Annotated in this window: 177 protein-coding genes, 1 tRNA gene, 1 other RNA gene and 2 pseudogenes (1 of these 181 running past the window's edge); 102 read left to right on the top strand and 79 right to left on the bottom strand. The window is 42.8% G+C overall.

All coding sequences use genetic code 11. The annotated features are described in order from the left end of the window. Positions 1-450 carry the start of an ABC1 kinase family protein gene (locus M0221_RS07205; RefSeq protein WP_483283399.1) on the bottom strand. The gene continues 852 nt to the left of window position 1, outside the view, so only the first 450 of its 1,302 coding nucleotides appear in the window; its start codon is at positions 448-450; the stop codon falls past the left edge of the window. A gap of 190 nt (positions 451-640) precedes the next feature. Continuing rightward, positions 641-1,177 (bottom strand): type II 3-dehydroquinate dehydratase, encoded by a 537-nt coding sequence (aroQ, locus tag M0221_RS07200; RefSeq protein ID WP_011513807.1) that lies wholly within the window; start codon positions 1,175-1,177, stop codon positions 641-643. 452 nt (positions 1,178-1,629) lie between these two features. Between aroQ and M0221_RS07195 the strand changes: the two genes are divergently transcribed. Together M0221_RS07195 and M0221_RS07190 are read left to right on the top strand one after the other, a co-directional pair. Continuing rightward, positions 1,630-1,845, top strand: a complete 216-nt coding sequence (locus M0221_RS07195) for a cold-shock protein (protein WP_011513806.1) — start codon at positions 1,630-1,632, stop codon at positions 1,843-1,845. 257 nt (positions 1,846-2,102) lie between these two features. After that, positions 2,103-3,257, top strand: coding sequence for a DEAD/DEAH box helicase (locus tag M0221_RS07190; protein ID WP_011513805.1), 1,155 nt, complete (start codon positions 2,103-2,105; stop codon positions 3,255-3,257). 152 nt (positions 3,258-3,409) lie between these two features. On the opposite strand, the gene M0221_RS07185 is transcribed toward M0221_RS07190, so the two are convergent. The 8 genes and pseudogenes from M0221_RS07185 to ilvA form a co-directional block, all read right to left on the bottom strand. After that, the gene (locus M0221_RS07185; protein WP_483283398.1) at positions 3,410-4,231 is read right to left on the bottom strand and encodes a sulfite exporter TauE/SafE family protein; all 822 of its coding nucleotides are present in this window, start codon (positions 4,229-4,231) and stop codon (positions 3,410-3,412) included. A gap of 97 nt (positions 4,232-4,328) precedes the next feature. Next, entirely contained in the window at positions 4,329-4,631 is a 303-nt protein-coding gene (ccoS, locus tag M0221_RS07180) for a cbb3-type cytochrome oxidase assembly protein CcoS (protein ID WP_483283397.1), read from the bottom strand. Positions 4,632-4,761: 130 nt separating this feature from the next. Next, the gene (locus tag M0221_RS07175) at positions 4,762-5,559 is read right to left on the bottom strand and encodes a YdcF family protein (protein WP_483283396.1); all 798 of its coding nucleotides are present in this window, start codon (positions 5,557-5,559) and stop codon (positions 4,762-4,764) included. Further along, positions 5,525-6,646: a UDP-N-acetylmuramate dehydrogenase gene (murB, locus tag M0221_RS07170; protein ID WP_483283395.1), complete on the bottom strand. Its 1,122-nt coding sequence runs from the start codon at positions 6,644-6,646 to the stop codon at positions 5,525-5,527. The genes M0221_RS07175 and murB overlap by 35 nt, the downstream gene beginning before the upstream one ends. A gap of 97 nt (positions 6,647-6,743) precedes the next feature. Then, positions 6,744-7,238, bottom strand: coding sequence for a low molecular weight protein-tyrosine-phosphatase (locus M0221_RS07165; protein WP_011513800.1), 495 nt, complete (start codon positions 7,236-7,238; stop codon positions 6,744-6,746). Positions 7,239-7,463: 225 nt separating this feature from the next. Further along, on the bottom strand, positions 7,464-7,904 hold the full coding sequence (locus M0221_RS07160) for an RNA-binding S4 domain-containing protein (protein ID WP_483283394.1): 441 nt from the start codon (positions 7,902-7,904) through the stop codon (positions 7,464-7,466). A 97-nt stretch (positions 7,905-8,001) separates the two neighbouring features. Then, positions 8,002-8,061, bottom strand: a pseudogene (locus tag M0221_RS07155) (excalibur calcium-binding domain-containing protein); the annotation flags it as partial. A 95-nt stretch (positions 8,062-8,156) separates the two neighbouring features. Continuing rightward, on the bottom strand, positions 8,157-9,710 hold the full coding sequence (gene ilvA / locus M0221_RS07150) for a threonine ammonia-lyase, biosynthetic (RefSeq protein WP_011513798.1): 1,554 nt from the start codon (positions 9,708-9,710) through the stop codon (positions 8,157-8,159). Between the two features lie 285 nt (positions 9,711-9,995). Here ilvA and M0221_RS07145 point away from each other — a divergent pair, with 285 nt between their 5' ends. From M0221_RS07145 to rpiA, 5 genes are all read left to right on the top strand, one after another. After that, positions 9,996-10,379, top strand: coding sequence for an ArsR/SmtB family transcription factor (locus tag M0221_RS07145; protein WP_483283393.1), 384 nt, complete (start codon positions 9,996-9,998; stop codon positions 10,377-10,379). 58 nt (positions 10,380-10,437) lie between these two features. Next, a complete protein-coding gene (gene arsC / locus M0221_RS07140) occupies positions 10,438-10,842 on the top strand; it encodes an arsenate reductase (glutaredoxin) (RefSeq protein WP_483283392.1) in 405 nt (134 codons plus the stop codon). Beyond that, positions 10,832-11,578: an arsenical resistance protein ArsH gene (gene arsH / locus M0221_RS07135; protein WP_483283391.1), complete on the top strand. Its 747-nt coding sequence runs from the start codon at positions 10,832-10,834 to the stop codon at positions 11,576-11,578. Before arsC ends, arsH begins: the two co-directional genes overlap by 11 nt. 139 nt (positions 11,579-11,717) lie before the next feature. Beyond that, on the top strand, positions 11,718-13,022 hold the full coding sequence (locus tag M0221_RS07130) for an arsenic transporter (protein WP_483283390.1): 1,305 nt from the start codon (positions 11,718-11,720) through the stop codon (positions 13,020-13,022). Positions 13,023-13,169: 147 nt separating this feature from the next. Beyond that, positions 13,170-13,829 (top strand): ribose-5-phosphate isomerase RpiA, encoded by a 660-nt coding sequence (gene rpiA / locus M0221_RS07125; RefSeq protein ID WP_483283389.1) that lies wholly within the window; start codon positions 13,170-13,172, stop codon positions 13,827-13,829. A gap of 124 nt (positions 13,830-13,953) precedes the next feature. Here rpiA and argF read toward each other — a convergent pair whose 3' ends face one another. From argF to dnaB, 3 genes are all read right to left on the bottom strand, one after another. Next, positions 13,954-14,871 carry an ornithine carbamoyltransferase gene (gene argF, locus M0221_RS07120; protein ID WP_483283388.1) on the bottom strand — a complete coding sequence of 306 codons (918 nt, stop codon included), beginning with the start codon at positions 14,869-14,871 and terminating at the stop codon, positions 13,954-13,956. Between the two features lie 194 nt (positions 14,872-15,065). Continuing rightward, the gene (alr, locus tag M0221_RS07115) at positions 15,066-16,172 is read right to left on the bottom strand and encodes an alanine racemase (protein ID WP_483283387.1); all 1,107 of its coding nucleotides are present in this window, start codon (positions 16,170-16,172) and stop codon (positions 15,066-15,068) included. Positions 16,173-16,299: 127 nt separating this feature from the next. Then, positions 16,300-17,703, bottom strand: coding sequence for a replicative DNA helicase (dnaB, locus tag M0221_RS07110; RefSeq protein ID WP_011513790.1), 1,404 nt, complete (start codon positions 17,701-17,703; stop codon positions 16,300-16,302). 323 nt (positions 17,704-18,026) lie between these two features. Here dnaB and pdxA point away from each other — a divergent pair, with 323 nt between their 5' ends. Continuing rightward, positions 18,027-19,136 carry a 4-hydroxythreonine-4-phosphate dehydrogenase PdxA gene (pdxA, locus tag M0221_RS07105; RefSeq protein WP_483283386.1) on the top strand — a complete coding sequence of 370 codons (1,110 nt, stop codon included), beginning with the start codon at positions 18,027-18,029 and terminating at the stop codon, positions 19,134-19,136. A gap of 184 nt (positions 19,137-19,320) precedes the next feature. Here the strand turns inward: pdxA and M0221_RS07100 are convergent, their stop codons facing one another. Continuing rightward, on the bottom strand, positions 19,321-19,521 hold the full coding sequence (locus M0221_RS07100; protein ID WP_483283385.1) for a hypothetical protein: 201 nt from the start codon (positions 19,519-19,521) through the stop codon (positions 19,321-19,323). A gap of 79 nt (positions 19,522-19,600) precedes the next feature. On the opposite strand from M0221_RS07100, the gene M0221_RS07095 reads away from it, so the two are divergent. Continuing rightward, positions 19,601-20,215, top strand: a complete 615-nt coding sequence (locus M0221_RS07095) for a hypothetical protein (RefSeq protein WP_149408541.1) — start codon at positions 19,601-19,603, stop codon at positions 20,213-20,215. Positions 20,216-20,358: 143 nt separating this feature from the next. Here the strand turns inward: M0221_RS07095 and M0221_RS07090 are convergent, their stop codons facing one another. Beyond that, entirely contained in the window at positions 20,359-20,586 is a 228-nt protein-coding gene (locus M0221_RS07090) for a hypothetical protein (protein WP_483283384.1), read from the bottom strand. Between the two features lie 198 nt (positions 20,587-20,784). Then, positions 20,785-20,910, bottom strand: a complete 126-nt coding sequence (locus tag M0221_RS07085; RefSeq protein WP_483283383.1) for a hypothetical protein — start codon at positions 20,908-20,910, stop codon at positions 20,785-20,787. A gap of 357 nt (positions 20,911-21,267) precedes the next feature. On the opposite strand from M0221_RS07085, the gene rsmA reads away from it, so the two are divergent. Both rsmA and M0221_RS07075 read left to right on the top strand, forming a co-directional pair. Further along, a complete protein-coding gene (gene rsmA / locus M0221_RS07080) occupies positions 21,268-22,131 on the top strand; it encodes a 16S rRNA (adenine(1518)-N(6)/adenine(1519)-N(6))-dimethyltransferase RsmA (RefSeq protein WP_483283382.1) in 864 nt (287 codons plus the stop codon). 80 nt (positions 22,132-22,211) lie between these two features. Further along, positions 22,212-23,054, top strand: coding sequence for a symmetrical bis(5'-nucleosyl)-tetraphosphatase (locus M0221_RS07075; RefSeq protein WP_483283381.1), 843 nt, complete (start codon positions 22,212-22,214; stop codon positions 23,052-23,054). Between the two features lie 45 nt (positions 23,055-23,099). Here the strand turns inward: M0221_RS07075 and M0221_RS07070 are convergent, their stop codons facing one another. The 8 genes from M0221_RS07070 to M0221_RS07035 all read right to left on the bottom strand — a co-directional run bounded on the left by M0221_RS07070 (position 23,100) and on the right by M0221_RS07035 (position 37,717). Continuing rightward, positions 23,100-25,580: a site-specific recombinase gene (locus M0221_RS07070; RefSeq protein ID WP_483283380.1), complete on the bottom strand. Its 2,481-nt coding sequence runs from the start codon at positions 25,578-25,580 to the stop codon at positions 23,100-23,102. Between the two features lie 367 nt (positions 25,581-25,947). Then, positions 25,948-27,732 (bottom strand): acyl-CoA dehydrogenase C-terminal domain-containing protein, encoded by a 1,785-nt coding sequence (locus tag M0221_RS07065; protein ID WP_483283379.1) that lies wholly within the window; start codon positions 27,730-27,732, stop codon positions 25,948-25,950. A 292-nt stretch (positions 27,733-28,024) separates the two neighbouring features. Continuing rightward, entirely contained in the window at positions 28,025-29,818 is a 1,794-nt protein-coding gene (locus M0221_RS07060; RefSeq protein ID WP_483283378.1) for an acyl-CoA dehydrogenase C-terminal domain-containing protein, read from the bottom strand. 327 nt (positions 29,819-30,145) lie between these two features. Further along, positions 30,146-31,870, bottom strand: coding sequence for a putative bifunctional diguanylate cyclase/phosphodiesterase (locus tag M0221_RS07055; RefSeq protein WP_483283377.1), 1,725 nt, complete (start codon positions 31,868-31,870; stop codon positions 30,146-30,148). 233 nt (positions 31,871-32,103) lie between these two features. Then, the gene (locus M0221_RS07050; RefSeq protein ID WP_483283376.1) at positions 32,104-33,003 is read right to left on the bottom strand and encodes a 16S rRNA (uracil(1498)-N(3))-methyltransferase; all 900 of its coding nucleotides are present in this window, start codon (positions 33,001-33,003) and stop codon (positions 32,104-32,106) included. A 173-nt stretch (positions 33,004-33,176) separates the two neighbouring features. After that, complete coding sequence (locus M0221_RS07045) at positions 33,177-34,025, bottom strand: methylenetetrahydrofolate reductase (RefSeq protein WP_483283375.1); 849 nt, start codon at positions 34,023-34,025, stop codon at positions 33,177-33,179. 13 nt (positions 34,026-34,038) lie between these two features. After that, entirely contained in the window at positions 34,039-35,463 is a 1,425-nt protein-coding gene (gene ahcY, locus M0221_RS07040; protein WP_483283374.1) for an adenosylhomocysteinase, read from the bottom strand. Between the two features lie 355 nt (positions 35,464-35,818). Then, positions 35,819-37,717 (bottom strand): TonB-dependent receptor plug domain-containing protein, encoded by a 1,899-nt coding sequence (locus M0221_RS07035; RefSeq protein WP_483283373.1) that lies wholly within the window; start codon positions 37,715-37,717, stop codon positions 35,819-35,821. Between the two features lie 305 nt (positions 37,718-38,022). Here M0221_RS07035 and M0221_RS07030 point away from each other — a divergent pair, with 305 nt between their 5' ends. Beyond that, on the top strand, positions 38,023-39,969 hold the full coding sequence (locus tag M0221_RS07030) for a mechanosensitive ion channel family protein (RefSeq protein ID WP_483284767.1): 1,947 nt from the start codon (positions 38,023-38,025) through the stop codon (positions 39,967-39,969). Between the two features lie 21 nt (positions 39,970-39,990). Here the strand turns inward: M0221_RS07030 and M0221_RS07025 are convergent, their stop codons facing one another. The 5 genes from M0221_RS07025 to M0221_RS07005 all read right to left on the bottom strand — a co-directional run bounded on the left by M0221_RS07025 (position 39,991) and on the right by M0221_RS07005 (position 44,380). Next, positions 39,991-40,677, bottom strand: a complete 687-nt coding sequence (locus M0221_RS07025; RefSeq protein WP_483283372.1) for a DNA-3-methyladenine glycosylase family protein — start codon at positions 40,675-40,677, stop codon at positions 39,991-39,993. Between the two features lie 108 nt (positions 40,678-40,785). Beyond that, entirely contained in the window at positions 40,786-41,517 is a 732-nt protein-coding gene (locus M0221_RS07020) for a Smr/MutS family protein (protein WP_011513775.1), read from the bottom strand. A 103-nt stretch (positions 41,518-41,620) separates the two neighbouring features. Then, positions 41,621-42,508, bottom strand: a complete 888-nt coding sequence (gene trpC / locus M0221_RS07015; protein ID WP_483283371.1) for an indole-3-glycerol phosphate synthase TrpC — start codon at positions 42,506-42,508, stop codon at positions 41,621-41,623. 63 nt (positions 42,509-42,571) lie between these two features. Beyond that, entirely contained in the window at positions 42,572-43,711 is a 1,140-nt protein-coding gene (gene trpD, locus M0221_RS07010) for an anthranilate phosphoribosyltransferase (protein WP_011513773.1), read from the bottom strand. Between the two features lie 45 nt (positions 43,712-43,756). Next, a complete protein-coding gene (locus M0221_RS07005; protein ID WP_483283370.1) occupies positions 43,757-44,380 on the bottom strand; it encodes an anthranilate synthase component II in 624 nt (207 codons plus the stop codon). A 774-nt stretch (positions 44,381-45,154) separates the two neighbouring features. Between M0221_RS07005 and glnA the strand changes: the two genes are divergently transcribed. Next, positions 45,155-46,564, top strand: coding sequence for a type I glutamate--ammonia ligase (gene glnA / locus M0221_RS07000; RefSeq protein WP_011513771.1), 1,410 nt, complete (start codon positions 45,155-45,157; stop codon positions 46,562-46,564). A 195-nt stretch (positions 46,565-46,759) separates the two neighbouring features. Further along, on the top strand, positions 46,760-47,581 hold the full coding sequence (locus M0221_RS06995) for a DUF4124 domain-containing protein (RefSeq protein WP_483283369.1): 822 nt from the start codon (positions 46,760-46,762) through the stop codon (positions 47,579-47,581). A 98-nt stretch (positions 47,582-47,679) separates the two neighbouring features. On the opposite strand, the gene M0221_RS06990 is transcribed toward M0221_RS06995, so the two are convergent. Further along, positions 47,680-48,396, bottom strand: coding sequence for an SIMPL domain-containing protein (locus M0221_RS06990; RefSeq protein WP_149491687.1), 717 nt, complete (start codon positions 48,394-48,396; stop codon positions 47,680-47,682). A gap of 244 nt (positions 48,397-48,640) precedes the next feature. Between M0221_RS06990 and ffs the strand changes: the two genes are divergently transcribed. The 14 genes from ffs to M0221_RS06920 all read left to right on the top strand — a co-directional run bounded on the left by ffs (position 48,641) and on the right by M0221_RS06920 (position 66,296). Then, an RNA gene (gene ffs, locus M0221_RS06985) (signal recognition particle sRNA small type) lies at positions 48,641-48,737 on the top strand. Between the two features lie 207 nt (positions 48,738-48,944). Continuing rightward, complete coding sequence (locus M0221_RS06980) at positions 48,945-49,541, top strand: LemA family protein (RefSeq protein WP_149491686.1); 597 nt, start codon at positions 48,945-48,947, stop codon at positions 49,539-49,541. 58 nt (positions 49,542-49,599) lie between these two features. After that, the gene (locus M0221_RS06975; protein ID WP_483283368.1) at positions 49,600-52,533 is read left to right on the top strand and encodes a M48 family metalloprotease; all 2,934 of its coding nucleotides are present in this window, start codon (positions 49,600-49,602) and stop codon (positions 52,531-52,533) included. Between the two features lie 105 nt (positions 52,534-52,638). Beyond that, on the top strand, positions 52,639-53,499 hold the full coding sequence (locus M0221_RS06970; protein ID WP_483283367.1) for a hypothetical protein: 861 nt from the start codon (positions 52,639-52,641) through the stop codon (positions 53,497-53,499). A 151-nt stretch (positions 53,500-53,650) separates the two neighbouring features. Next, positions 53,651-54,760, top strand: coding sequence for a 3-phosphoserine/phosphohydroxythreonine transaminase (serC, locus tag M0221_RS06965; protein ID WP_483283366.1), 1,110 nt, complete (start codon positions 53,651-53,653; stop codon positions 54,758-54,760). A gap of 246 nt (positions 54,761-55,006) precedes the next feature. Continuing rightward, positions 55,007-56,839, top strand: a complete 1,833-nt coding sequence (locus M0221_RS06960; RefSeq protein ID WP_483283365.1) for an extracellular solute-binding protein — start codon at positions 55,007-55,009, stop codon at positions 56,837-56,839. A 94-nt stretch (positions 56,840-56,933) separates the two neighbouring features. Continuing rightward, entirely contained in the window at positions 56,934-57,713 is a 780-nt protein-coding gene (gloB, locus tag M0221_RS06955; protein ID WP_483283364.1) for a hydroxyacylglutathione hydrolase, read from the top strand. Between the two features lie 91 nt (positions 57,714-57,804). Further along, positions 57,805-58,872: a microcin C ABC transporter permease YejB gene (gene yejB, locus M0221_RS06950; RefSeq protein ID WP_011513762.1), complete on the top strand. Its 1,068-nt coding sequence runs from the start codon at positions 57,805-57,807 to the stop codon at positions 58,870-58,872. Continuing rightward, positions 58,872-59,954 (top strand): ABC transporter permease, encoded by a 1,083-nt coding sequence (locus M0221_RS06945; RefSeq protein WP_483283363.1) that lies wholly within the window; start codon positions 58,872-58,874, stop codon positions 59,952-59,954. The genes yejB and M0221_RS06945 overlap by 1 nt, the downstream gene beginning before the upstream one ends. A gap of 1 nt (position 59,955) precedes the next feature. After that, entirely contained in the window at positions 59,956-61,638 is a 1,683-nt protein-coding gene (locus tag M0221_RS06940; protein ID WP_483283362.1) for an ABC transporter ATP-binding protein, read from the top strand. A 209-nt stretch (positions 61,639-61,847) separates the two neighbouring features. Then, positions 61,848-63,173 (top strand): iron-containing alcohol dehydrogenase, encoded by a 1,326-nt coding sequence (locus tag M0221_RS06935; protein ID WP_483283361.1) that lies wholly within the window; start codon positions 61,848-61,850, stop codon positions 63,171-63,173. A 173-nt stretch (positions 63,174-63,346) separates the two neighbouring features. Further along, positions 63,347-64,597, top strand: coding sequence for a peptide-methionine (S)-S-oxide reductase MsrA (gene msrA, locus M0221_RS06930; protein WP_483283360.1), 1,251 nt, complete (start codon positions 63,347-63,349; stop codon positions 64,595-64,597). Between the two features lie 221 nt (positions 64,598-64,818). Beyond that, positions 64,819-65,661 (top strand): hypothetical protein, encoded by an 843-nt coding sequence (locus tag M0221_RS06925; protein ID WP_483283359.1) that lies wholly within the window; start codon positions 64,819-64,821, stop codon positions 65,659-65,661. After that, positions 65,649-66,296 (top strand): YadA family autotransporter adhesin, encoded by a 648-nt coding sequence (locus M0221_RS06920; protein ID WP_483283358.1) that lies wholly within the window; start codon positions 65,649-65,651, stop codon positions 66,294-66,296. Before M0221_RS06925 ends, M0221_RS06920 begins: the two co-directional genes overlap by 13 nt. A 189-nt stretch (positions 66,297-66,485) precedes the next feature. Here the strand turns inward: M0221_RS06920 and folE are convergent, their stop codons facing one another. Beyond that, the gene (gene folE, locus M0221_RS06915) at positions 66,486-67,082 is read right to left on the bottom strand and encodes a GTP cyclohydrolase I FolE (RefSeq protein WP_483283357.1); all 597 of its coding nucleotides are present in this window, start codon (positions 67,080-67,082) and stop codon (positions 66,486-66,488) included. Between the two features lie 362 nt (positions 67,083-67,444). Between folE and M0221_RS06910 the strand changes: the two genes are divergently transcribed. Next, entirely contained in the window at positions 67,445-68,251 is an 807-nt protein-coding gene (locus M0221_RS06910; protein ID WP_483283356.1) for an enoyl-ACP reductase FabI, read from the top strand. A 111-nt stretch (positions 68,252-68,362) separates the two neighbouring features. Next, the gene (locus M0221_RS06905) at positions 68,363-69,058 is read left to right on the top strand and encodes a YoaK family protein (protein ID WP_483283355.1); all 696 of its coding nucleotides are present in this window, start codon (positions 68,363-68,365) and stop codon (positions 69,056-69,058) included. A 48-nt stretch (positions 69,059-69,106) separates the two neighbouring features. Here M0221_RS06905 and M0221_RS06900 read toward each other — a convergent pair whose 3' ends face one another. Further along, on the bottom strand, positions 69,107-69,268 hold the full coding sequence (locus M0221_RS06900; RefSeq protein WP_011513753.1) for a hypothetical protein: 162 nt from the start codon (positions 69,266-69,268) through the stop codon (positions 69,107-69,109). A gap of 385 nt (positions 69,269-69,653) precedes the next feature. Here M0221_RS06900 and M0221_RS06895 point away from each other — a divergent pair, with 385 nt between their 5' ends. The 4 genes from M0221_RS06895 (at position 69,654) to M0221_RS06880 (ending at position 77,359) form a co-directional block, all read left to right on the top strand. Then, a complete protein-coding gene (locus M0221_RS06895; RefSeq protein ID WP_149409436.1) occupies positions 69,654-71,078 on the top strand; it encodes an SLC13 family permease in 1,425 nt (474 codons plus the stop codon). Between the two features lie 221 nt (positions 71,079-71,299). Continuing rightward, positions 71,300-71,896, top strand: coding sequence for a DUF1543 domain-containing protein (locus M0221_RS06890; RefSeq protein WP_201551337.1), 597 nt, complete (start codon positions 71,300-71,302; stop codon positions 71,894-71,896). A 206-nt stretch (positions 71,897-72,102) separates the two neighbouring features. Continuing rightward, positions 72,103-76,368, top strand: a complete 4,266-nt coding sequence (gene hrpA / locus M0221_RS06885; RefSeq protein ID WP_483283354.1) for an ATP-dependent RNA helicase HrpA — start codon at positions 72,103-72,105, stop codon at positions 76,366-76,368. A 535-nt stretch (positions 76,369-76,903) separates the two neighbouring features. Further along, complete coding sequence (locus M0221_RS06880; protein WP_149409434.1) at positions 76,904-77,359, top strand: GlcG/HbpS family heme-binding protein; 456 nt, start codon at positions 76,904-76,906, stop codon at positions 77,357-77,359. Between the two features lie 164 nt (positions 77,360-77,523). On the opposite strand, the gene M0221_RS06875 is transcribed toward M0221_RS06880, so the two are convergent. Continuing rightward, on the bottom strand, positions 77,524-78,936 hold the full coding sequence (locus M0221_RS06875; RefSeq protein ID WP_483283353.1) for an aspartate ammonia-lyase: 1,413 nt from the start codon (positions 78,934-78,936) through the stop codon (positions 77,524-77,526). 142 nt (positions 78,937-79,078) lie between these two features. Then, entirely contained in the window at positions 79,079-79,993 is a 915-nt protein-coding gene (locus M0221_RS06870; protein WP_483283352.1) for a DMT family transporter, read from the bottom strand. A gap of 103 nt (positions 79,994-80,096) precedes the next feature. Between M0221_RS06870 and M0221_RS06865 the strand changes: the two genes are divergently transcribed. Further along, positions 80,097-80,780, top strand: a complete 684-nt coding sequence (locus M0221_RS06865) for a DUF421 domain-containing protein (RefSeq protein ID WP_483283351.1) — start codon at positions 80,097-80,099, stop codon at positions 80,778-80,780. A gap of 37 nt (positions 80,781-80,817) precedes the next feature. Here the strand turns inward: M0221_RS06865 and M0221_RS06860 are convergent, their stop codons facing one another. Continuing rightward, positions 80,818-81,426 carry an AAA family ATPase gene (locus M0221_RS06860; RefSeq protein WP_483283350.1) on the bottom strand — a complete coding sequence of 203 codons (609 nt, stop codon included), beginning with the start codon at positions 81,424-81,426 and terminating at the stop codon, positions 80,818-80,820. After that, on the bottom strand, positions 81,377-82,129 hold the full coding sequence (pnuC, locus tag M0221_RS06855; RefSeq protein ID WP_483283349.1) for a nicotinamide riboside transporter PnuC: 753 nt from the start codon (positions 82,127-82,129) through the stop codon (positions 81,377-81,379). The genes M0221_RS06860 and pnuC overlap by 50 nt, the downstream gene beginning before the upstream one ends. Positions 82,130-82,449: 320 nt before the next feature. Between pnuC and M0221_RS06850 the strand changes: the two genes are divergently transcribed. The 8 genes from M0221_RS06850 to M0221_RS06815 all read left to right on the top strand — a co-directional run bounded on the left by M0221_RS06850 (position 82,450) and on the right by M0221_RS06815 (position 91,950). Further along, positions 82,450-83,595 carry a beta-ketoacyl-ACP synthase III gene (locus M0221_RS06850; protein WP_149409428.1) on the top strand — a complete coding sequence of 382 codons (1,146 nt, stop codon included), beginning with the start codon at positions 82,450-82,452 and terminating at the stop codon, positions 83,593-83,595. A gap of 242 nt (positions 83,596-83,837) precedes the next feature. Continuing rightward, positions 83,838-84,926, top strand: a complete 1,089-nt coding sequence (gene prfA, locus M0221_RS06845; protein WP_011513742.1) for a peptide chain release factor 1 — start codon at positions 83,838-83,840, stop codon at positions 84,924-84,926. A gap of 39 nt (positions 84,927-84,965) precedes the next feature. Next, positions 84,966-85,469 (top strand): hypothetical protein, encoded by a 504-nt coding sequence (locus tag M0221_RS06840; RefSeq protein ID WP_483283348.1) that lies wholly within the window; start codon positions 84,966-84,968, stop codon positions 85,467-85,469. Positions 85,470-85,605: 136 nt separating this feature from the next. After that, entirely contained in the window at positions 85,606-87,150 is a 1,545-nt protein-coding gene (lysS, locus tag M0221_RS06835) for a lysine--tRNA ligase (RefSeq protein ID WP_440827088.1), read from the top strand. Between the two features lie 116 nt (positions 87,151-87,266). Beyond that, the gene (locus M0221_RS06830; RefSeq protein WP_483283347.1) at positions 87,267-88,562 is read left to right on the top strand and encodes a hypothetical protein; all 1,296 of its coding nucleotides are present in this window, start codon (positions 87,267-87,269) and stop codon (positions 88,560-88,562) included. Between the two features lie 173 nt (positions 88,563-88,735). After that, positions 88,736-90,349 carry a DNA polymerase III subunit gamma/tau gene (gene dnaX, locus M0221_RS06825; RefSeq protein WP_483283346.1) on the top strand — a complete coding sequence of 538 codons (1,614 nt, stop codon included), beginning with the start codon at positions 88,736-88,738 and terminating at the stop codon, positions 90,347-90,349. 65 nt (positions 90,350-90,414) lie between these two features. Then, entirely contained in the window at positions 90,415-90,816 is a 402-nt protein-coding gene (locus tag M0221_RS06820) for a hypothetical protein (protein WP_483283345.1), read from the top strand. Positions 90,817-91,050: 234 nt separating this feature from the next. Further along, the gene (locus M0221_RS06815) at positions 91,051-91,950 is read left to right on the top strand and encodes a LysR family transcriptional regulator (protein WP_011513737.1); all 900 of its coding nucleotides are present in this window, start codon (positions 91,051-91,053) and stop codon (positions 91,948-91,950) included. Positions 91,951-92,052: 102 nt separating this feature from the next. Here the strand turns inward: M0221_RS06815 and M0221_RS06810 are convergent, their stop codons facing one another. Then, positions 92,053-93,234, bottom strand: a complete 1,182-nt coding sequence (locus M0221_RS06810; protein ID WP_483283344.1) for an acetylornithine transaminase — start codon at positions 93,232-93,234, stop codon at positions 92,053-92,055. Positions 93,235-93,290: 56 nt separating this feature from the next. After that, positions 93,291-93,488, bottom strand: a complete 198-nt coding sequence (locus M0221_RS06805) for a DNA gyrase inhibitor YacG (RefSeq protein WP_020443572.1) — start codon at positions 93,486-93,488, stop codon at positions 93,291-93,293. A 210-nt stretch (positions 93,489-93,698) separates the two neighbouring features. Here M0221_RS06805 and M0221_RS06800 point away from each other — a divergent pair, with 210 nt between their 5' ends. Beyond that, a complete protein-coding gene (locus tag M0221_RS06800) occupies positions 93,699-94,364 on the top strand; it encodes a DUF938 domain-containing protein (RefSeq protein WP_483283343.1) in 666 nt (221 codons plus the stop codon). Between the two features lie 216 nt (positions 94,365-94,580). Here M0221_RS06800 and M0221_RS06795 read toward each other — a convergent pair whose 3' ends face one another. Both M0221_RS06795 and purD read right to left on the bottom strand, forming a co-directional pair. Then, positions 94,581-95,975, bottom strand: coding sequence for an ABC1 kinase family protein (locus M0221_RS06795; RefSeq protein ID WP_483283342.1), 1,395 nt, complete (start codon positions 95,973-95,975; stop codon positions 94,581-94,583). 298 nt (positions 95,976-96,273) lie between these two features. Further along, the gene (gene purD / locus M0221_RS06790; RefSeq protein ID WP_483284766.1) at positions 96,274-97,599 is read right to left on the bottom strand and encodes a phosphoribosylamine--glycine ligase; all 1,326 of its coding nucleotides are present in this window, start codon (positions 97,597-97,599) and stop codon (positions 96,274-96,276) included. A 447-nt stretch (positions 97,600-98,046) separates the two neighbouring features. Here purD and M0221_RS06785 point away from each other — a divergent pair, with 447 nt between their 5' ends. Then, positions 98,047-102,906, top strand: a complete 4,860-nt coding sequence (locus tag M0221_RS06785; protein ID WP_483283341.1) for an NAD-glutamate dehydrogenase — start codon at positions 98,047-98,049, stop codon at positions 102,904-102,906. Between the two features lie 162 nt (positions 102,907-103,068). On the opposite strand, the gene M0221_RS06780 is transcribed toward M0221_RS06785, so the two are convergent. The 6 genes from M0221_RS06780 to M0221_RS06755 all read right to left on the bottom strand — a co-directional run bounded on the left by M0221_RS06780 (position 103,069) and on the right by M0221_RS06755 (position 113,550). After that, positions 103,069-106,980, bottom strand: coding sequence for an AAA family ATPase (locus M0221_RS06780; protein ID WP_483283340.1), 3,912 nt, complete (start codon positions 106,978-106,980; stop codon positions 103,069-103,071). 72 nt (positions 106,981-107,052) lie between these two features. Further along, a complete protein-coding gene (locus M0221_RS06775) occupies positions 107,053-108,606 on the bottom strand; it encodes an exonuclease SbcCD subunit D C-terminal domain-containing protein (RefSeq protein ID WP_483283339.1) in 1,554 nt (517 codons plus the stop codon). A gap of 137 nt (positions 108,607-108,743) precedes the next feature. Next, positions 108,744-110,315 (bottom strand): siroheme synthase CysG, encoded by a 1,572-nt coding sequence (gene cysG / locus M0221_RS06770; RefSeq protein ID WP_483283338.1) that lies wholly within the window; start codon positions 110,313-110,315, stop codon positions 108,744-108,746. Positions 110,316-110,554: 239 nt separating this feature from the next. Beyond that, entirely contained in the window at positions 110,555-111,193 is a 639-nt protein-coding gene (locus tag M0221_RS06765; protein WP_020443565.1) for a phosphoadenosine phosphosulfate reductase domain-containing protein, read from the bottom strand. Positions 111,194-111,275: 82 nt separating this feature from the next. Further along, positions 111,276-111,872 (bottom strand): DUF934 domain-containing protein, encoded by a 597-nt coding sequence (locus tag M0221_RS06760; protein ID WP_483283337.1) that lies wholly within the window; start codon positions 111,870-111,872, stop codon positions 111,276-111,278. Continuing rightward, entirely contained in the window at positions 111,865-113,550 is a 1,686-nt protein-coding gene (locus M0221_RS06755; protein WP_483283336.1) for a nitrite/sulfite reductase, read from the bottom strand. Before M0221_RS06755 ends, M0221_RS06760 begins: the two co-directional genes overlap by 8 nt. 351 nt (positions 113,551-113,901) lie before the next feature. Between M0221_RS06755 and sat the strand changes: the two genes are divergently transcribed. Then, entirely contained in the window at positions 113,902-115,155 is a 1,254-nt protein-coding gene (gene sat / locus M0221_RS06750; protein ID WP_483283335.1) for a sulfate adenylyltransferase, read from the top strand. A gap of 89 nt (positions 115,156-115,244) precedes the next feature. On the opposite strand, the gene M0221_RS06745 is transcribed toward sat, so the two are convergent. After that, the gene (locus M0221_RS06745; protein WP_483283334.1) at positions 115,245-115,763 is read right to left on the bottom strand and encodes a hypothetical protein; all 519 of its coding nucleotides are present in this window, start codon (positions 115,761-115,763) and stop codon (positions 115,245-115,247) included. Positions 115,764-116,344: 581 nt separating this feature from the next. Here M0221_RS06745 and M0221_RS06740 point away from each other — a divergent pair. The 5 genes from M0221_RS06740 (at position 116,345) to M0221_RS06720 (ending at position 121,786) form a co-directional block, all read left to right on the top strand. Then, positions 116,345-117,514: a sulfate ABC transporter substrate-binding protein gene (locus M0221_RS06740; RefSeq protein ID WP_011513722.1), complete on the top strand. Its 1,170-nt coding sequence runs from the start codon at positions 116,345-116,347 to the stop codon at positions 117,512-117,514. Positions 117,515-117,800: 286 nt separating this feature from the next. After that, positions 117,801-118,898, top strand: a complete 1,098-nt coding sequence (locus M0221_RS06735) for a sulfate ABC transporter substrate-binding protein (protein WP_263242308.1) — start codon at positions 117,801-117,803, stop codon at positions 118,896-118,898. A 266-nt stretch (positions 118,899-119,164) separates the two neighbouring features. Then, positions 119,165-120,049 (top strand): sulfate ABC transporter permease subunit CysT, encoded by an 885-nt coding sequence (cysT, locus tag M0221_RS06730; protein WP_339664095.1) that lies wholly within the window; start codon positions 119,165-119,167, stop codon positions 120,047-120,049. Further along, positions 120,049-120,981 carry a sulfate ABC transporter permease subunit CysW gene (gene cysW, locus M0221_RS06725; RefSeq protein WP_483283333.1) on the top strand — a complete coding sequence of 311 codons (933 nt, stop codon included), beginning with the start codon at positions 120,049-120,051 and terminating at the stop codon, positions 120,979-120,981. The genes cysT and cysW overlap by 1 nt, the downstream gene beginning before the upstream one ends. A gap of 82 nt (positions 120,982-121,063) precedes the next feature. Further along, positions 121,064-121,786 (top strand): sulfate/molybdate ABC transporter ATP-binding protein, encoded by a 723-nt coding sequence (locus M0221_RS06720; protein ID WP_483283332.1) that lies wholly within the window; start codon positions 121,064-121,066, stop codon positions 121,784-121,786. 115 nt (positions 121,787-121,901) lie between these two features. Here the strand turns inward: M0221_RS06720 and M0221_RS06715 are convergent, their stop codons facing one another. Continuing rightward, the gene (locus tag M0221_RS06715; RefSeq protein WP_483283331.1) at positions 121,902-122,225 is read right to left on the bottom strand and encodes an ArsR/SmtB family transcription factor; all 324 of its coding nucleotides are present in this window, start codon (positions 122,223-122,225) and stop codon (positions 121,902-121,904) included. A gap of 288 nt (positions 122,226-122,513) precedes the next feature. Between M0221_RS06715 and M0221_RS06710 the strand changes: the two genes are divergently transcribed. The 3 genes from M0221_RS06710 (at position 122,514) to bfr (M0221_RS06700) (ending at position 124,152) form a co-directional block, all read left to right on the top strand. Continuing rightward, positions 122,514-122,705 carry a (2Fe-2S)-binding protein gene (locus tag M0221_RS06710; RefSeq protein WP_011513716.1) on the top strand — a complete coding sequence of 64 codons (192 nt, stop codon included), beginning with the start codon at positions 122,514-122,516 and terminating at the stop codon, positions 122,703-122,705. Positions 122,706-123,127: 422 nt separating this feature from the next. Beyond that, complete coding sequence (bfr, locus tag M0221_RS06705; protein WP_011513715.1) at positions 123,128-123,616, top strand: bacterioferritin; 489 nt, start codon at positions 123,128-123,130, stop codon at positions 123,614-123,616. Between the two features lie 62 nt (positions 123,617-123,678). Then, entirely contained in the window at positions 123,679-124,152 is a 474-nt protein-coding gene (bfr, locus tag M0221_RS06700; RefSeq protein WP_020443555.1) for a bacterioferritin, read from the top strand. 121 nt (positions 124,153-124,273) lie between these two features. Here bfr (M0221_RS06700) and M0221_RS06695 read toward each other — a convergent pair whose 3' ends face one another. Beyond that, entirely contained in the window at positions 124,274-125,650 is a 1,377-nt protein-coding gene (locus M0221_RS06695) for a DHA2 family efflux MFS transporter permease subunit (RefSeq protein ID WP_483283330.1), read from the bottom strand. Between the two features lie 426 nt (positions 125,651-126,076). Between M0221_RS06695 and yghU the strand changes: the two genes are divergently transcribed. From yghU to M0221_RS06675, 4 genes are all read left to right on the top strand, one after another. Then, positions 126,077-126,919 (top strand): glutathione-dependent disulfide-bond oxidoreductase, encoded by an 843-nt coding sequence (gene yghU, locus M0221_RS06690; protein ID WP_011513712.1) that lies wholly within the window; start codon positions 126,077-126,079, stop codon positions 126,917-126,919. A 462-nt stretch (positions 126,920-127,381) separates the two neighbouring features. Continuing rightward, on the top strand, positions 127,382-128,461 hold the full coding sequence (locus tag M0221_RS06685; RefSeq protein ID WP_483283329.1) for a DUF1176 domain-containing protein: 1,080 nt from the start codon (positions 127,382-127,384) through the stop codon (positions 128,459-128,461). A gap of 651 nt (positions 128,462-129,112) precedes the next feature. Next, positions 129,113-130,777: a DEAD/DEAH box helicase CsdA gene (gene csdA / locus M0221_RS06680; protein WP_483283328.1), complete on the top strand. Its 1,665-nt coding sequence runs from the start codon at positions 129,113-129,115 to the stop codon at positions 130,775-130,777. Between the two features lie 283 nt (positions 130,778-131,060). Next, complete coding sequence (locus M0221_RS06675) at positions 131,061-132,305, top strand: DUF819 family protein (protein WP_483283327.1); 1,245 nt, start codon at positions 131,061-131,063, stop codon at positions 132,303-132,305. 11 nt (positions 132,306-132,316) lie between these two features. Here M0221_RS06675 and M0221_RS06670 read toward each other — a convergent pair whose 3' ends face one another. Continuing rightward, on the bottom strand, positions 132,317-133,729 hold the full coding sequence (locus M0221_RS06670) for an aminotransferase-like domain-containing protein (RefSeq protein WP_483283326.1): 1,413 nt from the start codon (positions 133,727-133,729) through the stop codon (positions 132,317-132,319). Positions 133,730-133,911: 182 nt separating this feature from the next. Between M0221_RS06670 and M0221_RS06665 the strand changes: the two genes are divergently transcribed. From M0221_RS06665 to M0221_RS06635, 7 genes are all read left to right on the top strand, one after another. Beyond that, entirely contained in the window at positions 133,912-134,256 is a 345-nt protein-coding gene (locus tag M0221_RS06665; protein WP_483283325.1) for an EamA family transporter, read from the top strand. A gap of 9 nt (positions 134,257-134,265) precedes the next feature. Next, entirely contained in the window at positions 134,266-134,862 is a 597-nt protein-coding gene (locus M0221_RS06660; protein ID WP_483283324.1) for an EamA family transporter, read from the top strand. 356 nt (positions 134,863-135,218) lie between these two features. Then, entirely contained in the window at positions 135,219-135,776 is a 558-nt protein-coding gene (locus tag M0221_RS06655) for a hypothetical protein (RefSeq protein WP_483283323.1), read from the top strand. Positions 135,777-135,994: 218 nt separating this feature from the next. Continuing rightward, positions 135,995-136,525: an AraC-like ligand-binding domain-containing protein gene (locus tag M0221_RS06650; protein WP_483283322.1), complete on the top strand. Its 531-nt coding sequence runs from the start codon at positions 135,995-135,997 to the stop codon at positions 136,523-136,525. A gap of 5 nt (positions 136,526-136,530) precedes the next feature. Continuing rightward, positions 136,531-137,094 (top strand): AraC family transcriptional regulator, encoded by a 564-nt coding sequence (locus tag M0221_RS06645; RefSeq protein ID WP_483284765.1) that lies wholly within the window; start codon positions 136,531-136,533, stop codon positions 137,092-137,094. 85 nt (positions 137,095-137,179) lie between these two features. Then, complete coding sequence (locus M0221_RS06640; protein ID WP_181210386.1) at positions 137,180-138,172, top strand: virulence RhuM family protein/type II toxin-antitoxin system death-on-curing family toxin; 993 nt, start codon at positions 137,180-137,182, stop codon at positions 138,170-138,172. Positions 138,173-138,269: 97 nt separating this feature from the next. Continuing rightward, entirely contained in the window at positions 138,270-139,025 is a 756-nt protein-coding gene (locus tag M0221_RS06635; protein WP_483283321.1) for a M90 family metallopeptidase, read from the top strand. A gap of 126 nt (positions 139,026-139,151) precedes the next feature. Here M0221_RS06635 and M0221_RS06630 read toward each other — a convergent pair whose 3' ends face one another. Further along, on the bottom strand, positions 139,152-139,826 hold the full coding sequence (locus M0221_RS06630) for a hypothetical protein (protein ID WP_483283320.1): 675 nt from the start codon (positions 139,824-139,826) through the stop codon (positions 139,152-139,154). Positions 139,827-140,049: 223 nt separating this feature from the next. Here M0221_RS06630 and M0221_RS06625 point away from each other — a divergent pair, with 223 nt between their 5' ends. Both M0221_RS06625 and M0221_RS06620 read left to right on the top strand, forming a co-directional pair. Further along, positions 140,050-140,523, top strand: coding sequence for a hypothetical protein (locus M0221_RS06625; RefSeq protein WP_483283319.1), 474 nt, complete (start codon positions 140,050-140,052; stop codon positions 140,521-140,523). Between the two features lie 527 nt (positions 140,524-141,050). Then, positions 141,051-141,419 (top strand): hypothetical protein, encoded by a 369-nt coding sequence (locus M0221_RS06620; RefSeq protein WP_483283318.1) that lies wholly within the window; start codon positions 141,051-141,053, stop codon positions 141,417-141,419. Positions 141,420-141,489: 70 nt separating this feature from the next. Here M0221_RS06620 and M0221_RS06615 read toward each other — a convergent pair whose 3' ends face one another. Continuing rightward, positions 141,490-142,659 (bottom strand): MFS transporter, encoded by a 1,170-nt coding sequence (locus tag M0221_RS06615; protein WP_483283317.1) that lies wholly within the window; start codon positions 142,657-142,659, stop codon positions 141,490-141,492. A 223-nt stretch (positions 142,660-142,882) separates the two neighbouring features. Here M0221_RS06615 and M0221_RS06610 point away from each other — a divergent pair, with 223 nt between their 5' ends. After that, positions 142,883-144,262 (top strand): aminotransferase-like domain-containing protein, encoded by a 1,380-nt coding sequence (locus M0221_RS06610; RefSeq protein WP_483283316.1) that lies wholly within the window; start codon positions 142,883-142,885, stop codon positions 144,260-144,262. 284 nt (positions 144,263-144,546) lie between these two features. Here M0221_RS06610 and M0221_RS06605 read toward each other — a convergent pair whose 3' ends face one another. Then, positions 144,547-145,146: a DJ-1/PfpI family protein gene (locus tag M0221_RS06605; protein ID WP_483283315.1), complete on the bottom strand. Its 600-nt coding sequence runs from the start codon at positions 145,144-145,146 to the stop codon at positions 144,547-144,549. A gap of 564 nt (positions 145,147-145,710) precedes the next feature. Between M0221_RS06605 and M0221_RS06600 the strand changes: the two genes are divergently transcribed. Continuing rightward, positions 145,711-146,403 carry a class I SAM-dependent methyltransferase gene (locus M0221_RS06600; RefSeq protein WP_483283314.1) on the top strand — a complete coding sequence of 231 codons (693 nt, stop codon included), beginning with the start codon at positions 145,711-145,713 and terminating at the stop codon, positions 146,401-146,403. Positions 146,404-146,414: 11 nt separating this feature from the next. On the opposite strand, the gene M0221_RS06595 is transcribed toward M0221_RS06600, so the two are convergent. Further along, positions 146,415-147,743: a hypothetical protein gene (locus M0221_RS06595; protein ID WP_483283313.1), complete on the bottom strand. Its 1,329-nt coding sequence runs from the start codon at positions 147,741-147,743 to the stop codon at positions 146,415-146,417. Positions 147,744-148,287: 544 nt separating this feature from the next. On the opposite strand from M0221_RS06595, the gene M0221_RS06590 reads away from it, so the two are divergent. After that, positions 148,288-149,208 (top strand): glutaminase, encoded by a 921-nt coding sequence (locus tag M0221_RS06590; RefSeq protein WP_011513663.1) that lies wholly within the window; start codon positions 148,288-148,290, stop codon positions 149,206-149,208. A gap of 580 nt (positions 149,209-149,788) precedes the next feature. Here the strand turns inward: M0221_RS06590 and M0221_RS06585 are convergent. Both M0221_RS06585 and M0221_RS06580 read right to left on the bottom strand, forming a co-directional pair. Then, positions 149,789-150,250 carry a DMT family transporter gene (locus tag M0221_RS06585; RefSeq protein ID WP_483284764.1) on the bottom strand — a complete coding sequence of 154 codons (462 nt, stop codon included), beginning with the start codon at positions 150,248-150,250 and terminating at the stop codon, positions 149,789-149,791. Between the two features lie 8 nt (positions 150,251-150,258). Then, positions 150,259-150,693 carry a DMT family transporter gene (locus M0221_RS06580; RefSeq protein ID WP_181210410.1) on the bottom strand — a complete coding sequence of 145 codons (435 nt, stop codon included), beginning with the start codon at positions 150,691-150,693 and terminating at the stop codon, positions 150,259-150,261. Between the two features lie 98 nt (positions 150,694-150,791). Here M0221_RS06580 and M0221_RS06575 point away from each other — a divergent pair, with 98 nt between their 5' ends. After that, positions 150,792-151,727, top strand: coding sequence for a LysR family transcriptional regulator (locus tag M0221_RS06575; protein WP_483283312.1), 936 nt, complete (start codon positions 150,792-150,794; stop codon positions 151,725-151,727). A gap of 675 nt (positions 151,728-152,402) precedes the next feature. On the opposite strand, the gene M0221_RS06570 is transcribed toward M0221_RS06575, so the two are convergent. Together M0221_RS06570 and M0221_RS06565 are read right to left on the bottom strand one after the other, a co-directional pair. Further along, positions 152,403-152,618, bottom strand: a complete 216-nt coding sequence (locus tag M0221_RS06570) for a putative antibiotic biosynthesis monooxygenase (RefSeq protein ID WP_083759467.1) — start codon at positions 152,616-152,618, stop codon at positions 152,403-152,405. A 171-nt stretch (positions 152,619-152,789) separates the two neighbouring features. Continuing rightward, complete coding sequence (locus M0221_RS06565) at positions 152,790-153,929, bottom strand: alkene reductase (protein WP_483283311.1); 1,140 nt, start codon at positions 153,927-153,929, stop codon at positions 152,790-152,792. Between the two features lie 173 nt (positions 153,930-154,102). On the opposite strand from M0221_RS06565, the gene M0221_RS06560 reads away from it, so the two are divergent. Further along, entirely contained in the window at positions 154,103-154,987 is an 885-nt protein-coding gene (locus M0221_RS06560; protein WP_201531708.1) for a LysR family transcriptional regulator, read from the top strand. Between the two features lie 58 nt (positions 154,988-155,045). On the opposite strand, the gene cobA is transcribed toward M0221_RS06560, so the two are convergent. The 5 genes from cobA to M0221_RS06535 all read right to left on the bottom strand — a co-directional run bounded on the left by cobA (position 155,046) and on the right by M0221_RS06535 (position 164,440). Then, positions 155,046-155,975, bottom strand: coding sequence for a uroporphyrinogen-III C-methyltransferase (gene cobA / locus M0221_RS06555; protein ID WP_483283310.1), 930 nt, complete (start codon positions 155,973-155,975; stop codon positions 155,046-155,048). 98 nt (positions 155,976-156,073) lie between these two features. Further along, positions 156,074-159,382, bottom strand: a complete 3,309-nt coding sequence (locus tag M0221_RS06550) for a molybdopterin-dependent oxidoreductase (RefSeq protein WP_483283309.1) — start codon at positions 159,380-159,382, stop codon at positions 156,074-156,076. Further along, entirely contained in the window at positions 159,379-160,809 is a 1,431-nt protein-coding gene (locus tag M0221_RS06545; protein WP_483283308.1) for an NAD(P)/FAD-dependent oxidoreductase, read from the bottom strand. The genes M0221_RS06550 and M0221_RS06545 overlap by 4 nt, the downstream gene beginning before the upstream one ends. A gap of 80 nt (positions 160,810-160,889) precedes the next feature. Beyond that, positions 160,890-162,926, bottom strand: a complete 2,037-nt coding sequence (locus tag M0221_RS06540) for a bifunctional protein-serine/threonine kinase/phosphatase (protein WP_483283307.1) — start codon at positions 162,924-162,926, stop codon at positions 160,890-160,892. A 2-nt stretch (positions 162,927-162,928) separates the two neighbouring features. Further along, the gene (locus M0221_RS06535; protein ID WP_483283306.1) at positions 162,929-164,440 is read right to left on the bottom strand and encodes a NarK family nitrate/nitrite MFS transporter; all 1,512 of its coding nucleotides are present in this window, start codon (positions 164,438-164,440) and stop codon (positions 162,929-162,931) included. 559 nt (positions 164,441-164,999) lie between these two features. Here M0221_RS06535 and nirB point away from each other — a divergent pair. From nirB to M0221_RS06510, 5 genes are all read left to right on the top strand, one after another. Next, the gene (nirB, locus tag M0221_RS06530) at positions 165,000-167,609 is read left to right on the top strand and encodes a nitrite reductase large subunit NirB (RefSeq protein WP_483283305.1); all 2,610 of its coding nucleotides are present in this window, start codon (positions 165,000-165,002) and stop codon (positions 167,607-167,609) included. A gap of 45 nt (positions 167,610-167,654) precedes the next feature. Next, positions 167,655-168,062 carry a nitrite reductase small subunit NirD gene (gene nirD, locus M0221_RS06525; RefSeq protein WP_483283304.1) on the top strand — a complete coding sequence of 136 codons (408 nt, stop codon included), beginning with the start codon at positions 167,655-167,657 and terminating at the stop codon, positions 168,060-168,062. A 126-nt stretch (positions 168,063-168,188) separates the two neighbouring features. After that, positions 168,189-168,851 carry a hypothetical protein gene (locus M0221_RS06520; protein ID WP_483283303.1) on the top strand — a complete coding sequence of 221 codons (663 nt, stop codon included), beginning with the start codon at positions 168,189-168,191 and terminating at the stop codon, positions 168,849-168,851. A gap of 352 nt (positions 168,852-169,203) precedes the next feature. Continuing rightward, a complete protein-coding gene (locus tag M0221_RS06515; RefSeq protein WP_020443514.1) occupies positions 169,204-170,166 on the top strand; it encodes an acyltransferase in 963 nt (320 codons plus the stop codon). Between the two features lie 174 nt (positions 170,167-170,340). Further along, positions 170,341-170,682: a DUF3817 domain-containing protein gene (locus M0221_RS06510; RefSeq protein WP_483284763.1), complete on the top strand. Its 342-nt coding sequence runs from the start codon at positions 170,341-170,343 to the stop codon at positions 170,680-170,682. Between the two features lie 19 nt (positions 170,683-170,701). Here M0221_RS06510 and M0221_RS06505 read toward each other — a convergent pair whose 3' ends face one another. Continuing rightward, positions 170,702-171,742 (bottom strand): hypothetical protein, encoded by a 1,041-nt coding sequence (locus M0221_RS06505; RefSeq protein ID WP_483283302.1) that lies wholly within the window; start codon positions 171,740-171,742, stop codon positions 170,702-170,704. 225 nt (positions 171,743-171,967) lie between these two features. Here M0221_RS06505 and M0221_RS06500 point away from each other — a divergent pair, with 225 nt between their 5' ends. From M0221_RS06500 to prpF, 8 genes are all read left to right on the top strand, one after another. Next, positions 171,968-172,993, top strand: a complete 1,026-nt coding sequence (locus tag M0221_RS06500) for a LysR family transcriptional regulator (protein ID WP_483283301.1) — start codon at positions 171,968-171,970, stop codon at positions 172,991-172,993. 294 nt (positions 172,994-173,287) lie between these two features. Continuing rightward, on the top strand, positions 173,288-174,574 hold the full coding sequence (locus M0221_RS06495) for an NRAMP family divalent metal transporter (RefSeq protein WP_483283300.1): 1,287 nt from the start codon (positions 173,288-173,290) through the stop codon (positions 174,572-174,574). 372 nt (positions 174,575-174,946) lie between these two features. Next, entirely contained in the window at positions 174,947-175,837 is an 891-nt protein-coding gene (gene prpB / locus M0221_RS06490) for a methylisocitrate lyase (protein WP_133104352.1), read from the top strand. A 115-nt stretch (positions 175,838-175,952) separates the two neighbouring features. After that, positions 175,953-177,080 carry a bifunctional 2-methylcitrate synthase/citrate synthase gene (prpC, locus tag M0221_RS06485; protein WP_011513643.1) on the top strand — a complete coding sequence of 376 codons (1,128 nt, stop codon included), beginning with the start codon at positions 175,953-175,955 and terminating at the stop codon, positions 177,078-177,080. A gap of 249 nt (positions 177,081-177,329) precedes the next feature. Then, positions 177,330-179,963, top strand: a complete 2,634-nt coding sequence (gene acnD, locus M0221_RS06480) for a Fe/S-dependent 2-methylisocitrate dehydratase AcnD (protein WP_483284762.1) — start codon at positions 177,330-177,332, stop codon at positions 179,961-179,963. Between the two features lie 206 nt (positions 179,964-180,169). Beyond that, the gene (locus M0221_RS06475; RefSeq protein WP_483283299.1) at positions 180,170-180,484 is read left to right on the top strand and encodes a type II toxin-antitoxin system Phd/YefM family antitoxin; all 315 of its coding nucleotides are present in this window, start codon (positions 180,170-180,172) and stop codon (positions 180,482-180,484) included. Positions 180,485-180,519: 35 nt separating this feature from the next. Further along, positions 180,520-180,780 carry a Txe/YoeB family addiction module toxin gene (locus tag M0221_RS06470; RefSeq protein ID WP_037025847.1) on the top strand — a complete coding sequence of 87 codons (261 nt, stop codon included), beginning with the start codon at positions 180,520-180,522 and terminating at the stop codon, positions 180,778-180,780. A 146-nt stretch (positions 180,781-180,926) separates the two neighbouring features. After that, positions 180,927-182,114, top strand: coding sequence for a 2-methylaconitate cis-trans isomerase PrpF (gene prpF / locus M0221_RS06465; RefSeq protein ID WP_483284761.1), 1,188 nt, complete (start codon positions 180,927-180,929; stop codon positions 182,112-182,114). Here the strand turns inward: prpF and M0221_RS06460 are convergent. Next, positions 182,111-182,575 (bottom strand): DMT family transporter, encoded by a 465-nt coding sequence (locus tag M0221_RS06460; protein WP_483283298.1) that lies wholly within the window; start codon positions 182,573-182,575, stop codon positions 182,111-182,113. The genes prpF and M0221_RS06460 overlap by 4 nt on opposite strands. Before the next feature lie 115 nt (positions 182,576-182,690). On the opposite strand from M0221_RS06460, the gene M0221_RS06455 reads away from it, so the two are divergent. The 3 genes from M0221_RS06455 (at position 182,691) to M0221_RS06445 (ending at position 186,862) form a co-directional block, all read left to right on the top strand. Continuing rightward, on the top strand, positions 182,691-184,544 hold the full coding sequence (locus M0221_RS06455; RefSeq protein ID WP_483283297.1) for an ABC transporter ATP-binding protein: 1,854 nt from the start codon (positions 182,691-182,693) through the stop codon (positions 184,542-184,544). 83 nt (positions 184,545-184,627) lie between these two features. Continuing rightward, positions 184,628-185,218 carry a GNAT family N-acetyltransferase gene (locus M0221_RS06450; protein ID WP_339663728.1) on the top strand — a complete coding sequence of 197 codons (591 nt, stop codon included), beginning with the start codon at positions 184,628-184,630 and terminating at the stop codon, positions 185,216-185,218. Positions 185,219-185,359: 141 nt separating this feature from the next. Beyond that, on the top strand, positions 185,360-186,862 hold the full coding sequence (locus M0221_RS06445; RefSeq protein ID WP_483283296.1) for a bifunctional 2-methylcitrate dehydratase/aconitate hydratase: 1,503 nt from the start codon (positions 185,360-185,362) through the stop codon (positions 186,860-186,862). Positions 186,863-186,909: 47 nt separating this feature from the next. Here the strand turns inward: M0221_RS06445 and M0221_RS06440 are convergent, their stop codons facing one another. Both M0221_RS06440 and M0221_RS06435 read right to left on the bottom strand, forming a co-directional pair. Next, positions 186,910-187,701: an SDR family oxidoreductase gene (locus M0221_RS06440; RefSeq protein WP_483283295.1), complete on the bottom strand. Its 792-nt coding sequence runs from the start codon at positions 187,699-187,701 to the stop codon at positions 186,910-186,912. 254 nt (positions 187,702-187,955) lie between these two features. After that, positions 187,956-189,437, bottom strand: a complete 1,482-nt coding sequence (locus tag M0221_RS06435; RefSeq protein ID WP_011513633.1) for a nucleobase:cation symporter-2 family protein — start codon at positions 189,435-189,437, stop codon at positions 187,956-187,958. A 482-nt stretch (positions 189,438-189,919) separates the two neighbouring features. On the opposite strand from M0221_RS06435, the gene M0221_RS06430 reads away from it, so the two are divergent. Together M0221_RS06430 and M0221_RS06425 are read left to right on the top strand one after the other, a co-directional pair. After that, a complete protein-coding gene (locus tag M0221_RS06430) occupies positions 189,920-191,326 on the top strand; it encodes a DUF2868 domain-containing protein (protein WP_483283294.1) in 1,407 nt (468 codons plus the stop codon). A gap of 114 nt (positions 191,327-191,440) precedes the next feature. Beyond that, positions 191,441-193,057, top strand: coding sequence for a DUF3482 domain-containing protein (locus tag M0221_RS06425; protein WP_483283293.1), 1,617 nt, complete (start codon positions 191,441-191,443; stop codon positions 193,055-193,057). Between the two features lie 41 nt (positions 193,058-193,098). Here the strand turns inward: M0221_RS06425 and M0221_RS06420 are convergent, their stop codons facing one another. From M0221_RS06420 to M0221_RS06410, 3 genes are all read right to left on the bottom strand, one after another. Then, complete coding sequence (locus tag M0221_RS06420) at positions 193,099-194,115, bottom strand: ArsA family ATPase (protein WP_483283292.1); 1,017 nt, start codon at positions 194,113-194,115, stop codon at positions 193,099-193,101. Positions 194,116-194,148: 33 nt separating this feature from the next. Further along, positions 194,149-194,442 (bottom strand): cory-CC-star protein, encoded by a 294-nt coding sequence (locus tag M0221_RS06415; protein WP_011513629.1) that lies wholly within the window; start codon positions 194,440-194,442, stop codon positions 194,149-194,151. Between the two features lie 112 nt (positions 194,443-194,554). Then, on the bottom strand, positions 194,555-196,234 hold the full coding sequence (locus M0221_RS06410) for a carbon starvation CstA family protein (protein ID WP_483283291.1): 1,680 nt from the start codon (positions 196,232-196,234) through the stop codon (positions 194,555-194,557). Positions 196,235-196,542: 308 nt separating this feature from the next. Here M0221_RS06410 and M0221_RS06405 point away from each other — a divergent pair, with 308 nt between their 5' ends. Both M0221_RS06405 and M0221_RS06400 read left to right on the top strand, forming a co-directional pair. After that, positions 196,543-197,211: a hypothetical protein gene (locus tag M0221_RS06405; protein WP_133104339.1), complete on the top strand. Its 669-nt coding sequence runs from the start codon at positions 196,543-196,545 to the stop codon at positions 197,209-197,211. A gap of 102 nt (positions 197,212-197,313) precedes the next feature. Further along, positions 197,314-197,877, top strand: coding sequence for a hypoxanthine-guanine phosphoribosyltransferase (locus M0221_RS06400; protein ID WP_011513626.1), 564 nt, complete (start codon positions 197,314-197,316; stop codon positions 197,875-197,877). 139 nt (positions 197,878-198,016) lie between these two features. Here M0221_RS06400 and recD read toward each other — a convergent pair whose 3' ends face one another. The 3 genes from recD to M0221_RS06385 all read right to left on the bottom strand — a co-directional run bounded on the left by recD (position 198,017) and on the right by M0221_RS06385 (position 209,325). Further along, the gene (recD, locus tag M0221_RS06395) at positions 198,017-200,212 is read right to left on the bottom strand and encodes an exodeoxyribonuclease V subunit alpha (RefSeq protein ID WP_483283290.1); all 2,196 of its coding nucleotides are present in this window, start codon (positions 200,210-200,212) and stop codon (positions 198,017-198,019) included. Positions 200,213-200,288: 76 nt separating this feature from the next. Beyond that, positions 200,289-204,761 (bottom strand): UvrD-helicase domain-containing protein, encoded by a 4,473-nt coding sequence (locus M0221_RS06390; RefSeq protein WP_483283289.1) that lies wholly within the window; start codon positions 204,759-204,761, stop codon positions 200,289-200,291. A gap of 76 nt (positions 204,762-204,837) precedes the next feature. After that, positions 204,838-209,325 (bottom strand): exodeoxyribonuclease V subunit gamma, encoded by a 4,488-nt coding sequence (locus tag M0221_RS06385; protein ID WP_483283288.1) that lies wholly within the window; start codon positions 209,323-209,325, stop codon positions 204,838-204,840. Between the two features lie 377 nt (positions 209,326-209,702). Here M0221_RS06385 and M0221_RS06380 point away from each other — a divergent pair, with 377 nt between their 5' ends. From M0221_RS06380 to M0221_RS06370, 3 genes are all read left to right on the top strand, one after another. Beyond that, positions 209,703-210,233: a hypothetical protein gene (locus M0221_RS06380; RefSeq protein ID WP_133104335.1), complete on the top strand. Its 531-nt coding sequence runs from the start codon at positions 209,703-209,705 to the stop codon at positions 210,231-210,233. A 37-nt stretch (positions 210,234-210,270) separates the two neighbouring features. Further along, positions 210,271-211,080, top strand: coding sequence for a hypothetical protein (locus M0221_RS06375; protein WP_483283287.1), 810 nt, complete (start codon positions 210,271-210,273; stop codon positions 211,078-211,080). Positions 211,081-211,152: 72 nt separating this feature from the next. Further along, positions 211,153-211,228: transfer RNA gene (locus M0221_RS06370), tRNA-Arg, on the top strand. A gap of 295 nt (positions 211,229-211,523) precedes the next feature. Here the strand turns inward: M0221_RS06370 and M0221_RS06365 are convergent. Next, a pseudogene (locus M0221_RS06365) lies at positions 211,524-211,687 on the bottom strand (ferredoxin family protein); the annotation flags it as partial. A gap of 155 nt (positions 211,688-211,842) precedes the next feature. Here M0221_RS06365 and M0221_RS06360 point away from each other — a divergent pair. Beyond that, on the top strand, positions 211,843-213,459 hold the full coding sequence (locus M0221_RS06360; RefSeq protein ID WP_483283286.1) for an NAD(P)/FAD-dependent oxidoreductase: 1,617 nt from the start codon (positions 211,843-211,845) through the stop codon (positions 213,457-213,459). Between the two features lie 324 nt (positions 213,460-213,783). Here M0221_RS06360 and fecE read toward each other — a convergent pair whose 3' ends face one another. The 5 genes from fecE to M0221_RS06335 form a co-directional block, all read right to left on the bottom strand. Further along, positions 213,784-214,551, bottom strand: coding sequence for a Fe(3+) dicitrate ABC transporter ATP-binding protein FecE (gene fecE / locus M0221_RS06355; RefSeq protein WP_483283285.1), 768 nt, complete (start codon positions 214,549-214,551; stop codon positions 213,784-213,786). After that, on the bottom strand, positions 214,551-215,582 hold the full coding sequence (locus M0221_RS06350; RefSeq protein WP_483283284.1) for a FecCD family ABC transporter permease: 1,032 nt from the start codon (positions 215,580-215,582) through the stop codon (positions 214,551-214,553). Before M0221_RS06350 ends, fecE begins: the two co-directional genes overlap by 1 nt. Positions 215,583-215,759: 177 nt before the next feature. Then, complete coding sequence (locus M0221_RS06345; RefSeq protein WP_483283283.1) at positions 215,760-216,836, bottom strand: FecCD family ABC transporter permease; 1,077 nt, start codon at positions 216,834-216,836, stop codon at positions 215,760-215,762. 42 nt (positions 216,837-216,878) lie between these two features. Further along, positions 216,879-217,949: an ABC transporter substrate-binding protein gene (locus M0221_RS06340; RefSeq protein ID WP_483283282.1), complete on the bottom strand. Its 1,071-nt coding sequence runs from the start codon at positions 217,947-217,949 to the stop codon at positions 216,879-216,881. Between the two features lie 73 nt (positions 217,950-218,022). After that, the gene (locus tag M0221_RS06335; protein ID WP_483283281.1) at positions 218,023-220,110 is read right to left on the bottom strand and encodes a TonB-dependent receptor; all 2,088 of its coding nucleotides are present in this window, start codon (positions 220,108-220,110) and stop codon (positions 218,023-218,025) included. Between the two features lie 205 nt (positions 220,111-220,315). Between M0221_RS06335 and M0221_RS06330 the strand changes: the two genes are divergently transcribed. The 6 genes from M0221_RS06330 (at position 220,316) to M0221_RS06305 (ending at position 230,554) form a co-directional block, all read left to right on the top strand. Further along, a complete protein-coding gene (locus M0221_RS06330) occupies positions 220,316-222,511 on the top strand; it encodes a TonB-dependent receptor family protein (RefSeq protein ID WP_483283280.1) in 2,196 nt (731 codons plus the stop codon). 291 nt (positions 222,512-222,802) lie between these two features. Further along, positions 222,803-224,038, top strand: coding sequence for an ATP-grasp domain-containing protein (locus tag M0221_RS06325; RefSeq protein WP_483283279.1), 1,236 nt, complete (start codon positions 222,803-222,805; stop codon positions 224,036-224,038). Between the two features lie 67 nt (positions 224,039-224,105). After that, complete coding sequence (locus M0221_RS06320) at positions 224,106-225,911, top strand: IucA/IucC family protein (RefSeq protein WP_483283278.1); 1,806 nt, start codon at positions 224,106-224,108, stop codon at positions 225,909-225,911. Further along, on the top strand, positions 225,911-227,170 hold the full coding sequence (locus M0221_RS06315) for an MFS transporter (protein ID WP_483283277.1): 1,260 nt from the start codon (positions 225,911-225,913) through the stop codon (positions 227,168-227,170). Before M0221_RS06320 ends, M0221_RS06315 begins: the two co-directional genes overlap by 1 nt. Before the next feature lie 71 nt (positions 227,171-227,241). Then, positions 227,242-229,287 carry an IucA/IucC family protein gene (locus tag M0221_RS06310; protein ID WP_483283276.1) on the top strand — a complete coding sequence of 682 codons (2,046 nt, stop codon included), beginning with the start codon at positions 227,242-227,244 and terminating at the stop codon, positions 229,285-229,287. Between the two features lies 1 nt (position 229,288). After that, complete coding sequence (locus M0221_RS06305; protein WP_483284736.1) at positions 229,289-230,554, top strand: type III PLP-dependent enzyme; 1,266 nt, start codon at positions 229,289-229,291, stop codon at positions 230,552-230,554. Positions 230,555-230,686: the final 132 nt, after the last annotated feature.

Here is a 230,686-nt window from a genome sequence, read left to right as displayed (position 1 = left end):
GTATTGCACCTTAACCACAACCCTTTGCCCAGATGGCAAAATTGCGCGATGTACCTGTCCGATGGAAGCTGCAGCAAATGGTATTTCTTCGAATTCAGTAAACAATTCATGAATAGGTGCTTTGAGCTCACGTTCAACTTGTGTGCGTATCTGCGCATAGGGCATCGCCGGTGCATCTTTTTGTAGTTTCTCTAATGCGGTTGCAACTTCAGGTGGAAACACATCTTTATATTGCGAGGCAATTTGACCTACCTTCATGACCGCACCTTTCATCTCACCTAAAGTTTCAGCGATTTGAATACCGACATCTTGCATCAATTCTGAGCGCGCTTGTAGGCGTTTTTCTTCGTCACTTGAGAGATGCTTTAGGGAGTTTTTAGCTGCTTTTCCAGCAATACTTGCTGTCATACCAGCAAGTTTCATAAAGCGCGTTCCGGACGATTTTGCCATGCCTATCACCATATAGTGGGGTATTTAGTGGGTTAGTATCTAACCCCTAATATTATTATTTTAATCGAATGAATGCTGTTTAACTACTGTGCTAAAAGTATCGCAATAACGGTTTGTGTAGTACTTGTCGCAGTAATTTTTGTCATGTGTTCGGCAGTATTGTTTAGATAAAAACCTTAACGCCATTAAACTACTTATTCAGTGTTATTGCATAAGTATGGGTCAGCCAATAATCCAATGCCATATCATAGCCCAAATGTCCCAAACCACAAATCACGCCAACCGCTACATCACATAAATAAGAATGCTCGCGAAACGATTCACGGGCGTGGACGTTAGATAAATGTACTTCTATAAATGGCTTTTGGGTAGCAAGTAGCGCATCGCGTATCGCAACAGACGTATGAGTAAAAGCAGCAGGATTGATGATTATGGCATCGATCTGTGCGCTTGGCTCTGCCAATAGACCGTAATACTGAATATCATCGACCAGTTTGCCTTCGTGATTCGACTGACTACAAATTAGCTCAATACCATGTGCCGCGGCGCGCTTGATTAAAGCACTCTCAATATCAGCAAGCGTCATATGACCATAAATATCAGGCTCACGTTTGCCGAGTAGATTTAGATTGACACCATTAATCAATAATAGCTTATGAGTAAGGGTTTTATTGGCTTTTTTATGGGAAGCAGTGCTGGTCGTTGCTGATTGAGATGAGGCGGTCATAATGGTCTCTATGAGTAGCAATGAATATGTCTAGATAAATTATTGGTGAGTATAAGCGTACTACAATAACAGGTGTTAGGGAACATAGCGCTCTCTATCCTTTTATATTAACAGCTTGCAAGCTGACTTATAAAAAAATAATTCTAAAAAATAGATCAAGGTATAAAAATGATATTAAAAGCCTTTGTGTTGCTAAAAACCCGTGTTATGATATTTTTTACACAATAAACATTACATGTTTGTTGCTAACTCTAGTTTTAGTTTCTATCAAAGACTAGAGGCAGTAAAATGACTATATGCTAAATACTAAAAGTAAGTATAAGGCTTTCATATTTCGCTAATACTATATTAGATAGTCACTTTTAAGTTTTGATTTCATCATCTTGGTACCCGTTTATATGCAATGATGCAAAGGAATTTGGGACTAAGTAAACTTTTTAGGAAGTAATATTATGTCAGCTCGTGAGCAAGGTATCGTTAAGTGGTTTAATGACTCAAAAGGCTTTGGTTTCATTCAACGTGATAGCGGAGAAGATATTTTTGTGCATTTCCGCGCGATCCAAGGTGATGGTTATCGCTCTCTAAAAGACGGCGAAAAAGTTGAGTTCAGTGTGGTAGAAGGTGATAAAGGCCTACAAGCTGAAGAAGTCAGAAAAGTAGAAGAGTAATCGTAACAGTCATTCGTGCAGTTTAGCTATAATGTCTGTACAAACTACTGATATACTACTGAGTCAAGCTCGTCCTGTCTTACTTATGTTGATTTTAACGCAGCATACTTGGTAAGCATCGACATGGGGCTTGGCTTTTTTATGCTTATCAGTTTTATAGGGCTTGGCTGTTGGCTAATGGTTGATATAAATCGTTAAGCCTTATAGCCTCTCATTTATTTATGATACACAAGCGATTTATATAAAAGGATATTTTTTTGAGTAACTTTACGACGTTTACGGATTTGCCACTTTCAGCAGCGACCTTGCGTGCAGTAAGTGACTTAGGTTTTACTGAATTGACGCCGATTCAAGCAAAAATACTGCCGCATACGCTGGCAAACCAAGATGCGATCGGACAGGCGCAGACGGGTACGGGCAAGACGGCTACATTTTTATTGACCATTATGGAGGCGTTACTTAAGCGTCCATTTGCTGCTGATGAAGAACGTCATTTAGGTGAGCCACGTGCTGTCGTTATGGCACCTACCCGTGAGCTTGCTCAGCAAATATTCGATGACTGTATCGCTTTGACCAAATATACTTCTTTGCATAGCGTCTGTATTATGGGTGGCACCAATTATGAAACCCAGCAGCATGAGCTTGAGCGTCAATACGTCGATATATTGATTGCTACACCTGGTCGTTTGATTGATTTAATGCACAAAGGTATGGTTTATCTTGATCGCGTAGAAGTATTAGTATTAGATGAAGCAGACCGCATGCTCGATATGGGGTTTATACCCGATATCAAACGCTTAGTCGGTCGCATGCCGCCTAATACCGACCGTCAAAGTTTATTGTTTTCTGCTACCTTTAACCAAGATGTGATGGGTTTGGCTTATCGCTGGTTACATGAGCCAGAGTTTGTTGAGATTGAGCCTGAGCATAAAACCAGTGAGCTGGTAGACCAACATTTTTATCTCTTAACCGAAGATCAGAAGCTAGAAGCGGTTGAGCGTATTATCACGGATAGTACGGTAGAAAAGGTCATTATTTTTGCCAATCGTAAAGACCAAGTAAAGCGCCTATATCATAAGCTGCGTCAGGGACATAAAATTGTCATGTTATCAGGCGATGTGATTCAGCAAAAACGCGAAAAATATTTACAGCGCTTTAAAGATGGTCATGCCTCTGTTTTGGTCGCGACCGATGTAGCAGGGCGCGGTATTCATGTAGATGATGTCAGCCATGTGATTAACTATACCTTACCAGATCAGCCAGATGACTATGTACATCGTATTGGTCGTACTGGGCGCGCCGGGCAAACCGGTATTAGTATTAGCTTTGTCAGCGAAGATGATGCCTTTAATATACCGGCATTAGAGAAGCATTTGGATACGAAGTTTAAGCTTGAACAGTGGCAGCCTTAAGTACTTAATATTTAGAACTCAGCCAATACATTATTCATCAAACTATTTAAAATTGTTGACTGATAAAAAAAGCCCTTGATAAATCATTAAGGGCTTTTTTTATGCATGTAATATTGGTTATAACATTAAGCAATTATCATTGATTAGTAATGCTATTCCATCGTCTCCGAGTCATTATTCATATTGTGCATACTGTGATCCATTTGGCTCATATCATGGTGAGTCGTATTATCCGTATCAGTCATCATCATAGTATCACCATGCGCCATGCCCATGCTATGACCGCTGCCATGATCACCATGCATACTGGACATGGCGATAGGAACGAAGACCACAGCCAAACCTGATAATACCATCACAGCACCATTAAGCTGTCTTAAGCGAAAACGTCCAATCTTATCCCGTAACCAACCAACGGTCTCATGAGTAGCGACTAACATCGGTACGGTTCCTAAACCAAAGACGAACATCAAGGCAGCACCGCTGAGAGGGTTGTGCGCGACCACAGCGATAAGTAGGGCGCCATAGACTAAGCCACAAGGTAAGAATCCCCATAGAAGGCCGGCAGACAATGCTCGCGGAAAAGTGTTGAGTGGAAATACTTTTTGACGAATAGGGCTTAGGTATTGCCAAAATCGCATACCAAAACGCTCAAGTCTCTTTAAAAATGGTGCACCAAGCATGGTCATGCCGACGAACACCAATACCAAACCAAGCAAAATACGCGGTGCACTATTGCCTTGCATCAGTGGTTGCAATACGGCAGTACCTAACAGTCCTGCGATCAAACCCAAAAATGCGTAGCTAGTTAAGCGACCGAAATGATAGGTCGCCACCAATGCACGGCGCTTGGCGGGGCTGACATCCTTCATCGACAGACCAAAGGCAGTTACTAAGCCGCCACACATACCTAAGCAATGCGGTGAACCAAAAAAACCCATTAGTAATGCCGCAACGAGTAAAGCTGTGGTCATGGGAAGGTACTCCTAAAAATGGTAAAAGGCGTACCGACTTATCACTGTCTTATGCAGATAGAATAAGTGGGTAACGCATTAGTAAAATAGCCCAAGGCTATGTTTTTGAGTTCTTGTCTGTATCAGAGAGAGGAGGGGTGACAATATGCGCATTATTTAGCTTATTAGATTCTTTTTCAATCGAAGTAGTAGCGCTCACTTCTTTTACTTCTTGAATAGGTGTTACATTTTCTTGAGCTTGTATGACTTGTCGACGTTCTTGACGATCATCTAAAATAATGCGCTGGGAGGCGTTATCCAAATCCTCGAATTGATTGGATTTGACCGCATAACGTACTGCCCAAATCGCGACCACAAACAGCATGAGACTTAATGGAATTAGTAAAAATATACTGAGCATGTCACATCTCTTTAATCGCAGTTTCTTTTACTATTATACACCTGTTGCCAGTGAGATGGTTGACCTGTAAGGATAAAGGGAAAAAGGTAGATAATTATGAGGGTATGTTTCTAAAATTGAGGTATAGACTCTAGTCGTCAGTAGTTTTGGCAACTTTACCTCTTGGAGTCAACAGCTGCTGCGATGTCACTTCTTTAGCTTGGCGACAATTTGCTTGAGGTCGTATCACATCGCGTAAATAGGCGGCAACCTCATAAACTGCCCGCCTAGAATGGCTTAAGTTTTGTGCTGGCTCCATCCAGTCACGTATGACGGGTAAGGGGGCATTAATCGCCGTGCTATTGATACCGTTTAAGGCAAATTGTCTGCGAGCACGTGCCATATGGTAGCTGTCGGTGATGAGATAGACATGATGCAGAGGGATACGTTTTGCCGTAAATCGCGCATTCTCGCAAGTATTCATACTGGCATTTTCGCTGATTAACCCATCAATACCATGCTCAATCAGCCATTGACCAAGCCAAGGCGCTTCAGCACCACTGAGTACAATGGGCAGAGGAAGGTCGTGATAGGCTGTAGCGGCAGCACGGGCACGATTAAGGCTATAGCGATTGAGGATAATTTGATTGTTATTATCATTGGTCAGACCGCCACCCAATACCACATAAGCGGTAGGCGGCGAGCTCATAGCAACAGGTGGCATTTTTGGTAATGGCAGATGAGCCAATATATAGACTACTGCTTGAGAAAATAGCGGCGTGAATAAACTGATGAGGACTAAAATAACTGTCGTTGCACCCAGCAAAAACGTGGCATTGATAATACGAAACAGCTTGATCATACGCTCAGCTGAACGTAAATAATGTCGCCATAGGCGATTAGACCATGACTGCTTAGACCACATGCTCATCGTATCCAATGGAGCCATCGGCATTTACCCATACTGGCTCACGCGACAGTTGAATCGCAAATTTCTCATAGACAGTATCTATAATATATTTTTGAGCAGCGGCGACATCTTGTTTGGTAGCAATATACGGCGCGTGATTGGTCAATACTAGCGCTTGCTGCTGATGAGTAAAAATAGGCTCTATACCGCCGCCCTTTAGACCCGCTTGTTCGATAAGCCAGCCGGCTGCCACTTTAGTCATTGCGTCAGGCATTGGGTAGCCAACGATAGTAGGATAGGAGGATTGCAGCTCGATAAATTGATCTTGAGGGACAATAGGATTTTGAAAAAAGCTGCCGCAATTTGGTAATTGCTTCGGGTCAGGCAGCTTTTGCTGACGAATCTCAATGATGGCATGCATTACATCAGCGGGCGTCGGTTTGGTGCGACCTTGCTGTGTCGCATAGCTCTGTGCGACGGTCTGTACATCGCCATAGCTTGCCAGCACCTTTGTCGCATCAGTATGCAATCTAAAACCCACACGGCTGATTAGCCACGTATTCGGCTGACGTTTAAACATACTATCACGGTAGCCAAACTCGCAGTCGACCGTGGTCAAATCATGCCACGTTTGACTTGGCAAATGGTAAGCACGTACAGACTGTAAGCAGTCCTCTAGCTGAACACCATAAGCGCCAATATTTTGTATGGGAGCGGCGCCCGTCAGACCAGGTATGAGGGCAAGGTTTTCGAGTCCATACCAGCCTTGAGCGACCGTATGTACCACCAAGTCGTGCCAGTTTTCACCTGCCATTACCTCGATATCGACATGAAAGTCTGTTTGCGCTGTCACCTGTATACCACGCATTTGTGGTCGTAAGACAATCGCATTGAGCTTGGCTGGTAATAACACATTACTACCACCGGACAAGACAAATAATGGCTTTCTATGCTGAGTATCTTGCTCATAATATGCCATAAACTCATCAAGTTGCACCTCATCCGTTAAGGTAACTACAGAGTCAGCCATACATGCCAAAGCCATGGTATTGCTATGAGACAAATCAGCTAAGTCATCAGATAGAGTATGTGGTGCAATGGGTTTAGAGCATAAAGCTGAAGTCATAACATAGCCTATGGGGCAAGTAAACAAAAAGTCATATGGTATTTATTATAAAGGATGCTAGGTATAAAGGTAGCAAAAATATAGCGCCTTATGATTACTATATCTTCCAGCTTTCAATCCAAGCTTGTGCACTTGATTCGATACGCTCGATTACCTCTTCAAAAGCATCGCCATCACCAGTATATGGGTCTGGCACATCATCACCGCCGTAAGTGGGATCTTCTTCACTAAATAAAGCCAATTTGGCTAATTTTTTATCGGTATTTGTTATACCATTTTTAATACTCTGCAAGTCTGCTAAATTTTGTGCATCCATCGCCAAGATTAAATCAAAATCGCGAAAGTCATCAGCACTGACTTGGCGCGCGACCAATTTATTGATGTTGTAACCATGAGCTTTAGCGTGACGCTGTGCGCGCTCATCAGGTGCATGCCCAATATGCCAATCTCCAGTTCCCGCTGAATCCACCTTCATCGACAGCCCTGCGATCGCTGCTTGCTGACGAAAAATCTCTTCAGCAGTTGGTGAACGGCAGATATTCCCCAAACAGACCAATAATACAGATGACGGAGTAGATGCTTTAATTGGCATATGATGACCTTTTGTCGCAATAAAAAAACATGCTATCAAAATCAACACTAAAAATGTGATTTATAAGCATGCTATAGGGTGTAAGTTAATGGGTGATAGCGTAACGGTTAATACCTTGAATGGCAAGGGCAGAGAGTAAACAATAGGGTCAGCAGTTCATGCATACCCGCTAGCCGTATTATTATTTAAGATGAGGTGCTGTTATTACTGATCTTACCAACAGAGCTAATCTTGTTTGCTTTTAAAACGATGTAAATCACGGCGCTCTTTTTTATTGGGTTTGTTGTCTGGACGGGCAAGGTTAGCAAGTTTACGCTGCTCAGCATAATAGTCACGGCGAGCGATGCTTTCTTCGGTTTCTGAATACAATACTTCAGCTGCTGTTGCGCTACCGCGTTGCGCCGTTAGTGCTTCAACAACGACTGTCTTTTCAGTCATGGCAGTGGCTGAGCCTTGACGAATCTGCAATTCATCGCCAACAGTAATCTCTTTACTGGTCTTTGCGCGGCTACCTGCGTAATGTACGCGCCCGCTTTCGATGGCTTCTTTGGCAAGAGTGCGAGTGCGGTAAAAGCGTGCAGCCCATAACCATTTATCAAGACGCATACGAACAGCATCAGGATTGCTATGACTGGGCTGATTGTGGTTTTTATTATGTTTACTCATCAAAACCTCATAGATATCAATAACGTAAGATTATAATGGTGGTATTTTTAATAATTAAAAGAGCATTGAGCGATTAACATCGTTTTTGTCATTGAAGTTATTGACACCACTGCTGTTCACAGGGGATGCCGTCATGGTTATCATCCATTTTTGTATTAGGACAGTGCTATAAGATTTAAGTGGCTTCTGTGCATTATGTCATTTGGGAGCAATGCTTTCGGCCACTGATGAATTGATAGTCTATGTTTAGTTTTATTTCAAAAACAACTGATAACCAACATTATCATTAAGCATGGTGCAGTCGTAACCGATATCGAGCAGCGCATCTTGTAGTTGGCGAGAGTTACCCTCAGAAGCTTGTAAACCGACCAATACTCGACCTTCAGCAGCGCCATGATTGCGATAATGAAACAAGGTAATATTAAAATCGTCACCCAATTTTTCTAAAAAGGTCAATAAAGCACCTGGACGTTCTGGGAAAGTGACTTGTAATAACTGCTCATTTTCAACATGAGCATGGCCACCAATCAGATGACGGATATGGGATTTGGCGACATCGTCATCGGTCAAGTCGTGTGCTGTATAGCCATCAGCTACCAATTGCGTACGGATGGTTTGACGCTCTTTGTCACCTTCTTTTAATGCAATCCCAACGAATATCGCCGCAGGTTCCATAGAATCAGGTGATTTTTTACTATCAGCACGGTAATTAAACTCAGTAATATTACGACCGTGTAGGCTACGACAGAAGTTTAAGAAAGCGCCAGTCTGCTCAGGGATCGTTACGCCAAAGATGGCTTCTTTTTTCTCACCAATCTCAGTACGCTCAGCGATGTAGCGCAAGCGATCAAAATTCATATTGGCACCGCAAATGATGGCGACGCAGTTTTTGCCTTGTAGGTTATGAGCCTCGATGTATTTTTTCATACCAGCAACTGGTAGCGCGCCAGCAGGCTCAACGATACTACGGTTCTCTTCAAAGATATCTTTGACAGCAGCGCAAACTTCATCATTGGTACAAGTGACGACTTCAGGATCGACGACAGGACCGGACTTATCGCTCTTCTGCATACGAACAATATCAAATGGTAATTCGCCGATTTGGGCAACTGCCACACCATCGACGAACAGTCCCACTTGTTCAAGTTTGACTCGCTCATTAGCTTCAAGCGCCGCTTTTAGTGACGCTGATTGGTCGGCTTCTACAGCGATGACTTTGACATGCGGAGCAACTTCGCCCAAAAATGCAGCGACGCCAGAAATCAGACCACCACCACCCACTGCTACAAAAACGTAATCCATATTGCGCCATTGCTGGGTGAGCTCAAGCCCGATGGTGCCTTGTCCGGCAATCACCAGCTCATCATCATATGGTGGGATAAAAGTCAGACCTTCACGCTCAGCGCGATCAATGGCATAGCGATTGGCTTCATCAAAGCTATCACCGTACAAGTCGACATTGCCGCCAAGTGCTCTGACGGCATCTACTTTGATATCAGGAGTAGTGGTTGGCATAACGATAATGTTATTAAGAGCAAGTTTACGAGCAGAGTAGGCAACCCCTTGGGCATGGTTACCTGCCGATGCGCAAATCACGCCACGTGCTTTTTGCTCATCATTTAATTGGCTAATGCGATTATAAGCGCCGCGCAGTTTAAAGGACTTTACCGGTTGCAGGTCTTCACGTTTAAAACGAATGTCATTAGTAAAACGTTGGGTCAGTTTGGGTGCCGCTTCAAGTGGTGTTTGAATAGCAACGTCATAGACGGTGGCTTGCAAGATGGCTCGTACCCAATGTGACAGCATAATGATTCCTAAACTTGTGAATGTATGAATGAAAAAGTGCGGTGAATTATAAGTAAATAAGCAAGTCGCTATCAGCGACAAAAAATGCAGAGAATGATAAAAATCAAATAGATTAGCCTATGCTGATTTTAAACATGTTGCAAGACACAATTACAGTTTTTGCGGTGGTTTAGTCATTGATGTTTATTAAGTCAAATAAAATTATCAACAAAAACAGTTTTTTTGCTTATTTATCCAAAAAAACTTGAGTCATTTCCATATGTCTGTATTATTAGACATATGGAAATGACTCAAGCTATCATAAGTTTTGCCGCCCTCTCACAAGAAACCCGTTTAAAGGCATTTCGACTGCTGGTCAGTCACGAGCCTTTAGGGTTACCTGCGGGTGAAATTGCGCGCCAACTGTCTGTACCACATAATACGATGTCCACACATCTTTCGGTGCTGGCACGAGCAGGATGGGTGATATCAGAGCGCCAAAGTCGCCAGATTATCTATCGTGCTTCTTTATCACATATGCAGACCGTCATTGAGTTTTTATTACAAGATTGCTGCTCTGGACATCCAGAGCTGTGTGCGGCTCTTGTTAATAATTTAAATGGTTGTTCAACCGATAGTCGCGGTGGCATTAATGAGCTGGATGATGTTGAAAACCACCCCTATTGTTAAACTGCTATCAATCAAAAACATCCCAATTCTATATTCATAAAAAATAGGTGAGATTACTATGACATCTTTGATTTTTCACAACCCAAAATGCGGTACTTCTCGTAATACCTTAGCTATTATGCAAGCGTCAGGGGATAATCCAGAGGTGATTGAATACCTTAAAACACCGCCGAGTCGCGAGTATTTGGTTGAGCTGTTGGCAAAAATGGCTCTCTCACCACGAGAGCTGTTACGCAGTAAAGAATCGATTAATGATGAGCTGGGTCTAGACAACCCTGCGGTATCTGATGATGAGATTATCGATGCCATGATTGACCATCCTATCTTAATCAATCGTCCTATCGTAGTCACAGATAAGGGCGCGGCATTGTGCCGACCATCGGAGAGAGTGTTTGAGTTACTAGAGAACCCCGTGAGTAGCTTCACTAAGGAAGATGGGGAAGTGATTTATCATGGCAAATAATACAGCAGATTTGAATGTGGTCGATTTAGATAATTTGCCCAATATTGATTCAAGTCTTATTCATCCTATCGATATTGAGTCTTTAATAGGCGCAAGTGACCCACGCCATGCGCCAAAAATACTGGTGTTATACGGCTCATTGCGCACGCGTTCATTCTCAAAGTTGGCAGCCGAGGAGGCGAGTTGTCTATTGCGCTGGTATGGTTGTGAGGTGAAGATGTTTGATCCATCTGGCTTGCCATTACCGGATGCTGTTGATGCAGACCATCCTAAAGTGCAAGAGCTGCGTGAGCTTGCGCAGTGGTCAGAGGGTATGCTGTGGGTCAGTCCCGAACGTCACGGAAGTATGACCAGTATCATGAAAGCGCAAATCGATTGGATCCCGCTGTCATTGGGCGGCGTCCGACCAACTCAAGGCAAGACTTTAGCGATAATGCAAGTCAGTGGAGGTAGTCAAAGCTTTAATACGGTCAATCAGCTGCGTATTCTTGGGCGCTGGATGCGCATGATTACTATCCCAAATCAGTCGTCTATTCCAAAAGCCTTTTTGGAATTTAACGATGATAATCGCATGGATAAGTCGCCTTTATATCTGCGCCTTGTTGATGTTTGTGAGGAGTTAGTGAAGTTTACCTGGCTTACTCGTGGACGCTCAGCCTATCTGACTGATCGCTATTCTGAACGGGTTGAAAGTGCTGAAGAAGTATCAAAACGCGTCAATCAAAAATCGATTTAATTTTTAATTCTAAATTGACCTAATATCGATTGGATACTTATTCAATAAAATAGGCTAAATCAAGTAGGCTTTATGAAGCGCTTGCTTGAATAAGTGTCACTAAGTTTTCTTAAGTAAGTTTGTTTAAGTAAGGTTGTTCATGCTCGCATTGATTATTTTTATCGTTACTTTAGGGCTAGTAATATGGCAACCTAGAGGTTTAGGCATTGGTTGGAGTGCGATGGGTGGGGCGTTGGTCGCCCTAGCTTTTGGTGTGGTGCAATTATCTGATGTCGGTGTCGTGTGGGACATCGTTTGGGATGCTACCTTTACCTTTATCGCCCTGATTATCATCTCTCTTATCTTAGATAAGGCTGGGTTTTTTGCTTGGGCAGCACTGCATGTAGCGAGATTGGGTAATGGACAAGGGCGTCTATTGTTCCCTATGATTGTGATATTAGGCGCTTTTATTTCTGCGTTTTTTGCCAATGATGGGGCGGCATTATTACTGACCCCGATTGTGATTGCGATTTTATTACGGTTAAATTTTTCGCCGCCATCTGCATTGGCATTTATCATAGCGACTGGTTTTATTGCTGATACTGCAAGTTTGCCATTGGTCACATCTAACCTCGTTAATATCGTTAGTGCTAACTACTTTGATATTGGTTTTGGACGTTATGCTTTGGTTATGGTACCAGTCAATATTGTCTCTGTACTAGCAACGCTAGCGGTGCTATGGATATTTTATGCACGCCACATTCCAACACACTACTCGATGGCGGACCTTAGCCTACCTGAGTCAGCGATCAAAGACACCTTGGTTTTTAAAGCTGCTTTTCCGCTACTGGCTTCGCTGCTAGTCGCTTATTTTGCGACAGAGTCGCTTGGTATTCCTATCTCGCTCGTTACTGGCGCAGCTGCATTACTGCTCATGGCGATTGCAGGGCGATTTTGGCAAGGCGGTCGTGGGGCGGTGATGTCCGTGCCTGATATTGTGCGTAGAGCACCTTGGCAGATTGTTTTATTTTCTATCGGCATGTACTTGGTTGTTTATGGTTTGGGTAATGCTGGATTAACTGCCTATGGTGCTCAGATCTTGAATTGGTTAGGGCAACAAGGCAATCTAATAGCGACTTTGGGCACAGGATTCCTCTCTGCTATCGTGGCATCTATTATGAATAACATGCCCTCTACCTTGATAGGCGCACTAGCGATTGATAGCGCCCAAGTACCAGCCGCCACTCGCGAGCTGATGATTTATGCCAATGTCATTGGCAATGATTTAGGACCCAAATTTACGCCTGTGGGCAGTCTTGCGACTTTACTATGGCTGCATGTATTGGCAGAAAAAGATTATAAAATCAGCTGGGGGCAGTATATGAAGATTGGTCTGATTATCACCCCGCCAGTATTATTAGTCACCTTGTTAGCTTTAGTATTTTGGTTGCCATATCTGTCTTAGTCGTAAAAATTAACGTCATATCTTATTATTAGAGGTGCTATTACGCTGACATCACTCAAAGTCATCGGTTATAATAGCGGCGCATTTTACCTCTTTTACCCTTTACTTTTTTTTAAAGAGATACGTTTATTTTGCCAAGGACTTATGATGAGTGATCAGCAAGCACAAAAGCAAGCCGCCGCCCGCGCCGCCCTACGCTATATCGAAGATGATATGATACTTGGCGTAGGGACAGGAAGTACAGTGAACTGTCTGATTGAGCTATTACCAACAGTAAAGCTGGCTGGCGCAGTTGCAAGCTCGCAGGTGACAGAAGATAGATTGCGCGCACTTGGTATCGAGATTGTTGACTTAAATTTTGCCGGTCAGCTCGATGTGTATATTGATGGTGCTGATGAAGTAAACGCGCATTTGCAACTGATTAAAGGTGGCGGCGGTGCGCTCACGCGTGAAAAAATCGTTGCTGCGGCATCGAACAAATTTGTTTGTATGGTTGACGCTAGTAAAAGTGTTGAGATACTAGGACGTGAGTTCCCGGTGCCGATAGAGGTGTTGCCACAAGCCCGTTCATATGTGGCGCGCGAGTTGGCCAAAATGGGCGGTGAGCCTGTTTATCGTGAAGACTTTGTCACCGATTATGGCAATGTGATTTTGGATACTTATGATTTAGATGTCAGTAATCCAATAACACTTGAACAGCAGCTTAATAATATCGTCGGTGTGGTCTGTAATGGTATCTTTGCTGCCAATCAAGCCGATGTGTTGTTAAAAGCCAGCAGTAATGGGGTTGAAGTACTGACTCGATAATCAATAAGCGCTTGTCTATTAGACACTAACTTGGTTATCACATATTAAAAAAGGCAGAGCACAAGTTATGTGCTCTGCCTTTTTAATATCTATGATTGTATAAATAGCTTTTGAAAAATAGTATCTATATTTTGATTTTGTCTTTTAGCAAAAACTCCATCAAGGCTTTTTGCGCATGTAAGCGGTTTTCAGCTTCATCCCATACCACTGAGCGTGGGTCATCTAACATATCATGAGAGATCTCCTCACCACGATGCGCTGGCAAACAGTGCATAAAGACTACTTCAGAATCGGCTTTATCTAGCAGTGATGGTGTCACTTGATAAGAGGAAAAACGACGCGCACGCGTGTTTTGTTCAGACTCTTGACCCATGCTTGCCCATACATCAGTGACAATTAAGTGAGAGTCTTTTGCCGCTTCTTGTACGTTTTCAATGATACTCACGCAATGTGAGAAGCGTTTCATCAGCTCAGGGTCAGGCTCAAAGCCATAAGGCGCCGCTACTCGTAGCTCAAAGCCAAACTGATTGGCAGCTTGCATGTAGGATGCACACATATTGTTGCCATCACCGACCCAAGTGACGATTTTATTTTCGATACTACCGCGATGCTCGTAGTAAGTTTGCATATCAGCCAACAACTGGCAGGGATGAAATTCATCCGTTAAGGCATTAATGATTGGTACGCTTGAGTATTTTGCAAAGGTTTCGACTTTTTCGTGACCAAAGGTGCGAATCATAATGATATCGACCATGCTAGAGATAACGCGCGCGGAATCCTCAATTGGCTCACCGCGTCCAAGTTGGGTATCATTTGGCGATAAGAAGATAGCGCTACCACCAAACTGTCCCATGCCGGTTTCGAATGAGATGCGTGTACGGGTGGATGACTTCTCAAATATCATACCGAGCGTACGACCAACAAAGGGCTGGTATATCTCGCCTGCATGTTGCATATGACGCAATTCGCTGGCGCGTTTGATGAGATTTTCTAGTTCTTGTTTGGTTAAATCAGATAAGGTCAAAAAATGGCGCAAACTCATAGCAATCCTAGCAGTCGAACAAAGTCAATGGAAATGATACGTTATCAGCCGGCAATGATATCGCGTCAATGCGTATACTGGAATGACAACAAACTTTTAGTATAGCGCAATTACTCTCAATGTAAATGTCCAATTTGCCATGATTTATCAGTCATGCAAAGCTGCATTCGATGAGACATTATCTGACATGGCGATTACATCTGTATACGATTTGGGCGTACGCTTAGACGACATAGTAGCTCGTAGCCAATCGTATCAGCATGGGTGGCAACTTCATCAACATGCGGCGCATCACCCCATAGTATGACCTTGCTATTTAAAGCGCTACTCTCTGGTACAGCGCTCACATCGATGACAACCATATCCATTGCGACACGCCCAATCACTGCACATGAGTAGCGTTGCTGATTTATGGCGTCAATGACTGAAACATAAGCATCCTCATTGACAACGCGGGGATATCCATCACCATAACCAATACTAACGAGAGCCGTTTTAACGTCTTGCTGGGCTATCCAGCGGCTGCCATAACCGATGGCGTCGCCAGCTTGTACGGTCTGCAAGGCAATAATTTGTGCGCTAAATTCCATGGCTGGCTGCAAATTTAGCGTATACGCGCTTTGGTCGATAACAGGCGCACTGCCATATAGCATAATGCCTGGACGTACCCAATCATGATGATGCTCTGGGAAATTAACGATACCAGCAGAGTTGCACAACGATCCTTTAATATTAGTACTGATTGTTTGTCGTAAAGTATTTAGCATGTCATTAAAACGCTGAATTTGTATGGCATTCAGTGGGTGATCTTGATTGTCGGCATTGGCAAAATGGGTGGTCAAAATCAGCTGATAGCCAGCATCATGCAGATATTTTGCGGCTGAAATAAGCGTTTGGTTATTAAAACCTAAACGATTCATACCCGTGTTGTACTTTATCCAAACCACTCGAGTGGCGCTATCAACAGGTGGTATTTGCTCTAATGCCCACTGCAATTGCGGAGCATGATGAATCACGCAACTGATATCATGCTCAATGGCTTGCTGCCACTCATCAACAGTAAAGGCCCCTTCAATAAGCCCAATGGTTTTATCCCAGCCCAATTGCCGTGCTTCTAACGCTTCTCTTAAAGTAGCGACACCGATACCATCTGCTTGCTGTAACGCTGGTAGGACGGCGGCGACGCCATGTCCATAGGCATTGGCTTTTACCATCGCAAGGACGTTAGATTTTGGTGCTAACGCTTTTACTTGATTAAGATTATGAGTAATGGCGGCAGGCTTGATAGTGATTGTGCGCATAATCGTCTTCTTTTTTAGCAAAGTGATGAAGGGATAAATTTATAAAGCCAGTAATTCATCAATTGAGTTGATGAGTCACTGGCCATTTTTACGAGCAATTTTGATGCGTAATTATTTGTCAGTTTTATTATTCGTCGTTCTCAAAACTGACATTTTGATAGTATTCTGGCGTCAAATTGATAAAGCGGGTAAATTGTCCTTCAAAACCCAAACGTATGGTGCCGATAGGGCCGTTACGCTGCTTACCAATAATGATTTCAGCCACACCTTTGTGATCTGAGTTTTCATTATAAACCTCATCACGATAGATGAACATAATCAAATCGGCATCCTGCTCAATCGCACCAGATTCACGCAGATCCGACATAATAGGACGTTTGTTAGGACGATTTTCTAGACTACGGTTAAGCTGCGACAAGGCGATAACTGGACATTCAAGCTCACGTGCTAATGCTTTTAAACTTCGAGAAATCTCAGAGATTTCCCCAACACGGTTGCCATCTAGACCGGGTACTTTCATTAATTGTAGATAATCGACAATGATAGCGCCAAGCTTGCCATCATGATTTTTGGCAATACGGCGGCAGCGTGAACGCAGCTCAGAGGGTGGCAGGGCAGTACTGTCATCAATATATAGATGCTTTGACTGCAAATGCTGAATGGCGTTCATCATTTTTGCCCATTCATCTTCATTCATTTGACCTGACCGCAGATGTGTTTGGTTGATTGCGCCCCAGGATGATAGCAAACGCATCACGATAGATTCTGCGGGCATCTCCATCGAAAATACCACTACAGGCAAATCTTCATTAAATAAAATCCCTTCTGCTAAGTTCATCGCAAAGGTGGTTTTACCCATTGATGGACGCGCAGCCACAATGACTAAATCGCCTGCTTGTAAGCCTTGGGTTTTATTATTGAGCTCAACAAATGGGGTTTGTAGTCCAATCATGCCATCTGGATTTGATTTGAGCTCTTGGATTTTATCAATGACATTGGTCAATACGGCAGTAATACCGACAGGTCCACGCTGCTCTGCACGTTTATTATGCTGCTCATTGATGCTAAATATTTTTGCTTCTACGTTATCCAAAATATCGCTGACGGTTTGGTCTTTGGGGTTATAGGCTAGGGTCAACATATCATTGCCGGTAGTAATCAGCTGACGTAGTGTAGATAGCTCACGTACACGCTGGGCATAAGCCGTCAGGTTAAACAAAGTTGCTGGGCTTTGGCTCAAGATATCCGCCAAATAACTGTCGCCGCCTGCGCTTTTTAGTAGCTTTTGTGCCTCTAACCAATCATGTACCATAACCGTGTCATAAGGCTCATTGACTGCAGCTAAATGCGCAATAGCATCAAAAATATACTGATGTCGCCCAGCATAAAAGTCATCTTTGGTAACGATATCTGCAATCTTATCGTATGCCTCTTCGATACTCATCAAAGACGCCAGCAGCGCCTTTTCAATATCGATATTGTGCGGCGGTGTTTGATTGAGTAAGTCGTCGGTTTTTTCAGTATCTGCCATGAGTGCCTAATATTTCAAAAGTCGGTATAGATGGGTATTGTTGTAAGTATTTATTTTAGTCATGATACAGCAAAGCAAGTGCAATGCATTTCGATGAGAGAAGTACCAAAACGTCATCTCATGCTTGCCAGTAAATGCTACAATCAAAAGCGAAAGTTTAACACATTATGTGATTTTTTCAGCCCAGATAAGTAATTATCTATAAAAATGCCTGCTTCTATGAAATGAAGTTCATGGCATATAACACAGCTTCAAATACGCTCATTTATCATAAAAAATACAATAGAATCAGCTCCTTAATATAATAATAGGATGTTAGTGCTATGCAAGAAAAATTGCCATTATTAATCACGACTGGTGAACCTGCGGGTATTGGTATGGATATCGTACTGCTGCTAGCGGCTGAGGGTAAGTTACAGGATTTTGATCGTCCAGTTTGGGTCACGGCAGATAGCCAGGCAATGCAAAAACGTGCCGATGAGCTCATTGCTGCGGGCATATTAAAAAGCTGCCCACCTTGGAAAACGATCAATGCAAATGAGGTAATTATAGAAGACGATGATTTTTTAAATCGAATGTCCCAGCAGAGTATTAACAGTGGCGCTATTAATAATGATAATACTTTTATCTTATTAAATATTCCCTGTGCTGCGCCCGTCGCTTGTGGGGAAATTGATATCAATAACTCCGCAATGGTGGTTACGCAGTTGGAAATAGCGCATAAACTGGCAGCCAACAAAACAGTCGCAGCTATAGTCACCGGACCACTACAAAAATCTGCATTGATAGATGCTGGTATTAAACTGTTAGATGGCACGATGTTCAGTGGTCATACGGAATTTTTTATGCAGCAAAGTGGCTGTGATAAAGTCGTCATGATGCTTGCTAATGAAGCCATGAAAGTGGCACTTGTTACCACGCACTTGGCGTTAAAAGATATCCCTGCAGCCATCACTGCCGATAACGTACGCCAAACAGTGCAAATTGTTATCGATGATATGTGTGAGAAATTTGGCTTGACGCAGCCGCGTATCTTAGTTTGCGGTCTAAATCCGCATGCGGGCGAGGGCGGGCATTTGGGCATTGAAGAGATTGAGATTATCAATCCAGTGCTGCAAGAATTTATCAATATTGGAATAGATATATCAGAGGCGATGCCGGCAGATACTTTATTCACGCCGAGACATTTAGCAAACTGTGATGCAGTGATTGCCATGTATCACGACCAAGGGTTGCCTGTACTCAAGTCGCACGGCTTTGGTGATACGGTCAATTTGACCTTGGGGCTGCCCTATATTCGTACTTCTGTCGATCACGGTACTGCGCTTGATTTAGCGGGACGCGGCGGTGCCAGTGCCACAAGTCTATATCAGGCACTCCTCATGGCAAATGAGATGGCGGATAAATCGCTCATAAATAGACCTCTTGCATAAGTCGATGCCTTAGCGAGGTTTATCACGCAATATTGGGCAACTTTTGTATCAATCATGCCTATTTATGAATCATCAAGCACGCCCTAATATAAGTGGTTCCATTATAGCAGTCTGTTTTAAGTGGTCTGTTAATAGGTTTTTGGGGCTTTTTAGATGGTTCCCTTAGGTTATAATCTAATCAAACCTATTGAAATAGCTCATCTAGTTTTGCGACAGCATCATCATATTCTTTGCCTGGATCTAGAAATGCTGTTTTAAATGAATAGTAATCTGCCAAAAACTCCAATGAGCATCCGCCTAAAGATTTTGCTTTTTCCACAAGCTTCATTCTAGAATCAAAAGGTATATACCATGAGTCATCTTCTAATAAGCAATTAACTAACATATCAACATCGAAGCATTCTTCTACTGCTTTATCTAAGTTACTTAGAACATCTCTCTATTTTAAAGAAGGTAGGTGATTAATGAGTTTTAATTATTATAAAATTTCAAGACATGGCTCTGATGAACATAAGTTCATGTCCAAATGGACAAGTATTGTTGATTTCGTAGAAATATATGGTCATATAGAAATTAGTAATTATTTAAAACTAGAAAATAGCTTTATTAAGTTTTTAAAAATGTTCTACGATTTTTTTACGCAGCCTTTTAAGAGCTATGGGTATACAAGTCTAGCTTTTAATATAATTATATCTGAAGACTTAGAGAGTAATAGGGATTCATTGCTTTATTACGGAATGACTGATACAGCAAAAAGATTAAGTAAACTGAGCAAGTTAAACCTTAATAGTATTGCAGAAGATGATGTTTCTTTTCTTTTTAAATGTTGGGTTAGAGGGCTATGTAGCTTATATTTTTTTGATATTGTTACTAGCAGTTCTTTAAAGCCAATGGAGGACGATTTTTATTTCTCTTTAATCTTGCAAGAAGATATCGAGCTTAACGAAATATTCAGTTATGTAGATGGCGTTCATGTTTATGTAGATTTCGATCACTATACTTCTAATGAGAGCTATATACCTCCTATAAATATAGGTGAGAAGATAAAAATAAATACTCCTAAAGAGAGCGTACCCTAATAAATTATCTGATAATAAGAAATTAGGCACATAGCTGATAGTTCGATGCCTGTATAGCGCACCGAACTATAGTTATTACAAAATCAGTTCAATCGTCAGAAAGTTTTAAGCATTGAAATTGCCCGTCTGATTAAGGTGTGTAATTAATCCCAAGTAATACCATGCTTTATCTGTTCTTCAAAATGCATTATCACATAAAATAATCGAATAATTTGATTAGGTACATCTTCATAGCTGGCTAAATAATCTGTACCAATTTCAATTGGTACATAAATATCTGCATCTTCTTTATCTATTAAAAAATGACCATCCGCATAAAATCCTAAATCGTACTGACTAGATAATTTGTCTAATCTGTCATTAATTCTCAATTCATTAAATAGCGAACCTTTATAATTGTCTGAAACTATGATTCCGTAAAGAATTTTTGTAGGTTTTCCATCAAACTGTAAAACAACATCATTATTCCAGCGACAGGCATAAGCATCAAACTCTTTCCCTAAGCTATTAGTACCTTTGTGATGTATGACATACCATAAGCCTTGAGTATTTGATGGCTTGTTATATTCCTAATTATCAACCGGCTTATGTGGTGCATGTTTAAGAAACTCATCAAAGCTTAATCCAATATCAATGCCTGCGGCACTTTTTAATGGGATGATATCAGCATTTAAATGAGGTATAAATTTTTTCATATTTTAAGCCTTTCGCTATTTTGGTTAATCAATTACCTACTCTAGAGTGAGATGATCAAATCACATTAAGCATCTCAATATGTACACTGTGAAGTACACTACAATGAAAAAAGTAACCAAAACCCTTGATAACATTAGCCTACAGCCAAAGATTCAAGTCCTCACTAGGGTACCGTATTATATCAAATGGTTTAGAACAAAAAGCTACTGTGTTGGTTGCGCCAAGGTATGGGTAGTTTATAGATCAAATATCTCAAAAACACAGTCAAATAATAAGCTGTGATATAATTCATCCCAATAAAACACTCATTTTATCGTCATTGCTCACTTTTACCTCTTACTCATTAAGACTATTCTATGTCAAAAACTACATTTGATGCTCAATCTATTACCAACAGCCTACGTGCTGCCAAACACCAACCGCGTAAACGCTTTGGTCAAAACTTCTTACATGACCGTAGTGTTATCCGTGAGATTGTTGAGAGCATTCGCTTAGAGCGTGATGACAATTTGATTGAGATTGGGCCAGGGATGGGCGCATTAACTGAACCGTTATTAGCTGAAGTAGATGCGATGACCGTGGTCGAGCTAGATCGTGATTTGGCAGATAGCTTGCGTATCCGTATTGGGGCTAATAGTCATCCAAATTTTGAGATTATCAAAAACAATGCCATGCATGTGGATTATCGGGAGCTTTATAGCGATGAGCGCGGCAAATTACGCGTGGTAGGTAATCTACCGTATAACATCTCAACGCCCATACTCTTTCACTTACTCAGCTATGCCGATGTGATTGAAGATATGCACTTTATGCTGCAAAAAGAAGTGGTTGAACGTATCACCGCTGATGTCGGTAGCAAAACCTATGGTCGCCTATCGGTCATTATGCAGTATCACTGCCATACGGATTATTTGCTCACCGTACCACGTGGTGCTTTTAATCCGCCGCCAAAAGTGACCAGTGCCGTATTTCGTCTGACGCCGCACATTATTAAGCCAGTCGTGGCAGAAGATGAAGAATATTTTGCATTGGTAGTGCGCGAAACCTTTAATCATCGCCGTAAAACGTTGCGCGCTATATTCAAAAAATCAACGTTATTGCCAACGTTGAGCGAAGACGATTTTGCAGCTTGCGCCATTGATCCACAAGCCCGTCCTGAAACCTTAAGCGTGAAAGATTTTGTCAATTTGAGCAATCAAGCGCGTAAATTAGAAGGCTAATTTATCAGTGCTATTCATACCGCAGATATCATTGATTACTAAGTAGTATCTACAATATCCACAAGAAAGATTGAGAGCTTATGAGTTATCGTCATCAGTATGTCATCGGTGATTTGCAAGGCTGCTATGCTGCGTATCTTCAGCTACTTGAAACGTTGGATTTTGATCCTGAGCAAGATAAATTATGGTTTGCAGGCGACTTAGTGGCACGCGGCGAGGACTCTTTAAATACCTTGCGTCATGTCAAAGATTTGTGTGAGCAAGGGGCAGCCGCGACCGTACTTGGCAATCATGATATCAATTTGCTAGCCGTATGGCGTGGGGCGACAAAAATTAAGAAAAAAGATAAGACAGCACCGATTTTTGCGGCCGATGATTGTGATGAGTTGCTAGAGTGGCTACGTCATCAGCCATTATTGGTTTATCCTGATAAGCATACGGTGCTGGTGCACGCTGGTATTCCGCCGCATTGGAGTATTGAAGACGCCGAAAAGTATGCACATCAGTTAGAGTCGCAGTTGCGCAGTCATTTAAAACAGCTTGATAGATTGTTGCCAAATCTCTATAGCAAGACGGCAGATAAGTGGCATGCAGACATTCATGGATTTACGAAAATGCGAGCGATTGCCAATTATTTTACTCGCATGCGCTTATGTCAGCAGGATGGGCTGCTTGAATTTAGCTTTACCTCAGGGCTAGATGAGCGCATGCCAGAGGATTTTTTGCCTTGGTTTGAATGGCAAGTGCCGCGCACGCGTAAGGTGTTATTTGGGCATTGGGCCGCACTCAAAGGTGAGATTGATCTGCCTTATGCTCGTGCACTAGATGGTGGCTGTGTTTGGGGTAATCATTTGCTAGCCTATCGCTTAAGTGATGGCAAGACCATCACGTCAAGTGCGCAGTGCTTGCCGATATCTTCTTAATTTTTTAGTGATTCCAAAAACCAATCAAGCCATCAAATTAACCCATTAACTGGGTAGATTTGGTGGCTTTTTTGGTTTAGGTAGTGGCGTTTTGGCGTCGCCTGCAACTTTGTTATCAGCAGTGCTGTCTTGACTAATCGCATCAGATACCGTCTGATTATTCTCATCAAACGCAGCATGCGTTTTACCATATTGAATATCCTGACTATAAGGGACGCTGCTAAGTGCTTCCTCTGTCAGACCATCATCAAGCTCAATGGTTTTATTGATGGCTGGTTTATTGACGGTAATATGAGCTTCGCGGCTATTTAGTTCAGGACTCAGCTGATGTTCTGCTGATGGATTAGCATAATGTATATCAGTGACCGCCTGCTGTCCTTCTGTCTTCTTCTGCAAGGCTTTTGGGAGCACTTTGACATCAGATAAGCGCCTTACCACATAGTTTTTAGGAAGTGGCTGATTGCTATTTTGTGATGCGGTATCATCGAAAATCATCTGACCTTGGCTATCAATACGTGCATACTTCATCGGTTTGTCGCGTGGCCAAAAAAAGTCAGAAGGATGCGTCATTAAGTGGCTGAAGAGTTGCTTAGTTAAGCGACTCCAATCAACGAATTTCACCTCTTTTGAGCGTAAAGCGACAAGAAGTGCCAGTGAGAAACTGACGATCAAGTTGACCATACCGATAAGTAAGACGCCAAAGACAGAAAGCAGCACTACTTGCCACTCTAGCTGATTGGACGACATATTAAATAAGCCATGAGCCAAGTTCGCTGAAGCAAAGGCAATATGGCGAATATCAATTGGTAAGCCAAATAAGAAACCAATCGTTGCAGTACTTCCTAGGAAAACCCCAAAGATAAAGTTGCCCATGATGGCACCAAGATTGGCTTCTATAAAGCCGCCTAAACGTTGTAGCCATGCTTTGGGCAATAAATACTGTAATAGCTTATGACGCTGAATACGGGCCCCTATCTGGTTGTAGACTGCCAAATTATCATAATAGCCAGCAATTAGACCCGATAAGAATAAATACACCCCAGCAATAGCAGCATGTGGCAAAGCTAGTGAGCGAAAAGGGTCGAGATCATGAAGTAGGTGAGCGGCCTTATCGGTATCAATCATCGGCGCGCCAGTATATTGCAACCAAGCAAAAGAGATGATCAAGGCGACTGGTATAGCCATCATAATATTACCCATGATGGCAATAAACTGGGTGCGTAAAATATCGACCACCAATTCAGACAGCTTATTTAACTGATGGGACTTTTTACCCGAGCTGTCTGATATGGTTGAGGCGATAGCTGCCGCTGTCATGGCAGGCTGTTTGGTAGCGACTGTACCATGGACGATGTGGATGAAAACAAAGCCCAAACCATAAATCATACTATTGACAAAGGCGCGACCCATAGGTGCGAGAGCTAAGTGATATGCCAATATCTTAGTCGTCGCCATGAAAGCAATGATAAAGCCACCGATAGAGGCTTTTTTAAACATCTTCTGATAACCGGATTTATCAGTACTAATATAGTGTTCGCCAACGCGGCTGGCGTTTTCAGTGACTTTTCGCGATAGCAGCTTAGTATTATTGTCAATCAAATAGCCAATACTATAACGATGACTGGCAGTCGTAATTAGCGCTTGAATCAACTCAATTATTGCCCGATCGCGCTTATCATAGTTGTTTGCTACCAGCTCAGTCAATATGCGCATGCGCTGTAAGCTTTGATCTAATCGTAGCATCATGTTGGTTAGGCGAATAGAGATACCGGTTTTGTAAATGCGCTTGCGTATGGTGGCAACGATGTCTTCGCATTGCTCAATCATGACCAATAGAGGCGCTGGATCCACGGCTTTTTCGGGAATAATATCGGTTAAGGTGTCGAGCTCATGTGCTTCTCGGTACTGATTGACGTACAAGACTGCTTCTTGATTTTGTGCCACAAACGACGCTGAATAATTCAGCATTTGTGGGTAAGATTCCATCAAGTCTGGATGCAAGCCAATACCGCTGATACGATACGATAAAATGATAATCGCGTTCAAAATACTGTTTTTTGCCGTCGCGACTAAGTTTAGATGCTGCTCATGGACTTTGAGCAGCCCGACCAGCTCATCCCATTTTTCTTTTTCAATATGGGCAAGCCAGCGCTCATCAGAGCGTTTATCAAATAAATAACCAACCAATTCTACGACAGAATCTTCTTGTGGCAGTAGTGGCAAAAAACGATGACCAATCAAACGGCGCAAACTGTAAAAGAAACCCTGATCTGACATAATGCCAGTGTCGGTATAAAGAGCGATCTGGCGGTATTCGATAATAAGTTTTAAGACAAAACTCGACAGCCCATCGCCATATTCTGGATGCTGACGTAAAACTTCAATAAGATTTTGAATATTCTGATTGGCTAAAGTAGGCTCTTTATCACTTACTCGTAGCTCATCGATTAAGCGCTTAAGTACCGCGGGATCTGGTACATCACTTAAGGCAGTAATCTGTTGTAAAATGTGTTTTATCTCTGACACATCGTATCCCTTATGGTAGTTATTTCAATCATCGTTATTATGTAGTATGTGAAATAAGACATCTTCTTCTTTTAGTGACTGGCTGTAATTATCACTGTTGCGATACATATCTTTATTAATTTACCGCTTGTTAATTTACTGCGCCCTCATTTATAAGTTTTAGTATATTTCTATTAAGTTTAAGGCATTTGGTTTTGCGTTATTTTAATCGTAACGGCTCATCAATAGTCAACTATTTTGTTAGCAGGTATTTTGATGACTATTGTGTCAATTTTATGAAGATATTTTTGGCAAAAAAAGGGACAGTAGCGTGACTGTCCCCTTTATCATAGTGCGGCAAGGCTTACTTTATTATAAAAGTAACCAATTAGCTAGCAGGTACGTCAAAGTAATTCAGGTCAAAGTTCATCATCGGATCACTACCAGCTTCAACCATCTGAGCATGGGCATCGATACGTGGCAAGATACGACCAACAAAATAATCAGCAAGCTTGGCTTTATTGGTGTAAAAATCACCTTCTTTACCATCAGCTGCTTCAACCATCAAAGCAAACATATACGAGTAGGCTAGGTAACCAAAGGCATGCATATAATCAACCGCACAACCGTTAATTTCATTCTTACGCTCACCAATATTATTTAGCACCGTTGTGGTTAGTGCTTCAATTGTATCAGCAGCATCTAGCGTCGCTTGCTTGATGCCGTGCTCTGCTTGCATATTATTGACAAAATCACGAATCTCACCTAAGAAATGGGTAACGTATTTGCCGTTATTTTTCGCCACTTTACGACCTAGTAAATCAAGTGCTTGAATACCATTGGTACCTTCATAAATCTGGGCGATACGCGTATCACGAACGATTTGCTCCATACCCCATTCACGTATATAGCCATGACCGCCAAATACTTGCTGACAATCAATGGTGGCTTCTAGTGCTTTGTCGGTCAAGAATGCTTTAGCCACGGGCGTCAATAGTGCAACACGTGCGGCAGCAGCTTGAGCGGCCTGTGGATCGGTACTAAACTTTTCTTCATCAAGGTTTTTGGCAACGTACATCGCAAAGCAACGTGACGCTTCAGTGTTGGCTTTGGCATTTAATAGCATACGGCGTACATCGGCATGATGAATGATGGCATCCGCTGGTTTTTCTGGGCTTTGCAGTTGGGTATCGCTACGACCTTGACCACGGTCATTGGCATATAACGCCGCATTTTGATAAGCAAGCTCAGAACCACCAAGCCCTTGTAGACCCATGGTGACACGCTCATAGTTCATCATAATGAACATTGATGACAGACCCGTGTTTTCGGCACCAACCATCCAGCCTTTGGCGCTGTCAAAGTTCATTACACAAGTGGCAGAGGCTTTGATACCCATTTTATGCTCGATAGAGCCGACTGCTAGGGTATTGCGCTCGCCTAAGCTGCCATCTTCATTGACCAAGAATTTCGGTACGACAAATAGCGAAATACCTTTTGAGCCTTCTGGTGCATTCGGTGTTTTTGCCAGTACCAGATGAATGATATTGTCAGTTAGATCATGCTCACCGCCAGTGATAAAGATTTTGGTACCAGAGATATCATAGCTACCGTCATCATTAGGAATAGCTTTGGTTTTGATGATACCCAAGTCAGTACCAGCATGTGGCTCTGTCAAGCACATGGTACCAGCCCATTCGCCGTTGTACATTTTCTCTAAGTAAGTTTGCTTTTGCTCTTCAGAGGCAGCCGCGTTTAGGCACAGTGTTGCGCCAACAGTTAGGTTAGGGTAGAGAGCGAATGATTGGTTGGCGGTAAAAACCATTTCTTCAGTTAGCATGGTCACCATTTTTGGGAAACCTTGACCACCGTATTCAGAATTACCACTTAAGCCGACCCAGCCAGATTCAGCATACTGCTTATACGCTTCTTTAAAGCCAGTTGGAGTCGTAACGACGCCATCACCTTGGAAGGTTGCGCCTTCTTCATCACCGCTACGGTTGATAGGTAACAAAACGTTTTTTGTCAGTTTTGCCATTTCTTCCAAAATCATATCGACCGTTTCCATATCGACATGAGCAAGATTCTCGTTGTTTTGCCAAAATTTAGGCGCGTTAAACACATCATTTAAGATAAAGCGCATGTCATTAAGAGGGGCATTATAAACAGCCATAAACATTCCTTTGGTTCAAATAAATAAAAGTGAGTTGAACAAATTTATAAGAGATCTTTTGAGTTGGGCTTAATATTCATTATTAAAGTTTAGCAAATTAGCTTGCGCACGGGTGTATTTGTTCGTGAATTATGCGTACACCAAAAGTATGGATTATTTTATTTAAAAAATGACTATGGCAGATTTTAAGTGACAGTAAATAAAATCGGCAACACACCTTGGTATGTTGCCGATAGAAAATACATTATTTAGCGCTACAAAAAAATGATCGATCAATATTTTTTGGTGTTAATTAAAACGCAAATTGATCAACATCCATGCTCATATACGGCTCAACACCAGTGCTGATCCGCTGTACGTGAGTGGTGGTACGTGGCAACAGTTTGGCAAAGTAGAACTGCGCGGTTTTTACTTTCGCGTCGTAGAAGGCTTGTTCGCTAGTACCGTTAGCAAGTTCAGTTTGTGCCACTAATGCCATGCGTGCCCATAAATAGGCTAGCGTCACATAACCGCTGAAATACATATAATCGACCGCAGCGCCGCCAACCGCATCTGGGTTTTCAGTAGCTTGCATACCGATGCGTGCAGTCAAATCACCCCATTCTTTTAGATGTTTGGCAAGTGGGCGAATAAACTGACCCATCTCATCGTTTTCTTTGTTTTCTTCACAGAATGTCTGGATGATTTTGACGAAGTTTGCAAGCAGTTTGCCTTGTGAGCCCAATACTTTACGACCTAGTAGATCGAGTGCTTGGATTTCAGTGGTACCTTCATAAAGACACGCAATACGTGTATCACGCACGTTTTGCTCCATACCCCATTCGCTGATAAAGCCATGACCACCATAAACCTGTACGCCATGGTTGGCTGCTTCTAGACCAGTTTCTGTCAAGAATGCTTTGGCAATCGGTGTCAATAGTGACAACATTTGGTCAGCAAATTTAAGCGCATCGCCTTCGCCTTTTGCGACAGTATCAGCAAAATGTGAGAGGTAATAGACTAAAGCACGGCCACCTTCAGCAAAGGCTTTTTCAGTCAACAGCATGTTACGAACCGCTGGATGTACAATGATAGGGTCAGCTACTTTTTCAGGGGCTTTAACACCAGATAATGAACGCATTGCTAAGCGATCTTTGGCATAAGTTAATGAGCCTTGGAACGCATATTCTGCTGCTGTCAAACCTTGAACTGCGGTACCAATACGTGCCACGTTCATAAAGGTAAACATGCACTGTAGACCACGGTTTTCAGGGCCAATTAGATAACCTGTTGCGCCATCAAAATTCATCACGCACGTGGCTGAAGCTTTGATGCCCATTTTGTGTTCGATAGAGCCACAAACGACGTTGTTGTTTTCACCTAGGCTACCATCTTCGTTGACCTTTACCTTAGGAACGATAAACAGTGAGATGCCTTTTGTACCAGCAGGCGCGCCTGGTAGACGAGCCAATACAATGTGAATGATATTATCCGTTAAGTCATGCTCACCAGCTGAAATGAAGATTTTTTGACCAGTGATGCTATAGCTGCCATCTTCTTTAGGCTCGGCTTTGGTGCGGATAATACCCAAATCAGAACCTGCATGTGCTTCAGTCAAGCACATGGTACCTGACCATTCGCCGCTGACCATTTTTTCTAGGTAAGTTTGCTTTTGCTCGTCTGTACCGTGATGCTCGATGGTTTGAATGGCACCATGAGATAAACCAGGGTACATAGAGAATGACCAGTTAGCCGTACCAACCATTTCATTAATGACGGTCGATAATGAAAACGGCATGTTTTGACCACCGAAGTCTTCTTCAGCAGATAAGGCTGGGAAGCCAAGCTCACAATACGCTTTGTATGCTTCTTTAAAACCTTTTGGCGTGGTGACTTGACCATTGTCAAACTGGCAGCCTTCCGCATCACCACTTTGGTTTAATGGTGATAGCTCATTTTCAGCAAAGCTTGCGGCCATCTCAAACAGACTGTCCATTAGCTCACGATCTGCTTCTTGGAACGCTGGTAAGGTTTTATAATGGCTTTCGCTGTCAAGTAACTCATGCATCACGAATTGGATATCACGTAAGGGTGCTTTGTATTGCATAACTTCCTGTCCTTTTTTGGTGTATGACCGACAGCGATGGGATGACTGTTGTAAGTCTGAGTTGCTAGTATCTTGCTGGCATGGAGTGTGTCTGCATTATTAACAAACAACGATACCGATCATATGAAATAACATTGAGAAAAGAATTAAGACCGTATCTGTAAATTCTTGGTAAAAGATAGGCGTTCACTGGAAAATATACAAGTTTGGAGACGATACTGATAAGTCATCAACCTATCTTGCATCCTATGTACAATATAGCCTACACGCTAAGCGCGTTTATCGATATGGTAGAGGAACGGTATGAGGATGTTTTATACTCGCTCTCTAGTCATTGTTATTTTTGGACAAATGTTGTTGCACTAACATGTTGGTTGTAACTTCAGCAGACATAGGTTTGCCAAACCAATAGCCTTGACCATACTGGCAACCCATAGCCAAGAGCAAATCGCGCTGTTGCTCGTTTTCGATACCTTCTGCGATGACCTGCATATCCAGTGCTTCTGCTAATGCCAAAATTGCGTTAACAATGGCACGTTGAGTTTTATCTGCGGTAATTTTAGAGATAAAACTTTTATCGATTTTAATGAAGTCAAAGGGATATTCTTGCAGATAACTCAAAGAAGCATAGCCGGTACCAAAGTCATCTAAAGCCAAGCAAACCCCTAGCGCTTTTAACGAATTTAGCTGTTCTTTAACATTAGAGTGGCGCTTCATCAAAGAAGATTCTGTCACCTCAATATGTAATTGGTGCGCGGCAATTTGATGCTGTGCCAGTAAATTACTGACCACATCAAAAAATTCTGGATTGCTGAATTCAGCGGCATCGGCATTGATACAGATATGTTGGTCAAAGCCAAGTTTTTGCCAAATTTTTAGCTGCTCAGCGATTTGGGTTGCCACTTGAGAGAACAACTCAAGCGATAACTTGTGAGAGATAATGGCATCAATAAAATCAATAGGTTGCAGCAATCCGCGAATAGGATGCTGCCAGCGTACCAAAGCTTCAAAGCCTGAAATATCACCTGTATCTAGGGCGAATTTGGGTTGATAATAGGCGATAAACTGACCTTCGTTAGTGGCTTTTTTAAGCTCATATTCTAATTGTAAATGATCAGCATTGAGCTCAAGAAGGGAGTTGTTATACCAAAAGACATCGTCGCCACCTTGCTGCTTGACATAATTTAATGCTCTTTCAGCTTTGGTTAATAAGCCGATAAACTCATTATCATTTTCAGGATAGTAACTGACCCCGACAGAGACATGACAATACACCTCGGTATTTGTGGCTCCATTATCACTAATAAAGAAAGGACGTTCACACATTTGCATTAAAATATCTAGTTGATGGCGCACCATATTGGCGTCACTACACTCAAACAGTAAAGCAAAATCATCACCGCCAAAATGAGAGAAACAGCGCAAACAACCAAGTTTTAGGTCTTTGATGCGTGTCACAAATTTTTTTATTAAGCTATTGATACCATCGGGACCCAGTAAGCTTGCAAGGCTGCGATAGCGATCAATATTTAAACGTACAATGATAACTTCTTGATAGCTATCCAGTAACAAATCGCTAGTTTGGCTCAAAAATACTTTGCGGTTAGGCAGTTCAGTTAATTGGTCGTAGTTTAACAAGTGTGCTACTTGTTTTTTATTTTTTACCACGGCAGACATATCTCTAACCATACCAACGTAATAAGTAGTATGACCTATTTTTATTTTTCGATAGGTCATATAACAATCTAGAAGCTCTCCGTAGCGATTTGGCATTGAAAAGTCGTTTTCATAAAAACCTTGACTGTCTAAGTGTTCAGCAATATCTACTAGAATAGATCTTTCTTCTTCTGATAAAAATTCAGCCGCGTATATACCAAGTGGACGCCCAAGTAAAAAATCTTCCGTATAACCGATCATGCGCTCATAAGTTGCATTGACCGATAAATAATACAAATTTGCATCCAATATAAAGATAGCATCTTCATATTGTTCACAAAGTTTGACCAATAATTGCTGTTTATCCGCCAGTGGCATTGGTGTAAAAGCAGTCATAAATGAACTCATAAAATAGAGGTAAATCGATAAAGAGAGCTTTTCGTATTGGCAATTAGCGCTGTTTTAATGTAATTAGTGCAGTTTAAAAAGATACAGTGCTACTAGGATAAATTTTTGAAGACTGTGGTGCTCATACGCATAGTACACAGCAAGCGAAATTTGTCTCAGTAAAACGCTATTTCATTTGTATTTTTTATTGTGAACTGACTATATGACGCTTTGTACTGCTACTAAAGATTGACACGTGGCAACAGCGCTTGCAAGGTTGCCAAGGCGACCACTGGGGCAGTTTCTGTTCGTAACACCCTCGCGCCAATTTGCCAAGGCTCAAAACCAACGTCTGCTGCTTGAGCGCATTCGTTAGCACTTAGGCCACCTTCAGGACCAATCAACAATTCAATATAAGGCACTGGTTGCTGTAATACCGTCAGTAGCGAATCAGGCATAGCAGGTTGTCCTGCCGCTGGTACACTAAGCTGTAGACGCAAATCAGCGGGTTGTTGTAATACTTGATAATAAGCATCCTGACTAAGGGTGGTAACCATAGAGCTGATAGTCGCTTCTATCTTTACAAGCGTGGTCGTTGTGATAGGCTCAAGCCAATCGTTAATGGGAATAGGCGCAATAATAAGCGGTGGACGGTTAAGACCGCATTGCTCACACGCGGCAATGGCAACTTGCTGCCAATGAGCAAGCTTTTTTTCGACTTGGGCAGGCTTCAGATTGACCTCGCCATGATGACTGCTTAGCAATTGGATGGCAGTGACGCCAAGCTCGGTAGATTTTTGAATGGCATAATCCATCCGTTCGCCACGACTCATTACCAGCCCGATTTTGGTAAATATTGGTGCACTATTATCATTATTTGTGTGAGAAAGCAGGGTCACAGTCGCGTTTTTTTTACTGATGGTCAGTAGCTGTACCTGATACTCACCGCCAAAGCCATCAAACAAAACCCCTTTATCACCAATATTTGCTCGTAATACACGGCACCAATGATGGACGATACTTTCGGTTAATTCGACGCTGGCACCGATAGGCAAGGTGCTAAGCTGAGGGTAGGTCACAGCCTTTTCATTGGTAACGTCATTACTAATGTTGCTATTAGTGGCATAAAAGAAACGTCGCAAAATTACTTATTCCTATAATGGGGGTCATGATATTTTTCAATATCTTAGCAGAATATCATTTGAGTGGGTAAAGGGATTGTCAATAATGGAATTCGCATAACTGCAATTCCCATACCAAAAAAGACTGGCGCTCCTAGGAACGCCAGTCATTAAGCAATACATTCGGTAAATATTTAAGCAATTAAGCCTAAGGCTTCAATTAAGCGCTTGTTTGGCTCAACCTTATTCATGCTATAAAAATGCATGGCAGGTACACCCTCGCTAATTAAACGCTCACACAGACGATAGACCACTTCAAAGCCAAACTCGCGAATAGCCTTACTATCATCACCAAAGTCAGCCAACTGCTTACGCACATAACGTGGGATATCGGCGCCACAGCTGTCAGCAAAACGCATCAGATTGCTAGAGTTGGTGATGGGCATAATGCCAGCAACCAATGGCTGTGCTACGGTATCAATACCGCGTTTTTCTAAGCTCTCGCGCAGATACAAGTAGCTATCAGCGTTGTAGAAAAACTGGGTAATCGAAGCATTGGCGCCAGCTTGATATTTATTGACCAAGTTGTCGACATCAAGCTTAAAGCTACGCGCTTGTGGATGCATCTCAGGATAGGCGGCTACTTCGATATGGAAATGATCGCCCGAATGCTCACGGACGAACTTGACCAAATCTAATGCAAACGGCAGCTCACCCATGCCTACTTGACCCGAAGGCAAATCGCCACGTAATGCGACCAAGCGTTTGATGCCCAAGCTTTTGTAATGCTCAAGTAACTCGGCAATTTCACTTTTATCATCGCCAATACAAGACATATGCGGTGCAATATCAGTCTCACCGCGCGCGCATAAGGCTTGGACAATATCTAAAGTGCGGCTACGAGTTGAACCACCAGCACCATAGGTCACCGAAAAGTACGCAGGTGACAGCTTATTCAGCTCATCATAAGTGCTGAGGAGCTTTTCGTGTCCTTGCTCGGTTTTGGCTGGGAAAAACTCAAAGGAGAAAGCAGGCTTAGTCACAGTCTGGCTCCTTTTAGTATTTATAAGCGTCAGGCTTAAATGGACCTTCAACAGGTACGCCTAAATACTCAGCTTGTTTTTCAGTCAGCTTAGTCAAGGTACCATTAAAACCAGCAACCATCGCCGCGGCAACTTCTTCGTCTAGCTTTTTCGGTAAAACTTTGACGTATAAGTTGTCAGTACGTGTATCAGCTGGCAAGTTAGCAAATTTTTCTTCATACAGATACATTTGCGCCAATACTTGGTTAGCAAATGAGCCGTCCATTACACGCGATGGGTGACCAGTAGCATTACCCAAATTCACCAAACGACCTTCAGCAAGCAAAATCAAGTAATCGTTTTCATCGTCTGAGCGGAAGATTTGATGCACTTGCGGCTTGATCTCAACCCAGCGCCAGTTATCACGCATGAATTGGGTGTCAATTTCGGTGTCAAAATGACCGATATTACAAACGACTGCACCAGGTTTAAGTGCTGCTAGCATATGTCTGTCACACACATGGTAGTTACCAGTCGTGGTAACAATCATGTCGGTATCTTCTAACAGACGCGTGTTGATGTTTTCTGCGCCGCCAGTGTTATCACCGTTGATATAAGGTGATAATACTTCAAAGCCATCCATACAAGCCTGCATGGCACAGATAGGATCGACTTCTGACACACGTACAATCATACCTTCTTGACGTAAGCTTTGCGTAGAACCTTTACCAACATCGCCATAACCGATAACTAAGGCGCGGCGACCGGCAAGGAACATATCGGTTGCACGTTTGATAGCGTCATTTAAGCTATGACGGCAGCCGTATTTATTGTCATTTTTAGACTTAGTAACCGCGTCATTGACGTTGATAGCTGGTACTTTAAGCGTACCTTTGTTTAGCATTTCAACCAAGCGATGGACACCAGTAGTCGTTTCTTCTGAAATACCATGAATATTATCCAGCAATTCAGCATAATCATTATGAATCAATGCGGTCAAATCGCCGCCGTCATCTAAGATTAAGTTAGCATCCCAAAGCTGACCTGATTCTTCACCACCAAGGTGGATTTGTTGACGTAAGCACCACTCGTACTCTTCTTCGGTTTCGCCTTTCCAAGCATAAACAGAGATACCAGCAGCAGCAATCGCCGCGGCAGCATGGTCTTGAGTTGAGAAGATGTTACATGAGGTCCAACGTACTTCAGCACCTAACGCGACTAGTGTCTCGATAAGGACCGCAGTTTGGATGGTCATGTGGATACAGCCAGCGATTTTTGCGCCTTTAAGCGGTTGATCGGCTTCGTAGCGACGACGCAACCCCATAAGGGCAGGCATTTCAGCTTCGGCAAGGGTGATTTCACGGCGGCCGTAATCAGCTAGGCTGATGTCGGCGACTTTATAGTCAGTGAAAGAGGGATTGATCGTATGGGCAGATGGGGTGTTAGACACTGCGTCCATAATATGCTCCTATCAGTGGTTAATGTATGATAAAAAGAATAATAACGCAGGTGCCGTTATTTGCGCTGTCAACAATCATGAGAAAGACTATTCAACAGTTGCCGAGCCTAACATAACCACTGATGAGCATGGCTCTAAAGCCTATTTGCAAGATCAGATATTATGGTGCAACACCTCTCGGAGGGTGATTATTGTAATAGATGATGTGTAATTTGTCACCTATTGACTGATATAAATGGTAAGTAGTGATGACACGCAATATCGTTTTATGTGATTGACATCCATAAAAAAGGCCATCGTTGGATGACCTTTTCTCATTTAAATGAATACCAGTACAGTGTGATTCTAAATCACCCTAGAACCAATTATAGGTTAAAGAGGTGAAGAAGTTAATACCATCAGTATTATAACCCGGTAGAGTAATATATTTTTTATTCGCAATATTATTTAAACGAGCAGTCATAGATAGATTATCAGTGAGTTTATAGTTACCACTGATATTCAATAAACCGTAAGAATTGACTAACTGTGAGTCTGTATTAGCGACACCACTATAATAATCACCAACATATTGGTATTCTGCACGAACATCTAAGCTTGGTAAGCGGTAGCCTGCATATACCAGACCTTTATGTTCAGGACGAATGGCAAGGAAATTACCATCGCTCGCACCGCCACTGGCATTTTTTGCTTGCTGATAGTCATAGCTACCACCAAATAAATAGCTATCAACAACCCAATCTGAAGTTAAGGTAATACCTTCAATTTTAGCTCTATCAACGTTTTCACTGCTACCGCCCCAAGGATTGCCAGGTGTAGGTTTTGCAACATAGCCAATTAAATCATCAACTTTGTTGTTATAGCCTGTTAGACGTGTCGACTGTAATACAGTATCGTATTCAACAAAAGCTTCATAGTTATCGCTGGTTTCAGGTTTCAAATTAGTATTACCTGAACCCGGATAGTATAAGTCATTAAAAGTAGGCGCACGAAAGCCTTTGGCGTAGTTGGCACCAGCGCGTAGGTTAGGATTAATGTGATAGGCACCACCTAGGTTGTAAGTCGTCTCACCACCATATTGTGAGTTGTCATCAAAGCGCACGTTGGCTTGAGCATCGAATTGATTGTTGGCCAATAGATAGCCTAAGAATGCGCTTTTCACGTCACGGTCATCAACGGTATAGGCAGTACTATCAAGCCCTTGGTTAAGGTATTCAAGACCATATATGCCTTGACCAACTTGAAACTTGTGCTGACCTACCAGGCTAACTTGATTTTGTTTGGTATCAAAAACACCAGGGAAGCTACCGTAGTTATCACTCTTATCAATAGAATGACCATACTGTAATTTGACAGAAGAACCAGGCATATAACGCCAATCAACAAACGCTTGCGCAGAACCGTTTTCTTGTTTTGAATAGGCGTTTGCTGCACCATCGTCATAATCTGTGGTCGATTTGCTATATAAGGCGCTTGCACCGGTTAACCATTGCTCATTGATACGCTGAGTTAACGCTAAGCTAACGTTATCGCTTTTAAAGCCGTCATCATCGCTATTATAACCATAGGCATTTGGTAAGGTTGCATTGATGCCATCCGTCTCATTATGGCTGGCTGATAAGCTCATTGTTGTGCCATTGCTACTGTTAAGTTGAGCACTAGCGCCATATAGATATTCGTTATGTGAGCCTACACCTGCAGTAATAGAAACCTGACTCTTTTCAATGTTTGAGCCTTTAGTAAACACTTGAATCACGCCGCCGATTGCGTCTGAACCATAAATACTAGAGCCAGAAGCACCATATAATATTTCAATACGATCTATTTGATCAGCAGGCAGTAAGCTCAATGTTGCGCCGCCAGCACTAATTGAGCTATAGCGTACCCCATCAATAAGCACCAATATTTGCTTATTATCATATCCACGCATATAAAAGTTTGAGGTAGTACCAGGCCCACCATTGGTATAATGACTGATACCTGGCTGACGTTTGATGATATCAAGGGCATTTTGACCTTGGAAGCGTTTTAAATCTTCTTTATCAACGACGCGAGTTTGAGCAATGACATTGCTGGTTTTAGTCGGTGTACGAGTGGCGGTGACTACAATTTTATCAAGCTCAACTTGTGGTAGCTCGCTATCACTGATGACATTGACGTCAGTAGCGGCGTTAGCGCTCATAGCAAATGCGCCAAATGCGCTTAAAATACACAACCGCAGATAAGTGGTTGAAGATGAACGTGATAAAACCATGTTGAATTCCAAATTAATCAAATAAAGAAGTTACAGAATTGAAATCTGAGCAGCTAAAAATTACAAAAAGTAATAAATAAAATACATGGCGTTATTATCTATAAAAGCACCTCATTTATAAACCACTTTCACCTAATGTTTATTCATCATAGGGTGAATATTATTCACTATTAGCTATCTTTGATTGTTTTAAGCAAAGGACAAGCTATTTATCATTTTTTTATTCACTAGTGATATTTTTGACCATCATAATTGTTATTATAGGGCAGATTTTTCCCGTTTTTCGTTATGCCATTCATAAAGCCATGAGGTTTGTTTTGTTTATTAAACATCGTCTGAATACCACTACCGTGCCATCTTTATCGATGTCATTGATGAAATTACCATTAATCGTGATAACACTACTCGTTGCTATGGCACTTAGTGTCCTCTCGCAGCCTAGTGCGTTGGCAGCTGAGACGAGCATACTGGGTGTGGGTGGGACTAAGACTGAGGAAGGGGATGGCACATCGATACCTGATTCATTCGGACGCGATACGCCTCGGCATACGGTGCAAGGATTTATTGCAGCATTGGGTGAAAATGATTATTTGCTGGCGAGTAATTACTTAAACCTATCTAAATCCGATAATCCCACAACCATTGTACGACAGTTCAAGCAAGCCCTCGATGCAGGTGGTCGTTTTCAGGCTGATTTGCAGATTAATAATACGCCTGAAGGCAATTTGACCGATCAGCTACCGCCAAGCCAAGAAAATGTAGGTGTCATCAAAGTCAGTGATGCCAGCATTCCTCTATTACTTGAAAGAGTGGTGTCAAAAGAAGGTGAGCAATATTGGCAGTTTTCTACCGATACACTCAGCTCAATACCAGAGGCGATAGAGAACTATGAGCCGACTTTGGTTTCTCGTTATACCATTGACTCGTTGGAAGGCAAAAAGCTTTTTGGTTATCAGTTGGCTGATTTGGTAGCCGCTTTAATGATGACTATCAGTAGTTTTTTGTTCACGTACATCGCAGTATGGCTACTGTATCATTTATTAGAAATCACTTACCCTCGTGTCCGTGATGTGCCGCTACCATTGCCAGATAAAGTGATATTGCCGCTAGCGGTGGTGATTATGGCGCTGATTTTATCTGAGGTGATGGTTTATGCGGGCGTGTCAGTGACCCTGCGCGAGCCTGTCAACCGTTTCGCCGAGATTGCTTCGTGGGTGGCGATAACGTGGTTGTTATTACGCATTATCGATGCATTATTTACCCGTGCAGTGAACTTAAGCTATAAGAAAAACTATACTGAACGGGTCTCAATTTTGGGGCTACTACGCAAAGTCGTCAAAGCACTGTTATTGATATTTGCAGTCATCGTCACTTTTGGTAACTTGGGCTTTGACTTAACGACGGGTATTGCGGCATTAGGTGTCGGTGGTTTAGCGTTAGCATTAGGTGCGCAAAAGACCATCGAAAACTTAGTCGGTAGTGTGGTAGTAGTGGCAGATTCGCCCGTACGTATCGGTGATTATTGCAAGTTTGGTACCTATGAAGGTACTGTTATTGATATTGGTATTCGCTCATCGCGCGTGCGTACTTTGACTCGGACTATCGTCACAGTACCTAATGGTGATTTTTCATCGATGCAAATTGAAAACTTTACCTCGCGTGATATGTTCCGCTTTTTGCATCAGCTATATATCAAGCGTACCGCTGATATTGATGTTGTGTTTAAAATGGTCAAGCATTTGGATACGTTTTTGGATGAACATGAATTAACCAATCAAGAATGGAACCAAGTTAACATCTTAGAGTTGCGTCAAGATTGTTATATTATTCAATTGCAAGCCTATATCAATGCCACTGGTATCATCGAATTTTATGAAAAACAAGACGTGCTATTTGTTGATCTATTAATGCAAGTTAGAAAGTATAATGTAGAGCATGCCCTGCCAACACAGCAGCTGATTGTTAAGCAACCAGAGCTTCAGGCTGAATTAGATCATGAAAGTAAAGAAGGCGAGACGGTTGACAAGAAAGCTGATAAAAAAAATGCTGCTGATGATAAGCCTGAAGCCGTTAATTTAAGCAAAGATGTGAATGCTGTTGATAATGAGCAGACCGCAGATAAACCCAAAGATGGCTTAAAAAAGGATATGATCGACAATAGATACAAACGCATTCATAAAAATCGTGGGTATAATTTAGCAAAACTAAAGTTCAAGCAGGTTAAAAAGAGCTTTAGATTCCCTAAGATATGAAGCATTTAATAAGATAACCTATTATAAAGGCACTGCTTTTCTATTATTTAGCCAGCCGTAATGTGACCATAGTAGTAAACTAGCAGCACTCCGATGTGGCGACCAATCTTTGGTCGCCATTTTTAATTGTTTTGGTGTTGGACGTTCTGCTAGACCTAGCAAATCCATCGCTGCGACTTTAATCGCCAAGTCATCGACCGCGAGTACATCAGCTCGTCCTAAAGAGAATAATAAGTACATTTCAGCCGTCCAACAGCCAATACCAACGACGGCAGTGAGTATCTCAAGTACTTCTTTATCACTTATGGTGGTTAATGCTTCAAAGTCGATATCATGCTCAACCAATGAGCGCGTATAACGAATTTTTTGCTTAGATAACCCTTGTGTTCGCAATATATCCTCTTCTACCTGAATAATCGTTTGCGGTGAGGTGAGGTTAGCATCAAGCAGTTTTTTCCAAATGCTGGAAGCCGCCGCTACAGATAGCTGTTGACCAACTATCGCTCTCATTAGCTGCTCAAAGCCGCCAGTATTACGTCTTAAGTCTGGAGTACCCACTTGCTCATAAATAGAAGCAAATTTTGGTTCAATAGCAATAAGTGCCTCGATGTGAAGTTTTAGGTGTTTATTATTTTCAATTGTTTTAACGGTTTCGATGTTTTTAAGACTTTTAACGGTTTTTATTATCTCAGTATTTTGTACGTCCATGAGAGACTTGTCCTAAATAATTAAATTTACCTACTGAATATAGGTTAAATACAGCTATAAAAAAAGACTGCTTATTTGCAGTCCTTTTTTGTTCCTAAACCAAAGAGCTTACTCGCTATCAGGCTTATTCTTTTTTAATAATACCAATACAGCGCCATTGCCACCATCTTTTGGCGGGGCTGAGCAAAATGCCAACACTTCTGGTAATTGACGTAACCAACCGTTGACGCAAGTTTTTAGAATCGCTTCACTACCTTTACCATGGACGATTTTTACCGATGTTTCATTGTTTTGCTTTGCTTGGCTGAGTAATTGAGTCATCGCTACACGTGCTTCTTCAATAGTGCAACCATGAATATCTACAGCATCATACCAACGCAATTTACCTTGTTTTAGCTGGGTAAAAATTTTGTTTTGTAAGGTAGGGTTTTTATAAGATAAATAGGCTTCACCAGCAACAGGGTTCAATAAAGCCTGCATATCTGATAAACCAGCGCCCAAGTCGCTTGCTTCGCCACCTTGAGCGGCTGCACGTTTAGACAGTGTCGCTGCATCAGGCTTTTTGGCTTTTGCTGCATTGGCAGGTGAACGTACGTTTTTATCGTCGAGTTGATTGACACCATTCATTGCTTGCATGAACAAGACTTTATCGTCATCGATATGTTCGCTATCCATCTGTTTGACGGTTTTTTTAACTTGCTTTTGAGTCAATAGCGAGACAGGCTCAGTGGGCTTACCGTCGTCGCCATCAGGTGACACGGTATCACGACCTTTACTCAATTGACCTTTAAGCTCTTTAAGTTGGTCTTGCATTTCTTTTGAAAATAGAGAGTTTGACATAATAATTAATGTATCGTTGGTTAGTGAATAAATGATTAATTGAGTAAGTAATAAAGATAATGATTATTTTCATAGTGGCTTTATCTAAACTATCTCACTTACTTTACGCCTGTGCTGCGACGCTCGCAAGTAAGGATTGTAATGCTTGTCCAGGATGATCGGTTTTCATAAATTGCTCCCCGATTAAAAAGTGCTGAATATTATGGCTTAGCATCATGCGGATATCGTTACTGCTGTGAATGCCACTTTCGGTTACGATGAGCGGTCGTAGCAAGCTATCATTAGGGTTAGCAGAAAATGCATCATCAATAGCAAGCTCGCGTAATAGGGCGTTCTTTAAATCAAGTGTCGTCTGCAAATCCACATCAAAGGTATTTAAGTCACGGTTATTGATACCGTAGATATTGTGCTCTGAATGTGGCAGTTGTAGGGCACGTTCAAGCTCTTCTGCCGTATGCACTTCTATCAACACATCCATACCAAGCTCGATGCTTAGCGCATGTAGCTCTTGCGCCTGTGCGTCATCAAGGCACGCCATAATCAGTAATATACAATCTGCACCAAGTAAATATGACTGATAAATCTGATAGACATCAATCATAAAGTCTTTACGTAATATCGGCAGATCACAAGCTTCACGTGCTTGGACCAAGTAGCTATCATCACCTTGAAAGTAATCGCGATCTGTCAATACAGACAGACAGCTTGCGCCTGATTGCTCATACTGCTTAGCAAATAAAGCCGGCGCAAAGTTGTGATTGATAATACCTTTAGAAGGCGAGGCTTTTTTTATCTCAGCAATAATACCGATATCAGCGGCGCGCAATGCACTGGCAAAACCGCGACGAGGTTGTTTATCTGCCGCGACTTTCGCTTGTAAGTCCTCAAGTGATAACAGATTACGAGCAGCAGCAACCTCTTCATGTTTGGTAGCAACGATACGTTGTAATACTGAAGGAATATGTGAGCCAACTGTTTTGTTAGTAGTCATGGCGGTATCCAAATATGGTTAAAGATAAATAGTCTATGATGGCTAGGTTTATGTACTTATAAGTTAAGCATTGGCTGCCAATTGCTGCGTATATTGTGCCAAAGACTCAAGCTTCACTAAAGCCTCGCCATTTTGGATAATTTTTTGTGCTCGGCTCACACCGTTTGGATAGTTGCTTGCAAGTCCTGCAGTATATATCGCTGCGCCTGCATTTAACGCAATCATATCGCGCGCTTTAAGCACTGATCGTTCATGTGTCTCTGTGCCTGACAAAGCGGCACGTATTAGCTCGAGGCTTTGCGCTGGTGAGTCAACATCAAGCCCAATCAAGGTTTGTGAATCAATACCTGCATCCTCTGGCATCATATCATAGACAGAAATTTCACCATCTTTTAATTCAGCCACCGTGGTCGAGGTTGCGAGACTTATTTCATCCAAACCATCTTTTGCACCGACGACCATCACGTGGCGCGCGCCTAGATTTTTCATGACCTTTGCTAAAGGTTCACATAATTGCGCGGTAAAAACGCCAATCACCAAATTGGGCGTACCAGCAGGGTTGGTGAGTGGACCTAAAATATTAAAAATCGTTCTAGATTTTAGCTCGCGGCGTACTGGATTGGCATAACGCATGGCACTATGGTGGTTTGGCGCAAATAAAAAGCCAATACCTTGGTCTTCGATACAGGCTTGAGCTTGCTCAGGTGTCAGCGATAGACTGATACCAGCTTGCTCAAGCAAGTCCGAGCTACCAGATTTGCTTGAAACACCGCGGTTACCATGTTTGGCAACTTGTGCACCTGCTGCTGCTGCTACCAACGCTGCCGCTGTAGAGACATTAAATAAGTTGGCACCATCACCACCTGTACCAACGATATCGACCATATAGTCACAGTCTTTTGGGGCGATATTTGACGCTAAGGCACGCATAGCACTTGCTGAGGCGGTAATCTCATCGATTGATTCGCCTTTCATACGCAGACCGGTCAAAATAGCACCCATCATGGCATCACTACATCTGCCTTGCATGATGATTAGCATCACTTGATACATCTCATCAAAGGTCAGATCAATGTGTTGAAAAATCCTACCTAATGCGGTGGTTAGTAGCTCATGGATACTGTCATCTGACAGCTGATGGATATCTTCTGGCGTACGGGTTACGTTTGAAAGTACATTCTGCAAAGGAGCAGTGGTCATCATATTCTCACTTATTATTATTTTAAATTTTTAGATAATTTCTAGCGGCTAGCCTACCTGTGGCAAGTTATCGGTGTCTATAACAGCCAAATGATGCGCTCTTAAAAAGTTATTAAGCAGCTTATAGCCGGCCTCGCTTAAAATAGATTCAGGATGAAACTGTACCCCTTCAATGGCAAAGTCACGGTGACGAATACCCATGATTTCTTCTATGCTGCCATCGATATGTTGTGTCCAAGCAGTGATCTCAAAGCCATCAGGCAAGCTTGATTTATCAATAACCAGTGAATGATAGCGGGTAAACTGTGCAGGATTGGGTAAATCCATAAACACACCCTGTCCATTATGGTAAATAGCGGATAAGCGTCCGTGCATCACTTCGCTTGCTTTGACTATGTTACCACCAAACGCCTGTCCAATAGCTTGGTGACCCAAGCAGATACCCAGTATTGGTATCATGCCTTTAAAAGTATCAATCAATTCAAGTGAGATACCGGCGCTATCAGGGGTGCAAGGTCCAGGACCGATAACGATGACGTCAGGCGCAAGCGCTTTTATTTGCTCAATGCTAATCTCATCATTACGACAAACGGTGATGTCCTGCTGCAATTCACCGAAGTACTGTACAATATTATATGTAAAGCTGTCGTAGTTATCGATCATCAGAATCATGAGGGCTTCAACTTATTGAGATGTTTACTGTTGGTATTGATTAATAAATTTGTATGGCAGTTTGCTATGTCACTTAATGTTAAAGGTTTTATGGCATCATTATATTAACATTATTTTGTCGTCTATCAAATGTGATGATTCTATAGATTGAATGTCGATAGATAAAAGGATGTTTAATCGTTAATGGAACGGCAACTTGGCACCATTACCGCTGTTAAAAAAGTATATTTTCAAAAAATATTTGTAAATGTTCTACTATGGTGCACATGCACTAAATATATTCTTATCTATGCACTATTATGATGCTAATATTATGATATTGAATCATCAATATTCATTGTTAGAAGCAAATGTGAGAGAATATTTTTTCTGAAAGATTAGACTGTATTTTATTTAACCGACTGTATTTGTTAGTAATAAATTAAAAATCTGATGATATAGAGTAATGAAACTAGCTAGGTTGGCATGGCTGTTGCATCTTCCTAGCATACAAGTATCTTGCATCTTCCTAGCATACAAGTATCTTGTATTGCCTTGCAGCACAAACTATTTATCAATCAGCGTCTGAAGAGTGCAACATTATTAGCGAGATATTGCTAATATAGCAATTGCATTTGTCTGATTGATAAAAATGTGTCATTAATAATAAAGACAGATACTGGCTATTAGTATGAATAACGAGTAAAAACCGTTATCTTCAACCTCAGCACTGTTTAGTAATACAAAGCCATTACCATAATTTCAGTACCATGATAATCACTAGGGAAACTATCTATGTCAAATAAACTACTTGATCTGATCAAATCATCCAACGCTAAATGGGTTGATTTCCGCTTCACTGATACCCGCGGTAAAGAGCATCATATGAGCTTTCCAGCTCATAGCGTTGATGAAGAATCGATGGAAGATGGCAAAATGTTTGATGGCTCATCGATTGCTGGTTGGAAAGGGATTGAAGCATCAGACATGATTTTGCGTCCTGATCCTGATACGGCGTTTATTGACCCATTCTTTGATGCGGTTACGGTTGTTGTGACTTGTGATATCATTGAGCCATCAACCCTACAAGGTTATGACCGTGATCCACGCTCTATCGCGCGCCGTGCTGAAGAGTATTTAAAATCTACCGGTATTGGTGACACTGCCTATTTTGGTCCTGAGCCTGAATTCTTTGTGTTTGATGAAGTAAAATGGTCTGTGGGCATGTCTGGTGTCAGTCATGAAATCGTCGCTGAAGAAGCCGCTTGGTCAACTAATAAAGACTACGAGTGGGGCAACATGGGTCATCGCCCACGTGTCAAAGGCGGTTATGTACCAGTACCACCGGTTGATAGCGCACAAGATATGCGTACTGTCATGTGTGATCGCATTGAAGATATGATTGGTGAAGGTTGTATCGAAGTCCATCACCATGAAGTTGCGCCTTGTCAGTTAGAGATTGGCGTTGCTTTTAACACTCTAGTACGCAAAGCAGATGAAGTGCAAAAACTCAAATATGCTGTACATAACGTTGCTCATCAGTTTGGAAAAACAGCAACCTTTATGCCAAAGCCTATCGTTGGTGATAATGGTTCTGGTATGCACGTCCATATCTCAATCTCAAAAGATGGTGTCAATACTTTCTCTGGTGATGAATATGCGGGCTTGTCTGAAACGGCATTGTATTTTGTCGGTGGTATTATTAAACACGCCCGTGCACTTAATGCGATTACCAATCCATCGACCAACAGCTATAAGCGCCTTGTGCCACATTATGAAGCGCCTATCAAGCTTGCGTACTCAGCATCTAACCGTTCAGCGTCTATCCGTATTCCGCACGTTAGTAGCCCAAAAGCAGTGCGTGTTGAAGCACGTTTCCCTGATCCAGCAGCCAACCCATACCTAGCGTTTGCGGCGTTGTTGATGGCTGGTATTGACGGTATTCAAAACAAAATGCATCCAGGTGAAGCAGCTGACAAAAATTTATATGATTTGCCACCAGAAGAAGAAGCACTGATCCCAACGGTCGCTGAAAACTTAGAAGTGGCGCTACAAGCACTAAAAGATGATCATGAGTTCTTATTAAAAGGCGATGTATTCACTAAAGAGATGTTAGAGGCTTATATTGCTCTAAAACAAGAAGAAGCACAGCGCGTTAATATCACGGTACATCCAGTTGAATTTGACTTGTATTACAGCTGCTAATTTATAGCTAATACGCTCAATGATTTTAATAAAAAACCAGTTAAGTAGATCTTAGCTGGTTTTTTTTGCTCTTGAATATTTGTGTTGACTGAGCTGACAAAATTTCTGTGCAGACGATACTGCTTTAATATGAAAAGTAACGCATAATAGTTTCATCTGTATATTAATAATAAGTATCTATTAGGCTGACTGACTATGACTCTATTATCAAAAAGTAATCTTTTGAATAAAAGTGTGACTTTAAGCCTGCTGACGGGTTTTATAGTTAGCACGGCTAGTCTTTGGATGCCTGTTGCAAATGCCGCTGCTATTTATAAAATCATTGATGAAAAAACGGGTCAAGTCACCTTTACCGATCGCCCTCAGAACTACGAAAATAAACCGGGCAAGCAAATTAGTGAAACTTCTGTTATAACGGACACTCGCTCTACATCCAATAATGCTACTAATAACAGCACCGCAGTAGATAGTAATCCTATTGCACCTGCTAAGCCAATGGTCACTAGCAATGCAACACCGCCAGCGATGGCAAGTGCTTCAAGCGCAATTCAAGCACCACGCGTCAGTTATCAATTGACGATGATTGAGCCTAGCGAAGAGCGCGCCTATCGTCGTCCGGCGCAAAGTATCGTGGTCACTCTACAAACTAAACCTGCACTACAAGTAGGAGATAGTGTGAGTATTACGCTTGATGGTAATGAAGTGGCCCAAGGTTTAAGTGCCTCAATTTCTACGGTTGATATTTTACCGGGTTCTCATGTAATCAATGCTGTAGTCAAAAACGCGAAAGGGCAGACGTTAAAGCAAATATCACGAACTATTTATGTGATTCAAAATACGCAGACATTGCAAAATAATAAAAAAATTGCTGAGCAGCTTTTGGCTTATCAGCGCTTGCCTTGGCATCAAAAGGTGTTGTTAAAACTGCGTCAAGATGGCAAACAGCCTAATATGCAAACCTTTAATAAACCACAAGTAGACACACCTATGACACTTGAACAGCCAGCTATTAAATAGACTATGATGAATAATGTTATCTAAAAAATAAAGGCAATCACTGATATCAGCGATTGCCTTTATTCATACTCATCTTTTCATATAACTTTGACTGCATTTTATTTAGTCAACTCAATCGTACCATTGGCAGTGACTGAGATGGTGCTGTTACCAGATTCAAAGTTTTGGCTTGGTACCGACGCATCAGCACTCTCAGCTTTCATACTCATTGCATTATACATCGGGCGCGGATAATTGCTGCCAGTGTTTAGATTGACATTGACGACACGATAGCCGCGTGCATCCCAAGCACGGGTCATATTTTTAGCTTGCTGCTGAAAAGCGCGTGAAGCCTCAGTCATTAGCTTTTGCTCTAACGCATTCTTTTTGATATCTGAAACACCAAAGCTGAGATTTTCCATCACTAAGGTTTCTTGTAAATCAGCAATCAGCTGGCTAGTTGCGGTAAAATCCGTACTTTTTAGATCGATATTTGCCTGTCCTGTCCAGCCAATGATTTTATTGCTTTTATCATAGCGTGGGTAGGTACGCTGTTGCCCTGTACTGACGGTGACAGTTGGGTAGCGTTTAGCGATTTTTAAAGCATTATTAATCGAAGTGTTTAATGTGGTTGCTAATGCTTTTGCATCAGTCGCCTGTGCTTTTTTATATAAGCTAGCAGTGACCTCATCGTTTTGAATCTCTTCTTTTACTTCTGCCTGAAAAGTAAGTTGGTCGTAGCCAGTTGGTGCTGCATGAGCGCTTCCTATCATCGCTATTAATAAAAGCGCTGTACCAGTGCTGAGAGCAGCTTTACTAGTTAATATGTTTTTCATCATAATCTCCTGAATGACGTAATTGTGTTTGAAGAAGTTAATTTGAAAGCCATAAAAATGCATTTTATTTATTTGGCATTTTTTATAGCATTTAAGCTTCTTAGCTAAAATAGCAAAATTTAAAAGTATCGCTGTGAGAATTTTGTCACTTAAGTTACAGTCCCATGTAGTATAAAAAGTAAACAGTTTTACGATTGGGGTTGTAATAATAAAAAATTCTTGTATAATCTGCAGCTGGTGGCCCCATTGGTAGCCTCGCAACATTGTTCTATGAATCCCGCCAGGACCGGAAGGTAGCAACGGTAATAGTTATAATGTGTGCCGAGGATGTGCTTTTGGGGTCGCTTTTTTTTGCCCAAAATTTGATAATAAAATATATAAATAAGCCCAAATATTGAATCCTGATAATAAGCCCTTCATTATAAAGGGCTTTTTTTTCGCCTGTCTTTTGTCTTATTTTGAACTTTTAGTAAACTATATAAGTTAAAATACAATACAGTAACTTTTATTAACAATAAGATTAATACAAAGCGTATTGGAGTCTGACGATGAAAGTGTTTGTTTGGTCATTCATTGTAGTGGTTGTATTGGTAATGATTTTTGGTACATCAATATTTAATAAGTTGGTACGCGCCCGTAATCAAGCAAAAAATGGTTTTGCGCAGATAGATGTACAGCTAAAACGTCGTCATGACTTGATTCCAAACCTAGTCGAAACTACAAGACGTTACTTGTCTCACGAAGAAGAGACGCTGATAAGCGTTATTAGTGCGCGCAACCATGCTCAGAGTCTGCAGGATTCTAGCAAGCATCAGCCAGACTCGCTTGAACACATGGCGCTATTTGCCAAGGCTGAGAGTATGTTGTCCAAAGCATTAGGACAGTTCTCAGCGGTTGTGGAAGCGTATCCTGAGCTAAAAGCAGACAGCATGATTAAAGAGTTAATGGATGAGCTGACCAATACTGAGAACCGCATTGGCTTTGCCCGTCAGCACTATAATGACAGCGTAATGTTCTACAACAATGACCGCGAGGTATTTCCCAATAATCTGATTAGCACGACTTTTAGTTTTCGTCCTCTCAGTCCATTGGTCTTTGAAGATAGAAAAGCGATTGCACAAGCACCTGTCGTCAATATGGGCTGATGTTTCATTACGTTCGTATGCTTAAATGCGTTCAGCTATTTTTAAGTCAGGCAACTAGATGGATTTTTTTGGTGAACAGCGTACTCGTACTCAGCGAAGTCTGTTGCTCTATGGGCTATTTTTTCTCATTGTCTTTGCACATCTGGCAGTAGCGCTGGGTATCATGGCGCTGCTGCTGACGATATTTACTGGTGTCATTTACCATTGGGTGTTGATACTGGTTGTGGTCTGGATAATCGGTAGCTTTGTCATTGGCAGTTTTTTAGAGTACAGACGTTTAGAAGCGGGTGGTCGCGCTATTGCCCAACGCGTGGGCGGGGTTCGGCTATTTATCGACCACAGCCAAGATGCGTGGGAGCATAGTCAAGGGGTTGCTCATCAGCATGAGCCTGTACCAAAGGTTCGCTTCAGTGCACGCCAAATTGCGGTACATGATGAGCGTGATTTCCCGCCTGTTTATCGTCGCTATTATGAGATTGCCCAGCAGCTAGCGATTGCTTCAGGTTTTAGTATGCCAATATTATATGTGTTGCCTAACGAGCAAGGCATCAATGGATTCGTTGCGGGTCGTCATAGTCAAGATATGGCGCTTGTAGTTACCCAAGGCGCACTTGATAAACTGTCTGATGAGGGGCTATATGGTCTGATAGGGCACGAATATGGTCATCTCTTACATGGTGATCCCAAGTTTAATCTACAACTAATGGTGGTGTTAGCAGGCTTACAATTACTCTATGACTGGAGTGATCCAATTTCCAATCATCGTTCCCTTGATACTGATATCACTTCCCATCAGTCTCTATCACAGAGACAAGTTGATCATTTTGCACGCAGTACAGAGGCGCAAACCGCCCGTTTTACCACTCATAGTGAGTGGGTCACTTACTGGCAGCAGCAATCACAACAACAGCAGTCCTCAGCCAAGCGTCAGTCGAAATGGTTGCAAAATAGACCTGTAATAGATCGACAAGCACCGCGTAATATCTGGACATTACTAATACATGGGTTGAGCTTCTCTAGCATGGCAAGTGCCCAACTAATCAAGCGCAGCTTTAACCGCGAGCGTGAATTGCTAGCCGATGCGACCAGTATACAGCTCACACGCTCGCCAGCAATTATGGAAACCTTACAAGCCATTCATCAAGATTCCTTGGGTTCGCGCTTGACAGGTATCGCCGATATTAATGGACTTAGTCATTTTTTCTTTGCCAGTAGCGGCGCCGACCTAGGTGATGTTTCATGGTTTGCCACTCATCCAAGTTTGAGTGAGCGTATGAGCGCCATTAATGCCAATACTTATCACAAATTTGCCATACAAGTTGCCAAAGAAAAACGTATTAATCAGAAGAAAGTACAAGAAGTTTATGAGCAGCGCCGGCTGGGTGATTGGGGAGTAATAACAGCAAATAGCCTAAAAAGAAGAAATAATAGCCTAAGTATAGAATCGCCAGAAAAAATCATACTTCAATCTCAGTCATCACCTAGTATTTATAAGAACAATGATACAAAAATAAGTAGTGAGTTAAACACGGACTCAGGTCTTGAGTTTGCTGTAGAGAACGATGTGATAGTTGATGGGCGTTTACAAGTAAAAGCAAAGTCGATTGATAAACGTCAGCTGATAAGGCCATGGCAAGCAAAGCATGATAGCGACCTACTGGCAAAAAATTTAATCAGTACTGCTGATATAAACAAGGTGTCATTGCCACAATATGTGCTTAATCACAGTTACCATCCGCGGGGTGCGCAGGCTTTGATTGAGGCAGTGATGTTATGCCATCAAGGTTACATATTGTCTACCACTGCCACTTATGATTTATCAGATATCTGGAGTGGTATTCCTAAAGATAGGGTAGTGACTACGACTGATAGCAGCTCTACTTCTAATGTAAAACCTCGAATTGATACAATGAGTGATCAGAAAATATTGTTGCATGCCATAGACCAGCAGTTACTAGAGGTGGTTGCTGGTATTGATCGGCGGTTAGATAGTGCTTTGATAATATTTGCTATAAAGCAACTATCCCAGCATGATTTATCTAAAAGCGTGATAAATAAATTACGCCTAAAAAGTGAAAGTAGCCATAGCCACCAAAGCCATCTATATTATAAACAGCAAACAAAATCTCGTACCATGCTGATGCGCTATCAGCAAGGCATCATTCAGCTGTTTAAAAGCCAGTTAACCGTCGATTTGAGCAGAAATTTTGCTGATAATATAGCCAACGATGATAGTTATATTGATAAGCCTAAACCAGTATTCACGCGCTCAGAGAATACAATCTCTCGGTCACCATCAATTTTGTCATTATGGCAGGCGCTGCACTTACAGCAACTACTGCCTATACTGTCTGGTGTTTTAAACCATAAGTTAGCAAATGCTAATGAATCATGGCAACTGGAGTTACGAGCTGGTTTAGATGATATTTATGCCCAGCTTGATCCATCAGGTCAGGTTTTTAACAGCCTTGGCAACGCTGAAAAAACAATATTAACGCTACTAGCCTACCGATTATCAAAAGATGTCAAAGGTCAGGTAGCATCAGCTCTGAGGGATAGAAGTTTTAGTGTGTCCAATTATGTTGTATATGTACGCCGTCATGCACGCCTGATTGATATTGATTTAACAGCAGTGAGCGATGCAAATTTACAATGGCTACTATTGACTGCACAAAATTTAAATAGTGTGCAATTATTGGCATTGATAGAAGCAGTGCCTGTTTTTATATCATCAAGCATAGACAGTGAAGAGGCTGGTGATAATTATCAAGACAGGCAGCAGAGTGATGGTCAAATAGAGTATAATGGCGCTATAAAAAACAGCCATATTGATGATGTCATTACTGATAATCTATATATAGTTAGCCATTATCGTCAATGGCTAAGTACATTGCATACAGTGATGTTACACGATACGATAGTCAGCCAAGATGAATATGATTGCTTAACGATACTAGCAGAGCACTGGCTTGGTGTTAGACAGCTTTTTTAGGTAGATTGGACGATTTTATAGTTAATGCATCAAGTAATTGTTAGCATCGTTTTTGACAGTAAAAGCCTGTAAACCCATTTTAGATAAGTAGGATAGTAGAGTCGCATGAGTGATATCCAAGACCCGCAGCTGGTATTACAGCACCGTGTACAGCAGCGTCAGATTTTAGCGATGATGGGTATCAATCAGTGGGTGCAGCCAAGCTCAGAAACTCTTAATATCAGTGATATTGCAGCATCTACTGTCATGCCCAGTATGACTCAGTCTGATTCTACTACTAGCAACGTCAAGACACAGCCAAATAATGAACAGCCAGTTGTCAGCATCGCAGATCCAGATGAAGAAAACGTTAAAATATTAGATAGCAGGGCTGACCATGATGTCTCTGCTTATCCATATAATGAAGCGGAAATTGACGACCTCCAAGATATAAGCGCGCATACCTTTAACAAGCAAAGCCCAGTTACTTATAGTTTTGATGCAGTCAGCCCTGATACCGCAGTTGGTTCTAAGATAAATACGGTCGTTCAACAAGACGTTGCCCTGTTTGATGAGCGGGTATTTGCTAATGACAGTCATTATGACCATACCCTTAAGGTAGCACCGTTCGACTTACAAGGTGGTCGTTATGGCGATTGGGTAATCATTGCTGATATTCAAGCGCTTAATAATGACAGCCAAAAACTGTGGCAAAATATCACACAAGCGCTATCAATCTCTTGTGAGACAACATCATTCCCTATCTGTGAGGGCATGGATACGGCTGAACTTGCCAATGCCAGTTTTGCTGGACATGTCTTTAAAATTGGACGCTGCGAAGAAGAAATAAAGGTATTGGCGTTGACTGCGTTACCTGAAGGGCTTGAGCATCCCGATTTGACTGCTGCACCAACGTTAGATCAAATGCTTACTGATAGTCGCTTGAAGCGCACGCTTTGGGAAATGATTTCTGGTTCGGCTGATTAATAGTGAAAGTTTTGATGATTTTTTATAAGCAACATAGTCGTTAGCCAATAAAATAAAAACGTAAAAAGTATTTCAATGGTTAACTTTTAAATCCCATAAGTTTTAAAACCCAACTAACAACGATGATTTTATCATATTTAGGATAATGATTATGACTACCAAAGCCGCTCCTAACCGTGTACCTAATTTTTCAGCAGGACCTGCTACTATACCGACCGCCGTGTTATCACGTGCTCAAGAAGAGTTGCTAGACTGGCAAGGACGCGGCGTATCGGTGATGGAAATCAGCCATCGTAGTAAAGAATACATCGCGATTACTGAAAAAGCTGAAGCCAAACTGCGCTCATTGATGGATATTCCAGACAATTATAAAGTGCTGTTTTTGCAAGGTGGTGCCAGCTTACAGTTTTCAGCCATTCCATTAAATCTGTTAAATGGTGGACGCGGTGACTACCTCACTACTGGTGCTTGGTCAGGAAAAGCCATTAAAGAAGCGCAGCGTTATGCTAATTTAGGCCTTGGTGAAGTTAATCTGGTGGCAACAGGCAAAGACAGTAACTTTACCGACGTGCCAGACCAAAGTGACTGGAACCTGAGCGAAGATGCGGCGTATTTCCACTACTGTGCCAATGAGACCATTCATGGTTTGCAAGTATTTGAGCCACCGAAAGTTGATGCGCCTATTATCGTTGATATGTCATCTTGCATTTTGTCACAACCGATTGATGTGTCCAAGTTTGGGATGATTTATGCTGGTGCGCAAAAGAATATTGGTCCAGCAGGGCTAATTATTGTCATCATTCGCGAAGACTTATTAGGGCAGGCAAGTGAGTGGTGCCCGTTACTCATGAACTATGAACACCAAGCCGAAAAAGAATCTATGTCGAACACGCCAGCGACGTACTCTTGGTACTTGGCAGGGCTGGTCTTTGATTGGTTAGAAGAGCAAGGCGGCGTTGCTGCTATCGGAAAAATCAATCAACAAAAAGCGGATTTGCTCTATAAAACGATTGATGATAGTCGCTTTTATAGCAATCCAGTCGACCCTAAGTATCGTTCTATCATGAACGTCCCATTTACGTTGGCTGACAGCAATCTTGATAAAGTGTTTTTAGAAGAGTCAGAAGCCGCAGGTTTACTGCATCTAAAAGGTCACCGCGATGTTGGCGGTATGCGTGCTAGCATCTACAATGCGGTGTCGCTAGACTGGGTACAGCAACTGGTCGACTTTATGATTGCGTTTGAAAAGAAGCACGCTTAAGTCAGTACAGTTTTTGGCAAAAAGACGCACTTTTATGAGTTGCGTCTTTTTTTATGAGCATTAATGCTTATCATTGGTGAATAATTGTCATAGAGTCACTTTCACGCTGCAAACTATTAGGTTAAAAAAACTAAGTTTGTTATGATAAAATTTTGCGGCACTTACTGCTTTACATTATAGAGCAGCACTTCAGTCAATTATTACCATATTCATTGGGCTAGCACAGGGGTTTGTTATAACTTTATTATGATAAAAAATACCATGCTAAAAACTGTCCTATTAGTGACCATGGCGAGCTGGATACCAGCCAGTATCGCGGTGCCGATCACTACTACTGCGCTTGGTCATAATAGTCCTACTGAATATATCGACGCCCCATTTATGCCGTATGCCAATCCAAATGCGCCCACCGGTGGCACATTGTCGCTTGATGCGCGCGGTACTTTTAATGCGGCTAATAAATGGATGACGACGGGGGTAGCAATGGCTGGCACCGACTATCTATATGATACCTTGATGACGGGCTCATTGAATGAAGCTTTTACCATGTATCCGCAGCTGGCAAGTAAGGTCACTTATGATCCTGATGATACCAGCTGGATTATTTATCATATCAATCCTGCCGCACGCTTTTGGGATGGATCACCGGTGACCAGTCACGATGTAAAAGCCACTTACGACGCGATACTGAACAAAGGACCGATGCATATTCGCAGCTATTTGGGGGATATTAAAGACATTCAGATTATTAATAAACAGCAAGTAAAATTTGTTTTTGCCTCTGATAAAAATAAAGAGATTTTATTAACGGTTGGTCAATTTCCTATTTTTGCCAAGTCCTCTATCGATGCTGATTTTGAAAAAATTAGCCTAACACCATTGATGGGTAGCGGTCCTTACAAATTAGGGCGCGTTGATGCGGGACGGGCGGTCAGTTATGTGCGTGATCCCAATTATTGGGGTCGTGATTTGATGGTCAATCGTGGTCGTTATAATTTTGATATGATTAAGTTTGTCTACTATCAAAGTGATGAGATTGCTTTTGAAGGTTTTAAATCGGGTCAATATCGTTTTCGCCCAGAGAATAAAGCGTCTAACTGGGCAACGGGTTATAGTTTCCCCGCGGTAAAAGCAGGTCTTATTAATAAAGAATCAATAAGCAGTCAAAATCCAGTGCCGATGCAAGCACTTGTCATGAATATGCGTCGGCCCATCTTTCAAGATATTCGTGTCCGTCAAGCCTTAACCGCAGCTTATGATTTCGAATGGATGAATAAAACCTTATTTCATGGGCAGTATGAGCGTTTGCAAAGCTTCTTTCATGGATCAGAGCTTGCCGCCACTGGCACGCCGACAGATGCAGAGATGCAGGTGCTAAGTCCATTATTATCTAAACTTGAACCAATGCAGCGCAAAGCAGTATTAATGGAGTGGCAGCTGCCAACCAGTGATGGTAGTGGCTTTAATCGCGAAGGGTTGTTAAAAGCGCGGCAGCTGTTGCTAGATGCTGGATTTTATTATGAAGATATGAAGCTGTATCAGCCGGATGGCAAGCTTGCTCAGATTGAAATTTTAATGACAGGCGAAACCATGGGTCGAGTGTTGTTGCCTTATATTCGTAATCTAAAGCGTTTAGGCTTTGATGTGACGCTACGCCAAGTGGATGGTGCACAATATTATGAGCGTGTGCGTCGTTTTGATTATGACATGGTAGTCGATGTATTCGCCCAGAGCTTATCGCCTGGTGCTGAGCAAGCGGCATTTTGGGGCAGTGCGGCGGCGGCTGAGCCTGGTAATCATAATACGGCTGGCATAAAAAATACTGCTATCGATACAGTGACAGCGTTGCTTGCCAATGCTAAAAACCGTGATGAGATTGTACTCTATACTCAAGTGCTCGATCGCCTGCTGCGTGCAGGTCACTATTTGGTGCCATTATATGGTAAGTCTAGTACCAATGTCGCGTATTGGAATCAATACCGTCATACTGAAAAGCTGCCATCTAATGCCATCGGTATTGATTACTGGTGGACGGATAAAAAAGCAGAAGCACGCGTTAATCAATATTTAAAACAGTAATCGACAATGACAGTAAGTGACAGTGACATTAAAAGTAATTTGAAAGAATTTAATAGACATTAGCAATAAAGATAACCACTGGTAAGGATTTAGTATGAGTATTCGTATTCACCCAATTAAAGCGTTCAATGACAATTATATTTGGACATTAATCAATGAGAGTAACAAGCAAGCCATTGTTATTGATCCGGGTCAAGCGGCACCAGTCGTTGCTTATTTAGAGGAAAATGGATTAGAGCTGACGTCTATCTGGACGACTCATCATCATCATGACCATATCGGCGGCGTTGCAGAGTTACAAGAATCGTATCCGATGACGCATCTGGTTGCGCATACTGAGCATAATGTCGATGAAGATCAGACCATAAAGGATGGTAGTACAGTAAGCGCGTGGGGCTGCTCTGCGCAGGTATGGGATGTGTCCGGTCATACTGCCAGCCATATGGCTTATATATTAGATATCGATGGCCTTAAGCATTGCTTTTGTGGCGATACCTTATTTAGTGCTGGATGCGGACGTGTATTTACAGGAACGATTGAGCAGTTGCATGACAGCTTTAAGCGTCTAAATGGACTGCCATCTGAGACGCTGTTATATCCTGCACATGAATATACTGCTAGCAACCTACGTTTTGGGCTATCTATTGAGCCTGATAATGAAGCGATGCAGCAAGCTTTGGCACAAGCAGAGGCGCAAACCGCACAAGGTGTGCCGACACTACCAGTGACCCTAGAGCATGAGCGTGCAATAAATGTATTTTTACGCACACAAGAACCGAGCGTGATAGCAGGAGTTAAATCTAAAGTGACTATCGATGATGACAAGTCTTTGATGGTATTCGCGGCGCTACGTGAGCTTAAAAATAACTTTTAAATTCTAATCAATGCTTTGACTGACGCTTTGAGAGTTATTAGCTGCGTATTCTTTCTATTGCCACATTTCTTACTATTAGGAAGCCGCCATTATGGGTCGTTATATCTTAAAAAGGTTGTTACTGATATTACCGACGCTATTTTTGATATTGCTGGCGAATTTTGTCATTGTACAAGCAGCGCCCGGCGGTCCTGTTGAGCAGCAATTCGCCATGATTGAGCAAGGTGCAAAAGACAATGCCTTGGGCGGTAATATTGGTGCGGGTAGTTCAGGTAATAATAGTACGTATCAAGGCACGCGCGGCCTATCAGAAGAGATGGTAGCGGCGATTAATGCACAATATGGCTTCGACAAATCCGCGCCTGAGCGCTTTTGGCTAATGCTAAAAAATTATGCCCAGCTGGATTTTGGGGAGTCGTTTTTTAAAGGGCAATCGGTCACTGATTTGATTATCGAGAAGCTACCCGTTTCAATCTCGCTTGGGCTTTGGAGCACGCTGCTGATTTATATGATAGCCATTCCGCTTGGGGTCTATAAAGCCATGCATCATGGCTCAGGGATTGATAAAGTCACAGCCATGCTACTAGCTATCGGCCATGCAATACCCGTTTTCGTATTTGCCGTTATATTACTGGTGTTTTTTGCAGGTGGCAGCTACTGGAATATCTTTCCACTGCAAGGCTTGACCTCTGAGAATTTTGATCAATTGAGCGTGCTGGGTAAAATCAAAGATTACTTTTGGCATTTGGCGCTACCGCTGCTAGCAAGTACGGTTGGTGGTTTCGCTGGCTTGACCTATTTGACCAAGTTTAGCTTTTTAGAAGAGCTCGGCAAGCAATATGTGCTTACTGCTCGTGCCAAAGGCTTGGCTGAGCGTCAAGTGCTATACGGACATGTGTTTCGTAATGCCATGCTGATTATTATTGCCGGTATTCCAGCGGCTATCGTTGGCATTTTCTTTGCCGGTAATTTCCTTATTGAGATTATCTTTAAGCTTGATGGTTTGGGCTTGTTAGGTTTCGAAGCCATTCAGCAGCGTGATTATCCCGTGATATTTGGCACGCTGTTTATTTTTACCTTGGTAGGATTATTATTACAGTTAATCAGTGATTTAAGTTATCACTTAATTGATCCCCGTATCGATTTTGAGGGGCGCTAATGTCAAGTCATCTATTACCTTCAACGCACTCAAGCGCATCTGCTATTGCTATAGAAAAAAAACGTCGCCTAAATCCTATCTGGCAGGCACGACTTAATCGCTTTCGTCAAAATCGTCTTGGCGTCATATCGCTGTTCATTTTTGCCTTGATATTTGTCATCTGTATGGCAGCCAATGTGATTGCCAATGACAAGCCGCTACTTGTACAGTATCAAGGCGATTACTACTTCCCCGTACTAAAAGCCTATCCTGAGACGACTTTTGGCGGGGTATTTGAGACCGAGACCAATTACAAAGATCCTGCGGTACAAACACTGATTAATGATCAGGGTTATTATGTGATGCCGATCATTCCGTTTGCTGATCAGACGCCAAACGTTGAGCTGGGTATTCCATATCCAGCGGCACCCAATAGCCAGAATTGGCTTGGTACGGATGACTTGGGGCGCGATGTGCTGGCGCGTATACTGTATGGCATGCGAGTGTCATTATTATTTGGTCTGGCATTGACACTTGCAGGAGCAGTGATTGGTATTATCGTCGGTGCGATACAAGGCTATTACGGTGGCTGGATAGATTTGGCAGGGCAGCGTTTCATGGAGGTTTGGGGCGGTATGCCGCAGCTGTTTATGATTATTATTTTGGTCAGCTTATTTAGCCCTAGTATTTTTATGCTATTTGCGATGATGTTATTGTTTGGCTGGATGGGATTGGTTGGTTTGGTACGGGCAGAGTTTTTGCGCGCGCGCAACTTTGACTATGTGCGTGCGGCGCGTAATCTGGGGGCTTCCGACAGCCAAATCATGCTAAGGCACATCTTGCCCAATGCCTTAGCATCAAGCTTGTCACAGCTGCCGTTCATTTTAACGGCCAATATTATTGCGTTAACAGCGCTAGATTTCTTAGGTTATGGTTTACCGCCTGGGTCACCGTCGCTGGGTGAGCTGATGGTACAAGGGAAAAACAATCTTGATGCGCCTTGGCTGGCCTTATCGGGATTTTTTAGTTTAACCTTTATTTTGTCGTTGCTCATCTTCGTTGGTGAAGCACTGCGTGATGCCTTTGATCCGAGGCGCTCTTAATATGACAACTGAGAATATGACAACTGCTACTGAGCAAAATAGTCTTTTAAATGACAATCATAGCAATATATCAAATAAGCTCATGCTGACAGTGGATAAGCTTAACATTGCAACCACTTCGGGTACTGTTTTAGTCGATAAGCTAACGTATGAGCTCAGGCAAGGTCAAACACTAGCCATCGTTGGTGAATCAGGCTCTGGTAAATCGATCGCAAGTCTCGCGCTATTAGGCTTGCTCCCAGATAGCTTGACCGTTACTGGTAAAGTGCAGTTAGCAGATACATTGGGAATGACTACATTACCGATAGCCAACGATAGAACACGTAATGCAGCTCTACGTGATGTACGTGGTCAGCGCATCGGCATGGTGTTCCAAGAGCCAATGACAGCGCTTAATCCATTGCATACAGTTGCCAAACAAATTGCAGAATCGCTCCGTCTAATCGGAGTATCCAAAAATCAATGGCATGAAAAAAGTATCACCTTGTTAAATGATGTCAATATCACCGATCCTACTGATAAGCTAAATCGCTATCCGCATGAGTTATCGGGTGGTCAGCGTCAGCGGGTGATGATTGCCATGGCATTAGCGCAGCAACCTGACATCTTAATCGCTGATGAGCCAACCACCGCGCTTGATGTGACCTTGCAACATGAGATTCTCGCTCTATTAGACAATCTTAAACGTCAGCACGATATGGCGATGATATTGATTAGCCATGACCTCAATCTGGTCAGGCGCTACAGTGATGAAGTCATCGTTATGCGCCAAGGGCAGACTATTGAGCAGGGTAGAACTGCAGCGGTATTTAGTCAGCCTAAAGCAGAATATACTCGCTCGCTTATCAAACAAGAATTTGGACAAGCATTAGATTTATTTGATACTGAGAATCAGCAACCAACTGTATTGAAAGTAAATAACTTGCAAGTACAGTTTCCAATTGAAAAAAGTCTGTTTGGGGGTACCAAACGCTGGTTCGAGGCTGTTAAAGACGTCGATATGAGCCTGCAAAAGGGGCAGGCATTGGGCATCGTTGGTGAGTCAGGCTCAGGGAAAACTACCATAGCGCTTGCGTTAAGCCAATTACTTAGCAATCAAGCGCGTGTCAGTGGTCAGATAATGGTGAATAATCAAGATATTGTGGCCTTATCAAAACGTGATTTGCGCACCTTCCGCTCACAGATTCAAATGGTTTTTCAAGATCCATTTGCCAGTATTAACCCTCGTATGACTGTCATGGAAATCGTCGAAGAAGGGTTGTTAGTACAAGGCGTTGTTAAAGTAGCACGTCAGCAGGCAGTAATGAACAGTCTTGCTACCGTGCATTTACCGTTAGAGTTTGCGCAGCGTTATCCGCACGAGCTATCAGGTGGTCAGCGTCAAAGGGTGGCTCTGGCTCGTGCCCTTATTATGCAACCAAGTCTCTTAATATTGGATGAGCCAACGTCTGCGCTTGATAGCACTACGCAAGTCACTGTAGTGAATTTGCTACGTGAAATTCAAGAGAAACTGCAAATCAGCTATGTGTTTATCAGTCATGATTTAAAAGTAGTCCGTGCCTTGTGTCAGCAAATTATAGTGTTAAAAGAAGGCAAGTGCATTGAGTTTGGGAGTACCGAAGACGTGTTCAATAATCCACAACATCCGTATGCAAAGCAATTATTTCAGGCGAGTGTGATATAGCCTAAGTAAATGATACTAAATATTCAGAACATAGCAGTTCATACTAATAGCGACATACCAAAAAGCGCAATGGTACAATAAGTTTGGACAGTAGTTTACTTTATATAGAACCTGGTCCTATGTATATTATTTGAACCTTGATTTATTCGGTTAGTTGAAACGGTCATTATTACCATTAAAAGCATCATTAAAAAAGGATTTTTATACCCATGAAAAAACAAAATAGTATTGCTAAATTAGTAAGTAGCAAGTTAGTAAGTACCGATGGATTACAGCATGCTGGCTATTTAGCCGTTGCCAAGACACGCGCCAAAGTACTAAAGGCCTTTGCTTATGTTATCCCGATTAGAAGACCGATGTTATTCGTCGGCGAAAGCTCTTGTGATGAGCTATGCGACATGTTGATTAATGAAGGTAGCACCAATGTCTTTATCGTCACTGATGCGGTATTGAATAAGCTTGGTATACCTGCAAAAGTCACTGATTATCTAGATAGCAAAAATATCCGCTATAAAGTCTATGACGGTATTACGCCAGACCCTACTTTTAAAGTGGTTGAAGAAGGGCTACGCCTCTCCGTTGATGCTAAATGCGATTCTATTGTTGCTATCGGCGGCGGCTCTGTGATTGATGCAGCTAAAATGATTGCTATGTCACAAGGCAACAACTGCAAGCCGCAGCAACTTATTGGCATTCTTAAAGCACGAAAGCCTTCTGTACCGCTGTACTGTGTGCCTACAACTGCGGGTACTGGTTCGGAAGCGACACTTGGTGCAGTTGTATCAGATGATAAAACCCATCAAAAAGCACTATCTATCGACCCAAGAATGGTGCCATTAGCCGCCGCTATTGACCCAGTTATTATGAAAGGGATGCCGGCTCATATCACAGCGGATACGGGTATCGATGTGTTGACCCACGCCTTAGAAGCTTGGATGAGTGCTAATGCGAGCGTCGAGACCGACTATTATGCAGCTTCTGCGGTGAAGTCAGTTATGCAGAATCTGCCAGTAGTATATAAAGACGGCGGCAATCTCAAAGCCAGAGAAGCAATGGGTATTGCCGCTCACTACGGCGGTATTGCCTTTAATAAAGCGGGCCTTGGCTATGTCCATGCCATCGCTCATCAGCTTGGTGCGTATTATAGCATTCCTCATGGTCGCGCCAATGCCATCGTGTTACCTTATGTACTTGATGTTAATCGTCAGGCAAGCAAAAAAAGACTAGCAGATCTGGCTAGAAAAACGGGTATGGTTAAGGATGGTCAAGCCGGCAAGAGTGATGCTGTGATTGCAGATCATCTGATTGCGCAAGTTCGCGAATTGATCGCTACTTTAAATATTGATCCAACGGTTAAAGGTATGAAAACCACTGACTTTGATAGCATTGCTAAAGCCGCAGCTAAAGAAGTCAGCGATACTTATGCGGTGCCAACGTATCTGTCAGCATCTGAAATCAAGAGTATTTTAACGAAGATTCAGCAAGCCAGTGATGAGCATGCCGATACTGATGTTAAGAGCGATAAAGTTGCATAGATGATTTGCTAAATGAATAATCTAATCATGAATTAATAGAAAGCTTATTATCGAAAGGTAATAAGCTTTTTATTAATTCATTAAATATGGTGTATATAAACAACACTTTAGGAATATTTCTGTGAGACCTAAGGGTTACGATGGTTACATGATATTACCCTTAGGAGCCTTTCATGACACACCGATTATTAGTGAATTATAAATTACCAGCTAAAGTCGTGGGCATGGCGATAGTAGCGAGCAGTGTCTTTTATGTCGGTTGCGCCTCCACTGAAAAACCGCCTACCATAAAAAATGTTTCCATTGACAATCCTTATGCGCCTACTGACCCTAATTTAGCAGTAGCAACGGTCGCTGGTGGTTGCTTTTGGTGTGTCGAGGCGGGTTATGAAAAGATTCCTGGTGTGGTAGAGGTAGTGTCAGGTTATACAGGTGGCGAATCTAAAAATCCAACTTATAGTACTGTTTCAGCTGGTGGTACAGGGCATACTGAAGCGGCTCAAGTTTATTATGATCCGACCAAGATTACCTACAATGGTATCGTTCAAGCACTATGGCGAATCGCTGATCCTACTGATGATAAAGGTCAGTTTGTAGATAGAGGCACCCAGTATCGCCCAGCTATTTTTTATAATAGTGAGCAAGAAAAACAGATAGCCGAAGCTGCTAAGCAATCGCTGCAAGCCTCTGGCGTCTATAAAAAGCCAGTCGTAATCGAGATTGTGCCTGTTAGCGAATTTTATCCAGCAGAAGAGTATCATCAGGATTATTACAAAAAGAATCCACTACGTTATAAAGCTTATACGTTTAACTCTGGTCGTTACCAGTTTATTGAAAGTGTCTATGGTAAAAAATATGAGTTAGATTTTAACCAATTCAAACCGACTGTAACCAGTGCAAAGTCAGCAATGTCGAATACCTCGTCAGCTGCAGTAGAGCCGTCGACAGTTAAGACAAGTGCAGGCTTTGACCCAGATACCTTTGTAAAACCGACAAAAGCTGATCTTAAAAAATCACTAAGTGACATTCAATATAAAGTCTCTCAGGAAGATAGTACTGAGCGCGCTTTTGATAACGAATATTGGGATAATAAAGAACCTGGACTGTATGTCGATGTGGTATCAGGTGAACCATTATATTCGTCTCGTGATCAATACAAGTCCGGTACCGGTTGGCCGAGCTTTACTCGTCCATTGAATGCTAGCTTTGTCGTGGAAAAGGCAGATCGAGGAATATTTGGTACCCGTACCGAGATTCGTAGCCGTTATGCAGATTCACACGTCGGTCATGTATTTGACGATGGCCCGGCACCGACGGGTAAACGCTACTGCATGAACTCAGCAGCAATGCGTTTTATTCCACTGGCGCAGATGGAAGCGGCTGGCTATGGTAAATGGATCGACGAGGTTAGACCAGTTAGTTAATTAATATTGATTTATTAAATTTAAAAACGCTCACTATTGCCTAGACGACATAGTGAGCGTTTTTTTGTCTAATGTAATAACTTTGCTTCATAGTCATTGAAATGTGTTTTTTTTGAAATTTTTTATGTAATATAATTACTGAAATGTATACTTTTAGTTAAGTAGTAATTTAAGGTTTCAGCGTTTGAAACTACCTAAACTCACATAAGAGGACACAAGCTATGCTGAAAAAACTACAGAACCCTGTTGTAGCTAAAACCGTAGTTACTTCTATTTGCAAAGAAGGTCATAAAGTAAGTAAGAAGGCATCGTATCTAGCAATCAGTATGCTGGCACTTAGTGGTGTCTGTCTAACGGCAGAGTCAACAATGGCGGCAGACTGGAGGACTATTTCTGACTGTGTATTCACTGAGGGGACTGAGCCTAACTGTGATACACAATTGGCAGAACTGACAAGTGGCGCCAAGGGTGACAAAGGTGATATCGGTCTAACTGGTTCTCAAGGTGAACAAGGCATTCAAGGTCTGACAGGTGCTACAGGAGATACTGGCGCCAAGGGTGATATCGGTCTGACTGGTGCTCAAGGCGAACAAGGTATTCAAGGCCTACAGGGTAAAATTGGTGCCAAAGGCGAAACTGGCGCCAAGGGTGATAAAGGCGACATCGGTCTGACTGGCGCTAAAGGCGAACAAGGTATCCAAGGTCTGACGGGTGCTACAGGAGATACTGGCGCCAAGGGTGACAAAGGTGACAAAGGTGACATCGGTCTAACTGGTGCTAAGGGCGAACAAGGTATCAAAGGTCTGACGGGTGCTACAGGAGATACTGGAGCCAAGGGAGACAAAGGTGATATCGGTCTAACTGGTGCTCAAGGGGAACAAGGCATCCAAGGTTTGACTGGCGCTAAAGGTGAGGCAGGTAAGGATGCTAATATCAATGTTGCTATACAGACCTCTAACAGTACAGCGACACCAGCCCAAGCCACAGGTAAAGATTCTATTGCAATAGGTAATGGCGCAGTAGCTGAAGGCAGCCAACTATTAGTATTGGTGTGGGCAATTTAGTAACCGGCAAAAACTCTGGTGCAATTGGCGATCCAAGCACAGTAAGTGGCTCAGGTAGCTATAGCTTCGGCAATAATAATACGGTCACTGGCAACAACACAGTAGTTTTAGGAAACGGCATCAGTACGGGTGTGAATAACTCAGTTGTGCTTGGAAGTGACTCCACAGCAAACCGTGATAACACAGTATCAGTTGGCTCAGTAGGTAGTGAGCGTCAGATAATTAATGTGGTAGCTGGTACACAGGGTTCTGATGCGGTTAATGTCACACAATTAAATACGGCTAGGCTCAAAGCAGTGACTGATGCCAATACTTATACTGATACTAAGTATGACGTTTTGAATAACAGCTTTCAGAATTACTCTAACGGCATAAATCGTCGAGTCGATGATGTGGAAAAAACAGCCAATAGTGGCGTGGCTATTTCTTTAGCAACACAACAGGCTATCCCCAATCTCCAACCAGGCAAGGTTGCTGTGTTTGGTGGTGTGGGTCATTATGAGGGTGAAAGTGCTTTAGCTATTGGTGCCGCTACAATGTTAGATAATGGTCGCACGTCAGTCAGTGGTGCATTTGGTTTTGCTGACTCAAAGTTCGGCGGCCGAGTTGGTATGTCTTACATATTTGGTCAATAGTCATTTTATTGATTTAGTTTTTTTAACCTGTCGTAGCCATACGGCAGGTTTTTTTATGAAGTCTAATTATGTTCTTATCACTATTGAATGGATTATGGCCAGTGAAATATATTTGAAATACTAAAAAGATAATCGAGAAAAGGACGCATGAGCGTCCTTTTTATAATTAGGTAATATTAATCTTCAACATTAAAAAGCAGGTTTACGCTTCGGTACAGCATCTAAAAACTCATTGCGCGCTTGATTGTCATGTACATACTCACCTAACATCGACATTGTGCGCGTAGTAGAGTGTTGCTTATTGACGCCGCGCATCATCATACACATGTGAGCAGCATCCATTACTACTGCCACACCGCGGCAGCCCGTCACATCCATAATCGTTTGCGCTATTTGTTCGCTTAAATTTTCTTGAACTTGCAAGCGACGAGAAAACATATCGACGATACGAGCAAATTTAGACAACCCTAACACTTGACCGTTTGGTAAATAACCAATGTGTGCTACACCGTGAAAAGGCAACATATGGTGCTCGCACAATGAATAAAACTCAATATTCTGCACCAATACCAGCTCACGGTTGGTCGATGGAAACAAAGCGTCATTAACGACTTCATCTAAGCTTTGATGATAGCCTTTGGTCAAATGCGCAAATGCTTTGGCAGCACGTGTTGGGGTGTCTTCAAGTCCTGGACGATGCAAGTCCTCACCCGTTGAGGCGATGAGCTGGCGATAGGATTCGATGCTTTCTTGGTAGTCTAATGCTATTGTTGCGGTATTGCTCATAAGTTTGGCAGCCATCCAAAATGTGGGTGTAGCTTAACGCTAAATCCTTAGTTACAAACAATGGTTGTAAAGGATTATTATAAAAATTGTGCAAGCTGGGAGGGCTGTGATTATACTCGAAATCTACTTAACTTCATACTGCTGTAGCCGGTAGTTCACCGTTTTATCAATATTAAATGGTATTATTGAGCGGGATTAGGCATTAATACAGTGTAAGCAAATACAGTTTACGACTGTTTACTTAAATCAATTCGTGTATAATAACTCATCTTTCAATTGGTACTTCCACTCGCTATTTGTTAGCCAACTATTAAAAATAATCGATCATTTAAATGACCTAAATTGACTTAAAAGGAAATATTATGCTATTACAAGGACAGCGTTTTGTCGTTACAGGCATCGCTAGCAAACTATCTATCGCTTGGGCAATCGCTGAAGCACTACATCGTGAAGGCGCGTCGTTAATTTTGACTTATCCTAACGATAAAATCAAAAAACGGGTAGATATGGCGGCTGAAGCATTTGAGGCTGACTTAGTCCTTGAGTGTGACGTGGCATCAGATGCGTCTATTGCTGCTTGTTTTGAGCAAGTCATTGCCCATTGGGGCGATGGCATCAATGGCGTAGTACATGCAATTGGCTTTGCACCGATGGATCAGCTTGATGGTGATTTTGTCAATGCGACAACCCGTGAAGGCAGTCATATTGCCCATGATATCTCAAGCTATAGCTTTGTGGCATTGGCAAAAGCATCGCGTGAGCTACTTGCGATGCGCCACGGCTCAATGTTGACGTTGACTTATGAAGGCAGTATTTCAGTATTGCCGAACTACAACGTCATGGGTATGGCAAAGGCGAGTCTTGAAGCCAGTGTTCGCTACCTTGCAACTTCAATGGGCGGTGAGGGCATTCGCGTCAACGCGATCTCGGCAGGTCCTATTCGTACGCTTGCCGCCAGTGGCATCAAGTCATTCCGTAAAATGCTTGATATCAGTGAAAAAATCGCCCCGTTACAGCGTAATATTACTCAAGCTGAAGTCGGTAATGCCGCGCTATTTTTATTGTCGCCTTGGGCATCTGGTATCACTGGCGAGATTATGTTTGTTGATGCAGGCTTCAATACCGTCGCGATCAGCGAGCAGCTAATGATGCTTGATGAGCAGAAATAGTTAAAAGGTAATCCTCAACGATATATAATGAGAAGTAAGGAAGGCAGCCAATCGGCTGTCTTTTTTGATTATACTATGGGTTTTTTGCTGATAAGCCATTAAGCGACGAATATGATAACCAAATTACCAAGATGGATATTGTGGGGTGGCGCCGTATTGGCATTCAGTGCAGGCTGTGTCAATACGGCAGCATTAATGGGTTTTACCAATTTATCTGTCTCGCATGTGACAGGTAACGTAAGCTTGTTTGCCGCTGCTATCGCTTACTTAGACATTCAAAGCCTTTTATTTATCGGCGCGTTACTGCTTTCTTTTTTGGCAGGGGCTGTATTAAGTGGTTTTGTTATCGGTCAGAAGTCATTGAAGCTTGGTCGACGTTATGGCAATGCGCTTTATATTGAAGCGGCATTATTGTTAATAAGCTATTGGTTATACCAGCAGCACGATTATCTAGGACAGCTTGCCGCTGCTATGGCATGTGGCTTACAGAATGCGATGGTTGCGACTTATAGCGGTGCAGTGATTCGTACCACGCATTTAACAGGACTAACCTCAGATATGGGCGCTGCCATCGGTAATTGGCTGGCGGGTCGTCGCATCAGTAAGCCAACATTAGGCTTTCAGGCGATTATTTGGTACTGTTTTTGCGCTGGCAGTGCCGTAGGTGCTTTTTTATATGCCAGAGTGGGCTATGGTGCGTTGTTTTTGCCTATTACTATTGTTCTGAGCGCAGCATTCGTATACAACTATGTATCAGACAATTTACCAGAAAAAAGACAGCCAAGAAAAAAGCGCCCATCAGTTTGATAAGCGCTTTTTCATTTTTAAATTTTATTTCAATCGAATCCATACAGACTACTGATCGTCTTCTTTATGGTCTTCATGTTCGTGCAACCCTTGCATCATATCTAACGCAGAATCGTCAGTACGCTGCTGATCTTCTTTAGCCAATCCATCTTGGTTGATGTCTTTTGGTGCCATTTTCGTCGTTGAGTCAGTTTTGTTGTCATCTGCCATGAGAATCTCCTATTTGTTTTTATTAACGTTCTTCACCAACTCAGTATGTGATACAGCTTATGAGTTGTACAGGGAAGATATGAACATATTTAGTGACGGTATGTAACTTTGTACAAAACTGACTTCTGGTTTTTCAAAATAGACTTAAATCCATACTTATAAAGCCAATTGGTTTTGGATAGATGAAATAAAGATTATATTTCTGACAAGGTTTTCAATATGTCTATATTGATAATATTTTGGTGGATAATATTTCTGCTATGATGGCACCTTATTTTTGTAAGTACGATTATAAAGTACGATTATAAAGGTATGGTTAACGGCTGAAATACGTCTTTATGTTTATAATTTTTAACACCGTCTTTGGGTACAATAAGGACATTATATGTCAGAGAAAAAACTAGATAGCCATCTTCCTAACGATGGCAACGAGTATTTATTTACAGATACCTTCCCAAAAGGTACCGGTAAAGGATTGATAGTGGTCGCTATCGCGGCGGTTATCAGTCTGTTTATCTATAATGTATTGCCATATGATATCAGTGCCAATAAAGGCCTCGCCATGTTGTTCTTTATCGGCGTTTTATGGTTAACTGAAGCGGTACATGTGACGATTACAGCAATATTGGTGGTGGTCATAGGAGCGCTAATTGGTTTACCGGATTTCGATGCTGAAATTGGCTTACAAAGCTTTGCTAACCCAATTATTTATTTGTTTTTTGGTGGCTTTGCACTAGCGGCGGCATTGCATGTGCAGCAATTAGACAGGAAAATAGCGCTTAAGATTCTATCCATGTCAGGTGGCAATCTGAGGAATGCGGTATTCTTAATATTTGGGGTCACCGCATTTTTATCGATGTGGATATCAAATACCGCGACCGCTGCGATGATGCTGCCTCTGGCGCTTGGTATTCTAACGCAGGTTGACCGCGAAAAAGACCGTGGCACTTTTGTGTTCGTACTATTAGGTATTGCCTATTCTGCGAGCCTGGGTGGTTTGGGTACGATCGTTGGTTCACCACCCAATGCTATTGCTGCAAAAGCACTTGATATCGCGTTTGTCGATTGGATGAAGTTTGGTATTCCGATGATGTTGGTGCTGCTGCCATTATTGCTCGGTGCGATGTATTTATTCCTCAAGCCCAATCTTAATCGTCAGGTCACGCTGAACGAAGATGATGAGGCTATTGCATGGAATAAGCCACGTGTACTGACGATTATTGTATTTATCGTCACAGCGCTAAGCTGGATACTCTCGAAACAAATTGGTGCCGCACTTAATATTGATGATGTTGATTCTATTGTGGCACTGTTAGCAGCATCAGCAGTGGTCAGCTTAGGGTTGGTTTCATGGAAGCAAGTTTCTGACAATACCGACTGGGGCGTACTCATGTTGTTCGGTGGTGGTATTGCACTATCAACGGTGTTAAAAGTGTCAGGCGCATCGTTGGTTCTTGGTCAAGCAGTTGCTAATGGACTGTCCTCTGCACCGCTTATCGTCGTGGTACTGGCAGTTGCAGCATTCATTATATTCTTGACAGAATTTGCTTCTAATACGGCTTCTGCTGCCTTGTTAGTCCCTGTGTTTGCGGCTATTGCTGAGCAAATGGGTCTGCCACCTGCAGTATTAGTCATGATTATTGGTATCGGTGCTTCTTGCGCATTTATGCTACCAGTTGCCACGCCACCAAACGCTATTGTCTTTGGGACGGGTCTTATTAAGCAGACAGAGATGATACGTGTTGGTGTCATACTGAATGTTATTTCTACCTTTATCATAGGTTTGTGGGCATATTTTTTCTTACTATAACCTATGAGTGAAGACAGTTATAACCGAACAAACCCAATGTTTAAGTGATTCTTAAACATTGGGTTTTTCATTTACTAGTAGTCATAATGTCGGTATAAAATACTTATCGTTTCTTTCTGGCTATCATTGATTTATTAGCTGCTCAAAGCAGATTGGGATGACTATTAACTGACTAGGTTTATCTAACAAGGAACACATAAGATGTCTAAGGAATCTCTAAAATGCCAACCCTATATATGATTCAATTAGGCGGTCGTCCCAAAGGACGGTTGATTGAACAACACGATATATTTTTTGGCGTGGCCAATCAGGTTAATGAATTAATAGCAGATATCAATAACCATTGGCCTGAAGTGAAAAATAAGTGGCATATTGATTCATACCGCGCTATTAGCAAAGTTGATAATTATGCGATTAAATTAGTGGAATCCAATATTCAAGCAGAGTGCGCCAACGACTTAAAGCTATTCTTTATCAATTTAGGTGGCTATCAGCAGGGCAGTTTTGAAGAATTTCATTATAAGCTACTTATCGTGGCTGATAGCCAAGCAGATGCAGTTAAACAAGCAAAACAGAGCGAATTTTATAAACAATTTACTTTTAAAGATACAGCATCGCCTTTTAACGCTGCCTCACATATTGATGACAAGTTTGAGGTGGATATAGACGACATATATAACGTCAATGATCTTATCTCAAATGTTAAAATCATTATCGAGCCTCTTGCCAGAGCGCTTGATAAAAGTATAAATGTCATAGAAGATAAAAAGTACGTAGGATATTTAAGTATTAAAAATCTCAAAAAATTAGCACTGTGATAATATTAATTGTCGCTTATGTATTTATGACTTCTAAGAGATACGTCTAATCACTCCTTATCTCTGTGAGATTTTTGGTTGTTTTATAAATTTGATACGTTCTATAAGCAACAACTCAAGTCTAGGCCATACACGAGTAACTTGAATCGCAGCTCAATTATCCCCATAATCTAACTACTCCTAAATAATAAATAGCCTAAGTAAATATGCCTGATACTTCAACAGAAAATCAAGAAAAAAGCCAGCCTGTACAAGCGGAAAATCTGAACATAGAGACAAAAAATACGCAGAAAGAAAGTGTGGATACTCAACAGGTTATTTCTGTTGCTAATTTACCTGTGCTCGCGAAGGACGAGTATTATCTCAGTCGCCTTGAGCGTGAGCTGGCACGTGCAAAATCGTCTGCTAATAAAAATAGCAATACGGATGACAAACACAATGTTAAAAATAGCAATGATTTGGATAAAAAACGCGCCCAATATGAGCAATTAAAAGCTCGTTCGCAGCAAGCGGTGCAAGCGCGTATAGAGAGCATTCCAGATAGGTTGGCAGAAAAACTGAATCAGGATCTCCCTGTTAGCCAACGTGGTGATGATTTGATTCAGGCAATCATCGATAACCAAGTGATTATCGTTGCAGGTGAGACAGGCTCAGGTAAAACTACGCAGCTGCCTAAGTTAGCAATGTTAGCAGGGCGCGGTATACGTGGGCAAATAGGGCATACACAGCCTCGACGACTGGCGGCACGCAGTGTAGCAAACCGTATCGCTGAAGAATTGGGCGAGCAGCTTGGTAATACGGTCAGCTTCAAGATTCGCTTTAACGAGCAAGGCACAGCGCAATCTGTCGTTAAACTAATGACTGATGGTATTTTGCTTGCTGAACTTGGTCATGATCGTTTTTTGAGTAAATACGATACTATTATTATTGATGAAGCCCATGAGCGTAGTTTAAACATTGACTTTATTATGGGTTATTTAAAAAAACTGCTGCCCAAGCGCCCTGATTTAAAAGTCATTATTACCTCTGCAACCCTCGATACTAAGCGTTTTAGCGAATACTTTAGTCGCTACGATAATAAGCTTAAACGGCAAATTCCTGCGCCTATTTTTAATGTCGAAGGACGAAGCTTCCCTGTCGAAGTGCGTTATCGTCCGTTAACAGATGAGCCAGTAACCAGCTCAGACGATGATAGCTACGACGACTTTGAAGAAAATCTGCCACGTGCGGTGGTTGCTGCAGTGGAAGAATGCTTTAGCGATGCACAAAACAAAGGTCATGCCGATCAAGCAGATATCTTGATATTTGCAGCCACTGAAGCTGAGATTCGTGAGCTCCAAGAGGTGCTTGAGCGTCATGGACCTAAACATACAGAAGTGTTGCCACTATTTGCACGGCAGACTTATGAAGAGCAACAGCGTATCTTTCAGCCATCAGGTCGCGGCCGACGTATTGTTATCGCGACTAACGTCGCTGAGACGGCATTGACCGTACCCGGCATTCGCTATGTGATTGATTTGGGTTTTGCGCGTATATCACGCTATTCTTATCGTTCGCGCGTACAGCGTTTACCAATTGAAGCCATCTCGCAAGCTGCTGCCAATCAGCGTAAAGGGCGTTGTGGTCGTGTTGCGCCGGGTGTTTGTATTCGTTTATATAGCGAAGAGGACTTTACTGGTCGTCCTGAATTTACGGAACCTGAGATTTTACGCACTAACTTAGCATCCGTTATTTTACAAATGGCAAATCTGCGCCTAGGAAGCGTCGATGATTTCGCCTTTATTGAGCCGCCTGACAGTCGCTTGGTTACTGATGGACATAAATTGCTTGATGAGTTAGGCGCGATTACTGCTAAAAACGACGTACCTTCAGCTAAACAAACTAACAAGCCAAAATCAAAACAGGGTCTGGATCATCTGGTTCTGACACCGACTGGTCAAAAGATGGCACGTATGCCAATCGATCCAAGGCTGGCACGTATGCTGGTAGCTGGTAGCGATTTTGATTGTATCCGAGAAATGCTCATTGTCGTTGCAGCGCTTGCTGTCCAAGATCCACGCGAGCGGCCAGTAAATAAGCGCCAGCAAGCGGATCAGAAGCATGCTGAATTTCGCCAAGATGACTCTGATTTTTTATTCTATTTAAGTCTGTGGAAAGCCCTGTTTGAGAAAGACGAAGATGGCAATAAGTTGTCTGGCAATCAGCGCAAACAGTTTACGAAGAAAAACTATCTAAGCTTCCCGCGTGTACGTGAGTGGAGTCAAACCCATCGTCAGTTAGTACAAATGGTCACTGAGCTTAAGCTGACTGATGCTAATGAGGCAAAAACTGCTGACAAGAATGCCTCGAAAGAAGTGACTCACAGTGACCCTACCGCGATTGAAGATGAAGCACTCAAAGCGGTTAAATACGCCAATTTACATCGCGCATTATTAACAGGTTTGTTGTCTACGATTGCTCACAAAACTGAAAATCGCGGTGAATACTTAGCCGCTCGCCAGCAGAAAGCCAAAATATTCCCAGCCAGTACGGTTTTTAAGCAAATACCACCTTGGGTCATGGCTTTTGAAGTGGTCGAAACCTCACAAGTCTTTATGCGTACCGTTGCCAAGATTGAACCAGAATGGATTATCTCAGCCGCCGGTAACTTATTAAAGTATCACTACTTTGAGCCACATTGGTCGAAAAAAACTGGCCGCGTTAAAGCTTATGCCCAAATCAGTTTATTTGGTCTGATTATTATCAGCAAGCAACTGACCAACTATGAGCAAGTTAATCTAAGCGAGTCGCGTGAGATATTTATCCGTGACGGTCTGGTTACTGGAAATTTAGGTAGACAAGCACCGTTCTTACAGCATAATATGGATAAAATTGCTGACATTGAACGCATCGAGGATAAATTACGCCGCCGTGATCTATTGGTCGATGAAGAGTCCTTGTATCAGTTTTATGATAAAAAAATCCCCGATCATATTGCGAGCCGCAAAACGTTTGAAGACTGGCGTGCCGAAGTTGAAAAAACCGATACTAAGTATCTGTTTTTTACCGATGAAGACGTGCTTAATAGCCAAGCACCGACCACAGGCGATTTCCCAGAAGTGTGGAAGCTTGGTGACTTAAAGCTGCCACTACGCTATATCTTTGATCCAGCAAGCGATGATGATGGGGTAACCATCCGTGTGCCGCTTGTCGCCCTACCGCAACTTGATGCGATTGAATTGTTATGGGGTGTACCCGGTTGGCGTTATGAGCTGGTATTACAGTTATTAAAATCATTACCAAAAGACATTCGTCGTCAGATTGTACCTATTCCTGATACTGCCGATAGCTTGTTTGATGAGTTGCAGCCTGCGGGTGGACAGGGGTTATTAAAACAGCTTTGCCAAGCACTTAACCGCCGTGGCATTATGTCAGTCACCGCCGAGCATTTTAATCCGTCTAGTATTGATCGTTATTTGCAGCCACAAATTTGCGTGGTCGATGATAAGAACCGTATCATCGAAAAAGGACGCGATCTGCAAACGCTACAGATTCGCCATGCTTCTCAGACGCGCCAAGCGGTGAATGAGCAGCAAGGCGCGCATACAGAATTTCCTGAGCACTTCGCCTTTAGTAAAAACCATCATAGCGCAGGCGTGGTTATGAAGCAGTTTGCTGCTTTGGTTGCTGACGAGGCAGGTGAAGCGGTATCTATCCATCAATATACCGATGTTAATGCAGCACTGCAGGCGCACCGTATCGGGGTGTTAACGCTAATCAAAAGTAAACTTGGCTCAAAGAAAAAACAGCTGACCAGTCAAGTCGACAACATATTTAAACTGGCATTCGCACCGCTTGGTGATATGGAAAAGCTTAAAACTATCATTATTGATGCGACTTTAGATGCAACACTCGAAGAGCACTATGTATTGTTTGATCATACGGCAGACCTACCTGAGAGTGCTAATGATGTTGCGGTTGGACTCAGTGAGGAGCTACCCTTTACTCCTGAAGAGTATAGCCAAACGCTCGATGTGATACTAAGTAACTTCTTGCTGGTTGGTCAAACGATCATAAAAACGCTCAAAAACGTTTATACCCGCTGGCAACGTATTCGCCAAAGCATGCTAATGCTTGATCGAGAGATATTTGGCGAGTCTATTGAAGATATTGAAGATCAGTTAGCAGATTTACATTTGGCTGATTTTGTTTATCGTATGGATTATAGCCACTGGCAGCAGTATCCACGCTATCTGGAAGCGCTAGAGATTCGTATCGATCGTCTTGAGCACAATGTCGAAGCCGACCTCGATGGCGTCTATGCTCTTGACTTACATATGGAAAGACTTGCAGGACGTGCTAATGATAAAGTCATCAGCGATTACCGCTGGATGGTCGAGGAGTACCGCATTCAACTGTTTGCTCAGCCGATGAAAACCCGTATGGCAGTATCGCCCAAGCGTCTCAGTAAGATATGGGATAAAATGAGTTAGCATAAAAGTAAGTACTTCAGTAACCGTTCGCAAATTTTTATGGTCATGCTTTTAGTTGCCATTTGCTAAAAGCATGACACTCTTGCCCGTATTATCAAAAAGCTTATTCAACCGCTTATATAAATATCTTAGACATTATTATGACACTGGCTGCTAAGCTCATACCTTACAAGCCTTTCTAGAGAAATAAATATTCAAGCAGTCACCATGCACCGATTGCTAACCTCTACAGTGTTTCAGTTATCATTTTTACAAAATTGATGCATCTCTTTCACGTTAACAGTCGTATTTGAATCTCTGTCATCTCCTACATTGGCTGGTGCTGTGACCGCATTTGTACAAGGTATTAGTTTGTTATTACCGCAATTATTCCGTACTTTGCCGGATTTTTGCGTGAGTGGTCAGGTAGCTTTCAAGCCGTTTGGCTGATGCTACTTATCACATTGGTGAGCATGCTGATTATTACTATGAAGCTTGCGCCTGAGAGTTATGCAAAGACAATGAATTATTCATAAAATCAAATCAAGGATTGAAGATGGGAATTACAGCTATGGATAGCGTCTCTTGTACTGAGACACAAGATACAAAAATCTCGTTACTCACAGGCGAGATGGCACAAGATATGGTGAATGCTGCATTTATAGAGTCTAAAAGGCATGGTCTAATGGTATCGGTGACGGTGGTTGATCGTTCTGGGCAAATACTGGCCTTTTTAAAGGATCACCGAGCGGGTGTGCATACTATTCGCTCAAGTTATAAAAAAGCCTATACAGCCAATTCGCAAAAAAGAGAAACAGCGGTTATCGCTAGAGGCGTTGCGGATGGTAGTATTGCTGCCGACATCAGGTACCTTGATGAAAACATACTGATAATGCCGGGCGGTATTCCTGTATATATTGATGGCATTGTGGCTGGTGGTATTGGTGTGGGCGGCGCACATGGCAATGAAGACGTAAGTATTGCTCGCGCAGGCTTAAGCGTTTTAGAGTAAATACATAGGGCGAGTTCCACGCACTAATTTTTAATTTTCACAATCTTTAGACAGTGCGTAGGTATAGCTTATAGATTTTCCCCAAATAATGCAGATATCAATAAAATAAAAAAAGGCTGGATTAGTAATCGCTAACCCAGCCTTTTTATGTTAAAAAAAACCAACTAAGGGGTCAGTTTGACCTTTGGATATACCATGTTAGCAGGAGAGAGTAGATTGTCTAACGTCTCTTTATCCATCAGGTTCTCTTCTAGAACGATGTCATAAACACGACCACCGGTTTCTTGGGCTTTTCTTGCCACATAGGTAGACGACTCATAACCCAAATGTGGGTTCAATGCGGTGACCAGACCAATATTGTTGAATACTTCAGTATTACACGCTTCATTATTCATCATTACGCCATCGATACAGCGCGTGGCAAATATCTCACAGATATTTGCCATCATGCTCATACCGGTAAATAAGTTGAAAGCAATGACTGGCTCAAAGACATTGAGTTGTAGCTGAGCGTTTTCTGATGCCATGACGATAGTAGTATCAATACCCATTACATGAAAACACGCTTGATTGACCACCTCAGGTATAACGGGGTTCACTTTACCCGGCATGATTGAGCTACCAGGCTGCATCTCAGGCAGGCGATATTGTGCCAAGCCTGCACGAGGACCCGAGGATTGCAAGCGTAAGTCATGAGCAATCTTTGATAGACGAGCAGCAAACAGACGCAGATTGCCAGACAAAGCAACATAAGAACTGGTATCTTGTGTGGATTCAATCAAATCTTCAGCGATATAATAAGGTCTCCCAGTCAGCTCTTGTAACGTCTCAGCACACAGCTCTGAATACCCAGCAGGTGCATTCAAGCCAGTACCGATAGCGGTACCGCCCATATTAATCTCATGAAAGAGTGCGCGAGTTGACTCGATACGGGCCATCTCTTTTTTGACCATCGTTGCAAAAGCGTTGAATTCTTGACCTGCTGTCATCGGCACCGCATCTTGTAGATGGGTGCGTCCCATTTTTAATTGATCGGCAAATTCGATGCTTTTGTTAATTAGACTTTGGTGCAGCACCGCCATCTTATCCAATAGACGCGTGCAATAGTCATCCAATGCGACATTGAGCGCCGTTGGATAGGCATCATTGGTCGACTGCGAAAGGTTGACATGATTATTTGGATGCACATGCTGATATTGCCCTTTTTCATAGCCTAATATCTCTAAAGCACGATTGGCAATGACCTCATTGACATTCATATTGGTTGAGGTGCCTGCGCCGCCTTGAAACATATCGACGATAAATTGGTCATGATATTTATCAGCGATTAAGTCATCACATGCTGCGACAATCGCTTTTCTAACCGTATCATTGAGTACTCCAACTTTGTTATTGGCAATGGCAGCTGCTTTTTTAACGGTAGCAAAGGCACGGATAAAGGTAGAGAATTGATGTAAGCGCACACCGCTCACAGTGAAGTTTTCAAAAGCACGTAAGGTTTGTATGCCGTAGTAAGCGTCAGCTGGCACATCGCGATGACCAAGTAAGTCGTATTCTTGGCGAGTAGTGGTTGTCATTTAATAAAATTCCTTCAACAAAAAGCCCTGATAAAAACGTCCATCGCCTGCGATATTTATAAAAACCCTGTTATCACTATGGCGATGCCGCCTCAAATGAGCATTATAGACAACATTTCAGCATAAGCGCCTTATATTGTGACTAATATGGCTGTTTATTTAAAATAAAGACCAATACTGCGCTCAAGATGACAGTACTTGCTATCATAAAAGTTAAAGTGATCGGCTCGGACAAAATCACCACGCCCAGTAACGCTGCAAGCACGGGCACACAAAGCTGTATAACGGCAGCCTGTGTGTTTTTTAATAAAGGCATTGCCATATACCAGATGCTGTAGCCAATGCCAGAGGCAATTGCCCCTGATGCACACGCCAACCATATCCCTTCCATGGTGATACTGTCGATATGAATGAGTTGCACATCCATAATGTTTTGATATATAAAACCAGCGGCTAATAATATCGGTATCGCTAGCAAACTTCTGATGAAATTAAAACCTGTGGCTCGCAGCGGTGAGAGACAGGTCTTGCCACGTATGCTATAGATACCCCATGCCACACCGCTGATTGCCATGAGTATGGCAGCAAGTAATGAAGGCATTGAGGCCGATGGTAGCATCAAATATACAAACCCTGTGATGGCAATAACAAAGGCAATCCATTGCAAATGACTCAACGTCTCTTTTTTATAAATCCCCCAACCAATCATAGTGAGCTGAACCGCTGAAAATAAAATCAGCGCCCCAGTGCCAGTCTCAAGCTCTACATAGGCAATCGAAAAACACAGCGCATAAATAACCAAGCTTATGCTACTCAGCCAATTACCTCTTTCATTTAATATCTCTTCATTGAAAGGATGACTAAGTCTCAATTTGCGATGTCTTAAGTAGTAGGACTGAGTTGCCATGATCATACTCAAGCAGACAGCAGCGCTTAATAGGCGAACAATGGTAAAGCTCCAAGCGTCTATATAACCCTCTGCTAAGGCCATCCTACAAAACAGAGAGTTTGCAGCAAAGGCTATTAACGCAATCAGTGTATACAATGTGACTTTCAAAAATAATTCCTACAATTAATAAGTGAGTTTTTGCATAAAATAGAGCAGCTTTAAATAGAGTCGTTTTGATGCCATCATTAAAAATAATAACAAGGAAAAAAATATGGATTGGGCAAGTATTTTCATTCATGATACAACATGGACATTTGCTGCTGAGATACTGATACGTGTCATTGTCATGTTTGTGCTCATCATTTCATTTTTGCGCTTTACCGGCAAGCGCGGCGTTCGACAGCTCTCCATCTTTGAGCTTACTATCATCTTGTCACTCGGTTCTATCGCAGGTGACCCGATGTTTACCGAGGATTTACCGATTATCCAAGCAGTACTAATCATGAGTACGGTAATACTGCTTTACCGACTCTGTACATGGGGCATGATGAAATATCAGCCTTTTGAAGATTTGTTAGAAGGGAAGTCCTTATATATCGTCGAAGATGGCATGCTGGTACACGACAAAATAGCAGAAGGGAAAATGTCACATGATGAGTTTTTTGCGGAAATGCGCCAACAGGGGGTCGAGCATTTAGGTCAGGTTCGTACCGGTTTGCTTGAAACCGATGGCAATTTTAGCCTGTTATTATACCCACCTGATGACACCGGCTATGGTCTGCCACTTTTCCCTAAACAGTATCAGGCGGTTGAGAAGGTGGAATCAGGAACATATTACGCTTGTATGTATTGTGGACATTTAGATTTTATCTCCGATGCCAATCAGCCTTGTAAGCGCTGTGAAGATAACTGTCGGAACTGGGCAAAAGCCTTAAACACTAAGCTCGTAAGGTAGCAATTGGCACAAGATTTAACCGTAATTATCAAATAGCCTAAGTACTATTATTTAATTCAGATGCGTCTAGCAATTTTACCACTTGTTGAACCCGCACCGCTCTATCACCACCAATTGATTGAAATGGTTTGTTATAAGCTGTTAACTGATCAGCAAAATAAGCGCTTATTTCATTGCGCTGATGTGGGCTATCACGCAAGTCATCAGCAACCCAAGGTATATCAACGTCGGTTAATAGTATTAAGTCATAATGATGCACCAATGCTGCTTGGGTGAGCACTTCAGGGCAATCGCCATAATACCAATTGGAATAAACCATCAGTTCAAACAAGCTGGTATCACAAAATAAATAATGATGGTCGTTTGACGTTTGTGATACTTGCTTTGCCAACTTATTCTCAAGCAGTATCTGACCTTCTGCAATAGGCAGCAAGTCCTCCCACGTACAGGTCAGCTGCTCTTTATCCCATTTTTCTTGCAGATAGGTGCGCATATACTCTGGCACCCAAGGGCAGTCAAAATGCGCGGCCAAATCACGGCACAGTGTGGTTTTTCCCGTACTTTCTGCGCCTAAAACTGCGACCTTAATAACGGATTTAGGCGTATGCTGCGTGAGATTGAAGGCGATAGCGTCGTTGCCATTCATAATAAGCCCAAATTGCGATGAGAGTGAAGACTACGTATTGTAATGCTGTAAAGGTTAGACCTTTATAAAAATAGAGAGGTACTGAGATAGCATCAGCGACAATCCAGAGTATCCAATGCTCAATCTTGCGCCGTGCCAACAGCCACATCGCCATCAAAAACAGGGCAGTGGTCAACATATCAGTATAGTCAACCCACGTAAATAGATGCATGCCAAGCTCAGCGCCATCGAAGCTGAAGTTGTTATTGATCACTGGTCTAAAATAATAAACCAGACCAACAAAAGCTATGGTTGCCGCGGCTAATAATGCCAATATAGGTATGTCATTTTTATCTAAACGTTCTACTTGGATAAGGTTTGGCGCATCAGTGTTTTTAAGCTCTTGGTTATGTTGTTGAGCGGTGGGGTTTATATGGTTTCGATGCTGTGTAAGTTCTTTATTTTTTGACCAGTTTATCCAGCCATAAATACTCATAATGGTATAATAAGCATTGATAAACATATCACCAAATAATTGCCATTTCCATAAGAGATAGACAAATATAGCGGTGCTGACCAAGCCAATAGGGAATACCAAAATATTGGTTTTACTGGCGAGTAGTACACTGGCTACCCCAAAGATAACCGCAATCAATTCCAACCCGATAAACAAGGTCGGATAGTCGGCATACTGACCAAACAACCAATTCAAAAGTTCCACCATTGTCATTCCAAAATAGATAATAAGTTTGATATTTCTTAATAGAGATGTAGACAATCAAAATGCAGATCAATTATTTATACAAATAACGTGAGTAAGCAAGGCTGATTATAACGCAGCTACCGCAAAATGAAGCCAATCTTTGCTTATTCTTGGCAAGAAGCTGATTATTTGTAACAAAGTATTAGAAAAATAATAATATTCAGGCATAATAAAGGCACTTATTTTAAGTTTACAGTCATTCACCCAAAATTAGACGACTGTTGTTTTACTTCACCTTATGCTTATTTCAAGCACCATAGTAGTAGACAAGGAAGCGTATCATGACGACTTGTATCACAGGCACCGGCCTGTATATCCCGCCTTTTAGCATCAGTAATGAAGAACTGGTAGAGTCCTTTAATCAGTATGTTGAAAACTATAATACAAAACACGCGGCTGACATTGAAGCAGGCACCCTCACGGCTCTTCAGCCTTCATCAGCGGCTTTTATCGAAAAAGTATCTGGTATCAAATCACGCTATGTGATGGAAAAAGACGGCATCTTAAATCCTGACATCATGGCACCTGTTATCGCTTATCGTAACTTGGGCGAAGAGCTGTCTATCATGGCAGAAATGGGTGTGGCCGCATTAAATGATGCCTTGGCTGATGCAGGACTTGAAGCCAATGATTTAGATGGTATCATCCTTGCCTGCTCAAACTTTCAGCGTACTTATCCAGCCGTCTCTATCGAGATTCAAAATGCGATCGGTATGGTGGGCGGCTTTGCTTATGATATGAATGTGGCTTGTAGTGCAGCGACTTTTGGTCTATCACAAGCACATGGTTCTATCGCATCAGGTCTTGCTAAGCGCGTCGCTGTGGTCAACGTTGAAATTACTTCAGCGCATTTAAACTGGCGTAACCGTGACAGCCACTTTATCTTTGGTGATGTCGCAACTGCTTGCATCGTCGAAGAACTCGATACGCCTAAAGGCTATGAGATTCTAAACTCTAAGCTATTTACTCAGTTTTCGACCAATATCAAAAACGAATACGGTTTTATGGATCGCTCAGAGTTTTTGGCAGCGCAAACAGAGATGTATCCGGACCTTAAAGAGCCAGTAACCGATAAATTATTCTTACAAAATGGTCGTAAAGTCTTCCGTGAAGTCTGTCCAAAAGTGTCAGAAGTCATTACTGAGCATCTACAAGAAAACAATATCCCAACCTCTGATGTAAAAATGATGTGGCTGCACCAAGCCAATGCCAATATGCTGGATTTAATCTTGCGTACGGTCATCGGTAAAGAAGCAGACAAAGCCATTGTACCGAGTGTCATTGCTGAATTTGCCAATACCAGCTCAGCCAGCCCGATGATTGTATTCCATCGCTATAAAGATGACCTTGCATCTGGTGATTTGGGTGTTATTTGCTCGTTTGGTGCTGGTTACTCTATTGGGTCGGTAATCGTCCGTAAGGTCTAATTTTTTAAGTCCTGAGTCTTAATTATTATCAAAATAGCCAAGAGTATTCTTGGCTATTTTTTTATTTAAATTTTAAGCAAAGTTGATGCTGCATTCAAATTATCACAAAAAAGCGTCAATATGGTGCAAGCAGCAGAAAAGTTTGTTCATATATTGACAAGATTGCTGAGAGGTTTTAATTTAAGCGCAAAAATTTGCTATAATCACCGTCTTATTTCAATTATTCAATTAAAAGTCCTTTTATGAAAGAATCCTTACGCCTGCGTTTAGACCAAATGGTAGACCGTTATGAAGAGGTCACTGCCTTATTATCAGACCCGAGTGTCATCAGTGATAACAATAAATTCCGTGAGCTGTCCGTTGAGCATAGTGACTTGATGGATATCACCACTTTATGGCAGAACTATGTTGGTGCAGAAAAGGATCAAGCTGATGCAGAAGCGATGCTAAAAGAAGCATCAGATCCTGACATGAAAGAGATGATGCAAGAAGAGATTGACAGTGCTCGCGATACTATCGTAGAGATGGAAGAAGCACTTAATCTCATGATGCTGCCAAAAGATCCTAACGACAAAGTGCCCGCATTCCTTGAGATTCGTGCAGGGACAGGTGGTGATGAAGCAGCGATTTTCTCTGGTGATTTGTTCCGCATGTACCAAAAATTCGCCCAGAACCAAGGCTGGACTTTAGAGATTTTGTCAGCCAATGAGGGTGAGCATGGGGGTTATAAAGAAATCATTACTCGTGTGTCTGGTAATAGCGTTTATGGTCGTCTAAAGTTTGAGTCTGGTGTACATCGTGTTCAGCGTGTACCTGATACAGAAAGCCAAGGTCGGGTGCATACGTCAGCCTGTACTGTCGCTGTGATGCCTGAAGTTGAAATTGATGATACGGTTGATTTGAATCCAGCTGATATTCGCTTTGATACTTTCCGCTCAAGCGGTGCTGGTGGTCAGCACGTGAATACTACCGACTCTGCTGTACGTTTGACGCATATACCAACGGGTACCGTGGTAGAGTGTCAACAAGAACGCAGTCAACATAAAAACCGTGCGCAAGCGATGAAAATGCTGATATCAAAAATTCAGCAAGTCAAAGTCCAGGCACAGGTAGATGCCGCTGATACGATACGTCGCGATTTGGTTGGTAGCGGCGATCGTTCGGAGCGTATCCGTACCTATAATTTCCCGCAAGGACGTATGACGGATCATCGTATTAACCTGACTTTATATAAGCTTGATTCTATCATGGAAGGTGACTTGGATGAAATCCTTGATGCGCTGTTACGTGAGCATCAAGCGGATTTGATGGCAAGTATTGGTGGTGCTTAATAAAAGATTCATAAGCCTATAAAATAAGAGGCGTATGCTATGCATATGATAACTAAACCTTCGCTATTATTGCCGTTTAACAAAATCGCGATGACTATTGTCGCTATTTTGATGGCGTTTTGGTTATCTGCTTGTAGCGTCACGCCTTCATCAACGTCAGTCGTACAGCCAGACCAGAGCGATAGTAGTGTAACGACTAATACTGCAACGACTAATACTGCAACGACTAATAAAAATGACCCGTTTTCTTATCAAGCGTGCATCTATCCGCCTAACGAGATGGTACGAGCGTGCACGGCAAAGGGTGGCGCGTTTTTACAGCAAGGTCGCCTTGGTTGCTATCAATGTGTGGTGACTTATACCGATGCAGGAAAAGCTTGCCAAGACAGTACCGACTGCCAAGGTAAGTGCAAAAATACCGGTGAGTTCATTAAGAGTGGTACTAAAAACCAGTCTGGGCAATGCGCTAGTGACAGCAGCGGTTTTGGCTGTTATCAAACCATAGAAAAAGGTGTGGCACAGCCCGCTATCTGTGTTGATTAATTTACTATTTATTTTTAATACTAAAGCCACATAATCATTATGCAGCTGCCTAATTTGAATTTTTTGTTTTAATCCCTTAATTTAAGTTTATCGTTTTCGTTTATTCCTTTAATTATCTAATAATTTTGAGAGTGTTATGTCAAAGCCTAATAATCAAAATCAGCAAAACAATCAAGAGCAAGCTCCAGAAGACGCTAATGAGCTGATTGCCCAATTGCAAGCCAAGCTGGATGATATCGTCGCTTCAGGTAAACAGCCTTATCCGAATACGTTTAAGCGCACAGATTATGCTCAAGACTTGCAGGCAGCTTTTGAGGGTATCTCAAAACAAGAAATTGCTGACAATGATGCTAAAGGCGAAAAAACACAGGTGAATGTCGCCGGTCGCGTCATGCTGAACCGTGGGGCGTTTATTGTTATCCAAGATATGACAGGTCGTATCCAGTTATATGTGGCACGCAAAGAGTTAGATGAAAAGACGTTAGCAGACATCAAATCGCTAGATTTGGGTGATATCGTTGGTGTATCAGGTTATATCGGTCGTTCAGGCAAAGGCGATTTGTACGTACATATTGAAGAGATTGAGTTATTGACCAAAGCATTACGCCCAATGCCAAATAAATTTCATGGACTAGCTGATGTAGAAGCTCGTTATCGCAATCGTCATCTTGATTTGATGACCAATGAGACGACCCGTGATACCTTTATGGTGCGCAGTCAAGTCATTAGCGGTATTCGCAAGTTTATGCTAAATGAGCGTTTTATGGAAGTTGAAACGCCTATGATGCATCCGATCCCAGGTGGTGCAGTGGCACGTCCGTTTGTGACCCATCATAATGCGCTTGATATGCCATTATATCTGCGTATTGCTCCTGAGCTTTATCTTAAGCGCTTGGTCGTTGGTGGTTTTGAAAAAGTCTTTGAGATTAACCGTAGCTTCCGTAATGAAGGCGTTTCAACCCGTCATAATCCTGAATTTACCATGATTGAGTTCTATCAAGCGTATGCGGATTATCATGATTTGATGGATTTGACTGAGCGCTTATTTAATGAATTGGCGACGGATATCTTGGGAACGACTGAGATTACTTACCAAGAAGAAGCCATTAGCCTAAAAGCGCCATTTATACGTCTATCTATGTCTGATGCGATTGCCAAATATGCAGAAAACTTTGATATGAATCGTATTAACGATCGTGAGTATCTTGCAGAGTACGCATCGACAACGCTAAAGCAACAGGTAAAGGATGTCTTTGGTGTGGGTAAGTTGCAAACCATCATCTTTGAAGAAACCGCTGAGCACCAATTGCGTCAGCCGACGTTTATCACTGAATACCCTGCTGAAACCTCACCGCTAGCACGCCGTAGTGATGATAACCCTGAGATTACGGATCGTTTTGAGCTGTTTGTCGGTGGTCGTGAGTTGGCTAATGGCTTTAGTGAGCTTAATGATCCTGCAGATCAGGCTGAGCGTTTCCTTGGTCAAGTGGCTGAAAAAGATGCTGGCGATGATGAAGCGATGCATTTCGATGCAGAGTATATCGAAGCTCTGTCTTATGGTTTACCGCCAACAGCAGGTGAAGGTATTGGTATCGACCGTTTAGTGATGTTATTGACAGACTCTGCCAGTATCCGTGATGTTATTTTATTTCCACACATGCGCCGTAAGCTTGAGGGTTAAAGATAGTTTGCTTGCCATAAGTCTATGCTAGTACTAAACTGAACATAAGATGGCTATTTCTAATTTTAATGAAATAGCCTTCTATGGTTTTTTGGTACTTAATTAATAGGGACATTATGCATACTATGGACAATCAGCAAGTAACGCCCTCGATTTGGCAACAGATGATTCAACAGAGTTTTTTGTCTTTGTATGACTTATCAGAAAATAAAATCACTAGCCCTGAATATTTTCAGGGTTATGATTTTGTTTTCAAGTTCTCTAATGCGACGATTTATCTTATTGTCAATGATGTCGTGATGCAGGCAAGTAAGCAAGGCATTGATACTAGTCAAGTTCGTACATGGAGAAAAGAAGTTGTCAATCAGCTTATCAAGCAACATGCACATCTTTATCTCAAAAACGATAAAGCTATCACTCATAAAAATGAAGCGACATCTAATAAACCCGTATATTTTATTGGATTAACATCACTTTCAGTTCAGCATCAAGATTACGATCATAATAATCTACAAAACCAGTATTCATCATCGCCATCTTATGCGGTTGGTTATGAGTATGGCAGTCAGTTCTTTGCTGAAGATTGTGTGTTAGATTTGGACGATGAACACAGCGTTCTACAAGTATTTAGCTACCAGAACTTTGCTGAGATATTAAACCAGTTGGTAACGCCAAGTGATTTGACCGCCTATCTAGCGTTTCATCGCAGTAAACTGACTGGGTTTGAGACGTTTGCAGATGAATCGACTTTGCTTGTGCAGTTCTTACAATCGCCAGATTTTCATCATAGGGCGATTGAAGTTCAAGAGCAATTGGTTAGTCATGAATTGATAGCACAGATTGAACCACGATTGATAAAAGCAGCAGAGCCTGACCAAACTGAGTTTGCGGCAGCGCTGATGGCAGAGATTCAGAAGAATACTCGAATGTGGTACAAGCTTTTTAATAGTTTAATCAAAAGCTGTTATGAAGCGGGTAACCCACTACCAAAAGAGCAGGTTGATATTTTGGTCGATGAATCCATGTACACCTATGCGTGTTTAATAGAAAAAATATTGGCCCATAGAACAATTGACCAAGAATCGCGCTGGACAGGTTATGTGCGCTATGAGCACTCTTACAATGTATTTGGTCGCCATTATTTAATGGTATTTTATGCGCAAGATAGCAATAGCTCGTTAAGTGCAGATAAAGTTCGTGCAGGTCATCAAGATTTGCTATTTGAGCTCAACGCCCAAATGCAGCAGCCCGTTATGCAAGAGCTGTTTTTAATTGGTATCGATGTCAGACCTTGTGAAGATAGCGTGAATACCGAAGTATATCTTGATGCTTTCCATCAGCATGGATCGCTTATCGATGCGAATACGCAGCGTTTATATCAAAAATTGGCTCAATTGAGAGCTCAATCATAGCTTAGTTTTGAGACTTAAGTTTGATAGCTGTTTTTGATGCTTGGTTTGGATAGTTAGGTTCAATAGTTAGGCTCGACACTTATTTTTGTCATTCAGCTTCGATAACTGATTTTAAGATAAATTGCTAATTTGATGCTTTACTTATATTTTTACGACTTACCTTGGCATTCATTATGACGCAGCAATATCAAGTTTTAGCCCGCAAATACCGCCCCGAAAACTTTCACGAGTTGATTGGGCAAACGCATGTCTCACAGGCGTTGATCAATGCGATTGATTACAATCGTCTGCATCATGCTTATCTATTTACGGGTACGCGCGGTGTCGGTAAAACGACCATCGCCCGTATTTTGTCTAAATGTTTGAACTGTGATACTGGCATTACCAGTACCCCATGTGGCGTGTGTGATAATTGCGTGGCGATTGATCAAGGGCGCTTTATTGATCTGATTGAGATTGATGCAGCTTCTCGTACCAAAGTTGAAGATACGCGCGAGCTACTGGATAATGTGCCGTATGCGCCAAGCCAAGGCCGTTATAAAGTCTACCTGATTGATGAAGTGCATATGCTGTCGACACACAGTTTTAATGCGCTTCTTAAGACTTTGGAAGAGCCGCCTGAGCATGTCAAGTTCCTATTAGCCACTACGGATCCTCAAAAGCTGCCGATTACTATTATCTCGCGCTGTCTGCAGTTCGTATTACGTCCTTTGTCGCAAAGCTTGCTCAGTGAGCATTTAGCCAATGTTCTAACTCAAGAACAAGTAGGCTATACACAGCCTGCACTTTGGCAATTGGCTAGTGCGGCAAAAGGCTCGGTACGTGATGCTTTATCGTTGACCGATCAAGCCATTGCTTTTGGCCAAGGTGCGCTTGATGATGTGACCGTTAATTCGATGCTCGGCTTGATTGATGCGGCCGACTTAGTGAGCTTAATTACAGATATCTATAATCATGATAAGCCTGCTGTCGCTGCCCATATCGAGCAGATGCGTGCGCAAATGGTTGATGCTAGCAGTATGTTTGACGGACTCGCTGAGCTATTGCATCAGTTGGCATTGTGTCAGCTGCTGCCCGAAGTCGCTCTCAATGTCAATGAAGCGCAAGCACAGCATATCGATCAGCTTGCCCAGCATATGAGCCCTGACGTATTACAGCTTTATTATGAAATTGTGGTACAAGCACGGGAAGGCGTCAAGCTTGCCAGTACGCCGATGCAAGCACTTGAGATGTGTATTTTACGTCTTTTAGCTTTTCGTCCCTTACCGGTTGATGAGATATTAGCCAATGTACCTGATAGTACAGTAACGGCTATAGAAAAACCTACTACCACTGTCTTTAGCGCTACGTTAATCACTGAGCCAGTGTCATCATCATTAGAATTACAAACTCAATCTGATAATATCGTTTATGAGAATATTGATATAAGTGTCAATGATAAACAGGATGTTGGCGCTGATAATAGTATTACTCAACATGAGCAATATTACTCAAATGACGAGGCTAGTCATTTAAGCCAGTACGATAATTCTAGCGTTTATAACACGCTAGAATTGTCCAATAATCAGCCTGAACCCGTTGTTGAACCCGTTGTTGAACCCGTTGTTGAACCCGTTGTTGAACCCGTTGTTGAACCCGTTGTTGAACCCGTTGTTGAACCCGTTGTTGAACCCGTTGTTGAACCCGTTGTTGAACCCGTTGTTGAACCCGTTGTTGAACCCGTTGTTGAACCCGTTGTTGAACCGTTGTTGAACCCGTTGTTGAACCCGTTGTTGAACCCGAGGTAAATGATTCTCAATTATTCAGTCAATCTGAAGACCCTCGTGCGCTTCTGCGTTGTCCGCCGCAAGAATTGATAGGTGAGTGGACACCAGAAAAATGGGACTATTGGCTACAAACTGCTCGTGAAGCCGCTAGTTTGGCTCAAGATGAATTGGCGCTTGCTCGTCAAGGTATGATGACAGGCAGCTGTAATGCCGAAGCCATCTTTGTCACAGCAGTCGATAGTAAGCATTTGCAGGCAACCTTTGAGCAGCTAGCGACAAAGATGCAGGTACAATTCCCTGATGCCGCCATCAGTTTACGAATTGATAGCAGTATCGCGCAAGCCGATGATAAAACCCCAGAGCGTCGTCAACAAAAACGTCTCGTTGAGGCTAAAACAGTGGCAGAATCAAGATTGTTTAATACGCCAGTGATGCAATATTTAACCGAGCGCGGCGAAGGCAAAATGGGCAAGGTTCAGTTATATTAAACAGTCATACATTTATTAATTGATAGTTTATAAAAATTAGCACTTTATTAAAAATATTGTATCTATTAAAAAATCAAGGCGATATTGATATATCACCTTGATTTTTTTACCTTTATTGATTAAGGGGCGCTCACATCTTACTCTGAGTTTAATATTAAAAAACTGTAAGATTTATCATTATCCGCTATAATGGTTAAGTTATATTAACAACTAAAAAGCAGCTTGGATGAGAATATGTTAGATAATTTACGTGGTATGGCTGTGTTTGCTAGTGTGGTCGGACACGGCTCCTTTAGTGGTTCAGCCCGTGAGCTTGGTATCACCACCAGCGCCGTCAGTCAGCAAATACGTTCTTTAGAGAACGAGCTTGGTGTGGTGTTATTACATCGCTCAACCCGTAAGCTCAGCTTAACAGAAGCGGGTGCTAGCTTTTATGAAGCGGCAAAAGATGTGGTAAGTGCGGCAGAGCAAGGTCGAATTAAAGTCAATCAATTACGTGATGAATTGGCAGGTAGTTTGCGTATTGCAACAACGCCAGAGCTTGGTGTCAATCATATTTTGCCAGCACTATCGACTTGGATGTCAGCGCACGATGATCTTAGTATCACCTATTTTGCAGATAATAATTATATTGATATGATTGATGAGCGAATCGATATTGCGATACGTATGAGCCCCAATATCAACGACTCAACTGTTAGCAATCATCCGTTATCTGATGTGCGTCAAATGTTGGTCGCTTCACCACAATATTTACGTCAGCATAAGAAAATCGAAACGCCGAAAGATTTGGCAGATCATCATCTTATCTGTATTGATATCATGAAGGATACAAATAATGTTGAGCTTACTCAGACTGAGACTGGTAAAAAAACACGTATCAAAATGACGTCGCGTATCCATACCAATAATGTCTTTATGGCAATGACCATCGCCAAAGAAGGTCATGGTATTCTTAGAATGATGGAAATGGATGTCAAAAAAGAGCTAGAATCGGGCAACTTGGTCGAAGTTTTGACCGGCTACCAGATGCCAAGTTTTGTACTATATGCTGTAACCTTAAACCGTGAGCAACAGCCTGCAAAAATCACGCGCTGCTTAGAGGTATTAAAAAAATACTTTCATGCAAACTAAGGTTTAGTTTATTTAAATGCTAATAAAGCTGATTGATTAATAATGAAAAAAGCCTATAGACAAATTATCTATAGGCTTTTTATGTTTTGGTTAAACAGACGTTTAAAACGAGGGTTTTAGTAAATTAACCAAGCGTTCAACCACTTGTGAGCTTTCATCACGGCTCATATTAAGTGGTGGTAGCAAACGAATCACATGACCGCCTGTGATATTGATGATAAGTTTCTGCTCATCACGAGCACGATCGACAAGCTTGCTACAGTCCATGTCTTCAGGCAGGGCAATGCCAATCATCATCCCAGCGCCGCGACTGCTGACGCCATATTGTCCAAATGCATCAACCATGCTATCACGAATAAACTGTCCCTCGTTGACGGCGTTTTGCATGATATCACTGTTCGCCAATACGTCATATACGCTATGTACCACACGACTGGCTAACGGTGTGCCGCCATAGGTTGAGCCATGACTACCAGCTCCAAATAAGCCATTGGCGCGACCACGTACCATACAGGCACCGACAGGGAAGCCATTACCTAAGCCTTTAGCCGTCGTTAATACATCAGGGCGTGCGCTGCTATGCTGATAAGCAAAATACTTACCTGTTCGTCCATTGCCGGTTTGCACTTCATCGAGCATGAACAGCCAATTATGTGTATCGCATACGGCTTGTATCTGCTCAAGGTAAGTAAAGCCGTTAGCTGCCGTATTAAGACCACCTTCACCTTGAATAGGCTCTACGAATACCGCGCAAATATCCTCATAGTTATGAGCTGCTTGTTCAATGGCGGCAATATCCCCAAATGGCACACGGATAAAATCATTATCTAAAGTGTAAAAGCCTTCACGCGCTTTGGGGTTGGCAGTTGCTGATAATGATAATAAGGTACGACCATGGAAAGATTGCTCCATCACAATGACTTTTGGACGCTTAAATCCTTGCTGATACGCGTATAGACGCGCCAATTTTAGTGCTGCTTCATTTGCTTCAGCGCCACTATTGGCAAAAAATACACTGTCCATTTGCGCGGCATTACATAATGCTTCACCAGCACGCTCTTGCCAGTCTATACCAAATAAATTACTGGTATGAACCAATGTTGCTGCCTGCTGTTGAATAGCTTCGGTTACTTGTGGATGGCAATGTCCTAAACCACATACCGCGATACCAGTCAATGCGTCTAGATAAGGCGTCTCATCTTGAGTATAGAGCCAGCTTCCTGAGCCGCGGGTAAAACTGATAGGTTGACGAAGATAAGTGGGCATCAGGTAAGTAGCAGACATGTACAGCATCCTTGGAATCATAAAGTGATAAAAGTAAGAGGGTAAAGGGCTTAATACTATAGCTCATCAGAAAACGGCGTGGACTCAGCAGGCAATGTATAGTCTTCGTTTGCCCATGCGCCAAGATCGATCAGCTTACAGTGATGACTACAAAATGGCTTATATTTATTATCTTGCCATGTGGTTTGCTTACCGCATTCTGGACAAGGATACGTTTTAGGTGAAGGGCTGGCGTTAGAAGTAGATTCGGTCATAATAAAAGTAGAGAGATCCTTGGTTTTATCAACAAAGTATCCTCAAAAAGTAAGCAATGATTGATTTTAAAATCATTGCTCTAGTAATCTGATTGAGAAAGCTATTTGTCGATGAGTAATCGATATCGTGATATTACTATTGGGTTGCATTGACTATATAATAGCATGCAGCCGAATAATGACAAATGACAAATATTTTAAGGACAGCAAATGACTGACAACCTTGAGCTTTCACATCAGCAAGAGCGGGCATTTCAACCTCAACGACTCTCAGCACCACGTGATTTTGTGATGCCAGACGCAGCACTTAAACCTAAAACATCACTCGTTTTGGAGATTGGCGCAGGGAAGGGCAAGCATGCCTTAAGCTTTGCCATGCAAAACCCTGATAAGCATCTGATTGCGATTGAGCGTACTCGCAATAAGTTTGAGGCATTTGAGAAATTGGCAGCGCAGCAGAATTCTGCCAATTTGACCGCTATTCATGCTGATGCAATTGCATGGATCGTACATGCAATTGCGCCAAATAGTATCGATAGTATCTATATCTTATATCCCAATCCTGAGCAGCACAATCCTAATCAACAATGGCTTAATATGCCGTTTTTTGAGTTTTTACTGTCACGTTTACAGGTAGACGGGGAGATAATATTGGCAACCAACATCGAAACATATATGGACAATGCTGAGCATCAAGCAAATGAGGTATGGTGTTTGCCCAATACGCGTAGTCAGGTTGCAAGCAGCAGTCAGCGTACACATTTTGAAGTTAAATACTTAGCACGGCAAGAAACCTGTTGGGAGTTAAGCATGAAGAAGCCTGAAGGTTATCAAACCAGATTCGATAAGTGGATGATAGCTGATGTAAGTGTTTAAGGTAATAGCCTAAGCAAAAAATAAAAGAATTACATTTCCTATCAAGCGCTAAGGTTAAGTTAAAACTGTAAAATAGCCTAAGCAACTAAAATCATAATAAGTAAAACCGCCCCAAAAAAAGCGGTTCAAAAAAAGCGGTTCAAAAAAAGCGGTTCAAAAAAAGCGGTTCAAAAAAAGCGGTTCAAAAATCCGTTAACTAAGTACGTTAAAATAAGTTTATAAAAACGGTTTTACTAAATTATTAGAATCCGTACGAGCATCAAGCACAGTCAAAAAAGTATAAGCACCGATAAATTTCCGACTGATAAACATAAACTCTTTAGGTGGTAGATTGAACTCGAAAGACTGCATCGCTTGTGTCGCATCATTTGAGAGGCGAGTATGCAGCTTACTCTTAGCCCAAATATAGCGCTGTTGGTCATCTAGACAATTAGCAGGCATATCAGTGTTTATCACAGGATCACTAAAAGGTTCAGTTGCCAACAAAAACAATGAGGCGATATCTGAACGTACTTTATCACTCATGGTATCAAAAAAGTCATAACCAGTCATGGCACTCATCATAGATTGATGATCATGATAATAACCGGCACGTAATAAATTATGAGCAATCGTCAATAAGTTATTATCGAACTGCCGAATCGCGCCAAAATCTAATAAGACCAGTTTATCAATTTCGGTTTCGTCGCGTGCGACACGGACAAGGTAATTACCAAAGTTTGGATCCGTTTGCATCTCACCCCAAACGAAAATCTCTTGTATCATGATTTCGATAGCCGCCTGACCGATGGCGTTTCGACGCTCAAGAGGGAGTAGTTGCAATGCGTCAGAAACCACACTGATACCCGGCTCATAAGACATACAAAGTAAGCGCTTGGTCGAATAATGGCGGTTAATTTTAGGTACAACATAACGTGCATCGTCAATCAAACGGTTATAGAACCGCTCTGTTGTGTCAGCTTCCGCCTCATAGTCGACTTCATGATGTAATAAATCACGTATCTCTTCAAACCATGCATCGAGTGAACGGGTTTGTGGAACGATATTACTAACCTTTAATAGGCTCTTAAATAGAGCCAAATCAGAGTTGATCGCATCAGCCACACCCGGATATTGAATCTTTAATACCACTTGCTCACCCGTGGCTATAACGGTTGCACGATGAACTTGGGCGAGGGATGCTGTACCAATAGGGACAGGGTCAACCTGAAGCTCCTGCAGCTTATTGCCCAATAAATCCTGTAAATTCTGCTCGATTTTTGGCCATGCAAGTGTTGCTGTATCATCATTAAGCGTTTGTAAGGCACGGGTAATCTCAGGTGGTAAGATATGCTCACCATAAATCGCCAGCATTTGACCAATTTTCACGACAGAGCCTTTTAATTTACCAAGCTCTTCTGCCAAATAATGCGCCTGTTCTTCCATAAAAATCTGGTTACGTGCTGTACGTGTTTCTTTATTGAGAAACATACCAGACACACTATTACCTGCCCAACGACGACCGATGTTCAATGAGGTTTTGGCAATCGACATACGACGATCAAACCCCGAGGTTTTTAAATTATCGATAGACTGCTTATTATTAGAAGACCTAGAGGTATTGTTTGCCATAGATATCGTCATTTCATCGAGTTGGTATTGATTTGTGGGTGATGTACCTACAATACAAGGGAGATGTGCTATGAGTGTACAGAATTGTATCATATAAAGAAGGCAGGTTTTGCAGCTTAGTCAAGCGACGTTATTTACTTTGTAATTTAGGCTAGCATGCTGAAATTCTTAAGCATTTTTTGCCTGTTAGTTTTAGCAGCCTTTAAAAACTATAACCCATCAAAAAATTCAACCCAGCATCACGCTAGGTCGAATTTATCAAAAGTCGTTATAGGTAGGTGCTACTTATCACTACTATTTAAATGTTTTCACGGGCAATAGCATGATGACCGATATCACGGCGATAATGAGCACCATCAAAACTGATAGCAGCAGTGACCGTTAATGCTGCTTGCTGTGCATCTGAGATGCTATCTGCTAATGCAGTCACACATAATACGCGACCGCCATTGGTCACGACTTCTTTCTCATTGCTAAGGGCATCTTCATTAGAAAAAGCCGTGCCTGCATGAAAGACTTTTACCGAATTTTGATTCTCATTATTTAATTCTGGCAAGCCTGCAATCACATCACCTTTCGATGAAGTTTCAGGGTAGCCTTTTGAGGCGACAACAATACCAAGGGCAGGGCGCTCATCCCAGTTGGCTTCGCTCGGTAATTTACCTTCGAGTCCTTGTGCAACCAAATCAACCATCGACGATTGTAAACGCATCAAAATAGGCTGCGTCTCCGGATCGCCAAAACGGCAGTTAAACTCAATCACATACGGGTCGCCCGCATCATCAATCATGAGTCCAGCATATAAAAATCCGGTATAAGGATGACCGGCAGCTTTCATCGCATCTACAACAGGCTGAATCACTTGTGCCATGACTTTATCATGAACCTCTTGAGTGACAACTGGAGCAGGAGAATATGCACCCATGCCGCCTGTGTTTGGACCCGCATCACCTTCAAAAGCACGCTTATGGTCTTGGCTGGTTGCCATTGGCAGGATATTTTCACCATCGACCATACAGATAAAACTGGCTTCTTCGCCTTGCAAAAACTGCTCAATCACCACACGGCTACCGGCATCGCCAAACTTGTTATCTGCCAACATATCGTCAATGGCTTCATGCGCCTGTTCGATCGTTTCAGCAACAATGACGCCTTTACCGGCAGCAAGACCATCCGCTTTAATTACAATAGGTGCGCCTTGCTCATCGATATAAGCCTTTGCCGCTACTGCGTCGGTAAAGCCCTGATAAGCTGCCGTTGGGATATTGTTTTGCTCCATGAATTCTTTGGCAAAAGTCTTTGAGCCTTCTAACTGCGCGCAATACGCTGTTGGACCCCAAGCTTTGATGCCAGCAGCACGACAAGCATCGACAATGCCTGTTACCAACGGTGCTTCTGGACCAACGATGACCATGTCGATAGCGTTATTCTGACAAAACTTGATAACAGCGCTGTGCTCGCCTGCATCAGTAGCGTCTTCCAAAATGACGTTTTGGCATTTGGGTTCAAGGGCGGTGCCAGCATTACCGGGTGCGATATAGATATTTTTTACATTATTATCTTTTGCGCACTGCCATGCTAGTGCGTGTTCACGACCACCTGAACCAATCACCAAAATATTCATCATACCTCTTGCCCTTAGCATTAAAATTCATAATAAGTGAGTTAATAGCGAGCCAGCAAAATACTGTCCAATATTCTGCGCTATTCTAACAAAAAAACGCCGCCCTTGTCATGACTATGTGGCATAGCTATGCGCCTGTCCGTCTATATTCAGCCGTATCAGATCACAATCGTCTCATTAGTAAATGTTATCGACATCTTACTGATTCATGAAATGATGTTGTACGCTTTAGCTATGACAGCAGGTGCGTTACAATTCCACCTGAGAGATAGCCTTGAGTGAAATTATTTACTCATAGACCTGTTAAACCTCACAAAATAGTTCATATAGCGGGAGTCAGACAAACCATGATTGCTAATGATCAATAAGTTCACACTTAATTATTCACAATACATAAGACATAACACCTAAATAAGAAGCTTATAAAAAAGCGCAAGGACAAAGGATATGCCAAACTCTCTAAATATCGCAAAAGAGCGGATCAGCCAGATAAGCGATATTGCCACCAGTTATGTACAAGCGGACAAATCATTATTTGACCACTTTATTCATAGCTACTATCAGCCATTGCATCAAGAGACTGCAAAGGACATCAGTAATGCTGATTTGGCTGGGATGGCGCTGCATCATTTTACGCTATTAAAAGCCTATGATCGTAGCCATCCGCAGCTTGCCATATTAAACCCCATTGCAGAAGAGCAGCATTTTCACAGCTCACATACTGTTATCCAAATCGTTGCCTATGACCGACCATTTTTGGTCGACACGCTATTGATGAGTCTTGAAGAGCAAGGCATCGATGTGCATCGTACTTATCATATCATCGTCAATGTCGAACGCGATGAAAATGGCGCGATCACTAAAGTTGAAAGCGCTCAAGAAAGTGGCACCTCACACATGTCTTTGATTCATTGTGAAATCTCTTATCAAGACAATGATGAATTGGCGGCATTAAAACAGATGCTGCTGGCAAAAGTAGACACCCTTGATGTCGTCGTTGATGACTGGCAGCAGATACGTGCCAAGCTAACCGATATAAAAGCGGAACTTGCTACAAAAACACTGCCGGAAGTATTTTACTCTCAACAAGAGATTCAAGCATTTTTAGATTGGGTCTTGGACGATCACTTTATCTTTTTGGGATATCGAGAGTACCGCTTAGAAGACGGGCACAGAATCGAGGTTAATAATGCTGGCAATATAGCCAACCAAGACGACCGTAGTGATTTGGATTTATTTTCTATTGGTAATAGTGGGCTTGGGCTATTACGTGGCGGTAGTGAAGACCAGCTTTCAAAAAGCTTTGACGAGCTGCCAAGCAATCTAAAAAGACTGCTAACAGCGCCGCAAGTATTGGTATTGTCAAAATCAAGCCGAGTATCGCCAGTACACCGCCCAGTTTATATGGATTTTTTGGGCATTCATAAGTTTGATGATAATGGCAAGCTCATCGGTGAGCATCGTTTTATTGGTCTTTTTACAGCACAAGCTTACCAACTAAGCGTGCAACAAATTCCATTATTACGCGAAAAATCCAATAAAATCATGGCGATGGCAAAACTACCACGTGATGGTCATGCGTATCATAAAATGATGCATATCATTAACACCTTGCCGCGCGATGACTTGTTTCAAGCCAGCATTGAAGATCTTTACCCGACGGTACTAGGAATTAGCCAACTACAGGACAAAAAAAGCCTACGCTTATTTTGCCGTATCGATCATTACCAGCGTTTTGTTTCCTGCTTGGTCTATATTCCGCGTGACAAATTCAATACCGAACTTCGCATCAAGGTACAGAACGTCCTAAAAGAAGCCTATGGTGGTACATCTTCAGGCTTTACAACGGAGTTTAACGAATCTGAACATGCCCGCGTCCATGTGCATGTCCGTACAGTGCCAGGTCAAGTACATGAGGTGGATACCGCTGCGCTCCAAGCCAAGCTGTCTTTTTTGATGCAGTCATGGAGTGATAACTATCAAAAAATGCTGCTGGATAATGTCGGTGAGCAGCATGCCAATGCTTTGACGCGCAGATTTTTAAGTTATATCCCTGCCGCTTACCAAGAGCGATTCGATGCACGTACTGCCGTTGAAGATACCAAGCGTTTGGCTGGACTTAGCGATGAGCAGCCGATGATTTGGCACTTGTATCAATCGACAGGTGACGCAAGCAATCAGTTGCATTTAAAGCTATATGGTCGTCAAAAAGCAGTTATCTTATCTAAAGTCTTACCCGTACTAGAGAACTTCGGGGTCTCAGTTATCTCAGCGCAGACCTATGAGTTTGATTTACCTGAGCAACCTATTTGGATGCAGGAGTATGAGCTGGTCTTAGAGCACGTTGATACCATTGATATGCAAGTGGTGCGTGCACAGTTTGAAGACAGCTTAAAGCAAATTTGGGCAGGACAGGTTGAGAGTGATTCGCTTAACGAATTGGTATTGACCACCAAGTTAGATACTTATGATGTGGTGGTACTGCGCGCCTTGTCACGCTATATGATGCAAGCGAAAGCACCGTTCTCAAACGTCTATATTCAACAAACTATGGTCAAAAATAGTGACATCAGTGTCGCATTAGGCAGTTTATTTGATGCACGAATGAATCCTAACTATAGTGAAGAGGAACGTGCCAGCAAAACCAGCCAGATTCGAGCACAGATTACCACCGCATTAGCAGGTGTCAGTAGCTTGGATGAAGACCGTATCTTCCGCTGGTACTTGGATTTAATTAACGCCATGGTACGTACCAACTTTTATCAAAGAGAGGCGAATGGGCAGCGTAAAGATCGTTTGTCCTTTAAGTTTTTGGCAGCAGACATTCCAAATCTACCCAAGCCTAAGCCGATGTTTGAGATATTTGTCTATTCACCACGCGTTGAAGCAGTGCATTTGCGTGGCGGTAAAGTCGCTCGCGGCGGGCTGCGTTGGTCTGATCGTATGGAAGATTTCCGTACTGAAGTACTTGGTCTGGTTAAAGCACAAATGGTCAAAAACGCCGTTATCGTACCGGTTGGCTCAAAAGGCGGCTTTATCGTTAAAACCAAAACGATGGCGGATGGTCGTGATGTGTTCCAAGCTGAAGGTATTGCCTGCTATCAGACATTTCTTCGCGGTATGCTTGATGTGACCGACAATATCGTCGATGGTGCGATTGTCCCGCCAGCCAATACCGTACGTCATGATGAAGATGATCCGTATTTGGTGGTCGCTGCCGATAAAGGTACGGCAACCTTTTCTGATATAGCTAATGCCTTATCTGCTGAATATAACTTTTGGCTAGATGATGCCTTTGCTTCTGGTGGCTCGGTTGGTTATGACCACAAAGCGATGGGCATTACCGCCCGCGGTGGTTGGGAGTCGGTCAAGCGCCACTTCCGTATGCGCAGCATGGACATTCAAAATCGCGATGATTTTACCGTCGTGGGCATTGGTGATATGAGCGGTGATGTTTTTGGTAACGGTATGCTCAGATCAACCCATACCAAACTGGTTGCTGCCTTTAACCATCTGCATATTTTCATTGACCCAAATCCAGATACAGCAGCGTCTTTTGCAGAACGCGAGCGCTTATTTAACTTACCTCGCTCGTCATGGGAAGATTATAACCAGTCTCTCATTAGCCAAGGCGGTGGTATCTTCTCACGTCAAGACAAGACCATTGCTATCAGCCCTGAAATGAAAGCGGTTTTTGATATCTCAGATGACAGCTTAGCACCCAATGACTTTATCAGCGCGTTGCTAAAATCGCCAGTAGATCTCATTTGGAATGGTGGTATCGGTACTTATGTGAAAAGTAGTGAGGAGAGTCATGCTGACGTAGGTGATCGTGCCAATGATGCCGTACGTGTCAACGGTGGCGAATTACGTGCGGCTATCGTCGGTGAAGGCGGTAACCTAGGCCTCACGCAGCGAGGTCGTATCGAATATGCCCAAACTGGTGGACGTATTTATACTGATGCTATCGATAACTCAGGCGGCGTCAACTGCTCAGATCATGAAGTCAATATCAAAATCTTACTTGGCAAAGTGGTTGAGCAAGGTGATATGACGTTGAAGCAGCGCAATGAGCTTCTTGAAAGCATGACCGAGACCATTAGCGAATTGGTGCTGCGTCAAAACTATCTGCAACCGCAAGCAATTGAGCTGAGTCAAATCCGGGCAGCTGCAAACTTAAGCGATCATCAGCGCTTTATTCAGATGTTAGAAGCAGAAGGGCGTCTTGATCGAGCGATTGAGTATTTGCCATCAGATGAAGAGATTGCTAAACGTCAAAAATCTGGCACAGGTCTAACCAATCCTGAGCTAGCCGTTGTGATGGCTTACGGAAAAATGTGGGTTTATGACAACTTACTGCTCTCAGATTTACCGGATGCGCCGTATTTCGTTAATGAATTACGCAAATATTTCCCCGATGAGCTGGCATCAAAATTCTTTGATGAGATGACTGAGCACCGTTTACACCGTGAAATCATCAGTACATATATGACCAATAGTGTGGTCAACCGTCTGGGTATCGAAGCATTATTCCGTCTGCATGAAGAAACAGGACAAACGCTTGCCACTATCGTGCGCGGCTATGCCATTGCGCGTGATGTGTTCCATGTCTCAAAAGCATGGGAGCTGCTTGAAGCACTTGATAATCAAGTCGATGCCACTTTGCTGCTTGAGCTTGAACTGCGTCTGCGCGATGCACTCGAAAACGGAGTAGTCTGGTTTATCAATGCCTTTGGACAAGATTTGCAAGTGGCTGATATGATTAGCCGTTTTGAAGACAGTGTCGAAAAGCTAACCAAATCAGGCGGATTTATTGAGCAGCAATTTTCACAATACTTGCAAGCCGATACCACAAGATTGATAGAAGATGGTCTCTCTATCAATGATGCATCGATGTTTGCAATGTTGCCATACCATGTTGATGCCCTTGATGCTGCCCTCTTAGCAGAGCAGTACGAACGTCCGGTTGATGAGATTGCCACTTTATACTTTGAGGCCTATCACGTTTTGCAGCTTGATTGGATGATTGATAATATTGCTATCTTGCCGCAGCAAGACCACTGGGATCGCCGTGCCCGTCATGCGCTTGCCAATGATGTATCGCGCAGCTTACGTATGCTGATGGAGACGTTATTGACTCAACCTGATGCCATTCAAGCCTTCAGTGATTGGAAGTCGCGTCATGCTATCCAGCTTGCCGGCGTTACTGCTGAGATGGATAAACTTGATAGCAATAATGATAGCCAAATCAGCCTCTCAACGTTATCCGTCTTGATGAGTGAGTTAAGTGGTTTAGTGACCAAATAGCGAATCGAGTAAGTAAATAGATAGTTTGATTATAAAAAACCACCGTTATTCATTAACGGTGGTTTTTTATGTTGTTATGCTAAATAGCCGTGCCAGTATCATTTAATAAATGCCTTTAAACGTACTTCTTTATCATATGTCGTCATCAATCCTGCTAACTTATCATACTTGATCCCTCATAACGCGCCGACATCCTTGACCACTGAGTTGGCTAAAGCCGCCAGATATTTTTTCGACCTTTATTTGGGTCAAAATGCGATCTTTTAACGCCTGTACGTGAGAGATAATACCAATCAATTTCCCTTCTTGTTGCAAGCCTGTCAAGGTATCTAGAGCAATATCTAACGACTCTTCATCAAGCGTGCCAAAACCTTCATCCAAAAATAGCGAATCCACACGGATGTTGTGACTGGCCATTTGCGATAGTCCAAGAGCGAGCGCGAGACTGATAATGAAGCCTTCACCACCAGATAAGTTTTTGGTGCTGCGAATATCGCCGCCTTGATAGTTATCAATCACATTAAGCTCAAGCGGATTGCTGTCATCATGAATCAGCAAGTAGCGGTCACTCATCTTTTGTAATTGGCTATTGGCATGGCTAATCATCACTTCAAAGGTTAAGCCTTGAGCAAAGGTGCGATATTTCTTACCATCGGCTGAACCAATTAAAGTATGCAGCTGCTGCCAAACTTGTAATTTCTCTTTTTGCGCATTAATGGCTATAAGCTGCGTTGCTTGTTGACCTTTTTGGTTCTCATTGTCTTTAAGCTTTTGAACAATAGCACCAATCTGTTGGCTGAGCTGATCAATCTCCATCTGAATGTGTTGATGCTGAGCGGCAATCGTTTCTTGGCTGACATTCGTCATAGCAAGAGACAGGTTCTGCTCTAATGATTTCTGAGTGCTATCTAACTGTGACTGTGCCTGCTGCAAGGCGCTGTCAATCGCAAGCTTACGAGTATGTAAAGCATCACGCGCTTCTTTAGGTAAGCGCGCACGGATAAAAGCGTCTTCATCCACAAATTGCGCCGCTGCTAGATGCTCCATAAATACCGCTTGTTGCGTATTAAGGGCTGTCATAGCAGACTGCAATTCTGCCAATAGCTGTCGTTGCCTGTTTTGCAATTGTGCTAATACTTGTTGCGTGCTGTCTAGCTGTCTTTGAGTATTTGCTTGTTCGGCTTTTGCCTCATCCACTGTGCGGCGCAGTAGAGTGTCTTCTGATTCTGGGTTTTTATCTGAAAAAAGCTCTGTTCTTTTGCTCTTGAGCAGCTCAAGATCTATCTTTTTGTCCGCTATCAAGTGTTCGAGGTTCTGTAGAGCGCTTTCATCCGTGCAAAGCTGGGCTTGCTTAGTATCAATTTGAGCGCTCACTGTACTTAATGTATTGGTTAGCTGTTGCTGGCTGTTTTTTTGCTCGTTAAAATATTTTTTTAGCTGACTTAGCATGCTGCGCTGTTGACGTAATCTATCAATATGACGCTCATAGTCGCTGCTATCTAATACGGTTTTCTCATCAATACTAGCGTCCAATTGCTTAATTGCACTTTGAATGTCTGCTTTTTTAAAATCGATACTTAAGTATTCTGCATAGTTATCCGCCGGATACTTATCTGCCAAAGTTAGAATACTGCTAGTAAGAGGGGTTAATGCCGAAAAGTTGGTGGCTATTTTATCTTCAATGGTCTCTATTTTCTGCGAGTGTAGCTTGGTATCCATCGTTAGGTTATTGATCTTACTCATAAGTGCCTGATGCTGCTTTTCATCACTTTCTATAGCAATACTTAGCGTTGACATGCTTGCCGTCAGATCATCATATTGAAACAATAAGTCTTTAAGACACTGCTTTTGCTCGAGTAGCTTTTGTTTGACGCTGTTTAGTAAAGGTAATGGGCGTTCAACGTCATTATCAATTGCATTGATATCCTCACTCAGTTGATAAAGCGGATGGACAATCCCTGCAATCGCTTTGGAATAATTTTTATTGGCGTTAAAAAGTGAAAGTAGACTATCTTGAATGTCGTTGCTCAACATCTCACACTGCTGCTGTAACGGATCTAACTGCTGCTGTTGGTTGCTAATGGTTTCATTTTTAGTAGCATGGTCGATATGATGTTTAGATAACGCTTGTTCGAGACGCTCAATGAGTATCTCAAGCTCAGCTATTTGCTGCTGGGTCTGCTGTGTTAGTGGCAACGCTTGTTTATTTTCAAGTTGGCTATCCAATAGCGGATGATGCTTACCATAAGGGTGCTCATGCGCGCCACACAGTGGGCAGGGTGTACCGTCTTTGAGCTCCACGATGTAATCTTCAAGCCTTGCGACTTTTTGCAGTAGATGAAGGTGCGTCTGCTTGTCTTGTTTTTTAAGTTTAGTGCTCTGAATATCTGCGCGATGAGTGGTAATTAAGTTGTCTAAGACCGTCAGTTCTTGATTCAATATTGGTAGCGTAAGATTGATTTTATGGATTTGACTGCTCAGCTGAGAACGTTGTGTAATCTTAAAGCTCACTTGCTCAATTTGTATGATAATTGGATCAATTTGCTCTTGCTCACTACGCATAATGGCAAGGGGCTGGTTTTGAGTGATGATTGCTTGCTGCTGTTGTAGCTTTAGCAGTTGCTCGCGCCGCTTCGCTATCAATAAAATATCAGTATCTTGCTGTTTGGATAGTATCTCAACATCAGCTTGTAGCTGGCGGGCATGGCTATGTTGATTAGTCCTAGTTGCTGAAAGCTCAGCATTATCTTCTAGTAGCGCCCTTAATCGTTGACAGCTACTATCAAAGATTGTCATATCGGTATCAAGGTCGCTCATCTCTGGGTGGTCGCTAAAGTACTGGTCGATATTATTTAGCTGAGTTTTGGTGCGATTGGCAGTTTGCTGATGACTTTGGATGGCTTGGCTTAATATCTGTACATTGCCTGCCAATAATTCTTTGTGCTGGTTGTATTCCACTAAGGATTGAGACTGCTGCCTTATATTGCTGACTAATTCGCGTACCTGTGCGATGAGGGGCAAATTTATTTGAAGGTTGTCTGATGCTTGCTTTTCTAGCGTATTGGCATTGTCTAAATGGCAAGCAGCTTGCGTCAGCGATTCTTGCTGGGCAGGGATTTGACTTAGCAAACTCTGTTGCTCAATATCAAGCTTCTGGACCGTATCACGGCGATAGCTAAGCTCACGAAACTGGCTATCAATCTCTAATGCCTTGTTTGCAATACTTAAACGCTTAGCCTCTGGAATAAAAGCTTGCTGCGCTTGCTGGACGCTTGCAAACTCACTCTGATAAATAGACAGGTTGCTTTGTAGCTGTTGTATGGTATTTAGCCATTGTAGCTGCTCACTTAATGTCTTAAAGGTTTGTCGCTGCGTGCTTTGCTGCTGATTCAATACTTTTAGATCGGCTGCTAGCAAATTTTCGTTTTCAACACTTAGTAAAGACAACCCATCAACGCCTGCCTGCAACTTACTGAGCACATCTTCTTCCAAGCGTTTTTTCTCATGAACGTTGAGTGAGATTTTGGCATAGATAGCAGTACCTGTTATTTTCTCCAAAATCGCCGCTCTATCCCCAATATCAGATTTTAAAAACGCGGCAAAACTACCTTGCGCAAGCATGATGGAGCGGGTAAATTGGCTAAAATCCATGCCAATAAGCGTTTGAATATAAGCAGAGGTTTTGGATTTTTTCTCTTCTAAAATCTTGCCAGACTTGACTTCGCTGATCTCATGTTTAATCGGTAGTAAATTGCCTTTGGCTTTTTTGTGAGCACGGTGTTGATACCATGAACACTGATATCGTTTAGCGTCAATCTCGATAATAACTTCAGCCGAGCACTCTCCTGTACCTTGGGTCATGATCTCATTGGTAGAGCCTGTAATATCACCAAGTCTTGGTGTTTGACTGTAAAGAGCCAAACAAATAGCATCCAAAATGGTAGTTTTGCCAGCGCCTGTTTGCCCTGTAATAGCAAAGATACCTTCGTTAAGAAAAGCGGAGTCACTAAAATCAATGTGCCATTCGCCTTTTAAGGAGTTGAGGTTTTTAAGTCTGAGTTCAATTAGGCGCATGGCAGGGTCTTATTTTTATAGATAGTAGTGATAATTTACTGTTCGTTGTATCAGGCTGATGAGTTTTATATGTTATTCAGCTTGAGTATCTGCATGGTGGAGATCATAAACGATTTGCTCATAAGCCTCTCGCAAGGTCAATCTTTGCTCGTCAGGGATGTTATGAGTGGCTAAACAACGCTCAAATACTTCTTGTTCATTTAAGTCTTGTAGTGTTTCAGAGATTTGTTGCTGATTAAGTACTTTGTTATAAGTGCGCGTATTTTTTATTTTTAACACCTCACACGGCAAGCCTTCTACCATCGCTTGAATACTTTCACGCAATTCGCTAACCACCTCATCACCAGTGTAGATAATCTCTAACCAGACCGATTCTGTATCAGACAGAGCTTCAATAACCTTATCAACTTTTTGATTAATAGTCTCCAAATCACCTGATACTTGCGCCAAGTTTTGGAACTTTGGAATAGGGAGTGAGGTAACTTGCATCTGACGTGAAGTATCATGATGCAGTGGCGTGGCGGGTAAAGTGAAAGGAGTGCTTAGAATAACTTCTGTTTGTTCAGAGGGTTCTTCAATACTCGTTTCATTATGCTGATCGCTTTCTAAAGACTCGACATCAGCAAATAGGTCATCCATAAAACTTGCCGCCTGATTGACTGCTTTTTTAGCGGTTTTTTCTACGGTCTTATCAGTGTTAATAAGGATGTTGTTCAGCTGATGAGGGCTGCTCTCAGAGGTATTTTCCAGCGTTAGCTCTTTGTTCTTTAGCCCCGTGCCAAACTGTATGAGCAATACTTGCTTTTGCTGGCGCGCCTCACCAAAGCCCATTGCAATGGGTGATCCTGAATATCGAATGGTTTCACGCCCACCGACGCGCTGAGGCACATGTAAATGCCCAAGCGCCACGTAATCAAAGCTTTCACTGAACATATCAGCGGAGACTTTACCAAGCGAGCCAACATATAGCTCACGAACACCATCATCATCAGTAGTGGTGCCGCCGGCAGCAAACAGATGCCCTGTGGCAATAATAGGGATATGGCGCTTATGCGATTTTAATAATTCAGCTTGTTTGGCGTTGGCAATCTTTGCGACTTCATCATAGTGCGCGCAGATGCCAGCGATGACATTGGCGTCTTTGCTTTGAGCTGACTCGCCAGCACTACTGCTACGCACGTCGCGGTCACGTAGATAAGGGACAGCAGCGATAATACAATGCGGTGTACCGGCTGCATCATCCAACACCATCACTTCGTCATTTACGTCATCACAAGCCGTACCAATGACATGGACGTTTAAAAACTTAAGGACATTGCTTGGGGCATCTAGAAATGTCGGTGAATCATGGTTGCCAGCGACGATGACGATATGTTGACAGCATGACTTTGAAACCTTGCCTAAAAACTCGTAATACAGCGCTTGGGCTTTATTACTCGGGGTCATGGTATCAAAGATATCACCAGCGACAATAAGTACATCCACTTGCTGCGCACTAATAGTGTTTTGTAGCCAATTTAAAAAGGCGGCAAATTCATCATAGCGCAGACGTCCATAAAGCCTGCGTCCCAAATGCCAGTCAGAGGTGTGCAGGATAGTCAGAGGCGTAACAGCAGATACAGGCATAATGAGGCTTAGTAGTGAATAAAAAGACAGCCATTATTCTAGCAAGGATTGGAGAAGTTTGCTCTGTTGCAATCACAAAAAAGCCCTATCACTAGATTGGCAGGGCTTTAAATAAAAAGGAGCTTTTAGGGGGCTTTTTAATCAATCACTAACTGCTCAAGATCACCATCTTTTGTTGCCAAATTAGCAATCATAGATAGCGCATGTGCTTGTTGGTTAGGATTTGGTTTTGGTGTCGTAGCAGTACCGCCGCGTAACCAGTTATTATCGTTTTCTGAGGTCTTTTTATTATTATACCAGGCCAAATCATGATGTAAGCTTACGACATCACCCATGATGAGTAGAGCAGGCGTAGGTAGTTGATGTTGTGCTTGTAATTCAACGATACTGGCAAGTGTACCCGTCAATACTTGCTGATTGGACATACTGGCGTTAGAGACGATAGCAATCGGGGTCTTTGCGCTACGCCCAGCGTCAATCAAACCTTCCGTCAAGCGCGGTAGCGAATGCAGACCCATATAGAATACGACTGTTTCATCAGTATTCAAAAAACTTTTGAAGTTATTATTAGGCGAGCCTGCCTTTAAAAACCCTGTCACAAAACGTACTGACTGCGAATGGTCACGGTGGGTTAGCGGAATACCAGCATAGCTAGCAGCGGCATTGGCAGCGGTAATGCCCGGCACTACTTGATACGGAACATTGTGAGAGCGCAGACTTTCAATCTCTTCACCGCCACGCCCAAAGATAAACGGGTCACCGCCTTTTAGACGCACCACACGCCGACCTTCTTTTGCGCTATTAACCAATAGCTCATTGATGCCCAATTGTGCAACGGCATGATTACTGCGTTTTTTACCGACAAATACTTTATCGGCATCGCGGCGGCACAAATCCAATACTTGCGGTGACACCAGCGCATCATAATAGACAATATCCGCTTGCTGCATCAAGCGTAGTGCTTTAAAGGTTAATAACTCTGGGTCACCGGGACCGGCACCAACAATATAAACTTCGCCCATCGTATTTTGGGCTTCTGTTGATTCATCTGTAGCATTTTTTGCAGTGATAGTTGCCGCTGTGTTATCCAGATCAGTTTGCAATTGGGCAATGGCTTCGTTTTCATTACCGGAAAACATCAATTGACTGACTTTACCTTCAAATACTCGCTCCCAAAACTGCCGACGCCCAGTCAATGTTGGAATTTTGGCTTTAACCTCACCTCGAAACTCGCCAGCCAGCTTGGCAAGCTTACCATAGCCTTGCGGAATCAAGGTCTCAAGGCGTGCCCGCAGTAAACGTGCCAGCACCGGCGCTTTACCGTTGGATGAGATACCAATCACGATGGGATTGCGATCAACAATAGCTGGGAAGATAAAATCGCATAAATGCGGCGTATCGACGACGTTTACCGGAATGTTGAGTTCAGTGGCATCAGCATGGATTTGGTGATTAAGCATCTCATCATCAGTCGCCGCGATAATAACGCGCGAATCTGTCATATAGGTTTTATTATAATTCTCATAAATCAGCGCGTGCTTACTCTCACTGAGCAAGGCTTGTATCTCATGGCTAATGCTTGGCGCAAGGACAGTGATACACGCGCCAGCACGGCTCAGCAAATCAGCTTTGCGTAATGCCACATCACCGCCGCCAACAATCAGTACTTTACGATCTTCTAATTTAAAAAATAGGGGAAAGGTATTCATAGTATGACCAGTCATTCAATTGAATATATACTACTATTATGAGTTATCAGTTGCGCAGGCTCACGTAATGTATTGGCATTAGTATATTCGTTTTTGAGATATTAAAAGTAGTTTTTGTTGAGAAAGGGAATAGCAATATAAAATCATGATACTGAAAAATCCCGCTTAACTCGGTATAAACCGGTTAAGCGGGATTTTTATCCATTGTATTCATTAAATCATAATTCTGTATTTAGCAATTACAACTGTGTATGCAAGCCACACTCGCGATGCTCTTCTACCTTAGTCGGATCGAAGTAATCAAACTCATTAGGTAGGTTATGTTCTTCAAGATACACGTCTAGATCAGCATCTGTTTTTTCGAATAACGGTGCTACTTTTAACACACCATCTTTTGATAGGCTAAGAACATCAAGACCTTGACGGAATTCGGTTTGATCTTTACGAATAGCATTGAACCAAACATCAGGCTTTAGCTCATCTAAAGCGCGGCGGAATGGCTCAAGCTTCACTTGATCGGTGAACTCATCATGTAGTGGGTTATCAATACCAGGAATACCTTCCATCGTCACGTCACGATGGGCAGCAGTTTGCTTAGGAATATAGGTGATCACGTTTAAATTTAAATCACGGATAACTTTATTGGCAAATTGATACGTCGCATCCGTGTTATAACCAGAATCTACCCACAATACGGTGATATCAGGGCGCAGCGACGCGACCAAATGCAAAATCGCTGACTCGTAAGGACGGAAGTTAGTGGTAATGATTGGGTTTTTGGCTTGGCTTAATGCCCATTCTACGATTTGTTCTGGCGTTTGACCTTGCAAGTCTTGGTTGGCTTGATCGATATCTAGATTTGGGTGTAATTGGCTCATGGTAGATTCCTTGATGAAAGTTCATGTAAAAATGATTAGAGTGAAAAGTAACTAATATAAGTGCTTATGATTTATTCTAAAACTAAGTGCCTGCAAACATCGGTAATGCGCTAGCATCGCGTCCATCGTAGCTGCTGGCAAGCGCATTAAATGCTTGACTGATATCAGAGATAGATTTCATATCATGCTCACTGAGCACAAAGCTATCTGCGCCCGCGCGTAAAAGGTAAGCAATTTGGTCACGGCCAAACTTGCCAGCCATACGAATCTCGCCCTGATAGCCTATTTGACGCAGGGTTTGCGCATAACTAAAACCGCGTCCGTCGGTAAAGGCTGGTACATGGATCACAATCAAATCTTGTTGTAATAAAAAATCTGACAAACCAACCAATGTATCGGTATCATTATCTGACGTAACCCAAACGCCAACACGGCTGGCATGTTCGGTCAATAGCTCGTTCAGCTGCTGTAATAGCCCGCCAGCAAGCTTGCCTTCAGCATTCAATAAATCCGTGAGCGGCAATACGATATCGAATTTTTCTTGTTTATGTAATAGCTCAAGCAGCGATATATGGCTAAGGGCAATGCCATCTGGTAGCTCATCGGTATTAAGCGCCAACCACGTATCACTTTGACCGATATCAATACCTTTGCTGTTTAACACATGATGATTACCCATAGACCTTCTCCTTAAAAGGTGCCACGCCAACGCGATTGACCAAGTCACTAAAAGCTTCTACGTCGTTCTCATTGCTCACGCGCTGCTCTAAATAGACATCCAGTATTTTTTGTAGGGTAATCGCCACATCTTCGGCTGGTACTGCTTTACCCAATATTTTACCGACTTTGGCATCGTTACTAGAGTTACCGCCAAGGCTGATTTGATACCAATGCTCACCCTTTTTATCGACACCAAGAATACCGATATCACCCGTATGATGATGCGCACAAGCATTCATGCAGCCAGACATATTGAGGCGAATCTCACCCAAGTCATAAAGGTAGTCGAGATCATCGAACTGCTTTTCGATTTGTTCAGCGATATTGTGAGTCGTGGCATTGGCGAGTGAGCAATAGTCCCAACCTGGGCAAACAATCATATCTGTTAGCGTGTTTATATTGGCACGTGCTAAATGCAAATCCGCCAACTGTTCCCATAACTCGTACAGCTGATTGGTTTGCACGTCTGCAAATACTAGATTCTGCTGATAAGTACCGCGCAATTCACCAAAGCTATATTTGTCTGACAGATCCGCGAGAGCATCCATTTGTGATTCGCTGACATCACCAGATGGTACGTAGGCTCCGTCGACCAAGCCTGCCTTTAGCGAAATGACGACAGCGCGATAGCCTGCTATTTTATGCGCGACTGTATTTTGGTTATACCAATCAGCAAAATCTTTATTCGCATTGAGTTGCTGTTGCAAGTCAGACTGTACTTGTAAGGCATCAAAACCAACATAATCAGGCTCACTAAAGAAGCCAATAGCAGTGTCAAAATTGGCATCGGTCAGCGTCAGTGGACCATCTTTGGTATGAGCTTCCCACTCAGCATCGACCAATTTCGCAAAGGCAGGACCGCCCATGCTCTCGACCAATATTTTGATACGAGCTTTGTACTTATTGTCACGGCGACCATGCAGGTTATAAACGCGCAAAATAGCGTCTAGATAGCTAAGCAGATGCTGACGTGGCAAGAATTCGTTAATTACTTTACCAATCACTGGTGTACGGCCAAGACCGCCACCCACCAATACTTCAAAACCAAGCTCGCCTGCGTCATTGGTTTTTACATGCAATCCCACATCATGTACTTGCGTCGCCGCGCGGTCATTGGCAGTACCAACGACAGCAATCTTAAATTTACGCGGTAAAAAAGCAAATTCAGGATGAAAAGTAGACCACTGACGGATAATTTCGCAATAAGGACGTGGATCCGCAATCTCTTCTTGATGAATACCGGCATAAGGATCGGTAGTCGTATTGCGAATACAGTTACCTGAGGTTTGAATGGCATGCATCTGTACCGATGCCAGCTCCGCCAATATGTCTGGCACATCTTCTAGCTTTGGCCAGTTTAGCTGGATATTGGTACGGGTAGTAAAGTGCCCGTAACCCTTATCGTATTTACGGGTAATCTCTGCCAATTTACGCAGTTGATAGCTGGCTAGTAGACCGTAAGGAATCGCAATACGTAACATCGGCGCATAACGCTGAATATAAAGGCCGTTTTGCAACCGCAGCGGCAAAAATTGCTCTTCTGGCAGCTCGCCTGCCAAAAACCGTTCGGTTTGGTCGCGAAACTGAGCGACTCGTTCTTCTACCAAGGTTTGGTCAGCGTAGTTATATTGATACATGACGTAATCTCAATTTTGTTTTTAGTCTTAAAAGCAGCGACGAAAATGATTTGCGTGTGTAATATATTTTGTTGTCGATCGCAATGTGTACCGTTCAGCTTTACATCATATAAGCTTGTACTTCAAAACATAAATTCCTTTAAGACATATACATATCCAAACACAGCATAAATTTTCATAACGAAAGTTAGGTAGCCTATGCTTATCAAATTTAACCCCTAAAATTTAATATCTGGTAATGCACGACTTTAACTGACGATCGTTAGCATCTTATTCATAAAGTTACCTTTTAAGCCATTCACTTGCTGTTATTCAACTCTTTTTTCTATACATTGAGGTTTTAAAATTACTATGACATCTACTATTGCTAATCAAAAGCCATCACAACTCGTTCCTCCACATGGCAGCGATGTACTCAAACCACTATTACTAAACGGTGACGCTCGCAGCGAAGCGCTGACACTTGCCAGCACATTACCGACCATTACCTTAAGCTCTCGTGAGCGCGGTGATTTGATTATGTTTGGTATTGGCGGTTTTACGCCTTTAAATGGTTTTATGAATCAAGCCGATTGGCAGGGCGTGGTTGATAATATGCGCCTGCAAAGTGGTGACAATGCGGGCTTGTTTTGGCCGATTCCTATTACTTTATCAGCACCGAAAGCGACAGCAGATAGCCTAAATCAAGGTGATAAAGTTGCTTTGGTGGCGAAAGATGGCGAGATTATGGGTATTCTAACGGTGGAAGAAACCTATACCATTGATAAAGAGCATGAGTGCCAACAAGTATTTACCACCACAGATCCTGAGCATCCTGGCGTCCAACAAGTACTGGAGCAAGGTGAAGTCAACATTGCAGGTAGCGTTGAAGTCCTAAGCGAAGGCGAGTTTCCAACCTTATATCCTGAGATTTATAAAACACCAGCTGAAACCCGCGCAATTTTGGACAATAAAGGCTGGCAAACGGTCGCGGCTTTCCAAACCCGTAATCCCATGCACCGCTCACACGAATACCTTGCCAAGATTGCGATTGAGATCTGTGATGGCGTACTGATACATTCATTATTGGGTGCGTTAAAACCAGGTGATATCCCAGCAGACGTACGCCAAGAAGCCATTAAAACCTTGATTGACAATTACTTTAGAGCTGATACTGTTATTCAAGCAGGTTATCCGCTTGATATGCGTTATGCCGGACCGCGTGAAGCATTATTACATGCCGTATTCCGCCAAAACTACGGCTGTAGCCATTTGATCGTTGGTCGTGACCATGCCGGTGTTGGTGATTATTATGGTGCCTTTGATGCCCAAACCATTTTTGACCACGTCGGTAAAGATGATTTGATTACCCAACCGTTAAAGATTGGTTGGACGTTTTGGTGTAATGCTTGTAATGCCATGGCGTCAGATAAAACCTGCCCGCATGAAGCGTCTGAACATGTCAAAGTATCAGGAACCAAACTACGCAAAGCACTCTCAGAAGACCTTGATGTACCAGAGAACTTTAGCCGTCCAGAAGTGTTGCAGATTTTGCGTGAATATTATGCTGGTATCGCTTTTGATGAGCGTGCTGAGGTTAAATTGGTCGGGGCTTCTGCGGTATAAAAATTTATATTCAATATGAAAGATAAAAAAGGGTCAGATGATAAGTCTGACCCTTTTTTTGTTATTTGAACGTTTTGAACATCTCGTGGTTAGCTGAGCTCTAAACCACTTGCCAACTTTTGATAGTCACCAACCAATGTGCCACCGCCAGAGCAAAAGTAGTTAAGCGCGTATTTATCTTGGCTATCAATAGTCAATTTATCATCTTTAAATTGAAAAAAAGCTGTACTGTCATTGACCTTGCTCTGAAAAATAATGCCGTGTGCATCATCTTGACCCATCAATGTTGCTTTGCCATCAAAATAGCAGGTCGGTTTTTTGACATCGCTGCGCGCACGTATCTTAATGTCAATCTGCTTATCACCGTCTGCTTTTACCATCACGGCTACCCAGTCATCGCCTTGCGTACGCTTAGCATAACCCTCAGAAGCATAGTCACCAACGATGACTTTTACAGCAGGCGAGAGTGTCGCTGCAGGTTGCGTAACGCTGTGATTATCCACATTGGCTTTTATAGTGTTATTACAACCACTCAAAGCAAGCAGCGCTGCACTCGTTAAAGAGAGGGCGGCAAAAAAACGCGAGTAACAAGAGAAAGAAGTAATCATTAAGTTGCCTTGGGTAAGTGAGTAAGTGATAAAAATGGCTTTGCAAAATGGCTATTTTTGATTGAATTAAACAGTTTTAGGTAGCAGTTGTTTATTTGCAGCCATTATAGCTAATCCACTTTTAAAAGAGTACGGAACTACTGGGGTTCATTATTTGCAGCCTCTGTCTGCGTAGGCACAGCAAGCAAGAAAAATTAACCCCAGTAGTGATTGATAATATTTGTATTTCTTTTATTAAGGACTGACTATACAGCGCCAGCGATGATACAGCTTACACAAATATTCGTCTACTGGGCAAACAATACCATCACTTACTCAAAAGTGATGGCTTATCTCTATATCGCAAATAGCTCCTAAAAATATCCATTATAGAATAACTAATAATAGCGCTACTAATCATCGTGCTTATGCCAAGTTCACCACTCGATAAGCGTATTCGTCACTAAGCATTTGTTATCTATGCTGCTAGCATATCTCTCATCAACAAAAAAACTAATGTATCTCCCAAAATTCTTACCATCACTGCCTTTGTTATCCTTATTTATAGAATTAATAAAATAGTAAGGTCCACAAGTGGCAGCATGACATTATCGAGAGCGTCTATGCAAACGACCAATATAGCCAAGAATCAGCCTTTGCGTCATACCTCAATGACTGATAATCAAGTGCTTCAAAATAAAGCACCACGTACCTTGATAATGGGTGGTGTGCTGACAATGGCGGTATTCATGACGGGCTGTAGCCCTACTGAATCTAAGCAAAGTGAGACCCAAAACGGCGCCCAAAAATCAGCAGCGCCGTCACAAGATATTGATTTGTTGAATGTCTCTTACGATGTCTCACGCGATTTTTATAAAGACTATAATACCTTATTTGCCAAAGGCTACCAAAAAGAGCATCCCAACAGCAAAGTACATATCAATCAGTCACATGGTGGATCGAGTAAGCAAGCCCTGTCGGTTGCTAATGGTCTACAAGCGGATGTGGTGACCTTTAACCAAGAAAGCGATATGAATCTATTGGTCGAAAAAGGCTTGGTTGCGGCTGACTGGCAGAAAGCGCTACCAAACGGCGCGGTTCCTTATACCAGTACCATGGTTCTATTGGTACGTAGCGGCAATCCAAAGGGTATTAAAGACTGGCAAGATTTGGCACGTAGTGACGTAGCTATAGTAATACCAAATCCGAAAACCAGTGGTACGGCGCGTTATGCCTTTTTAGGTGCCTACGGTTATGGTCTGCATCATTTTAAAGAAACGGTCGAAACCTCTACCAAAACAGATACCTTTATCAAACAACTTTTGGCAAACGTCGTCACTTATGACAATGGCGCACGTGCAGCAACGACCAGCTTTACCCAACGCGGTCTAGGGGACGTGCTTATCACGACCGAAAACGAAGCGCATTTGGCCGCCAAGCAATTTGCCAAAGGGCAAGTCGATATCGTCTATCCAAGTTATTCAGTGTTGATTGCCAATCCTGTTGCAGTGGTGAATGCGGTGACTGACAAAGCGGGCAAAACAGAAGCGGCAAACACCTATCTAAAAAGCTTATGGGACACGCCAGCGCAAGAACTGATGGCACAGATGTACATGCGTCCTAGTAATGAGCAAGTACTTGCCGCCCATAAAGGTACTTTGCTTGATATTGAGACGTTTGAGCCAGTCAGTGTCTTTGGTCCTTGGACACAGATTATGGAAACGTTTTTTGTTGATGGCGGGCGTTTTGATAAGCTGGCAAGCGTGCAGTAAAGGTAACCAAAAAGGTAATCAAGTTGTTCAGTTATAAGCCATTTGATTCAGACATTCATGCTTAGATGAAAGGCTGAATCAAATGGCTAAATTATTAGCGGATAGTCAATGATCATTAAAAATATTTAACCTATGCATTACTGATAAATTTAAGTTATTGATAATCTTATATTTATCATTTCTTTATTCCATTTTGGCAATAACATACACATATTCATCATTAAACATAATAAGATAGCACTGTTAGCATACTTACATTACTTATCAGACATTTTTTGAGGCAGCCATGACATCATATACCGCAGGTTATAAAAATAAGACACTTAGCGCCCTAAGTATCGCCGGTGTGGCGCTCACTTTAGGCATTGCAGGCTGTAGCAACAACGAAAAAACTGAGCCAGCTGCCAATGCAGAGGGCACGCCAGCAGCTGCAGAAGGGCAGGACATCGAAATATTGAACGTCTCCTACGATGTCGCTCGTGATTTTTATAAAGACTACAATCCATTATTTGTTGATCATTACAAAAGCGAGCACCCAAACAGCAATATTCTTATCAAGCAGTCGCATGGTGGTTCGAGTAAACAAGCCCTGTCGGTCGCGAATGGTCTACAAGCCGATGTCGCAACTATGAACCAAGGCTCTGATATTGAGCTGCTTGAGAAAAAAGGCTTGGTTGAGTCAGATTGGGAAAGCAAATTCCCAGACAATGCCGTACCTTTTACCAGCACCATCGTCTTCTTAGTGCGCAAAGACAATCCAAAGGGCATCAATGATTGGGCAGATTTGACCAAAGAGGGTGTTGAGATTGTCATGGCAAACCCAAAAGTGACGGGTAACGGTCGCTATGCCTTCTTAGGTGCTTATGGTTATGGCTTACATGCTTTTAATAAAGATGAAGCACAAGCGGAAAAATACGTCAAAGACATGCTAAAAAACGTCAAAGTCTATGAAAGTGGCGGACGTGCGGCGACTACGACATTTGTACAGCGTGGTATCGGCGATGTCTTGGTAACGTTTGAGAACGAAGCCAACCTTGCAGCAAAAGATTTTGGCGTCGGTCAAGTCGATATTGTTTATCCAAAATACTCAATCAAATCTGAAAGCCCAGTTGCTATCGTAAAAACCGTCACTGATAAAAAAGGCACCACAGATGCCGCCAAAGCTTATCTTGATTTCTTATGGAGCGATGCGGCCCAGCAATTAGCAGCTGACTTATACTTACGCCCAAGTGTGAAGAGTGTTCTTGATAAAAACAGTGATAAATTGCCACCTATCGACACCTTCCGTCCGAATGATGCATTTGGCACATGGGATGAGATCATGAGCACCTATTTCAGTGATGGTGGTTTGTTTGATAAGTTAGCGGTTAATGCGCCTCAGTAACAACGGTAGTACTGTGAGTAACCGACGATAAAAGCTGTTACTTATTCAATAATTTATTTGAGTACAGCGACTGCATTATTTGACTATTAATCAGTAACGCACGACATCATGAAATTATGTCAATCTCATAAAGGACATGGCCGACAACGCTATGTCCTTTATACCATGAGCATATTCATAATCTCTTTTTATCATGCTTTTTTCTTTATATCGATACGATAGAGTGCTTACGATAAGTACCATCAGCTAGGCAATAGGACACTATTATGAGTGCAACAACACCTTCTACCCTCAAACCCGTGCCGAAAAAAGGCTGGTTAACACGCTTGCGTCAGCGCAATGTGCTACCAGGGTTTGGGCTAAGTATGGGTATCACTGTCTTTAGCTTGTCGCTGTTGGTAGTACTGCCGTTTGCCATGATGGCCTATACCACAACCCAAATGGGCTGGACGGGATTTTGGGAGACTATTAGCCAACCACAAGTCACGGCAGCGATCAAACTCAGCTTATGGATGTCGTTTTTGGCGATGCTAACCAATATGGTGTTTGGCACACTGGTCGCATGGGTGCTCGTACGCTATGAATTTTGGGGCAAATCCTTGATAAATGCCTTGGTGGATTTACCCTTTGCACTACCGACAGCGGTCACAGGTATCTCTCTTGCGACTTTATATGCGCCTAATGGTCTTATTGGGCAATGGTTTGCCAAGTTTGATATTCAAGTCGCGTTTACACCAATTGGTATCTGGTTGGCTTTGGTGGTCGTCAGTTTTCCCTTTATTGTCCGTGCTGTACAGCCTGTACTTGCAGAGTTATCGGTTGAGTTCGAAGAGGCGTCTGCGGTATTAGGCGCCAATCGCTTGACGACATTTCGCAAGGTAATTTTACCAGAGCTGTTGCCTGCGTTACTGATGGGTGCTGGCATGATGTTTGCCCGTGCGACCGGCGAGTATGGCTCGGTTATTTTTATCGCAGGTAATATTCCAATGCAGTCTGAGATTTTGCCATTAATCATTATCAGTAAGCTTGAGCAGTTTGATGTTCAAGGCGCGTCAGCCGTTGCATTATTCATGCTGCTTATCTCCTTTGTAATTTTATTGACCATTAATATCGTACAGTGGAAGCTGTCGCGCCGTGTAGGAGCTCGCTAATGCAAATCTCTAATAGCTACGACTACCAAAGCAACCCAGCAACCAAAGATACGCCATGGGTACGCCGCACCTTTATTATCATTGCGGTTTTATTCATGGTTATTATGTTGGTAGTGCCGCTGCTAGCTGTGTTTTATGAAGCTTTTAAGGGTGGCTGGGAATTATATATTGCCTCTCTCGTTGATCCTGAAGCCTTGCAGGCGATTAGGCTAACCTTGATTACTGCGGCGATTGTCTTACCGATTAATATGGTGATGGGTATTGCCATTGCGTGGCTAGTAACCCGTTATCAATTCAAAGGTAAGCAGTTGGTGACGACGTTGCTTGATTTACCATTCTCAGTGTCGCCCGTTGTAGCCGGTTTAATGTTTGTTCTGTTATTTGGACTTAATTCTACGATTGGTGGCTGGCTTGAGAGCATGGGTTTTCAGGTAATTTATGCCGTACCCGGTATTATTTTAGCAACGTTATTTGTCACCTTTCCTTTTGTGGCGCGTGAGTTAATACCGCTGATGCAAACGCAGGGCGATAGTGAAGAACAGGCAGCATTAACGTTAGGCGCGACGGGTTGGCAAACGTTTTGGCATGTGACACTGCCCAATATCAAATGGGCGCTGCTATATGGTTTGATTTTGACCAATGCAAGGGCGATGGGGGAGTTTGGTGCGGTGAGTGTGGTCTCAGGTCATATCCGCGGAGAAACCAACACTATGCCACTACTGGTTGAGATTGCCTATAACGACTATAACTTTACCGCCGCCTTTGCCTTATCGAGCTTACTTGCCGCGCTTGCTTTGGTCACGTTACTTATTCAGCAAATCATGACCAAGCTACAAGATCACAAATTTGCTAAATCTGAACGTTTGATAAGTGCGCCTGAACTACCAGTCAGTGCTAATGCTACTGTCACAGAATCGACAGGCAAATCATAACGGTTCATAGAAGCCACTATTGCTATACGCCATACTATTGAAACTATCTGCTACGATAAAAGAAATAATAAGAGATACCATTATGAGCATCGAGATTCGTAACGTTAATAAAAAATTTGGTAACTTCAATGCCTTAGATGATATCAATATCACAGTACCTACTGGCAAATTGACGACTTTATTAGGTCCTTCAGGCTGCGGTAAAACCACTTTGCTGCGTATCATTGCCGGTCTTGAGTATGCAGACTCTGGGCAGATATTATTTGATGAGCTAGACGTCACCAATACACCGGTACAAAAGCGCCATATCGGTTTTATGTTTCAGCACTATGCGTTATTTCGACATAAAAATGTTGCTGACAATGTAGGCTTTGGTCTGACATTACTACCAAAAAACGAGCGCCCCAGTAAAGCAGATATTGATAAGCGCGTGGCTGAGCTATTAGATTTGGTACAGCTGCCACAAGTGGCAAACGCTTACCCGCATCAGCTATCAGGCGGCCAGCGGCAGCGTATTGCGCTGGCTCGTGCACTCGCAGTTAAGCCAAAACTACTGCTATTAGATGAGCCATTTGGGGCGCTGGATGCCAAGGTGCGTAAAGAGCTGCGAACTTGGCTAAAAGACATACATCATGAGCTTGGTATCACCAGCATCATGGTGACTCATGACCAAGAAGAGGCAAGGGCGGTATCTGATGAGATTGTCGTGATGAATCACGGTCGTGTCGAGCAAGTAGGCACCTCAGAGGCGCTGATTCATCATCCAGCCAATGCCTTTGTCAGTGATTTCTTAGACTTGGTTTAAAGTTCAATCAAGAGTGTTAGCAATAGTGCATAAAAAAGACCTCATCATGAGGTCTTTTTTATGCGGCTAATATAAGCCAAAGTTATCTAAGCAAAATTTTCACTGCCTATTACCATTAGGCTAGTTTTAGCATGGCTTTTTCTTTGATTGATATCTGCTTATAGGTAGTGTCCAAGATGTCTTGACACCATTCTGGCAAGTCATTTGCGACCTCGTACCACATCCAGGTTCCATCACGAACACAATTTAAGATGCCCAGTTTTTTTAAATGGTTGAGGTGGCGGGATATCGTTGGCTGTGGTTGATCAAGTATCTCTACTAACTCACCGACGCAGCGTGATTCTTTATTATATAGGATTTGGAAAATCTTCAAGCGCGTAGGGTCAGATAATACTTTAAACAACTCAAGTGGTTGTATAATAGAATTATTATTAGACATGGGTCAATTCCAATGTATATTTAGTTAATAGGAGGACAATATAACAGCAGTTATCCTTAAAATCGATTAAAAAATGAGCAAATTTACAGTTCGTCGCCATTTTACTACCTTTGATACCGTCGGTTTACATGGATTACTATATTCAGTTACATGGATTGATTAAGATCAACATAACCATAAATCTGTCATTAACCTGACTGAAAAAGTCACCAAACACTATTGTAAATGCTAATAATTATCGTTATTATAGCGAATAACACGTTAGTCAATCACAGTAGGAACCCATTTATGTACGTCTGTATCTGTAATGATGTCAAAGAAAAGCAAATAAAAGCTGCTATCGCGTCTGGTATCGATACGTTAGATGGCTTAAAAGACACGTTAGATGTCGCCACCTGCTGCGGCTGCTGTGAGCCTATGGTAAATGATTATCTAGAGGAGCATCATGCTAAGCTCGAAGTATTGGCTTATGCTGTTTAAGCGCTAAATACTTATAAGGCTTTACGCTCTAACTTGTGCATCCTAATCGTGTATAAGCCTTGATAAAACAGGATTATATTCACTATTATGCATTTATTATTTTAGCATTATACCTAAAGAGTAGGTTGCAAGCGTCCATATAACTCCACTGATACTCCACATCAAAACTAGATCTAGCTACTTCTATTAAGAGTTTGCGATCGCACCTGTTGCTGATACGCTAATACAAATAGTGGTTGGTTATGATTCTCAGTTCATATCGTTACAAGCGTTAAGCTCTCTCTATGCTACTATATCCTTCTTAATATGTAAGGGCCTTCGTTGATTTTAATCTTTACTGATTGGTTTACGAATGGCACTTTATATATATGCAAAATTATGAATGTATATAACAAACAATGATACATACAGGAGTGTAAGTGATGATTGGCAACCCTAAAGTGATTGATTATTTAAACTTTTTGTTAGGTGGTGAGCTTGCAGCTCGTGATCAGTATTTTATCCACTCTGAGATGTATGCAGAATGGCATTACGGTAAATTGTATGATCGTATTAGCCATGAGATGGAAGATGAGACCTTACATGCACAGGCAATTATTCGTCGTATTTTGATGTTAGGCGGCACGCCTAAAATGAGCGTCGACGCGATTAATATTGGTACTACTGTACCTGAGATGCTACAGCTTGATTTAAATTTAGAATATCAGGTACAAAAACATCTTAAAGACGGTATCGCAATGTGTGAAGAAGCGCATGACTATGTCACACGCGAGATGTTGGTCGTGCAGCTCAAAGACACGGAAGAGGATCATGCCCATTGGCTTGAACAGCAGCTACGCTTGATTGATATGATTGGTCTGCCAAATTATTTGCAAAGTCAGATGGCTGAAGTTTCTTCAAATCTTGTTTGATAGTAACGGATAATAATCGCTATATAGTCAAATCAAATATCCAATAGATAGGGAGAGAGAATATGAATGGGGATAAAGACATTATCCGCGCGCTGAATAAAGTGCTGGGTCAGTCGTTGATAGCCATCAACCAGTATTTTTTACATGCACGTATTGCTCGCCATTGGGGCTTAGAATCATTAAACGAAAATTTCTATAAACAGTCTATCGCAGAGATGAAATGGTCTGATGATTTGATTGCACGGATTTTATTGCTAGGTGGTTTACCCAATTTGCAAGATTATGGCAAGATGTTTATCGCTGAAGACGTGCCTGAAATGATTGACTGCAATTTGCGCTTAGAAAAGCAAAAGTTTAGCATTATTACCGATGCGATTACTTTGTGTGAAACGCAGCAAGACTATGTATCACGTCAGCTATTGGTTACTCTAAAAGACGGTAATGAAGAGTATCAAGACTGGCTTGAGACGCAAGAAGACTTAATGAAAGATGTGGGTATTCAAAACTATATCCAATCGCAGATGAATGACGATTAGATATTAGTAATTCTCATTGAATCACAATAAGCCAGCCTATGTTTTGCTCATAACCCAAGCATAGGCTGGCTTTTTTTGGTCTATTCTTTATATTTCAAATACAGCCTTTCAATACTCACTTTTAATATAAACCACGACCATCCTCAGGTTTTAAGCGTAAAAAATGCAATCCTGAGAGAATGGTAAAGACACCCAATATCCAATAGGTGGTTTGAAAGGCAGCCAATGTATCCATTTGTAGGCGCTCACGTAGCAGAGTGAGCAGCGCAGCGCCAAAGGCAATACCAAAGCTGATGGCGAGTTGTTGGTTGACGGCCATCAGGCTATTGCCGCTACTGGTTTGAGTACCATGCAGGTCGCCAATGGTAATGGTGTTCATTGCGCTGAATTGCATAGAGTTACATGCGCCCATGACAGTTAAAATAGGTATAAACCACATCCACTGCGCCGCATCATTAAACTGCGCCAAGATGATAATCAAGATACCCATAAAAGTCGTGTTATAGACTAATACCGTGCGATAGCTATAACGCTGGATAATCTTACTCACCCAAGGCTTGATGCCGATAGCACCTACGGCGATAGGGGCAAGTAGCCAGCCAGCTTGCGACGGAGAGTACTCGAACACTACCTGCAAAAGCAACGGCAGCAAAAATGGCACAGCGCTAATGCCAAATCGGGTAAATAAATTACCCGTGATACCAATGCGAAAGGTACGGATATCAAACAAACTCAATGGAAATAGCGGGGCAGTGCGACGTTTTGCGTGCCAAATATAAGCACCAAGCAACAGACTTGCTAGCAATCCAAATATCAGCCCATAAACTCCACGCCCGACTTGTGCGCCAAACTCTACCGCCAAAGTAAAACCACAAGCGGCAGCGGCAAACAACAAAAACCCTGTCCAATCTAGACGCTTGGTGTCCTCAAATAACGCTGGTACCAGTTTCTTGCCCATGATAAAACCAAAAACACCCATGGGTATGTTGATTAAAAATATCCAGTGCCAGCTGGTGTACTGTACGATATAACCACCCAATACCGGTCCGACCAATGGCGCAACCAAAGCAGGGATTACCGCAAAGTTCATCACCGTTAAGAGCTTATTGCGCGGATAAGACTTGACCAAAATTAAGCGTGCAACCGGCGTCATCATCGCGCCGCCGATAGCTTGTACGATACGAGAGCCAATCAAAAAGTCCAAGGTCGGAGAAACGGCACATAATAGCGAGCCGATACAAAATATGATAATGGCGGACAAGAACACGCGGCGTGTGCCATATTTATCGGCTAAAAATCCGCTAATAGGAATAAAAATCGCCAAAGTAAGTGCGTAGCTGATGACTGCCCATTGCATTTGTAGTGGCGATTCGCCCAATGCTTGTGCCATCTGTGGTAGGGACGTATTTAGAATAGTAGCGTCTAAAATTTGCATAAATAACGCTACCGCCAGTACATAAGGTAGGTATTTATCTTGCGTTGGAGTCAGGGCTACCATTTTACTTTCACCATATCTTAAAACCGTGGCTCGTGGAAACTTACCTTAATCGACAGTAAATTTTCAACAAAGCCATTATATTATGCGTAGTATAAAAATAACTGCCGAGTAGTTAAAGAGCAGCATAGTAACCATTCAAAAGGACTGATCTAAATAGTTGCTATCTAAAAGAAATGGTTTAGCTAGAAGAAATGGCTTAATAATTTTTTAAAATATCTGTCATTATCCTAAATACTAAATACTAAATACTAAATACTAAATACTAAATACTAAATACTATTTCACTTAAACATCTCTACTGTATAAATTACAAGACAGGGCTTTAATAGCAGGATCAGTCCCCGTTATAGTAGAAGGTATATGTATATGGTAGAAACCACCATTTCTAAAATATGACAATCAATACAACAACAAATAGGTCACATTATGAGTCAGGATAACAATTCTACGAACGATCAGATAGAGAGCTATACACCGCCCAAAATTTGGACACAAGATAAAGAAAACGGCGGCAAATTTGCAAGTATCAACAGTCCAACCGCTGGCGCACGACAAGATAAGGCACTGCCAGTAGGCGATGCGCCATTACAGCTATATTCATTGAATACGCCTAATGGTGTTAAGATAAATATCTTATTAGAAGAGCTTGCTGAGCTTGATATCAAGGAAGCCGCATACAATGCTTATCTGATAGATATCTCAAAAGGCGATCAGTTTGGCTCGGGCTTCGTCGCTATTAACCCAAACTCAAAGATACCGGCTTTGGTCGACCATAGTCCTAGCGAAGCTGGCGAGCCGCTTGCTATCTTCGAGTCTGGCGCTATCTTAATGTACTTAGCGGAGAAATTTGGCAAATTCATTCCGATGCAGCAAGGTAAGGCAAGGGTAGAATGCTTGTCTTGGCTAATGTGGCAGATGGGCAGTGCGCCTTTCTTAGGTGGCGGTTTTGGGCATTTTTACGCCTATGCCCCAGAGCCAATGGAGTATCCTATCAATCGCTATGCTATGGAAGTTAAACGCCAGCTTGACGTCCTTGACCGCCACTTAAAAGACAATACATATATGGGCGGAGACGAGGAGTCTGATTATAATATCGCCGATATGATTATTTGGGCATGGTATGGTCAATTGGCACTTGGCAAATTATACGATGCTGCTGAGTTCTTACAGGTTGATGAGTATCAACATCTACAGCGCTGGGCGAAAAAAATTGCTGAACGTCCAGCCGTTAAACGCGCAGTGGACTTAGTCCTTGAGCCTATTGCTTAGACCAATTGCCACGATAATTCATCTAAGTGGCTCATTTATTTATCCATAAATGTTTGATATAAAAGGTAAAAAATAAAATAATTCTGTATGTTGACGAACAAAAAGGTTAATAAGCACCTATCTTATTAACCTTTTTCTGTTTTAAATATTCATTATTCCAAATATACATATAGATATAAGCATTTGAGCTATACTTTGTTAATTACATAATGGTACATTAGTACAACAGATAGAAACATGGATACGTTAAGATAGCAGCCTCCACCCAAAAAGGGTAGGCGCTTAAACCTCTTCTATTGAAGAATGATGATTATGAAGGAGAATGATATGCTTAGGAATAGACCAACCCTCTTATTGAGTGCAAATGGTCCTAGTAGCCAGAGTGATGTTGTCAAACCTAAATACTCAAATAACTCTCATATCAAAGCGCCGTCTAAAAAAACAAAAAAGATAACAAAAACCATGTCAAAAAGAATTTTATTACCCATCCTTACTGCTATCAGTACCACGTTATACAGCGCCGCAGCTAGTGCTGACACGCCTATAGATTTTACCAGTCAAGATTGGCAAGTGGTCTGTGACAATACACGTACTTGCCGACTGGCGGGTTATCAAGCAGACAATGATATCGAATTGCCAGTGTCTTTATTGTTGATACGCCGTGCAGGTGTGAATGCCACGGTTGATGCTCGGGTCAAGCTTGGCGGTGCAAGAGAAAATTCTGCCAAAGCCTTGATGCAATTGGGTAACCGTCACCGGATATCTTTATTTATTAATGATAGAGATTATGGCGAAGCCAAGCCTTTTTCAGGTGCTGCTGGTTATGCTGAGCTCACTTCACCGCAAGTCACAGCGCTGTTAGAGGCACTGACCAAATCAAGCAAGATCGAGCTGGTTATCCGTAATACGCGTTGGCGCTTGTCCGATAAAGGGGCGAGTGCGGTCATGCTAAAAGCGGATGAAGCACAAGGTCGAGTGGGCACAGCCAGTGCTTTTGTTCGTACAGAGGGCGCAAGCAAATCTAACAATAGTGTGTTATCGCCTAAGTCAATACCAGCGATACGGATGGTGATGCCCAATCCAAAAGCCACCTCAGGTAATAAGAAAAAATTCGTCATGCGCTCATCTCAGTTATCAGATCTGATGAAAGGCACCATAAAAGATATCAGTAGCGACTGCCCAAGCCTATATGACAAATCGTCATGGAATGTCAATCGCCTAAACAGCAAGCAGCTGTTGGTACAGCATAATTGCTGGACAGGTGCTTATAATGCAGGTAAGGGTGTCTGGGTGATCAATGATACCAAACCATATGAGCCAAAGCTGATCACAAACAACGCTACCGATTACGACAAGGGTCAGATCACTTCTGTCCAAAAAGGTCGGGGTCTTGGCGACTGTATCTCTAAAACCGAATGGTTGTGGACGGGTAAAGATTTTGAGAAAAGTCATGAGAGTAGCACTGGTCTGTGCCGTATGATTGAAGCGGGCGGTGCTTGGCAGATGCCCCTATACGTCACTGATGTGAAACTATCACGTTAATATCAATGTTTACAATGCCTCATTGCTTGCTTTTCTTTTAAAGCGGTAATGATCATTTATTCGATACTCTTTAGCGTAAATGCGGTGCACACGATAAAAATATTTAATGCAAAAATACCTATATTATTAATCATGTATAGCTCATCAACTCTTGTGTTATAGCTGTTTTCTACAATAATCGTAAAAACAGCTACTGATTACGATTTTGTTGTGTTATACTGCGTCGCCACGTTAGCATAGTCTAATGTGAATTATGAGATTGATAACATCGCCTGCGATTTTGGGTCTAGGATGACCGAAAGTAATTGTTGCCGATGATTTTGTGTACTTAAATAATCCTATTATTTTTGACTCATATCTTATCTACGGACCCTTTGTAGGGGCTAGATTGGTTGTTATTTACCTTTATCTGCTTTGGAATAAGCATTGATATCGAGTTTTTAGCAGACAAAGATGAGACACTCGGCACTACCACCAAAATACGTCAGACAGCACGAACGCCTTTATATAATTTTGACAAGCCTTATGGGTTTGGCATGTAATTATCATTATTTTGATAATCAGATTATATGGGTAGCGTGGTGAACGGTTATCAGTGGTATGCATCAAGTTTGCTGAATTTACAGCAGCTTATACTTACCAAGGATACTCATGACTGACATCTTATCTGCAATCGCTGCTGAAAACGGCATTATCGAAAGCACTGACACCCCAAACACTGACACAAATACTCAAGCGGCTGCTACTGACGCTGTTGATGAAAACCAAGTTACTTTTACTGATCTTGGCATCGCTAAGCCTATTCTAACTGCACTTGATCGCAGTGGTTATACCAACCCAACGCCTATCCAAGCACAAGCGATTCCTTTTGCTCTAGCAGGTCGTGACCTTTTATTGTCAGCGCAAACAGGTAGTGGTAAAACAGCCGCATTCGTTATTCCTGTTCTTGACCGTTTGAGCCGTGCTACTAGCTTTGACAAACTAACCAAAGCCCTTATCCTAACGCCAACGCGTGAACTTGCTCAGCAAGTACATGACAGCGTACGCACTTATTCTAAAGATATGCGCGGCCTGTTCTGTGTACCATTAGTTGGCGGCGCACCATACAACGGTCAGATCACTGCTCTGAAGAAAGGCGTTCAAGTTATCGTTGCGACCCCAGGTCGTTTACTTGACCATATCAATGCTGGTCGCGTTGACTTATCAAGCCTAGAAATCTTGGTACTTGATGAAGCTGACCGTATGCTGGACATGGGTTTTGCTGATGATATCAGTGATATCCTACGTGCAGCACCAACGGATCGCCAAACAATCATGTGTTCTGCAACTTGGGATGGCCCAGTAGGTAAAATTGCTGCCAGCTTCACTAAGAACCCTGAGCGTGTATCAATCAAAGTAGAGTCTGCACACATCGAAGAAAAAGTGTACTACTGTGATGATTTTGATCACAAAAATCGTTTGCTTGATAAAATCGTTTGCCAGCAAGATATGGAACAGATCATTATCTTTGCTGCTACCAAACGTAGCACTGAAAAACTGGCCAAACAGCTACAAGAAGCGGGTCATAAAGCCAGCTTCCTACATGGTGATTTGCCACAAAGCAAGCGTAACCGTATCGTTCAAGACTTGCGTAATGGTAAAGTTAAAATTCTAGTAGCGACTGATGTTGCTGCTCGTGGTCTAGACATCCCAGCAATCTCGCACGTAATCAACTATGATCTTCCACGTCAAACGGAAGATTACGTCCATCGTATCGGTCGTTGTGGTCGTGCTGGTCGTACTGGTATCGCTATCAGCTTATGTAGCATGGATGATCGTCCACAGCTAAACGCGATCAATCGTTATTTAGATCGCAAAATGGAAGTATGTATCATCGAAGGTATGGAACCTAAGAAGACTTATGTACCTAGCGAAAATAAAGGCAATGGTCGTGGCCGCGGTCGTGGTCGTTCAAACGGCGGCGGTAATGGTCAAGGTCGTGGTCGCGCGGGTGGTGGCTATCAAGGTAATCCTGCTAATGCTCGTGGTCGTTCAAGCGATAGCGCATCGACTGGTCAACGCGCAAGCAATGACAGCGGTTATCAAGGTAAGCCACGTGACGCGTCAGGTAAGCCAAATGAGCGTTCAGGTGGCAAGCCGTATCAAGGTAAGCGTACTGGTGCTCCTAGTCGTGGCGATAGCACTGGCGTTCCACGTGGCGAGCGTGCTGCAACGGGTCGTGGTCGTCCAAGTGGCAGCCAAGGTCGCCCAGCTGGTCGTTCAGACAGTCGTGGTCAAGGTCGTCCAACTGGCGGCAACCGTGGTAACAACTCGTAATAGCCTTATTTTAAACGATTAATGATTTTTGATAATCATGCCTTAATCGTCTAAAGATATTGCAAAAAAAGCCAGATACTTGTTATCTGGCTTTTTTGTGTCCAATAGTTTGATATTAACCACCACGTAGAGATATGACCCAAGTATATATGCAGGTATTTAAAAACTCTGGCTTATTCAAAGCTTTTAAAATTAAGCTTTGTACTCGATAGCTACTTGCGCGTTTTTTTTGCCTTGTCTATACTGACAAACTTTTATTCATCGTGTGCTGTGGAGCCAGTTGATGCCGGATATTTCTCACTTAGCTATTGAAAGCTTGCCATTAGCGTTTGGCATCATTATGGCAATTATTGGTTTGGTATTTTATACCCAAGCATTGCCTGGTAAGTTTTGGCAACGGTTTTATGCGGTGCTACCGGGTATCGTACTGTGCTGTTTTATACCTGCGACGCTAAATAGTCTAGGTGTCTTCGCTGACGGTATTGGCTCGCAGATTTATGGTTTTACTGCTACCTATCTGTTGCCAGCCAGTTTGCTGTTAATGACCTTGTCGATGGATGTTCCTAAAATCTTAGGCTTAGGCTGGAAAGCGATTGCGATGTTCTTCGCTGCTAGTATCGCTATTGTCATTAGTGGTCCTATTAGCTTAGGTATCGCTAAATGGGTGTCGCCTGAGATGTTTACCGATGATACGCTATGGCGCGGCTTTTCGGCGGTGGCGGGTAGTTGGATAGGAGGAGCTGCTAACCAAGCGGCGATGAAAGAGTTGTTTGGCGTCAGTGATGATTTATTTGGAATGATGATTTTGGTCGATACCACCAATGCTTCACTGTGGTTACTGGCCATCTTGGTCATGGCAAAACACAGTGAAAAGATTGACAAGTTTTTAAGGGCGGATAGCAGTAGCATTGATAAGGTCGTCAAAGCTGTTGAGAGCTATGAGCGTGACAATGCTCGTCCAGCGACTTTAAATGACTTGATGGTGATGTTTGGTTTGTGCTTCGCCATGGTTGGTGTAGCACATTTCGTTGGTGGTCAGATTGCAGGGTTCTTTGCGCCTTATAGCTGGGCGGTACAGTATAGCTTTGCCAGCTCGTTTTTTTGGATGGTAGTGATCATCACCTTAATAGGGGTGGTTTTCTCTTTTACTAAAATACGCAGACTTGATCATATTGGTGCTTCAAAAATTGGTACCGTCTTTATCTTCATATTGATTGCTGCTATTGGTATGCAAATCAATCTCGCCGGTATCGTCTCACAATGGCGACTGCTACTAATTGGTTTGCTTTGGATGAGCATTCACGTCGTGATTATTTTTGCGGTCGCTAGGATAATTCGTGCGCCGTTTTTCTTTTTGGCGGTCGGCTCCAATGCCAATACTGGCGGCGCGTCATCGGCACCGATTGTTGCCACGGCATTTCACCCATCACTAGCGCCAGTTGGGGTATTTTTGGGTATTTTAGGCTATGCCGTGGGTACCTTTGGCGGTTATATCAGTACGCAGATGATGCGGCTGGTTGTGGGGTAATAGCATTTTTATCAGTATTGACAGCTTTTATCCAAATAATCACCCAACCAACTCAAAAACTCATCGCTTGTTGTTGAGACATTTAGGCGAAGATGGGTTGAGGCGCTGACATCGGGGTAAAATAATTGCCCCGGTGCAACTAGCCAACCTTCTTTATAGGCATCTAGTGCCAGCTGGCTGGTATCTTGGCCCATATCTACCCAAACAAAGAGACCTGCTTGTGTATGCTCGGGGTAGATAAGCCCTATCTTTGGTAATGCGTTGCGCATTCTTTCATGAGCCCTATACAAATGCTGCTGCACTTTTTTAATCTGCCGACGATACTCACCATGCGTCCATAAATGATGACAAACCCGTTCGCCAAATTCTGGCGTGTTTGAATTGCTTAAGGTTTTCATACGTAATACATCATCGATATAATTATCAGGACAGACCAACATGCCGACGCGCCAGCCTGAAGCCATTGACTTTGAAAACCCAGTCGCATAAAAAACCCGTTCAAACTGATCAAGGCTGGCATAACGCAGCACTTGACCACCCGGTACAAATGCGGCGTATAAATCGTCCTCAAAAATATAAGCATTGTACTCATGAATAAGATTGAGTACTTGGTGCGCGCGGGCAGGATGCAGATTATAGGATGTTGGGTTGTGCAGCACGCTATTAGTCAGGTATAACTTAGGGCGATACGTGGCAAACAGTTTTTGCATGTGCTCGATATTAGGCCCTTGATGGTCGCGTTCTACAGAGACGACGTTTAAGCCCTGTTGTTGCAGGCAGCTCGATAGCCAATACCAGCCCGGCCCATCAACGACCACCGTATCCCCAGCTTGAGTAAGCAGCCGCGCAACCATGGTCACGGCTTGCGACACTCCTGCTGTAGTAATTACGTGCTCGATATGAGTGTGCATGCCCAGCGTATGCAGGTGTTGAACCAGCTGCTGACGTAGCGGCAAATAGCCATGAACATTACCATAATCATAGATAAAGCTATCGGCTTGCTGGGTGACCTGCCGTATGGTCCATTCCATCTTATCATTACGTATCCAGTCTCTCGGTAATGTTCCCACCCCTGGCGAGCGATGATGCGGAATATCACTAAAGACTTGCTGCACCAGCCAGCGTGTATCTATTACTGGGTGCTTAACGACCACTCTTTTATCATCATTCGGCTGAACTGCTTTTGCTTGCGTATTAACATAATAGCCTGAGCTGGGCTTAGCAATTAGCACGCTGGTAGCCACCAATTGCTCATAAGCTTGTACCACCGTAAAGCTTGATATATTTAATAGTTTCGCTAACTTTCGCACCGAGGGCACACGCTGATTGGGCAGGTAAATCTGCCAGTCAATACGCTGCTGTAGCCATTCAGCGACGGCGGCAGTCTTGGTTAAATTTGGATTGAGCGTATAGGTTTCGACCATAATGAATGTGCTTATCTCTTCAATGTCATGATTAATTGTAACGTTAAGAGTAACTATACACTTTGTTCACCATTCGTAAAACTGTATCGGGTCTGTTATGGGCATTTAAACTATAGTTGATTGTTAAGATTCAAACATTAATAACAACTCAGAACTAATAATAGCTATTCTAGGATAAGCCTATGACCCTTCTACACATCGCTCTAGCTGTATTGGTTGCCTTTATTTGGGGTGTAAACTTTACCTTTATTGCCTGGGCGCTCGAAAGCTTTCCGCCACTGATGCTCACTGCGCTACGTTTTTTCTTTACTGCCGTGCCGTTGGTGCTGTTTCTTAAACCGCCCAAATTTAACCGTACGTTATTTATTTATGCCATCGGCACCTTTGTTATGCAGTATGCTTTTGTATTTACCGCCATGCATTTGGGTGCATCAGCAGGTTTGACGGCGCTGTTGTTGCAAGTTCAAATTTTTATTACCGTCTTGCTGGCGTATATCATATTAGGTGAGTCTGTGAGTCGTATGTAGATTATCGGTATGCTGGTCGGTGTGCTAGGGCTTGGTGTGATTGCACTAAATCTCGGCGGTGATATGCCCTTGATTGGCTTTATCTGTATCTTGATTGCGGCTATAGGTTGGAGCTTTGGCAATATCGCTTCAAAACAAGCCTCAACACAGCAAAGCGCTAGTAATATTTCTACTGCTTCGCCTGTTAATAGCAACAACAAAGCTTCAAATAGGACATCGGCACTGTCTGCGCTAGCACTAGTGGTATGGGGCGGTCTGATTGCTTGTGTAGTTTTGACGTTATCCTCTCTACTATTTGAAAATGAGGCATGGACGCTTGCAACATTTACGGAGGCGTCCTTCAAGTCTTGGCTATCGCTTGGGTTTATAGTCTATGTCTCAACCCTGATCGGCTTTGGACTATGGGCGCATTTGCTTAGTCAAAATATCGCCTCTAAGGTTATGCCATTTGCCTTACTGGTGCCCGTATTTGGTATGGCGACTTCAGTGCTGCTCATAGGAGAAGTGGTTACATGGTGGAAGATGCTAGCAATGGTGCTCATCTTATCTGGACTGATCTTGGCTAATGTGAAGATGGGCCTAGGCAGGAAGTCTGCGCACGCATAGTAGTAAATAACTTATAGCTTCCTATAGGGTTAGTAAGAATAGACAAAAAGAGCAGTGCATCACATATGAAGCATTGCTCTTTTTTTATTTTAAACGCTTTATATCCCACTATGATAAAGATGAAAACAGGCTGCTTATAGCTACAGCTGTACACTCACAGTCAAAAACTCTGCACGCACAGTCCATCTATTTTGCCAAAACCTCGCTATAGTGAAAAAGCTTGATCATTAGGATAGATGATAAGCCAGATAAAGCGCGCGCTGAAGGGTAAGGATAAATGGTCATATAGACCAGCATATCTCTGCGCCTTTGGTCAAATCATCTCTGATATTAAATATAATTATCTGGCCACGCAGATGATGATTATTGCGTCAGATTCAGAGCTACAGTCACTCAATGCCACCTTACATGAGCTAGAAAGTTTAGGCGTGCAAAAGCTGCTAGAAGATGGTTTTGCAGAAGATGATATCATCATCGAGCGCACCATGGAGATGCGCTACGTCGGGCAGGTGCATGAGTGTAATGTGCTGATACCCAATGGCAAGCTTGATGCCGATAGCGTGCAAACGATTTTGGAAGCCTTCCATCATCGGCATAAAGAGCTTTATACTTATGATGAGCGTGATAATAAGGTCGAGCTGGTCAATATCGAAGTCGCTGTCATCGGTAAAATCAGTAAGCCCAAGCTACCAGAGCTTGCTAAGCAACAAGGTGATATCAGTCAGGCGCAAGTTGGCAGCCGTGAGATGATCATGGATCAAGAATACGAATGGATTGATACGCCTATTTATAATGGTGAGGAATTTGGGGCAGGGGCGCTTATTCAAGAGCCAACCACCACGATTGTGATTAAAAAAGGCTGGCAAGCAGAATTGCATGAGACGGGCACTTATAAGCTAACCAAAGCCGCTTAGCTTGCTGTTTTCATCGTTATCGCTTTATAGTTTTCCTTTCAGGCATTAAACCTCGTTTAATGCCTGATGTTTGTTTTAGGTATCATATTTAGACATCAGGGTAATAATACGTTTATGATATAAAAATGACCGCTTAGCATCTAATAAAATGCTTACAAATAGCGCTTAGTGTATAAGCAGCGATTACCGCTCATTTTTTATTCATAGAGTATTCAAGGATGAATGCAAGTCGCGATACAGACAATACCAATGCCAATAGCACAGCAAACAGCGATAGTCTCATAGACATTGTAGGAGACAATTCTATTTCAAATTCGGCAATATCATCACCACTATTAACCCCATTTTCGCCAATATCTTCAACGTCTGCTATAAGTGCTCCTCAAACGTTAGACGCGTTTGATTGGAAGCGCACCATCAATGACACCTATTTTGATCTCAATGTGAGCTTTCGCCAGCCAAGTCAGTTTTCTGGTTACTTGCAACACGCCAAGCTTTTGGATATCGGTGTGTCTCATTATCATGCCAATACCGTACATTATAAACGCAGCTTAGCAAGCAAACAGTCTAGTGACAGCGGTAAGGACAATAGTAGCGACGACAGTATTTTAATCACCTTTCCTGTGACCGGCAGCGTTCGTTTTACGCAAAAAAACCGCCAATTAACCTCAAGCCCGGGTCAGTTTTTTATTGAGTTATCAAACTTACCTTATGAGTTTTATCATCTGCAGCAAGTATCTTATATGTGATTAAGATGCCTTTAGCGCTATTAACCCCTCAAATGGGCACTATAGAGCGGCAGTTTGCCTGCAGTCTGTCTATTGATGAAGGGGCTGGCAGGTTACTGGTTTTTCAAATCAGACAGATATTAGAGCTGATTCAGCAACATCAATTGGCGGCTTTAGAGGTTAAAATCCTAGAGCAGCAGCTGCTTAACCTTATTGTATTGACATTGAGTACCCCGAAAGAGGTAATGATGAGTACCAGCTCATCCATACAGTCGGTACATCTAAAGCGCATCGAGCATTACGTCTATCTGCACCTAGAAAACCCCGCTTTAACCCCAGCGATGGTCGCTGCTACTTGTCATATATCGGTCAGATACTTGCATAAACTGTTTGCTGAGTTGCCCTATAGTTTTTCGGAATGGGTAAAAGAGCTACGTTTAAAGCAGGCCAACCATATTTTAAAAACCAAAAGTTACGTAACCATCGATGAAGTGGCGCATAGAGTCGGTTATGGTGACCAAGGTTACTTTGCACGCATTTATAAGCAGCATTTCGGTTATACGCCGCGAGATACTCCAGGTACAGGATAGTCATTGTTATGTACTCTGTCATGCAGTCGCTGTATGATTTATGAATTGAGCATAAGCGCGTATATTAAGTTAAGGAAAAACCAAGATGACTGATGCGACGAATGATAAAACAGCAAAAGTAGAGATTTATGAAAGCGCTGATGGAGAGGCGCAGGTAGACGTTCGCTTCGAGCAAGAGACTGTTTGGCTCACGCAAGCACAAATGACCGAGTTGTTTGGTCGTGACCAGTCAGTGATTTCACGTCATATTGCCAATGCTATAAACGATGAAGAGATTGCTGAAAAAAGCAATATGCAAAAAATGCATATTGCAAATTCTGATCGCCCTGTGACTTTTTATGACTTAGATGTGGTTATCTCAGTAGGCTATCGCATCAAGTCCCCTCAAGGTGTGCAGTTTAGACGCTGGGCAACCCAGCGCCTACGTGAATACTTGGTCCAAGGCTATACGCTCAATCAAGAGCGCTTTGATAAAAACTCAAGCGAGCTACAACAAGCATTAAATTTGATCAGAAAAACCGCGCAAAGTCCCGAGCTTAAAACCGATGAAGGTCGCGGCTTGGTTGAGATTATCAGCCGTTATACACAGACATTCTTATGGTTACAGCGCTATGATGAAGGTTTGCTTGATAATCCTGCAGGAGAAGATGGCGGTATCTTACCCAGTCCGACTGAGGCAATGGCAGCACTGACGGATTTGAAAGCGCAGCTGATAGCAAGGGGCGAGGCGACTGAGTTATTTGCCAAGCCTCGCGGTGATGGGTTGGACAGCGTATTGGGTAATTTAGAGCAGACGGTGTTTGGCGAGCCTGCATACCCGACCATCGAGAGTAAAGCGGCGCATCTGCTGTACTTTATGGTCAAAAATCATCCTTTTACCGATGGCAATAAACGCAGCGGCGCTTTTTTGTTTGTAGATTTTCTGCATCGTAATAATCGACTGCTCAATGATAAAGGTGACATGGTTATTAATAACACGGGGCTTGCCGCATTAACGTTATTGGTCGCTGAATCTGACCCCAACCAAAAAGAAACCTTGATTAAACTGATTATGAATATGTTGTCGTTAGAATCTTGATAAATAGGCTTATTGTCAGCATCACTTAACCCCTTAAAAACACATAACGCCAATAATAAAAAGCACATTCTAACGACAAAATTAAAGGAACTTCAATATGTTTAGCATGATAAAAGACTGGCGCGAGCAGCGCATATTGGACAACAGCGAGTTTACACATGCTGACTGGATGCAAGCGGCCAAGCGGATTGTGATACTTGATAGGTTGAACGAAGAGGAGCTAACACGCTTGTTTGAGCTGGCGACGTTGTTTTTAGCGGATAAGTCGATTACTGGCGCGCAGGGTTTCGAGATTACCGATGCGGTCAAGCAATCTATCGCCTTGCAAGCTTGTCTGCCTATTTTAAACCTAAGCCTTGAATGGTACGCTGGCTGGTCGGCTATTATTATTTATCCGGGTTCTTACAAAAGCGAAACCACCACCGTAGATGAGTTGGGGGTTGTCCATGAGGGCAGTCAGCACCGTAGCGGCGAAGCATGGCTGCGTGGTCCTGTTATTCTGTCGTGGAAGGACGCCAAACACTCAGGCGAGCGCGATGGTCATAATGTCGTCATTCATGAGTTTGTACATAAACTTGATATGCTAAATGGTCGTGCCAATGGTTTTCCGCCGCTGCAACCGGATATGGATTCTGCGCGCTGGACTGAGATTATGAGCCGAGACTTTGAGGATTTTCAAAGCCATCATAAATCAGGTCTCGACCGTTATGGCGCGACTAATCCTGCGGAGTTTTTTGCGGTACTCAGTGAAGTATTTTTTGAGACGCCGCAAAAGCTGGTCGATGCTTATCCTGATATTTACGAGATAATGGTGAAGTTTTTTCGGCAAACGCCACTTGAGCCAAGACCGTAAGATTTATGTATATCAAAAAGTAAATATATAATAGTTGAAGTAAACAAAAAGGGCGGTGCATCATAAACGATGCATTGCCCTAATATCATAAAATATTTCTAATGAATCAAACGCTTAATCTTTTTATTACACTGTCCATCTATCGTTGACGATACCAATCAAGTAGCGTTTCCCTTGATAGTCATCAAATACTAAGCGCATACCACGCCAGTCCATACCCTCATATTCAGCTGTCCCTTTATAATGAAAATCTACCACATCTGATTTTGGATAAGCCTCATTGACGTTATTAACCATATTGCCGCGAGATTCAAACTCGTTGATAGTTATACGCGCATTATTATATTTTTTAGCATCAATCCAAGTTCTTAGATATTCTGGTAGTGGTACCACCAATGCCTCGCCAGTACCGTCTTTTTCGCCCCAAGTAAAACGAATTTTTGATTGTTGTAGATACTGAGCATACTGCTCGCGGCTAAAGACTTTATCCGTATCAGTCCTTACGTAAGCATACATCGAAAAACGTACGCCACGAGTTGGGTGAATATCATCTGTGATTCTAGAAAAATCATTATTGGCAAGAGCGCGCTGGATACGCAGTGCTTGCTGTTTGAGCGTTTGCTGGCTCATATCTGAGACTATAGGTACAGATGGGTTGCCAGTTGATTGATTTGGAGTGCTGGCGTTGGATTCAGCAGAAGATTGGCACCCTGTGATTGCTAGCACTAAACCAAAACCCGCCGCGGTTGATAGCTTATAAAGATAAGACTGAAAAATATTAGAACGAGTAGATGGCATCATAACAATATCCTTATCGTAGCTTATTTAAGTCATTCCAAAACACATACTAGATCCAATGTATATTTACCAGTCAATAGTACTAATAACGCATCAAAGTTTATAATGGTGCTGTGTAAACAGTTTTTTTAATAAACTCGATAGACACAATTAAGCAGTAAAGTGGTAGCTTGTATGTGATTTAATGAATATAACACTTAAAACGTCATATTTCATGGAGGGTGCCATGCAAAAAATGATATTTTCTATAATGATGCTCGCAATAGGGTTTTCTGCTATCACGGCTACTGCTAATCTAACGCAGCCGTTACAGACAGCTTTTGCCATGAAAATTGATACTGTCGCTAAGATGTACCAGCAGGATGTGAATAATGAAGGAATGGATAACCCAGTGGTATTGCAACAATATGCCAATCCGGATCTAAAGGCTGCCATGCAGCGTGAGCAAGATTACTTTGCTAAAGCGCAAACATCCTGTCATGTGGGTTATGATGTATTGTGGAATTCTCAAGATCCTGATTATGCACAAGACAAGCAATTTTCAGTGACGACCAGAGGCTTGGTTCAAGTCAGCTTAGCGCATGGCCATGATGTTTATTATGAATTAGCCTGTGATAATTCTGCGTGCCAAGTGGCGGATGTAATCTTAGATGAGGATGGAACATCTTTACGAGCGCATTTGCTTAAAAACTGTCCTTAATTAGAAACTAATATATCGACATTCAATAACCGCTGATAGAAATCAATGGGATGATTAGCAAATAGCATTATACAAAATATGATGTGCCCAAATTATAAAACCGTTGGTTTGTTTTCGCATAATGTATATTATGTTAAATGAAGTCTATGTGCTACTAAGTTTATGAGATTATGATCAAACAGTTAGTTATTAGTCAGTCTGATTGATAAACCATAATAGACATGTTATGGATACAGTGATTTTATTATTCATTCAAAGTTAACCTCTTTGATAAACTTGTTCTGCTCATCATTACTGTGCTTACTGTCTTCACAATGCCTAATAAGCCCCTTGCATAGTCTCTCATTCCCAATTATCACCTCACAATCAAATAATGATTACTTTACATTGAGATTCTCAATCAAAAATAATTGTTTTTTTGACTGTCATATCTATTACGAGCTTTATCAAGATGACCAAAAAATAAATAGTTACTGTTGCCTACTAATTTAAGCAAGTCTCATCGCTTCATGCGCTTGGATGAGCTCATGCTAACACCTAAAAAACTGGTCAATACTGCGGGGCAAGAGTTTATAGAACAGGCGTTTTACGGTGATAATTGGACGGAAAATCGCCATGATATTACCAGACTGTTTCTTGTCGCCTGTCATCAGCAAGATAAAAACGAAGGCTTGTACTCGGCAAAAGAGCAGCAAATTGCTCAATTTTCAACAGCTTTTGCTAAAGAATATTCTTCTCAAGGTCAAGGTAATGAGCACTTATCAATTTCAGGCTTTACCGCTACCCTATTGTATCAGCAGGATGCTTCTTTTTATGAAAAAGCGGGTTATCATGGCAGTGAGAGCAGTCATTATCTGATTGTGCCTTATGTTCGGTTTAGTGTGTGCTGTGTTTGATTGATTACAATGACAAGCATTTATTTATTTCCTATTAAAGAAAGCTTGTTTAGCTAAATCAAATCTTATATCAAGGTGCTGCAATAGTAGCGGACTCTGGTTTTAAAATAGACTGACTTGCGAACAATAAAAACGCGCCCAGCAGTAAAAACAACCCAAAAGCGTAAAATGCAACAGTAGAACCATACTGATCTATCATCAAACCAGTAAAAATCACTGGCACGCTAAACCCCATGTAAGCCATTAAAAAATAGCCAGCACTAGCACGAGCTTGCTCAGTGCCAGCAGACTGTGTCACCCCTGACAACCCGCCTAAATAAACAAAGCCATAACAACTACTGCTAGCTAAAAAAGCCGCTAAAAGAATTACTGGTAGATTGGCATGCAGCGCACCCCAAGCAAGCAACGCATAAGCAGGAAGTAAAATCAGAATGCCCAATTTACATGATACTTGAGGATCAAGCTTTCGAGCGATAGGCTGAAACAATAATCCACAGCTGATGGCAAGCATAGAGGATATTCCAGCATACTTAGCCAGTCCATGCGTGGCTAGTACGGACGGAATAATAGACAATACCAATCCGGTAGTCGCCCAACAAATCAAAATACCGCCGCCATACCATATCACTTCACGATTAAAATATGGCAGCTTAAGCATTGATTTAAATGTATTAGAGCGTTTCGGCGCAGTCTCAGGTAATCGCCATACTAAAAATATTGATAAAAACGCGCTTATTAACAGGAAGAAAAAGCTGGCAGGTTGCTGGGTCTCATAAAATAACAAAGAAACTGTCGTTAATGCAGGCCCCAGACCAAAACCTATGGTTGTACTGGCAGTCACCCAAGTGGTCGCACGCGCCGTATCGGACGAGCCAATCAATTCAATCATATATGCAGTTGCCGTCGCTGCCATTAAGGCCGTGCCCACACCAAGCAATAATCGCGCTACTGCTAATGCTCGCGTATAAGGATAGAACATCATCAGAGCAGTTGCCGCTATTGATAAACCTAAAGAGATTAAAATCGTCTTACGTCTCCCAATCCTATCGGATAGCCCACCAAAAGCTAATAATACCGGTATCACCCCCAACACATAAAAAGAGAATGCGACCGTGGTTGCTAAAACACCGTAGCCATCATTTTTAGCGTAAATAGCATAAAGCGGCCCTTGGATATTAACGCTAGTTGTTATGACACATAATGCAAATGCCAAATATTTATTATATTTTTGAGTGCTCATATATAGCCGCTTTTAAAAAAGTATCACTGGGTTGATTGATATTAATGGTTGTCACTACTCAGGCTTTATAGCCATATCACATCGTTTTAGGTTCAATGATTAAAACAAAAGTGCGTTAGTTTATCTATATACAATCCCGTACAATTAGACAGAACTGTTTGGCATATAAAACTCGTACAGCTCTTCTATCGAATTTATATATTCATGGGTTCATTTGAAAAATATGAAGCATCAATTAACACGAATTGAAATCGTCATGGCTGACGTTAAAGAAAGGATAGCAACCGTCGTTTATATGCGCGGAACACGCCTGCCCTCCGTACGAGCAGCAGCAAACAGTTACGGGTTTTCACCATCAACGGTGGTTGAAGCTTACGAGCGCTTGCAAACCGAAGGTATTATTTACTCGCGTCCTGGCGCAGGGTTCTATGTGGCAGAATCTGTAGCGCCGCTCTCATTAAAAGAGTCAGGACACAATCTTGATCGCGCAATAGATCCACTCTGGGTGTCGCGGCAATCGCTTGAGCCATCCGATAATGTGCTAAAGCCTGGCTGTGGTTGGCTGCCATCAGATTGGCTCTTTGTGGAGGGTATGCGCCGCGGTTTAAGACATGCGGCAAGAGGTGACGCTACCGTTATCAGCGAGTATGCAACGCCCCTAGGGCTATTAGCATTACGCCAATTACTGACACGGCGTATGGCAGGACTGGGCATCGATTCGCAGCCTTCACAAGTAATGCTGACAGAGTCTGGCACGCAAGCGGTAGATTTGATTTTACGTTTTTTATTGACCGCAGGCGATACGGTAGTCGTCGATGACCCTTGTTATTTTAATTTCCGAGCGCTATTGCGTGCTCATAGAGTCAAAGTCATTGGCGTGCCTTATACGCCGAATGGTCCAGATATAGATGCCTTTGCGAAAATTTTGGAAGAACACAAACCGCGCCTATATATTACCAATGCCGCCATCCATAACCCTACCGGTGCAACCTTATCGCATGCTACGGCGTACCAAATATTGCAATTGGCTCAGGCATCTGGTTTATATATTATCGAAGATGATATTTTTGCTGATTTTGAAGTCAAACCTGCGCCACGGCTTGCGGCATTAGATGGTTTATCACGCGTGTTTTATATTGGTAGTTTTTCTAAAACATTATCGGCGTCATTGCGCTGTGGCTATATTGCAGCTCCTAACGAGTGGGTTGAGAGTTTGCTCGATTTAAAGATAGCGACTGGTTTTGGCGGCGGTCAGCTGGCAGCAGCCGTGGTGTTATCGGCGCTAACGGACAGCAGTTATCGCAAACATATGAGTACGATGCATATGCGTCTTGCAAGCGCACGTTCTCAAGCGCTGCCACGCTTGGCAAAATTAGGAATTGTGCCGTGGTTACTACCACAAGCAGGGATGTTTCTTTGGTGCCGCTTGCCAGATAATAATAGTGCAACCGAACTGGCTAATCGTTGTCTGTCACAAGGTGTAGTCTTAGCCCCAGGCAATGCTTTTAGTCAATCAAAAAATGCTGAGAACTTTATGCGTTTTAATGTGGCACAAGCTAGAGATTCACGTATATTTGAAGTATTGGCTCAAGCGTTGGTATAGCCAACAATACTTAGAAGTTTTTATATATTTAATAAATTATCTAATATGGCTGCTAACCATGCGTTATTGTTTCCAATATATTGGTGGCCACACTCTATTATCTCAGCAGGTGATTGGACAGATTTAGGATAGTTACTAAGTTCATTTTAGATTCCATCACGCCCATTCGTTACCATCTTGACCATACTCTCTCGGGTCACTTCAAAGTGACACTGCCAGCCGATAACGAAAGATCTAAGCTCTTTTTATGCCGCGGTGTTTATTAGGTACATTTATTAACGCTTTTAACCTATATAAAACTCCATACGTCTTGCAGTTGTTTGCATAGTTTGACTATCTAGTAACTTCTTCACACAGTACAGGCTGGCATGAATACCCGCACTTATTCCTGCTGATGTTACCAACTTAGTAGTCTCGTCACTGGCATCGACAAAACGGGTATTAGCGATGACTTCAATATTAGGATAGGATGCTAAATTGTCCAAATCCATCCAATGAGTGGTTGCAGACTTGCCAGCCAGCAATCCAGCTTTTGCTAATAGCAAGGCACCGGTGCAGACTGATAGCGTTAACTCGGTAATCTTTGCTTGAGAGATAATCCAATCAATAACTACTGGATTATTTATTTCAACCTTTTCTGCGCCATAACCGCCTGGAATAACCAAAACATCGATAATGGGATGATTGTCGAAGCTATAATCCGGTATAACAGTTAAACCATTTCTAGCAGATATTGGCGCTTGCTGCTCGGCAATGGTAATGACATCAAAATGCTTATCACTGCTATCGTTTTCAGCCAATGAAAATACCTCGAAAGGTCCTGCGAAATCTAATACTTCGACTTCGTTAAAAAGTAATATGCCAACGGTTCGTATCGATGTCATGGTGTGTCCTTGAGTTGATTTTATCAAATTAAATATCACTCATTTATACCCTTATAATCAAGCTTAATCTTCATTTACCTTTTTAACCAACGTCGCCATCGCATCCACCTTTGACGTTCCTAGCTGTTTCAGTCCTGCGACAGCCCCTACTCTATTTTCAGCAGATTTGTTTTGGCTCAACTTAAAATGAGCACTGCACTGAATCTTTGTGCAGTATTTTGGCATGACGCTCCATGCTTATATTATCAATAAACGCATTCAATACGGAATACGGTCAGCAACAACTGAAAAAAGGGTTATCTATTATCGATACTGCTTAAGTGCTGGGTTTGCTGATCAAGCGCACTTTCAGCGTACTTTTAACATTTAGTAGCAGCCACGCCCAATCAATACCGTAAGCCCTTACCGAAATAGTAAAAATAAGCAATTAACTGCCAGAAAAACCGCTAATATTCGATTGATAGTACATAGCGTTTTGGAATACCCTATCAGTAAATACAGCTTAGAGGTGTCCATAGTAAAATAACAAGGCAGACTCAGTCTAATACAATAAAGGTTAACTTTATGACTCCTGAATTTTGGAAAAATGCATGGCAAAAGAGCCAAACTAATTTTACTCAGAAAAAACCAAATCCCATGCTAATACATCATTTTAAAGCACTCAATAGCCCTAAAAATGGTCGCGTTTTTGTGCCTTTATGCGGTAAGAGCGTGGATATGCTATGGTTTATAAATCAGGGTTTCGACGTTATTGGTGTTGAGCTGTCAGAAATAGCAGTCATACAGTTTTTTGCCGAAACTGATTTGCAAGCGACAGTATCACTACATCCAACTACTCCTAATCTCACTTGTTATCAAGCTGAACATGAAGGACAAACTCTCAAAATCTGGGTGGGTGATATCTTTGACTTAAGTCCTATTGATATTGGAATAATAGATGCTGTATATGATCGTGGTGCATTAGTTGCTCTTCCAGATATGAAGCCTGATAATTTACGTACACGCTATACACAGAAAATGATGGAGCTCAGTAATAAAGCAAACCAACTTCTCTTATCTTTTGCTTATGACGGCGAAAAGCAGCGCAGTGATAATCATAAAAACTTACCTCCTTTCTTAGTGACACGATCTCAACTTGAACAATATTATACTGAGTATTATGAGATAAACTTGATCGCACAAGAGAAAGTAGACTATGTTTCTACCGCAGGTGATTCAGGATATCGTCTTGTCTATAGCTTACTATCTAAAAAATAATATTTTCTAACTCAATGCCTAACCTCTATGACAAGTCTTGTTTGGGCAAGCTCATCAAGATATTGATCTATGATTTGAGTGTTTTCTCTATCCAAATGGGCATCCCATTCATCAAGCATGACAATCCTACTTCGGTCGTCCTCTCTAATTTCTTGAATTTGCTTGATGAGTTGTTGTCCTGTTGAACCCTTATGGGCTTTATCTGATTTGTAATTGAAGTACAAATTGTGCTTGGCAGGTAAGTAGTAAGCCTGCTCTTGGTAGTCCTCTTTGAGCTTGAGCAACATACAAGATTTGCCAACGCCATTATTACCAACCAACGTTACTCTACCTTGCTTGGGTAGTTGTGTTGAATCAAAAATATCCCCTGTTTGCTTAACACGTATTTGGTCTGCTTGAATGTAGTTATCTAGATTGACAACGGTAGGTTGTAAGACCTCTAAAATACCATCTAGCATCGTTTTGATAACGCCAATACTGGTATGGTAACCAATCAAGGCATAGCACATTTGCAATAGCTGAATTTGTCTTGGCAGCGTGGCAATTAGTACCGCCATCGTCGCAGCATCGTGCCAATTTTTATTAAAAATGAAAGCAGTAACCGCAAAGACAGGCAGCATAAGTATGATCATGCCTAAGCTTGAATTGATATGCTGTATCGATGTGGATTTAACGCTATTATTCTTGGCTGTCGCAAAGCTTTTTTGAACAATATTATTATAGAGCGTGTAATTATGCTTATTAAAAATAACGACATTATCCCAACTGTCAAAAAGTTTAGCAGTTAAACTCAGCCGTGACTGCTGGTCTGTTTTGGCAGCCGTTTTTAAAGCGTGTCGTCTGAAATGCACAAATATGGAGGCAGAAATAATACCTACTGCATAACCAAGCAGTAACGTACCATCTAAAAACCAAGCAATGACCAACACGTTAAATAAGACATTGAGTACCAACGCTGAAATATCAAAAATACTATCAATGACTGTCTCAAGGGTGTAGTTGCTTTCTTGAGCGAGCGTTGTCGTTGCCGTACTCTGTAACTCGTCACTAGACAACAAATAAGTCTTGCCTAAAAAGACAGTATGAAAATCATCATTGTACAGCTTATGAGCATCGTACTTGGCGCGCTCTGTATTGGTGACACAATAATATGCAGGCACATAAACCGCTACTAAAGAGAGGGCAAATAGCACCATATACAAAATTGAAATAGTGTCCTCGGTCAGACTTTGTGCAAGGCGAGCAATAAAATATGTCGATGAAGCAACAATAATTTGCTGAATCAGCAAAAACAGCAGTGCAACCTGCAAATGCTTATTTAGTATGAGCTTATAAATCAAGTTTATTCACATCCTTTCAGATCAAAACACAATAATTGAGCAAGTAACGACTTCTTACTGGTGTCAACTCTGCTGACATATAATATTCTTACTATCTTTTAGAGCTTTTTTGGGTGTAAGTCATTGCTATAGTACTATCTATACAGAACCTAAAATAGGATTGATAAGTTTGACTAGATTAAAAATTCCTAACTTTATACCTATGAGATTGGCGCAATATATCAACTGTATCAATAAAGTTAATAACCTCTTGGTAATTATTTACTACATTAAATGTAGACATGGATTTATCTAGTACCTCTTTGGAGGGTGAAAATAAGTATCCCTGAACTGATAATACGGAGCAACCCCACTCATTATTTATGCAAAGAAACTGAAATGACTGTGAGATTATGCTCACGGTCACAATAATCTCTGAGAATTTGAGTGCAATTCACTTCAATAGACCTGAATTAAAATATAATATTTACATCCTTATCGCCTTTTATTCAGTTAAAATCACTATTATTCAACAACCCAGTAGAAATACGGTTACCCAACTCATATGCAACAGATTCTTAATGATATTGCCGCAGAGATGGCCCTTGAAACCGATCGTGGAAAAGTGGCAGATTATATCCCGCAACTGGCGCATGTCGATCCGAACCAGTTTGGTATTGCCGTAGCGACACCTGATGGGCAGGTATATGTAGCAGGGGATGCGAGCACCCTATTCTCGATCCAAAGTATCTCCAAAGTATTTACCTTAACCATCGGTCTTGGCAAGTTAGGTGATGCGATTTGGACCCATGTTGGTCGTGAGCCATCTGGCGATCCCTTTAACTCGATCACCGTATTGGAGTTTGAATCGGGTCGACCGCGTAATCCATTTATCAATGCTGGTGCGATTGCCGTGGTGGATGCCATTATGATGGGGCATGAGCCGAAAGAAACCTTGGGTGAAATTCTGCGGTTTGTACACTTTATTGCCGATGATGATTCGATCCGTTTTGACCATAAAGTGGCAGCGTCTGAAATGGATCACAGAGATCGAAATGCCGCCTTAGCCCACTTTATGAAGTCCTTTGGTCATATAAAGCACGATGTAGATAAGGTGCTCGGTGTTTATTTTCATCAATGCGCGATTGCAATGAGTTGTGAGCAGTTAGCCCGTGCTGGTCTTTTCTTAGTGTCTAATGGTGTTAATCAACACACAGGGATACGAGTGATTAATGCACAGCAGTCTCGACGGATAAACTCTTTAATGATGATGTGCGGTCATTACGATGGCGCTGGTGAATTTGCCTACCGTGTCGGGCTACCGGGTAAAAGTGGTGTTGGTGGCGGTATTTTGACGATAGCGCCAGGTAAAGGCTCCATCGCAGTCTGGTCACCAGGGCTTGATCACGTAGGAAATTCCAAACTTGGGTCAAAGGCATTAGAGCTGCTGGTACAGAAAACGGGCTGGTCAGTTTTTTCGAATTGAAAGCGATCCCTTAACGCTTTTTTAATTGATTATCAATCCAGCGAATAATGTCGCTTTTTCGGATGGTATTACATCCTGATTGTAGCGATTCCATTTTAAGGATCGGAAAACGGATACTCTGATCCACATTTGCGTCCATTGATACCCCCTTAGGATATATTGATATCGTCTTTTGTGTCTTCCAAACGTGTATAGAAAATCCTTTTTCCTATACATTCTGACTTGGTATTTATAAATTTTCTATTTTTCTAGACTTAATTGAGCCGTATCTAAAAGAGAGGCTCAGAAATATTTAAGATAGGTTGCCTAGGGAGCGTTTGAATCCATGAACCAGTGCCTTAAGGCTTGGATTTTTTACCAGTATTTTTAGCTAAATGTAAGCACTAGCATTAAAAAAATCTAATTAATTTGAATACCATAATGATCTGCGATTAGTTCAACGGTACGCTATACAAGCATCGAACTGCTAGTGTTAGATATGAACTTAATGACTATAAAATCAACAGCATGGGTCATTATGATTGAGCTGTCTGATTAAACCCTCCCATATTAGTTTCTACAATTTCTTCAGCATAGCTCACTAATGAGCCTCTTTAGGCTCAGACTTGCTGCTAGCATAAATAAAATAAAGCGCAATTGCCAAACAAACCAAAGCACCCATGCGACTGACTGAAAGGCTAATCGCCTCATTACCAAGTAAACCAAAATTATCAATTAATACACTCATACTCAGCTGACCAAAAATAACCGCTACCGTTGCTACAGCAGTCCCAATACGCTGGACCGCAACCACCATAATGACAATGTAAGGCACACCGCATAAGGCACCAAGCAGTTGCCATTTAGGGACATCCATTAAAGTGACGTCATGACTGGGCTCAAAAAAGAAAATGAGCAAGGCAGTTACTACTGCACCCACAGAAAAGGTTAAAAAGGCACTTTTAAATACGCCAACATTGCTGCCAAGGCGACCATTTAATGCTGCCTGGATACTTAAAGCCGCACCGCCAATTATTGCTAATAAAATCATTAAAATAAGCATCATTTAGGTTATCCTTTTGCCATAAAAACAAGTGCGGCAATAATGAAAAATAAAGCGATAATTCGTTTGCTGTCTATTTTTCGTTCCATGGTTTCGAATAAACCATAATGATCTATGATTAAACTCTGAAATACTTGCCCAGCCAATATCCCAATCATCGTCAGCGCAATGCCAATAACAGGCGTCACCACGGTTAATACCACAACATAAACAGGCCCTAAAATACCACCAACCAGTAATAAAGGCGGCTGTGAGAAAAAGGAAGGGCTGTCTCGCGGACTAAAAAACAGCATCAAAAAGAATGTTAAAGCAGCGCCAACACCAAAAATGCTCAATGTTGCCCACAGCTCGCCTACTTGACTCCCTAAAGGCCCAAGTAATCCTGCTTCAACAGACAACCCCATGCCGCCTAACACAACAATGAGTATCAATAAAATTTGCATGAAAAAATCCTTAATGAGCAATACGCTGCAGCTTACAGCAATGTATACCCATTAAAAAACGCTATAATACAAAAATGACCTTTGCATAAGTTGCACAAATGAATACGGTAGATACCATCAACATACAAACACTATTATTTTTTATAGAGGTTTTTGACGCTCAGAGTTTTTCTGTAGTGGCTCGAAAAGAAGGCGTTTCGGCTTCTAAAGTGTCACGTATTATCAAGCAGTTAGAGGACTCACTGGGACAGCAGCTTTTTTACCGTAATACACGCGCCGTCATTCCGACTGAAGCGGGCCGTGTGTTTATGCGCTATGCAAAATCCATGACCGAGAGCATGAGTGCAGCACAGCAGGAGCTTCAAGACAGGACATTAGAACCGGGTGGTCTAATTAGAATCAACGCTCCCGTATTTTTTGGACAACGACATATCGCACCTTGGCTGCCACAGCTTAGTGTTCAGTATCCTAAATTACAGATAGATTTGAGTTTAACGGATGACTTTATTGATCCTCATCATTATGCAACAGACGTTATTTTTAGAATTGGCACCTTAAATGATTCTGCCTTTCATGCGCGTATTTTTGGCGAGCAAAACTATCATCTTGCCGCTTCTCCATCGTACATAAACACGCATGGTAAATTGCAAGTGCCAGCAGATCTGACACATCATAAATGTCTAGTATATAAAGGATCAACAGGACCCAATCGTTGGCTTTTTAAAACAGAAAGTGAAGATTGGACGCCATTCTTAGCACCCGCTTTATTGATGTCCAATAATGCAGAATCTTTATTGGTATCTGCACTCAAAGGTATGGGGATTGTGCTTTTTCCAGATTGGCTCATCGGTGAGCATTTAAAGAGCGGTGAGCTTATCAAGCTACTACCTGATTATAGTACGGCTGTCAAAACCACACCTCAACATGTCGCAGCTATTTACCCTCATACTCGTCATGTCTCTCTAAATGTTAGAATATTAATTGATTATTTTGCCAAAGTTTATGGTCACCCTCTTTATTGGCAACTCAATTAAAAAACAAGAATTTAAAGCAATAAGTATCCATGCACCTTATGAGGAAAAGGTGCAATAGGAATATGTAATTGTACCTATTCAGGAGCTTTCCTAACTTAGGTTATTCATTGTTGAGAAATACCCCAAGGGAACCAGTTATTTCATCCTTCAAACCTATTAATAGACCACTTAAAATAGACTGCCATAATGGAACCGTTTAAAATAGACTCCGAGTTAGGTATGTTTATTAGATATTAAACTGTATCCCTAAGCAATTCTAGCATTCGAAATCAGCTTCAAAGCTACTCTCATTCATTATTGTAGAAAGTACAAGATTGATGGATGCTCATTTTACTTTGTTTTACGCTTTTGTTCATTTGCGCTCGAAAATCTGCTGACCTTTCGGGTGATCATAGAGAAATTCTTGATAAGCGCAGAATCAAGCCTTCGAATACTTATCTGCTCTCATGCACACTCTATAATAAATGAGAATTGTTGTACTCAGTCTAAGTCAGATATTAAGGTTTATGAACCATTTATTTTCCTCCTTATTATAGAGTGCTGTTTTTAATATCCGGCTGAAATCCAACCAACTCAATTATCTGGTTTATAAACTTACCCGTGCCATCAATCATTTATCATCTCAATCAATACTCTTAAAAACCCATATCCAAACTAGGCAAAGAGCAACGATTGTTATCTTCTTAAACGCTCAATGAGCCAGCCTGCTAGTGGAAATGACACCATCTGCGTCAACGGTACGAGTATTATGGTTTCAATCAATACCACCACTGGCAGACTTAAACCATGAGTCACAGGCTTCAGTAACGTTAATACAATTAGGAGTGTTGGATAGAGTCCGACATATCCTACTAATATACGTATCAGTCTGTCTTTAGTATTCTGATTCATTGCCTGCTACCTATTGATAAAATGATAAAAGAAAAATATTTAAGCGACAAAAACAATAATTGTCGCTTGATGATTGACTGTTTGTGAATATCCAATAAATCCCAAATTTATAAATAAAAATAAGGCCATTAGTATTAATGGCCTTATCTCATTCAATGCTCAGCTGCTTTGCTATTCCTGATAGCGAGGATAATCACTGTAGCCAATGGCAGTGCCACCATACATCGTGGCAGGATCTGCCTCATTGAGTAGCCAATCATTGGCTATGCGTTCAGGTAAATCGGGATTAGCAATAAAAGGACGACCAAAAGCAAATAAATCCCCATAACCTTTAGATAGTATATCGACCGACTTCTGCACAGTATACTTACCCGCATAAATAATACGTCCTGAAAACTCAGCTCTGACGGCTTGGTAAAAAGGCTCTGGCAAATCAGGCGCATTATCCCAATCAGCCTCTGCAATGGATAAGTAAGCAATGCCCGCCTGCTCAAGCACCTTAATCGCTTCAATATAGGTATGATGTGGGTCCGCTTCTACCAGCCCTAGATACACACGAGTCTCATCCGTGCTGGCAAATAAAGGCGCAAAACGTACGCCTAAACGATCAGCACCAACCACCTCACTAACGGCAGCGACCACTTCTTTTAAAAAACGCAGACGATTGGTCAACGAACCACCATATTGATCATCACGTGTATTGCTATGCTCAGAGATAAATTGGTTCACCAAATAGCCATTGGCACAGTGTAGCTCTACCCCATCAAAACCTGCTTCTAGTGCGTTGCGCGCGGCCTGTGCATACATAGCGACCAGCTCACCCACTTCTTCTGTGCTCAGTGCGCGTGGCTCACTTGGGTCGGCTAAAGCGCCCTCGCCTGGAGCTGTCTCAATAAATACTTTGACGTTAGTGGCAGTAATGGCAGATGGAGCGATAGGCTGCGCTTGGTTTGGCTGTAAGCTGGTATGAGACACACGGCCAACGTGCCACAGCTGCGCAAAAATAATACTGCCTTTAGCGTGTACTGCTTGCGTAACTTTTTTCCAGCCTTCAATTTGCGCTGGTGAATGAATGCCCGGCGTCCATGCATAACCTTGGCCTCGTGGCTCAATCTGTGTACCTTCAGTTACCATAAAACCTGCTGAGGCGCGCTGTGCATAATAGGTTGCCATTAAATCATTAGGGATATTATCAGGTTGCGTGCTACGAGAGCGCGTCAAAGGCGGCATCACGATACGGTTTTTAAGGGTATAAGGTCCAAGTTGTACAGAGGAAAATAGTGTACTTGTATTTAGAATGGTTTGTGTCATAAATGTCTCTTTTAAAGCAGCTGATGGCTTATTATTGAATGTATTTGGTCTGTTTTGATGCTTAATAACCAATCTAAGGATTACTTAAGCAATGTTGGTCAGCATAGAGTTTTATCGGTACAATTAGAAACAAGCATTTTTTGTTTAGGGTACAATTATTAATGGTGAGTGTTATGAATGGTATGAACCGGCTAGATATCAAGCAGCTTAGAGTCTTGCAGGCGCTGCTTGATCTACAAAATCTCTCGCAAGTTGCGCGCAAAATGGGACTGACCCAACAAGCGATTAGTGAGCAGTTGCGTAAGCTACGGGATTTGTTCGATGATCGTCTGTTTATTCGTCAAGGCAATAGCATGGTGGCAACACCAAAAGCACTCTCGATGCGGCAACCGATTGACGAGATATTAAAACAGTTGGAAGTATTGTTAGAGCCAGAAGTGTTTACGCCGCAAACCTACAAAGGCGTCTTTACGATTAGTGCAACCGACTATGCGACGCAGGCATTATTGCCGCAGTTGTTTAGTATCACACGCCGTGAAGCGCCTAATTTAAGGCTGATAGTGAGAGATTTTGCCTCAGACAATATCAATCAGCTCATTGCGGCAGGCGAACTTGATTTGCTGATTACTTTTCCAGAGTTTATCCCTGATAACTTATCGTATGTGACGCTATTTGAAGAACAACACTTATGTGTGACGGGTTATAAAAATACCTTTGCAACAGAGATATTCACACTGGCGCAAGTTGCCGCACAACCGCAGCTGGTGGTATCGCCTTCGCGTGCTAATTTGCGCGGATCGCATGATCACTGGTTTGCAGAAAAAGGGCTTAAACGCCATATTGTGATGTCAGTACCTAGCTTTTCAGCCGTGCCAGATATCCTACACACCACCGACATGATTGCCTTTTATCCTGCGCGACTACTACCAAATAATAAAGTTAAAGAGCTGAAGGTAGAAGCATTACCGCCTACCTTTAAGGTAATCGCAGCATGGCATCCACGTACCAGTGACAGTGGTATACATCGCTGGTTAATTGAGCAATTACGAAATTTATAGTTAAAAGATTAGCCTGTCTTAAAGTCATCTTATTGAGCATTTAGGCTAACCCTATATTTTATGCAACACTCTCAAAAGTAGGTATAAGATGTTTATCGGTGATGGATTGCTTAATATTGCAGACTGCACGCTTACCAAATGCACCAAGGTTGTAGTCTGCAAATTCATGATATAGCGTCACCACATCGCCCATAATCAGTAATGCTGGGGTTGGCAATTTCGCTTCAGCTTGCTGCTTAGCGATACTACCAAGCGTGCCGATGAGCAGTTGCTGCGTGGGCAAGCTGGCATGGCTAATCACCGCAAAAGGCGTCGCGCTATCTCGTCCCGCTGCTATCAACCCTTCAGTCAATTCATCTAGCTGATGCAATCCCATATAAAAAACAACCGTTTGGGTGCTATCTAAATGCTCGTCATAGTTATTATTTGGCGCTCCTGATTTCTTATATGCCGTTACAAACTTCACTGCTTGCGCATGGTCGCGATGCGTCAATGGAATACCTGCACTACTAGCAGCGGCACTGGCGGCAGTAATGCCAGGGATAGATTCAAAAAAGATACCATGGCGCACCACTTCTTGAAGCTCCTCTCCGCCGCGCCCAAAGATAAAAGGGTCGCCGCCTTTGAGTCTTACAACTGTTTTACCTGCCAGCGCGTGCTTGACCAACAGCTCATTGATGCCTTCTTGCGGCAGCGCATGATTGGCTCGGCGTTTACCAACAAATATCTTTTCCGCTGTTGGTTCGCACATATCCAATATATCCTCTGAGACTAGGCTATCGTAAAGCACCACATCAGCGCGCTGCATGATTCGCAAAGCTTTTAGTGTGAGCAGCTCAGGATCACCAGAGCCTGCACCGACTAAATGCACAGTGCCTACTTTTGCAGCTGCTATGTTTAATGGCGTGTTTAGCGCATTGACGACACACTTTTTATTAGATAAATCGTTTGGAGGTAGTGTTGCGATAAAGGCAGATGAATCCGTCATGACGGTGACTCCTAATGATGCTGTTAGTGCAATATACGGTGCAAGCCCTATGCCATATTGATCAATTGGTTGTATTTCATAAGGCGGTTATAAGACAGCTATGACGCATGCTCCTCAATAAGTGCATTGATTTGACTCACGCATGAGCCGCAATTGGTACCAGCACGGCACGCTTTGCCCACTGATTGTGCGCTATGGCACTGCTGCTTGGCGATTGCATTGATGATGATGTTTTCTCCGACTGCCATGCAAGAGCACACCAACGGACCTGGATCGATATAGCCAGTAGCTGGACGACCTGCCAGCAACCATTTATAGCGCTGCTGTACTGGTATGGCATCGGTACTGCCAAAGCAGCTGTCAAGCCAATGTGTACTAGGCAAATACATCAATTTTGGTGCAAAATAAATAGCTAATAGCAGCTGATCACTAGGTACGGCAGAGTCTGAATCACTTGGCAATATATGATTTAATGCTTTGTTCCTCACCTCTGACTGAGTCGAGATAAAGCGTAGTTGCTTCTCTGGTTTACTCAAGGTGAAAGCGCTATTAACCGTCAGAGTATCGTCGGCATTGCCAGTCAACCACTTGTCTGATACAGACTTTTGATAGTCATCGATAAACTGCTGCCAAAATTTAGGGTCAAGCAACTGCCTAGCTGTGCGCTCGGCTGGGCTGGCAAGAGTAATGAGCACACTATTGGCTTGCCTGCTGATACTCCATGTCAGCGCTGGTAGTGAGAGAGACGAACCCGCACCATTTAACTCAAAGTTTGTAGACGCTGTTTGCGACTCACCCGCTATTGCTTCCTTCTTAAAATGAGCAGTCATCGCACGCAAGTGCACTAATATGGTGTCCTGCAAATCAGGATGCACCATAATCTTGCCAAGTGTCTGCATAGGCACGGCGCTCATGCGAATCGCTGAGTTTTTTAGCTCAGGCTGCCCTGAATATGGATCGACCACAGTCGGAATGAGTGTCCCTACCCGTGCAAAGCTAGCAAAGGCATTACTCCAGTGCATGGGCATAAAGGCATCACCAACACGCATACTATCGCTGATGGCGATTTGCGCTAAAACCGTTTGCTCTATATTCTCATTATCTGTATCGGCATTTTTACTAACATTATTCGTATCAATAGTTGTCGCCTCACTATTCGGCAGGATCTGCTCATAGCGAGGATGTAGCTGCACATAGTCGCCCTTTTCAACACCGAGTTGTTTGGCTTCATTAGGATGGATAGTCAGCGTCGGCACAGATTCATGTTGATTGAGCTGTGGCGCCAGTCCTGTGCGTGTCATGGTATGCCACTGATCTCGTAGTCTGCCCGTAATCAGGCGTAGATTCACGGTCAATGGGTTGAAGTCAGTGTTATGCCGCTTATCTCTATTCTTAACATCGCTCTTATTCGAGTTCTGCCGACGTTGATGTTGATGGAAGTGATGAAAATTAGGCAGGCTAGCACTATCTGAAGGCGTAATAGCAATGAGTTTTACTTGAGTGGGTGTAATACGCGCACCGCCCCATTGAAAGGGAGTCATCACCTCGTAGTCAGCGCGGCTTAGTACTGGCATTGATAGGTCTTTAGCCAAATTGAGATAGCGTGGTTGATTGCTAATAGAGGGCACTTGGCTAGGATCGTTTTTATAAGCGGTCAATGCCACATGCTCATTGAATATCTCGCTAGGATGCTGGTAATCAAACCCAGCTAGCCCCATGCGAGTAGCCACTTGAGACAGTATCCACCAGTCAGGCTTAGCGAGTCCTAATGCAGGCTTCAACGCCCGCTGTCTTGAGATTCGCCGCTCAGAATTGGTGACTGTGCCTGATTTTTCACCCCAACCTTGAGCTGGCAATACAATGTCTGCGCACTTAACCGTATCGCTGTCTACCGAGCAGTCAGAGACTATTACCAAGTCACAAGCCGCTAATGCGCGGCGAAATTTATCCGCTTCAGGTAAGCTCACGACTGGATTGGTTGCCATAATCCAAATGGCTTTGATACGCCCATCTAAGATAGCATCGGCAGCATCACAAGCTTGGATGCCCACCTCTGGCGCAATAGACTGCGGTGCCTGCCAAAAGTCAGCCACCAGTTGACGATGGATGCTATTACTCAAGTCTAAATGTGCCGCCAGCAAATTAGCCAGCGCCCCGACTTCACGGCCACCCATGGCATTTGGCTGACCAGTGAGTGAAAAAGGACTGGCACCTGGTTTGCCCACTCGTCCCGTAAGCAGATGGGTGTTGATAATGGCATTCACCTTGTCAGTGCCACTCTTTGACTGGTTGACACCCATACTAAAGGCAGTCACTGTTTCGTCATGAGCGGCGACTAGCTGATAAAATTCAAGGATACTGTCGATACTGACTTGGCAAGCTTGAGCAACTTTTTCAATGCTCCAGACGTTGGCTGCCGCTAAAGCATCATCAACACCATGACCATGACCATGCTCGATATAACCTGTATCAGCACAGCCGTGTTCGCTAAGATAATGTAATAAACCATTGTATAAATGCGTATCGGTGCCGGCGGCTATTGGTAAGTGCAAATCGGCGAACTCACAGGAATCGGTACGACGTGGGTCAATGACAATAAGCTTTTTATTGGGATTGGCTTTTTTGGCGGCCAAAAAACGCCCAAATAAGATCGGATGGCACCATGCCATGTTTGAGCCAACCAGCACTAATAAATCGCAGGACTCTAAATCCTCGTAATTACCAGGCACCAAATCAGCGCCAAAGGCACGTTTGTGTCCTGCTACTGCGGAAGACATACATAGGCGTGAGTTGGAATCAATATTATTATTACCGATAAAGCCTTTGATAAACTTATTGGCGACGTAGTAATCCTCAGTGAGCAGCTGCCCTGAGACATAAAACATAATACTGTCGCGACCATGCTTGGTGATAGTTTCATTTAAGCGAGTAGCGATATCATCTAGAACACTATTCCAATCGGTCGGCACGGTAATGGCTAGGTTGTTCAGTGCTGCGGTAGCGCTATAAGCATGAGAGTCACAAATTATGGGTTGCTGTTGTGCCATCGATGCCAGTTTATTTTGATAGTAAGGCTCAGTTAAGCGTCGCTCACTGCCCAAGGTTTGTGCCAGCGCACTGCCTTTTGAGCATAACTTACCAAAGTTCGCCGGATGTTCAGGATCTCCTTTTACGCTCACTACCCCTGTCGCATCGACACTGGCTAAGACGCCACACCCTACCCCGCAGTAAGGACAAGTGGTACGTATGGTGGATGTCATTTCTTCAGTATAAGTGGCAATAAGAGCCGTTTTTGAAGGATTGATCATGTCATCAGATTTGTTATTAGATTTGTTATTAGATCGACGTATACGACTTTCTAATTCTTGACTAGCATTCGGTTTATTACTCAAGATCACTTCACTCATAACGCCGCTCCTACTATGTCTGCTGCGCTTAATAAATCCAGATCGCTATCGTTATCTATGTCTCCGATAACCTCACTATCTGTCGTTACTTTCTCCAAATCACAGTAGGCCTCACCAAATATTAAATCCGCTTTTATAGGCGCGATATCACTATTGTTGTTGATCAGCTGGCTATAGAAACTGCCCTCATTGACCTCACCGTAGAGTACAGCGCCGATCAGTTTATTGTTTCTAAGATAGAGGCAGTGATAGTGATTTATACTGGTTTGCTGATAAGTGATGGTTTCGATAGCTGCCGCTTCCTCCTCTTCAAAGTCGACTTGCCCTGCTGAAAAAGCACTGATGCCAGATACTTTTAGCTTTAAGGACAGCGGTGTACTGCGAAAAGGCTGCCAGTTCTCTTTAGAGCCTAAGCTGTCGCCCGATAGTCGAGTGTCTTTTAGCACAGAGACTAAGGTATCCACTTGCTGATTAACAGGTGCCACCATACCGAATAGCTCACCATCCAACTCTACGCATTCGCCAACTGCGTAGACATGCGGACAACTCGTGTGCATGCAATCATCCACAATGATGCCGCGATTGACTTCAAGACCGCTGTCTCTCGCCAATGCTATATTGGGCATCACCCCGACTGCCATCACAATAAAATCTGCCGGCAAGGTACGTCCATCCTTCAATGATAAGCCTTTCACCTCATGCTGGTCATTGGCCGCAATACAATCAGTAATAGCAGAGACCTCCACACCTACGCCCCGACGAGCCAGCTCAGCTTGCAACAGCTGGGCAGCAGGTAAATCAAGCTGCCTGTTAAGAACATAGCTATCTACATGAATGACCGTCATATCTGCCCCTTGAGAAGCCAGCGCGCAGGCGGCCTCTAGCCCTAGCACCCCGCCACCAATTACTAGACCTTTTTTCCCTTGGCGCGCATATTCAACTAAAGCATTTACATCGGCTACTTCTCGAAACACGTGCACGCCTGCCGCATCATGATTGGGAAAAGGGATGACTCGAGCGCTCGAACCTGTAGCGATAACCAGCTTGGCATACACCAGCGTCTGTCCATTATCAAGCTTAATAGACTGTTGCTTGGTGTCCACAGCGGTAACTGCAATCCCTGCTAAGACAACAATACCCAACTGTTCATAATCTGATTGCTGGTATAAATAAGTATCATCAAAGGCGCTATCTCCTGCCAGCACTGGTGATAGCATAATGCGGTTGTAGCCGACCTCTGGCTCTTTGCTGATAAGGGTAATCGGTAATGGTCTTTGGTTATTTGGCGACTTACTTTGCTGCTGGGCACGTGCCAGCTCAATGGCAAAACGGCTGCCTGCCATGCCAGCACCAATAATGACAATACCCGCATTTAAATGAGCATGAGACATTGTCTGTATTGTTAATTTTGATCTATCTGATGACATGAGCAAAAAATCCCTTAGCCGCAACGCGCAGCATTAATTAAATGGCGTGTCAGAGTGTCTTTTGTGCTTAAAGCCTGCGCTTATAAGAAATAAGCCAACAGCGAAAAAATGAGCACAAACTGAATAAAGCAAATGCTATGCCATACCAGTAATGGGTTGCGTATGATGAGCGGCTCAGGGTCGCTAATATAATTGTGATTCTCAGGGTTAAAATCTTGTAAGAACTCGCCAATCGCTTGATAGCGAGCTTGGGTATTAGCAAGCAGCGCACGCATTAGCGCTTGCTGGCTGGCAGCAGGTACGCGGTACTGACGTAATAATTGAGTAGGTAGCGTTAAGGTATGATTTGCCTGATGTGAATGCATCAACGCTTGTGAGCTAAATGGCAGCTCGCCTGTTAGAAGCTCATAGCCAATCACCGCTATGGAAAATAAATCAGAATGCACACCTTTTGGTGCATCGGTGTAATATTCTGGTGCAGCGTAGTGCAAATCACCATTCGGTGGTCGCGTACTGTCTTTAAGTATGGAAGAGCTGGCTGAACCAAAATCTATCAATTTGACCGCGCCTGATGTGGTCAATAGGATGTTTTCCGGCTTGATATCTTGATGCAATAGATAGTTTCGATGCATCACCCGAACCGCCATGCCTATTTTGGTTAACAAATCATAGGTCTGCCACACATCACAAGGCGCATGACGATCCATAAAATCTCTTAGGCTTTCGCCTTCAATATATTCTGTGAGATGGTATAGATATGCACTGCTGGCTGGTATGGGGTAATAGCGTAGCAACCCTGAAGCACTAAGCGCTGAGCTTGCGTCTAGATAGGGTTTTATACTGCTGATGCCTGTAAGGCTGCTGTCACTAGATAGGTTATTAGGATCTGCTTGATTATAGGCAGGCTCGCCCGCCCGTCTATGCTTAGATAAGCTTAGACCAATTTTACGCTCCTTTAAAAATTCGCGCAGATAATGACCATCGGTAGTAGCGCTAAGGCTTGGTGACTTTAGTGCAAATAGATGATGGGTTTCATCCTCTACTAGATATACTTCGCTACGAGCAGTGCGGGCTATAATATGCTTGACAATAAAACCATCAATCCGCGCCCCAACTTCTAAGCCCGTTAATAACTGATACCGATGGATGTCGTGAGGCATCGCATCATGCAGGCTAGCATTTTTATTATTACTATTGTTCTTAGTATGAGCGCTATTGGCTGTCTTTTGCTTAGGGAGCGCTTGCGCATTCATACCGAGTATCACCATACTTAAATTGTCATGACTGCCCTCGTTAAACGCCTGCTCGCATATGCTTTGGCTGATGCTAAGACTATTCACTGCCCCGTCATTCGAGCTGTTATCCGTCGTATCTATCGTTTGACTCGGCTGACACAGCGCCTTTACTGCTGAACATAGCTCAAACTGGAGCTCAGACGCTGCAATAGACTCATACACGCCATCTGTCATCAGTGCTAAGCATTCATTTTGATGCAAGGTAAATACGGACTGCTGGAGCTCGACCATCGTATCCGCGCCAATAGCGGCAGATAGCGCGCCTTTATCTTGCCCATGGTGAATGCGGTGGTCTTTACTGAGCACTTTTATACTTTCTAAACCGACACGGTAAATACGTGAGTCGCCTGTATGAAACAGATGGATACGGTCGCCGATACATAGTAGACCTGATAAGGTGGATAATAGTGGTGGCACGCGCTCATAGACTTGCGGGAAATAGAGGGCGTCATTGGCTTTATTGACGGCCTCACGAATCAAAATGGCAACTTGATTGTCATCAAAGTCTATGTTTGCTGATTGCGATTGGTTCTCTGCCAATACCATCTCTTCAAGTGCCCCGTTTTTAAGTGCTAAGGTAAGATGGTGCGTGACAGTATTGACCACCAATTGGCTGGCTTGTTTGGGAAACTGACAGGCACTGACACCATCCGCCATCAGCACCAATAAAGGCGCATGAGGACACTGAACACCGCCGTTGATGGTTGCTGTAAACTGTCCATACGGCAAGCATGTTGTTATCAGCAAGCTGTCTTGATTTTCGGATTTGCGCCCTTGCATGGTATAAAAATCAAGCAACCATAGTGCCTCATTCATTGGCATAATTAGCTCACTTTAATTTGGGCAAAGCTGCCATCAGGCATCTCTTCGATGATAACGCCTTCAGGTTCTTTTAAAAAGAACAGTGCAAAGAAGCCAACGACAGCAGTCGCGGCGATTACCATGAAGAATACTTGATAAGAAACCAGACTTAGGACAGTTAAATAAACAACCGAGCCAACATTTCCATAAGCGCCGGTCATGCCAGCAAATTGTCCGGTCATGCTACGCTTGATCAGTGGAATAACCGCAAACACAGCACCTTCACCCGCTTGTACAAAGAAAGAGCAAAACATCGTGATAAATAATGCCAAGGCAATTGGCCATGTTGAATCCACGATACCCATTAATAAATAACCAACAGCCAAACCTGCGGTCAAAATCAGCAGCGTTATTTTGCGACCAAACTTATCGCTGAGCCAGCCGCCGCCCGGTCGCGACATCAAGTTCATAAACGCATAGCTAGATGCCAAAACCCCTGCCATCACAATTGATAGATTAAATGTCTCTTGATAGAAAAGCGGCAACATAGACACTACGGCAAGCTCTGAGCCAAAGGTCGCAAAGTATAAAATATTTAAGATACCGACTTGCTTAAAATCATATTGATGCGCTTTTGGCACAGGAGTCGTAAATACCTCTTTATTAAAGCGATAACTACTCACAAACTCATAAATATATAAAATAACCAATCCGATGTAGACGATATTGACACTTGCCTGACTGAGTAAGCTGACACCAGCGGGTGATAACTTCCATCCCAAAAGAGCCAAGGCCAAATACATTGGCAGCTTAAATGCCATCATTAGCCAAAAGTCACCTGCCGAAGTCACCATCATGGCACCAGATTTTTTGGGTTTAAAATACGTTGCACCCTTTGGCGTGTCTCGCACCATCTTATAAAAAATCACACTATAAAGCATCATGACCACCCCTGAAGTAGCCGTCGCATAACGCCAGCCCTCATCACCACCAACTATAGCGGCAGCGATGATAGCCACTGTCGGTAATAGCAAGGCAGCAGCAGCGGAACCAAAATTGCCCCAACCGCCATAAATACCTTCAGCCGTACCCAGCTCATTTGCAGGGAACCAATCACTCATTAGACGAATACCCACCACAAACCCTGCACCCACAAAACCCAAGAAAAAACGGGACAATGCCAGCGTGTTGTAATCTTGCGCAAAGGCAAAGGTAAAACAGGGAATCGCGCCTATAGCCAAAATGGCGGTATAGACGAGGCGCGGACCAAAACGATCGGTCAACATGCCAATAATGACTCGAGCTGGAATAGTCAAAGCGACGTTTAATATCAACAAGGTTTTGACTTGATCCTTGGTCAAACTCAAAGTCTCACCGATGGCAGATAAGAATGGTGCGTGGTTAAACCATACAAAAAAGGTCAGAAAAAAAGCCATCCAACCAAGATGGAGTATCTGGTTTTTACCAGTAAAAGAGAGGATATTGAGCTTATTTTTATTTGGTGCAGCAGGGCTCGGTGATAGCGATGACGACATAAGCGGTTTCCTTAAATAGTAAAATTCAGGGCTAACATGGAAAGCCGTAAGAACACGTTATGTTGAACGAACTGACCAGTTAGAGCATTTAAGAGGGTGCAATGGCTGTGCCAGCTGCCGCTATCAGCTTCGTTATACAGATAAAACCTCGGCTTTGATAAAAGCGTTCATGCTTTGCTATAGATGACTTCCAAGCAGCTATTACAAGGTCATTCATAATTTAATAGCCATATATAAACGCTAATTTTATCGAGATGAATGAAAAACCCTGACTGCCATAAATACAATCAAATTGGTGCATGGTTTTATCTATTTTGGTGCATCCATTTTTTGTATCCTCACTTTTAATGAGAAAAGACTTTTTTATTTATCATTGCTATTTATATCCTCACACATACCACGCCGCCTAGGAAATACACTGTCATCGTCAGGTTTTTCGTCTGTAGTGATGAGACTCTCGCTTAAAGATATGGCGCTATATAACGGTGCTTGGCACAGTTATTGAAGATGTAATTACTGTAAGCACTATTTAGACAAACCCATGACTAAGGATAATTACATGAGTAGCACTATAGTGAGTAAGGCAGGTAAAGCTAAGTTGGTGGTGATTGGTAACGGTATGGTTGGACATCATTTTATTGAGCGAGCCATAGAAAAAGGGTTACATGAGCAGTTTGATATTCATGTGTTTGCTGAAGAAGACCGTCCCGCTTACGATCGGGTATATTTATCGAGCTACTTTGAGCATAAAGATGTTAGTAAGCTCAACTTGGTTGATTTAAGCGCCTATGCATCTGCCCAGATTCAATTGCACCTGAACCAGCGTATTGTAGATATTGACACCAATAATCAATACATCATCACTGAAGCTGGCGAGCGGATTGAATATGGTGAGCTGGTGCTGGCGACAGGCTCATATCCATTTGTACCACCGATTCCAGGGCGTGAGCATGCACACTGTCATGTATATCGCACCATTGCTGATTTGGATGACATTCTTGCCATCGCGGAACAACCAAAAGTAAAAAGAGGCGTGGTTGTGGGCGGAGGGTTACTCGGGCTTGAAGCAGCAAAAGCACTGGTCACCTTAGGACTAGAGACTTATGTGGTAGAGTTTGCTCCGCAATTGATGGGCGTACAGCTTGATGCGGCTGGCGGCGATATTTTAAAACGAAAAATTGAGGCGCTTGGCGTCAAAGTATTGACTGGTAAGAATACCCAAGCCATTATTGATAATAGCGACGCGATACATAAAAACCTGAGCACCTTTAGTGAGAATCCGTGCCAGCTGACCATGCAATTCACCGATGATACCTCGCTTGACACCGATATGATCGTCTTTAGTGCAGGTATTCGTCCGCAAGATGGCATTATCAAAAACAATCCTGAATGCGGTATTGAGATAGGTGCACGAGGTGGTATTTTAATTGACGAACAATGCCGCACCAATGCCGCGCATGTCTACGCTATTGGCGAATGCGCGGTGTGGGATAACAAGATATTTGGCTTAGTAGCACCAGGCTACAGCATGGCGAGTATTTGTGCGGCGCAAATTTCAGGCGATCAAACACAAACCTTTACGGGCGCTGATATGAGCACCAAGCTCAAACTCATGGGCGTGGATGTGGGTAGTATTGGCGACGCACATGGCAAAAGCGCAGACAGTTTGAGCTATTTATATCAAAATCCTGCGACAGGTATTTATAAGAAACTGGTTACAACGTCTGATAACAAGCGCTTGCTTGGCGCGGTATTGGTCGGTGATACCGAAGACTATAATAATCTATTACAGCTATATCTCAACAATATCGACTTGCCTGCCCATCCTGAAAGCCTGATTTTACCTAACGTTGAAAAACCAACGATGGGTATAGAAAATTTACCAGATAGCGCCACGATTTGCTCATGCTACAACGTCACCAAAGGGGCTATTTGCGCGGCGGTTGAAAACGGTGCGTACTCCATTGCCGAAGTGAAGTCTTGTACTAGTGCAGGTACAGGATGTGGTGGCTGTGCGCCTATGGTGAAAGACACTTTAAGCTACCAGTTAACGACCCTTGGGTTTGAGGTCAATAACGACTTATGTGAGCACTTTGCCTATACCCGTCAAGAGCTCTATAGCTTGATTCGTGTCCATGGTATTAGAACCTTTGATGCTCTGTTGGATGAGCATGGTAACGGTCATGGCTGTGAGATTTGCAAACCTACGGTCGCCTCCATCTTGGCCTCATGCTGGAATGACTATGTGCTCAAGCCTGAACTGACACCGTTGCAAGATAGCAATGACTATTATCTGGGCAACATACAAAAAGACGGCACCTATTCTGTCGTACCTCGTGTGCCAGGTGGTGAAATCACCGCCGATAAGCTGATCATCCTCGGACAAGTCGCCAAAGAGTTTAATTTGTATACCAAAATCACAGGGGGTCAACGCGTGGATTTATTTGGCGCACGTCTAGACCAACTCCCTGATATCTGGACACAGTTGGTGCAAGCTGGCTTTGAGACTGGTCATGCTTATGGTAAGTCGTTGCGTACTGTTAAATCGTGTGTGGGTAATAACTGGTGTCGCTATGGTGTCGATGACAGTGTCGGCTTAGCCCTAAGATTAGAAGACCGTTATAAAGGCGTGCGTTCACCGCACAAGATAAAAATGGGCGTGTCGGGATGTACGCGCGAGTGTGCAGAGGCACAAAGCAAAGACTTTGGCATTATCGCCACCGAAAATGGTTGGAATTTATTTGTCTGTGGTAATGGTGGTATGACCCCGCGTCATGGCGAGCTGTTTGCCACCGATCTTGATAGCGACACGGTCATCAAATACATCGACCGTATTATTATGTTTTATATCAAAACAGCAGATAAACTCCAGCGTACCTCAAAATGGCGCGAGAGCTTAGATGGCGGATTGGAATATTTACAAGCGGTCATTATTGAAGACAGTTTAGGCATCGCTGATGAGCTAGAGGCACAAATGCAGCTGCTGATCGACAACTATGTGTGTGAGTGGAAAGCCACCATCACCGATAGCGAAAAGCTCAAACGCTTCCGTCACTTTGTCAATAGTGAACAAGGAGATGACAATGTGGTCTTTGTCACCGAGCGCGAGCAGATCCGCCCTGCGACCGATAGTGAAAAAGCTAAAATATTAGTGACCGAGCTGGCTTAATCAATGTCTAACACTTTCCGATCATATACGAATAAGGATCACCCAATGAACCAGTATACCGTTTGCAGATTAGAAGACATACTCCCTGAGACTGGTGTTTGCGCACTGATAGAGGGTAAACAAGTGGCAATTTTTCGCACTAAGGACGCTAAGCTGTTCGCGCTTGATAACTATGACCCCTTTAGTCAAGCCAATGTATTATCTAGAGGGTTAATTGGAGGCACTACCGTGACCAACGATGCTGGCATTGATGAAGCGGTACTGTATGTGGCCTCCCCTATTTATAAGCAGAGATTTAACCTTGCCACCGGTCAATGCTTGGATGATACAAGTGTCACGCTTGCTACTTACCATGTTGAGCTTGATACCAGTCTTGAAAGTAATAATGTGGTGATAAAATATGATCAGTTAGAAGCGTCATCTGCAACACTATTAGAAATGGAAGTTGTTTAAGGCGTAGCCGTCTTTTTAGCAAATTGAAACATGTAATTTACATTAAGATACTGAATAAAAAATTGTACTGGCATAATATTGGCGGTAAATATATTTCACTTAATGCCATTAAAAGGATCATAAATCATGTCTGACAAGTCTACTAATAACGATAACATTAAAAATGCCTTAGAGTCTCTTGAGAGTGCAGCGACAACGCCTTCAAATGATGCGGTAACAGGCGTAGAAGTAGTAAAAGGTGATACTGTCGTTTATGAAGACGGTGATTTTGAAGATTACAATGCTGACAAAGACTATGAGGTTGATGAAGAAACTAAGTCCGGCAAGGATGATGAGTCCAATAAAGACGATCAAGATGACAATTCTGTCAAAGAAGATAAGCACAGTACGACGATAGCGAACATCTATCAATGGGCTTCTAAGCTCAAAGATGACTTTATTTCTGACAAAAAAGAAGCGAAATCTGACGAAGAGGATAAGTCTGATTCTGAAAATGAAGACAAGCATGAGGACAAGCATAGTGCGACGATAGCTAATATCTATCAATGGGCTGCTAAGCTTAAAGACGATTTTACGTCTGAAGCTTCTAATATGACGCTTGACGTTTCTGAAAAAGCGGTTGCTATTATGCTTAACAGACTTTTGGATGCCAAAACTGCCGAGTTAGAAGCTTTTGATAAGAAAGTGGCAGACTCTGAAGAATCGGTAGACAATGCAGAAGAAGAGCGTAGTAAGATTGCTGAGAAAAAAGACAAATACCAAGGTATGATTGACCAGCTACAAGGCTGATTGGTAATTTGAGTAATTGGTACTTTTAGTGATTGGTCTTATTGATCCAGTGTTAAGTATTTAGCACTGGATTTTTTATTGTTTTTGGCTTGTCGTGAGCTCAGGAGTGTTCGTTTCGATCATCGACTGTAAACCCTCTAAATATTAACGATAAATTGTAAACCTAGTTTGATATAAAAATAAATCAAATACGATTGACGTCTATTTGCTATCAGCTACTAAGTATTATATCCACGACTAACGGTGAAATGTAAAGCCAAACCAATTACGTAAACACGCCTATCGATTTCTGCTAGTATTATGCCACTACGTTACTAACCACTTATAATATGTAAGGTTAAGAGGATTTAACATGCGATTCAAATCATTCGTTCAAAAACTACATGAACGCAATCCTAAACTTGGCAAAATCGCTTCGCTGACCACAGCAACAGGCGTTATTACTTTTAATAGTATGTTAGCAGGTCCCCCTGTATGGATTATGGGTGCAGCCAAAGCTGTTACTGGTGCAGCGATTGCTGATAAAGCGGTCATTGATGTGACCAATTATTGGATTAACAGCAATAACGCGATGATCGATAACATTCTGCCGGATAAAGACTGGCGTATCAGCCTACCTGACGATATCCATACCAAGGGCAAGTATTTACTGGTAAGTAATCACCAATCATGGGTTGATACCAGTATCGTGCAATATATTAGTGAAAAGCGTTTGCCCTTGACGCGATTTTTTACCAAGTTTGAACTGATATATATTCCAGTCATTGGTCAAGCTTTCTATTTTCTCGATTTTCCAATGATGCGTCGACATTCTAAAGAGGCGATTGCGAAAAATCCTGCCTTAAAAGGCAAAGATATCGAAGAAGCAAAACGCGCTTGTGCATTGCTAAAAGACAAGCCTTTTACACTGTTAAATTATCTAGAAGGCACACGTTTTACCACCGTAAAACGGGATAAGCAGCAATCGCCCTATACGCATTTGCTTAAACCAAGAGCGGGCGGTTTGTCACTAGCGATTAGTGCGCTTGGCGAAGATATCGATGGTATTTTAGATATGACCATCGTCTATCCTGATGGTGTGCCGACATATGGCGACTTATGGAAAGGCAATATCAAGCGTCTGGGCGTCGATGTCAGACATATTAAGATGCCTGATGACTTATTTGCCAGTGTTCAAAATGGCGGTTATGAGACTGATGAGGCGATAAAAGCAGAAATGTTTGATTGGGTTGAGCAAGTTTGGCAGCAAAAAGATCAGCTCATTACTAAGATGCTTGCGGAATTTGAAAGTAAGCCCCCTGCCCTTGATGTTTAGCTTGCAAGCTTTTTAACTTAATCTGTTTTATTTGCACATATATTGACCGTTCTATTGGTTTTTCGCTAAAGGCAATAATAGCAACCTACGGCTGCTATTATTGCTTACCTCGTTAAACGACCATACCTTATATGTCGATGACAAAAGGAAAATACAGTGCCACAGGCTCAGCCAATGTTTGAACCCGCCCCTAATCTTACAACAGAACAAAATACAGCATTAAAAACGCTTACGATGATAGGTTATCTAGAAGGCACCTCGTTTTTACTGTTGCTCTGCATCGCTATGCCACTAAAGTATATGATGGACATTTCAGAAGGGGTAAAATATATCGGTATGGCTCACGGCGGCTTATTCATCGCCTATATTGTTGTACTCATGGGCACAGCCATCAAGATAAAAATGCCTATATGGGCGCTTCCTGCTGGCGTGCTTGGCTCGTTCTTACCATTTGGTCCGTTCATATTTGACCATTGGTTAAAAAAGAGCCTAAAGAAAAGCAAGAAAGTTATTTAAGACAAGAGTTTTTATGACGCTAATCATTGGTTTCACGATATAGCGTGTTTTGTGACTCTTCTCTAAAATCTTCGTATGTGATGGCAGGCTTTGATGTTGACGTACTAGCAGCTGTCTCATTATTATTCATTGCGTTCGTTTCAGGCTTGGCTATTGATGATTTGGCAGGGTCAGAGTCACTGGGCACTTCAATGACAGCAGGTGGCGTATTAGCCTCTACCACAACATTTTTCTCAGTGGTGTTCATTTCAGTGTCAGTAGCTGTTTGTTTGGTGACCGGGCTTGTCTGAGTCGCGTTTTCATTAATAGGCGTGCCAGCTTCATTTAACGCTGTAGACGTAGTGCCGGCAGACAAGAAACCAGTCGCAATTAACGTGAATACAGCACCAGAAATCATGAGTGAGCCAAGCACCATACCTATAATAAGTGGCTTTTTACTACTCTTCTGCGTTTGTATTGATTTTACCGCTTTCTTTTTTTTCGATTTTTTGAGGGGTAAGGTTATCAAAGATGCAGTGCTGATAGGTTCATCAATATAAGCGCTATCATTTACCTCAGTATCTTCATTTTTAACTGTAGAAGCTGCGTTATCAGTCACCTCTGTTGTCATTAAAAGGTGTATAACCTTCTCATCTTCATCAGAGAAGTCTAAGCTTACCGATGTGCTCGCGTTATCAGATATCTGTAACCCTGCTGTATTTTCCACACTATCTTGCTCTTGGCTGCCAAATAACTCTAGTTCTGCTGCACTTAGTGGCTCATAGGATGACAGCTTGTCAGCGTTTTTGAGCGGTTGTAATATGTGCGGCTGAACAGAACTGTCCAATAGACTTGCACTAAGACCAACATCAGTCTCATCATAAGCATCAGTGGTGACAGTTGGCTCGCTCTCATTTTCTGTATTTTCAATAGTACTTTCAATAGTTTCTACGCTTTCAACACGAGTGATATAACGCTCATAGATATTATGTTTACGATTACGCAGTCGTGGCTTCGTATTAGCGATTTTTGCTAAGTTTGCCTCTAAATCGGCGCTTTGCTTGTCTTTTTTGTCGCTCATGAAGTGATACCAAACCAGTTTATGCCACGAAACCGTAGATGACTGCTAGAATGAAGGGAAAAGTTTTTTAGTTTGCTAAAGTGTAACGCTATCGTTAATAAACAATATAGAGTGTCAACTCAGATGCTTCAAGCATAATTTTATAGTTTTGCTGTTATTGATATAAAATACAGTAGTATCCGCTTCATCAATCGACATGATATTACAGATAAATGAGCATAAAACATGGATTTAAAGCAGCTCAATGCGTTTATTGCCGTTGCCGAGCTTCGGAGCTTTAGTGCAGCCGCTACCAAAATCGGATTGTCACAGCCCAGTTTAAGCCGTTTACTCAAGCAACTTGAGACAGACATGGGCGTGATGTTGGTTGATCGTTATCATAGACCGCTACATTTAACAGAAGCTGGCACGTTCTTTTACGATAAAATCAGTACCATACTGACAGAAGTCGATACGGTTGTTGGTATGACCCAGCGCTTATCTGCCCCTAGCAGCGCATTAAATATCGGTTTTGTACCCTCTATACTGTATGGGTTGCTACCTGAGATTATCGCCAGACTGAAGCAGTCCAATCCTGAGATTGACGTCAACCTAAAGGACATCAGCTCCTATCAGCAAATGGATGCGCTCAAATCTGGTGACATCGATATTGGTTTTGGACGCTTTGCCCATCAAGACCCATGGATACAGCAAATACTGTTACGCCACGAGCGCTATGTCGTTGCCCTCCCCAAAGCCCATCCGCTTGCCAATGTGCGCGAACAACGCTTGATCGATTTGGCCAATAACCGCCTGATTCTCTATCATCAAACCCACTTACCTGTATCTACAATGCCAGAAACGGCATCAAGCACAGGGACTCCTAAAACCTTGGGGCAGAATAAGAAAAATAATACGAGCCATCATCAAGCCTCTACTGTTGAGCAGATAACAGAGCCTTTACTATATTTATTTGCACAGTACGGTATCTCTCCATTTATGACCACCACCGTCAGTGACTTGCAAGTGGCACTCGGGTTAGTAGCGGCGGGCGAAGGCATCACCTTGGTACCTGCCAGCTTAAAGACAGTGCGTACGGAGCAGATCAGCTATCAGCGCCTCATTCACGAAAACGTCACCTCACCTATTTATCTGCATACACTTAAGGATTTTGTGCATCCTCATATTCCTGACTTATTGCGTGCGACTTATCATGTCTATGAACAGCGCGGCATTACTTACCGCCGGCAAAAATTTGAATCTCAGCGCTAAATTATCAGATATTGAGTCATAATTGTGGTATAAAGAAGCCCGAAAAAATAGCCATTGATAAATCTTGATATTTACATTTAATTATGCTAACTATCAGGAATGGCTATGCAAAAAATAAGTAATAATTATATAAATAATCATTCTACTAAACCAGATTGGTGTGCTAAAGTCGATACAAGACAAATCGTTTTAAGAAACAGTACTCATAAACAGTATTAAGCGATGCGCTCATGATCATTGGCAAACTGACACAGGTAAGTGATGATTTGCCGTTTTAACCATTTCGAGGTAAGCATGACCACACAACCACTCAATAACCCAAGTGCCACAGGCGATACTCTCTCCGCGCAGCAAGAAGGCTTTAGCTGGCGAATCTTTGGTCCCGGTATTCTGATGGCGACTGCTGCTATTGGCGGCTCGCATCTGATTTCATCGACACAGGCTGGCGCGTTATATGGCTGGCAGCTGGCGATTATGATTATATTAGCCAACGTCTTTAAGTATCCGTTCTTCCGGTTTGCCACCGATTATGTCTATGACACTGGCGAGAGCTTAATCGCAGGCTATGCCAAACGCTCAAAAGCCTATCTCTGGATTTATTTTATCCTATCTATTTTATCGGCGGTGATTAGTACGGGGGCTGTGACATTGCTTGCGGCAGTGATATTGGGCTTTATGCTGCCCGCATCTGTAGGACTATCAAGTATTGCCTTAGCTGTCATCATCGTTGCTGTATGTTGGTTTTTTCTGATTGCTGGTCATTATAAATTGCTTGACGGCGTGACTAAGTGGATTATGATTGCGCTCGTATCCGCAACCGTGTTAGCGGTGATGATTGCTGCTGGTAAGCCGACGGTTATGGTGGCGGATTTTATCCCTGCCTCTCCTTGGAACTTGGCGACTTTAGGGTTTATTGTGGCTCTTATGGGTTGGATGCCAGCACCACTTGAGTTCGCTGCCATCACCTCGATGTGGACGTCAGCCAAGAGAAAAGCGGACAATACCACTCACCGTCAGGGCTTACTGGATTTTAATGTCGGTTTCTTAGTTTCCGCTATTTTAGCCTTGTTCTTTTTAGCGTTAGGCGTTTTCGTACAATACGGCTCAGGTCAAGAGATTCAAACCGCAGGTGTCGCTTATATTGATCAGCTTATCAATATGTATACCGCCACTATCGGTGAATGGTCAAGACTACTGGTCGCCTTTGTCGCCTTTATGTGTATGTTTGGCACCACTATTACCTGTGCGGATGGCTATGGACGTGCCAACGCCGAATGCTGGCGCTTACTAAAAGGTGAAGACGAGATTAATAAAAAGCAAATCGCCTTTTGGACCACCTATGCTATCGGTGGCGGTCTTTTGATTATCAGCTTCTTTGCCGGACAATTAGGCGCTATGCTGAAGTTTGCGATGATATCCGCCTTTATATCCGCGCCTATCTTTGGTTGGTTAAACTATTCGCTAGTGAAAAACCATAAAAAGCTATCAGCCGGTATGAACGCCTATTCGATTGCAGGGCTTGTATTCTTAGGTGGCTTTACCTTGTTATTCCTAGCTAGCCTTGCAGGTATTATTGGTTAAAAATAAAGGTTAGCCAATCTAGCTAATAATAGACTTGATAGAGTAAAAGCCCTTTTAGCAAGACTAAGAGGGCTTTTTTGTGGACAACGATAAAACGCTTATAGATATAATTGTAACCAGATGTAAATATTTAATTAGGAGAAATGCAGCGTTTGATACGTTATGAATACTAATAGATCTAAACCTCTAGTTATTGGATAGCACTATGCATTAATTAAATAGTATTAATAAAATTAATTTTTTAATTTAATTTATATTAACAGTTGAATGAAAATCCCGCTTTGCAGTCCTGAATAATTGGTTATAATCAAGCACAACGATTGAATCGCGAATGATAACGACAAGATCTTCCCTCCACGTAAGGACCACGACATGACCCTATCAGCTGGCGCTCGCTTTCGCAGTGCAATGAAACAAAAAAATGATAATAATCAACCGCTACAGATTGCTGGCGCGATTAACGCTTATACAGCAATGATGGCAACTCAAGTTGGTCATCAAGCCTTATATCTCTCTGGTGCTGGCGTGGCCAATGCCTCATTTGGCTTGCCAGATTTGGGTATGACTAGCCTTGATAACGTCTTAGAAGATGCGCGCCGTATTACCGATGCGGTTGATACGCCATTATTGGTTGATATTGACACCGGTTTTGGTGGTGCATTTAATATTGCTCAAACCATTCGTAAAATGGAAAAAGCTGGTGTGGCTGCGGTTCATATCGAAGACCAAGTGGCGCAAAAGCGTTGTGGTCATCGTCCAAATAAAGAAATTGTTAGTATCTCAGAAATGGTTGATCGCCTAAAAGCGGCACTTGATGCCAAGACGGACAAAGATTTTGTGGTGATGGCACGTACCGACGCCCTATCTGTCGAAGGTCTTGATGCAGCGGTTGAGCGCGCAGTTGCCTTTCAAGAAGCCGGTGCTGATATGATTTTTGCAGAAGCACTAACGGATATTGAGATGTACCGTAAGTTTACCGACGTGCTTGATATTCCAGTCCTAGCTAATATGACCGAATTTGGTCAGACCGATCTATATACCACCGAGCAGTTATACGCGGTGGGTGTCGATATGGTGCTTTATCCGTTGTCAGCCTTCCGTGCGATGAACAAAGCGGCATTAAACGTATATCAGCATCTATTGACTGATGGCACGCAAGACAAAGTTGTTGACACGATGCAAACCCGTATGGAGCTGTATGACTTCTTAAACTATCATGAGTTTGAACAAACGCTAGACAAATTATTTGCTGATAATAAGTAGTCTTAGCGGTTAAAAGCGTTGGTTTTTCTATCAATGAGGATGTCAACGCAGTATTTGATATTTGCAGTACCTTTATATTTTATCCAACACAAGCTACCAACAAAAGGAATTTACTATGGCAGCACAGAAAGAACTTTCGGGCGCAGGTCTTCGTGGTCAAGTAGCAGGTAAGACGGCTCTATCTACCGTTGGTAAATCAGGCTCAGGTCTGACTTATCGTGGTTATGATGTCTCAGAGCTAGCTGACAAATGCATCTTTGAAGAAGTCGCTTATATGTTGCTATACGGCAACTTACCTACCCAAAGCGAGCTTGATGCTTATCAAACTAAATTGAAAGGTTTACGTGGCTTACCACAAGCATTAAAAGATGTGCTTGAGCGTATTCCTGCAGATGCCCATCCGATGGACGTATTACGTACTGGTTGCTCGATGCTTGGTAACCTTGAGATGGAAACTGACTTCTCACAAGAAAATGATAAAACGGATCGTATGCTGGCGGTTTTCCCATCAATCATCAATTACTGGTATCGCTTTACCCACGACAATGTGCGTATCGAAACTGAAACCGACGATGATACGATTGGCGGTCATTTCTTACATCTGCTTAAAGGTGAAAAACCAAACGAGCTACATACTAAGGTAATGAACGTCTCACTGATTCTTTATGCAGAGCACGAGTTTAACGCCTCAACCTTTACCGCTCGCGTCTGTGCCTCTACCCTGTCTGACATTCATTCTTGTATCACTGGCGCGATTGGCTCATTACGCGGTCACTTGCATGGCGGCGCCAACGAAGCGGCGATGGATATGATTGAAGGATTTACCTCTCCTGATCAAGCAGAGTCTGAGATGATGGCAATGCTAGCGCGTAAAGATAAGATTATGGGCTTTGGTCATGCTATCTATAGCGAATCAGATCCACGTAATGTCGTGATTAAAGGTTGGGCTGAAAAACTGGCAGCGGATGTTGGTGATGAAGTGCTATATCCAGTATCAGTACGCTGTGAAGAAGTCATGTGGCGTGAGAAAAAACTCTTCTGTAACGCTGATTTCTTCCATGCCTCTGCCTATCACTTTATGGGCATTCCAACCAAACTGTTCACGCCAATCTTTGTTTGCTCACGTTTAACAGGCTGGGCAGCACACGTGTTTGAGCAACGTGCGAACAACCGTATCATTCGCCCAAGTGCTGAATATACTGGCGAAGAGCTGCGCCCAGTACCAGAGATGAGCGCGCGTTAATCCATATGTATTTACTATCTCGCATAAATACTTATGCGAGATAGCCGGCTTAACTGCTAGACATATACAACAATTTAGCAGTTAAACCTTTTCTTAATAACCTCACTGTCTTTTTAAGCATATTTTTTTAGCAAAGCCCTTTTCTAACGTCTCATTTCACTGATGATTTTGCTAAAAGAATGACTATTTTTTGAATTTAAACCAGCCAACAGCTAAAGGTGACTTATGGACAACGCCCTTGTACAACCGATGAATGAACCCTTTAAAAAGCCATTACCTGACACAGATTTGTATTACTTTGATACCCGTGAAGCAATCGAAAACATCGAAGCTGGCGCGTATGACAAGCTACCGTTCTGCTCAAAAGTACTGTGTGAAAACTTGGTACGCCGCTGCCCACCAGAAGATTTAACCGCAGCGCTCAAGCAACATATCGAAGGCAAGCAAGATTTAGATTTTCCTTGGTACCCTGCTCGCGTCGTTTGTCATGATATCCTAGGTCAGACTGCGTTTGTTGATTTGGCTGGTCTACGTGACGCCATCGCTGAGCAAGGCGGTGACCCATCAAAAGTGAATCCAATCGTCCCAACGCAATTGATTGTTGACCATTCATTGGCCGTTGAACATGCAGGCTTTGAAGAAAATGCTTTTGAAAAAAACCGCGCTATCGAAGAGCGCCGTAACGATGACCGTTTCCACTTTATTAACTGGTGTCAGTATGCCTTTGATAACGTCAACGTCGTACCGCCCGGTAACGGCATCATGCACCAAATTAACTTAGAAAAAATGTCGCCGGTTGTACAAGTGGTACAAAATAAAGCCGGTGAACAAGTGGCGTTTGCCGATACCTTGGTCGGTACCGATAGTCATACGCCGATGGTTGATGCTTTAGGCGTTATCTCAATCGGTGTTGGCGGGCTTGAAGCGGAAAGCGTCATGCTAGGCAACCCGTCTTATATGCGTCTCCCTGATTACGTTGGCGTCAAGCTAACTGGTAAATTGCAAAGAGGCATTACTGGTACCGATTTGGTATTGGCGATGACTGAATTCTTACGTGATGCAGGCGTGGTATCTACTTATATTGAATTCTTCGGTGAAGGTGCTCGCCAATTAAGCGTCGGTGACCGTGCATCTATCTCAAACATGACCCCAGAATATGGCGCAACCGCAGCGATGTTCTATATCGATGAGCAAACCATCGATTATTTACGATTAACCGGTCGTAGCGAAGCGCAAATTAAACTGGTTGAGCAGTACGCCAAACAAACGGGTCTATGGGCTGATGGCATGGAAAAAGCTGAGTACGCACGTGTGCTTGAGTTTGATTTATCGGCTGTTGTCCGTAACATGGCAGGCCCTTCACGTCCGCATGCTCGTGTATCCACCACAGATTTGGTTGCTAAAGGTATTGCTCATGGCGAAGGTGATAAATTACCTGAACCAAAAGATGGTCTGATGCCAGATGGTGCGGTGATTATCGCCGCAATTACCAGCTGTACCAATACGTCTAATCCTCGCAACATGGTTGCTGCGGGTCTTGTCGCCCGTAATGCCAATGCAAAAGGCTTATTGCGTAAGCCTTGGGTAAAATCGTCTTTAGCACCCGGCTCAAAAACGGTAAAAATGTACCTAGAAGAAGCCGGTCTGATGCCAGAGCTACAAGAAATCGGCTTTGACGTGGTTGGCTTTGCTTGTACCACTTGTAATGGTATGAGTGGCGCGCTTGATCCTGATATCGAAAAAGAAATCATCGATAACGATCTGTTCACCACTGCGGTATTATCGGGCAATCGTAACTTTGATGGTCGTATCCACCCATATGCCAAGCAAGCATTCTTAGCATCACCGCCACTGGTCATCGCTTATGCTATCGCCGGTAACATTCGCTTTGATATTGAAAAAGACTCATTGGGTAAAGACCAACATGGCAATGACGTTTATCTAAAAGACATCTGGTTTGATGATGATGAAGTCGATGCTATTGTCGCTGCTGCCGTGAAGCCTGAGCAGTTCAATGCCGTGTATATCCCGATGTTTGATGAAGCCAAAAAAGATACGGGTAAAGCATTAAGCCCACTTTATAACTGGCGCGAGCAGACCACTTATATTCGTCGTCCACCCTATTGGGAAGGCAAAATGGCAGCGATGAATAAGCTAAAAGGTATGCGTCCATTAGCGGTATTAGGTGACAATATTACCACTGACCATTTATCACCGTCTAATGCGATTTTGGGTGACTCAGCAGCTGGCGAGTACCTTGATACCATGGGTCTGCCAAGCGAGGACTATAACTCTTATGCGACCCATCGCGGTGACCATTTAACCGCGCAGCGTGCGACATTTGCTAACCCTAAGCTGTTGAATGAAATGGTACGTGATGAGCAAAGTGAAGTAATACAAGGTTCGCTTGCTAGGGTTGAACCACAAGGTCAAGTCATGCGCATGTGGGAAGCAATCGAAACCTATATGAACCGTGAACAGCCGCTGATCATTATCGCAGGTGACGGCTATGGTCAAGGATCAAGCCGCGATTGGGCTGCCAAAGGTGTGCGTTTAGCAGGAGTTGAGGTGGTGGTCGCTGAAGATTTCGAACGTATTCATCGTCAAAACTTGGTTGGTATGGGTGCGCTACCTTTGCAGTTTGAAAAAGGTACAACTCGGAACACACTAAATATAGATGGTACGGAAGTCTTTGATGTCACAGGCGAAGTTTCTGCTGGCGGCATGATGACGCTGGTGATTAACCGTGCTGATGGCAGCACGACTGAAACCCCTATCATTTGCCGTTTAGATACCGCTGATGAGGTTAAAATGTATAACGCAGGCGGGATGCTACAGCGCTTTGCCAAAGAGTTTATCGATGGCACGCTAGATATTGTTTAAGCGTTTGAGTGTTAAATAAACAAAGAGCCGATGTTGTATAAATTATACGGCATCGGTTTTTATTTGCTTTTGCATTTTATACACTAAGCCTTCTTACTTATACCTAAGTATTAGATAGTAGCTAAATATTGAGTTTACTTAATTAATAGCGTAATATGTACTATATATTGTACAAGTTATGGAGTATGTCGTGAGAGGAGTAAACCATGAGAGTCATTAGTTTTTCAGAAGCCAGAAAGCACTTAAAGTCCGTCCTAGATACGGTAAACGATGATGCCAACGCCACTATCGTGACCCGTCGTGACGCTGATGATGCGGTTGTAATGTCGCTTGATTATTACAATAGCCTGATGGAAACCGTCTATCTATTAAAATCTCCTGCCAATGCGGCGCACTTAGCGGAATCTATTGCCCAATATAAAGCTGGCAAGACTGTTACGCGTGAGCTAATTGATACGGCAGAAGACAATAATAGCAGCGATGACAATGAGCATACGGATAGCGACGTTGAGAATGCTTGAACTCAAAGGCTTTAATCAATCCAAAGGGTCTGATAATGAGTGAGCAACTAGCATGGACAGATGCTGCGTGGAAAGACTATTTGTACTGGCAAACGCAAGACAAAAAAACACTCAAACGTATTAACAAACTCATCACCGAATGTAAGCGTAATCCGTTTGAAGGCATTGGCAAACCTGAACCCCTAAAAGAAAATCTATCCGGATTTTGGTCAAGACGCATCGATGATGCCAATCGGTTGGTATATGCCGTCGATGATAACTATCTGACTATTATCTCTTGTCGCTATCATTATTAACGAGCGTTCTTAGTCGTTCGTGTTTACTTGATGACGCCGCCATACCCAATCTTATAACAATACAAAAAGGACTTAATACAGTGGCCCAAACCAATTCTAAATCAAAACCCTCTTTCGCCCCCCAATTATCCGTCCCAGCCACCTATATGCGCGGCGGTACCTCTAAAGGCACGTTTTTTAAACTGTCTGATTTACCTGAGCGTTGCCAAGTTGCTGGTGAATCACGTGATCAATTTTTGCTACGTGTCATCGGTAGCCCAGATCCTTACGGTAAGCAAATCGATGGATTAGGTAATGGCAGCTCTAGCACGTCAAAAACGGTTATTTTATCGGTTTCTGATAAATCAGATCATGATGTGAATTATCTGTTCGGACAAGTCAATATCGCAAAGCCTATGATTGATTGGGCGGGTAACTGTGGCAACTTAACCGCTGCAGTTGGCGCCTGCGCCATTAATATGGGTTTGGTCGATGCTGACAAGATTACTAACAGCCTCGAAGACAACGCAGATAGCGGTATATGTGAAGTACGCATTTGGCAAGAGAATATCGGTAAAACCATTATCGCCCACGTGCCTGTGTATCAAGATGAGCAAGGCAAGGTACAAGTGCAAGAAACCGGTGACTTTGAATTAGACGGTGTGACCTTCCCAGCCGCTGAAGTAAAAATTGAGTTCATCGATCCAGTTGATTCATCTAGTGACATGTTCCCGACAAACAATCTAATCGATGACTTCGATGTCTCAGGCTGCGATTTAAATGCCGATAGTGTCAAAGCTACCTTTATTAGCGCGGGTATCCCGACTATCTTCATGAAAGCAGAAGATTTAGGCTTCACAGGTACTGAATTGCAAGGCGACATCAATAGCGATGGTGAGCTACTTGCCAAGCTTGAGAAAATCCGTGCCACAGGCGGTGTGGCGATGGGATTATTTAAAGACGTTTCTGAAGCACAGACCAGCCAGCACATTCCAAAAATTGCTTGGGTAGCTCCTGCGCAAAGTTACAGCGCCTCAAGTGGCAAAGCAGTTGAGGCAACTGATATCGACTTAGTTGTACGCGCGATGAGTATGGGACAATTGCATCATGCGATGATGGGCACAGCAGCGGTCGCCATAGCAGCGGCAGCGACTACGCAAGGTACGCTCGTTAATCAAGCAGCAGGCGGTAGCGAATTAGGTGAAGTTCGTTTTGGTCACCCCTCTGGCACATTGCTCGTAGGCGGAAAAACCGAACTGATCGATGGACGCTGGCAAGCCAAAAAAGTCTCGATGAGTCGCTCAGCACGTCGTATCATGATAGGTGACGTTTTTGTACCAGCGGATGCTTTTTAACCGTTTACTTTACTCTCTCCATATATCATTAACATCCCGCCTATAGTGACTAAGGCTAAACCAGAAATTTTATAGCTATCTATTGTTTTAACCTCTAAGCCAAATAAGCCAGTTTGGCTTAGAATCAAGGCAAAATACATTTGCCCTAGAAAAACCCATAGCAATGTATTACCTGCGCCTATTTTTGGCGCGGCAATAAACATAAACAAGATATAAAAGCTGCCCAAAAATCCTGGTAACCACATCCACCATGTCGCATTTTCAATTATTGGCGGCTTGATACCACCACTCATCATATAGGACAGCACTAGAGAAGCCAATGCACCTCCTAAGTATAAATAAAAGGTAGATTGGATCTGCGAGGCTTGCGTACTTTCTCGAAAAGCATTGACAATAGCCAGCTGGAGCGGAACAATGGCACCGCCTAACAGGCTAATCAAGATATAAGGAATCATTTTCAAATGGTGTCCACCAAAAGAGAACAAAGAATGGCTCTATATAATACCAAACTTTATTTTAATAATTTTAATATAAATATGATTTAGTAAAATATTAAAATCCATGAGCTAAATTTTTATGCCAACCCGTCCCCAGTCACGCCATGTGCAGTTAGATAAAAAGCCGCCGGTCGAGAAAAAAGAACGGCGGGCGCTGTTGTGGGATATTCTAAAAAAACTGGCGGTATTTGCCGCGCCTTACAAAACCTTAATTATCGCTACGCTAATCTTAACGGTGCTTGGCTCCTTTACCGCGCAAGTTAATGCCTTTGTGTTGCGCTATGCCGTTGATACCTTGACCGAAATCGCTACCCTTGCCGATCCATGGGAAGCTGGCGTGCGCATGCTGACCATTATCAGTGCGGTGCTCTTGACCAAAGAGATATTGTCGATATTTATCTCTTTTGGACAGCGCTTCTTTGGTGAAAAGATTCGTATCAACTTGTCTCGTGACTTGTCCCAAAAAATCATTGAACGCATCTTAACCTACCGCATGGCATTTTATACCAGTAGCGAAAACGACAGCGGTAAATTACAAACCCGTATTGATTATGGCGTTAGTAGCTTAACCAGTTTAGTGCAAAACTTCTTTATCGATATGCTACCGCTGTTTGCCAGTGCGATCGTCTCACTCATTATCATGTTTTCGACCAACTTTTGGATAGGCTTGGTTGGTCTGATTATCATCCCGATTTACTTTTTTATCAGCCAAAAACAAGCGAGGCGGTTGCAAGGTTTTCGTCGTCAAATGCGCGGCTTTAGAGAAGCCAAAAGCGGGATGGTTATATCGCTGATTAATTCTATCAGTGTCGTAAAATCGTTTGTCCGCGAGTCTATCGAGGCGGAGAAGCATTTACAGATTCAAAAAGACATGACCGATAATCAGCTGCGTATTCGTAGCATTGGTTTTATTTATGATGCAGTAAAGACCTTTATTGAGCAAATCGGCGTGGTGGTGATTATTTTACTGACCGCCTACTTTGTATTAAAAGGTCAAATGACCATTGGCATGATTTTATTCCACGTCATGCTGTTTCAAAACGTCGCCGCTCCTATCCGTCAATTACATCGTATTTATGACCAAATCAACAATGCCTTAACCTATGCCGAAGGATTTTTTGAGATTTTAGAAGATGAAAGCCAAGTTGAGCACATCACTGGCAGGAGCAGTAAAGATTTAAAAGGTCTCATTGAACTTAAAAACGTTTATTTTACTTATCCCAATGGCACACAAGCGCTAAAAGATGTCAGCTTTACCATCAAACCCAATCGTATTACTGCACTGGTGGGCCTCTCCGGTGCAGGAAAGAGCACCATTATTAGCTTATTGGTAAAATTTTACGCGCCAGATAGCGGCACAATATGTTTAGATGAGCATAATTTAGCCGACTGTGATACTCATGAGTTGCGTCAAAATATCGGGCTGGTACTACAAAGCAATCATATATTTTCCGGTACGATTGGCGAAAATATCCGTTATGGTGATATGAGTGCTAGTGACGATGATATTGTGATTGCAGCAAAAAAAGCCTCTATTCATGAGCAAATCATGTCGTTATCCAAAGGCTATGAGAGTACCGCAAAATCCCTATCAGGTGGGCAGCAGCAACGTATTGCGCTGGCAAGGATGTTCTTAAAGGATCCGCCTATTGTGTTTTTGGATGAACCAACGGCCAGCCTAGACGCTATTGCCAGTCAACAGGTCAAAAAAAGCTTAGATCTTATTAAGAAAGACCGTACTGTGATTATGGTGTCGCACAATATTGCCCAAATCATTGATGCCGATGACTTAGTAGTGATAGAAGATGGGCGTGTGGTCGAGACCGGCACCCATGAAGAGCTTTACCATAAAGGCGGCAAGTATTTTGAAATATTCAGCGCCATGTCAGATAGCCTGAACTTAGATAAAATCAGTCAAACCTTGAATAGTTAATGCGGTACGAAATCGTTATAATGCTCACTCTTTGCTGCATCCTATTTTTGATCATCCTTTAAATCGTTAGAAGCTGTGTGATTATGACTTGTGAAATTTCGATAAAAACCTTTGATGAATTAACCTCCGTTGATCTGTATCATATTTTAAAAGCGCGCTCGCAAGTGTTTGTGGTTGAGCAAAATTGCCCTTATCAAGATATGGATGAGGTCGATTTTGATTGCTTACATCTGGTCGCGCATCAAAACGAGCAGCTGATTGGTTATTGCCGCATTATTCCGCCTGTTTTTAACAGCAAAAAATCCGCCGTTACTCCGTCAGGTCCTATTCCATCGATTGGTAGAGTGCTGGTGTTGGCGGCACATCGCGGTGATGGTGTCGCCCGTCAAATGATGCTAGAGGCTATCAAATATTGCCGTAAAAAATACGGTAAAAAACCTATCATCATCTCAGCCCAGACTTATCTACTAAACTTTTACCAATCTCTTGGGTTTATCCCTGAAGGCGAGCATTATCTTGAAGACGGTATTGAGCATGTCATTATGGTGCTACCTATTATTAAAAAGGTCAAAGTAAAAAGAGAAAGCTCAGGTACGACAAGCAGTATTCTTAGCTTTTTGCTATTGATATTAGCAGTGTTGTTTATTATTGGTTTGCTGTATTTGATGGTCTAAAGTTTTTTCCACTCAAGGCAGGTCTTACACTACTTCACTGTGGTTCGATTGTGAGTATGCTATTTTTGATAGCAGGTTTATTGATTCGTAATAGGATTGATAAGTCACTTATATATCTGACTCAAGGAAGAGGTAACGATTATGTCTACTGTGGAAAGCAATGTACGACCGGAGTATGATAGCGAGATTGAAAAAATCGCCGACTATGTACTCAATTACTCTATAGATAACGACTCACCCAATAGCGCTGATGCTTGGAATACCGCTCGCTACTGCCTGATGGATACGCTTGGCTGCGGACTACTGGCATTACGTTTCCCTGAATGTACCAAGCATTTAGGTCCTGATTGCGCCGATCAAATCACCCCTAATGGCGCGCGTGTCCCCGGCACTTCCTATCGCCTAGACCCTATTAAAGCTGCCTTTGATATAGGCTGTATCGTGCGCTGGCTTGATTATAATGATACATGGCTCGCTGCCGAATGGGGTCACCCCTCTGACAATTTAGGGGCGATTTTGGCAGTAGCAGATTATATCAGCCAGCAAAACGTCAGTCAGGGGCATGCACCTCTTATTATGAAAGAAGTGCTAGAAGCCATGATTATGGCGCATGAGATTCAAGGAGTGTTGGCATTAGACAACTCCTTTAATCGTGTGGGTCTTGATCATGTATTTTTAGTGAAGTTGGCGTCGACCGCTGTTGTTGCCAAACTTTATAAACTGCCCCATGAGCGTATCATGGCTGCCATCTCTCAAGCTATCGTCGATGGTCAAGCGCTACGTACCTATCGTCATGCACCCAATGCTGGTAGTCGCAAGTCATGGGCTGCAGGTGATGCGACCAGTCGCGCCGTACGTTTAGTCGATATCACGCGCCGCGGCGAGATGGGTATTCCATCTGCATTGACAGCGCCGCAATGGGGCTTTTATGATGTGCTGTTTAGCCATACTAATAAGGATTTGGCGCTTAAGCCTGAAAACGAGCGGTGCTTTACCTTCCAGCGCGAGTTTGGCAGCTATGTGATGGAGAATGTCTTATTTAAGATAAGCTTCCCTGCCGAGTTCCATGCGCAAACTGCTTGTGAGGCTGCCGTTATCTTGCATCCACGTATCGATGACCGCATGGAAGAGATTGAAAAAATCATCCTAACGACTCATGAGTCTGCTATTCGGATCATCTCAAAGGAAGGGACGCTGGCCAATCCTGCTGATCGCGATCATTGTTTGCAATATATGGTCGCAGTGGCTTTACTCACCGGTGATTTGATGGCTGAAAACTATGAAGATGATTATCATGCCGAGCATCATATTTTGATTGATGGTCTGCGTCATAAGATGGTCGTTGAAGAAGATGCTGGTTATTCAAAAGACTATCATGATCCAAGCAAGCGCTCGATTGCCAATGCCATTCAGGTGTTTTTTAAAGATGGCAGTAGTACCGATAAGGTAGCGATTGAATACCCTATCGGTCATAAACGCCGCCGTACTGAAGGTTTGCCAATATTGGAGGCAAAGTTCCGTGCCAGTCTTGCGACACGGTTTATCGACAGTCGCTGTACAGAGATTTTTGCATTGTGTAGCGACCAACAGCGTTTAGAGCAGACACCAGTAAACGAATTTATGGATTTATTTGTCACCTATTGATCGCCTTAACTCGTCAATTTCTAATGAAATAAGGCTCATTCTAAAACCTACCACGGTATAGATTCCCCTGCCCAATCCACAAAACTCCCTGATTGGGCAGCACCCATCTTACTGAGTACCTCAAGCAAGCATTCAGCACTATAGGCTGGCGAAAATAACTGCCCGTCAGCTACGTTGCCCTGAAACGGAGCTGATAGCTGGGTGTTGACAGTGCCGGGCTGCATTACTACCACGCAGACGTTTTTAAGCGAGCGACTCCACTCGATACTCAGATTTTTCATACCCATATTGAGTGCCGCCTTACTCATACGGTAGCTGTACCAACCGCCGAGTTGATTGTCACTGATACTACCTACCCTTGCCGATATCGTCGCAAAAATCGCCGGCTTATCTACACTTCGTTCAGCTTGCGCCAATAGCGGCTTGATGTGCTTGGCAATGAGCAAGCTTGCCAAAGCATTAACCTGCATATTCTGTAAAAAAAACTCACTTTCAATCTGTTGTAGTGATTTTTCTGGCTGACGCATTTTGGTATGCAGCAATCCAGCACAGTTAATCACCCAATCTATATGTGTCGTTTGCTGCTTAATCGCATCAGCTGCTTGTTTGATACTTTGCTCGTCACAGATATCCATCGCTATCCAATACAGATTTTCTGCTTCAAAATCAGGCACGCTTTTATGGTATGTGGCAAAGACACGGATGTCAGTATTGGTGTGCATATCATTATTCGTAAGGGTGCTGGCGTGTTCATTGGCGGCAGTGTGGACCAATTGTTCAACCATGGCTTTACCGATACCGCCTGTACCACCAATGATAAAATAATTTTTAGTATTCATAAGGCGTTCATCCTTGTGAGTATTTATAGGGGTTATAACGCAATATTAAAACTACTTCTACTATATTGATTCAATGTAAACCTATTTACCATAGGGGGAGTGTGTCACTTATCTTGAACGCTGATCATGTGATGAATTTTTGCAGTATTATTATTTTGATAATATAGGTTATACAAAAAAAGCTGCCATAACAGGCAGCCTTTTATACGTTTGCTTTCAATTGTCTAGCTTTTTCTAGCCTCTGATTTTAGCTTCTAGTGATGCGCTGGTTCTTTTGATATAGGTATCTCTTTACCGTCGCAATCAAACAATTTGCCTTCAGTAAAATAATCACCTTCATATAGATCAATCATCACTACAGGACGTACCGAGCGGTCTTCTGTACCAGCAACAAATACGGATTGTTGGTCTGAATTACCTACTTTTAAGTGGTTAAACAACAAGTTTAGGGCAATGGCCATGATGGCAGCAGAGCTGATACCTGAATGGAAAATCGTTGCAAACCAGTCTGGAAATTGATCATAAAATGCTGGCGCGGCAATCGGTAGCATACCAAAACCGATGGAGGTCGCAACGATGATTAGATTCATATTATTGGTGTAGCTGACTTGCGCAAGCGTACGAATACCACTGGCTGCAACCGTACCAAACAATACGATACCGGCGCCGCCAAGTACGGCGGTAGGAACGGTAGCGATAACACGACCCATAATCGGCATCAAGCCCAAAATAACCAAAATAATACCGGCATAAGCGACTACAAAACGGCTTTTAACACCCGTTACGGCAACTAGACCTACGTTTTGTGCGAAAGCACTTTGAGTAAATGAGCCAAATATAGGGGCAATCATACTGGCTGCCATATCAGCTCGTAGTCCATTACCCAAACGTTTTGAATCGATATCTGTCTCAATGATATCACCAACCGCCAAAATATCTGCTGACGTTTCAACCAAAATAACCAATACCACGATAAACATAGAGATAATTGCCGCAATCTCAAAGGTCGGCATACCAAAATGGAACGGTGATGGGAAAGCAAAAATAGAGCCTGTCGTAATACCAGAGAAATCAACCAAGCCTAATGCCCAAGCAGCAAAAGTACCAATGACCATCGCTAATAGAATCGATAAGCGACTGATCGCAGCATTACCAAGCTTGCTTAGTAATAACACCATCGCTAGCGTGAAGCCAGCAAGACCAATATTGGTCATACTACCAAAAGTAGGTAAGTTACTGTTACCGCCCATTGCCCAGCGGGCAGCGACTGGCATCAAGGTCAAACCAATAGTAGTAATGACGGTGCCAGTCACTAATGGCGGGAAGAATTTGATAATTTGGGAGAAAATAGGCGTGATCAAAAAGCCCAAAGCAGAGGCGGCAATGACAGCACCAAACACAGAAGGTAGTCCGCCCCCCGTTGTCACAATCGCAACCACGGTTGCCACACTCGCAAACGATACACCTTGTACGAGTGGCAGCTGACAGCCAAAGAATGGCACACCAATCGTTTGCAATAAAGTCGCAAGACCACCGATAAATAATGAGGCGGCAATTAACAAGCCAATTTCAGCGGGTAATAATCCAGCTGCCTGTCCCACAATTAATGGAACCGCAATAATACCACCGTACATGGTCAATACGTGTTGAAAGCCATAAGCAATATTGGCGCCAATACCCAAGTTTTCATCTTCTGGGCGGGCAACTGCCGATTGAGAAGTAGATTTAATATCCATATTAAATAGCCGTCCTTCGTGTTCTGTTGTTGATATGTTCTAGGCTTGTTCTTCGACAACTCCTAGAATGTGACTCAAGATTGTTATAAAACCAAATACTCTACCTATCATTGCTAAAAAGGCGTATCGCCCTTTTATTCATCAATCTTTATTATTGGTCAGCTATAACGCCACTTTTGTTTATAGTGACAGATAGCGCTGTGTATAATCTGAATTTGACATTAGAATAGGGATGAATATTTGATAAAACATTTAAATCAGGATTCTAATGTGTTTTTAGCATACCGCTTATTTATAATAACTGCCAGTTATTATTGACCATATGGTCAGGTTTTTTGTTAGCAACATAAATATCGTTAAAATTGACATCTATAACCTTCAGAAATAAAGTAACAATTGCATCAACAAATACGCTTTTATGATTATAATTTTCAACACATTTTTATATTTCATTTCACCATTGATTATACGGACATCAGACCATGCTATCGCCCCAAGACCAATTGACTGAGCTGGTACGCACGCTTGAGACGCAGCAGCATGTCTTTGCCACTGACCCGCTACTCATTACTGAAAAGCTGCAAAATGAAGAAGGCTCGCCCCTGCAAAAACTGCATCGACGAGCGTCACGAATAGACAGCAATGCCGCGCTGGCAGGCGTGCTTGGTAAGATTGATGGTCGCATCAAAGGCATCATGGTTGTTATGAGCGTGATTTGGTGTCTCTCAGGATTTTTGGGATTATTTACCTTATTGCAGACCAATGTAGTGAACTTCTTTTACGTCTTGGTATATTTATTGGGTTTTCATAGTCTTATGCTTCTGGGCTGGCTAGCCATGACGCTTATCAATCAAGGCAAGCAGTCTTCAAGTTGGTTTGCCAGCTTTGTCAGTCCCAGCTATCTCATCCGTGGTAAAGACGATGTGACCCAAGCGGCAGTCACTCTGTACGAACGTCAATTACAGCATAGCGGTATGCGTTGGTATTTGGGCAGATTTAGTCATCAGTTATGGCTTGCCACACTGACTGGTATGCTGCTTGCGATTATTTTTCTGTTGATTGTGCGTCAATACAGCTTTAGCTGGGAGTCAACGCTGCTGTCAGATCAGGCGCTAATTACCTTGACGCAAGTACTTGGATGGTTACCAAGTATGGTTGGATTCGATGTTCCGGACAGTACGGCTATCGTACAGAGCCGATTAGTGACTGATGCTATGCCTTTGTCTGTCGCCCGGCAATGGGCAGGCTTGTTGGTTGGTAGTTTACTGATGTATGGGATTGTCCCACGCACAATTGCATGGGCATTTTGTGCCTTGATGTTCCGTCGTAAAAAGATGCGTTTGGATATCAAGCTGCCTTATTATCAAAAGATTTTGAATTTTTGGCAGCGTCATGTGGTGGATGCTGATGACTTTAAAGAAGCCCCCGCGCCTATCGCCCCAAAAGCCCAAGTCAGTGCTGGCAAAAAACTGGTTGCGCTATTAGAGTACCCAGCGGAGCAAAACCAATGGTGGCAGTCGGGTTTCGATACAGGCATTACTGATACGACTGATATTGAGAATTTTGGTATTCTTGATGACCGTGAAGATATGGCACGGCTAAAGGCTTACCTAGATGCAAATCCGGTACAGGTATTGCTTGGTATTCATTTTAAAGCGCTGCCTGACCGTGGTACCTTGCGTAAACTTGATCAGATCGCCAATCACGCCAAACATGGACTGATTGTACAACTGTTAGAGGACAATAGCCTGAGTCTGACAGAGCACCATAATACGGGCAATGATGTTTTAAATGCTGGTACAGACTCGAATTTAGAAAAACAACATGTTCGTTATCAGCAATGGCAAACTGCCCTATCTGCTCGAAAAATCGGTTTGATTAATAACTGAAAATCTTTTTTTAGACGATGGATTATTGAACTCATACCGAAAGATAGATCAATTTGTTCTACAATAAATGGCTATGATGTTTTTGGATACTACCAATCAATATAAGATTCTATTATGAATAATGACAATAATAATCAGGGAAATAATACGCAGAACAGTCTGCAAAAAACTGATAAGCCTACAGGGCTTTTTGCTGATAAAGCGTATGAGGTAAATCCTCAAGCATCATCGTCTGGATTAGCCACACAGTCATCAAGTGAACCAGAGACTAGCTACAGGACAGCTAAAAAAACCATCGCTAGTGGTGAGGCATTAAAGCTTGCGGTCGTTGGTCATACCAATACGGGTAAGACCTCTATATTGCGTACTCTATTACGTGACGTTTATTTCGGTGAAGTAAAAAATGAAGCCGCGACCACGCGCCATGTAGAGCGTGCCCAACTGACGGATAGTCAAACGGGTGAAGTGTTGGTGGCTCTATATGACACGCCAGGTTTGGAGGACGCATCAGGGCTGATGGATTGGCTTGAGGATAATACCGCCAGTCGCCGTGATGGTATTGAGCGCCTGCAACAGTTTTTGGCAGCTGATATTGCTCAAAGTAGTGATGCGCTAAGTAGCAATGAGGACTATAGCCAAGAAGCCAAAGTGATTCGTCAGCTGTTAGCAAGTGATATGGCCATCTATGTCGTCGATGCACGTGAGCCGGTACTCGGTAAATATAGAGATGAGCTGGCTATTTTATCTTGGGCCGCGATTCCTGTTATGCCGGTATTTAATTTCACTGATGCTCAGGATGCCAATATTGATGACTGGCAGACTATGCTGGCAAGACGTAACTTACATATCTCGACGCGCTTTGATTCAGTGGCATTTGAATTTAACGATGAGATGCGTTTATGGAAGAATTTAGCCACCATGCTTACCCACTCTGAGATGCTTGAGCAATTAATGGCGCGCCGCACTGAAAACTGGGCACAGTTATATGATGAAGCCAATATTATCATTGCAGATTTCTTGTTAAACGTCGCAGCATTTGTCCGTGAAATTGGCGAAGATGATGATCCCATGCCAGTATTACAGCAAATGCAAGAAGCGGTTAGACAGAGCGAACGCGCAATGCAGCATAATTTGCTGAGTTTATATAAATTTTATGACAATGATGTAGCGGCAACGCCACTTGAGCTACAGGCCTATCAGCAAGACCCGTTCGACCCTGAGCTGCTAAAAAGTTATGGTATTCGCACCACATCAGGCGCTGCGGCTGGCGCGTTACTAGGATTGGGTATTGATGCGGCGGCTCTTGGTACAACCTTGGGATTGGGTGCTGCCATCGGTGGCATCGCAGGTGGATTGCTATCCAATACTGGCAGTATCGCCGATAAAATATCAGGGGTTAAGCGGTTATATATCGACCCTGCAACATTGACCCTCCTAGCCACTCGAGCGATAGATTTGCTCACTGCGCTACGTCACCGTGGGCATGCAGCAACAGATGCTACGCAGCTGATATATAAGGGTGAGGCGTCAATTGGTGATACTGACGCTGGGAATAATAATGCTATAACGCCATGGGCAACGCACAAACTGCCCAGTGAGCTGAAAAAAGCTCGTGGCAAACCGCAGTGGTCATCACTCAGTAGTGGCAAGTCTGAGCAGGCGCAGTTATTACGCGCAGATATGGCATGGTCGCTGGCAAGTAAGCTGTCGTCGTATCAGGGTCAGCCATAATGCATAAACATGTTAAAGATAATATCTCTTACTGACGGGCTTTATGATGCTGGGCTTACTAATGCACTTAAGGCATCAGTACCGCGTACGTCGGTTTGTTGCAGATATATTGGGTATAGCGGATACTTGGGAAAACTTTGCTCAATATCTTGCATTAATTGTTGCTGGCGTTCAGCACGACGCTGCCAAAACGTATCGGACTGGGTCGGAGATATCAACTGATTGATAACGATTGCGGCTGGCATAAGCTTACTGTCTTCTAACTGCTCTATCGCTCGCTTGGTTTCAGCCAATGGCAATACATCAGCCGTCATCACTAATACAATGGCAGTTTGTGTACGGTCATGAAGCAGCAACCCTGCCTGACGAAACAGCTGTTTGCGTTTTTCTAGTACGGATACTGCTTGCTCCCAGCGGTCGGTTTTTTTTGCGGCAAACGGATTGGCTAAGTCGTTTTTATTATTGTCTTGTTCATGACTGCCCAAATGATTTGCCACTGAGCGCAATTTTGCTTGCCTTCGCTGCTGCGCTAGCAATCCATCCGTCCATGCCCCCATCATCTCAGGCAGCACCAATAAACGCAGTGTATGTCCCGTCGGTGCGGTATCAAAAATGACGTGCTCATAGCCAGCATCTGCTGCTTCGACTAGATGGTGACACATAGATTCGAGCATCGCGGCTTCTTGTGCACCAGGTGCTGATTTTGATAGCCGTAGATGCTCGCGAATTTTTGGCATCATGTCTGGGTTTGCATAGGAAGTAATGGTGCGTTCAACTTGGGCAAAATGCTCATCGACGATGATATCAGGGTTTAGTTCAATAGCATCTAGATAAGAAGTTACTGCTGTTTTTTGGTTTTTGAGCGGGACGTTTAACACATCGCCCAAGCTATGTGCCGGATCAGTTGAGACAATCAGCGTCTTTTTACCTTGATTGGCATAATAGCTGGCAAGTGCAGCGGCAGTGGTGGTTTTACCCACTCCGCCTTTGCCACCGATAAATATAATCGGCTGTGTCATTAATTGCTCTACCAATGCAGGCAATGGATGTAATGCCATACTTTTATCTCGTTTTAATTAATTCAAAGGAAACTAACAACAACCAACATGATCAAAGGGACATCTATCCATGCCCATGCGTGTATGCCATTCATGGAAATTTTCTAAAAACAATGGCTGCAACTCTAATGTATAAAAGCTTGCCGGATTATCGATGCCTAAGCTTTCCGCAAACATGAGTAGCATAAAAAAATCTTCCTCATCACGCGCGGCGCGTGCCATCGTCTGGCGATACGGCGCATGATAAAACTCGTTTAACCCAGCCGCAAACCGTTGCCACCATGGCTCAATATTTTTTATAGGTTTTGTGATATCTGCCTTTTCCATAATGACCCTTATTTTGCGTATACTTATTATCTATCATGCCTATATGAGACAAAAAACGCCAGCAATTGCTGCTAGCGTTTTATCTGACATTTCATTAATTATTCAACATGGCTTAGAGGTTGCTTTTGCCTCTGTGTATCGACCATTCTTTACGGAGTACTGATAAACTCTCAAACGTCACTAAAATTGTGGCTATCAAGATAATGATATCCATAATAATAAGCAGCCAATTACCGTCATTGAAAAAGGTTTTTAGCTGAATCAATAATGCAAAAACCGTCATGACCAGTAAGAACGACAATGGTCCTAAGGTATACCACACTGGTCTACCTTTACGTAACAAGATAACGGTGACAATCATTAAGGTTAGTGCAGCCATGAGCTGATTTGTGGTGCCAAATAACGGCCAAATAATCATACCGCCAGCACCATCGATGCCACCAGCACCAAAGGCTAATAATAGACAGCTACCAACGGCAAGCAATGTTGCCACCACACTTTTATTTAGAACAGGTAGTTTATAAATCTCACCAAATTCTTGGAAGATATAACGTTGCAAGCGTACTCCAGTATCCATCGTGGTACCAGCGAACAAGGCTGCCATTACCGTTAGCATCGTCTGCGATAAAACCATATCAATGCCGACGCCAGCATTCAAGATAGTCGCACCGCCATCAATAAAGGCACCAATAGAGCCGTCGCCAAATTTTTGATAAACGGCTTGCCAGTCGCCAAGGGTTGCAAAGCCTGCTGTTGCCGCGAGTATCGCACCAAGTGCTAGCATGCCCTCACCCATGGCGCCGAAGTAACCGACGAATCGTACATCTTCTTCTTTATCAATTTGCTTAGACGTCGTACCCGTCGCTACCAAACCATGAAAGCCTGAGATTGCACCACAAGCAATGGTCACAAATAATAAAGGCAACATAGATGGTGTACCGATTGGCAATGCTGTGTTGATCGCTGGCGCGACAATATTAGGAGTCGCAATAAAGATGGCGGCATATAATAAAATCAGACCGACAAATAACTGCAAGCCATTGATGTAATCGCGCGGCTGCAACAGCATCCAGACTGGTAACAAAGAAGCGATTGCCGCATAGACAAACAAAATAATAATCCAAACAGCATTGTCAGGTAAGCCTAAGAATGTCTCAGGTAACACAATAGGGAACATAGGACCAAGATAGATAAGTCCATATAAAGCCGTAACCCCAATGATTGATACCCAAACCAGATTCATCTTATAGCGATAAATACACTGACCGATGATAAAGGCGACTATCAAAGCGCCCCAAACAGGCAGCACAGCGGATGGGGTTTTTATCATCATATTAGCAATAGCGACGCCGAATACCGCATTTACCATGAGTAATAATAAAAAGATGACAATCATCATCAAGCTGCGTACACGTGTACCCATGACCGTACCGGCAATCGAGCCAATCGATTGACCTCGATTGCGCATACTAGCCCAAATGGCAGACATGTCGTGGACACCCGCCATAAAAATAGTACCTAATACCACCCAAATGATAGCAGGTACCCAGCCCCAAATAACCGCAATGGCAGGACCAATAATCGGTGCTGCCCCTGCGACTGAAGTAAAATGGTGTCCCCACAACACATATTTATTAGTCGGAATATAATCTACCCCATCCTTCATGGTATGTGCTGGCGTGGGGATACTATTATCCAATGCTAAAATCTTAATGGCGATAAATTTTGAATAAAACAGATAACCGCCGAGCATAGCGGCAACAGCAAACAATAGCACGATTGCACTATTCATCTTATCTCTCCTTAGACAAGTAATGGGTAGCCTTATAAGTTCAAGCTTTTTAATTTAGAATATAAAAAATATGTTAAATTAGTCTTCGGCAGGTGACTCAGAGCACCTGACCATACGCAATTAAGCAGTTGATAGAAATTTTGTCATATCATCATCCATTAATACGGCTGAACTTTATAGTTAGCAGACGTCATCAGTCAGTATATGATATGGTGAATATTTGGTTGGCAACCCATTTAAATACTAACCGATTTAACGAAGAATGTAACGCTAGTTAAACCTCGAAAACAACAAATAAAGGAAGCACAATGGCGCATTATTTTGGATTTGTACCTTCAGATAAATTAAAAGCATTAATCGTTGAAGCTGAGCAAATCGTTGCATCGAATGAGGAAGTACCATACTACCCATATCGCGATGCTTTAACGCATCAGACTGCGCGTGATCTTATTGATAATTTATTGGTTGGTCTGGTTGACATTATCCCAAATCCTGAACGTCAAGCGTCCATGCGTAAAGTGGTTGTCACTGTTGAACGTGCGACCGATACCTTGCTTAATATTTTACTGGGTAAAGAAAATAACGAGGAAGTATTGCCAAGCTTCCATTTTCTAAGAGATCGAGCAACCTTTATCGATAATGACGGTCTAAAACGTGTGGGTTTTAAGCTCACAGAACAACATACTGCCATCATTCAAAAAGGTTTTGCAGCCATTACTCCTGAACATGTGGATACCAAGACATTTAAAACCGCACTTGAAACCATGAACGAAGAAACTTTAACTCACTTTATTAGCCGTTTTGCTGAAACCTTAAAATTGGGTATGATTAAACGCAAATCTGTACCTGTTGCCAAAGCAGCTATCGATAAAGGCATGAATATGGCACTTAATAAGTTGTTACCTGATTTGCCAGACAGCTCATTGAATCGCTTGGCGAACTATTACCGCCCTTTTATCGTAGAAAAGCCAGAATAAGTGCCAATATTTGATTAATTTTGCCTCAAAAGCCAGTTGGCATTGGGCATATTCACTAAAATTTGCTAAAATAAGCGGCACTTTTTACCAAAGGCACGTCCGATGACCCAAATCAGCAATCAAGAAATTGAAAAAACATTACGTAACTCAGAATGCCTAATCAGCAGTATAGAAGTTGCTGCCGCTTATGAGCGTTTAGCTGCACAGCTTAATCTGCACTATGCTGGTCTAAATCCGATTGTTATGGTCGTTATGAATGGCGGGCTTATCCCAGCCGGTCAATTACTGACTCACCTTACTTTTTATCATCGTATGCATTATATCCATGCATCGCGCTATCGTGATAACGAAGGAACCAATGAGCTTGATTGGAAATTTAAGCCTGATGTTAACATTGAAGGCGAGCATGTCTTATTGATCGATGATATTTTTGATGAAGGCATCACCTTAAAAGCAGTGGTTGAAGAATTGAGCAAGGAAAAACCTTTATCGATTGAATCATGTGTTCTCCTTAATAAAGAGCATGATCGTAAAGTTAAAGGTTTCGATGTTGATTTCGTTGGTATTAATGTTGCAGATCGCTATGTTTATGGCTGTGGTATGGATTTCCATGGTTACTTACGTCATCTGCCTGGTATCTACGCTATTAAAGAAGACAAGATTTAATCAGTTTTTGGTTGACTTGATAGCATAGTAAAAAAGCGCCCAATGGGTGCTTTTTTATTGCTTATTGCTTATTGCTTATTGCTTATTGATAAGTATATGTATTTGAGTGTTTTTTGATAATATATGCGATAAATACTAACTAAAACTGCAGTGCCAAACCCGTATGGCGCTCAGTCGGTGTCTGAACGGCTTTTTCGAAAGCATGTTTTGTACTATATATGGTCACCTGTTTTTTAGCACGGGTTACCGCCGTATAAATAAGCTCTTTGCTCAAAAGCCTTGCATGACTATTATCAAAAGTAATGGCCACATGATCAAACTCAGACCCCTGCGATTTATGAATGGTCATTGCATATGCTGTGGCTATAACGTCTTCATTTAGCAGATTGACAGCAATTCCCTGTGCTTTATTCTCAAAGAACACCTCAAGTCGGCTTTTCTCATCTCCTGTATGCAAGCAAAAGCCGATATCGCCATTAAACAATCCAAGTTCATAGTTGTTTTGTAAAACCATAACGGGACGACCATGAAACCATGTATTTTGACCTAGAGGTAGCTTTAGCTCAGTAAGATGCCATTGAGTGATATGGTTATTAATGTAGTGATCACCCCACTCGCCATTATGACCAGCACTTAGGACTCTAAACTGATTAAACGTTTGCATTAATGAAGTAATTGTACTTTTTACTGATTCTGGCATGGATTTTTCTACTGGATTCTTTAGTAGTGATTCAACTTTATTTAGGTATTGATAATAATTTAGAGTGAGGTTTGAAAGAATTTTATAATTGCTTAGGCTATTTTGTATTTTATTATCTATAACTGTCTCTGTTTGCAACGTATTTACATATTGAAAACTCAGTGCCTTGTCCTGTCTTAACAACTGCCAAATAGCTTGAGTATCTGCCTCTGTCTTATTAATTTGATTAGCAAGCTTCCCAATCCCTGAGTCTGCGCTAAATCGGCGACTTTCGGTTAGTTCTGCATGAAGGGCTTGTAGTCGTGGAATACGACAGAGATCAGCCAGTACAGCCCCAGCATCTACTGCGGCTAGCTGGTTCGCATCTCCTAACAATATAAGCCTTGCGCCCGGTTTTACCGCACTCACAAGGTAATTAGCCAGTTCCACCCCCAACATAGATGCTTCATCGACAATGATAATATCTTCGCCGAGTGGATTATTTGCATTATAACGAGGTCTACCTGTTCGACCAATGCCTAATAAGCGATGAATGGTCTTTGCTTCTTGCAGTTGTAGCTCTACATTCGATCCATCTAGAGCCGCTTGCAAAGACTCTTGCATTCGCTGGGCAGCTTTACCAGTCGGTGCTGCTAATGCTAGGCTGGCACTGTCCGTACTAAATCTGATGTTTTTATCCTCATCCCCCCCACTCTCTACGGCTTGTTGCAGAGCAATCACTAGCTGTGCAACGGTATAAGTCTTGCCTGTACCTGGACCACCAGTAATAATGCTAAAGGCATTGTTATTAGCGACATTAATAGCCATTATCTGCTGCTCATGTAGGTTTTCCGGTATTGCTATCTCTAAAGGGGTTATCTGTTGGTTCAAAATAGTATTAATGTGCTGTGCTAAGTTGAATTCTGCTTGCCAAGCTCGATGTAACCAGAAAGTGATCTTAATATTTTGTGTATCAGCTTCTGGTTTATTAATATGCTGATACACAATAGGTTGATTACTTTTGCTTAGGCTATTGTTATTATTCACGTTAGAATTAGCGTCAGCGAACAAAGTATGCTCATGAATGGGCTGAATGAAGGAATTTAGATTCGTGTTTTTCACTAGCTGATAAAGTGCAGCAACCGCATCAAAGCGTTTGCTGAGTATCTCTTTTTCACGATTGGTGAGTGCCAGCTGCGCCCATAGCTGAGCTCGCTTACCAAACATGATGTCTAGCAGGATAAATAATGATAACTCAGCTGTAGAATCATCCTCTTGCTGAGTAACTGTTTGAATGTCAATCAGTGCTAGAATTGGCGTTGCTAGCATCTCTAATAGTTGCTGCTGCCAGGCATATAGGGTGATTAGCTCGCCATTGATTTGACCGCTAAGCGGCACTTCATGCTCAGTTTCCTCAATGGTGAGTACAGTATGCCCCTCTTCTAAATGAGTGGCCAACATAACGAATAAAGCAGTAAATAAGCCATTTTGTTCCGTCTTATCGATTTGCTTACTATCAGCATTAGCCTTTGCCTCAGTGACGTTATACGCTAAGTGCGTTTGCTGACGGCGCAGCAATATATAATTACTGATGTTACTAGCCCAGCTTTCTTGTAAGCTAACGGCCGCTCTGCTCTTATTGTTATTATTACTCATAGTATGCTTGTCTCTATTTTTATCCAGTTAGTCGCTATCATGGTTTTTTTCTATGTAATTAGCTATTTACGGCCCACTAATCTGGCAGGCCAAATAATGCATCTAGAGCCTTAATGAACTCAATTGGAATATCCCACGTGACTAATCCATAGCGGTCATTGGGCATTGAGTGGCTATTATCAGCCTCTTTAACATCTTGCAATAGATCATCAGCTATTTGAGAATTTGAATCATACACTCCCCGTAGAAAGACATATTCAACAGCGCCAAGATACTTATCTTCATTACCTGCATAATCACTGATTCTCATCGCAAGGAACCGATGTAAAGCCACTTGATAAATCGCTGCTTGTAGCCAATACCCCGCCTTAGACATTGCTTGCTTTAGCGTATTTTTATTATAATCGCTTAGGCTATTTCCTAAAAAGTTGCTCTTATAATCGACCACATAATACTTGCCAGCATGCTCATACACTAAGTCAATCTCACCACGCAGATAACGATATAGATGTGCTTTGTTTTGCGGAACTAGAGTGACATGCTTATCTATTTCATCAGGTAAATACTGTTGAAAAAGCCTACTGATATCCTGGGCTTTGAAGTTCTCTGACAACCCCATATTGAACTCTAACTCAGCAAATCGCTTACCTTTATTAAGAGATATCAAGGGTTGATTAGAAGCCAACAGTGGCGCATGCAGTACCTCTTCAATCCAATTAATTAACGCCTCGTGCTTCGTTGTATCTATTGACTCAAGATTAAACCCATCGCTATCTCTTTGTTTTTTGCCTTGGGATCTGCGGCTCTGCTGTTCAGGACTGCTATATATCAGCGGTAACTGATAGCTACTAACGGCTCTATCAATAACCTGAGGCCACTGGGCTTTATTAATGAAATCAATTTGTTCAAATATCTCATGCAAAAACGTACCGGCATTGGCACCTTTTACAAAGGTAAAGCGGATATCATCTTCTAACTTGAGGCTTAGTTCATCGTCTTGTTCGAGAGACTCTTTGCTATTCAGTGAAGAAAGGTCTGAAACAGAAGACTCTGTCATATCAATGTCTATCGCATCATCAATACGCTCATCCACTATCGCCATTGCTTGTGTAGACTCATCTAGCTGACGCGCCAGAGCGGTAAAGCTGGTCTTTGCCCAACCATAAAAATAATTGGTTTTCATCACCTCAGCAAAGGGCGCGTACTCAATAGCTTCTGTCGTAGGCTTATGAGCATTTGATTTGGTAGTAGCCAGTTGAGCACTGTCATTTATACCTGTTGAATTAGCAGCTTTGTTTGCGTAATTATTGTCATAGAACTCATTAACCTTATGACCTCTGAGCATGCCTATGGTACCTTTGAGTCTATCAGGTAGCTCAAACTTGGCATCCTCGGAGTCAAACCAATGGCACACTGGTCTTAAGTCACAATCGGTATTTCTATAGGCCTCTTTTAACACTATATAAAGCTGCTCGCTGGCACGCGTAAATGCCACATAGCCAAGCCGTCGCAGCTCATCAAAGCCTTCTTTCGTCTCGATTTCGGTATAACAATCTTCTGTGGTGGCAGAGCCTCTTACGGGTGAGAAGCGGCGCTGGTTACCTGTTGATTGATTCTCTGCTGATTGCTGCATTAAAACCGAAGGAGCTTGCTGGGCGTTGTATAGATACAGCCCAAACTTTTCATTATTGCCCGCCTTCCGACTAGCATCGCCCATGCCCAATACATAGACAATGGGAAACTCAAGCCCTTTGGACTTGTGGATGGTCATAAGCTGCACGCCAGACTCTGTCGGTAGCGGGTATTGCTTAGCCCAGTCGCTATTGGGAGCAGCATCTATATTTTGTCTAAACCAAGCCAATAGTTCGTGCTCACCCATGCCGATACCATACTGCGCCAAGACATCCATCATATGACGCAAATCCATAATGTGACGATCACCTTCTGGATGAGTTGCCAGAGCTTGCCAAACGCCTTGCGGCTGCACGGGGTTTTTATCTAATAAGTAATGTAATGCTGACAAAACACCAAAGTGCTGCCAGTTTTGAGCCGCTTGTTTTAGGTAAGTAATAAAATCTTGATAGCTTTTTTTATTGTTAACTGCTTTCGTACTAGCGCTACTTAAGTGACTACCCTCTGTTACTCCTGACTCATGGTCAGTCATCATGGCTTTGACTTCTTTGATACTCAGGCCATACAGATGGCTAGTCAGCACCCGATTGATCATGTCATGACGATATGGATATAGCATGGCACTCAGCAATGCTGCCACATCTTCCGCCATGATGGTTTCAAAGATACTGACATCACTAGTAGTCAAGGTCGGTACATTAAGCTTAACCAGCTCATCCTCAACCCGTTTTAAGTCTTTTTTGGTACGTGCCAGCACACCGATATCACTAGGCTGAATCGGTTTGCTTTTTAAGGTCTGATCACTACTGAGCAAGGTCGCAATATGACGCGCGGTGATTTCAAACTCATCATACTCAAGCTCTTTATCTTTATCATAAGGTAGATGCAACAAGCTCACTGGTTGAGCAGAAAGCACTTCTGTCACTAAAGTACTGTTTTGAGTAGTTGGCTCATTAAACCAAGACAGTTGGTTTTCTGGCTTTGCAGCTTTGATATGCTGATAATAAATACTGCTACCTAGCTGTGCTAATTTATTCTCATCAGTCGTTATCGTTGGCATGCCAAACCAACAATTGAGTGCATCAATCACACCAGCATTTGAGCGGCGGTTAATATCGAGCGTCCAGAGCGCACTCTGGTCAAACTGCGCTTTCATATAGTTGTAGTTGGCCACATCACCGCCACGAAACCCGTAAATGGCCTGCTTTGGATCACCCACTAATAACAGAAACTCATGACTGGTTTTATCACTAACGGACTGTTTAGGTTTTCTTTTCGGTAGATAGATACTTTCAATCATAATGGCTTGCTCACCATTGATATCTTGCGACTCATCAATCAGAGCAACCGGATAATGGTGACGAATATAACGTGCCAGCTTCTCTCCTTGTCGACCCGTTAACGCTTGATTTAAGCGCACCATCTGTAAACTAAAGGTCGTCTCACCGCGCTCTTCTAAAATGACCGGCAATCTGTCACGCACAGCGAGTACTATGTGGCGATTAAGGTTGGCCAATACCAACAAAATATGCTGATTTAGTCCATCAGCCATATCCAAGAGATCCATTAACTTACTGATGGTTTCTAGCTCGAAAAAAGCTTCATGCTGTTTTTCTTTATTTTTATTAAAGTTCTTAATTTTGCCATCTTCGTTGGGATATCTCGAATCCTGCAATGATGTTAAAATCTTATCCTCACACTCATTTAAATAGCTAGTAAATGCTAGCTGATATTCAGCTATCTTTTGATGCACCTCAATAATGGCATCAAACTGTTTGAATAAATTAGAAGCACCATTAAACCCTTGAGACTTTCTATAATCGGGATTTAAATACGGCTGAATATCTACTAAATCTAACTGAGCAAACTCATTAAGTAGTCGCTCATACAAGCCAAAGTCAAAACCTTGTTCCAGCTTTATCTCATCAATCGGCGCTGAAATAAAGTTAAGCGAACGAGTCACATATTTTTTATGATCACTAACCGCAGTCAGCTTGCCTTGCTGATCCATTAGCGCATATAGTTTAGGCTCCTCGTGATACAGTCTGCTTTGGAACTGCCTCAGCTCATCATGAATAATGCTGTCAGTAACCTGCTCAATACTGCTGTCTTCAATAATAGCCATACCTTGCTGATGACCGGTCTCGCTACTGTATTCAATCAACCACTTTTGCGCCAAACTGTCGAGTGTGCCTACAAACAGCTTATCCAACGTGGTTAGTACTAGCGCAGTGCGTCGAATGGCCTCCGCCATTGGATAGCTGTGGACGTGATCAAGTAAAAACCCAGTCAAATGCAGATTAATAGGATCGTCCATAACGGCGTCTAAGCGTGCATATTTAGCCTGATTAACCAGCCAGTTTTCACGATCTTTTTTTACTTGTTTACGTTTCTCAGCCGCCGCTTGCTTATCAGCAGCAATGTCTTGATTGAACTCATCCGTCCCTGTCCCAGCATTTGAATCAACGCTTGAACCTTTACCTGCTTGTTTATCCTTATTACTTTCAGGTGTTACCTGTAGCACCTCAGGATACAAAGCCTCCTTATTACTGGTGTCAGCACTTAAACTATTGACCCACTGCAATAATTGATAAAAATCTACCAAACGATCATGAATACGCTGACGCATCTCAGCGGCAGCGGCTCGAGTAAAGGTAGTGGCAATGATCTGCTCTGGCGCACGGCGCGCTTCAATGAGCAGTCGTAGCATAATGCCTGTGAGTGTCCAAGTCTTGCCTGTACCAGCTGAAGCTTCAATTAGGTGCTTGCCCGTTAGGTCAACATCGACTGCTGGTATGACATCGGCTTTACGTTCAGGTATAGCAGACAAACAAGGCAGCTCATCTGAGTATTCATCGAATAAATTCGGTTGTGTAGACAAGTCAATGGTATTAGCTGGGTCGGTAAAGTCTGTCATATGGGCGCATACTTTTAATTATTATTTATTAGAACAAAATAGCAAAAATTAATTAGGGGCTGCTTTAGATAATGAGCTAACCATCTAAGTTAGTTAACGCATTAAACATCGGCTCATACAGTGGCTGAGCTAATGTAGTCAACGCTGCTGACAAAGCCTTAAACGCATCTTGGTCACGCAGTACGTATTGCCAAATGGCATGCTGCGAACAAGTATCGTATACCGTGTCTAGGTGATCATCAGATCTTAACCAACCTTTGAAATCTGATCGCTTCGGCCAATAGATAACACCCTTTTCGACTTTTGCGCACTTATCAAGGTAATTCAGTGCATATTCTGGTAGTAACGTAATAGGTATTTGACCCGTTAACTTGCCAAAAACAGCCCATTTTATCAACTCAATGACTGCGTCTTCATACATAATCGGACTTAACTTAAATGCGATTACATCTTTATAGTTACCAACTTGCAAGTTGGACTTATTAAAGCGCCAAATACTCATGCCATCGTTTAAAGCCGCTTGCTCGGCAGTGGTGCGTCTGGCAACTTGCCAATACAAATGCGACAACCAAAATTTGAGTAAATGCCTAGGACTGGCAGAATTGGGCAGTATATTTAACCATTGCTTGGGTGATTGCTGAGCATAAGGCACGCCCGCCTGAATAATTGATATGGGTGCTAATATAGGTACTGAGCCTTTGATCTTAATGGATTTTGGCAACAGCTTAAGCAGTGTCTCTATACCCTCTATATTTGTCTGATTGCTTGACTCATTATCCATGCTACTCAGTATATTTTTTAGCTCCACCTGAACAGGATGCTCGGCAGTTGGCGTCAGTAGCTGTAATACTGTAGCGACATCTGCTCCACTCTCGTTGAGAATACTGCTCTCATCAAAGCCATTAGCCATTAATTGCTCTTTGAATTCCAAGCATTGCTGTTGCAGTTTCTTTTGTTGATTGGGTAATGTAGTTTGGCGAGCGACACCAGCTGGCATAATTTTTTGATACATCAGGATTGGCGTAGTGGTTTCAGCAGTTGTATCACCGCTATTGGCCTTAGTCTCATCGGCGACCAATTGCTTAATCAAATGGTCTTTGATTTGATAGGTAGTTAAACTGTTTAGAAATAGCGGCTCTTGCTGCGACAGTGCTTCTTCACCTTGTACCACATGCACCTTTTGAGACCGTAAGAACGCTTTGGCAGGATGGCGTACTTGGTAAGCCAACACTCCTTCAATATCAATCTCTCCGATGTTAAATACGCTATCAGATAACACTTGGATGAGCGCTTCCGTCATGCTACCGACATCGCTAACATCAACAGCTGTATCTAGCGCCAACAGTTCAACCAATGCAGACAAAGTTTGGTTATCTACTTGACCTAGCTGACCCAAGCCTTGACCAAGCACCTGAGCGATTGATTCATACTGTGACTTTGTGGGTAAGCCGACCAGTTGCATAGGCTCACTAGACACTCGCCCTTTCAATGTGTCAAACACCGCTTGCCAAAGCGGCGCAGGCGGAAACTGTTTTTTCTGAGCCAGTTTGGTTTTGCGCATGGCAGTATTTAATAAAGCATCTAGCTCATCAATCATATCGACAGGGCTGGAATCCTGAGCATTGGTAGTAATGTTGGCATTAGCATTGTCATCAATATCAGGAGGCACTTGCTCAAAAACATCAGCGCCTTCAATTTCTGTCTCAAACAGGCTCTCATGGAAAGGCAGTGCAGGATGCTCAGTTACTAGCCACTGCTTAATTAATTTAGGTAAGTAACGCTTGAGACTCTCGGTAGTGGGATCAATATTCTCAGGCAACATTTCAAGCGAGTTCACCTGCCATTGCACCTCGCCTTGCAAGAACTGTAATAGCTCACTCACTGGGTTGGCTGGTAGATGCTCATGGGTGTCCGTCAAGCTTTGACCGTTATAGAACATCCAACATGCACTGCGCGCACACAGTAGCGCATCTAAAAATGCGCCGTTGTCATCATCTTCACTGACTCTGTCACCACGGCGGGCATTGGTCGCTTTCATCAAATCATAGCGGTTGTCACGATCACGCCCAGGAAACTCAGAGAGATCCATATTGAGCATCACCACCAATTCAAATGGCACGTTTCTTAGTGCACCAAATCGACCAAAGGTAATCACCCCCGTCGGCTCCGCACTGACCTGCTGACTTTCAAGCTCGTTTTCGATACTGTCTAGCATAAAGCTTAGCTTGAGCGGCAACTGCTCCACACCTGCCAGCCTCTGCTCTACTTCTCTGTTGTCGATATCACCACTAGCGTACTGCCTATAGTGACGATTGGCTCGCAGACTTGACTTAAAGCCATTCATCGCGTTGTAAATGGCGCGCATGGTACGCGTTTGATCCACGTCGCCAAAGTAGCGATGGATAACTTGTGTCTCAATCTGATCGAGCCAATCTTCCGCTTTCATTTTTTGTGTATGATCATCACGTCGTGCGACCAAGCCGGTATAAATGCGGCAAAGCGCTTCAACGATCAGCGCATCATTTAAGCTGACTTGTGGTAGCGGCAAGGTCATTTCTGGTAATGCAGTGCTTGGCCATTCATTTTCATCTAAAGGATACAAGCAGTCGCTCAACTCAGCCTCTGGCATGACCAGACCTAGGGTCAATCTGTCTAACGCTTGCGCAAAGCTAAAGCGATAGTCGTAATCATTACTGTCCAATGTTTGCTTAAGATGCAGCTCGTCGAAACCGCGAATAAAGCCTGCCTCTACCAATAAGTCACAGCCACGGCTCATTTGCTCATGAGTCAGCCCAAAGCTTTCAAATAAAGGAGGCAACATCAACCAGTCTAAGACTTCAGCCGCTTCAAAACGAGCGCTATGGCTACCTAATAGTTTGTAAAAACCAATAATGGCTTCCCATAACTGACGAATATCTGCATCAACAACACCAGTCACTTTGGCAGGCAAGGTCAAACCATCCTGACCTTTACCATTGACGAAGATAGAGCCAATCAATGCATAATGACGTTCAACATCGGGTAGTAGCACAACAATGTCAGAGATATGGCGTTTCTTTTCGCCTAGTTTGATAGGTTCGTTCAACCAACGGCCAATCATGATACGCAACACCTCAAGCTGACGCTGTAAACTATGACACGAATGAATGCTTAGGCTATTATCTTGCGAAGAGATTGCCCAAAAACGGTCTATCTCAAAGCGCTTATTCTCTAACGCTTCATCTTCATACCAAGCCGTTGCTGGCTTAGCTTCATCAAAGCTCGGCTCTAGTTGCTTACTTACCGCTTGCGAGACTGTAGCGGCCGTTGCTTGCTGGGTCGATTGCTCATCAAGCATCAGCACATCGTTCTGTAAACGCCTTAACAAACTTGGACTATTCTGAGCGCTACTAGCATCATCGATATACTCAGCAGCAACCCCATGATTAGAACCAATGCTCAGCGTATCATCAAAATTATCTTGCCATTCAACCAGTGCATCGTCGTACTGCTCATTACCAGACAAGTTAGCAAGCATCGCAAACGCATCACGCGATTGCTTACCCAAACGTGATAGCAAACTGTGGCCGTAATCACGCAGAAACACGCTTTCAGGATTGATAATCTGCTGACGCTGTAACCATGATTTATCGACGATATCTGCCCAAAACAGCTTTGATGGATTGTAATGCAATAGCGTGATATTCATGTATTGCGACAGGCGCTGTAGGAAATCTAGCTCGGTCTGTGGTAGTTGCTGGATGGTAAAGATACGCAGCACTTTGGGTAACTGACTTTGCTCGCCAGCCTTATTTGACTTTAGTGCTTGCCAAAACACCTCTTCCAATACAACACGATGCTGATGCACATCCGCAAATAAATGCGACCATAAGAAGCGTTGAGCAACTTCTAACTCAACATAATGCTCCACTAACCACTCAGGCGTGCCACGCGCATACTTATCAAAGCGCAGTGACAAGGCATCTTTATCCGCTATCAACTCATTCACATTCAGCGGTTTATTATGCGACCATAATGCCAACCAATCCTCACGATGGGTCAAATAGCGATTAAACACCCTCGCCAGATCATTTGACAGCTGCCAAATACGCGCATCTTGCTGCGACTTATCTTGTCGTACATTGTCTTGCTCAACCCCTTCTTGTGGCTCATCAATCAAAGACGCCAGCAGCGGATTCACCGGATGTTTTTCATCTTTAATAATCGACTCTTGGTAGTAAGTCAGATACCCAAACAATCGCCATTGCATGACCGTTGGTGACAATACTGCCACTTCAGGAACATTCAAGGTTGCTGTATCAGGGTCCCGCTCTAACAGATATGCATTATGGCGGGTTAATACATCCTGCATAAGTGTCCACTGATATTGACCCCAAAACTTAGTACGCACTAAGGTACTAATACCAGCACGGCTGGCAATGGTTTTATCCAACCAATCACCCAATACCATTGAAGGCACAATGACAATAAAAGGCTCGAAAACAGGCTGACTTTTGGACTGATATTGCACAAGAAGCTGATCAACAAGATTTTCGGTACGATGGGATTGTATAATGGTAAACATAGAGGATAGTCTGATTGAAGTAGCAGGAGAATAAAGGGATTGATAAAGAATATATGATCGAGATAGCACGCAAACATTCATAGTAAAATTTTGAGTGTAATAACAACGCTGTAGGCGGCGATACTTGTCAATCCATGTTTAGCAGTCGTCAATGGATGACATTTCTGCTAGCATGACGCTGTTAAATCAAACTGCATTGGTAAACACTCATGTATATCCGCTTACAGACTCTCTTGTAAGGCGAATAGTAATCTGGCTATTAGTTTGCCATTGTTCGTCAACGTTTACTAGCATATAAACCACCGATGAAAACACACTGCGACAATAGATGTCGCTGCGTTTTACCTCAATTCTTAGTGATGAGACAATTTAATACTATGCCCTTGCGTCCCATTGATGCCATTTTCATTCATCCTAAACGACGTTTATATGTCGTATACTACCGCGGTGAGCTTTGGCAATTGCCACGTATGAAAATAGATGATCAATCTTGGCAAAACAGACAGCCATATAAGGATGACAGTCGTGGACTCTATCTGAGTATTCAGCAAGCCATAAGCGACCCTATTTTGGCACAAAAATTACGAACGCTAAACCTACCTATGGCAGTACGTGGAAGCACCTTATCACGCTTCGAGGCATGGTGGGAAACTCACGGCTTTGAATGGCTTAAAGACAAACTAAGTGTAGGACAATCACCATTGGCGGCGCATCAAGCCTCCACAAAAATGATTGACAATCAACCCTCTTCCCCTTCAAACTACCTCTCTGCTCTGGCAAGTAGCAATAATACCACTGCTCATAAAAACCCAGAACAAGAAGCCATAGCTATTACACAAGAGATAACTGATGTTTTTTCGGATATGCTGGCGGATTTAGCAGATGAAGTGCTGCATCAACCGCTCTAAACCACATTTAAACCAACAATAAGAAGATCGGTACTATATGAAAGACTACAAGCTGCTACTGGCTGGGCTCATTTTACTGCTGCTGATTATTTTTATCGCCATCTTTACTTGGTTATGGACCAGCAATCGTAAAAACATGGATCCATTGCCTATTATGTCAAATGATAGTGGATCAACTGCTTCAGCAGAAGAAGATGGAGAGACGGTTGCCAAGAGCACTTTGCACATACAAGCAGAAGAAAAACTACAAGCGCCTTTAGATGCTGTGATTTCAAGTTTTCAATCTCGTTATCCCAATGTAGAAATCATGACAAGTTATGTCGCCTCTGTTGCACTTTTGACGCTATCGGATAATAAAGTAGCCGATAATGAGCCGTCTTTATTTATTGTTGATACCGATATCATTATTGCTGATGGCACTTTATCGGCAGCGCGCTTAGCACCATTACAAGAAAAATTAAAAATAGCACAAGATAAACAAAACCAGAGCAAGGCAAAAAATGGCATGGTAGAAGATACTATCGATGCAGATAGTAATGCTGATGAAATCGCTGCTAAAGGTGAAGCTGATAATACAAACACTCGAAGTCTTGTATCGTTTAGTTATGCCTTAAAAGACAAGAAAAAAGTAGACGGTGTCATCTTAACTCAAAATCCTATTGCACTTAACTTTCGAAACTTTTTACTCTCAAGTACAGGGCAAGATATATTAAGTAGACACGATTATGAAAATATCGATGGCTATCAAAATGATATGGCAAACCTGTTTAAGTCAAATACGCAAGGCAAAAAAGCAACAGGTGAGTTGACAGTAGATGTCGCTGACGCTATCAGTATTGCTAAATAAATACAAAACCCTCTACTTACTCGGTATTAATTGATTTTATAAGTGCTTTTTTCTACAATAGCACTCTATTATGCGCCTATAGCTCAACAGGATAGAGCAGTTGCCTCCTAAGCGATCGATCCAAGTTCGAGTCTTGGTGGGCGCACCAACAAACATAACGATATAACAAGATAAACCTTTGTAAGCCACGCGCTGCAAGGGTTTTTTATTGTTTAATATACGGTAGTCACCGATTAATAACGGTATCTACCACTTGTACACGGTGAAAATAACGGTATCATAAACGGTATTAACCTATACCGAAAAACACTCAATATCCAAAAAAGTTACACTCTATGGTGATGGCAAAAATCTATATCTTATATAACGTCTGAATGGATATTTATTTTAGCAGATGGCTTTGCGATAGGTCTTTTCTAAAATCTTGGTTTCGATACTAGTGTAATAGCATTGGCTGGGCATTCAGGATCACACAAGCTGCAATCTATGCAACCATTAGGATCTATCGCTAAAAAGTTAAGACCTTCAAAAATGCATCCACGGGACATACTGCAACACAGTCCGTGTATTTGCATTTAATGCAGTTATCATCAACGTTGAACGCCATAAAAATTATCATTTATAATTCAAGATGGCGGATCATTTTCAAACTACAATACAAATCCGTAAATTTACCCTGCGTAAGTAAAATATTTATTCGCTTATTTGTATCAGTACCAGTAAAATGCGAGACTGTTTTCTACACGAGTTTATGAGTAACCAATGATACGTTTAACTGAAATTAAATTGCCATTAAATCATGCACCTGAAGATTTAACGACTGCTATAACGACAAAACTTAAAATTTCTGCTGAGCAAATGACTTCATTTGTGATGTTTAAACGTGGTTATGATGCTCGTAATAAAAGAAATATCCAATTAATTTATACACTAGACATCACACTGACCGACTCGGATTTAACACATGATTTATTGGTTCAATTTGAGTCAGACAACCATGTTAAAGCAACACCAGACACCAGTTATAAATATGTAGGTGAAGCGCCAAAAGATTTAACTGAGCGTCCTGTCGTTATTGGTTTTGGACCTTGTGGTTTGTTAGCCGGACTCACCCTTGCTCAAATGGGTTTCAAACCTATTATTATTGAACGCGGTAATGAAGTAAGACAACGCACCAAAGACACCTTTGGCTTTTGGCGTCAGCGTAAATTAAACACAGAATCAAACGTACAATTCGGTGAAGGCGGAGCGGGTACCTTTTCTGACGGTAAATTATATAGCCAAGTGAAAGATCCAAATCATTATGGTCGTAAAGTAATGACTGAATTTGTAAAAGCTGGCGCACCAGAGGAGATTTTATTTGTCAGTAAACCGCACATAGGTACTTATAAGTTGGTCACTATGGTAGAAAAAATGCGTGCCGAGATCATAGCGCTTGGTGGCGAAATTCGTTTTGCTACTCGCGTAGACGACATTCATATTAAAGACGAGCAAATCACTGGTGTTACCTTAAACAACGGCGAAACCTTAAAAACCAACCATGTTGTTCTTGCTGTTGGTCACAGTGCCCGCGATACCTTCCAAATGATCCATGATAAAGGCGTGTATGTTGAAGCAAAACCTTTCTCGATTGGCTTTAGGATTGAACATAAACAGTCAACCATCGACCAAGCACGCTTTGGTGACAATGCTGGAAACGAGATACTTGGTGCTGCGGATTACAAACTGGTTCATCATTGTAAAAATGGTCGTTCTGTTTATAGCTTCTGTATGTGTCCGGGCGGAACCGTTGTTGCTGCAGCATCAGAAGAAGGCCGTGTTGTCACTAACGGCATGAGCCAATATTCAAGGAACGAGCGTAACGCCAACAGTGCTATTGTTGTCGGCATCGACCCAGAGCGAGATTACCCAAACCACCCTCTTGCTGGTATCGATTTACAAAGACAACTAGAAACCTTAGCGTTTGAATTAGGCGGCAAAGACTACAACGCACCAGCGCAAACCATTGGCGATTTCTTAAAAGGCAAACCAAATTCAGAATTAGGGGATGTAAACCCCTCTTACACACCGGGCATTACCTTAACCGACTTAAGCAAAGCATTACCTGATTTTGCCGTGGAGGCCATACGTGAAGCCATTCCAGCGTTTAATAAAAAAATCCAAGGATTTTCATCTGACGACGGTCTACTAACTGGCGTAGAAACCAGAACATCGTCACCAATTAGCATTAAACGCAATAAAGAATTCCAAAGCATTAATACCAAAGGCTTATTCCCTGCAGGCGAAGGCGCTGGCTACGCAGGTGGCATATTATCAGCAGGGATTGATGGCATTAAAGTGGCCGAAGCTGTGGCGAAATCGATGTTGAAGATAGATTAAGAGCGGCTTTAGGCAATTATTAAAGCAGGTTAAGTTTCAGTCAAACATTATACTAATTCTGATAAACAATATTGCTGTTCGTTTATCAGAATTCTTAATGATCAATTTGTGTATGTGAAATAAGCAAAAACTATAGTTAACTACAACCTAAGCGATTTGCATGCTCCTACATATAATCGTCAGGATACTATTCGACATCGATTTGTGAGGCTTAATTAGGCATTTTGGTCGGTGCTTTGTGTCTGGTTGTTTTAAACTCTAAGTCCTGCTGCCAGCTGTAAATGTACTGGTACTCAGCTGATGAAAGATAGCGGCGCAGGCATGCTATAAATACACACACATGGGTGAACCTGCTACAGGGTCTGTAACCACTTTGGCTTGCACGTCAAATATGTCAGCAAGCATCCCCTCCGTCATCACCTCACAAGGGGTGCCCATCATTTGCAGTTCGCCCGACTTTAGCACCACCAATAAATCACAATATCTCGCTGCTTGGTTAAGGTCATGGAGCACAACTATAATGCTTTTGCCTTTGTCTTTTAATTCCCGAATGAGTCGCATCAGCTCTATTTGGTAAGAGATATCTAGATAGGTAGTTGGTTCATCTAGCATGATAATATCCGTATCCTGCGCTAAAACCATCGCGAGCCAAGCGCGCTGCTGTTGACCGCCAGATAAGGCTTCAAGTGATGTCTCAGCTAGAGATTGAATAGACATCTCATGTATGACGCTATCTACTATCTGGTTGTCTGCCGCGCTCAGCTTACCCCAATGTGAGACATAGGGCGTTCTGCCATACTCGACCAACTGTCTGACAGTCAAGCCTTCAGGATTGGTCTGTACTTGTGGCAATACCGATATCTGGCGAGCAATCTGCCGATTATTCAATTGCGCCATATCTTGTTGTCTAAGTAGGATTCTGCCCGATTGAGGTTGAATCAGCCGGCACAAGCCTTTTAATAGTGTCGATTTTCCGCAACCATTTGGACCAATGAGTCCAATGACTTTATTTTCTGGCAACTCAAGGGACAAGTTTTTGATAACTGTCTGTCCGCCATGATAGCCAAGCTGTAGTTCATTCACTGATAGCATCACCACCCCTTATAGCGCGATAGCAAAAAGATAAAATAAGGCGCACCGATCACTGAGGTCAAGACGCCAGCTGGTAACTCAATTGGCGCAAATAAACTGCGTGCCAATACATCTGCGGTGACTAAAATGATCGCGCCTATCAGCGCTGACGCTGGCAACAAGATACGGTGCTGATGCCCAAAGAGCAATCGTGCGATATGCGGCGCGAGTAAACCAATAAAACTGACTGTCCCTGCCACCGACACCGCCAAGCTTGCAATCACCACTGCGATAAATAATGTGGTAAATTCTAATGGTTTGACTGACACACCAAGATGATAGGCTGTCTCCTCACCAAGTCCTAGCACATCCAAGCGCCACGCTAAATACATACTAACTGCCATCAGTACGGCAAATATTATCGTTAGCATGGGAATATGTTGCCAGCTGCGACCCCATAAACTACCGGTCAACCAAATCATCGCGGTGTTAATTTCAACTGGATAAATGACCAATAGAAAATTAATCCCACTGGCTAAAAAGGCACTAATGGCGACGCCAATCAGTGCTAAGCGTGCGGGTGTAGGCTGTGATATCTGTGCCAATAGTATGATAATACAAAAGGCCAATAATCCGCCAAGTAAAGCTGCGACAGATAGCCACCACGTTGGTGCCGCAGGAAGCATAACCAATAGCAAAGTCGCGCAGAACCCTGCGCCAGCACTGATACCCATCAAATCAGGGGATGCCAGCGGGTTACGAATGACCCCTTGTACTAATGATCCTGATAGACCAAGACTTGCCCCCACTAAAATTGATAATAGCGTGCGCGGCAATCGGTGCTGCCACACAATAAAGTCTTTGTCGCCGCCAAATCCTTGCTGTAAATGCTGCCAGATTTGCGCTAGCGTTAATTCACTGGCACCAAAAAAGATGCTGCTCACACTAAGGATGAATAGCATCAGAATAATCAGTACCACCGCCCTACTTGCAGACTTATGACCAAATAGTGAGTTTGAGTGCGATGAAGAAGCTTTAGTTTGTATCGTCATTCGTTGCTTACTTTTGTTGCTGGATAGGATTTTGAGTCGCCTTTGATTAACATGCATACAAACTTAGCGGTCTTGATAAGCCATAAAAACATATATAACCGACTTTCACATTGAACAGTCACTTATATTCGACAGTCATTTATAAAGTATTTCAAACTTGCTTGTATTAGCTATCGATCAGCTATCGAGTCGTCTTCTACACGCCAGCGCAATAAAAACAGGTGTCCCAATAAGTGCCGTTAGCAAGCCCACTGGTGTCTCTGCTGGATACGCAACCGCCCGTGACAAGACATCCGCCCACACCATCAATATACTGCCAAGCAGCATAGACAATGGCAAAATCTGCTCATAAGCCATATTCGATACCTGCTTTAACAGGCGCTTGGCAACATGGGGGATAATCAAACCGACAAAGGCAACAGGACCGGCGACCGCCACACTGATCGCCGTCAATATCGTAATCAATGCCCCACACGACCACTGTAATGCCCGCAAGTTCACCCCAAGGCTACTTGCTACCTCATCACCCAATACCAAGACATTTAATTTAGGTGATAACCACCAGCCATAACCTAAGGTCAGCAGCGATATAGCCGCTAGCATGGGAATGGACTGCCAGCGCGTATTGGCAATAGAGCCAGCTAGCCAATACAGTACCCCATAAGCTTGCTCATCCGTAGTAATCAGCGCCGCTCGCGTCAGACCGACCAGCAGCGCATTGATGGCAACGCCCGATAGAATCAGACGAACAGGATGCACCGGACGACCAGAAAAATAACCTGCCAATCCTGCAACGAGGGCACAAGAAAGTACTGCGCCGACCATCGCTTGTAAAAAGGTAGAGGTTAAAAAGGCAACCCCTAACCCAATAGAGGATAAGGCAACCACACACGCTGCCCCTGCATTGATACCCAATACCGCAGGAGATGCAAGAGAATTACGCGTCATCACCTGCATTAGCAGCCCCGCTACTGCCAAATTTGCACCCACTATAATCGCCACGAGCACGCGCGGCAGGCGAATCTCTATTAATAATTGTGCGGTTAGCGACGCTTGACCATTTTGCTGCGTCAATAAGGAAAATAAATCCGTCAACGACAGGGCAAATTTTGAATATGCCGTTAACCCTTGCCAGCAGCCAATCAGTAAAATGACTAATAACCCACACCACAATAACGCCCGTATCATCGGACGCTTTGCAATATGGGGTTTTAAGGATATAGAAGATGAGCAGCTCAGTTGTGGTTCAACCATAAAATCTGCCTTGCTTTAAAAAGACAGTAGTGCAATGTCTCATTAATTTGACTCTTTTAAAGAAGGACTTGGACTTTTTTTGCCTTTTTGCTTAGCAATCTCAAGCAGCTCAGCTGTCATATGTTCAGCGGATTGCATACTGCGATTGAGCGCCCAATAATTGGGATCAACTTCGATGACCTGATTGTTTTTAACCGCCGTTAGCTGATTAAATAATGGTGAGGACTTCCATTCATCATAAATGGTGTGATCGTTATAACGTCCAATTAATAGCCAATCAGGATTAGCCGCTAATAATTGCTCCAAACTGGTTGCGATATACGCCTCACCTGTTTGCTCAGGAATCGGACTTTTGATATTTAGATGATTGAGTAAACTACCGGCGTACGAGCTTGGACCATGCAGCCACATGCCTTTATCACTGATAATAGCAAACTGCACGCTGTGGTTAGCAAGTGGAGTTGTCGCCAATTGCGACTTTAAACTTGCCATCTTTTTTAGATGAGTATTGATAACCTGCGACATTTTTTGATCTTGATGTACGATATGCCCGACCAATTGCGCCGTCTGTATATTCTCTACATAACTTTCACCGCGACTTTTAAGCACGACCGACGGTGCAATGCGATTAAGCTCATCGGCGATGACCGTATGACGCTCGTCATCGGCAATGATAAGGTCGGGTTTTAAATCAGCGATGGCTTCAAGACTTGGCTGATAACGTGAACCGACCGAGGTATAGCCAGATAGCTGTTGATTAAATTCAGGAATAATACTGTCAGGTTTATTATCATCGGCGATACCAACCGGATTGAGTCCTAGCGCTAAAGCATCCCCTAAAAATGAGTATTCCAAAACTACGATACGCTTTGGATCCCGCGGATAGTCGCTCAAATTGGGCAAACGCGCTTTAATTTCTTCATCGGTTAGCAGAAGAACGTTATTTTTGTCATTTGACTTAACTGCTGCTGCCGATACGCCATTATCAGCATTCAATGATGGCGTTGCCGTAACATTGTTTTTTTGATTGATAATAAAAACAATACCGCCAACCACAATCAATACGATGACCAGCAAGGGTAAAATAAGCGTGAGCTTTGGACGTTGATTCATAAATAGCTTTTCTTAATATCATTCAATGGGTTGGGCGCTAGGGACATGAAATTTTGGCGTTAAGACGCACTCGTTAAAATTCGTAGTTATAGGTTAATAGCCACGTTCTAGGCGCACCAAGACCAATTTGGTTTTTGCCCGACGTGCCATTGGTAGCCCCAAGCGCATATTCTTTATCCAGAGCGTTATTTAGATTCAATTGCAGATTATGTTTGCCTGTGCTGTAGGCAGTCATTAAATCTACGGTCGTATAGCCAGCTAGCTCGACTGCCTCTGCGTCTCCAGCGTAGCGGTCACTGATATAATTCACACCGCCACCAATTCGCCATTGATCAGCAGGTTGATAAGCGGTCCATAACGAGAACGTTTGGTTCGGTACGTCGTTTGGCGTCAGACCCGTTTTTTTATCTTCAGCATCAAGATAACTATAGCCTGCCGACACATCCCAATTATCACTTAGCTTACCTCGAGCTTCTAACTCTAGACCTTGATGACGAAACTCATCTTTATCCGTCACTTCGCGATTGTCATTGGTTTTTGGGTCTTCTTTATCAATGCGATAGAGAGAAGCATTCAGCATAATATCGTCATTATTTAAATACGTTTTCACCCCAATTTCTTTTAGGTCGGTCTGATAAAGTGCACCCAATTTTGGATTGATAAACGTTCCAGAATAAGGCAGCTGCCATGAACGCGCTACAGTGGCATAAGCGGAGGTGGCATCGTTAAACTTATAGACGACGCCTGTTCGGTAGCTGAATTTGTCGTCGTTAAGCTCACTGTCCTTACCATTAGCGTTTTGACTCAGGCGCATATTGTCATAGCGGACGTTGCCGATAAGTGACCAGTCGCCAATGTGATAAACATCTTGGGCAAAGACACCGATGCTTTGGGTGCTATTTTTACGAAATGCGGGGAAACCTGGGTTAGGCGTTGGACCAGCGCTCGGGTTAGTTGCAGATGTGGGTGGTACATTTTTGTCAGTCGCAAGGGTCAAATCGATATCAATGTCATTATAATCGGCACCAAATAGCAGCTCATGATTATCAAGATTCCAAGCAAGCTCAGACTGTAAGGTTTTGCTGGTGCGTGGATCATAACCAAAATTATTGACAGTACGTTCAACCTTATCATTGACCACATCAGCAGATGACTGACGGGTGCCTTTTTGCTCTAAAGCAATGTGGCTGTATGAAGCTCGATTGGTCCATTTAAGATCATCATTGATATCAAACTCATGATTGACATTGGCATGCCAAGTGTCTGAATCTTGGTAATCATTGGTGCCGCCATAAAAGGTATTAGGAGGTACATCAACAGGCTTGCCATCTTTGGACGGAACACCGCGATAAGGCACTAGGTGCTGACGCATAAAATCAAGCGAGAAATCAAGCGTTTGTTGGTCAGTCGGCTGCCAGCGAACTGTCGGTGCGATAAAGACATCATTTGAATCGACATGATCGACATAGGAGTCACTACGGCGATACTCGGCATTGATACGGGCATTTACGGTATCTGATAATTTATGCGAGCTATCGACGCGCGCCACGGCTAAGCCATCGCTACCCACTTGTGCTTGCACCTTATCAAAGTCATCGCCTTCTGCTTTTTTACTGACGAGGTTGATAATGCCGCCCGCACTACCACGCCCATACAGCGCGCCCGCTGGACCTTTTACCACCTCTACGCGCTCTACATTGGCGAGGCTGCGATAGGACTGCAATTTGCCATCATCACGCATACCATCGCTATAGACATCGTTTAAACCATTGAATCCACGCAGCACAAACTCGTCTCGGCTACCTTCGCCAAGCGTGTTATTCAAACCGGCGACGCCTTTCATAGCATCCATCACGCGCACCGCGCCTCTATCCTCTAGCTCCGTTTTAGTCACTACCGATACTGACTGCGGCACATCTAACCACTCGGTCTGTGTCTTGGTCCCTGACGTTGGGGCATAAGCAGCATAACCTTCATAAGTTTTAGCCGTGACCACAATCGGCGCTAGCGTCGTCGATGGCAGTGTTGTTAATGGCTGTATAGCTGTCTCTTGAGCAGCAACCTGTTGACTCACCACCATGGTTAGACCAGCCGTCATCATGGCTAGGAATAATTGAGCACGGACCGCAGTCACTAAGGGTTTAGGTTGATGGTGAGACATAATTAGATCCATAGATGTGTTAAGGAATGAGCGAGGTTGTCAGTGGCTTAGTCTCAATAATTATTGAGCAGGATTTATGAATACTTAATCATATAAATGATAATAATTTTGCAAATGATAACTATTACTGTTTATAATTGCAACGTTTTAGTAACACTATTCACCTTTGACTGACATAAACACCTGCTAAATAATTGGAATTGTTATGGTTATTATTTTTAAACGTTCTGCGCTTTGTCTTGCTATGTTTTGCATTTATCAACAAAGTAGCGCTGAGATGACGCCCATTAGTAAGAAAACCAGTGTTGAGGCTCGCTCAGACACTTCCATTACAACTAGCTCGATTAATAATAAAGCAAAAACAAAAGTACTTTCTTTTACTGCAGCGCCAATCATTGTCACTGCAGAAACGTTAGGTGATTCTAGTGCTAATCAGGTAAAAGCATTTGCCGGTAATCGTACGGTGATTGATAACGATTTCATTAAGAAAACCGTGAGTAACTCAATTGACGGTGCATTACAGTTTATTCCAGGTGTCAAAATTGACGATGAAACGGGGACTGGTGTATTACCTAATATATCCATACGTGGTCTACATGCCAGCCGTAGTGGACAGGCGCAGTTTTTAATGGATGGCGTTCCTTTAACCTTGGCACCTTATGGTCATACCGGTCAGTCTATCTTTCCAGCAACCCTTGATAATCTTGAGCGCATCGATGTCGTACGCGGCGGGGCTGCGACCCAATATGGTCCAAATAATGTCGGCGGTGTGATAAACCTCATCACCAAACCTATTGCGAAAGAGACTCAAACTGAAATTGGTACCAATTTAACGGTCTTTGAGCAAAATGGTAAGCCATTGACCAGCTTATACGCGCGGCACAGCCGCTGGTTAAATGATGATTTCGGAATACAGCTAGAAGCCAACGGTATTAAGGGTGACAGCTTTAGAGATCACTCAGACACTGAAGTTACTAACCTACAAGCCAAAGCCCTTTGGTATATTGATGACAATCAAGAATTGGAAGGGTTCTTGCAATACTATGATGCTGATACAGAAATGCCGGGTGCGCTCTCGCCTGCTGCCTATGAGCAAGATGTTGGACAGAGTCAACGCCCACTTGAAGCTTATCAAGGTAAATCAACGCGCTGGCATGCTAAGTACAAAAACTACTTGGATATCGGTGATGAAGCAGTATTAGACCTCACTACTTTTGGTCATCATGCCACACGTAATTTTGAGTGGGGATTTAACTCACAAGCGAACAAACAAGGTGTACATTGGGCAGATCCTGCTATTGCAGCAGACAGCCTGCGTACCTCCCCTCGTGAGTTTACTGTTTATGGTATAGAGCCGAAGTTTTCTATGAAGATTGGTGATAGCAAAAATATCAAGCACCACCTCATCAGTGGCGTGCGCTACGTCAATGAAGACATCGATTATAAACTGACGCAAACCAAACTTGCTGATGGTACGACGACCATGCCCCGTGATTGGAACCTACAAACGGATGCATGGGCCGCTTATGTTAGCGATGAGATGAGCTTTCTGGATGAGCGCCTAAAAGTTACCCCCGGTATTCGTTATGAAAACGCAAAAATGACGTTTAATGATGCTGGTAATAACACGCAAACAGATAACACCATTACGGAATGGCTGCCTGGGCTGACAACGTCTTATGCATTAACCAAATCTGATGACAAGCTTTGGCTGATTTATGCCAATGCGCAGAAATCGCTAAGAACGCCGCAAATTGCCAATATTCGCGGTAACGGTGAAGAAGGCAGTGAGCTTGCGTGGAATTATGAAATAGGTACACGCTATACCACTGATAGTCTGCAAGCTAATTTGGGATTGTATCGCATAGATTTTAAAGATCAGCTGCAATGGAACAGCGCAGAGCAAAGCTTTGATAATGTCGGGCGTACCCTGCATCAAGGTTTAGAAACTGCGATTACTTATACCCCAAAAACATTCAAAAACCTAGATGTAGGTCTTAGTTACAACTATCTTGATGCCACGCTAAAAGAAGGGGCAGATGAAGGCAATCAGCTGCCATACAGCTCGCCACATCAGTTAGGCTGGCACGCCAGTTATAAGCATCAAGATTACAACGCCACTTTATCTGGCGTTTACTATGACAAAGCTTATGCTGATAATGCCAACACGGTAGCAGAAAGCAAAGACGGCGGCATTGGTGAGACACCTGCCTATCAAGTATGGAACTTGAGTCTACAAAAAACATTGCAAGACACGAAAAACGAAAAGCTGTCTGTTCAATTTGGGATTAATAACTTATTTGATGAGCAGTATTATTTCCGCGGTATCGATACCAGTCCTGTTGGTCGCTATCCTGCGCCCGGACGTTCATACAAGTTAGGTCTTAACTATCAGTTTTAAGGGTTAATAAACTCTAATTCTTAAATACCTCGCAATGATAAAAGCAAATCTAAAATGGATTTGCTTTTATTTTCAAAATATATTGTAACCTACTTGTCTCTCTTATCAATTTTCACTGCTTACCTTCGCACTCAAACCCCTCTCTTAAAAAATTTTGGTAGATTTCAGCTATTAATAGCACAATATTTTCATAATTTACTTGTAAATGATTCTCATTATCACTATCATTACGCTCATAAAAATATTGTCATGCTTGTTTTTACTGGTAGTTCATTATAAGAGGAAAACTTTATGTCCTATGCAACGGTTCTCATCACTCATGTGGTCAACGATGCAGTTATTGAAGGTTTCATCCCCGCCTTATTGAAATTGAGGCACGCACCTGACAGTCAATTGATTATCATAACCGATGATAAAGAGGCACACATGGATGCGTTAATAGCGACGCCTTTAGGGGCGCAAATCAGCATCCTTGAATGCGATGTGTTTAACCCTCTAGCGATCATTGATACCTTAAATAATTATCATATCCTGCCCGATCTGGTCTTTAGTAATAGCGACCATCTACAAGCCGCAACCGCCATCGTCGCTGAATTTTTCCATTTGCCTAGTAAAGACTGGCGTCACTGTTTGGTTTTTAAAGACAAGTACTTAATGAGAAAACAGCTGCATTCTGCTCATTTATATCAAGCCGGCTATCAGCTGCTAAGCGCTAAAGATTTACATCTTGAGAACCTCAGCATCAACTTTCCTCTGGTCGCTAAACCCAAGCAAGGCGTCGCGAGCATGGACGTTCAGCTTTGTATGAATAAAAACGAGCTGCTAAGTTATTGCCAAAGTTTTTGGCAATCAAAAACCCTGCCTATTTTGGTTGAGTCCTATGTGGCTGGGCGCTTAATTACGTTAGAGACACTCGGAGATGGTGAGCGTTTGGTGGCGGTAGGCGGCTTTGAGGTGACATTGACCGAACCGCCACATTTTGTAGAGCTTGATGCGGTTTGGAATACGCCTTTATGTGTACAGTACCGTGAGCGCTGTTTGTCAATTCTGCAAGATATCGGTGTGGGGCTTGGCGTCTGTCACAGTGAGTTTATTATTACCCCAACGGGCGAGGTGCATTTGGTTGAAATTAATTATCGCAGCATCGGTGATGGTAGAGAGTTTTTATTACATGATATGGCGCACTACCCTTGGTTTGATACCATTGTTAGATTGCATCAAGGGGTCAGCATTGCTGAGTTAGAAGCCGAGTTCGGGTCACTCGCCATCAGTATGCATGCACGCATTCATTACATGGTTGCACCTCAATCTGGCACCATTTGCATAGCACCTAGCCCATTTAATAAGCAAATGCAGCAGACGACCATTATCCATCAGCCCCTAAAAAAACAACATCAAACCATTCATATTACCCACTCTAATAAAGACTATTTAAGCCGACTACTGGCTTATTCCGATTGCGCAAACACCATGAATGACGTACTAAGCGATGCCATAGCAAGTTTGCAATGGCAGTTTGAATCATAAAAATTTTAGACCCACTTTTACCGATTTAACTTTTGGTTTTTAACTTGTTATATTTTGAGAGCTTATAATGGACAAACAATATATTACCGAACGCTTTATTAACACCTGTATCCGCGAAGATGTCTATGGCTTGCTATCAGATCATACGATTATCGAAACAGAATTTGATATTCCTCATCTGCCAGAGGTGTTAAAACAGCAGAAGTTGTGGCTAGAGATAACCTCGTACAATCAAACCAACTGGTTGCCGATTGTAGCCAGTGATTATATGCAATATTGGCAACTTGCCAGCCCAATGTGGCTTCAAAAAAACTCAGGCGATTACCTCATCAAGCATGACTATCAGGATTTTGTCGCCATTCTCAAACAGTTGCCAGATGCCTGTGAGACTGCGCTCGACAGCTATCTGCTTGAGCTTGATTGTGCCACCGAACACCGAGCGTTAGCGCGCCAAGGGTTTGAGTCTCAACGCTGCCATCTTGAACGCAATATTAATGGATACCCAAGCTGGTCTGAGCGTTTGTTATACGCCGATCAAGTCGCCTCGTATTTGGATCACCCTTATTATCCGACTGCCCGAGCCAAGCTTGGTCTGGACGCATCTGATATCGCAGCCTATAGTCCAGAGTTTGCACCAACCTTTAGCCTATATTGGGTTGCTATCTCTAAAGCACTAAGCACCGTCAGCGCCAAGCTACCTGATGTTTGGCCAAGCTTTACAGACGTCGGTCTCAGTCCGGACCTCCAACAGACGCATCACCTATTTCCAGTACATCCGTTAACCTTGCCGCTGCTTCAGAAAAATGCACTCAAAAACGATGCCTTTCAAATCATATTGGCACCTAAGGCTGCGCTCAGCGTACAACCAACCTTATCTGTGCGCACGGTAGTGTGCTGTGCTGACCCAAATATTCATATCAAAGTACCGCTCATCGTCCGCACCTTAGGCAATAAAAACGTGCGCTTAATTAAGCCTTCAACCATTTATGATGGTCACTGGTTTCAACGAACCTTACAATTGATTGAAAAAAATGATGCCGCGCTGCAAGGGTGTTACGTCCATTGCGATGAAAGCCTAGGTGGTCATATGGGCGACGATAAAAATCTCGCCTTTATTGTGAGGCGCTATGATGATATCAATTTAACGGATAAAACCCCTGTCCCAGTGGCAGCATTTGGCAGCGTCATGCCTGATGGTCGCCCCTTTATCAGCCACTTAATTGCACAGTTTTATGACGGTGATAGCAAGCTTTGGTTAAAAGAGTATATCCATCTGTTATGCCATGTTCATTTAAATTTATGGATCAAATATGGCATTGCGTTAGAAGCCAATCAGCAAAATGCCGTCATTGTCTTTTATCACCATAGCCGCACGATGACCTTGCTCATGAAAGACAATGATTCTGCACGCCTTTATCCACCACGATTTAACGCTGGCATGGCACAAGTTAGTTTAGGCGATGTGATAAATAGCAGTGCTATTAATGACATCAAGGATATTAAAGACCAACGTATTGTCGTTGAAGATGAGTTGGCATTAGCGCAGATGTTTTTGACCATCACGCTTCAGCTCAACATCGTTGCCATTATTGAGATGATGAGCGCCCATAACATCATCAACCGTCATGACGCCTATCAAACCTTAATAGACTGTATTGATACGACCTTACACAGCCTCTCCAAGCAAGGTTACGACATCCATCTTGCCAAGCAAGTCTTATTAGAGAGCCAGCACTGGTATATCAAATACTTATTGTCTGCTGGTAGCTTGTTGTCAAAAGAGCAGTCTGGCGCGACTGATATCAATAAGTTCTATGGCAAATCAGCACCCAATACCTTAAAACTTATGCAGCGACACAAACAGGATTCCTAATGAGCTATCGAATTATGGTGGCAATCGTCCTATGTTGTCACTACCTGTCCGCGTTTTCTGCGTTAGGTATGCCTTTGTTTTTACCAATCATGCTCCAAGAGCTAAATGCGCCATTGCAATCAGGCTGGGTTGGTTTGCTGTTTATATTACCGACCCTCATGACTGCCATTGCTGCCAGATACTGGGGACGTTTTGCCGATACATATGGTCGCAAAACATCCTTGTTGCGGGCGGAGCTTGGCTTGGCGGTGGGGTTTTTGATATGCGGTTTTTCTCAGTCTTTATGGCAGCTCGTCATAGGGCTGAGCGTTCAGGGGCTGTTTGGTGGGACAATGGCTGCCTCAAACGCCTATTTAGCCACCAGTATCACTGATAAAAACGCCTTAAAACAGGTGTTGAATTTCACTCAATTCTCAGCACGACTTGCCCTAATTTCCGCCCCGATTGGGCTGGGTTTTTTGGTACAACATTACGAGGTGTTAAGTTTGTATCGCGTGCTTGCCATCCTGCCACTCTTAGCATTACTACTTAGTTTTTTGCTAAAGAAAGACGTCATTACAGCAGGCAATATCGGCACCACCGCCAATACTGTCCAATTGCCTAAAGCGCCTCCAACAACCAAAAATAATAACGGTAACAGCAACAAAGCCAAAGGCGCTAAAAAGGAGACGCATGACTCAGCACAAAGTCTAACGGGTACAGCTTTTTTCGCCAATCCTTATCTGTTTATATCATTGCTGCAGTTTTTCTTAGCCTTTTGTATGGTAGCGACTTTCCCCTACTTTTTGCCATTTGCCAAAAGCTTTGGGCTTAGCAGCGCTGAAATAGGACAGTTATATGCCATGCCTCATGCCATATATCTGATCTGCCAGCTGCTCTATGGACGCATCAGTCATCGTATGCCAGCAACGTCCTTAAGCCTTGGCTTTACGGTATTAGCAAGTGCGGTTTTGCTGCATTTAACGGATTATCTTACTTTGATTTGGTTAGCGCGGATGCTATTTGGCGTAGGCATGTTTATGTGTTATCAAAGCCTGCATGCGCAAATGGCGGATACCAACCAGTCTAAGCATAGCGGCAAAATATTCTCTCGCTATGATGCGCTAGCAAAATGGGGCGGCGTGCTAGCAGGATTGTCGGTCACTTTATTTGTACCGATGTTTGGTTTGCTCTCTCCGTTTGTTCTCTCAGCAATGATGGCAGTTATCGCGATAATAACCATAAAAATATATCAAGAAAAATATAGCCAGATTGTGTAGAGGGCACTACAAACAACAATTACTCTAAAAACATCTAAAAAATTTAAAACATTTAAAAAAAGACATCACTTATGAGACCAAACTATTCACTATCAAACAACACGATACCAAATTTTCTACCACCCAGTAAAACAGTTGAAAGTACCCCAGTGCCAAGCCTGCTTTCGCAGTACCATCAGTATAAGTCTGAGCAGCATGCACTGACGAATATCATCAATTGTTATCTTCGTGAGTTTGCCATCCCCAATCAAGACCTAAGCATTGATGAGTCTGATGACGATTTACCACTGTGTCTACGTGATAACCGCGCCTGCCTAAGCACGCGCCTATTAACGATTCGATTTCCTGTCGCTAATGAGGCTGCTTCTGCAAAAATCGTATTGCCAGTGGCGTATTTTAGTCACTTAGGCAAGTGCCAGCTAAGCGGAGCGCCTTGGCTAAAAGCTCGCGGTCAATCATGGGCGTGCCTCAACATTTATCAATTGGTCGATTATCTGCACAGTTATATTGCTACGCGTTATCAAATCGATATCAACCAAGAGCTAAAATACCAGATTGATAATAGCATCAGCGTGACAACCGCTTTTTTGCAGGCCTCTGCCAACCACGCTACTAACTACCATCACGATGTACAGCAAGATAAATCCACCGTTAATGGCTATATAGATAGCGAGCAAGCATTGCTGTGGGGTCATGCGTATCATCCGTCGCCAAAAAGCCGGCAAGGGGTCGACATGACGTCTTTATTGGCGCACTCGCCCGAAACCCAAAGCCAGTTTGCTCTGTTTTGGTTTAAGGTTGACTTCTCCCTCGTCAGCTATATTGGCAAAGACACCAAAACCGTACTGCGCAACATCGCTCACACCTTACTTGCTGACGCTGGCGACTTACTAGAGTCTATTAATTCAGATACTGATAGTTTACATCCTGATAGCGACACCGATTGGGTTTACTACCCTTGTCATCCGTGGGAAGCTGATCGCATCTTGGCAAATCCGATCATCAAGCGAGCAGTCACATCAGGATATATGATACCGCTTGGCCTGATAGGCAAGGCGGTGTCCCCAACCTCATCGGTGCGCACCTTATATCATCACCAGCTATCACATTTTATCAAATGCTCTATCCATGTTCGTCTGACCAATTGCATCCGCAAAAACGCTTGGTATGAGCTACACAGTGCCGTTTATCTCAATAATATTTTAGAAAAAATTGATCGCAGCAAGCGTCTGACTGCGCCAGCTTTTAAGCTGATGTTAGAGCCGGGGGCTGCCACCCTTGATATGAGCGCCAAATTCCACGATGACGATCCCAGCTCGACTCAGTTTATTACTGAGTCCTTTGGCATGTTATTTCGAGAGTCATTTACGACGGATGAAATTAAATATCTTAAGCCACAAGTTGCTGCGGCCTTATTTACAGAGGATAGATTCGGAGACAGCGTCATCGAGCGCCAGCTACAAAAACATTGCGTACACACTGGTCAACGTGATAATGAGCGTTCATCTTATGACACTCTAGCCTGCTTATGGTTCAGCCGTTATGCCCATACTTTAATTGATGGCACGTTTGATTACTTCTTTAACCATGGCGTTGTTTTCGAGCCGCATTTACAAAACACGGTAATTGGCTTTCATCAAGGTCTGCCGACATGCGTCTGGATTCGAGATCTTGAAGGCACCAAACTGGTTGATAGCCTGTGGTCACTTGCTGACGCGACTGATTTATCCGAGCGCTGTAAACAATCCATCCGCTACTCTAAAGCAGCAGGATGGTCGCGCATTGCCTATTGCGTTTTTGTGAACAATCTTAGTGAGGCCATCTTTCATTTATGCCGAGGTGCACAATCAGCGGAGACTTTAGAGGCGCGACTTTGGCAGCATGTCAAAGACATATTGATGAATTGGCAACTGGCATATGGTACTCAGCCTGAAATTCAAGATTTGTTAGACGGCGGTAGCTTACCCAGCAAGACCAATTATAAAACTCGATTACTCACGCTTGCTGATAAACATTCTGCCTACGTGATGCTCCCTTGCCCGTGGCAGTCCTCTATGCTCAACGCCAATAAAGACAATATAAAAATTCATAAATTATCTGAATCAAAGGTTACCTAAGATGATGACAAACGCGACAACAACACACTTAATAGAGACATCAGATAAGCATTCGCTTCCTCAAAAAATAATTGACTGTATCCATAATTATGATGCGCAGCCGTCACCGCTCTGTGCTTACATTTATGACTTAGAAGCTCTAGAAGAGCGTATAACAGATATGAAGCGCTGCCTGCCTGATAACACGCAGCTGTTTTATGCCATAAAGGCCAATGCTGAGCCTAAGATACTATCAACCTTAGCAGAGCATGTAGATGGGTTTGAGGCCGCTTCTGCAGGCGAGCTCAATTGGCTACAAACCCACCAGCCAAACCACCCTATTATTTTTGGTGGACCGGGCAAGCTGACCTCAGACTTACAGCAAGCCATACAACAGCAAATCGATACCATTCATGTGGAGAGTCTGGTCGAGCTGACTCGAATCCAGATCTTAAGTCAATCCTTGCAGCTTCCTGTCCGTATATTTTTGCGGATGAATATTGATATTGGTGATATCGGCAGCAGTAAGCTGGTCATGGGCGGCAAGCCTACCCCCTTTGGGCTAGATGAAACCCATCTCAAGCAAGCGCTAGCTATCATCGACTCAAACCCGTTTATTGAATTTTGTGGGTTTCATTTTCACTTGATGTCGCATCAATTATCAGTCAAGCGCCATCTGCTATTAATGCAGCGCTATATGGAGATGGTCAAGAAGTGGCAACAGAATTATTCGTCGTTGCCCTCAAAACTGACCATCAATGTGGGCGGCGGCATTGGTATTCACTATGATCAGCAGCCGCAGCATTTTGAGTGGGAAGTATTCTGTCAACAGCTTGCCATCATGTTAACGGCAAATCCGCAGTTTACGGTCAGGTTTGAGATTGGACGTTTTATCACTGCGCCCTGTGGTTATTACGTCATGGAGGTACTGGATATCAAAAAAAATCTTGGCGAGACATTTGTGATTGGTCATGGCGGCACGCATCACTTTAGAACGCCCGCCGCGCAGCAGCACAATCATCCTTTTTTCATCGTGCCACGCCGCACGAGCCACGCAATGGAAAATAAGTTGCTAGAAAATCTGATAGAGCAAGCCGCCATCACTGGCACCAAGGCAACCCTTGTCGGTCAGCTTTGTACTCCCAAAGACATACTGGCAAAAGATCAATGGATTGAAGCGCTGCATATCGGCGACTACCTTGTTTTTACCTTAGCAGGGGCTTACGCTTGGAATATCTCTCACCAAAACTTCTTAATGCATCAGCCACCGAAAATGATTTTTTTATAAAAGGATAAGGCTAATTTAATATATAAAGAAAAATGTGCGTCTTTGTTAGGCACCGTTAATAATTAAGAAAGAATGAAGATGGTTTGAGTGTGACAGTTCGGCAGGTAAGGTTGTGGCAAAAATAGAACCTCA

The sequence above is a fragment of the Psychrobacter sp. ANT206 genome, assembly GCF_056880555.1.
The sequence above is the reverse complement of the archived record's forward strand: the minus strand, read 5'-3'. Positions and strand labels throughout refer to the sequence as shown.

Coding starts and splice junctions, on each gene's coding strand:
- ilvA (WP_011513798.1), bottom strand. CDS start 9,710: ATGCTGTCACATTGGGTACGAGCCATCTTGCAAGCCACCGTCTATGAC.
- M0221_RS06425 (WP_483283293.1), top strand. CDS start 191,441: ATGAATAATGACAATAATAATCAGGGAAATAATACGCAGAACAGTCTG.
- M0221_RS06990 (WP_149491687.1), bottom strand. CDS start 48,396: ATGAAAAACATATTAACTAGTAAAGCTGCTCTCAGCACTGGTACAGCG.
- M0221_RS06455 (WP_483283297.1), top strand. CDS start 182,691: ATGCCAACCCGTCCCCAGTCACGCCATGTGCAGTTAGATAAAAAGCCG.
- M0221_RS06970 (WP_483283367.1), top strand. CDS start 52,639: ATGAGTGATATCCAAGACCCGCAGCTGGTATTACAGCACCGTGTACAG.
- M0221_RS07100 (WP_483283385.1), bottom strand. CDS start 19,521: ATGTTAGTTAATTGCTTATTAGAAGATGACTCATGGTATATACCTTTT.
- M0221_RS06350 (WP_483283284.1), bottom strand. CDS start 215,582: ATGACGATACAAACTAAAGCTTCTTCATCGCACTCAAACTCACTATTT.
- M0221_RS06785 (WP_483283341.1), top strand. CDS start 98,047: ATGCCAAACTCTCTAAATATCGCAAAAGAGCGGATCAGCCAGATAAGC.
- yghU (WP_011513712.1), top strand. CDS start 126,077: ATGAGTCAGGATAACAATTCTACGAACGATCAGATAGAGAGCTATACA.
- M0221_RS06850 (WP_149409428.1), top strand. CDS start 82,450: ATGACGACTTGTATCACAGGCACCGGCCTGTATATCCCGCCTTTTAGC.
- M0221_RS06745 (WP_483283334.1), bottom strand. CDS start 115,763: ATGATTACTTCTTTCTCTTGTTACTCGCGTTTTTTTGCCGCCCTCTCT.
- ahcY (WP_483283374.1), bottom strand. CDS start 35,463: ATGGACGCAGTGTCTAACACCCCATCTGCCCATACGATCAATCCCTCT.
- bfr (WP_011513715.1), top strand. CDS start 123,128: ATGATTGGCAACCCTAAAGTGATTGATTATTTAAACTTTTTGTTAGGT.
- M0221_RS06540 (WP_483283307.1), bottom strand. CDS start 162,926: ATGCCAATGAATGAGGCACTATGGTTGCTTGATTTTTATACCATGCAA.
- M0221_RS06630 (WP_483283320.1), bottom strand. CDS start 139,826: ATGATGCCATCTACTCGTTCTAATATTTTTCAGTCTTATCTTTATAAG.
- M0221_RS07005 (WP_483283370.1), bottom strand. CDS start 44,380: ATGATTCTGATGATCGATAACTACGACAGCTTTACATATAATATTGTA.
- M0221_RS07030 (WP_483284767.1), top strand. CDS start 38,023: ATGAGGTTTGTTTTGTTTATTAAACATCGTCTGAATACCACTACCGTG.
- M0221_RS06565 (WP_483283311.1), bottom strand. CDS start 153,929: ATGACACAAACCATTCTAAATACAAGTACACTATTTTCCTCTGTACAA.
- nirB (WP_483283305.1), top strand. CDS start 165,000: ATGAGTAGCACTATAGTGAGTAAGGCAGGTAAAGCTAAGTTGGTGGTG.
- M0221_RS06710 (WP_011513716.1), top strand. CDS start 122,514: ATGTACGTCTGTATCTGTAATGATGTCAAAGAAAAGCAAATAAAAGCT.
- M0221_RS06895 (WP_149409436.1), top strand. CDS start 69,654: ATGTCAGAGAAAAAACTAGATAGCCATCTTCCTAACGATGGCAACGAG.
- M0221_RS06445 (WP_483283296.1), top strand. CDS start 185,360: ATGTCTACTGTGGAAAGCAATGTACGACCGGAGTATGATAGCGAGATT.
- murB (WP_483283395.1), bottom strand. CDS start 6,646: ATGACTTCAGCTTTATGCTCTAAACCCATTGCACCACATACTCTATCT.
- M0221_RS06960 (WP_483283365.1), top strand. CDS start 55,007: ATGATAAAAAATACCATGCTAAAAACTGTCCTATTAGTGACCATGGCG.
- M0221_RS06590 (WP_011513663.1), top strand. CDS start 148,288: ATGCAACAGATTCTTAATGATATTGCCGCAGAGATGGCCCTTGAAACC.
- M0221_RS06580 (WP_181210410.1), bottom strand. CDS start 150,693: ATGCAAATTTTATTGATACTCATTGTTGTGTTAGGCGGCATGGGGTTG.
- M0221_RS06635 (WP_483283321.1), top strand. CDS start 138,270: ATGTTTAGCATGATAAAAGACTGGCGCGAGCAGCGCATATTGGACAAC.
- glnA (WP_011513771.1), top strand. CDS start 45,155: ATGTCAAATAAACTACTTGATCTGATCAAATCATCCAACGCTAAATGG.
- M0221_RS06535 (WP_483283306.1), bottom strand. CDS start 164,440: ATGTCGTCATCGCTATCACCGAGCCCTGCTGCACCAAATAAAAATAAG.
- M0221_RS07185 (WP_483283398.1), bottom strand. CDS start 4,231: ATGACCACAGCTTTACTCGTTGCGGCATTACTAATGGGTTTTTTTGGT.
- M0221_RS06570 (WP_083759467.1), bottom strand. CDS start 152,618: ATGAATCAGAATACTAAAGACAGACTGATACGTATATTAGTAGGATAT.
- M0221_RS06830 (WP_483283347.1), top strand. CDS start 87,267: ATGCATACTATGGACAATCAGCAAGTAACGCCCTCGATTTGGCAACAG.
- folE (WP_483283357.1), bottom strand. CDS start 67,082: ATGAGCAATACCGCAACAATAGCATTAGACTACCAAGAAAGCATCGAA.
- cysW (WP_483283333.1), top strand. CDS start 120,049: ATGCAAATCTCTAATAGCTACGACTACCAAAGCAACCCAGCAACCAAA.
- M0221_RS06765 (WP_020443565.1), bottom strand. CDS start 111,193: ATGAGCCAATTACACCCAAATCTAGATATCGATCAAGCCAACCAAGAC.
- M0221_RS06805 (WP_020443572.1), bottom strand. CDS start 93,488: ATGACCGAATCTACTTCTAACGCCAGCCCTTCACCTAAAACGTATCCT.
- M0221_RS06605 (WP_483283315.1), bottom strand. CDS start 145,146: ATGACATCGATACGAACCGTTGGCATATTACTTTTTAACGAAGTCGAA.
- M0221_RS06660 (WP_483283324.1), top strand. CDS start 134,266: ATGCTGGTCGGTGTGCTAGGGCTTGGTGTGATTGCACTAAATCTCGGC.
- M0221_RS07095 (WP_149408541.1), top strand. CDS start 19,601: ATGAGTTTTAATTATTATAAAATTTCAAGACATGGCTCTGATGAACAT.
- M0221_RS06340 (WP_483283282.1), bottom strand. CDS start 217,949: ATGAATCAACGTCCAAAGCTCACGCTTATTTTACCCTTGCTGGTCATC.
- M0221_RS06415 (WP_011513629.1), bottom strand. CDS start 194,442: ATGGAAAAGGCAGATATCACAAAACCTATAAAAAATATTGAGCCATGG.
- M0221_RS06780 (WP_483283340.1), bottom strand. CDS start 106,980: ATGCGCCTAATTGAACTCAGACTTAAAAACCTCAACTCCTTAAAAGGC.
- M0221_RS06935 (WP_483283361.1), top strand. CDS start 61,848: ATGAAAAAACAAAATAGTATTGCTAAATTAGTAAGTAGCAAGTTAGTA.
- yejB (WP_011513762.1), top strand. CDS start 57,805: ATGGGTCGTTATATCTTAAAAAGGTTGTTACTGATATTACCGACGCTA.
- pnuC (WP_483283349.1), bottom strand. CDS start 82,129: ATGGTGGAACTTTTGAATTGGTTGTTTGGTCAGTATGCCGACTATCCG.
- ccoS (WP_483283397.1), bottom strand. CDS start 4,631: ATGCTCAGTATATTTTTACTAATTCCATTAAGTCTCATGCTGTTTGTG.
- M0221_RS06390 (WP_483283289.1), bottom strand. CDS start 204,761: ATGACAGACTTTACCGACCCAGCTAATACCATTGACTTGTCTACACAA.
- M0221_RS06405 (WP_133104339.1), top strand. CDS start 196,543: ATGGCGCATTATTTTGGATTTGTACCTTCAGATAAATTAAAAGCATTA.
- M0221_RS06900 (WP_011513753.1), bottom strand. CDS start 69,268: ATGGCAGATGACAACAAAACTGACTCAACGACGAAAATGGCACCAAAA.
- cysG (WP_483283338.1), bottom strand. CDS start 110,315: ATGAATACCTTTCCCCTATTTTTTAAATTAGAAGATCGTAAAGTACTG.
- dnaX (WP_483283346.1), top strand. CDS start 88,736: ATGACGCAGCAATATCAAGTTTTAGCCCGCAAATACCGCCCCGAAAAC.
- M0221_RS06610 (WP_483283316.1), top strand. CDS start 142,883: ATGAAGCATCAATTAACACGAATTGAAATCGTCATGGCTGACGTTAAA.
- M0221_RS06385 (WP_483283288.1), bottom strand. CDS start 209,325: ATGTTTACCATTATACAATCCCATCGTACCGAAAATCTTGTTGATCAG.
- M0221_RS06655 (WP_483283323.1), top strand. CDS start 135,219: ATGATGATTATTGCGTCAGATTCAGAGCTACAGTCACTCAATGCCACC.
- M0221_RS06360 (WP_483283286.1), top strand. CDS start 211,843: ATGATACGTTTAACTGAAATTAAATTGCCATTAAATCATGCACCTGAA.
- M0221_RS06800 (WP_483283343.1), top strand. CDS start 93,699: ATGACTGACAACCTTGAGCTTTCACATCAGCAAGAGCGGGCATTTCAA.
- gloB (WP_483283364.1), top strand. CDS start 56,934: ATGAGTATTCGTATTCACCCAATTAAAGCGTTCAATGACAATTATATT.
- M0221_RS07035 (WP_483283373.1), bottom strand. CDS start 37,717: ATGGTTTTATCACGTTCATCTTCAACCACTTATCTGCGGTTGTGTATT.
- M0221_RS06305 (WP_483284736.1), top strand. CDS start 229,289: ATGATGACAAACGCGACAACAACACACTTAATAGAGACATCAGATAAG.
- M0221_RS06620 (WP_483283318.1), top strand. CDS start 141,051: ATGCTAACACCTAAAAAACTGGTCAATACTGCGGGGCAAGAGTTTATA.
- M0221_RS06995 (WP_483283369.1), top strand. CDS start 46,760: ATGACTCTATTATCAAAAAGTAATCTTTTGAATAAAAGTGTGACTTTA.
- prpB (WP_133104352.1), top strand. CDS start 174,947: ATGACCCTATCAGCTGGCGCTCGCTTTCGCAGTGCAATGAAACAAAAA.
- purD (WP_483284766.1), bottom strand. CDS start 97,599: ATGAATATTTTGGTGATTGGTTCAGGTGGTCGTGAACACGCACTAGCA.
- M0221_RS06310 (WP_483283276.1), top strand. CDS start 227,242: ATGAGACCAAACTATTCACTATCAAACAACACGATACCAAATTTTCTA.
- M0221_RS06945 (WP_483283363.1), top strand. CDS start 58,872: ATGTCAAGTCATCTATTACCTTCAACGCACTCAAGCGCATCTGCTATT.
- M0221_RS06865 (WP_483283351.1), top strand. CDS start 80,097: ATGGATTGGGCAAGTATTTTCATTCATGATACAACATGGACATTTGCT.
- M0221_RS06585 (WP_483284764.1), bottom strand. CDS start 150,250: ATGCTTATTTTAATGATTTTATTAGCAATAATTGGCGGTGCGGCTTTA.
- prpF (WP_483284761.1), top strand. CDS start 180,927: ATGCGCGGCGGTACCTCTAAAGGCACGTTTTTTAAACTGTCTGATTTA.
- M0221_RS07075 (WP_483283381.1), top strand. CDS start 22,212: ATGAGTTATCGTCATCAGTATGTCATCGGTGATTTGCAAGGCTGCTAT.
- M0221_RS07085 (WP_483283383.1), bottom strand. CDS start 20,910: ATGAAAAAATTTATACCTCATTTAAATGCTGATATCATCCCATTAAAA.
- pdxA (WP_483283386.1), top strand. CDS start 18,027: ATGCAAGAAAAATTGCCATTATTAATCACGACTGGTGAACCTGCGGGT.
- M0221_RS06510 (WP_483284763.1), top strand. CDS start 170,341: ATGTTTGAACCCGCCCCTAATCTTACAACAGAACAAAATACAGCATTA.
- dnaB (WP_011513790.1), bottom strand. CDS start 17,703: ATGGCAGATACTGAAAAAACCGACGACTTACTCAATCAAACACCGCCG.
- M0221_RS06840 (WP_483283348.1), top strand. CDS start 84,966: ATGCATATGATAACTAAACCTTCGCTATTATTGCCGTTTAACAAAATC.
- trpC (WP_483283371.1), bottom strand. CDS start 42,508: ATGACTACTAACAAAACAGTTGGCTCACATATTCCTTCAGTATTACAA.
- M0221_RS06400 (WP_011513626.1), top strand. CDS start 197,314: ATGACCCAAATCAGCAATCAAGAAATTGAAAAAACATTACGTAACTCA.
- M0221_RS06890 (WP_201551337.1), top strand. CDS start 71,300: ATGCCAACCCTATATATGATTCAATTAGGCGGTCGTCCCAAAGGACGG.
- recD (WP_483283290.1), bottom strand. CDS start 200,212: ATGAGTAATAATAACAATAAGAGCAGAGCGGCCGTTAGCTTACAAGAA.
- trpD (WP_011513773.1), bottom strand. CDS start 43,711: ATGATGACCACTGCTCCTTTGCAGAATGTACTTTCAAACGTAACCCGT.
- M0221_RS06330 (WP_483283280.1), top strand. CDS start 220,316: ATGGTTATTATTTTTAAACGTTCTGCGCTTTGTCTTGCTATGTTTTGC.
- nirD (WP_483283304.1), top strand. CDS start 167,655: ATGAACCAGTATACCGTTTGCAGATTAGAAGACATACTCCCTGAGACT.
- M0221_RS06545 (WP_483283308.1), bottom strand. CDS start 160,809: ATGTCATCAGATAGATCAAAATTAACAATACAGACAATGTCTCATGCT.
- M0221_RS06735 (WP_263242308.1), top strand. CDS start 117,801: ATGACATCATATACCGCAGGTTATAAAAATAAGACACTTAGCGCCCTA.
- M0221_RS06325 (WP_483283279.1), top strand. CDS start 222,803: ATGTCCTATGCAACGGTTCTCATCACTCATGTGGTCAACGATGCAGTT.
- M0221_RS06625 (WP_483283319.1), top strand. CDS start 140,050: ATGCAAAAAATGATATTTTCTATAATGATGCTCGCAATAGGGTTTTCT.
- arsH (WP_483283391.1), top strand. CDS start 10,832: ATGGCAAATAATACAGCAGATTTGAATGTGGTCGATTTAGATAATTTG.
- M0221_RS06665 (WP_483283325.1), top strand. CDS start 133,912: ATGACCCTTCTACACATCGCTCTAGCTGTATTGGTTGCCTTTATTTGG.
- prfA (WP_011513742.1), top strand. CDS start 83,838: ATGAAAGAATCCTTACGCCTGCGTTTAGACCAAATGGTAGACCGTTAT.
- M0221_RS06775 (WP_483283339.1), bottom strand. CDS start 108,606: ATGCCTGTATCTGCTGTTACGCCTCTGACTATCCTGCACACCTCTGAC.
- alr (WP_483283387.1), bottom strand. CDS start 16,172: ATGCGCACAATCACTATCAAGCCTGCCGCCATTACTCATAATCTTAAT.
- M0221_RS06980 (WP_149491686.1), top strand. CDS start 48,945: ATGAAAGTGTTTGTTTGGTCATTCATTGTAGTGGTTGTATTGGTAATG.
- M0221_RS07160 (WP_483283394.1), bottom strand. CDS start 7,904: ATGAGTAAACATAATAAAAACCACAATCAGCCCAGTCATAGCAATCCT.
- M0221_RS07060 (WP_483283378.1), bottom strand. CDS start 29,818: ATGCAATACAAAGCACCCTTACGTGATATCCAATTCGTGATGCATGAG.
- M0221_RS06470 (WP_037025847.1), top strand. CDS start 180,520: ATGAGTGAGCAACTAGCATGGACAGATGCTGCGTGGAAAGACTATTTG.
- aroQ (WP_011513807.1), bottom strand. CDS start 1,177: ATGACCGCCTCATCTCAATCAGCAACGACCAGCACTGCTTCCCATAAA.
- M0221_RS06715 (WP_483283331.1), bottom strand. CDS start 122,225: ATGTCTAATAATAATTCTATTATACAACCACTTGAGTTGTTTAAAGTA.
- M0221_RS07175 (WP_483283396.1), bottom strand. CDS start 5,559: ATGGCTCCATTGGATACGATGAGCATGTGGTCTAAGCAGTCATGGTCT.
- M0221_RS06720 (WP_483283332.1), top strand. CDS start 121,064: ATGAGCATCGAGATTCGTAACGTTAATAAAAAATTTGGTAACTTCAAT.
- arsC (WP_483283392.1), top strand. CDS start 10,438: ATGACATCTTTGATTTTTCACAACCCAAAATGCGGTACTTCTCGTAAT.
- M0221_RS07195 (WP_011513806.1), top strand. CDS start 1,630: ATGTCAGCTCGTGAGCAAGGTATCGTTAAGTGGTTTAATGACTCAAAA.
- prpC (WP_011513643.1), top strand. CDS start 175,953: ATGGCAGCACAGAAAGAACTTTCGGGCGCAGGTCTTCGTGGTCAAGTA.
- rpiA (WP_483283389.1), top strand. CDS start 13,170: ATGAGTGATCAGCAAGCACAAAAGCAAGCCGCCGCCCGCGCCGCCCTA.
- rsmA (WP_483283382.1), top strand. CDS start 21,268: ATGTCAAAAACTACATTTGATGCTCAATCTATTACCAACAGCCTACGT.
- M0221_RS06575 (WP_483283312.1), top strand. CDS start 150,792: ATGAATACGGTAGATACCATCAACATACAAACACTATTATTTTTTATA.
- M0221_RS06375 (WP_483283287.1), top strand. CDS start 210,271: ATGAAAGACTACAAGCTGCTACTGGCTGGGCTCATTTTACTGCTGCTG.
- M0221_RS07055 (WP_483283377.1), bottom strand. CDS start 31,870: ATGACTGCTTTTACACCAATGCCACTGGCGGATAAACAGCAATTATTG.
- serC (WP_483283366.1), top strand. CDS start 53,651: ATGACTACCAAAGCCGCTCCTAACCGTGTACCTAATTTTTCAGCAGGA.
- M0221_RS06860 (WP_483283350.1), bottom strand. CDS start 81,426: ATGAATGGCAACGACGCTATCGCCTTCAATCTCACGCAGCATACGCCT.
- M0221_RS06450 (WP_339663728.1), top strand. CDS start 184,628: ATGACTTGTGAAATTTCGATAAAAACCTTTGATGAATTAACCTCCGTT.
- M0221_RS06475 (WP_483283299.1), top strand. CDS start 180,170: ATGAGAGTCATTAGTTTTTCAGAAGCCAGAAAGCACTTAAAGTCCGTC.
- M0221_RS06650 (WP_483283322.1), top strand. CDS start 135,995: ATGAATGCAAGTCGCGATACAGACAATACCAATGCCAATAGCACAGCA.
- M0221_RS06940 (WP_483283362.1), top strand. CDS start 59,956: ATGACAACTGAGAATATGACAACTGCTACTGAGCAAAATAGTCTTTTA.
- argF (WP_483283388.1), bottom strand. CDS start 14,871: ATGAGTTTGCGCCATTTTTTGACCTTATCTGATTTAACCAAACAAGAA.
- acnD (WP_483284762.1), top strand. CDS start 177,330: ATGAATGAACCCTTTAAAAAGCCATTACCTGACACAGATTTGTATTAC.
- M0221_RS06335 (WP_483283281.1), bottom strand. CDS start 220,110: ATGTCTCACCATCAACCTAAACCCTTAGTGACTGCGGTCCGTGCTCAA.
- M0221_RS06315 (WP_483283277.1), top strand. CDS start 225,911: ATGAGCTATCGAATTATGGTGGCAATCGTCCTATGTTGTCACTACCTG.
- M0221_RS06345 (WP_483283283.1), bottom strand. CDS start 216,836: ATGGTTGAACCACAACTGAGCTGCTCATCTTCTATATCCTTAAAACCC.
- M0221_RS06440 (WP_483283295.1), bottom strand. CDS start 187,701: ATGAATACTAAAAATTATTTTATCATTGGTGGTACAGGCGGTATCGGT.
- M0221_RS06615 (WP_483283317.1), bottom strand. CDS start 142,659: ATGAGCACTCAAAAATATAATAAATATTTGGCATTTGCATTATGTGTC.
- M0221_RS06550 (WP_483283309.1), bottom strand. CDS start 159,382: ATGAGTGAAGTGATCTTGAGTAATAAACCGAATGCTAGTCAAGAATTA.
- M0221_RS06905 (WP_483283355.1), top strand. CDS start 68,363: ATGATAACCAAATTACCAAGATGGATATTGTGGGGTGGCGCCGTATTG.
- M0221_RS06645 (WP_483284765.1), top strand. CDS start 136,531: ATGCCTTTAGCGCTATTAACCCCTCAAATGGGCACTATAGAGCGGCAG.
- M0221_RS06810 (WP_483283344.1), bottom strand. CDS start 93,234: ATGTCTGCTACTTACCTGATGCCCACTTATCTTCGTCAACCTATCAGT.
- M0221_RS07065 (WP_483283379.1), bottom strand. CDS start 27,732: ATGGCTGTTTATAATGCCCCTCTTAATGACATGCGCTTTATCTTAAAT.
- M0221_RS06560 (WP_201531708.1), top strand. CDS start 154,103: ATGAATGGTATGAACCGGCTAGATATCAAGCAGCTTAGAGTCTTGCAG.
- M0221_RS06600 (WP_483283314.1), top strand. CDS start 145,711: ATGACTCCTGAATTTTGGAAAAATGCATGGCAAAAGAGCCAAACTAAT.
- M0221_RS07020 (WP_011513775.1), bottom strand. CDS start 41,517: ATGTCAAACTCTCTATTTTCAAAAGAAATGCAAGACCAACTTAAAGAG.
- M0221_RS06430 (WP_483283294.1), top strand. CDS start 189,920: ATGCTATCGCCCCAAGACCAATTGACTGAGCTGGTACGCACGCTTGAG.
- M0221_RS06505 (WP_483283302.1), bottom strand. CDS start 171,742: ATGAGCGACAAAAAAGACAAGCAAAGCGCCGATTTAGAGGCAAACTTA.
- bfr (WP_020443555.1), top strand. CDS start 123,679: ATGAATGGGGATAAAGACATTATCCGCGCGCTGAATAAAGTGCTGGGT.
- hrpA (WP_483283354.1), top strand. CDS start 72,103: ATGCCTGATACTTCAACAGAAAATCAAGAAAAAAGCCAGCCTGTACAA.
- M0221_RS06795 (WP_483283342.1), bottom strand. CDS start 95,975: ATGGCAAACAATACCTCTAGGTCTTCTAATAATAAGCAGTCTATCGAT.
- M0221_RS07145 (WP_483283393.1), top strand. CDS start 9,996: ATGACTCAAGCTATCATAAGTTTTGCCGCCCTCTCACAAGAAACCCGT.
- M0221_RS06760 (WP_483283337.1), bottom strand. CDS start 111,872: ATGGGTAATCATCATGTGTTAAACAGCAAAGGTATTGATATCGGTCAA.
- M0221_RS06520 (WP_483283303.1), top strand. CDS start 168,189: ATGTCTGACAAGTCTACTAATAACGATAACATTAAAAATGCCTTAGAG.
- M0221_RS06495 (WP_483283300.1), top strand. CDS start 173,288: ATGACCACACAACCACTCAATAACCCAAGTGCCACAGGCGATACTCTC.
- fecE (WP_483283285.1), bottom strand. CDS start 214,551: ATGCTATCAGTGAATGAACTACAGCTTGGCTATCATGGCGGACAGACA.
- M0221_RS06515 (WP_020443514.1), top strand. CDS start 169,204: ATGCGATTCAAATCATTCGTTCAAAAACTACATGAACGCAATCCTAAA.
- M0221_RS06910 (WP_483283356.1), top strand. CDS start 67,445: ATGCTATTACAAGGACAGCGTTTTGTCGTTACAGGCATCGCTAGCAAA.
- M0221_RS06740 (WP_011513722.1), top strand. CDS start 116,345: ATGACATTATCGAGAGCGTCTATGCAAACGACCAATATAGCCAAGAAT.
- M0221_RS06685 (WP_483283329.1), top strand. CDS start 127,382: ATGTCAAAAAGAATTTTATTACCCATCCTTACTGCTATCAGTACCACG.
- M0221_RS06380 (WP_133104335.1), top strand. CDS start 209,703: ATGCCCTTGCGTCCCATTGATGCCATTTTCATTCATCCTAAACGACGT.
- M0221_RS06880 (WP_149409434.1), top strand. CDS start 76,904: ATGGGAATTACAGCTATGGATAGCGTCTCTTGTACTGAGACACAAGAT.
- M0221_RS06695 (WP_483283330.1), bottom strand. CDS start 125,650: ATGGTAGCCCTGACTCCAACGCAAGATAAATACCTACCTTATGTACTG.
- M0221_RS06640 (WP_181210386.1), top strand. CDS start 137,180: ATGACTGATGCGACGAATGATAAAACAGCAAAAGTAGAGATTTATGAA.
- M0221_RS07165 (WP_011513800.1), bottom strand. CDS start 7,238: ATGCCAATTAAAGCATCTACTCCGTCATCTGTATTATTGGTCTGTTTG.
- csdA (WP_483283328.1), top strand. CDS start 129,113: ATGACTGACATCTTATCTGCAATCGCTGCTGAAAACGGCATTATCGAA.
- M0221_RS07130 (WP_483283390.1), top strand. CDS start 11,718: ATGCTCGCATTGATTATTTTTATCGTTACTTTAGGGCTAGTAATATGG.
- M0221_RS07025 (WP_483283372.1), bottom strand. CDS start 40,677: ATGGACGTACAAAATACTGAGATAATAAAAACCGTTAAAAGTCTTAAA.
- sat (WP_483283335.1), top strand. CDS start 113,902: ATGACATCTACTATTGCTAATCAAAAGCCATCACAACTCGTTCCTCCA.
- M0221_RS06815 (WP_011513737.1), top strand. CDS start 91,051: ATGTTAGATAATTTACGTGGTATGGCTGTGTTTGCTAGTGTGGTCGGA.
- M0221_RS06670 (WP_483283326.1), bottom strand. CDS start 133,729: ATGGTCGAAACCTATACGCTCAATCCAAATTTAACCAAGACTGCCGCC.
- M0221_RS06435 (WP_011513633.1), bottom strand. CDS start 189,437: ATGGATATTAAATCTACTTCTCAATCGGCAGTTGCCCGCCCAGAAGAT.
- M0221_RS06925 (WP_483283359.1), top strand. CDS start 64,819: ATGCTGAAAAAACTACAGAACCCTGTTGTAGCTAAAACCGTAGTTACT.
- M0221_RS06755 (WP_483283336.1), bottom strand. CDS start 113,550: ATGTATCAATATAACTACGCTGACCAAACCTTGGTAGAAGAACGAGTC.
- M0221_RS06500 (WP_483283301.1), top strand. CDS start 171,968: ATGGATTTAAAGCAGCTCAATGCGTTTATTGCCGTTGCCGAGCTTCGG.
- M0221_RS06675 (WP_483283327.1), top strand. CDS start 131,061: ATGCCGGATATTTCTCACTTAGCTATTGAAAGCTTGCCATTAGCGTTT.
- M0221_RS06320 (WP_483283278.1), top strand. CDS start 224,106: ATGGACAAACAATATATTACCGAACGCTTTATTAACACCTGTATCCGC.
- M0221_RS06410 (WP_483283291.1), bottom strand. CDS start 196,234: ATGAATAGTGCAATCGTGCTATTGTTTGCTGTTGCCGCTATGCTCGGC.
- M0221_RS06420 (WP_483283292.1), bottom strand. CDS start 194,115: ATGGCATTACATCCATTGCCTGCATTGGTAGAGCAATTAATGACACAG.
- msrA (WP_483283360.1), top strand. CDS start 63,347: ATGACACACCGATTATTAGTGAATTATAAATTACCAGCTAAAGTCGTG.
- M0221_RS06975 (WP_483283368.1), top strand. CDS start 49,600: ATGGATTTTTTTGGTGAACAGCGTACTCGTACTCAGCGAAGTCTGTTG.
- cobA (WP_483283310.1), bottom strand. CDS start 155,975: ATGACGGATTCATCTGCCTTTATCGCAACACTACCTCCAAACGATTTA.
- cysT (WP_339664095.1), top strand. CDS start 119,165: ATGAGTGCAACAACACCTTCTACCCTCAAACCCGTGCCGAAAAAAGGC.
- lysS (WP_440827088.1), top strand. CDS start 85,606: ATGTCAAAGCCTAATAATCAAAATCAGCAAAACAATCAAGAGCAAGCT.
- M0221_RS06875 (WP_483283353.1), bottom strand. CDS start 78,936: ATGACAACCACTACTCGCCAAGAATACGACTTACTTGGTCATCGCGAT.